Below are 228,556 nucleotides of genomic sequence, written 5' to 3'. Positions count from 1 at the left end.
ACTGACCTGGGCCGGGGGGCTGCTGCTGGTGGCGATCGGGCTGTCGGGCGTGCTGTTCAGGGTGCGGACGCGGTGAGGGTGGGAGAACGTCGCCGAACCATTTGGCGTACGCGGTGGCCACATCATCGGCAGAGGGCCCGTACGTCAGCCCCAAGGTCAGGTGCGCGGCCGCCAGCGCCCCTTCTATCCGCCGGGCGGAGTGGGCGAGCTGCCGTTGCCGCTGCGCCGCCGTGAGCTCACCGAGGGCCAGCGCCACCCGGATCACATCCGTGTAGACGGACTGCGCCTGCTTGAAGGCCCGGAGCACAGGCAGATCCGTCTCCCACCCCTCGGAACTCCCGGGCCTGGCCGCCTCGACCGCACGGCACCACATGCGGGTGATCCGCACTTGCTGCTCGGACGAATAACCCATCAGGTGGAGGTGGGTAGCGAGGTCGTAGAGCGGATCACCGACCATGGCCAGTTCCCAGTCGATCGTCCACAGGTCGTCGCGACAGTCGACGATGAAGTTCTCCCGGTGCAGATCGCCGTGGAGCAGGACGGAAGGCCGGGGCACGAGCGCCTCTGCTGCCGCGCGGAGACCGTCGAGGGCGCCGCCGGGTATGCCGAGGTCCCGGAAGAGTGCGTGGTAGCGCGGCAGGTGCCGTTGGTAGATGTGTACATCGGTGAAGTCGATCAGCTGGGCGAGGAAGGCGGCGGAGTCGTTCTTCCAGCCGGCCGGATGCCGCCCCGCCACCCAGCCGGCCGACGCGAGCACCGATTCGGTCCGGACGGAGACGAGTTCACCGAAGAGTGCGCCGAGCTGGGCGGAGTGACGTGCCGAAAGCGGCTGCCCGGGAGGGCAGGCCTCGCCGAGCGTCCGTCCCTCGACGAAGGTGTAGAGGGAGACCTCCTCCCGCTCGATCACCGCGGGGATGCGGGTGATGCTGCCTTGCAGGGCCCGTACGAGTTCCCGTTCCGAAGCGAAGGCGCGCAGATCGAACCAGAGCAGCCCGGCGCGCGGATCCCGGCACTTCCACCAGGTCTGCCGTCCCGAACCGTCGTCGGCCGGGAGAGGGAAGGCATAGGTCTCGTGGTGGTAGCCCTTGAGCGGGCCCACCAGGAGCCGTTCGTCGGACACGAGTGCGGCCGCACGCCGCCGGGCCGCCGACGCACGCGCGTCCACCTGCCCGGCGGGCAGCACCACATCACCGGACAGGTGGTCCTGTGTCGTCCTCGCCCCCCGGCCGGGGGTGTCCGGCACTGCGGGTGAATGCGCCGGGTGCCGGCCGCGGACCGTCGGGGTACGGCGTCCCCCCGCGTTGGGATCCATACAGGGACGGTACAACTTCCTGCCAGATCAATGCACTTGCGGACCCAACGCCTCGGCCGCATCGGCCAGTACCGCCATGGACTCCACGACCGTACGAGCGCCGGCCGCCGCCAGGAGGTCCCGCCCGGCCTGCCCCCGGTGATAGCCGATGAACGGCATTCCGATCGCACCGGCCGCCCCCAGATCGGCGATCGAGTCGCCGATCATCACATGGCCGTCGACACCGAGGCCCGTCGCGGCGACGACCTCGTTCAGCACCCAGGGGTCGGGCTTCATCCGCCGCGTATCGACGTCGCAGCGCCCGACGATCGGGGCGCCCTGGAAGAAGTGGTCCAGCGACGTGCGCTCGAGGTAGCGCCGCACCGCGTCCGCGTGGTTGTTGGATGCAACGGCGAGCCCGCGGCCGAGCCCGTGCCAAGCCCTGACGAGGCGATCCGCCCCGGGGGTCGGGGTGGCGTGCTCGGCGGCCTTGCGCTCCCGGGCGGTGAGTTCCTGGCGCAGCAGCTCGACGGTCTCGCGCACCTGCTCGGTGGCACCCCGAGTGCGGGCCAGCCGGTCGTACCACCGGAAGACAGCATGCGGGTCGGGATTACCCCGCACCTCATCCGGTACAGGACCGTACTGCGCGGCGATGTGGACGAGCTCGCCGGCGATGAGGTGCGCCTCGCTGACCCCGTTCCCGTGCTCACTGACGAAGAGCTGGACCATGGGCCCGTCGAAGTCCCAGACAAGGCACCGGGCGCGAGCAAGCAGATTCCGCGCACGCCGAGCGGCCGAAGCCTCGTCGCGTGCAGGAGCAGCAACTGGGGACAGCACGATCAGAGATCCACCCTCGTGGCCTGGTGATTCCAGTTCGAATCGAAGAACGCCTGGCACTCCTGCACGATGTCGCGCGGTCCGCTCCCGGCGCTCTTCGCCGTCGCCGCCACACGGTACGGAAAGAGGGTGGCTCCCGTGCCGTACGCGTCGTATATCTCGACTTCCTCACGTCCCGGAGGGAGCGGGATGCTGCCCACATCCACGACGTAGAAGCCCTGCAGCGCCAGGCTGCGGTTCAGAATGTACAACTTCATCTGGGGTGCGAACGGCACCACCCGCACCTCGACGTCGACTTCCGGTGCGGGGTCGCAGCGCTGGAGCTCGAACAGCGCCTCCTGGAACATCGTCGCGTGGCTCTGCAGGATCGCCTTCAGCCGCTGCCGCACGCGGGGGTCGTCCGCGCCGTCGACCCTACGGGGGATCGCCAGGCTCGGGGAGTCGCAGTCCGGAAGCATCAGCCGGGCCTTGATGCTGCGGGGCGGCGGGATGTTCTCCTGGATGAACCGGTCCTTCAGGTCCGACACCCGCTTGGCGAGCGACTCCGTGGTCATGGAGAAGACATCGAGTGTCACCTCGGGCGCTTCGAACGCCTCCGCCAGGTACGGCCCGAGCATCACCGGCTTGACGCCCTCGGCCATCACGGCCCAGGGGCCACCCGGGGCCTGAGCGGCGCGGCCCCCCTGTGGCGCGACGCGCCCCTCGCCCTGCCGCCCGCCCCCCACGAAGGTCCCGCTGCCCTGCCGGGTGACGATGAGACCCTCCTCGCGCAAACACTTCAGGGCCTCGTTGATCGTGGCGGGTGAGACATCGAACCGTTCGGCGAGCTGGGCCCGTGTCGGCAGGCGCTCGCCCGGCCCCCACTCCTCGCTTGTGATGCCCTGACGCAGCTCGTCGGCGACGCGCTGATAGATGAACTCGCCCTCAGTCCAGTCATGCTCACGATTCATCACATCTCAACCATACAACTGGTGGCCAGCCAGGGAGACTTCGCGTGAGCAACCATGAAAATCACATGACCGCCATCACAACCAACCAATCCAGGCAACCATACAAGTTTACGACTACTCATTCGTAGGGAAACCTACAGTCAAGCCAACCAGCCAAATCTAAGAGGTTGATCGGTTGTTCTAGGTACACAGGCAGCGTCCTCTCGACACAACGGAGTGCGAGCATCGACGCCCCTTCACCGCCGGAGGAGTGATCGTCATGCCATTCGTCACGCTGGGGATCGAGCAGATCGTGCAGTGGAAGTACGGGCTGATGGGGACGGTGGGCTTCGCGCTGCTGTCGTTCGGCCTCAAGGCGGGAAGCCCCAACTGTGCCTGCGCGGGGGCCCTGATACTGGCCCTGTTGCTCGCGCCCACCGACAACTGACGCCACACACATGCGCCGCCTACGGCGTCGGACTCACCGGAGTCATCATGGTGAGGGCCGAAGACTCCCCAGCGCCCGGCCCGACAGGCGCGTCAGCGGCCCGGACCTCCGCACGCGCCTCCCCCACCGCACGGGCACGCCCCGCCTCCGTCACCCCGGCCACCCGCGCCTCGTACCCGGTACCGTCCGGCCGGTGCCCCATCACGTGGTCGTGCACGGGCGGGATCACAACCGCGTAAATCGTTGCCGTACCCGCGTACGACCGTCCGCGTAGCCGCAGGTTCCGCTTCGGCCCGTGCCGCCGCCACACCAGTGCACCGAGCTCCCGCAGCACGCGCACGTGCCGTTTCACCGTCGCCGTCGACACCCCGCACCGGCCACACAAAGCCCGACCCGTCCTCGCGGTAGTTGCGACGCAACACGCAGCGGAGCAACGGAGCTCCGGCCACGAACAGGGCTGGAGCAGCAACAACTGCACCAACCGTCGCGGTGAGACGGACGGTTCGGATCCTCGCGACGTTCTCTATCCGCATTGCTCGAGGCTGCCGATCAGCTCGTCCACGGTTCTCACGGACATCGTGTCAGAACCGGTTTCGCCTCCGGCCCGACTGCTGCGGCCACGACCCCGTTCGTTCCACACAGACACCGTCCGGCAGGCCAAGTCCCCCTGCTTGCAACCGCGTCATTCTCCTCACCGCGACAACCAGGCATGCTGGAAGCCGGGACTGTCAGACCGTTGGTACATGCTCGCCGACATGAACGAAGACGCCTTCTGGCAGCTGATCGAGGACTGCAGGCCCGCAGGCCCCGACCCAGACGCCGACCTCCTTGCAGACACCCTCACCGAACGCCTCGCCCGGTCTCCGTTGTCGCTGGTCACCGGCTTTGCCGAACAACTGTCATGGGCGCTCTACCGGCTGGACCGCAAGGAGTACGGACGCGACCTGAGCGGAGACGCATTTCTCTACACCCGTGCCGCGGTCGTCGCCGCCGGCCGCACGGAATTCGCCAGCGTCCTCGAAGACCCAGCGGCCTTCACTCCTTACGCCACCGACCTCATCTGGGCTGAGAGCCTGCTCTGCACGCCGGACCGGGCATACAGACGCATCACCGAGAAGGAGTGGGACCGCGACACGCGCTACTCCTACGAGTCGTACTCAAACGCTGACGGCTGGGCCGACTGAACGGCACGGCCTGCCGATGCTTCCACCGCCGGGCGTTCTCACGGAATGTGCGCCAGAACCCTCTCCCATGAACAGAGCCGCACCACGGCCCGGCTACGCATCCGTGACCAGTCGGGCATGAAGTTCCACGTCGAAGCGAACCCCGTCGTACGCGAGCTTCTGCCGTTGCCGCCCCTCCACCGCGAAGCCGGCCGCGCGGGCCACTCCGCACGAGGCGGGATTGTTGACCCGGTGCCCGAGCTCCAGCCGGAAGAGCTCGGCATCGGCGAACGCCCAGCGGGCCAGAGCACGGCACGCGCGGGAAGCCACGCCTCGGCCGCGAGCCGTTGACGCCGTCCAGTAGGAAACCCAGCCAGTGCCGTGCCTCCGGTCCACGTGCCCGACACACACCTGGCCGAGAACAAGGCCGCCGCTGTCGACGACGGCGAAGGAGTAGGCAGAGCCCGCATCCCACTGGTCACCACGAGCCGCTGTCCATCGTTCGGCAGACCGGACGGAATCAACCGGTTCGTCGGACTGACCCCGCATGAGCGGATCCGCGAACGCGGTCATCACCGCCCGGGCGTCCTCGGCCTTCCATCTCCGCAGCGTCAGGCCCGAGGAGGCGTCCACACGATCACGCACGACGCGAGTCTCCTCCCGCGATCATCGGCTTCCCAGCGGCCGCCACGCCCCAACGGCCGCCGCCCGCCCTCCGGGCGGACGGCGCTACTTCCGAAACACGCCCTAGAACACATCCGGGCACCACGCCCGCCGCCCCGCCCGCAGCATCCCGTCCGCCCGGGCAGCCGCCCCCGGGGTCAGCTCCTCGACGCGGCCCAGGGCCGCCAGGCGCGTCACGCTCTCGTCGCCCAGGTACAGCGTCCCCAACTCCCGTACGTCCATGGCCAGATCGGCCGTCCGCGTCGTCGGGGCACAGGTGGCGCCGTCCGGTGTGGCGTCCAGGTGGAAGCGGCCCGCGGCGAGGCCTGCCGGGTCGTGGATGTCCAGGACGAGGGAGCCGGGGACCGCGTAGGTGCGGGCCTCCAGGGCGCGGACGATGTCCAGGATGCGCACCCACAGGAAGTCCGCGTGCGTCACCACGCGGGCCGCGCGCGGGTCCGGGAGGAGGAGCGGGAGCAGGTCGTCGGGGGCGCGGTGGCCGGTGCGGATCGTGGAGATCCAGTCGACCGAGCAGAGGAAGTGCCACAGCGCCCGCTCGGCCGCCGGGGTCACCGCGATCAGGCTGCGTACCGTCGCCCGGTTCAACGGCTGCTTGGCGTCGCCCCAGTGGTCGTCGGCGCGGTAGACCAGCAGGCCGTCGACGCTGCCGTCGGGCCCGCGGTAGACGGCGTAGAAGGGCTCGGTCCAGTGGTCGTGCGGGAAGACCACCTCGCCGGTGTTGAGGTCCCACCAGCGTTCCCCGCGGCTCACCACCCCGTGCTGCCGGGCCCGCAGCCGGTCGTGCAGGGGCTGCCCCAGTTTCCGTACCTCCGCGCCGTCCACCAGGTCGATCCGGCCGCCGTCCCCGTCCGACGGGACCCTGCCGTGCGGGTCGAGGCCCGTCCGGGGGATGTCGACCTCCCACTCGGTCGTCCAGGCCGCCGGGCCGAAGCCGTACCGTCCGTAGATCGGGTACTCGGCGGCGATCAGCGTGGCGGCCACGTCGCCGCGCTCCTTCGCCGCCGCCAGGTCCGTGGCCATCAACCGCGAGAGCAGTCCGCGACGCCGATGCGTGGGCGACACCGTGACGTTGGTGACCGCGTCCGTCGGCACCGTGGCGCCGCCCACGACCGTCAGCTCCTGCGCGAACGACCGGAACGTCGCCACGCACCGCCCCTCGTCGAACACTCCCTGCGTGCGCGCCAGGTCGAGGTACGGCAGACGCCCCGTCACCTCCTCGTCCGACGGTGTCGGCGCGCGCAGGAAGCCGGTGTTCACGGCGCGCAGCCAGTCATGGAGTTCGGCGGGGGAGATGTGGTGGGCGTCGAGGCTGTCAGGAGTGCGAGAGGTACTCATCCGCCTCACGCTAAACACCGGGGCCGCGGATGTCGCCGGCTTTTCGCACGGCCTCGGAAACGCGAACCTCGGAGGGCGGCCCCGTCAGAACGCCGCCCGGATCTCCCCGACCTCGGCCGCGCCGCCCATCAGCGGCGCCCGGCCGATCCGCGACACCACCGGGGCGTCGACGCCGAGCAGACCCAGCGCACGGGCCAGTACGGGTCCGAGCGCCCGGGTCGAACCGTCGTCGATCTTGAAGGCCAGCGCCCGGCCGTCCGCCAGCGCCACCGCCTGGACCGCCTCGGCGCCCATCTTGGACAGCGTCCCCGGCACCTCCCGCATCAGCCAGGTGTCCGGGCGGCGGGTGCCGGCCACGTACTCGGGATGGGCGCGCATCGCGTCCGCCACCCGGCGCTCCGCCGTGCCCTGCTCCGCCGTGACGAACGTACGGAACGCCCGGGCGAGACCCACCAGGGAGAGCGCCATCAGCGGCGCCCCGCAGCCGTCCGTGCCGACCGCGGCGACCGGCTCGCCCGCCGCCTCCTCGACGACCCGGTGGACCAGCTGCTGGAGCGGGTGGGCCGGGTCGAGGTACGTGGCCGGGTCCCAGCCGTTGTGCAGGCACACCGCCAGCATCGCCGCGTGCTTGCCCGAGCAGTTCATCGTGATCCGCTCCCGGACGTGGCCCGCGGCGAGATACGTCTCCGCCTCCACCGGGTCCAGCGGCAGGTCGGGCGGGGTCTGCAGATCGTCGGCCGACAGCCCGTGCTCGGTGAGCATCTTGCGTACGAGATCGAGGTGGAAGCCCTCACCCGAATGGCTCGCGGCGGCCAGCGCCAGCCGCTCCCCCGACAGGTCGAGGCCGGCCCGGAGCACCGCGGCGGCCTGCATCGGCTTGTTGGAGGAGCGCGGGAAGACCGGGGCCGCCGGATCTCCCAGGGACATCTCCACGCTGCCGTCCGCGGCCAGGACGACCAGGGAGCCCCGATGGTGCCCCTCGACGAAACCGGACCGGACGACCTCGGCCAGCACGGGCAGAAGGGGGGCCCGGCCGGATATGCCGCCGGAGGCGCCACCGGACAGGCTGTCCGATATGCCGGACGGGGACGACGGGGCTGCGCTGGAGGTCATGGTGGCCTTCCGGGGACGGGCGGGACCCGCCCTCGGAAGGGTCGCTTCAGGCGAGCAGGTCGTCTACTTGTGCTTCCCCGTCACGGTACCTGCGGGCGATCTCCGCACTGCAATCGTCCGCGGTGCGCTGGAGCCGGTAGCGGCGCCGGGACACCTGCTGTTCGTAGCGGACCAGGCGTCCCATCGCGGTGTGCAGCTCTTCGTCCGTCCGGGCGTCGAGGTCGGAGAGTTCGACCTCGGCCAGCGTCTCCGCCGCCAGCTGCCGGTACTCGTCACTGCGCGGCGTGCTCAGCGTGACGTGCCGGGCGGAGGAGCGGTGCAGCGACGGGGTGTCCGTGAGGATCTCCGAGAGCCGGTCCACCACCGGGGACTCCGGGTCCCGCCGCCGCGCCAGCTCGGCCCGCAGGATGTCGATGCGCCCCTGGACGAGCCGCCGCACATAGCTGAGGTCCGCCTCGTCCCGCTGCGCGTCCCGCCGCAGCACGCGCAGCTCCGGCAGCCGCAGGGCGCCCAGATCCAGCGGGGCCGTTGCGGCGGTCCCGTCCTCGGAGCCCTGCCCGGTCCGCTGCACGGGCGGGCGCATGGTGCTCGCACCCACAGAGGCCTTGCTGTTGACGCCCGGGCGCGCGACCGGCACTGCGCCCGGGGACTGCCCGGTTCCATGCATGCTCATGCTTGTGTCCATCCCCTCGACCGGTGCGTCGGCACACCGCCTCCCGTGCATGGTGCCACTCCGAGGGGTCCGGTGGAGATGCTCTGTACCCGTTCAGCCCAAGATAGGTTGGTCTGTATGCGTGCAGTGGTACAGAGGGTGGACGGTGCGAGCGTCACGGTGGCGGACGCCGGTGGCGAGGGCGGCGGTTCGGCGGTCGTCGGCGAAATCGTCGGCGAGGGCCTGTGTGTGCTGGTGGGAGTGACCCACGGCGACACCGCGGAGAAGGCGGCCCAGCTCGCCCGCAAGCTGTGGTCGGTCCGCATCCTGGAGGGCGAGAAGTCCTGCTCCGATGTGAATGCACCACTTCTGGTGATTTCACAGTTCACTCTCTACGGGGACGCCCGCAAGGGCCGCCGGCCCACGTGGAACGCCGCGGCTCCCGGCGAGATCGCCGAGCCGCTGGTCGACGAGGTCGTGGCACAGCTGCGGGCACTGGGCGCGCAGGTGGAGACGGGCCGGTTCGGAGCGGACATGCGGGTCTCGCTCACGAACCACGGCCCGTTCACCGTCATCGTCGAGGTCTGAGCCTGCGGGCAGGGGCGAGCAGTCCTACGGTTCGACGACCGTCTCCTGGGCCGCCGCCGTGTCGCCCGCCAGCAGCTCCGCGTCCACCGCCACGTTCCGCTTCACCAGGGCCAGCGCGATCGGCCCCAGCTCGTGGTGGCGGGCGGAACTGGTGATGAAGCCGAGCTGACGGCCCTCCGCCCCGTCCGCGGCCAGCCGCACCGGGGTGCCGTGCCCCGGCAGCAGGACCTCGCTGCCGTCCAGGTGCAGGAAGACCAGGCGCCGCGGCGGCTTGCCCAGGTTCTGCACCCGGGCCACCGTCTCCTGGCCCCGGTAGCAGCCCTTCTGGAGGTGGACGGCGGTGCCGATCCAGCCCAGCTCGTGCGGGATGGTGCGGTGATCCGTCTCGAACCCGAGCCGTGGACGGTGGCCCTCGACGCGCAGCGCCTCGTAGGCCAGCACCCCGGCGGCCGGGCCGTGCGCCGCCGCGTACTCCTCCAGTTCGTCGCGGGGCAGGAACACGTCGCGGCCGTACGGCGTCTCCCGTGCGGTGGCACGGTCCGGGATCCCGGCGATGGAACCGGCCGGCAGGTACACGACGGCGAAGTCCTCGGTACGGTCGGCGACCTCGACCCGGTAGAAGAACTTCATCGACTCCAGATAGGCGATCAGCTCGCCCTGGGTGCCCGGCTCGACGTGCATCCACACGGTCTCGCCGTCGTCGACGAGATACAGGGCGTGCTCGATGTGCCCGTTCGCCGTGAGGATCAGGGACTCGGTGGCCTGGCCCGGGGCGAGTTCGCTGACGTGCTGGGTGATCAGGAGGTGCAGCCACGCCAGCCGGTCGCTCCCGGTGACGGTCACGACCCCGCGGTGCGAGAGGTCGACCAGACCGGAACCGTCGGCGAGGGCGCGCTGCTCGCGGAACAGGTCGCCGTAGTGCGCGGCGACGCCTTCGTCGCGACCCTCGGCGGGGACGGCGCCGGGCAGGGACAGCAGGGGGCTCTTCATGCGACCAGCGTACGACTCGGGCGACGACAGGCCCTACGGCTGGGTCCCGGCGGCCGGACCGGTCATCGCTCCGGCCTCTCCAGCCGCTCCGGCCGACTTCGCCGTGCAGTCGGCACAGCGGCCGAAGATCGCGAAGTGCTTCATGTCCGTCTCGAAGCCGAACGTGCCGCGCAGCTTCTCGGTGAACTCGGCGACGACGTCGACATCGGCCTCGATGACGTTCGTACAGTCCCGGCAGACCAGGTGGATGTGGTGGTGGCGGTCGGCCAGGTGGTACGTCGGAGCGCCGTGGCCCAGATGGGCGTGGCTGACCAGATCCAGCTCCTCAAGGAGCTCCAGGGTCCGGTACACGGTGGAGATGTTCACTCCGGACGCGGTCCGGCGCACCTCGGACAGGATGTCGTCGGGCGTCGCGTGTTCCAGCGTGTCCACGGCTTCCAGGACAAGCTGCCGCTGCGGCGTCAGCCGGTAGCCGCGCTGCCGAAGATCGGTCTTCCAGTCGGTGCTCACCACAGGCTCCAGTGTAGGTCCGGGCGAGTCCGCGGCCCCAGGAGTCCGCGGAACGGGCCTCGTGGACTACTTGAAGAACGCGATTCCGTCGTCCGGCAGGTCGCCGAGGCTCTTCGCCATCGCCGCGACCTCTTCCGGGGTGACGACCTTCTTCAGGTGCGCCGACATGTACGGCCGCAGCTCGACCTCGGGCGTGGACTTCTCGCCCACCCACATGAGGTCGCTCTTCACGTAGCCGTAGAGCCGCTTGCCACCGTTGTACGGGCCGGAGGCCGCGGTCCGGGCCACCGCGTCGGTGACCAGGTCGATCTGCGGCTTCTGGTGGCCGAGCTCGCCGTACCAGATCTCGATGACGCCCTGGTCGCGGACCATGACGACCTCGACCTTGCGGTCCTTGTCGATGCGCCAGTAGCCGGACTCGGACTCCAGCGGCCGGACCTTCTCGCCGTCGGCGTCGAGCACCCAGGAGTGCGAGGTGTACTCCAGGAAGTCCCGGCCGTCGTGGCTGAACGAGACCTCCTGGCCGAAGTTGCACTTCTCGGCGCCGGGGAAGTCGGACACACCCGCGCCCGCCCAGTTGCCCAGGAGGAAGGCCAGCGGGACGAGGTCCGGGTGAAGGTCGGACGGGATCTCGATCATGAACGGCTCAATCGATCGGTGAGGCGGAAGCGGAAGGCGGAGGGTGGGGCGCCGGGCCGGAGGGGCTAGCGCTGGCCCTGGTACAGCTTCTTCACGGTCAGACCGGCGAAGGCGAGAACGCCGACGCAGACCAGGACCAGCAGGGCGGAGAAGAATGCCTCAAGCACGGGGGCTCCTTGAACGAGCGGTATGGCGGCAGTACAGGGCCGGGCCCCAGCCTAATGGGTGGGGTCCCGGCCCGCCGGTTCGGGGCGTGCCGCGGAGCGGTCAGCCCAGCAGCTGGTTCTGCAGGATCACGGTCTGGTGGAACGGGACGCGCGGCGTTCCCCCGCTGCCCTTGCGGGACTGGACGATCAGGGCGACGGTGTCGCCGGCCGCCAGATAGCTCTGCCGGACCTGGGCGGAGCCGAACGGCTTCGCCTCGGCGAACAGGTACGCCGTCGTACCCGCCACCTTCCCTTCGCCCGCCCATGCCTCGTCGAGATCGGGGTCGGGCGCACCGACCAGCGGGTCGCCCGCCGACGCCCCGATGTACCGGTCGTCGAGAAACGCCTGCGCGAAGGCCGTCGAGTTGAACCGGAGCAGATAGACCCGGCTCGCCGTGCCGTCCGGCATGGTCCAGCCGCGCGCCGCGATGTGGCGCAGCGCCCCGTCGCGCAGCGTGGCGGCGATGTCCTCCCGGTACTCCTTCTCGTACTCGGACACGAACTGCCGGGTGCTCACCCAGCCGCCCGCCAGCTTCTTGTCCACCGTGGCTCCGGCCGGGGCCGGGAGCAGCAGTTCGCGCAGGTCGGCGTAGTGGATCTCGGCCGTGTTGTCCTTGTTGAAGGGCCGCGGCCTGCCCGCAGGCAGCGCGGGCAGGCTCAGCCGCGGGTACTCCCAGCGGCCGTCGCTCTCGGTGGCGAGGCCCGGCACGTCGGTGCGCTCCATCGCGGTGATCTCGTACGCCGTACCCGCACCGACCCCGCCGAGCACCAGCACGGCGACGGTCCACCGGGCCACGGCCCGCAGGATCCGGCGCGGGGGCCGGGGCGAGGCGGGCGGCGTGGGGGGCGTGGGGGGCAGCTGCGGCAGGGGCGGGGGCGCTGCGGCCGGCTCGGTGGCGTCCGGCTCGGTGGCGGCGGCCGGTGCGGCCGTCTGCTCGCTCATACGTACTCCCCCGGGGACGTGATGTGATCGAGCTGGTCCTTCACCAGTTCGGCGACGCTCGGTGTTGCGTGCGGCTCGATCCCGCTCGCCGAGAAGCTGAACAGCAGCCCTCCGTCGTACGCGACGCAGTACAGCGCTTCGAGCTTGCTCTCGCTCTCGGGATCCCGGAAGCACATGGCGTTCTTCCTGTGGCCGCTGATCTTCGGCCCGTCCCTGAAAATGCTCACCGCGCCGAAGAGGCCGGTCTGGAAGCGGTACATGTCCCGGACCGCCTTCGTGTCCTTCATGCGTACCAGCTGGGTGTCGACCACCACGTCGCTCTCCCGCGACACGTACGACCGGACGGCGAGACCCTGGATGTGCAGTTTGTCGATCCGCTTCGCCAGCTCCCGGCGCTGCTTGCCGGCCAGCCCGCGGCCGCTCGCCTTCATTTCCGCGGCGGCCGCACGGCCGCTGAGCTCACTGTCGTTGCCGAGCTCCCCGATGTCCGGACCGAGCCGGTAGTCCTTCGGGACCGGCAGGAGCAGCTTGCTGAGCGCGGTGGACGCACGGCCACGGGACAGGTCACCGGCCGGGTCCTTGCCCCCGGTGTTCACCGGCTTCTGCCAGAGGGTGGTCCCGGTCGTTCGGTCCGCGTCGTCGACGGTGATCTTCGTGTACGTCGCCGCACCGGCGACGGCGGCGAGCACCAGCACGACGGGAAGGGCCGCGAGAACGACCCGGCGGACCCTGCTCCTCGGCGCGGGGACGGGTTCGGGAACGAGTCCGGGCGCAGGCACGGGTGTGGGCGTGGGCGTGCTCAGGTCGTCGTTCACAGGCGCTCCAGCTGTCGCTCGGCCAGCGTCCGGATGTCCTTCTTGCTGATCGGAACGGTGTCGGACATGTTGATCTCGACCATCACGTCGCCGCGGTGGAAGACCGCCCTGGCCCGGTAGTTCGGCATGTATCCGGCCTTCCGGTCCACCTTGTAGAGGTAGTAACGACCGCTGACGCTGCCCTTGAGGGCATCACCCTCGTTGCCCGCACCCCTGTCGGCCTCGGGCATGTACGCACGCTGGTTCTCGGCAAAGGCCGCCGCAGCGGAGTCGATGCCCGAACGGAACTGCACGAGCCGGAGGCGGGCCACGCCGTACGCGCCCTTCCGCCAGGAGACGGCCGCGATGCGGCGGACGTTGTTTCCCAGGAACTCGCTGAACATGTAGTCCTCGCTCTTGAAGGCGAGCGCGTAGTCGTCGACCCCCATCCAGCCGTCCTGGATGAGCGTCGCGTTCTCGTTGTCCCTCCAGCCGCCCGGCCGCGGAATGAGCAGCTTGCGCAGGTCGCCGTCCGTACGGACCTGGCGGTCCTGCGATGCGGGCAGCGGGTCCGGCACCTGGTCCGCGGGCAGTGCCTTCGCCGGGTACGCGAGATCCGGCTGCGAGAGCGCGGTCAGCGGGGTCGGGGCGCGGTCGGCCTGCACGCCGTAGCCGACGGCGGTGCCGGCCGCGATGCCCAGGACCGCGGCCGCGACGATGATCAGCGTCGTACGGCCGCGCGGACGCCGCTCGGCAGCCACGAGCGGTGCGGGTGCGAGGACGGCGGGCGCTTCCGTGGAAGCTACTTCCGGAACAGCCTGTTCCGCCACCTCCACCTGCACGGGCGGCTCGGCCTGCCCGTCAGGAATGGTGTCTTTCGGATTCAAAATGGGTCCCCCCACGAGACCTGAGGCGCAGATTCCGTTATCTGCGCACACCACTGACCCGCCAGCCCCCAACGAGGTTGTGCGGCCGGGGATTACAGTTCGGCATATGCCGAAGAAGCTCGTGATCAAGGTGACCGCAGGTGCCGACTCCGCCGAGCGCTGTTCCCAGGCGTTCACCGTCGCGGCGGTCGCCGTCGCCAGCGGCGTGGAGGTCTCGCTCTGGCTGACCGGGGAATCCGCGTGGTTCGCGCTGCCGGGGCGCGCCGCCGAGTTCGAACTGCCGCACGCGGCGCCGCTGCCGGATCTGATCGAGTCGATTCAGGCGGGCGGACAGATCACGCTCTGCACCCAGTGCGCGGCCCGCCGGGACATCACCGAGCAGGACGTCCTGGAGGGCGTGCGGATCGCCGGCGCGCAGGTCTTCGTCAGCGAGATCATGGCCGACGGCGTCCAGGCGCTCGTCTACTGATCCGCACGGGCAGCGCGCTCGTCCACTGACCCGCACGGGCAGGGCGCGCCGGTCCCTCACTGGCGGCGCTTCTTCCCGTCGAGCTCGTCCCACCACGCGTCCGACTCCGGGTCACCGGTCGCCTCGCCCTTGTCCCCCTTGCCCAAACGCACGTGCGGCCGGGACGACGGCGGCCGGGGCGGCGCGGCGGCGGGGTCGTCCCACCAGCGGTCCTCAGGACCCTTCCGGTTGGCGACCATCGCCGCGACGGGCGGGATCACCATCGCGACCACGCACATCGCGATGGCGGCGGGCATCGACCAGAGCCTCACGAAGGCCCAGGCGGAGACGAAGAGGACCAGACAGATCCCCATCATCACGAAGTAGGCGCGCCGGCGTCGGCGGTACATGCATCCAGCGTAGGCCCGATCCGCCCGCCCGGCCGGTCCGGAACCGGGCCGGGTTCCGCCCGGACGGCACGAAGGGCCGCACCCCTGTTTCAGGAAGGCGTCCAACCCCCTGGGGTACGGCCCTTCGGCCGGTCATCGGCAGAGCCGTGACAGTGACCGCTAGACGGCGATGGCCACCTCGGAGAGGCCGCCCGTCTGCGCCACGACCGTGCGGTCGGCGCTGCCGCCGGGGACGAGGGCGCGCAGCGTCCAGGTGCCCTCGGCCGCGTAGAAGCGGAACTGTCCGGTCGCCGAGGTCGGGACCTCGGCGGTGAACTCGCCGGTCGAGTCCAGCAGGCGGACGTAGCCGGTGACGGGCTCGCCGTCACGGGTCACGCTGCCCTGGATGGTGGTCTCACCGGGCTTGATCGTCGAAGCGTCGGGGCCGCCGGCCTTTGCTCCACACATGGCGTTCTGTCCTTCTGGTCGGGGGTCGTGCTGGTCCAGGTCGTACGGGTTACTTGTTGGCGCCGAGCTCGATCGGCACGCCCACGAGGGAGCCGTACTCGGTCCACGAACCGTCGTAGTTCTTGACGTTCTCCTGGCCGAGCAGCTGGTGCAGCACGAACCAGGTGAGCGCGGAGCGCTCACCGATGCGGCAGTAGGCGATGGTGTCCTTCGACAGGTCGACCTGCTCGGCCTCGTAGAGGGCCTTGAGCTCGTCGTCCGACTTGAAGGTGCCGTCGTCGTTGGCGTTCTTCGACCACGGGATGTTGCGGGCGCTCGGCACGTGGCCGGGGCGCTGCGACTGCTCCTGCGGGAGGTGGGCCGGGGCGAGCAGCTTGCCGCTGAACTCGTCGGGCGAGCGCACGTCGACCAGGTTCTGGCTGCCGATCGCCTTCACGACGTCGTCGCGGTAGGCGCGGATCGACTCGTCCTGCGGCTGGGCCTTGTACTGCGTGGCCGGGCGGGACGGGATCTGGTCGCCGTCGACCAGGTCGCGGGAGTCGAGCTCCCACTTCTTGCGGCCGCCGTCGAGCAGGCGGACGTCCTGGTGGCCGTAGAGCTTGAAGTACCAGAACGCGTAGGAGGCGAACCAGTTGTTGTTGCCGCCGTAGAGGACGACCGTGGTGTCGTTGCCGATGCCCTTGTTCGACAGCAGCTCCTCGAAGCCGGCCTGGTCGATGAAGTCACGGCGGACCGGGTCCTGGAGGTCCTTGGTCCAGTCGATCCGGATCGCGTTCTTGATGTGGTTCTTCTCGTACGCGGAGGTGTCCTCGTCGACCTCGACGAGGGCGACCTTCGGGTCGTCGATGTGGGCCTCGACCCAGTCGGCGTCTACCAGGACGTCACTGCGGCTCATTCTGTTCTCCTCCGGGGCAGTCTGCGGCGGGATGATGCGAGTGGTGCGCGATGGTGCGTGGTGATCCGGATGTACGCGGCGAGGGTTCGGCGCGTGCACGGGTGCCACGCGGGATGGCCCCGACGAGCGGTCGAAGGGCCTGGAATGCGGGAAATCCGACGGATCCCGCTCAGACAGTGCGACAGAGCATGGCGGCGACGCGGCACAGGTCCACTGCCCGCCGCTTCGTGAGATCCGCCTGTCCCCGCTGCGGGAGACCGCTAATAGAGCACTGCATGGGACCGATCGTAGGGACGTACGGGCGGACATGTCACCGTTGTGTCGCATATTGAGACACGATCGTCCGGAGTGTGAGACGCGATCGAGGTCGCGGGCACCGCGAGGGAGCCGGCTGACCCATCCGGCACGTGGGGCATCTGCGGAACGGACTCCGCTGTCTCAGTATGTGGCGGCACGGCCGTCCGGAGGCAGGAAGGACCGGCATGGCTCCGCCCAGGAGCCCCTCTACCCGGCCGGGGCGGGAGTTATCCGGCGAGCGGGTTATCCGGCGAGGCGTACGTCGGCACCCGTCACGGAGATCTCCAGCCCGGCCGCGGTCGGCTGGATCCTCTCCAGCTTCAGGCCGTTCGGCAGTGTGCCGACCTCGCGCTCGAAGTCGGTCTTCTCGCGGACGAGCCCCTCGAGCCCGGGGATCGCCTCACCCGGCACCTTGTCCGCGTGCACCCGCACGGTGTGGCCGTCGACCAGGGTGACGGTGGACAGGACGCTGCGCGAGACGGTCCGGCCGACGACGGGGATGACCACCGTGCCGGTCACCTTCACCTTGCCGTTGCCGCCGTACTCGACGACGACACCGTCGGCGGCGGCCTTCGTCAGGTCCTCGTACGAGATGACGGCCGTCCCACTGGCCCGGGCGGCCGTGGCACCGGAGAAGCCGTCGGTCAGCCGCACCTGGTGCAGTCGGGCCTCCATGCTGCTGATCCGGAGCGCACGGCCGCCGGCGGTCGCCTCGATCCCGGTGACCTTCACGTCGACCTCGTCGAGTTCCGATCCGGCGACCTGGGTGAGGAACGGGAAGCCCTTGATGGAGACGTCCGTCGACCCGATCCGCGCCCCGGAGACCACCACCCGGTCCGCCGCCTCCGTCTCCGCGAAGTACACCGCCGCACGGTCCACCGCGATGAACACCCCGGTCAGAACCACCACGACGATCAGCAGTATTCGCAGTGCACGCATGCCCGTCCTCCCCCGCGCCACATCCATCGGATCCCTGGCGCCGTGAGCCTACTGCGGCCACATGTCACGCCCCGGGTGATCGACGTGCGGAAGCCCTCCAACGGTTCCCCGTGGAGGGCTTCGGCAGGCCGGGTGACGCGATACGGGCTACGCGACCATGCGCCCGATCAGATAGACGGCCGGGGCGGCCGCGGTGAGCGGCAGGGCCACACCCGCGGTCATGTGCACGAAGCGTGACGGGTAGTCATAGCTCGCCACCCGCAGCCCGATCAGCGCACATCCGCCGGCCGCGAGACCCAGCAACGCGCCCTTGGCCCCCAGGTCGGTGACGGCGCCGCCCACCGCACCGGCACCCGCGGCGACGACGAGCGCCGCCACGACCGAGGCCGGTCCGGGCAGCGGCAGCGCCCGGACGAGCACGGCGGCGGCGACGGCCACACCACCGGCCGTGACGGCGTCCGGGACGGCCGCGAGGTGGCCCGTGGCGAGCACCGCGAGCGCGGCCGAGGCGACCGTGGCCATCAGCCCCTGCATCCGCTCGTCGGCACCGGCCCGGCTGCGCAGCTGGAGCACGACGGTGAGCAGCACCCAGACCCCGAGGGTGCCCAGGATCGCGGCCGGACCGTTCTCCCGGCCGGCCGCGAGCAGCGCCACATCGGCGACGAGGCCGCCGGCGAAGGCGAGCGCGATGCCCTGCCGGGCCGGCCACATGCCGTTGAGCCGGAACCATCCCGCCGCGGTCACGGCCTGGAGCAGCACCAGCGGCACGACGAGGGCGTACTGCCCTACGGCCGCGCCGAGCGCGAGCAGCAGCCCGAGCCCCGCGGTGATCGCGGCCGGCTGCATCCCGGGTGCGATGACCGGTGAACGGCCCTCGGCGCGGGCCCGCTGGGCGTCGGTGATGCGGCTGTTGCCCAGAGTGGTCGGCGCGCCGTAGCCGTCCTCGCCCGGCGCGGGGGCCACGGGGGCCGGGGCGGGCGCTGCGGGAGCGGCCTGGGCCTCGGGGGGCAGCGGGTACGAGCCGGAGGCACCCTGCAACGGCGCCAGATACGCGGTCTCCTCGGCGGCCTGCACCGGGGGCGCCGACTGCGCGGGAGCCGTGGGCTGCACCGGAGGCGCCGGCTGCACGGGAGCCGTGGGCTGCACCGGGCCTGTGGGTCCGGCGGGCCGGATCGTCGGCTGGTACTGCGTGTCCCAGGTCTGGCCCTCCCAGGTCTGGGTGACCCCCTGGTCCCCGGCCGGCCAGCCGTCCCCGGGCTGCGCCTGCGGGGCGGGTGAGCCCTGCGGCGGGTACGGGGCGGCCTGCTGGGACTGGTGTGCGTCGTACCCGCCCGGCATCCCGTACGGTGCCGCACCGCCCGCGTAGGGCGCCTGCTGACCGTACGAGGGGTCGCTGTACGCCTGGGCCTGGTCGGCGTATCCCTGGCCGGTGTATCCCTGGCCGGTGTACGCCTGGCCGCCGTGCGAGGCATCGCCGTGCGAGGCATCGCCGTACGAGGCATCGCCGTACGAGGCATCGCCGTACGACTGCTGCTGCTGCGGCTCCTGCCCGTACGGATACTGCGGCTGCGGATATGGCGGCTGCTGCTGCTGATCGCTGCTGCTCATGTTCTGCGGTTCACCCTCCTGCGAACGGCGGGAGCACCTCGACCGTGCCGCCCTCGGCAAGGCGTACGGTCTCATGGCTCCGGGTCCCGACGGGGTCACCGTCGATGAGGAACGAACACCTTTGCAGTACGCGGCTCAGCTCGCCGGGGTGCCGCGCGCGGACCGCGTCGAGCGCCTCTTCGAGCGTCGCAGCGGTGTACGGCTCCTCCGCGGTTCCGGCCGCGGCCTTGGCGGCTGCCCAGTAGCGGATGGTTCCCGCAGGCATGGCGGCACTCCTCTCGTCTCGCGTCAGCTCACGCGTCGGCTGTCCATCATGGTTCACCGCGTCATCGCCCAGTCGGCGATGCGGGTGAGCAAGGTCTCGTCCGCGGCGTTCTCCGCATGGCCCATGCCGGGCTCCAGCCACAGGTCGGCGGCGTCGCCCGCCGCGTCGGCGAGCATCCGGGGGTGGTCGAGCGGGAAGTACGGGTCCCGGTCGCCGTGCACGATCAGGAGGGGGGCCGGGGCGATCCGGCCGGCCGCCTCGACCGGGGAGAGCGGGACGGGGTCCCAGTCGTCGCGGTCGATCCGGGTGCGGAAGCCGTACCGCCCGACGAGCCGGCCGGTGGGGCGGGTGACCATCCAGTGCAGGCGGCGCATCGGGGCCGTCCCCCGGTAGTACCAGCGCGCCGGAGCGCTCACCGACACCACCGCGTCCGCGTGCGCCTCCCCGTGCGCTTCCGTGCGCCCCTCGGGCTCCCCCACTGCCCCGGGGGCCGTATACAGCGCCCCGTGCCGAAGCACCACGGAACCGCCCATCGAGAATCCGGCCGTAACGATCCGCGTGTGTCCGAGCGACCGCGCCCAGGCCACGGCGGCCGCCAGATCCAGCACCTCGCGGTCGCCCACCGTGGACCGTCCGCCGGAGCGTCCGTGCCCCCGGAAGGAGAACGTGACCACCGCCGCACGCTGCGAGAACACCCGCACGGCACGCCGCACCGCGGGGCGGTCGGCCGAACCGGTGAATCCGTGCGCGACCACGATCGCCGTACCGGCACCGCCGGCCCCGGAGCCGGCGGCGTCATCTCCCGTACACGGGTCGTACACCGCCTCGATGAGGATCCCGTCATCGGCCCGCAACGCGGTCCGCAACGGACCGTGCGTGATCAAGGGAACAGAGGAACTCCGAAATCGCCCCTCGGACACAGAAGTCATGTGGGCTATTCTGCTGGGAAGAGGATCCGGGCAATGCAGCCCCCGGGTCCTTTTGTGCATTCCGCGCGTTGTTACGACGACGTTTCGACAAGCTCAGCGGTCCTGGGCGCGGGCCGCACGAGTAAAGGCCGTATGACGAAACGTCGTACGACCGCACACGAAAAAGCGTACGAAGCAGTGCCGCATACTCCCCCGGGTCCGACCCGGGAGTGCCCCTCTCGCAGGGAACGAGGAGGACCGACGTAATGGGCGAGCCAACCGTGCACCAACATCGACCGACGACCCAGGCAGGTGGGCGGCGATGAGTTCACTGCTGCTCCTGACGAATGCCCTCCAACCGTCGACGGAGGTGCTTCCCGCCCTCGGCCTCCTGCTGCACAGCGTGCGGGTGGCTCCCGCCGAGGGCCCCGCTCTCGTCGACACCCCCGGTGCCGACGTCATCCTCGTCGACGGACGGCGCGACCTGCCGCAGGTCCGTTCGCTCTGCCAGCTGCTGCGGTCCACCGGACCCGGCTGTCCGCTGATCCTCGTCGTCACGGAGGGCGGCCTCGCGGCCGTCACCGCGGACTGGGGCATCGACGACGTGCTGCTGGACACGGCGGGCCCCGCCGAGGTGGAGGCGCGGCTGCGGCTGGCCACCGGCCGGCAGCAGATCACCGCCGACGACTCCCCGATGGAGATCCGCAACGGCGATCTCTCGGTGGACGAGGCCACGTACAGCGCGAAACTCAAGGGCCGGGTCCTGGACCTGACCTTCAAGGAATTCGAACTGCTCAAGTACCTGGCGCAGCACCCGGGCCGGGTCTTCACCCGCGCCCAGCTGCTCCAGGAGGTCTGGGGCTACGACTACTTCGGCGGTACGCGGACGGTCGACGTCCACGTACGGCGGCTGCGCGCCAAGCTCGGCCCCGAGCACGAGTCGCTGATCGGCACCGTCCGCAACGTGGGCTACCGCTTCGTCGCACCGGAGAAGGTGGAACGCGCCGCCGCCGAGGAGGCCAAGGCCGCGGCCTCCAAGGCGACCACCGAAACCCTCACCCGTTCGGAGCAGCCGGAGGAGGCCGAGGTCACGGAAGAAGCCCCGGTCCGGCCTGCCGTGAAGTAGTTCCATCCGCGTAGACTGCCGCGCGTGGCCAAGGTGACGCGGGACGATGTGGCGAGACTGGCGGGGACGTCGACCGCCGTGGTCAGTTACGTCATCAACAACGGACCCCGGCCGGTCGCCCCGGCCACGCGCGAGCGGGTGCTCGCCGCGATCAAGGAGCTGGGCTACCGGCCCGACCGGGTCGCCCAGGCGATGGCCTCGCGGCGGACCGATCTCATAGGGATGATCGTGCCGGACGCCCGGCAGCCGTTCTTCGCGGAGATGGCGCACGCGGTCGAACAAGCCGCCGCCGAGCGCGGGAAAATGGTGCTCGTCGGCAACTCCGACTACCGCGACGAGCGCGAGGTCCACTACCTGCGTGCCTTCCTCGGCATGCGGGTCTCCGGCCTGATCCTGGTCAGCCAGGGACCCAGCGAGCGCGCGGCGGCGGAGATAGAGGCGTGGGACGCCCGGGTCGTGCTGCTGCACGAGCGGCCCGAGGCGATCGACGACGTCGCGGTCGTCACGGACGACGTCGGCGGCGCCCAGCTCGCCACCCGCCACCTGCTGGAACACGGCAACGAGTACGTCGCGTGCCTCGGCGGCATGGAGTCGACCCCGGCGGTCGGCGACCCGGTCGCCGACCACGTCGAGGGCTGGCGCCGGGCCATGCACGAGTCCGGCCGCTCGACCGAGGGCCGGCTCTTCCAGGCCCCGTACAACCGTTACGACGCCTACCAGGTGGCCCTCGGGCTCCTCGCGGGCCCCGACCGCCCGCCGGCGATCTTCTGCACCACGGACGACCAGGCCATCGGGGTGCTGCGGGCCGCGCGCGAGCTGCGGATCGACGTGCCCGGTGAGCTCGCGGTGGCGGGCTTCGACGACGTGAAGGAAGCCGGTCTGACGGACCCGCCGCTGACGACGGTGTTCTCCGACCGCCCGGCGATGGCGCGGGCCGCGGTCGACCTGGTGCTGGACGACTCGCTGCGGGTGTCGGGTTCGCGGCGGGAGCGGCTGAAGCAGTTCCCCTCGGCACTGGTGGTCCGGCGCTCCTGCGGCTGCGGGGAGCCGCCGACGGCCCGGGTGCTCGGCTGACCGACCGGCTGACCGGCCGGCCTTTATATCGGGCATACGAGCTTCTGCCGGGCTTCTCAGGGCACGCTCAGGGTCCTCTCATGTTCGCTGGACAGGCTCGTAGACATGACAGAGACCCAGCGCCCGAGCGGCGAGTACCCGATGTACCCCTCGTACGGCAACGGAGACGCGGCCTACCCGCCGCCGCCGTCATACCAGCCCGTCCAGCCGGTCGCGATGGGCCCCGGCACCACCGTGTGGCCCGCCCCCGGCACGGCCGACGCGTACGCCGCAGGTGCGGGCGGCCACGGCGGTGACGGTCTCCACGGGCTGCCGCAGGCCGCTCCCGAGCCGTCCGCCCCCCGCCGCCGGGCCCGCCGGCCCGTCGCGCTCCTCGCGGCGGTGGCCATCGCGGCCGCGATCGTCGGCGGCGGCACCGCCACCGTGATCGGACAGCTCACGGACGACGGGACCGGCGGTACGGCCGGCAGCGTCGTCCCCGGCACCACCGTCTCGCAGAGCAGCAAGGGCACCGTCTCCGGCGTGGCCGCGGCCCTCGCGCCGACGATCGTCGAGATCGGCGCGACGTCGACCTCGGGCGAGTCCACCGGTTCCGGCGTGGTCATCACGTCGGACGGCGAGATCGTCACCAACAACCACGTCATCGCCGGCGCCTCATCCATCACGGTCACGCTGAGCACCGGCAAGACGTACACCGCCGACATCGTCGGCACGGACGCCGACAAGGACCTCGCGCTGATCAAGCTCCGGGGCGCGAGCGGTCTGAAGACGGCCACCCTCGGCGACTCCTCCCAGGTGGCCGTCGGCGACCAGGTCGTCGCGATCGGCTCGCCCGAGGGCCTCACCGGCACGGTCACCAGCGGCATCGTGTCCGCACTCGACCGCGATGTCACGGTCGCCAAGGACAGCGACAGCGGGAGCGGCCAGGAGCAGGGCCAAAACGGCCAGGGCGGCGGACAGCAGTGGCCGTTCGAGTTCGGCGGACAGCAGTTCAACGGCGACACCGGCGACTCCACCACCACGTACAAGGCCATCCAGACCGACGCCTCGCTGAACCCGGGCAACTCCGGTGGCGCCCTGATCAACATGAACGGCGAGATCATCGGCATCAACTCGGCGATGTACTCGGCCAGTTCGTCCAACGGTTCCAGCAGCGCCGGCGCGGGCAGCGTCGGCCTCGGCTTCGCCATCCCGGTGAACACCCTCAAGGCCGACCTCGACACGCTGCGGGCCGGCAACGGCTCCTGACCCGCGCGGTGCGGCAGCGCCCGGCGGCACGCGGCTGAGAAACTGGGCCGCCCGGCCCGTACGGAACGAGAAGAGGACGAAGCAGCGATGAGCCCCGCCGAAGACGATCCGCAGCGCATCCTGATCGTCGACGACGAGCCCGCCGTGCGCGAGGCCCTGCAGCGCAGCCTCGCGTTCGAGGGGTACGGCACCGAGGTCGCCGTCGACGGTCTCGACGCCCTCACGAAGGCGGAGTCGTACGACCCCGATCTCATCGTCCTCGACATCCAGATGCCGCGGATGGACGGGCTGACGGCCGCCCGCCGGATCCGTGCCACGGGCGCCACCACGCCCATCCTGATGCTCACCGCCCGTGACACCGTCGGCGACCGCGTCACCGGTCTCGACGCGGGCGCCGACGACTACCTGGTCAAGCCCTTCGAACTGGACGAGCTCTTCGCCCGCATCCGGGCCCTGCTGCGCCGCAGTTCGTACGCGGCCGCGGCGGGCCCCGTCCCCGACGACAACGTGCTGGCCTTCGCCGATCTGCGCATGGACCTCGCGACCCGCGAGGTCATGCGCGGCACCCGCCACGTGGAACTGACCCGCACCGAGTTCACCCTCCTGGAGATGTTCCTGGCGCACCCGCGCCAGGTGCTGACCCGTGAGCAGATCCTCAAGGCGGTCTGGGGCTTCGACTTCGAACCGAGCTCCAACTCCCTTGACGTGTACGTGATGTACCTGCGCCGCAAGACGGAGGCGGGCGGCGAACCCCGCCTGGTCCACACGGTCCGCGGCGTGGGGTACGCGCTGCGGTCGGGCGGGGGCGAGGGATGACCGGCCCGCTCCGGCGGATCCGCGCCCTGCCGCTCCGCTCCCGGCTGGCGCTGCTGGTCGCGACCGCCGTGGCGGTGGCGGTCGCGGCGGTGGCGGTGGCGTGCTGGTTCGTGACGAAGGCGCAGCTGGAGCATCAGCAGGACACGTCGCTGCGCAACACCACGGTCGACGGGCGCTACCTGACCTCCTTGTACTCGTACTGTCTGGGCACCGGACAGCAACTGCCCCGTACCGACTCCGGGCTCACCGTTCAGCTCATCGACGCCCAGGGAACGGTCTGCACCGACCCGGAGTCGGCGGCGCTTCCGGTGACCGATTCCGACCTCGCCGTGGTCGATGGTGAGCAGCCGACGGCGCTGCACTCGTCGACCGACGCGGACGGCGTGAAGATGCGCGTGTTCACGAAGCCGGGCGAGGTGAAAGGGGTCGGCCAGCCTTCCCTCAAGATCGGCATCTCCTTCGCCCGCCCCCTGAGCGAGGTCGACAAACCCCTCACCACCCTCGCCTGGGTCCTCCTCCTCGTCTCCGGCATCGGCGTCATCGGCGCCGGCGCCGCCGGACTCTGGGTGGCCCGTTCCGGTCTGCGCCCCGTCGACGAGCTCACCGAGGCGGTCGAGCACGTCGCCCGTACCGAGGACCTGACGGTCCGCATCCCGGTGGAGGGCGAGGACGAGATCGCCCGGCTCTCCCGCTCGTTCAACTCGATGACCGCGTCACTCGCCACCTCCCGCGACCGGCAGGCGCAGCTCATCGCGGACGCCGGCCATGAACTCCGCACCCCGCTGACCTCGCTCCGCACCAATGTCGAACTCCTCGCCCGGAGCGACGAGACCGGCCGGGCCATCCCGCCGGACGACCGCAGGGCGCTGATGACGTCGGTGAAGGCGCAGATGACGGAGCTGGCCGCGCTCATCGGCGATCTCCAGGAACTCGCGCGCCCGGACGCGGCGGACCCCGGTCCGCTCCAGGTGATCGCGCTCCACGACATCGTCCGCACCGCCCTGGACCGCGCCCGGCTGCGCGGCCCGGAGCTGACCATCACGGCGGAGCTGGCCCCCTGGTACGTGCGGGCGGAACCGGCCGCGCTGGAGCGGGCGGTCGTCAACGTCCTGGACAACGCGGTGAAGTTCAGCCCGCACGGCGGCACGATCGACGTCGTCCTGCACCGGGGCGAGCTGACGGTCCGCGACCACGGTCCCGGCATCCCCGCCGACGAGCTCCCCCACGTCTTCGAACGCTTCTGGCGCTCCCCGTCCGCCCGCCAGCTCCCCGGCTCGGGCCTCGGCCTGTCGATCGTGGCGCGTACGGTCCAGCAGGCCGGCGGCGGGATCGACCTGCGCCCCGCGACGGGCGGCGGCACGGAGGCGGTGATCCGTCTCCCGGGGGCGCCCCAGCCACCGCCGGAGGCGCCGCGGGGATGAGCGAGGGGGCCTACGCCCCTTCCAGCCGCCCCGCCAGCGCCCGCAGCCCCGCCGCGATCTCGGCGGCGTCCGGGGCCTGCTCAGGGTCGGTCAGCCACTGGATCATCACGCCGCTCATCAGCGCGAGCTGCACCGAACCGAGCCCTCGCACATCCGCCTCGGCGACCTCCGCCTCCGGCACCCCGGCCAGCCGGGCCGCGACACCCCGACGACCCTCGCGCTGACCGGCGGCCAGGAGAGCCAGCAGCTCAGGGGAGCTCTGGGCATGAACGAAGGCCTCCACCGAGGCGATCCAGAGCCAGCGGTCGGTGCGGTACGAGGCGATCTCGCGCGCCCACAGGTCCGCGTACCGCTCGGCGGCCGAGCCGTCGCCCACCCCGGACTCCGCACCGACCCCCTGACCCCACTCGTCGATGGCCGCGAACAGCGCCTGGTTGAGCAGGGCCTCGCGGGAGCCGAAGTGGTAGCCGATCGCGGCCATCGAGACCCGGGAGGCGGTGGCGATGTCGCGCACGGTGGTGCGGAGATAGCCCTTCTCCTCCAGGCAGTGCCTCGCTCCGGCCAGCAGGTCCTCGCGGTTTCCCATGCCCGGGATCGTACGGCTCCCTCGCTTGGACAAGCGATCTATACAAGCGTATTGCGCATGCGATCTATACGTGCGTACAGTCACTGTCATGACTCAGCAGACCGCATCCCGACGTGAACTGACCATCGACGGCCGACGCCTCTCCTACCTGGACCACGGCCCCGCCACCGGCCGCCCGCTCCTCGCCCTGCACGGCCATCTCTCCGAGGGCGCGTCCTTCGACGGTCTCGCCGCCGAACTCGGCCCGGAATGGCGGGTCATCGCCCCCGACCAGCGCGGCCACGGCGACTCCGACCGGGCGGACGACTACAGCCGCGAGGGGTACGTCTCCGATCTGGCCGCCCTGCTCGACCACCTGAACCCCGGCCCGGTCGTCGCTCTCGGACACTCGCTCGGCGGCATCAACGCGGTACACCTCGCCACCACCCGGCCCGCCGCCGTCGCCGCCCTCGTCAACACCGACGCCCCGGTCGACCTGCCGCACCAGGACCCCGGCCCCCTGGCCTTCCTCGCCGGCTTCCCGTACACCGCACCCACCCGGGAGGAACTGATCGCCGCCTGCGGCCCGGTGGGCCCGATGGTGGGGCCCCTGCTCCGCCCGCTGCCGGGCGGCGACGGCTGGCGGCTGCCGTTCCACCCGCAGGACACACTCGCCTCCGAAGCGCAGGTGCACGGCGACCACTGGGCGCAGTGGCTGGTGAGCGACTGCCCCGCGCTGGTGATCAACGGCCGCACCAGTCAGGCACTGCCCGCCGAGCAGGCCGCAGCGATGGCGTCACTGCGCCCGCGCACCGCACTCGTCACCCTGGAGACGGATCACTTCGTCCAGCTCCAGGACCCGAAGGGATTCGCGCAGGCGGTACGGGAGTTCCTGGCGACCCTCTGAAGGCCCGGCCCTTCCCGGTCGGACCAGCGGCGAGAGCGAGCCCGCACCCCGCGCCGGGCGGCGCCGCGGAAGCCGCGATCCGCCTCCCGGGGGCGCCCCGTCACCGTCGAAGCCGCCACGGAGGCGAGCGGGCGCCCGAGTCCGCTGCACTGCCGGGGCCGCTTCAGTCACCGGCCCGAGGACGGCGGTTCCACCCTGACGCCGCCGCTCCCCGCGCTCGTCAGGATCGAGCCGGCGACCACCTCGAAGAGATGATCGGCGCGTGGCGCGAGCGAGGGCTGATCGCCGAGCCAGGCGAGCATGGCCACCAGCGCGAACAGATCGGCGCCGTCGATGTCGCTCCGCGCCGCGCCCACGGCCTGGGCACGGGCGAGAAGCCGCGCACCGGCCGCACGCAGGGTGACGCACGAAGCATGGAGGGCGGATTCGGCGTCCTCGATGGCAGCCGCCATCAGCACGGTCACCCCCCGGTACTCGGTGGTCCATGCGACGCAGTCGCGCAGCCACGTGGCGAGGGCTTCCTCGGGTGAGCTCGATGCCTCGAGCTCACCGGCCTGTGCGGTCAGCTCTTCGAAGCTCGTGCGGAGCAGGGCATCGAGCAGCGCCTCGCGCGTCGGGAAGTGCCGCAGCAGCGTCGCGAGCCCGACCTCGGCCCGGCGTGCGATGTCGCGCAGCGACACGTCGACACCTTGCTCCGCTATGGCCGTGCCCGCTACTGCGAGCAGGTGGTCGCGGTTCTTCCTGGCGTCGGCCCGCATCTGCTCCCCTTGACTATCCGGATCACTGATCCATATATTCGGATCAGTGATCCGCTTATGTGGACCACTGATCCGAATCAGCCTATCCCGCAGCGCGGTCAGGAGAAGACGATGCCGGCACACACGATGAGGGCGATCCGGCTCCACGAGCACGGCGGCCCTGAGGTCCTGCGCTACGACGAGCTGCCGATCCCCGAGGTGGGGCCGGGCGAGGTGCTCGTCCGCGTCCACGCGGTCGGCGTCAATCCCCCCGACTGGTACCTGCGCGACGGCATGTCCAATCTGCCCCCGGAGACGAGGCCGAAGTTCGACCTGCCCGTGGTTTCGGGGACGGATCTGTCGGGTGTCGTCGAGGCCGTCGCCGCGGACGTGGACAGCTTCTCCGTCGGCGACGAGGTCTTCGGTCTCCTTCGCTTCCCCAGCTTCGACGGCAACACCTATGCCGAGTACGTGGCCGCGCCGGCATCGGACCTCGCACTCAAGCCGGCCGGTATCGATCACGTACAGGCCGCCGGGGCCCCCATGGCCGGGCTCACCGCGTGGCAGTTCCTGATCGAGCTCGGACACGATCACCCGTCGCCCTTCCAGGCGGCGAAGCACCGCCCGGTGCCGCTCGACGCCGACACGAAGGTGCTCATCAACGGCGCCGCAGGCGGTGTGGGCCATTTCGCGCTACAGCTGGCGAAGTGGAAGGGCGCGCATGTCACCGCGGTGGCATCGGGCGCGCACGAGACGTTCCTCCGCGAGCTCGGTGCCGACCGGTTCATCGACTACACCAAGAACCGTCCCGAGGACCTCGTACGCGACGTCGACGTCGTTCTCGACGCCGTCGGCGGACCCGCCAGCACGCGCTTCCTGCGCACGCTCAAGCGCGGCGGCTCCCAGTTCCCCGTGTTCTTCGGCGAATTCGACGAAGAGGAGACCGCAAGGCTGGGCGTCACGGTCACGGGCACCCAGGTCCGCTCGAACGGCGCGCAGCTCGCCGAACTGGGACGCCTGCTCGACACGGGCGCGGTCCGCGTCGCGATCGACAGCACGTTTCCGCTCGCGGACGCCCGGGCAGCGCACGAACGCGCCGCCCAGGGACACATCCAGGGCAAGATCGTCCTCACGGTCGCTTAGGCCGAGTCGCTTCAGGCCGCGTCCGGCACACCGACGGCAACGGGAACGTGGCTCAGGAGGCCGGGTTGTGCCGGATCAGCGACTCCACCAGCCCCGACCGGGTTGCCGGAAAGTCCAGCGGGACGATGCCCAGCCCGGTCCAGCCGGCCGTCCCCGAGGAGTCGAGGAAGGAGTGGACCTGCGGGTTGAGCCGGTCCGCGTTCCAGCGGGGCGGCAGCAGGGCGGCGGTGCTCACGTAGTTCATGAACAGCTTGCCCGGCTGCTCGGCCGCCTTGCGGAACTGGGCCTCGATCTTCGGGTACTTGGCGAACGGCTCCGCCATGTAGTCGTCCTGGATGTCGAAGAGCCCCGGATCGGCGTACCGCACCCCGGGCAGCCCGCCGTTGTCGGCGAGCAGCACCACCTTGCCGCGGGCCGCTCCCAGCGCCGGCAGCGCGGAGTCGATGTGGAACAGCGGGCGCCAGCCCTTCGTGTCGAGGTACAGGTCGAAGATCCGGCGGAACGCGGCGTCGCTCTCCTCCGAGTACTCCTGCTTGACCCGCATCAGCACCGTCTCGGTGGGCCGCTGAGCGAGGAAGTCCCAGCAGGCGCCGAGAACATCGCCGAACATCAGGTTCTGGTACGAGGCCCCGTGGTGGATCGCGAACGAGTCGCCGGTGATCCGGCAGCGTACGTCCAGAAAGCGCACCCCGCTGTTCAGCTGCTCCGCGATCGTCGTGTTCTGGCACTCGGTCCAGGGGCCGCCGAAGCGGGCGCCGGAGTCGTGCGAGCCGGGAATCGTCAGCCGCTGGAGCGCGGTGGCGTCCGCGATGCCGCTCATCCAGTCCTGCACGGTGAGGGCCTGCCGGGCCTCGGCGCGCGCGGGCGCCGTACCGACGAGGGCGGTGGCGGACAAGGCCAGAGCTCCGGCCAGGAAGTGTCTGCGGTTCGCGGTGTACGGGCTCATGCGGGGATGCCTCCGGGGGCCGTGTGGGGGTCAGCTCCCGGATTATGACCCGTACACATCACACGCGGAACAGGGCGTACGCCTCGGGCCGCGGCGCGACAACGACAGGATGCGCGGGCCGGGGCCGCCGCCCCCACCCGCGCATCCTGTCGTTGTCGTACGCCGGAACTACTGAACGATCGTGATCCGGTCCGTCGCCGGCGGGGCCAGCGGGGCCGAGGCCGTGGAGTGCGCCGACAGGTAGGCGTTGAACAGATCCAGGTCGGAGGCGCCGACCAGCTTGTTGGTGCCCGCGCCGAGGGCCGCGAAGCCGTCGCCGCCGCCCGACAGGAACTCGTTCATCGCAACCCGGTAGGTCTTGGCCGGGTCGATCGCCTCACCGTTCAGCTTGATCGTGCCGGTGACCACGCGGGCCGCACCGGCCTTCGTCATGTCCAGGGTGTAGGTGAGGCCCCTCGAAACCTGAAGGATCTTCGGGGACGCCTCGTTCGAGCCGCTGACCTGCTGCTGGAGCGCGGTGACGAGCTGCGCGCCGGTCAGGTCGACGACCGTCATCATGTTGGTGAACGGCTGCACGGTGAACGACTCCCCGTACGTCACCACGCCGTCGCCCTCGCTGCCCGACGCCTTGTACACCAGGTCGGCACGGATGCCGCCCGGGTTCATGAACGCGACGACCGCCCCGCCCTTGTCCGCCGGGGCCAGGCCCTCCAGCTGTGCGTCGGCGATCAGGTTGCCGAGCGGCTTCTCGGGGGCCGTGGAACCGCGGCCGTTGATGTCGGCGGCGATGAAGCCCTGCGGCCGGCTCGCGATCGGCGCCGCGAGCGTGTTCCAGCGGGCGATCAGGTCCGTCATGTCGGTGGCCTTGGCCTGGTCCCGGGTGACGACGTGGTTCACCGAGACCGGGTTCGCGGCCGAGGAGTGCTTCGACGACTTCACCGCGGTGCGCACGATGTCCTTGGTGCGGCGGTCGTACGTCAGCGTCGTGTCCGTGTACAGCTTGCCGAACGACGAGGCCGAGGTGACCAGGCGCGGGTTGCCCGCCGGGTCCGGGATCGTGCACACGTACGCCTGGTGGGTGTGGCCCGTGACCAGCGCGTCGACCTTCGGCGAGATGCCCTTGGCGATCTCGGTGATCGGACCGGAGATACCGTCACCCGCGGCCGGGCTGTCGCAGTCGTAGTTGTACGAGGACGAGGCCGGGGCACCACCCTCGTGGATCAGCGTGACGATGGACTTCACGCCCTGCCGGTCCAGCTCCTTGGCGTACTTGTTGACCGTCTCGATCTCGTCGTGGAACTTCAGGCCCTTGACGCCGTTGGCCGTCACGATGTTCGGCGTGCCCTCCAGGGTCACCCCGATGAAGCCGATCTTGACGCCGTTCTTCTTCCACACCGTGTACGGCTTGAGGATCGGCTTGCCGGTCTTCTCGTCCGTCACATTGGCGGCCAGGTACGGGAAGTCGGCGCCCTCGAACTCCTTGCCCTCCTCGTAGCACCCCTCGACCGGGTGGCAGCCGCCGTTCTGGAGGCGGGCCAGCTCGGTGGCGCCCTCGTCGAACTCGTGGTTGCCGACGGTCGTCACATCGAGGTCGATCTTGTTGAGCGCCTCGATGGTCGGCTCGTCGTGGAACAGGCCCGACAGCAGCGGGCTCGCCCCGACCATGTCACCGCCGGCCGCGGTGATGGAGTACGGGTGGCCCTTGCGCGCCGCACGCAGCGACGAGGCGAGGTACTCCACGCCGCCGGCCGGGACGGCCTTGGTCGTGCCGTCCGCCTGCTTCTCGGTGACCGTGCCGGCCGAGCCGGACGGCGGCTCCAGGTTGCCGTGCAGGTCGTTGAAGGACAGCAGTTGCACGTCCACGGTCCGGGACGGCGTGTGGTGGCCGTGGCCCTTGCCGTGGGCCTGGGCGCCGGCCGGCATGGCGGCGACCAGCGCGCCTACGGTGGCCAGACCGGCTGCGGCGGCGAGCACCCGCCGGGACGCGCGGTTCTTCTGCGGTGTCGCTGACATCGGTCCCCTTGTGAGTTGACTGCGTGCCGCAGCCTAGAGTCAACGCGCGTAGCGCGACAGGTATTCAGGGTTACGAATAGGTTGCCGTCCGATGCGCATGGGGGCGTTCCTCGGGTGCGGGTCCCCTGCGGGGTGCGGGTGCCTGGGGTGCGGGGTTCCGTCCTCAATCGCCGGACGGGCTTGATGGGTGCGGGTGCCCCGCCCCGGTGCGCGGTTGCCCGGTGGGTGGGGTCCGGTGCCCCTCCGGGGCGTCTCCTCAAACGACGAACGTTTCCAGTCCCACGCAGCGGACCCCGGTATTTGTTCGTCGTCCTGCGGGGACTCCCCTGCACGGCCCCGGACCGGCCGTCCCGCGTCTGCGGCAGTCGCAGGGCCGGTGTGCAGACGCGGGTGATGCCGGGTGGGGGCGTGCAGGGGAGTCCCCGCAGAAAATGGCGTACGACCCGGGCGCCTGTTCGTCGTCGGGTGCACACGCCATTTTTGAGGAGTCTCCCCGGAGGGACCCCACCCCCACCCACCGCACAGAGGCGCACCCCGCGGCGGGGCCGCACCAACAAGCCCGTCCGGCGATTGAGGACGGAACCCCCCGCCCCGGAAAGGGGCGGGCAACAACACCGCCTTCCGCCGTACGCTCGTACACATGACGACTGACGTACCCCTCCCCGCCCCCGGACGCGAGATCCAGACGCTCGACACCCTCTCCCCCGACCAGGCGGCCGCCGTCTCCGAGCTGCTCGCCGAGGCCGCGCAGTCCGACGGCCGGCAAGCCGTGTCCGAGCAGGGGCGGCTGCAGTTGCGGGGCGGGCACCGGGAAGGCGTACGGCACTTCCTGCTGACCGCCGGAGGCACGCTGGTCGGGTACGCGCAGCTGGAGGACACCGACCCCGTCGAGGCTCCGGCCGCCGAGCTGGTCGTGCATCCGTCGTACCGCGGGCACGGGCACGGACGGGCGCTCGGGGCCGCGCTGCTCGCCGCGACCGGCAAGCGGCTGCGGGTCTGGGCGCACGGCGGCAAGTCCGCCGCGCGCCACCTCGCGCAGGTGCTCGGCCTCTCGCTCTTCCGCGAACTGCGTCAGCTGCGCCGCCCGTTGAGCCCGCTGAACATCGCCGAGCCGGTGCTGCCGCCGGGCGTCACCGTCCGCGCGTTCGTGCCGGGCGAGGACGACGCCGCCTGGCTCGCCGTGAACAGCGCCGCCTTCGCCCACCACCCCGAGCAGGGCTCACTGACCCAGCGCGACCTGGACGACCGCAAGGCCGAGCCGTGGTTCGACCCGAAGGGGTTCTTCCTCGCCGAGCGCGGTACGGACGACGGCGGCTCCGAGCTGATCGGCTTCCACTGGACGAAGGTGCACGCCGAGGAGCAGCTCGGCGAGGTGTACGTGGTCGGCATCCGGCCCGACGCACAGGGCGGCGGCCTGGGCAAGGCGCTGACCGCGATCGGGCTGCGCCACCTCGCCTCCGAGGGGCTGCCCACCGCAATGCTCTACGTCGACGCGGACAACACGGCGGCCGTGGCCGTCTACGAGCGGATGGGCTTCACCACCCACGAGGTCGACCTGATGTACCGCACGGAGTCCTGAGCCACCGTCAGGACCACGAGGGGCGGCGTCGCTTGACGCCGCCCCTTTCTTGCGCCACCCTTTCACTACTCAATTAGTGAAAGGGGTGAACATGGCAGAGTCCGCAGCGGTCGAGTTCCGCATCGACCGGCGCAGCGGCGTCGCCACGTACCTCCAGATCGTCCAGCAGACCAAACAGGCGCTGCGGCTGGGGCTGCTGGAGCCCGGCGACCGGCTGCCCACCGCCCGCGAGGTCGTGGAGGCCACCGCCATCAACCCGAACACCGTGCTGAAGGCGTACCGCGAGCTGGAGCGCGAGGGTCTCGTCGAGGCGCGGCGCGGCCTCGGCACCTTCGTCACCCGGGCCCTCGGCGGCGCGGCGGCGGCCGACGACGCCCCGCTGCGCGCCGAGCTCACCGACTGGGCCCGCCGGGCCCGCGCCGCCGGCCTGGACAGGGACGACGTGGGCGCGCTCTTCACCGCCGTACTGGACAAGACGTTCGAGGGGGATCACACCGGATGACAGGCGCTGCGATCGAGGCCGTGGGCCTCGGCATGACCTATCGGAGCAGAGGCGGTAACCGGGTGCTGCACGACTGCTCGTTCCGGCTGCCCGCCGGACGCGTGTGCGCGCTCGTCGGGCCCAACGGGGCGGGCAAGTCGACCCTGCTGGGCATCGCCGCGGGGTTCCTGCGGCCGGCCGAGGGAACGGTACGGGTGCTGGGCCTGACGCCCGCCGAGGCCCGGGCCCGGATGGCCTTCGTGGCCCAGGACAAGCCGCTGTACCCGCAGTTGACGGTCACCGAGACGCTCTGGGCGGGCGCCGAACTGAACCCCGCCACCTGGGACCAGGACACGGCCGAACGCATCACGGAACCGCTCCCCGGCGGGGCGAAGGTCCGCACACTGTCGGGCGGTCAGCGCACCCGGCTCGCCCTGGCCCTCGCCCTGGGCAAGCGGCCCGAACTGCTGCTCCTGGACGAGCCGATGGCCGACCTCGACCCCCTGGCGCGCCATCAGCTGATGGGCGCGCTGATGGCGGAGTCCGCCGAGCACGGCACGACCATCGTGATGTCCTCGCACATCCTCACCGAGCTGGAGGGCGCCTGCGACTACCTCCTGCTCGTCGACGGCGGCCGCGTCCGCCTCGGCGGTGAGACGGACGACCTGATCGCCGCGCACACCCTGCTCACCGGCCCGGTGGGCGACCTCGCGCCGCACACCGTGGTCGAGTCCCGCACCACGGGACGGCAGCTGACCGCACTCGTCAGGAGGGAGGGCCCGGTGGACGCGTCCGCCGGCTGGGAGACGGCGGAGCCGTCACTGGAGGAGCTGCTGCTGGCGCACCTGCGGTCACCGGACGCGCCCCCGCTCCTCACGCCGAGCGCGGACGGCCTGGCACGTGAGGCGGTGAGCGCCGCATGAGCGCCCTCGCCCTGCGCGGCCCGGCCCGCGTCATCGTCCTCCAGCACCGCCGTGCCCTGTGGATCGCGGGGGCGCTCGCGCTCGCCGGGGTCGTTCTGATGACCGCGTCCGTGTGGTGGAACTCCGGCACGGCGGACGCCTACGCGGACAGCGGGTGCTCGTTCATGGACACCTCCCTGCGCTGCCAGGCGGTGTTCGACGACAAGCTCAGCCACCAGGCGTGGCTCAGGGACGTGCTGCGCTACGCGGGCGTCGCCATGATGGTGCTGCCCGCGGCCATCGGCGCGTTCGTCGCCGGTCCGATGATCGGCCGGGAGCTGGAGAGCGGCACGTTCCGGCTGGCCTGGTCGCAGTCCGTCTCCCCCGCCCGCTGGCTCCTCACCAAGCTCACGGTGCCGGCGGCTATCACGGTGGTGGCGGTGCCGGTGCTCTCGGCCGTGTACGCCTGGTGCCGGACCTCCCCCGACACCGACCGCCTGGCCTGGTACGACACGAGCGTGTACGCGGCGACGGGCACACTGCCCACGGCCTCGGCCCTGCTCGGCATCGCCCTCGGCGCGCTCGCCGCGCTGCTGGTGCGCCGTACGCTCCTCGCCATGAGCATCACGGCCCTGGCCTACGGGGCGGTGGCTCTGACGCTCGGCGCCGTACGCAGCAGCCTGTGGGCGGTCACTACCGTGGTCACGCCGCTGAACGCCACCCCGGCCGGTCTTCCGGGCAGCACCCTGTTCGTCGGCAGCGGGCTGATGGCGGGAGAGCAGCAGCTGCCCGGCGAAACCTGCTACCGGGACCCCGTCCCCGAGCTGGTGGACCGCTGCCTGGCCGACCACCACATCACCGGCACGTACACCGACTACCACCCCGCCTCGCACTTCTGGCCCCTCCAGCTCGTCGGAACGGGCATCGTCCTCGTCCTCGCCGCCGTCGCCCTGGCGCTGGCCTTCCGCGTCCTGCGCCGCCGCCACGCCTGAGAGACCGGCCGTGTCCGGAGGCCCACGGGCCCCCGGACACGGCCACACCGCTTCCTGCATGTCATGTCGCCGTTACCGGGCATTCAGACGCCCTTGCGACCCTCTCAGGATGCAGCCAGCTGTGCCGACCCCCCGCAACGGGAGAAATCCCGGCGGAGAGCGCGCCGACCACGCGATCTCCGCGATCTCCTTCCCCTCCGACGCGCCCCCGGAGCACTCCACGCGGAACAATGGGCCCATGAGCCAGCAGCCCAGCTCCGAGGTCCCGGTCCAGCCCACCGCCCAGCCGTCCGTCGGCTCCCTCGCCGCGCACCGGCCGCACGCCGTCGCCACCCCCTCGTCCTCCCCGGCGGCCCTGTCCACCGCCGCCGACCTCGACCCCGACATCGATGCCGACGCCGACGCGTACGAACCCGATGTCGACGGGGACGAGCTGCCGCAGGGCCGGTTCCTCGACCGGGAACGCAGTTGGCTCGCGTTCAACGAACGGGTGCTGGAACTGGCCGAGGACCCGGCGACGCCGCTCCTCGAACGGGCTAATTTCCTCGCCATCTTCGCCTCGAACCTGGACGAGTTCTTCATGGTCCGGGTGGCGGGCCTGAAGCGCCGCATCGCGACCGGTGTCGCCACCCGGTCCGCGTCCGGTCTCCAGCCCCGCGAGGTCCTCGACCTGATCTGGACCCGCTCGCGCGAACTCATGGCACGGCACGCCGCCTGCTACCAGCAGGACGTCGCCCCCGCCCTGTCCGACGAGGGCATCCAGCTCATCCGCTGGCCGGAGCTGACCGAGAAGGAACAGGCCCGCCTGTTCACCTTCTTCCGCCAGCGCGTCTTCCCCGTGCTGACGCCGCTGGCCGTGGACCCGGCGCACCCCTTCCCGTACATCTCCGGCCTCTCGCTCAACCTCGCCGTCGTCGTACGCAACCCGGTCAGCGGCCACCGCCACTTCGCCCGGGTCAAGGTGCCGCCGCTGCTGACCCGCTTCCTGGAGGCCTCGCCGCAGCGCTACGTCCCCATCGAGGACGTCATCGCGGCCCACCTGGAGGAGCTCTTCCCGGGGATGGAGGTCCTCGCGCACCACATGTTCCGGGTCACCAGGAACGAGGACCTGGAGGTCGAGGAGGACGACGCCGAGAACCTCCTCCAGGCCCTGGAGAAGGAGCTCATGCGGCGCCGCTTCGGCCCGCCGGTCCGCCTGGAGGTCGAGGAGTCCATCGACCCGTACGTGCTGGACCTGCTGGTCCGCGAGCTGAAGGTGTCCGACGCCGAGGTCTACCCGCTGCCCGGACCGCTCGACCTCACCGGGCTGTTCGGCATAGCGTCGCTGGACCGGCCGGAGCTGAAGTTCCCCAAGTTCATCGCCGGCACGCACCGCGACCTCGCCGAGGTCGAGTCCGCCTCCGCGCCCGACATCTTCGCCGCCCTGCGCGAGCGCGACGTGCTGCTGCACCACCCGTACGACTCCTTCTCCACCTCCGTCCAGGCCTTCCTGGAACAGGCGGCCGGGGACCCGGACGTGCTGGCCATCAAGCAGACGCTCTACCGCACCTCCGGCGACTCCCCGATAGTGGACGCCCTGATCGACGCCGCCGAGTCCGGCAAGCAGGTCCTCGTACTTGTCGAGATCAAGGCCCGTTTCGACGAGCAGGCCAACATCAAGTGGGCACGCAAGCTGGAGGAGGCGGGCTGCCACGTCGTCTACGGGCTCGTCGGCCTGAAGACGCACTGCAAGCTCTCGCTCGTCGTCCGCCAGGAGGGCGACACCCTGCGCCGCTACTCGCACGTCGGCACGGGCAACTACCACCCCAAGACGGCCCGGCTGTACGAGGACCTCGGCCTGCTCACCGCCGACCCGCAGGTCGGCGCGGACCTCTCCGACCTCTTCAACCGGCTCTCCGGCTACTCCCGCCGCGAGACCTACCGCCGGCTGCTCGTCGCCCCGAAGTCGCTGCGTGACGGGCTGATCGTCCGGATCAACAAGGAGATCGCGCACCAGCGGGCCGGCCGGCCCGCCTACGTACGCATCAAGGTCAACTCGATGGTCGACGAAGCGATCATCGACGCCTGCTACCGGGCCGCGCAGGCCGGCGTCCCGGTCGACATATGGGTCCGCGGCATCTGCGCGATCCGCCCCGGCGTCACCGGCCTCTCCGAGAACGTCCGGGTCCGCTCGGTCCTGGGCCGCTTCCTCGAACACTCCCGGGTCTTCTCCTTCGGCAACGGCGGCGAGCCCGAAGTCTGGTTCGGCAGCGCCGACATGATGCACCGCAACCTCGACCGCCGCATCGAGGCCCTGGTCCGGGTCACCGACCCCGCGCACCGGGCCGCACTCAGCCGGCTCCTGGAGACCGGCATGGCCGACACCACCTCCTCCTGGCACCTGGGCCCCGACGGGAACTGGACCCGGCACGCCACGGACGCGGAGGGCCGGCCGCTGCGCCACGTACAGGAAATGCTCATTGACGCCCGGAGGCGCCGGCGTGCGACGCCCTGACCACCAGACACAGGCGGACGTGACCGCGGGGGCGGTGCTCGCACCGTATCTGCGGGCACAGGCCGCGGACTTCCTGCGCAGCCTGCGTCTGCACCGCGAGAACAGTGCCCCCGGCGACGCCGGGCCCCAGGCCGCCGTTCAGGCCGCCGGGGCGCTGCGCCGCTCGTCCCGCCGCATCGGCGGCACCCTGCACACCTTCCGGACGGCGCTCGACCCGCTCTGGGCCGAGCAGTTGCGCACCGAACTGGCCTGGCTCTCCGGCACGCTCGCCCGCGAGCACGCGTACGCGGACCGGCTGACCCGGCTCCTCGAAGCGCTCCACGGACTGTCGGGCGCGACCCTGCCGACGGCCCGTACCGAGGCCGGTGGCGCCACCACCGCCGTCGTGGACAAGGAACGTGCCGTCCTCGGCGTCGGCGCGGCGCGCGCCGGCGCCCTGCTGGAACGTCAGCTGACCCTCGCCCGGACCCGTGCCCACTCCGCGGCGCTCCAGGCGCTCGGCTCCTCGCGCTTCCACGCCGTGGCCGACGCGGTCGCGCTGCTCGCCTCCGAGGTGCCGCTGTCCGCCGAGGCCGCCGAACCCGCCGATGAGCTGCTGCGCGAACCCGCCGATCGGGCGGAGCAGCGCCTGCTCGGGGCCGTCGCGGCGCTGCCCCCGTGCGAGACGGCCGAACCGTACAACGAGGCGCACGACGCGCCCTGGCACCAGACCCGGCTGCTGCTGCGCCTGCACCGGTACGCCCACGAGGTGGTGCGCGGCGCCCCCGATCCGGTCCTGGCCGGCCCCGGTCACGCGCTCGACCTGCACCGGGACGCGGCGGAGGCGGCCGCGGCGGCCTCCGCGGCCGCTCGTACCCCCCGCATCGCGCCGACGACCGCGTACGCCCTGGGGGTGCTCCACGCCGACCAGCGCCACGAGGTGGAGGCGGCGCGGTCGGTGTTCCGGGAGAGCTGGCCTTATGCGACGGCGGCGACCCGGTCATGACCCGGGCGGTGGGCTCCACGGTGCGGGCGGCGGGCTGCGTCCTGTGGCGCCGCCCGCCCGCGTCCGCCGGCGGAGGCGTGGAGCTCTGCCTCGTCCACCGTCCGCGCTATGACGACTGGTCGTTCCCGAAGGGCAAGCTGAAGCGCGGCGAGTCCCCGCGGGACGCGGCCCTGCGCGAGGTCCTGGAGGAGACGGGCCACCACTGCGTGCCCGGGGCCGTGCTGCCCATGGTCCGGTACGTGGCGAACGGCCGGCCGAAAGAGGTCACGTACTGGGCCGCCGAGGCCACGGCGGGCGCCTTCGTGCCGAACGACGAGGTGGACGGCGTGCTGTGGCTCCGCCCCGCCGCCGCCCGCACCCGCCTGACCCAGCCCCGCGACCGCGACCTGCTGGACGCGGCGCTGCGCACCCTGCCGCGCGCGTAGGGCACCCGGGCGGCCGTTCCGGCCCGTCCGGCGTTCGAGGACGGAACCCACGCCCGGGACCGGGCCGCCTCCACGTGAGCGCACACCCCGGAACACCCCGCCCCCAGGCGGGCGCGCACCCCGGAACCAGGCCGCCCGACACGGTTCACCTTCCGTTCACTCACCCCCGCAAGCCACTTCACCTGTTCTGCCTAATTTCGGCAGTGCACGGTGCGAGGAACACACCGCACCGGACACGACTTCCGCCCGACCCACCACCTCGCACGCCGTCGTAGACCGAAACCACCACGGCGGCTCCTGGAAGGAACACCCGAAAGTGAAGCTTCAGCGCAAGAACCGGCTTCGTGCCACCGCGCTCGGTGCCCTCGCCGTCTCCGGCGCCCTGGTCCTCACGGCGTGCGGTTCGGACAACAACAGCGGCGGCGACACCGGCGGGAACGGCGGCCAGACGAAGGCAGCGTCGAACGTCAAGTGCGACGGCGCCAAGGGCCAGCTGCGCGCCTCCGGGTCCAGCGCCCAGAAGAACGCCATGGACCTCTGGGTCAAGGAGTACATGGCCGCCTGTTCCGGTGTGGAGATCAACTACAACTCCTCCTCGTCCGGCGAGGGCATCGTCGCCTTCAACCAGGGCACCGTCGGCTTCGCCGGCTCCGACTCGGCGCTGAAGCCCGAGGAGGTCGCCGACTCGAAGAAGATCTGCAAGTCCGGCCAGGGCATCAACCTCCCGATGGTCGGCGGCCCGATCGCGGTCGGCTTCCACCTGGACGGCGTCGACAGCCTCACGCTGGACGCCCCGACCCTCGCCAAGATCTTCGACACGAAGATCAAGAAGTGGAACGACGAGGCCATCGCCAAGCTCAACCCGGGCGCCAAGCTCCCGGACAAGGCGATCCAGCCCTTCCACCGCTCCGAGGACTCCGGCACCACCCAGAACCTCGGCAAGTACCTCGGCGCCGCCGCGCCGAGCGACTGGAAGTACGAGGCCGAGAAGAAGTGGCCGGCCCCCGGTGGCCAGGCCGCGTCCGGCTCCTCCGGTGTCGCCACCCAGGTGAAGCAGGTCGACGGCTCGATCGGTTACTTCGAGCTCTCGTACGCCGCCTCACAGCAGATCACCACGGTCGACATCAACACCGGTGGCGCCGCCCCGGTCAAGGCCACTTCGGAGAACGCCTCCAAGGCCATCGCCGCCGCCAAGGTCAAGGGCACCGGCAAGGACCTGGCGCTCGACCTCGACTACACGACCAAGGCCGAGGGCGCGTACCCGCTGGTCCTGGTGACGTACGAGGTCGTCTGCGACACCGGCAACAAGGCCGACACCCTCGGCACCGTGAAGTCCTTCCTGACCTACACCGCCTCCGCGGACGGCCAGAAGCTCCTCACCGAGGCCGGCTACGCCCCGATCCCCGACGCGATCAACGCCAAGGTCCGCGAGACGGTCGCCGGCCTCTCGTAACCCGCACACCCCGCACGACGCACAACGAAGAAGAGCACAACGCAACCGGCGGCCCGGTCCGGCGCATCTCTCCGGACCGGCCCGCCACCCGACCCATCCGGTGCACCGCCGCCAGGGGAGTCCCAGCGGGCTCCCCCACACAGACCGGAAAGACCATGGCTTCCACCACACAGACAGAAATTCCACCGGCCCCGCCGGGCAGGCGCACCCGCGCCAAGTCCACCGGCCGCGCCGGTGACAAGATCTTCCTGGGCCTCTCCCGCGGATCCGGCATCCTGCTGCTCGTGCTCATGGCGTCGATCGCCGTGTTCCTCAGCTACCGCGCCGCGATCGCCATCTCGAAGGACGAGGGCAACTTCCTCACCACCTTCGACTGGAACCCGGCCGGTGACCCGCCCGTCTTCGGCATCGCCGTCCTGCTCTTCGGGACCGTCGTCAGCTCGATCATCGCGATGGTCATCGCGGTTCCGATCGCTGTCGGCATCGCCCTGTTCATCTCGCACTACGCGCCGCGCAAGCTCGCCGGCGTGATCGCGTACGTCATCGACCTGCTCGCCGCGGTGCCCAGCATCGTCTACGGCATCTGGGGCGCGCTCGTCCTCGTCCCGTACCTGGAGGGCCTGAACCTCTGGCTCGACCAGTTCTTCGGCTGGACGTACCTCTTCGAGAAGACCGAGATCGGTGTCGCCCGCTCGCTCTTCACCGTCGGCATCCTGCTCGCGATCATGATCCTGCCGATCGTGACCAGCGTCAGCCGCGAGGTCTTCCTCCAGGTCCCGAAGATGAACGAGGAGGCCGCGCTCGCGCTCGGCGCCACCCGCTGGGAGGTCATCCGCCTCTCGGTGCTGCCGTTCGGCCGCTCCGGTGTGATCTCCGCCTCGATGCTGGGCCTGGGCCGCGCGCTCGGCGAGACGATGGCCGTCGCCACGGTCCTGTCGCCGAGCTTCCTCATCTCGCTGCACGTGCTCAACCCGGGCGGCGGGACGTTCGCCCAGAACATCGCCGCGAAGTTCGGCGAGGCCGACGCGTTCGGGCGCGACGCCCTGATCGCCTCCGGCCTGGTCCTCTTCGTCCTCACCCTGCTGGTCAACGGCGCCGCGCGGCTCATCATCGCCCGCCGCAAGGAGTACTCGGGGGCCAACGCATGAGCCACGCATCCACCAGCGTCCAGGACCGCCCGACGCCCACGCCGCCCGCGCCGGTGAGCAGCCTCAGCAGCCGAGCCCTGCCCCGCCTGGCACCGCTCGGCTTCGCCGTCGTCTCGATCGCCCTCGGCGTCGGCATCGGCGCGGCCGCCGGCTGGCACAGCCGGGTCCAGTGGGGCCTGCTCTCCGCGCTGCTCTTCCTGACGCTCTCGTACGTCGCGACCAGCGTCGTGGAGAACAAGCGCCAGGCCAAGGACCGCCTCGCCACCAGCCTCGTCTGGGTCTGCTTCCTGATCGCCGTCGTCCCGCTGGCATCCCTCCTGTGGACGACCATCAGCCGGGGCTCGGAGCGCCTGGACGGCTACTTCCTGACCCACTCGATGGCCGGTGTCCTCGGACCCGAGGCCAGCGGCGGCGTCTACCACGCCCTGATCGGCACCCTGGAGCAGGTCGGCATCGCCACCCTGATCTCCGCCCCGCTCGGCCTGCTCACCGCGGTCTACCTGGTGGAGTACGGCAAGGGCGCGCTGGCCAGGGCCGTCACCTTCTTCGTCGACGTGATGACCGGCATCCCGTCCATCGTCGCCGGTCTCTTCATCCTCTCGATCATGCTGATCGCAGGGCTTGAGCCCTCCGGCCTGATGGGCGCGCTGGCCCTGACGATCCTGATGATGCCGGTCGTGGTCCGCTCCACCGAGGAGATGCTGAAGCTCGTACCGAACGAGCTCCGCGAGGCCTCCCTCGCCCTCGGCATCCCGAAGTGGCGCACCATCCTGAAGGTGGTCCTGCCGACCGCGATCGGCGGCATCGCCACCGGCGTCATGCTCGCCATCGCGCGCATCGCGGGCGAGACCGCGCCGATCATCCTGCTGGTCTTCGGCAGTCAGCTGATCAACCCGAACCCCTTCGAAGGCGCCCAGTCGTCACTGCCGTTCTACATCTACGAGCAGTACAAGATCGGTGAGGCCGCGTCCTACGACCGCGCCTGGGCCGCTGCCCTGGTCCTGATCGCCTTCGTCATGATCCTCAATCTGGTGGCCCGCGGCATCGCCCGCTGGAAGGCCCCGAAGACCGGCCGCTGAGGCCAGTAGAAAGCAGTGATTCAGATGGCCAAGCGCATCGACATCAGTGGCCTGTCCGCCTTCTACGGCAGCCACAAGGCGATCGACGACATCTCCATGACCGTGGAGCCCCGCTCCGTGACCGCCTTCATCGGCCCGTCCGGCTGCGGCAAGTCCACCTTCCTGCGCACCCTGAACCGGATGCACGAGGTCACCCCCGGTGGCCGCGTCGAGGGCAAGGTGCTGCTGGACGACGAGAACCTGTACGGATCGAACGTCGACCCGGTCACCGTGCGCCGCACGGTCGGCATGGTCTTCCAGCGCCCGAACCCGTTCCCGACCATGTCGATCTTCGACAACGTCGCGGCGGGCCTGCGGCTCAACGGCTCGTACCGCAAGAACGCCCTGGCCGACATCGTGGAGAAGTCGCTGCGTGGCGCGAACCTGTGGAACGAGGTCAAGGACCGGCTGAACAAGCCCGGCTCCGGTCTCTCCGGCGGTCAGCAGCAGCGTCTGTGCATCGCCCGCGCCATCGCGGTCGAGCCGGACGTCCTGCTGATGGACGAGCCGTGCTCCGCCCTGGACCCGATCTCCACCCTCGCCATCGAGGACCTGATCGGCGAGCTGAAGGAGCGCTTCACGATCGTCATCGTGACGCACAACATGCAGCAGGCGGCCCGGGTCTCGGACCGTACGGCGTTCTTCAACCTCGCGGCGGTCGGCATGCCCGGCAAGCTCGTCGAGATCGACGAGACGGAACGCATCTTCTCCAACCCCTCGGTCCAGGCCACGGAGGACTACATCTCCGGCCGCTTCGGCTGAGGGTTCCCGCAGACGGCCTTGGGGTGCTGCATGGCGGTGCCACCACAAGGCGAAGGGTCCGCCCCGCTCTCCACGAGGAGAGCGGGGCGGACCCGTTCGTACGGTGTGCGGGCCGGCGGTCAGCCGAACAGCAGGAAGACGACCCCGTAGCTCGCGGCGGCCACCAGAGCCGCTGCCGGCATCGTGATGAACCACCCCAGGATGATGTTCTTCGCCACACCCCAGCGGACCGCGTTCACCCGTTTCGTGGCTCCGACACCCATGATCGCCGAGGTGATGACGTGCGTCGTCGAGATCGGCGCGTGGAACAGGAACGCCGAACCGAACATGATCGAGGCCCCCGTCGTCTCCGCGGCGAAGCCCTGCGGCGGGTCCAGCTCGATGATCTTCCGGCCGAGCGTACGCATGATGCGCCAGCCACCGGCGTACGTACCCAGCGACAGCATCAGCGCGCAGACGAGCTTCACCCAGACCGGGATCGGGTCGCTGTACGTCTCGTGACCGGAGATGACCAGGGCCATCACCACGATGCCCATCGTCTTCTGCGCGTCCTGGAGACCGTGCCCGAGCGCCATGCCCGCGGCCGAGACCGTCTGCGCGATCCGGAAGCCGCGCTTGGCCTTGTGCGGGTTGGACTTCCGGAACATCCACATGATGGCGACCATCACGAGGTAGCCGACCACCAGGCCGATCACCGGCGAGATGAACATCGGGATGACGACCTTGTCGAGCACCCCGCTCCAGTGCACCAGCGTGCCGCCCGCGAGCGCGGCGCCGACCATACCGCCGAACAGGGCATGGGACGACGACGAGGGCAGGCCGAAGTACCAGGTGATCAGGTTCCAGATGATCGCGCCGACCAGTGCGGCGAAGAGGATTCCCATCCCCTTGTCGCCCGTGGGCGTCGCGATCAGACCCTCACTGACGGTCTTGGCGACCCCGCTGCCGAGGAACGCGCCGGCGAGGTTCATCACCGCCGCCATGGCCAGGGCCGCACGGGGGGTGAGCGCGCGGGTGGAGACCGACGTGGCGATGGCGTTCGCCGAGTCGTGGAAGCCGTTCGTGTACGTGAAGCCGAGCGCGACGCCGATGGTCACGACCAGTACAAAGGTGTCCACGTGGTTCAGGACTCCTTGACCGCGATGGTCTCCACCGTGTTCGCGACGTGCTCGAACGCGTCCGCAGCCTCTTCCAGCACGTCCACGATCTGCTTCAGCTTCAGCACCTCTATGGCGTCGTACTTGCCGTTGAAGAGCTGGGCGAGCAGCTTGCGGTGGATCTGGTCGGCCTGGTTCTCCAGGCGGTTGACCTCGATCCAGTACTCGGTGAGGTTGTCCATGGTCCGCAGGTTCGGCATGGCCGCGGCGGTGAGTTCCGCCGCCCGTGCCAGTACCTCGACCTGCTGCTCGACGCCCTTGGGGAGCTCGTCCACCTGGTACAGAACGACCAGGTCGACGGCCTCCTCCATGAAGTCCATGATGTCGTCGAGCGACGAGGCGAGGTTGTAAATGTCCTCGCGGTCGAAGGGCGTGATGAATGAGGAGTTCAGCTGGTGGAAGATCGCGTGGGTGGCATCGTCCCCCGCGTGCTCCGCTGCCCGCATGCGCTCCGCGATCTCGACTCGGGAGGCAGAATCCGCCCCGAGCAGTTCCATCAGGAGTTTCGAGCCCGTGACGATGTTGTCCGCGGATGCGGAGAACATGTCGTAGAAGCTCGTCTCCCTGGGGGTCAGACGAAAGCGCACGTGGGGTCCTCGGGGTGCTTTGGATTCGGTCAGGCTGATGCTAGGCGCATCATCCGGCCACGGCTAACCGGCATTCTTCAGTGTCGCGCATCAGGCACAGTGATCAGCACGGGGCCCCGGTCACGTTTCAGCTGAATTCGTTAAGATATACCCACCAGGGGTATATAAACGGCAGGGTAAAGGGAAAACGGGAGGCAGCAATGACCACTACCGAGGCCACCGAGGCGGATCGGTCGCCCGACGCGGCGGACGGCGCGGGCACGGCCGACGCCACGGCTCCCGCCGAAGCGATCGTGACCGACCACGACCGCGGGATACACGGCTACCACCACCAGAAGGCCGAGCACCTCAAGCGTCTGCGCCGCATCGAGGGCCAGATCCGCGGCCTGCAGCGCATGGTCGACGAGGACGTCTACTGCATCGACATACTGACCCAGGTGTCGGCGTCCACCAAGGCGCTCCAGTCCTTCGCGCTCCAGCTGCTGGAGGAGCACCTGCGGCACTGCGTCGCCGATGCCGCGGTCAAGGGCGGCGAGGAGATCGACGCGAAGGTCGAGGAGGCCACCAAGGCCATCGCCCGCCTGCTGCGTACCTGACCCGCCGACTGCGCAGCTGACCTGTCCGTTGCCCGCCTGACCCGTCTGCTGCGCGCCCGACCTGTCCGTTGCGCGCCTGACCCGTCTGCTGCGCGCCCGATCAGAGCCTCGGCCCGCGCCTGTCGCCCGCCCGCCCCGTCACCCCCGGTGATCCGCCTGCCGGGGGACGGTGGTGCGCTCGGTGATCACCTTCACGTCGAGCACCTCGTCGATACGGTCGGTGCTGAGCCGCTCCCCGATGGCCGCGGACGCCGCGATCATCAGCTCCCCGCAGAGCTCGATCTCGGCGAGAGCCACATGGTCCGATACGGTCCGCGGGCTGAGCGTCACCACGTCACTCACCTCTCACTGCCGTCGCCGGCTTCCCAGAGTAGGGACCGCGGCACACACCGCGCATGGCACGGACGGACCATTTCGCCGCCACCGGATGCCTAGGAACGGCCCGCGGACGGCCTGGTTCCGGCCCGGGTCCGGTCCGAGGTTCCCGGCGCGCGTCCCTGTTCGATCTCTCCGGTGTAGATGTCGCGCGCGTCCGGCAACGGTACGGAGACCGCCACGCCGAACCCGTACAGCAGCGTCGTCGACACCACCTCCCGCGTCTGCCCCTCGTTGACGAAGCTGAACCGGTGGCGCACCTTGCGCAGCCGGCCCTGCTCGTCCAGATACGCGTCGAACGGCACCGTGTCCGTACGGAACCCGTTCGCCGCCGCCGTCAGCGCACCGCGGGAAGCGGCCGAGGCCCGGCGCGCGGCACGTCCGATGTCGGTGGTCCCCCGGTAGTGCCGCACGGTGACCCCGGCCAGGTCGGTCTCCCCCACGTACGTCACCGCGCTCACCCCGCCCAGCAGTTCGGCCGCGGCCATCGGGTCGGTGACGCCGCCGGTCACCAGGTTGCCGTCCGCCAGCGCCGTCGTGTCGATCCTGACCCACTTGTCCGCGGGCACCCCGGCCCCGCGGTTCATCATGTACAGCGCACCCGGGGCCAGCAGTTCCGTGATGGGCCGGTGCTCGTCCTCGCCCGCCGGGTCCTGCGGCAGCACGACCTTGAGCCGGCCGGACTGGGTACGGAAGTCGTACGCCCCCTTGCCCCGGATCGTCACGCGGGTGCCACCGGCCGCCGTCTCCATGGACGTGACCACCTCGGCGCTCCCGGCAGCGGACCCGGAGCCCGGCCCCACCAGCACCGCCGCGACCCGCCGCACCGCTGCGACGGCGCCCGCACCGGACCGGTCGTCGGCCGCGGCGCGATCCCCGCCCCCACCGTCCCCGGCGCACCCGGCGGCCGCCATCATCACGCCCACGACCGCGAGGGCGCACACAGCGCGCGCCCCGCCTCCGGACCTGTGCTGCTGCACCACCATCGCCTGCCAACCCCCAACGCCGACCGCCTGCCCGAGCTCCCCACCCGTTCCGCATAACGACGGCCCGTGCGCCCCGTAACGCCGCCCGCACACCCCTCACCACCGGACGGCCCTGCCCAGTACCTTGGACGCGTGTACGACCAACACACCGCCGAGGTCCCGCCGGCCGTCCCACCGGCCCGGCCCGCCCACGAAGCCACCACCGTCGAACGCGGCTCGTTCTGCACCGCCCGCTGCAGCTGCGGCTGGTCGGGCCCGGCCCGCCGCTCCCGCGACCGGGCCCGTACGGACGCCGAGGACCACCGCACGGCCACGGCCTGACCACAGGCCTCCCCTCGCCCCTCCCTCCCCCACTCCGGAGGCCCGATGACCCTGCCGAACCGGCGCACCGTCCTGAGCGCCGGTGCCGCGGCCGTACTCACCGCCGCCACTGCCGCGTGCGACGGCACGAGCCCCGGCCCTCCGGCCGCCGGCCCCACCCCTGCCCCGTCGACGGCCACGACCGGCTCCCCCGCCACCCCGTCGACGACCTCACCGGCCGTTCCGGCGGACTGGCCGGCCCTGGCCAAGAGCCTCGCGGGTTCCCTCGTACGCCCCGACGACGCGGCCTACCCGACCGCCCGTCAGCTCTACAACACCCGCTACGACGACCAGACACCGGCCGCGGTCGCCTACGTCCGGCACGAGGCGGACGTCCGCGAGTGCCTGGCGTTCGCCCGGCGCGGCTCCGTACCCGTCGCCATCCGCAGCGGCGGGCACTCCTACGGCGGCTGGTCGAGCGGCAACGGGCGGCTGGTCATTGACGTCTCGTCACTGAAGCAGGTCGGGGGTGACGGCACGATCGGCGCGGGAGCCCGGCTCCTCGACGTCTACCAGGGCCTCGCCGCGCACGGCCTGGCCGTCCCCGGCGGCTCCTGCCCCACGGTCGGCATATCCGGCCTCACCCTCGGCGGCGGTCACGGCGTCGCCTCGCGCGCGTACGGTCTGACGTGCGACAGCCTCACGGGTGCGACGCTCGTCACCGCCGACGGCAGGACGCTCACCACCGACGCCAAGCACCACCCCGACCTCTTCTGGGCGCTGCGCGGCGCGGGCAACGGCAACTTCGGCGTCGTCACCGAGCTCCGCTTCCGCACCCGACCCGCCCCGCAGACCGTCGCCGCGTACATGTCCTGGCCCTGGTCGCGCGCCCGGGCCGTGGTGACGGCCTGGCAGGAGTGGGGCCCGGACCAGCCGGACGAGATCTGGTCCTCCGTACATGTCGCGGCGGGCCCGGGCGGCGGCAACCCGACGGTGTCCGTCTCGGCCTTCAGCCTCGGCACGTACGGCGACCTGCAGAACGCCGTCGACCGCCTCGCCGACCGGATCGGCGCCTCCGCTTCGTCCGTCTCGCTGCGCCGCCGCAGCTACCAGGAGGCGATGCTCGTGTACGCGGGCTGCTCCGGCATCACGGACGCCCAGTGCCACCTGCCCGGCACCACTCCGGGCCGCGATCCGCAGGGTTCGCTCCAGCGCGAGACGTACGCGGCGGCGTCCGACTTCTACGACCGCTCGCTGCCCCCGGAGGGCGTCCAAACCCTCCTCGACCGGACCGAGGCCTTCACCCGGATCCCCGGGGACCGGGGCGGCGGCGGCTCGGTCGCCCTCACCGCACTGGGCGGCGCGATCAACCGGATCGACCCGCAGTCCACCGCGTTCGTCCACCGCGGTTCACGGATGCTCGCCCAGTACATCGGGGCGTGGCGCACGGGGACGGCCGGCGCCGCTCAGCAGAAGTGGCTGAAAGACACCCATGCCGCGCTGCGCCCCTACGCCTCGGGGGCGGCGTACCAGAACTACGCGGACCCGGCCCTGACGGACTGGCGCACGGCCTATTACGGCTCCGCGCTGGGCCGGCTCGGCGAGGTGAAGAAGCGGTACGACCCGGAGGGGTTCTTCACGTACCCGCAATCACTGTGACGTGCGGGGCGGGGGGGGGGTGCGGTACCGGGACCGCACCCCCCCCCCCCCCCGCCCCGGCTGTCCGCCGACCGCCCCTCACCCTCCGCGCTAGGCGGCCAGCCCCTTCTCGCCTTCCGAGCCGCCGCCCGAACCGGGCCGCGGCTCGGGGATCCCGAGCGCCTCGCCGCCGTCCCCGGCCGCCGCCGCGAGCGGGCTGCGCGACCTGACCAGCCTGCCCAGCCGGCCCGACCGTGAGACCGCGCCCACCAGGGGGGTCAGCAGCATCATGGCGAGCGGCGCGAGGAGCAGCGCGGCGGCCGTGCCGAGCGCGAAGCCGCCGATGACGTCGGTCGGGTAGTGAACGCCCATGTAGATCCGGCAGAACCCTTCCAGCAGGGCGAGCGCGATCGCCGCGATGCCGAACTTCCGGTTCGCCACGAAGAGCCCGACGCCGAGGGCCATCGCCATGGTGGCGTGGTCACTGACGAAGGAGAAGTCGTTCTTCCCGTCCACCAGGACGTCGAGCCCCTGGTGGTCCTTGAACGGACGCGGCCGTTCCACGAATCCACGGATCGGGATGTTGATCAGCAGGGCGATCCCGGCCGCGAGCGGTGCCCAGACGAGCCCGGCGACCGCACTGACCGAGTCCTCGGCCGTGCCGCGCCGGCGGACACTCCACCAGCACCACAGGACCACCAGGACCATGCCGAGCATGATTCCGTACTCACCGACGAACTCCATGACCCGGTCGAACCAGGTGGGAGCGGACTTCGCGAGCCCGTTGATGTCGTAGAGCAGGCTGACGTCGGGGTTCGACCCATCCAGTGCGAGTCCAGCCATCTGCCGCGGCCCCTTGCCTTGTCTGCTGCTGCGGCACACACCCATGTGCGCCGCTATGACGAACCCCCGTATTCGGTTCGGTCACTTACGTGCGTCGGGGCGACGCTAGGTCAGTGGCTGCGGCCCCGGTCCAACCAGAGAACGACGCGTTCCGTGCGTACGTTCCACTCTCTACCGAATGATCACCATGACGTTATCGAAGAGTGACTCATCGTCGCAGCTCAGGGCCCAGGCTTCACAGAGAGTTCCGGCCACGGACGCTCCCACGTCAGGCCGCCGGCTGCGCGGTCGGAAGGGCCGCGGCACCGTCCTTGGTGACGCGTGTCGCACCGAAGTAGTCGGGCGTGTCGATCTTGTCGAACCGGATGACGGCACCGGTGTACGGGGCGTTGATCATGTACCCGCCCCCGACATACAGACCGACATGGTGAATGGCCCGCGAGTTGCTGAGATCGTCGGAGAAGAACACCAGGTCCCCGGGGAGCAGCTCGTCGCGCGAGGGGTGCGGCCCGGCGTTGTACTGATCGTTCGCCACACGTGGCAGCTCGATGCCGACGGTCCGGTACGCGGCCTGGGTCAGCCCCGAACAGTCGAACCGGCCACCCTGCTCCGGGGTGCCGTTGCCGCCCCACAGGTACTTCGTACCGAGCTTCTTCTGGGCGAAGTAGATGGCGCCCGCGGCCTGCTGAGACGGCTGCACCCGCCCGACGGGCCGGGCGAAGCTCTTCTCCAGGGTCCGGATGATCTTGACGTAGTTCTGCGTCTCCGCGATGGCGGGAACCCCGCCGGACTTGATGACGCGGTACGCACCTGCGTTGTAGGCGGCCAGCATGTTGTCGGTGGGGTCCCCGGGCACCTTCTTCACGTACCCGGCCAGCTCGCAGTCGTACGAGGCGGCGGACGGAATCGCATCGGCGGGATCCCAGACGTCCCGGTCCCCGTCGTTGTCCCCGTCGAGCCCGTGCGAAGCCCAGGTCCCCGGGATGAACTGCGCGATGCCCTGAGCGGCGGCCGGACTCTGGGCCCGCGGATTCCAGCCGCTCTCCTGGTAGAGCTGGGCGGCGAGGAGGGCGGGGTTGATGGCGGGGCAGAGGTTGCCCCACTTCTGCACAAGAGGCTGATACTTGGCCGGCACGGCCCCCTTGGCCAACGCCACGGCCCCGCCCCCGCCACCCGTGAGGCCGGCAGCGGCGGAGTACGTACCGACGACGAGCAGCGCCACGAAGAGCATGGCGACGCCGGCGCCGATCCCACCTGCCATCCAGTATTTCCGCACCCCTCAACCATCCCCCATCGGGGAGGGGTTCATGGGTGTTTTCGACGGTGTGTACGAGTCATTTGGGTCACTGATGGGGCATCAGGATGCGCCGGTGGACCAGAAGTCGGAGTGGACGTTGGGGCGGGGCAAGGGGTAGACGCCCTCGTAGGAGGGCCCGTTGGGCGCCGCGGTGGACTCGGCTACGTCGGACTCCTCCACGCAGGGGCTGTCTACTTCAAAGAAAGCTTGCCCCTGCCCTCCGACGCTCAGCGATACACCGAATCCGTCCTTTGTCTGCGCATAGATCGCGGGCACGTCAACATCCTTGTTAATCGCTTTGATCCTATACCCGCTCTTACGCCAAAAGCGATCTACTACCCCCAAAAGACTACCGCGCCGATGTTCGGAAACAATCGTCATAACGACGCGCATTCGCGACACATCGCAGCTTCCTGAACTGGTCGGACCATGCGCCCAATGAACGGCAGGTTTGACCTCCGCTAGGACAGCATCAAGAATTCCATCTGCACGATCTGCAGCATCCTGCATGTTCATCTTTAGGCGCCCATCCCCGTCAGACTTGCCCAATTCATGCTCGCATCCCACTAGCGGCGCACACAGGAGCAGAACTCCAACTGCGACCGAAACCCTGACCTTCAACGAGACTCCTCCGTCTTGACCTTGTCAGCCCGTCCAGCAGCAATCAAAGCGATACTGTCCGACGACATGGCATCACGCTTCGGGTCGAAATACTGAGAGTGCGCATCGATGGACACCCCATCCCTTCCGATGACCTGAGGCCCCTCGTTCACTGGAAATCGCCTGGCACCGAAGGCCCCACTTGCCGGGTCCCTTCCAAACCACAGGTCGTCGTCGTCTTCGTCAGCCATCCCCCCAAGGAGGTGCGCGCCTACAGGCCCAGTAGCAGCTAGAACAGCAACACCGACTGCACTCTGCTGCTTTGAAGGAAGCTTGGTCACGACATCGTTCTCTGCCGCACCGACGAAAACGTGATCCCTGCCTACACCGAGATCCTCAGCACGATTTACGCCGACTCCCGGGCTCCCAACCAGGACGATGTCGTCAACTCCTGGAAGTCCACCGCCGTGCTGTGTGGCAGCGCCTACTGTGCGCGATCCGTACGAGTGCCCAATAGCTGTGAAGTGGGGATCATCATTCTCATTGGTAGCCGACAGGCCACCCATGAACTGGTGGAATGAACTCCCACCCTTCACTGCTTTCTCGTTCCCCATTACATCAAGACTGCCAAGGCCGTCTGGCGACTGGGGAGCGTCGTAGCCTAGCCAAACAATCGAGGCATTCGAATGGTCGTACTTGCTGACACCCTTGGCGGTGTCCAACGCCCGCTTAAGGTCATTCTTCGCGAAATCCGCATCCAGCGAAGTATTCAACCCCGGCACATAAGCCGAAACATTCCGCGCCGTATCCGGGTTCCCGTAAGAAACGATCGCGCGACCGTTCCCCTCATCACCGATTCCGAGCAAATACATGGGCGGCTGCCGCCCCGCCTGCAACTGCCGATCGATCTCCCGCAACCCCGCCAACCGCGTCTCCGCCCGCTCCCCGTCCTGCCCCTCCAGCTTGCCGATCAGCAGTTGCAGGTTGTCGCGGTTCGCCGTGTCGCGGACCAGGGCCGGGATGCCGTCCAGATTGCCGATCAAGTCCGGGTACACCGCGAGGTACTCCTCGCGCTGTTCGTCCGTCAGGCGCGCCCACCACTCGCGCCGCGCCGCCGGACTCGCGTCGTACGGGATGCCCGACTTCAGGTAACCCCCGGCCACGTCCCGGACCACCGACGCGTCGCCCGCCGCGTCCGTCCACGTCCGGTCCGGGACCTTCAGGCCCTCCTCGGCCTTCAGCTTCCGCAGGATCCTGGCGAACCTCCAGTCGACCTCGGCCGCCGTCCGCACCGCCTTCGCCACCCGGTCCGCGATGTCCTGCGCCTTGGCCGTGTTGGGGTTCGGGGCCACCAGCCCCGACGGCGGCAGCAGCCCCGGCGCACCCTTCGCCGACGCCGTTCCGCCCGCGAGCGGCCTCCCGTCGACCAGGCCCTCCCCCGCCTCCGGATACGTCACCGACCCGTCCGCGTGCACGGTGAACCTCAGCGCCTGCGCATCCTCCAGCGCGTCCCGTAGCGCACGCTGCTGAGCCTTCATCTCGTGCGCGAGGCTGTTCAGCGTCGTACGGACGAGGCCGCACTCCGTGTACACGTACTGAAGGTTCCGGCTCAGCTGCCGCAACCGGCTCACCGCCGCGTCCGCCGCCGCACCCTGCTGCGTCTCGCGCAAACCGTTCAGCAGCTGCTTCTCGATCCGGTCCCGCCCGGCATCGGCCCGATTGCTCGCCTTGCCCCAGCCGTCGGCCGCACCCTCCAGCTCGGCGCAGTTCAGGTCCCGTAACTGCGCCCAGGTCAGCCCGGAGGGCCCCGTCCCCGCCGTCATCGCTCGACCCCTCGCGTCCGCCTCGCCACCGGCGCGAAGGACGACTTCACGGTCTCGTTCGTCTCGCCCTGCGCCCGGGCGACCGCCCGAAGGTTGCCGGCCAGCGCACCGCACTCACGACGCGCCGTCTCGAAGCGCCGCTCCCACGACTCGCGTACGGCACCCAGCTCGGCCAGCGCACTCAGGCCGACCGTCCCCGCGAGCAGCCCCTCGTGCGCGGTCGCCAGCTCCGTCCTCACCGGGCCGAGGTGCACCCCCATCCCCTCCGCGCCCCCGGCGGCCCGCAGCCACGCCCCGTCGCTGTGCCTCAGCTGGTCGCCGCCCGCGGAACCGCCCCCGCCGCCCGCCAGATCACTCAGCCTCTGCCGCACACCACTCACCACTCACCACTCACCCCGGTCCTTGATCGTGGAGCGGCACTGTGCCAAACCCGGCAGCCCCGACACGCCGCGCCTCCAGGCGTGCGGAATCCCGGAAGCGGCCTTCTCCCCCCGCTCCCGGGCCTCCCAGCGCATCGCCTCCGGACGGAGATCACCCGAACGGTGGACCAGCCACGTCCCCGCCACGGACCAGCCACGGACCAGCCACGCCCCGGCGGCAGACCGGCAGCGCGGCTGGCCCACCCGCTACGCCCCGTACGTCCTCGGGTCCTCCGACGCCAGCCGGCGCAACGCGTCGGCCGCACGGTCCTCGGGCGGGGTTCCGTCCTCCTGGATGCACCACATGCGGTACGTCGGCGAGCCGTCCTCCCCCGCATACCGCAGGCTCAGCACGATCTGGTCCAGGTCGCTGAACGCCGTGCCGGCCCAGCTCAGTTCCATGCCCCAGCGGGTCAGCAGCTCCGGCCGGTCACGCAGGCCGGCAACGATCAGCCGGGCGGCCTTGCGGGCCGGCCAGGTCCACGTGTGGTCGTTCTCGGCACGACGGATCTCCGCGTCGTACGCGGCCGCGTCGAAGCGGAGTTCCGGGATCTCCCGCACGTGCAGCGCGGACAGCGGCGGGGGCGGGCACCGCCAGTCGGACCACACCACCTCACCGCCGTCCCGCCGGATCGTGACGTACAGCGCACCGCAACAGCCCTCGGAGCAGTACGCCTCCGCGAGCTCCACCTCCCGCGGCTCCTCCGTCGCCCGCAGCCGGCCGCTGTCCAGCAGCCACTCCGGGCCGTGGACGGGCCCCCGCCCGAACACCGCAGGCACCAGGGGGCGGCCGTCGACCACGATGCGGGCCTCGACGGGGCCCGGTTCGAGGGGATCACGTTCGGCGACCTCGATTCGCAGCCCCTCCGCCGTTGCGGCCGGCCGATGCGCCAACTGCCGCCGGACCCGCCGCGCCCACTCGGCACGCCGCCGCACACCGCCGGGCCGCCCCTGCCCGTCACGGTCCACGACCGTCCGCCATTCGGGCCGGTCCAGGACGGCAACCAGCTCCGCCACCGCGGCCTCCCGACGCCCCGACCCGCCCCAGTCGTGCAGCGCGCCGGCCCCGCCGGCGAGCTCCTGGGCCGCTGACAGCAGCAGGGCGTAGTGGTCGAGGGTGGGCGTCAGGTGACGGGCGGCGCCCCGCGCCAGCGACTCGTACGCCCGAACGGCTTCCCGGTAGGCGAGGATTTCGGGAGTCGAGTCACGCACACAGGTCATCTGGAACAGCAACCAGGCGGCCTGAGCGACCAGTTCCGAGGTCCGCACATGCGGCGTGCCGGCTCGCCCCGAGGATCCTGCGACCGCCTCGTCGAGCTCCAGCAACCGCACCAGCTCTGAGGCCTCCGCCGCCCGCCGGGCGTCCTCCGGCCCGATCGTCCGCGGCAGTGCGACCAACCGCTCCCGCACAGCGGCGTCATCCCCCGCGCCGAGCGCACCGAGCAACCTCCTCAGTTCGGGCTTCGCCGCCTCGTTCCTCAGGTGGATCCGGGCCGCGGCCCGCCGGTCGATGGAGTCGAGTGCGCGGATGACAGGGTGCACGAGGTCCCGCAGCAGCCCCAACGTCTCAAGACACGGCACGTCCTCCGGCTCACCGAGCCGGGTCAGCAGGGCGAGCCCGACGCAGACCGACTCGGCGCTGCGTCCCGTACGGACCAGGCACCGAGCGAGCGCACGCGCCCGTGCCTCGTTCTCCAGCGACAGCCCGCGCACGATCAGGTGGATGCTTCGGTGCCGGACGGCCGGATCCATTGCGGCCAACCGCCGTTGCAGTGTCTCCGCGGCCGAGGCGGCGTCCGGATCCACCAGCAACGGGATCAGCACGTCGGTCAGTTCGGCCCGGGTCTGTTGCCAGCCACGGCGGGGCCGCCTTCCCGGTTTGGTGCGATCGGGCGGTGTCACGTACTCCAGGGACCACAGCCCTTCGGGCTCGGCCAGCGCGACGGACACCGCGCACAGGTACAGCGAGGACCGGGAAGTGAGCGCTCCGCACTCTTCCGGGGCGCTCAACGGGTGGGGTGGTTCTCGATTCCGTACGTCATGCGGCGGAGTCTGGCAGGACCCCGACAGCCGCGCCAGCGGATTTCGTCACCGCCGACGCCCCGGCCACGACGCCCCCGCCACGCCCCCGCCCGCCCCGAACACAGGAAGAATGCGCCCCCATGAGCCATTCGCAACCCTCCCCGCTCTCCCCCGCCTCCTGGCACCGGCCCATGGTCGCCCGCCTGTCCGACGAACAGCACCGCACCGCGACCATGCTGGAGCTGTTCTTCGACCTCTGCTTCGTCACGGCCGTGGCCCAGGCGGCGACCGCGTTCGAGCACGAACTCGCGGAGGGACACATCGGCCACGGTGTCCTCGGCTACGCGATGGTGTTCTTCGCGATCTGGTGGGCCTGGATGAACTTCACCTGGTTCGCCTCCGCCTACGACACCGACGACGTGCCCTACCGGCTGCTCACCCTCGTCCAGATCACCGGCGCCCTCGTCCTCGCCGCCGGGGCGTCACAGGCTCTGCAGCACGAGGACTTCACGGTCATCACCTGGGGCTACGTGATCATGCGGCTCGCCATGGTCACCCAGTGGCTGCGGGCCGCCCGGTCCGACCGTGAGCGGCGTTCCACCTGCCTGCGCTACGCCGTGGGGATCTTCGTCGTGCAGGTCGGCTGGGTCGTACGTCTGGCGCTGCCCGAGGACACCGGCCTCGTCACCTTCGGCATCCTGGTCCTGGCCGAGATCGCCGTACCCGCCTGGGCGGAACGCTCGGCCACCACCACCTGGCACCCGCACCACATCGCCGAGCGGTACGGCCTGTTCACCCTGATCGTGCTGGGCGAGTCCATCACCGCCGCCACCGGAGCCGTACACGCCGCACTCGACTCCCACACGGCACTGGGCGACCTCGCCGCCCTGGTCGTCGGCGGCATTCTCACCGTCTTCGCCCTGTGGTGGCTGTACTTCGCGCGGAGTGCACGCGTGCACGACCGGCTCACCACCCTGCGCACCGCACTTCTGTGGGGGTACGGCCACTACCTGGTCTTCGCTTCCGCGGCGGCGGTCGGCGCCGGTCTCGCGGTCAACGTGGCGCACACGACCGGCCACGGCCACCTCTCCGACCGGGCCGCGGCGGCGGTCTACACCATCCCGGTCGCCGTCTTCGTGACCCTGGTCTGGCTGCTGCACCACCGCCCCGGCGGCCTGCGCCGCGCGGCCGACGTGCTCCACCCCGTCGCGGTCCTCGCCGTCCTGGCCGCCACGTTCGCGCCGTCCCCGGTCCTCGTCACCGGCATCATCACCGCGCTCCTCATCGCCGCGACGCTGGTCCTGTCCGCGCGAAGCAACGCGCGCGGGAACGCGGAGGAGGACTAGACGGAACGCGACGGAGGGCTGAGCGGGACGCGGAGGACAGTCGGACGGGACGCGCAGAAGCGCCGGGCGGGCCGCGCAGAAGGCCGGGCGGGCCGCCGCCCGACGCGTCAGCGGCTGCTCCGCGCCGCCGCCGACTGCCCCGGCAGCACGATCCCCTGTGCCTGGGCGGCCTTCCCGGGGCGCAGGGTCCACGGCACCGGAGAGGTCTCGGTCAGCCAGCCGTCGGAGACGATCCCGCTCACGACGAGGCCGCGCAGCGAGCGCGAGAGCTTCTTCCAGCCCAGCCCCTTGCACAGCTGCCCGTACGAAGGCCCGTGCCCGTGCTCCGTGCGGAAGGCCACGGTGAACTCGGCCGCCTCCCGGCCGCACTCGGGATGCGCCTCCCGCCACGTGGCGTAGTCGCTCGCGGCAGGCCGGGGCGCCGGGACGGGCGAGGGCGCGGACATGAACGCCTTCGCGACGCGCCCGAAGGTCAGACGGCAGAGCGTGCACTGCTCCACGGCCTCCACGTGGCGCAGCAGCGCCGGACTGGTCCCGGACTTCCACTCCGCCCACCGGGCCGGGGTGACCTCCTCCAGTTCGGCGGCGGCCGCCGCCTCCCGCGCCGCCCTGCGCGCCGCCTCCTCGGCCGCGAGCCGCGCGACCTCCTCCGGGGTACGGAACATGCCGGCGAGGTGCCGGACAGCCGGGCCGAGCCGGTAGGTCCGCCCGGAGATCTCGGCCAGGAACCCCTTCTCGATGAGGACGGGCACGGCCGGGTAGCAGGCGACGGGCAGCTCGTCGGGTGCCTCGCCGAGGAGTTCGTCGGTGCAGTACGCGGCCAGGAACAGCGCGGCGAGCCGCGCGGCCGGTGAGGTCTTCTTGACCGGCTTGGCCATGCGCGTACGCATGGCCCATCCCGAGACCTTCGACCGTGTGCCCTTGCCCAGGGGCAGCACGTGCTCCGGACCCGGCGCCATCTCCGGCACGACGATCGCGGCCGGCCTGTCCGGATCCCCGTCGAGCAGCGAGGCGGGCACCTGCCAGCCGGCGGCGGCCAGTTCGCCCACCGCCTGTTCGGGATGGTCCAGCCGCAGCGACCGCAGGTCCGTGCCGGTGAGGTTCCCGATCCCGGCCCGCGCGGCCCGGATGGCCACCACGACGGCGAGGAGTTGCGCATCGACGGTGGTCAGCGGCAGTCGGCTCACGTACGAGAGGAGCTCACGCGCCGCTTCCCCCTGTCGTGGCGTCAGCAGAAACGGCTGGGGCGCTGGAGGCGGAGGCGGCACAGCGGCGGTCTCGTCCGAAAAGGCAGGCTTGGGCACATCACATCTAACGGTGATCACACCGCGGAAGTCACGCGTGACGTGGGCCACACCACCGGGGCTGCGGATGAGCGTACCGAGCAGGGCGTCGCGACCGGGGCCGTACGGGGTGGGTGCCGCCGTTCCGGGGGACGTCAGCAGGACGTCAGGGAGGCGTTAGCAGAACATGAGCGGCGGGCGGGAAGCTTCATATGTCAGCAGGTCAGGAGGGGGAGCGGTTCGCCGCAAGTTCCGGGCCTCGGCAGCAACTCCGCACTCGACCGCCACACACTCGGGGAACTCACATGCGTACGATCCACTCCCGCAAGCGCACCGCCACCGTCGGCGCAGCCGTCACCGCCGTGCTCGCCCTGGCCCTCACCGCCTGCGGTGGGGACGGCGGCGGCACCAAGTCGGCCGGCCCGGCGGACAACGCCGCGAAGAGCGCCGCCTCGGCGGGCGCCTCGCAGCAGTCCGGCTCCGACGAGGCCACCGACACGGACTCCGCGAAGACCGACGGCTCCGCGAAGACGGTCGCCTCCGGCACAGGCACCTCCAAGAGCGGCGCCGCCAAGACCGGCACGACCACCGGCGGCGACACCAGCGACGGTTACGCCTACAAGCACCCGTGCAAGAGCGAGGACCTGTCGGTGCGCGTGTACGCCCGTGAGGGCTCGGCCACCCAGCAGGTGATCGAGGTCAACAACACCGGTGCGAACGCCTGCGGTCTGAGCTACTTCCCGCGGGTCGGCCTGGGCAGCGCGAGCGCCCAGGACCACAGCGGTGACGTCGTCCCGCTGGTCCCGGGCGGCCTGGGCGGCGCCCCCGCCTACCCGGTCAAGCCGAAGACCGCCGCCATCGCGGTGATCGACCTCAACCCGAGCGGCGCGGACGGTGCCCTGACCTGGATCAACGAGCTGAACGTGCTGGCCGACGGCGACCACATGCCCAACGCGGAGCAGCTCAACTTCCCGCTCGGCCCCGACGTGAAGGTCCTCGACCCGAAGCTGGGCCTGTACAGCGGGACGATCGCCGAAGCGGTGAGCTCCATGAAGCAGGCCGACTCGAAGTCCTGACCCACCACAGCCCCCGCCCCACCCCTCGCGAAGCCTCCTGACGGGCCGCCACGGCCTGTCAGGAGGCTTCGCCGTTCCGCAGGTTCGGCCGACGACTCAGCCGACCTGCTTCGGCTGCGTGAAGCGGATGCGGTTGCCGAACGGGTCACGGAGACCGCAGTCCGTACCGTAGGGACGCTCGGTGGGCTTCTCGATGAACTCGACGCCCTGGGCGCGCAGCGTCTCGTACGTCTTGTGGCAGTCGTCCGTGGTGAAGATGACCCAGCCGCCCATCGCCCCCTTCGTCACCAGGTCGCGGACCTGCGCCGCCGTCTCCTCGGACATCGCCGGAGCGCCCGGCTTCTCCAGGAGGATCTGCCGTTCCGGATGGCCGGGGACGCTGACGGCCAGCCACCGCATGAATCCCAGGTCGACATCGGCGGCCACTTCCAGCCCGAGCTTGCCGACGTAGAAGTCGAGGGCCTCGTCCTGGTCGAGGACGTACATCTGCGAGTGCGTGATTGCGTTGAACATGCCGTTCACGCTACGACGACGACGCCGCGAAAACTTATCCGAAACTGCTCAATCGGCACGGCCCTCGGCGGCGGGAGGCAGCGGGCTACTTGGACACGACCCGTCCCACCGCGTCGGGGCCGGTCGTCAGCGCCTCGGACGTGGTCCGCCACGCCGGATCGCCGGGGTGGAGCCGCGTCCGGAGGTAGGCCGCGGTGAGCCCAGCAAGGGCGGCCACGCGTGCGGGGCTCTCGTCGGTGGTCTCGGCGGCGTCGTATCCCGCGATCCCGCCGAGCCCGTGCTCCGCGTCGAACAGGGTGAGCAGGTCCTTGGGCCCGGGGGCGAGGGTGTAGGGGTCGGCGTGCCACTCCGGCCCCATGTCCGTGAAGTGCCGGGAGTCGTCCTTGTCCCCCGCGACGACCAGAGCGGGCGTGGTCATGGTGGAGAAGTCGACGCCACCGATGACCGGCCACTGCGCGGCCATGGGCCCGTTGAAGACCTCGCCACCTCTGCCGGGCGCGGCAAGCAGGACGCCGGCCTTGATCCGGGGCTCGACGAGGTGCACCACGTCCCCGGTTTCAGGGTCGGTGAGCCCCGCACCCAGCAGGAGGGCTGCGGTGAAGCCGCCGAGCGAGTGGCCGGCGAGAGCGATGCTGCTGTGGTCGATCCGCCCGGCGAGTTGCGGCACGGCGTCCTCGATCACGTCGAGCCGGTCGAGGATGTGCGTCATGTCCTCGGCGCGGGAGCGCCAGAAGTCGGGCGCCCCGGGGGCGTCGGCCACCAGGTGGCTCAGCGTCCTGGAGGTGAGGTGGGTGGGCTGGACGACGACGAACCCGTGGGCGGCCCAGAAGTCGGCGACCGGCGCGTAGCCGTTGAGCGAGGAGAGGTTGTTCGAGGGGCCGTGGCCGTGGGAGAGGAGGAGGACCGGGAGGGCGGTTCCGGTCGCGGGGGCGGAGACGCGCACCTGGAGATCCACGGGACGGCCGGGTACGGAGAGGGTCACGGGGCTGAAGGACAGGACCGGGGCGGGCGCACCCAGGGCTTCGAAAGTGCTACCGCTGCTGGTGGTTGTGGATGCGGATGTGCTCACGGCGAGGGCTCCTTCTCGATGGCACCTGCCGCTCGCGGGTCTCCTTCGACCGGCGGCGGGCATGGTGGTCAGGGACGTCCCGTGTCAGCTCGGACAACAAAAAGCGGAACGTCGCTCCATTTAGTATCCGGAACGCTGCTCCGCTTTGTCAATCGACCGAAGAACACCCCCCTCCCGGCCCCGGCCCCGGCCCCGGTCAGAGACTCGGCCGCGTCCACGCCATCGTGAAGCACGTAGGAACGCCGGTGACCACCGCTTCCTTCCGGTACGCCCTCGGCGACCGGCCGACGATCTCCCGGAACGTCCGGCTGAACGTCCCCGTACTGCCGAAGCCGACCTCGTAGCAGATGTCCGTCACGCTCCGGCCGGTCTCCCGCAGCAGGAACATCGCCCGCTCGACCCGGCGCCGCTGGAGGTAGCGGTGCGGCGTCTCGCCGAACGTGTCCCGGAACGTGCGCGAGAAGTGCGCCTCGGACACATGGGCGAGCCGGGCAAGGGCCGGCACGTCGAGCGGCTGGGCGTACGCCCGGTCCATGGCGTCCCGAGCCCTGAGCATGCGGCGGTTCGACTCCTCGGAGGCACGGCTCATCGTGCGGCACCTTTGCCTGCTTCGCCCCCCACTCTCGGGGGTTGCGCGCATGAAGTGGTCATGAGATCCCCAATCGCCCCTCGGGGGAGAAGTCGAGAGTGAAGCGAATGAGATGACGGCGACCGGCCGGACGGGACGGCGCCGCCCCGCACCGGTCAGGCGTCGAAACGGCCGCGCGCGCTCTCGATGTGACCGAGGTGCTGGTGGGTCCAGCCGCATATGGCGTCGACCGCGGCCAGCAGGCCCCGGCCCGGCTCGGTGAGGGTGTACTCGACTCGCGGCGGCACGGTGGGGTACACCTTCCGGTCGACCAGGCCGTTGCGCTCGAGCATGCGCAGGTTCTGGGTGAGCATCTTGTGGCTGACACCCTCGACCTCGTTCCGCAGCTCGCTGAAGCGCAGGGTGCGCTCGCCGAGCGCTTCGATGATCAGGAGCGCCCATTTGTTGGCCACGTCCGAGAAGATCTCCCGCGCCAGGGAGTCCGCCCGCCGCAGGTCGGCGTCCTCGGGCAGGCCCTTGAGCAGTTGCTTGGTCACCATGAGGTTCCTCAGTCACCGAAAAGTGCGTTCTTCCAGGTCAGCCATCACTCTCTTACAGTTCCCGAGTAACCACAAGAGAGCGGACCGAGAGGGCGACCACCATGGCCACCATTGATGTCTTCAGCTATGACGTGCCGGCCGAGAGCGACTTCGGATACTCACAGGCGATCAGGTCCGGCGAGCTGGTCCACGTATCCGGACAGCTCGCCTTCGACGAGGCGGGCGAGTTCCTCCACCCGGGCGACTTCACCGCCCAGCTCAAGCAGACCTACGCCAACATGGACAGGATCCTGGACCACTACGGTGCGACCCGGAGGCAGATCGTCTCGCAGACCCTGTACTTGGTGAACCTGCGCCAGAACGCCGCGGCGACGATGGACGGCAATCTGCGGTACTTCGGTGACCACCGCCCGGCCAGCACGGTCCTGGGCATCACCGAACTGGCCCTGCCCGGACAGCTCGTCGAGATCAGCTTCGTCATCGACACGAAACTGCCCGCTTGAGGCCCGCAACAACCGTCGCCGCCCCTCCCGGGAGGGAGAGGGGCGGCGAACCCGGTCACACGACCACGAAACTGGTCACGGCCAGCGCCTTGTCCACCCGAGCGGCGGCCAAGTCGTCGTGGCGGATCACAAAGGACGTGCAGTACTCCTCGTAGACCCGGCCTTCACCCGCGAGCGATATCCATTCACCCGTCTGCCGGTGCTTCTCCTCCTCCAGGTGGGAATACCACTTCGCCGTCGGGATGGCCGGCATCTCGCCTGCCAACTCGCGTCCCGCGAGGACCTGCTCCGCAATGCTGTTGATCACCTCGTCATCGGCATACCCGCCGATGGAGACGTAGCCGCCGGACGGCCAGAGGCCGTGGGCCAGATCCCGGAGTTCGCCCAGGTTCGGCAGTTCACGCTCCATGTACCGGAACAGCTGCTGCTGGAAGGGCGACATGTCCTCCCAATCGAGATCCTCCCAGAACTCGTGCCAGTCCTCGTCACCCTCCTGGAGCCACAGGGGCAGTTCGGCTGCGAGCTCGACGCCGACGTCGAGCCGCTCGCGGACACAGAGGGAGCCGGGGGCTTCCGCGACCGCGGTTTCGGTGCCGTCCGGTACGTACACGACGCGCGCGTACTTCCCCGAACCGTCCTCGTGATCCATCTCCTGGTTCACGAAGAAGAGCAGCGTCCCGTCCGCCGGGAGGTCGAAGCCCTCGACTCTCGGCAGCGCCCCGCAGTCGACGGCAAGGAGCAACGGCAGCGGAATGTCCCCGGCGGTCGGCCACTTCATGCCCACCGGCAGCCGAGGCAACCCGCCGAGCTGCCCGACCGGAGAATCACCGCCCACGGACAAGCCGATCGACAGACGAAGGTGCTGGCTGAATCTGCTGATCTCGTCGTCCGGGATGCCCGATTCAAGTGCTGCCCGACGAAACTGTCCCTGATGATCCATGCCGAAGAAGGTAAACCCATCCCAACCGGGCTGGGCCATCGTTGTGTTGATGGGCGAGTTCTGGCTCAGCTGCGGAGTCGGCGCGTCACGGAAGATCGGCCTACTGCCCGTCCGGCTTGCCGACGCATTCCACCCAGAGCATCTTCCCTCCCTGCCCGGGGATCCCGCCGCGCATGGGGTAGGCGCCCCAGCTCTCCGCGTAGAGCGTGACGAGATAGAGGCCCCGCCCGCGCTCGGCGAGTTCCTGCGGAGCCTGCGCGCTCCACTGGAAGGGGGCAGGGATGTGGGGTTCGGTGTCCCAGACGCCGAGGCGGATCCGGCTGCGGCCGGCGTCGCGGATGCGGAGGGAGTACGGCCCCGAGGAGTGCCGGTAGGCGTTGGTGACGAGTTCGCTCGCCAACAGTTCGGCGGTTTCGGTGAGTTCTGACATGCCGTGCACGCGGAGCACGTGACGGAGGGTGGCCCGGGCGACCCCGGGGGCCCGGGGATCCTGCGGGAGTTGGAGGGTGTACGTCCAGGGCGGCGCTACGGTGGCCGTGGGCATGGAGTTCTCCGATCACGAGGGACGGAAGGCGTCGATGAGGTGTCCTGGGGTGCCCGGTGACGAGGTCGCTCCGTCGAGCGGGGTGCTTCCGGGCGGGTGGCCTGAGACCGAGATTAGGTCGCCGCAAAGATTCCTTGCACCCATAGACCGGAATCCTTGCACTGAACCACTCGTGTGAGTGACCAATCAACGGGACGTATTGCAAGGGGAGTTCGATATGGCAGGCAGGGCCGCCCCCACCGCACGCCGCACACGGCTCGGCGCCGAACTACGCAAATTGCGGGAGCGGGCCGGCATGACCACCACGCAGGCGGCCGACCTCCTGGGTACGAGTTCAGGGCAGCTCAGCAACATAGAAGTAGCGCGCTTCGGGGTGAGCGCCGATCGCGTCCGGGTCGCGGCCCACACGTACTCCTGCACAGACCAAGCTCTGGTCGAGGCCCTCGTTTCCATGACGACTGACCGCAAGCGCGGCTGGTGGGAGGAATATCGCGAGATCCTGCCGCCCAAGCTGCTCGACCTGGCCGAGATCGAACACCACGGCACCAGCCTGCACGCGGCACACAGCATCCACATTCCCGGCCTGCTCCAGACCGTCGACCACGCCCGGGAGATCTACCGCCAAGCCGTTCCGGCGTTGTCCCCGCCGGAGATCGAGCACCGGGTCTCGTACCGCATCAAGCGCCAGGCCGTACTCCACCGCTCGAATCCCTCGCCCTACCGGGCAGTCATTCACGAGGCCGCACTCCGCATGAGGTTCGGCGGCAAGGAGGTCGCCCGCAGCCAGTTGCACCACCTGCTCAAGGTGAGCGAGCTTCCTCACGCGTCCATCCGCGTGATCCCTTTCGAAGCCACCTACTATCCGGGCTCGGGGCAGTCCCTGTACTACGTACACGGTCCGGTACCCGCACTCGACACCGCACAGCTCGACCAGTCGCACGGGCCGGTGTTCATCGACGCTGAAGCGCAACTCTGCCAGTACCGCCTCCTCCTGGAGCGCCTCGAAGCGGCTTCCTTGAGCGTCGAAAAATCCCAGGAACTCATCCACAAGGTCGCCAAGGACCTGTGAACGGAGCCACGATGTCCCAGCACACCTGGCAGAAGTCGTCGTACTGCGCACAGGGCGAAGCCTGCGTTCACGTGGGCACCGACCGACGCGGATCCATAGGACTCACCGAATCGGGCGACCCCACCGGCGCCATACTCCGCACGACCCCCACCGCCCTGCGCGCCCTCCTCCGCACGCTCAAGGAGGAGCACTCCCATGACTGACGCCCTCACCTGGACGCGGGCCGCCCCCGAGGACGAATCCGGCCCCGGCCCCTGGATCGAGATCGCCTTCGGCGAGGGCGACGACCTCGTGTATCTGCGCGAGACGAGCGACCCCGAGAACGTGGTCACGACGACCCGGGCCAAGTGGGAGGCGTTCGCGAAGGGCGTCCGGGCAGGCGAGTTCGACCACTTCGTCACTGGCTGAACACCGCTGCGGAACGAGGAGCACCGGTTCCCGCCGGTCACTCGTACACAGCGGAGCCCACCGGTACCGTCCCCCCATGCCCCTGAGCCACCTCACTCTCTCGTCGCGCCGAGGCATCGCCCTCACCGAACTACGACTCCGGTCGACCTACGCCGGGCTGCTCGCAGGCGTGCCGACGAAGCAGGTCAACGACCGGAGGATCGCCCACCTCCTCCGTACCGCCCAAGAGGCCTATCCCGGCCGGCCCGTCCACCTGATACCGCCCGAAGTCACGGCGCGGGGCCGGACCAACCACCGCGGCGAGCCGGTCGAGGACCTGCCGCCCGTCGCCTGCATCGGCGCGTTCGACTCGGACGAGATCGACCCCGCCCACAACTCGGGCTGGTACTTCTCCGCACTCGTCGTCGTCTGGTTCCAGGCCACCGCCGACCCGCCGACGGACGACAACGCGCCGCCGGGCCTGCGCAGCCTGCCGTGGGACGAACTGGCCCGGGACTTCGAGGACTGAGGACCGCCACTCGGCCGGGCGGCGCGGAACCGCATGCCGCGGGATGACGGCTGCTCCCCCGGGCGGCTGAGGCATCCGAGGCCTCGCCTCCTCCCCGCAGGGGCACCGAACTCACCTTTCGGACCGATGAGACGGGTGGATACGCACGCCAGGCTGACGTCATGCGACCAAGACAGCGCGCCCACTCCACGACCGATGCCACCACCGCTTCGTCCGCTCCTCGTTGGGCCGTCCGCTCCGCACACCTGGCCGCCCTCGTGGTCCTTCCGACCGGCCTCTGGCGCATCGCGCTCGTCCTCGGCCTCCCGGCGGGCTACACGGCCGAGGGGTTCGTGGGCTTCGAGACCCCGAGCGCGAAGGTGTGGATGCTGTTCCTGAGCGTGGCCACCGAGTTGCTGGCCCTCCTCACCATCGGCCTGGTGCGCCCGTGGGGCGAAGTGCTGCCGCGCTGGCTCCCGCGCGTGGGCGGTCGTACGGTCCACCCCCTGGCCGCCACCGTGCCTGCGCTGATCGGAGCCGTCTGCCTCACCGCGCTGTGGGCCCCGATGGCGTGGTGGTGGACCTTCCCGCATGCCGACATGACCCACACCGGCCGCAAGGTCGTCGGACTGCTGTACCAGCCGCTCATCCTCTGGGGCCCGTTGCTCGGCGCGGTCGCCGTGTCCTACTACCGTCGGCGTACGGGAGGCAGCCCGCCGGCCGGGCGTGAGACGCACAGGTGAAGGGAACGTTCCGCCAGGACCCCCTCGTTACGGCTACGGCCGTACACATCACCACCCGCAGCCGCCCGAGGACCAACGTGCCCGAACCCACCCCCGTAACCGCCGCCGCGCTCCCCGCGCTTCCGCCTCTGAGTACGCAGGCGGAGACGCTGATCGAGCTCGGGGTGCACGAGATCGCCGGCCTGTCGGCTGACGGCATCCGCGCGTTCGCCAGGACGGCCGAGTCCGAGGACGGGGGAGGCGGCGGCCTGCTCGCCGTCCACCCGGACCGGGCGCCCGCATCCACACTCGCGCCGCTGCTCCGACGCGACGGCAAACCGGGCTTCGTCGTCGTCGACATGCCTGACGTCGACCTCTTCACTCCGCTCGACACCGTCGCGGTCCCCGACGCCCCGCTCTACGTCATCGGTGGCGTCGACCGCGGCGACCACATGGCCAACTGGAGCCCGGACGAGGCCCTGCCCGCCCTCACCGCGCAGGACCGCACCCCGCTGCTCCTCACCGAGGGCATCCACTGGGTGCTGCAGCAGCCCGCCGCCCTGGAGCGCAACCACTGCTTCATGACCATCGGCTCCCGGCTGCGCAAGCCCAACGGCGCCCTGGACGCCCGCACACCGGCACTCTGGATCAGCAACGGCACCGGCCGCGACGGCCGGGAGCGGCGGAACGCCCCGAAGGCCGGCTGGTGCTGGGCGGGCAACCGGCACACCTGGCTGGGCTTCGGCTCCACGACGGGCCGCCACCTCCCGGCCGCGTAGCGAGGCGGCCCACGCGGACCGGCTGTCACACCCGCTCGCTACGCTCACGGCATGCCTGCCTTCCGCGACTTCAACTTCAAGCTCCTCGTCATCGAGCAGCTCATGTACAACGACGAGACCCTCACCCCGGTGTTCCGCATCGCCGACTGCCTGAAGGCCAAGGGGATCGACGACCCGCAGGGCTACGCGTACGAGAACGACCTCGACCACACCGTGCTCGCCGAGGCCCGCGCGCACTTCGAGGCGCTGGAGATCAGCACGGAACTGCTCGCGACGGTCGAAGTGCTCACCCTCGACGGCGGGCTCGAGGTGTACCAGGAGTGCTCCCCGGTCTGGGACGGCGAGGACGAGCTCTACGACGTGGGCTCGCTCGACGACCTCGACCTGCTGCCGAACCTCCGGCTGATCTCGGGTGTCGACGACTGCGGGATGGGCGCCGCCTTCGACCACGAGGTGCTGGCGGCCCGGGGCATCGCCACCGACTGAACCGGTTGGCGCACGCGTATACCCCCGTCCAAGCCCCGCCTCGAACCACTCCGCCCCGGAGACTCACGTCATGCCTCTCACCACACACCTCGGAACGCGCCTCGGACGGACAGCCGCAACAACAGCCCTCCTGGCGCTCACCGTGACCGCGTGCGGTACCGAGCGCCCCGGGCAGCAGGAGGCCCGGTCGGCCGTTCCGCGGCCGTCGTTCACCCCCCGGCCGATGTGCGCCCAGCCCACCGAAGCTCCTTCGAAGCAGGCCTCCTCCTCTACGCCCACGCCCACGGCGACCGCCGCGACCGGAACACCGCACGGGGGAGACAGCGGCGACCGGCCGCCCAACTACGGCGACAACCACGCCTACCGCATGGCGGGCGAACTCAGCCCCGACAAGCGCGCCAAGGGCGAGGCATCGGCGAAGCTCATCCGGTACGAGCTGGAGAAGGCCCGGAAGGAGGGCGACGTCAGCAAGAAGCGGATCACGGCCGCCCTGGCACACCTCGGCTGCGGAAAGGAGCACGGCGTCTACATAGGGGACGGGCTCTACAGCGTTCACACGGGGGACGTGTGCGTGTCCGGCCGGCTGACGGCGAAGGAACTGACCATCGGGGTGCACAGCGCCTACGCCGAACCGCAGCCGGGTACGGGTCCGTGCGTGGAGAACCGGGGAGGCCACTGACAAGGTGGCCGGGCACGTGTCCGGGAGCGTCTCCGCGGGCATGATCAAATGCATGAAAACGGGCAAGAGGGACGCCGTCGGCAACGGCACAGGAACCGGGACGAGAACCGGCACGGGAACGGACAACACAGGAGCCCACGCACGCAACCCCGTCAGCTCCGGCCTCAGCGACGAACCGGGGCAGATCCTGCACTGGAACTTCTTCATAGGCGGCCACCTGAGCGCCTCCGTACCCGTGCGCCTCGTCGAACGCACACCCGAAGGCCAGCTCGTGTGGATGGAGACGGGCACCCCGATGTGGTGCACGGCCCTGCCGCGCGACGCCACCCACCTGCGGGACATCGCCCCGCACGAACGCCCCGCCGAGGGCTACCCCGTGGTCGCCGGCCGGTGGCCGATGGGCAGCGCACTCTTCTACCAGCCGGCGGGTGCCGCGCACTCCGTCCTGTGGCTGTTCGGCCGCAGACAGAAGTTCCGCGGCTGGTACGTCAATCTGGAGCGCCGCGTCCACCACGGCGCGGACATCGACATCGCCGACCACGAACTCGACATCAACGTGGCCCCGGACCGGACCTGGCAGTGGAAGGACGAGGACTCCTTCGCCGAGAAGACCGGTCATCCCGCGTACTGGAACGCGGAGGAGGCCATGGCCATCAGGACCGAGGGGAACCGCGTGGCACGGCTCGCGGAGGCCGGAACCTTTCCCTTCGACGGGTCATGGTGCGATTTCCGGCCGCCGCCGGCCTGGCGGACCCCGCCCCGCCCACCGGTCCCCCGCCACCCGCTCCTGACGCGGACGGCCGCCCCGACCTCCCCGCACATCCCCTGATGGGTGCGGTTCGGCTCTCCTCGCAGGTCTCGGCCAGGGTGGCGCGATGGCAATCATTGCCCGGCGTCACCCTCCGTGATACACAGAGTAACCAGACACAAATCGCTCACACACCGATTCGATCCGCAGGTCAGGGCGGCCAGACCGGTCATATGTACGAGATCCGGGTAAAGAGAGCCGCCAAGTCGTCGTACGAGAGCAGTTTCATCAGCGAAGATAGAGGGTGACCCGTGCCATGCGGCACGGGTACCGAACTACCCAACAGGGGCGGTGACTTACATGATCCTGGCAGCTGAAAAGGGCGACATCACCACCATCATCGGCGGAATCGCCCCGAACTGGGGGCCGTTCGGCACCTTGGGCAACGAGGCTCGCGTGATGATCGAGGTCGTGATGGCTATCGCGATCCTGCTCTGTCTCGGCATCGCGGTGTGGGGCGCGGCGAAACAGCGGATCGGCGCGACGGCCCTGCGCGACACGTTCAGCGCGGAACAGGGCAAGGGCCTGATCGTCGCGGGCCTGACCGGTGTGTTCATCATCGGATCGCTGGGAACCGTGTTCACCATCGTCTACGGGATGGCCGTCTAACCGGCCGCCGGCCCCTGACCGGGGGTCAGCCCCGCCCACCCCTCACCATCCGTCCGTCGTGCCCACCGGCAGAGGTTGCGTCCCCCTGATGTCGAGTCACCACACCGCGTCCACGCGGAGAGCAGCACGGCTACCGTCGTACAGAGGCACGATTCAGGCAACGGTTGAGGGGGCGTACGCAGCATGAGTCACGACGACGGCTACGGCAGCGACTCGGGGCGTACGGGCGACGGCTACAGCACGATCGGCGGCACCCGCCAGACCCGCACCCGCCTCCCCGACGGCGAGGACGGCGACGGCTACGCCCCCCGCCGCCCGGCCCGCAGCTCGCGCTCACTGGTCACGGTCGTGGGCGTGATCGTCCTGCTGCTCGGAGCGATCGCGTTCGCCAACATGGGCGGAGGCGACGGGAACGGCGGAGACGGTGCGTCGGGGAGCAACGGCAAGAAGGCTGACGCGACGTCGACGGCGGCCACGGGGACGAAGCCGGTGACGGGGAAGAACGGCGCGATTCCGTCGGGGTTCGCGCATGATGAGCAGGGGGCGCAGAGTGCGGCGGCGAACTACGCTGCGGCCTTGGGCTCAGACAGCATGTTCAACGAGGACAGCCGACGTGAGATCGTCCAGGCCCTTGCTGATTCGAGCACCAGAGCCCGCCTCCAGACCGGCTTCGATGCCGACTACTCCCAAGCGTTCTTGGCCCAGATCGGTCTCAACGCCGACGGAAGTGCGCCGGCAGGCTCAACATTCGTCAACCGAACCATGCCGGCAGGCACAAACGTTAAGCAGTACACCGCGGAGACCGCAGACGTAGACGTGTGGTGCACGGGCTTGTTCGGTCTCACGGGCGAGAAGTCCACCAAACCCGTTACCAGTGGCTGGTTCACAGTGACGATGAAGCTGAAGTGGGACGGATCGGACTGGAAGATCCTAGAGACAGGGCAGAAGCAGGGGCCGACGCCCGTCACCGGCGACAATCCCGTTTCCGGATCCGACGAAATCGCGGAAACCGTGAATGGATTCGGAGGGTTCACGTATGCCCGGTAACCTCCGTCTTCGCATGAGCTCGGTTGCCGCAGCAACAGCAGCCGTCCAGGCATTCGTGATCCTCTTCGCTGCACGGGTAACAGCCGCGCCGTCGCCAAGCCCCACACCGAGTAAGAGCAACGATGCCTGCGGGCTCATTGCTGGGCCTGCGCGTCAGTACTGCGAGGGTGACGCCGCCCCCAGGTCCAACAACCTCCCCGACAGCGTCGACCCCGCCCAGGACCCCCTCACCTCCCTCGGCCGCGGCTGTGCCGACGCCGCAGCGTGGATCGTGGGCAAGCTCAGCGAGGCCGTCAAAAGCACCGCCAACGTCGACTTCACCAACACCCGCTTCCTCCAGCAGTACGCGATCGTCTTCGCCGCCTCCACGATTCTGACGCTCATCCTCTGGCTCCTCGCCGTAGCCAAGCGCGCCATCCGCGGCGTGCCGCTGACCACCGCGATCTCCGAGGCCATCGGGTTCCTCTGGCTCACCGTGCTGGCATCGGCCTTCACGCCGCTGATCCTCTACACGATCGTCTCGGCCACCGACGGCGTCACCGAGGTCATCTCCTCGTCCTCCGGCGGGCAGACCGACGTCTTCTTCGGCTCGTTCGCCGAGGCGCTCAAGAAGGACGCCGACATCGGCGGCGGACCGATCATGCTGATCGTCGTCTCGCTCGTGTCGATCCTCGCCGCGGGCATCCTCTGGCTGGAGCTCGTGATCCGCGCCGCCCTGCTCTACGTCGGCGCTCTCCTCGGAACCGTCGTGTACGCGGGACTCGTCGACAAGAACATGTGGGGACACGTACGCCGCTGGGCGGGCATCATGATCGCGGTGGTCATGGTGAAGCCGGTCATCGTCGTCGTGCTCGCACTGGCCGGCGCGCTGTCCTCGGACGACGGGCCCGACGCGTTCTCGGCGGTCGTCTCCGGGCTGTCGATCATCCTGCTGGCCATCTTCGCCTCCGGCATGATCTACCGCTTCGTGCCCGGATTCGGTGACGAGATCCAGGGCGCCCGCACCAACCGCAAGCAGGCCACCGACGGCTCCCAGGCAGCCGCGATGATCAGCTCGCCCGCCGCTCTCGTCTCGCAGGGCATCAAGACCCACAGCAGCCGCGGCGGCGGCGGCCAGGACAGCGGCGGCAACAACAGCGGCGGCGGCCGGCCCGCCAACCCGGTCAGCGGCGGAGTCGCCGCGCACAGCTCCCGTAACTCCGGGAGCGGGGTCGGCGGCGGATCTGTCCCCTCCGCCGCACCTCCGCCCCGCAGCGGTTCGGGCCCCACGTCCGGCACCCCGCACGGCAGCCGCGGCTCCCGCGGCGGTTCCGGTGGACCAGGCAGTTCAGGTAACAACAGCACAGGAGGTGGCGGGCGTTGAGCACTCAGTCCCATCCGATCGCGCCCCGCCGTACGTATCTCATCGGCCGCGCCCGGCCGAACGCGATCGTCGGCAAGAACCGCGAGACGGGCGAGATCGCCCTGATCATCGGCGGCGCGTTCCTCGGCATGATGAGCGGGCTGCTCGTCCCGGTCCTCTCCCTGCGGATCGTGCTGCTCACCGGCTTCCCGCTGCTCGCCCTGGCGATCGTCTACGTCCCGTACAACCACCGGACCTTCTACAAATGGTTCGAGATCAACCGCAGCTTCAAGCGATCCCTGCGCCGCGGCACGTCCTACCGCTCCACCGCCATGGAGGCGGGCGTCAGCGCCGACGGGCGTGAGGTCGAGATCGGACCGCCCCCCGGCATCGGCCGGATCAACTGGCTGGCCGCGCCCTTCGGGCCGGACGAGATCGCCGTACTGCTGCACGCCGACCGCCGCACCGTCACCGCGGCCATCGAGATCGAGGGGCCCGGCGTCGGGCTGCGCGACAGCGAGGACCAGGAAGCACTCGTCGACCGGTTCGGCACCCTGCTCAAGCACGTCGCCAACGGGGACGGCTTCGTCACCCGTATCCAGATGCTGGCCCGCACCCTGCCCGCCGACCCCGACGCCCACGCCAAGGACGTCGCCCAGCGCGGCGACAAGAGCTCCCCGGGCTGGCTGCAGGAGTCGTACGAGCAGCTCCAGTCCATGGTCTCCACCTCCAGCGAGCAGCACCGCGCCTACCTCGTCGCCTGCATGCACTACACCCGCGAGCTCGCCGCCGAGGCCAACGCCATGGCCCGCGCCGCGCGCCCGCACGCAGGCCGCAAGCTCGACCGGGACGCAGGGCTCGCCGTCGTCATGGCGCGCGAACTCACCGACATCTGCGCCCGCCTCGCCGAGGCCGACATCCGGGTCCGCCAGCCGCTCGGCCAGAGCCGGCTGGCCTCCCTGGTCCACTCCATGTACGACCCCGACCACCCCATCGACCACATCCAGGCCATGACCAAGCGCAACGCCTGGCCGGCCGAACTGGACGCGGTCGAGCCGACGTTCCTCCAGGCCAAGACCCGCGAGTCGTCCACCCGAGCGCCCTGGTGCCACTCCACGGCCTGGGTGAAGGAATGGCCGATGACGCCCGTCGGCGTCAACTTCCTCGCCCCGCTCCTCGTCCACACGCCCGACGTGATCCGTACGGTCGCGGTCACCATGGACCTCGAACCCACCGAGATCGCCATCGAGCGGATGCTCACCGAGAAGACGAACGACGAGGCCGAGGCCAGCCGCCAGGCCAAGATGAACCGCACGGTCGACCCGCGCGACATCGCCGCCCACGGACGGCTCGACCAGCGGGGTGAAGATCTCGCCAGCGGCGCGGCCGGCGTCAACCTCGTGGGGTACATCACCGTGTCATCGCGCTCGCCCGAGTCCCTCGCCCGCGACAAGCGGACGATCCGGGCCTCCGCGGGCAAGTCGTATCTGAAGCTGGAGTGGTGCGACCGCGAGCACCACCGCGCCTTCGTCAACACCCTGCCGTTCGCCACCGGCATCCGCCGCTAGCCCACCAGCCCCGACACCGAGAGGGAGGTCAGTCACGCCATGCGAGATCCGATGTCCGCATTGACGGACGCCTTCACCGCCTTCCTCTTCGGGAAGGTGGAGACGACCCGGCTGCCCGTCCGCACCTCGACCGGACAGGCCCAGGCGGTCTACCTGCCCACCGCCGCCCCCGGCCTCGGCGACTCCGGCGTGATCATCGGCCGCGAGGTGTACTCCGGCAAGGGCTACATCTACGACCCCTTCCAGCTGTACGGGCAACAGCTCCCCGCCCCGCACTGGCTGGTGCTCGGCGAGTCCGGCAACGGCAAGTCCGCGCTGGAGAAGACGTACGTGCTCCGCCAGCTCCGCTTCCGCGACCGCCAGGTCGTCGTCCTGGACGCCCAGGGCGAGGACGGCGTCGGCGAGTGGAACCTCATCGCGCAGGAGCTCGGCCTCACCCCGATCCGCCTCGACCCCACCTCCGCGCTCAACGGCGGAATCCGCCTCAACCCGCTCGACCCCGCGATCACCACCACCGGGCAGCTCGCCCTGCTGCGCACCATCATCGAAGTCGCCATGGGCCACGGCCTCGACGAGCGCTCCGGCTTCGCGCTCAAGGTCGCACACGCCTATGTGAACGAGACGACGACCGACCGCCAGCCCGTCCTGACGGACATCGTCGACCAGCTGCGCCACCCGGAACCGGAATCCGCCGAGGCGATGAACGTCGACATAGACGACGTACGGGCCTGGGGTCTGGACGTCGCACTCGTCCTGGACCGGCTCGTCGACGGCGACCTGCGCGGCATGTTCGACGGGCCGACCTCCGCCGGCATCGACCTCGACTCCCCGCTGATCGTGTTCGACCTCTCGCACATCGACCGCAACTCGATCGCCATGCCGATCCTGATGGCGATCGTCGGCGTCTGGCTGGAGCACACCTGGATCAGACCCGACCGGAAGAAGCGCATCTTCCTGGTGGAGGAGGCCTGGCACATCATCAACTCCCCGTTCGTCGCTCAGCTCTTCCAGCGCCTGCTGAAGTTCGGCCGACGGCTCGGACTCTCGTTCGTCGCCGTCGTCCACCACCTCAGCGACGTGGTCGACGGAGCCGCGGCACGGGAAGCGGCGGCCATCCTGAAGATGGCCTCCACACGCACGATCTACGCCCAGAAGGCCGACGAGGCCAGAGCCACCGGGCGGGTGCTCGGGTTGCCCCGATGGGCGGTCGAGATCATCCCCACGCTCACCCCCGGCATCGCCGTCTGGGACGTCAACGGCAACGTACAGGTCGTCAAACACCTGATCACCGAGGCCGAACGGCCCCTCGTCTTCACCGACCGCGCCATGACCGAGTCCTCGGCATCCGATCTCCTCCCGGAGGACGTACGCGCCGCCGAACTGGAGGCGGAGCAACGCGCGGCACGGATCGAGAACCAGCAACGGCTGAACGAGTCGTCCGAGTCAACGGTGGCATGACATGGCGGGTGCGGGGCGCGGCGACGTACGCAACGGCAGCGGAAGCGGGAGCAGTGGCGGCATCCCCGACGGGCTGCTGATCGGGCTCCTGCTGTTCCTGCTCGGGCTGACGCTGCTGGCCTGGACGGCCACCGGTCTGGCCGGCCTCCTCGCCCACGGCGGCTGGCCCGACGGCGTCACCCTCGCCGAGACGCCGCTTGCCCTGCGCCGACTGGTCGAGGCCCCGCACGACCTGCCCGCCGCCTGGCCTGCCACCCCGGCCGGCGAGCTCTCCGGGTACGGGCTGTTCTGGGGCCTGTTCATCGGGCAGCTGATGGTGCTGGTCGTCCTGACGGTGTTCGTGATGGGCGTGATCGCCCGCTGGCGGGGCGTCCGGGCCCGGCAGCGTGCCGAACGCCCGGAGCAGCGGAGCGAACCCCCTCAGGAGTACGTCCACGAGGAACGGCACGAGGAACGGGCAGCCCGCCAGGAACCCGCCGCCGCTCCTCCGGTCACCGAACACCCAGCCCCGGCCGAAACCACTTGGCCCCTGACCACCCCCGCCGAAGCCACCCGGCCGCTGCCTCCCCCGGCCACTCCCCTCCCGCCCGTCGTCCCCTCCCCCCGCACCCCCCTCGTCGTCTACGGCCCCGCCGCCACCCGCCGGCCCACCGCCGTCCAGGCCATCCGCGAGGCGGACGGGCCCGTGCTCGTCGTCACCTCCGACCCCAGCGTCTGGGCCGAGACGAAGGACGCCCGGGCCAAGCTCGGCCCGGTCCTCGTCTACGACCCCGGCCACCTCTGCGACACCCCGGCCCGGCTCCACTGGTCGCCCACGACCGGCTGCGAACAGCCCGACCGCGCGGCCGCCCGCTCCGCCGCGCTCCTCTCCCCCGTACGACCGCAGTCCCGCATCGACGCGGCGACGGCCGACACCGCGGAGACACTCCTGCGGTGCTGGCTGCACGCCGCCGCGATCGACGGCCGCCCCTTCCGCCAGGTCCACCGCTGGGCGCTCGGCGGCAGCGCCCATGAACCGGTGCGCCTGCTCCGTACACACCCCAAGGCTGCCTCCGGACTCGCCGGCCTGCTGGAGTCCGCGCTCACCGCACACCCCGAACGCCGCGAGATGGCCCAGGAACTGACGGTCCGGGCCTTCGGCGCGCTGTCCTCGGTCCACATCCGGGACGCCTGCACACCGAACCGATCCGATGCGCTCGCGCTGGAATCATTCGTGGACGAGGGGGGCAGCCTCTATGTGGTCGGCGAACCCATCGAGAACCCGCGCTCGGGCCCCGGGGCGATGCCCCTGCTCACCGCGCTCGCCTCAGACGTGGTCGAGCACGGCCGCCGCATGGCCGCACGGTCATCCGACGGCCGGCTCGACCCACCAATGACGCTCGTCCTCGACGACATCGCGGCCGTCGCGCCCCTGCCCCGACTGCCGGAACTCCTCACCACCGGCGAGGAACAGGGCCTGCCGACCGTCGCCCTGCTCCGCTCCCGCGAACAGGCCCGCGCCCGCTGGACCCAGCAGCTCGAGACCCCGACCACCCTCTGATCCGGGGTCCCGGGCCTGTCCTAGGCGCTTCGCCGCACCGCGTCGGCGACGGCCACGGCCACGAACCGTTCGACGGCCACCGCGTCCGGCGGGCCGGGTGCCTCGCGGTCCGTGAACAGCAGATGCCCGCCGCCGACCAGGGACAGGGTGAGCGAGTCGATGTCCGCGTCGGCCGCGATCCTGCCCCGCTCGCGCTCGGCGGCCAGATAGGCGGAGACCGCGGTCGTGGCCTCGGCGAGGATCGCCATGCCGCCTCCGGGCCGGGCCTCCCGCAACCGGGTGCGCAGCGCGTCCCGGAAGGTGATGAGCGGGATGATCGCCACGGGAACCGGTCCGAACAGAGTGGCCAGCGCGGCGGCGAGGTTCCCGGTCACCGTGCCGGTGCCGGCGGACTCGAGCAGCGCACGCGCCTGCGTCTCCAGCTGGGCGGCCCGGTCGAGCACGAGGCCGGCGAGGAAGGCGTCGAAGTCGGCGAAGTGCCGGTGCAGGACGCCTTTGGCGCAGCCCGCCTCGTCGGTCACGGCCCGGCTGGTCAGCCCGTTCGGCCCGTCCCGCAACAGGACGCGTTCGGCCGCGTCGAACAGCTGCTGCCGCGCGTCACGAAGGTGCACCCCAGTCGGCACTCGCAGATCCTCTCGGTGAAGTCGGCCCCGCCCGCGTCCCTGGCGGATGCCGCCCCGCCCGCATCATTGGCGAGTGGGCGCATGCCCGCTAGAGTGGGCGCATGCCCATCGTATCGGGAGACCACCCGGAACCACCCCCGCCGAAGCCGCACGAGGCCCGCCGGATGGCCGAATCCTTCGGCGTGGACGCACAGCGCTACGACCAGGCACGGCCCGGCTACCCGGCCGCGCTGGTGACACGGATCGCCGCCGAGAGCCCCGGCCCCGACGTACTCGACGTCGGCTGCGGCACCGGCATCGCCGCCCGCCAGTTCCTGGCCGCCGGCTGCACAGTCCTCGGCATCGAGCCCGACGCCCGGATGGCCGCCTTCGCGCAGTCCCGCGGCCTGAACGTCGAGGTGGCGACCTTCGAAGCCTGGCAGCCCGCCGGCCGGACGTTCGACGCGGTCGTCGCCGCCCAGTCGTGGCACTGGGTGGACCCGTCCACCGGCGCCACGAAGGCGGCACAGGTGCTGCGCCCAGGAGGACGTCTGGCCATCTTCGGGCACGCGTACGAGCCGCCCGCCGAGGTGGCCGAACCCTTCGCCGCCGCGTACCGACGGGCAGCGCCCGACTCCCCGTTCAACAACGGCCCGGCCCGCCGCCCGCCGGCCCTCTACCGGGCGGCCTACGCCAAGATCGCCGAAACGATCGACGAGACCGGGCAGTTCAACGAAACGGAACAGTGGCACTTCGACTGGGAACAGTCCTACACCCGCGACCAGTGGCTGGCCCTTCTGCCCACCACCGGCGCCCTCACCCAACTCCGTCCCGATCAGCTGACCGGGATCCTGAACGCGGTCGGGGATGCCATCGACTCCCTGGGCGGACGCTTCACCATGAACTACACCACCCTGGCCACGACCGCTGTACGCACGGGCACCACCTGACTCGGAGGGCTCAGGGACGCGCCACCGCGTACTCGACCTCCCGGGCCGTCGGGTCACCCGGCATCGGCACGGTCTCCCCCGTCGGCACGAACCCGATCCGGCGGTAGAGCGCCGCCGCCCGCGGGTTGTCCTCGTGCACATACAGCCGTACGCGCTCGATCAACGGCTCACCCAACGACCACGCCCAGTCCGTCCCGGCCCGGAACAACTCCTCCGCCAGGCCCCTGCCACGCGCCCCGGGCCGCACGAACACCCCGACCACATGCGCCTGGTGGACCGCCGCAGCCTCACCGAACCGCACCTCGCCGTCCGGCCGCTCGATCAGCACCGTCACCGTGCCCGCCCAACTCCCGTCGGGCGCCTCCGCGATGAACTGGCGCGCCCCGCCGTCACCCGCCTCGGACCCACCGACCGTCCGTTCTCGCCAGAAGTCGTCGGACCGCTCCACCGCCTGCTCGTACGTCTCCAGGAACGCGACCGGTGCCGCCGGGTCCTGCACAGCGGCCAGCCGCAGTTCCTTGACCAGCTGCCATTCGTCGGCGCGCACCGGGCGTATCACGTAGTCCATGCCCAGATCCTCACCTGCCGGCGACGCCCGCGCAAACAGATTCGGCCAGGCCCCCGCCGTCGTACCCCGGTACTACACGCACCGGCACATCCCGCCCCCGGTCCGACGCCCGACCGCCGCCCGCTCCGTAGCGTCGACCGCATGATCAGGGCCTACGAACTCACCAAACGCTACGGCGACGCCACCGTCGTCCAGGACCTCGACTTCACCGTCCGCCCCGGCACCGTCACCGGCTTCCTCGGCCCGAACGGCGCCGGAAAATCCACGACCATGCGCATGCTCCTCGGCCTGGACGCCCCCACCCGCGGCCGCTCCACGATCGGCGGACGCGCCTACGCCACGCACAGCGCGCCCCTCACCGAAGTCGGCGCCCTGCTGGAGGCCCGCTCCGTCCACCCCGGCAGGACCGCCTTCCACCACCTCATGGCGCTCGCCCACACCCACGGCATCCCGCGCAGCCGCGTCGAACACGTCCTCGACCTGGCCGGGCTGACCGGAGTGGCCGGGAAGCGCGTCAAGGGCTTCTCGCTCGGCATGGGCCAGCGGCTCGGCATCGCCGCCGCCATGCTCGGCGACCCCGCCACCCTGATCCTGGACGAGCCCGTCAACGGACTCGACCCGGAGGGCGTCCTCTGGATCCGTACCCTGCTCAGATCCCTCGCGACCGAGGGCCGCACCGTGCTCGTCTCCTCACACCTGATGAGCGAGATGGCCCTCACCGCCGACCACCTGGTCATCATCGGACGCGGGCGCCTCCTCGCCGACACCACGGTCGCCGACTTCGTCGCCACCGCGGGCGGCACCGCCGTCAAGGTCGTCACCCCGCGGGCCTCCGACCTGCGCGACCTGCTGCGCGGCCCCGGCATCGACATCACCGCCGAGGAAGGCCCGGACCGACTGGAGATCCGCGGGACGGACTCCGCCCACATCGGCCGCGTCGCGGCCGCCCACGCCATCCCGCTGTACGAACTCACCCCGCTCGCCGCCTCGCTGGAGCAGGCCTTCATGGACCTCACCCAGGAATCAGTCGAGTACCGGGTCACCGCCCCCGAACCCACCGGAGCCCTCGCATGACCACCACCGCACCCACCCCGCACCCCTACCGCGTCACACCCGCCCGCGTCCTGCGCTCCGAATGGCACAAGCTCCACACCCTGCGCTCCACCTGGATCACCCTGGGCTCGGCCGCCGCCCTCGTCCTCGCCGTCGGCATCGTCATGGGCACCACGTACACGGCGGACGGCGGCGACTCGGACGTCGACACGGTCATCCTGGTCCTCTACGGCACCACACTCGGCACGCTCTGCACGGTGGTGCTGGGCATCCTCGTCACCGCCGGGGAGTACTCCTCCGGCATGATCCGCGCCTCGCTCACCGCGGTCCCCCGCCGGCTCCCGGTCCTGTGGGCCAAGGCCGCCGTCTTCACCGCCACCGTCCTCGGCGTCATGCTGGCCACCTCACTGCTCACGTTCGTCGTCGCACAGCTCTTCCTCCACGACACGGACCAGGCGGCCTCCCTCACCGACCCCGGCGTGCTCCGGGCCGTGGCGGGCAATGCGGTCGGCGCCACCCTCCTCAGCCTCATCGCCCTCGGCCTCGGCGCCCTGCTCCGCTCGGTCCCGGGCGCGATCGGTGCCTTCATCGGAGCCGTCATGGTCCTGCCCGAGGTGCTCGGCATGCTCCCGTACGACGCCGTCGAAACCGCCGTCCGCTACTTCCCCACCCAGGCCGCCGGCGTCCTGGGCTCCGCGACTCCGCTCCCCGACGCCGCCTCCGCCGGCGGGGCCCTGCTCGCCCTCGTCCTGTGGGCGGCGGCCACACTGATCGCTGCAGCAGCCCTGCTACGACACCGCGACGCGTGACGCGGAAGGGACCGCACGCGAAAATGGACGAGTGAGGGACACGTGACGGACGACGACGGCACGCACCGCCCGGCGGGAGCCTTCCCGCTCACCGGGCACATCCAACGCCACCTCCAGCGCGTCCGCGCGTTCGACCGCCGCCGCCCCCTCGTCTGGGACGGTCTGCTCACCACGTTCTGGGTACTGTTCGCCGTCCTCGACGTCTCGACGGGCGGCTGGCGCACGGTCGCCCTCGACCGGGACGTGTCGACGTCGCTGGTCCTGGCGATGAGCGTGACGTTCTCCGCCCCGCTGCTGTGGCGCCGCAGCCATCCGCTGGCCGTGCTGCTGTTCATGGCGCCGTTCTCCCTGGTCAACATCTGGACGGGGGCGGTCATCCAGGCCGCGTTCCTCCAGGAGATCGTCGTCTTCAACATCGCGCTGCGGCAGCCCATGCGCACGCTGGCGTGGTCGGGCGCGATCGTGCTCGCCCCGCTCGTGATCGGATCGGGCCACTTCCCGGACGACTGGAACCGCGTCTTCGTCCCGCACCTGTACGCGTTCACGTTCGCCGCCCTCGTCGGCATCTTGGTGCGTACGCGCAAGGAGTACACGGAGGCCCTCGTCGACCGCGCCAACCGCCTGGAACTCGAACGCGACCAGCAGGCCCAGTTGGCAGCGGCCGCCGAACGGACCCGGATCGCCCGCGAGATGCACGACATCATCGGCCACAACCTCTCCGTGATCACGGGCCTCGCGGACGGCGGTGCCTACGCCGCGGCCAAGAGCCCCGAACGGGCCGCCCAGGCCCTGGACGCCATCGGCACCACCAGCCGCCAGGCCCTCGCCGAACTCCGCCGCCTGCTGGGCGTCCTGCGCGACCACCCGGACCGGGCCGACCGCACCCCGCAGCCCACACTCGACGACATCGACACGCTCCTGGACGGCGTACGCAACGCAGGCCTCCCCGTGCGCCTGCGCCGCCGCGGCACGCCCCCACCCGTCCCCCTCACCGCCGGACGCCAGCTGACGGTGTACCGGGTGGTTCAGGAGGGGCTGACGAACACGTTGAAGCACGCCGCCACCCATGAATCCCTGGCAGCCGAGGTCACGTTGACGTACCGTCCGAAGGAGCTGGAGGTCCTCATCACGGACAACGGCACCCCGAACCCCACCGCCGCCCCGCCCACCGGCACCGGTCAGGGCATCACGGGCATGCGCGAACGCGCCTCCCTGTACGACGGCACACTCGAAGCCGACCGCCCGGCCGCCACCGGCTGGCAGGTACGGCTCCGACTCCCTCTGGAGGACTCCCCCTCGTGACGACCGTGCTCATCGCGGACGACCAGCCGATGCAACGCTTCGGATTCCGCATGCTGTTGGAGAGCCAGGACGACATGACGGTCGTCGGCGAAGCCGCCAACGGCCACGAGGCCCTCCAGCTCGTCGACCGACACCAGCCGGACGTGGCCCTGATGGACATCCGCATGCCGATGCTCGACGGAATCGAGGCGACCCGCCGCATCATCAGGACCGGCTCCCGCACGCGCGTCCTCATCGTCACCACGTTCGACCTGGACCGCTACGCGTACGACGGGCTGCGCGCCGGCGCCAGCGGCTTCCTGATCAAGGACGCACTGCCCGAGGAGCTCCTCTCCGGCATCCGAGCCGTGGCGAGCGGCGACGCGGTGGTCGCCCCCAGCCTGACCCGCCGTCTCCTGGACGCATACGTACAGCACTTGCCGGCCACCCCCGGCGGACCCGCGACCCCGGACGCACGAATCGAGAAACTCACCGACCGGGAACGGGAGATCCTCACCGTCATCGGACAGGGCTGGACCAACACGGAAATCGCCGAACGCTTCCACGTAGCCGAGTCAACGGTAAAGACGCACGTCTCGCGCATTCTCGCGAAGACCGGAGCCAGGGACCGTGTTCAGGCGGTCATCCTGGCGTACGACACCCACCTGGTCACCGCGGGCTGAAGGTCCTGTGAACGCAGAAAAGCCCCGTGCCACAAGGGCACGGGGCTTAACTATTCAAAAGGAGTTCGGCGGCGTCCTACTCTCCCACAGGGTCCCCCCTGCAGTACCATCGGCGCTGAAAGGCTTAGCTTCCGGGTTCGGAATGTAACCGGGCGTTTCCCTAACGCAATGACCACCGAAACACTATGAAATTAACCAACACCGGAAATAAACACGGCCGTTCGTTATTTCAGAACTAACACAGTGGACGCGAGCAACTGAGGACAAGCCCTCGGCCTATTAGTACCAGTCAGCTCCACCCGTTACCGGGCTTCCACATCTGGCCTATCAACCCAGTCGTCTACTGGGAGCCTTAACCCTTCAAGAGGGTGGGAATACTCATCTCGAAGCAGGCTTCCCGCTTAGATGCTTTCAGCGGTTATCCTTTCCGAACGTAGCCAACCAGCCATGCCCTTGGCAGGACAACTGGCACACCAGAGGTTCGTCCGTCCCGGTCCTCTCGTACTAGGGACAGCCCTTCTCAATATTCCTACGCGCACAGCGGATAGGGACCGAACTGTCTCACGACGTTCTAAACCCAGCTCGCGTACCGCTTTAATGGGCGAACAGCCCAACCCTTGGGACCGACTCCAGCCCCAGGATGCGACGAGCCGACATCGAGGTGCCAAACCATCCCGTCGATATGGACTCTTGGGGAAGATCAGCCTGTTATCCCCGGGGTACCTTTTATCCGTTGAGCGACAGCGCTTCCACAAGCCACTGCCGGATCACTAGTCCCGACTTTCGTCCCTGCTCGACCCGTCGGTCTCACAGTCAAGCTCCCTTGTGCACTTACACTCAACACCTGATTGCCAACCAGGCTGAGGGAACCTTTGGGCGCCTCCGTTACTCTTTAGGAGGCAACCGCCCCAGTTAAACTACCCATCAGACACTGTCCCTGATCCGGATCACGGACCCAGGTTAGACATCCAGCACGACCAGAGTGGTATTTCAACGACGACTCCACAACCACTGGCGTGGCTGCTTCAAAGTCTCCCACCTATCCTACACAAGCCGAACCGAACACCAATATCAAACTATAGTAAAGGTCCCGGGGTCTTTCCGTCCTGCTGCGCGAAACGAGCATCTTTACTCGTAGTGCAATTTCACCGGGCCTATGGTTGAGACAGTCGAGAAGTCGTTACGCCATTCGTGCAGGTCGGAACTTACCCGACAAGGAATTTCGCTACCTTAGGATGGTTATAGTTACCACCGCCGTTTACTGGCGCTTAAGTTCTCAGCTTCGCCGACCCGAAAGTCAGCTAACCGGTCCCCTTAACGTTCCAGCACCGGGCAGGCGTCAGTCCGTATACATCGCCTTACGGCTTCGCACGGACCTGTGTTTTTAGTAAACAGTCGCTTCTCGCTGGTCTCTGCGGCCACCCCCAGCTCACCGAGTAAATCGGATCACCAGTGATGGCCCCCCTTCTCCCGAAGTTACGGGGGCATTTTGCCGAGTTCCTTAACCATAGTTCACCCGAACGCCTCGGTATTCTCTACCTGACCACCTGAGTCGGTTTAGGGTACGGGCCGCCATGAAACTCGCTAGAGGCTTTTCTCGACAGCATAGGATCATCCACTTCACCACAATCGGCTCGGCATCAGGTCTCAGCCTTAATGTGTGACGGATTTACCTACCACACGGCCTACACCCTTACCCCGGGACTACCACCGCCCGGGCTGGACTACCTTCCTGCGTCACCCCATCGCTTACCTAGTACAAGTCTGGTTCGTCGGCTCCACCACTACCCTCAACTCCGAAGAGATCGGGCCGGCTTCACGGACTTAGCATCGCCTGATTCAGTATTGGGCGTTTCAAAGCGGGTACCGGAATATCAACCGGTTGTCCATCGACTACGCCTGTCGGCCTCGCCTTAGGTCCCGACTTACCCTGGGCAGATCAGCTTGACCCAGGAACCCTTAGTCAATCGGCGCACACGTTTCTCACGTGTGTATCGCTACTCATGCCTGCATTCTCACTCGTGAACCGTCCACAACTCGCTTCCGCGGCTGCTTCACCCGGCACACGACGCTCCCCTACCCATCCCAGCCCCCGTTGGGGGTACATGCTGGAATGACACGACTTCGGCGGTACGCTTGAGCCCCGCTACATTGTCGGCGCGGAATCACTTGACCAGTGAGCTATTACGCACTCTTTCAAGGGTGGCTGCTTCTAAGCCAACCTCCTGGTTGTCTCTGCGACTCCACATCCTTTCCCACTTAGCGTACGCTTAGGGGCCTTAGTCGATGCTCTGGGCTGTTTCCCTCTCGACCATGGAGCTTATCCCCCACAGTCTCACTGCCGTGCTCTCACTTACCGGCATTCGGAGTTTGGCTAAGGTCAGTAACCCGGTAGGGCCCATCGCCTATCCAGTGCTCTACCTCCGGCAAGAAACACACGACGCTGCACCTAAATGCATTTCGGGGAGAACCAGCTATCACGGAGTTTGATTGGCCTTTCACCCCTAACCACAGGTCATCCCCCAGGTTTTCAACCCTGGTGGGTTCGGTCCTCCACGAAGTCTTACCTCCGCTTCAACCTGCCCATGGCTAGATCACTCCGCTTCGGGTCTTGAGCGCGCTACTAAATCGCCCTATTCGGACTCGCTTTCGCTACGGCTTCCCCACACGGGTTAACCTCGCAACACACCGCAAACTCGCAGGCTCATTCTTCAAAAGGCACGCAGTCACGACTGCATGTGCAAGCACATACAGCGACGCTCCCACGGCTTGTAGGCACACGGTTTCAGGTACTATTTCACTCCGCTCCCGCGGTACTTTTCACCATTCCCTCACGGTACTATCCGCTATCGGTCACCAGGGAATATTTAGGCTTAACGGGTGGTCCCGCCAGATTCACACGGGATTTCTCGGGCCCCGTGCTACTTGGGTGTCTCTTAAACGAGCCGTTAATGTTTCAGCTACGGGGGTCTTACCCTCTACGCCGGACCTTTCGCATGTCCTTCGCCTACATCAACGGTTTCTGACTCGTCTCACGGCCGGCAGACCATGAAAAAGAGATCCCACAACCCCGCATGCGCAACCCCTGCCGGGTATCACACGCATACGGTTTGGCCTGATCCAGTTTCGCTCGCCACTACTCCCGGAATCACGGTTGTTTTCTCTTCCTGAGGGTACTGAGATGTTTCACTTCCCCTCGTTCCCTCCACACTGCCTATGTGTTCAGCAGCGGGTGACAGCCCATGACGACTGCCGGGTTTCCCCATTCGGAAACCCCCGGATCAAAGCTTGGTTGACAGCTCCCCGGGGACTATCGTGGCCTCCCACGTCCTTCATCGGTTCCTGGTGCCAAGGCATCCACCGTGCGCCCTTAAAAACTTGGCCACAGATGCTCGCGTCCACTGTGCAGTTCTCAAACAACGACCAGCCACCCATCACCCCACCCTTACCGGATGAGTTCACTGGGGCCGGCAACCGAAGGACGACCATGACGGCCGTACCTTCAGATACCCAACAGCGTGCCCGACCCGACCGATCACCCTCACGTTCCACGCCGAAGCAGTACTAGTGAAAACAACCTGTCGTGCCGAATAGTCAACGTTCCACCCATGAGCAACCAGCACCGAACATTCGCCGGTGTACTGGCCTCTGACCAAGCAAGCTTGGTAAGAAGTGCTCCTTAGAAAGGAGGTGATCCAGCCGCACCTTCCGGTACGGCTACCTTGTTACGACTTCGTCCCAATCGCCAGTCCCACCTTCGACAGCTCCCTCCCACAAGGGGTTGGGCCACCGGCTTCGGGTGTTACCGACTTTCGTGACGTGACGGGCGGTGTGTACAAGGCCCGGGAACGTATTCACCGCAGCAATGCTGATCTGCGATTACTAGCAACTCCGACTTCATGGGGTCGAGTTGCAGACCCCAATCCGAACTGAGACCGGCTTTTTGAGATTCGCTCCGCCTCGCGGCATCGCAGCTCATTGTACCGGCCATTGTAGCACGTGTGCAGCCCAAGACATAAGGGGCATGATGACTTGACGTCGTCCCCACCTTCCTCCGAGTTGACCCCGGCAGTCTCCTGTGAGTCCCCATCACCCCGAAGGGCATGCTGGCAACACAGAACAAGGGTTGCGCTCGTTGCGGGACTTAACCCAACATCTCACGACACGAGCTGACGACAGCCATGCACCACCTGTCACCCGACCACAAGGGGGGCCGTATCTCTACGGCTTTCCGGGCGATGTCAAGCCTTGGTAAGGTTCTTCGCGTTGCGTCGAATTAAGCCACATGCTCCGCTGCTTGTGCGGGCCCCCGTCAATTCCTTTGAGTTTTAGCCTTGCGGCCGTACTCCCCAGGCGGGGAACTTAATGCGTTAGCTGCGGCACCGACGACGTGGAATGTCGCCAACACCTAGTTCCCAACGTTTACGGCGTGGACTACCAGGGTATCTAATCCTGTTCGCTCCCCACGCTTTCGCTCCTCAGCGTCAGTAATGGCCCAGAGATCCGCCTTCGCCACCGGTGTTCCTCCTGATATCTGCGCATTTCACCGCTACACCAGGAATTCCGATCTCCCCTACCACACTCTAGCCTGCCCGTATCGACTGCAGACCCGGGGTTAAGCCCCGGGCTTTCACAACCGACGCAACAAGCCGCCTACGAGCTCTTTACGCCCAATAATTCCGGACAACGCTTGCGCCCTACGTATTACCGCGGCTGCTGGCACGTAGTTAGCCGGCGCTTCTTCTGCAGGTACCGTCACTTTCGCTTCTTCCCTGCTGAAAGAGGTTTACAACCCGAAGGCCGTCATCCCTCACGCGGCGTCGCTGCATCAGGCTTTCGCCCATTGTGCAATATTCCCCACTGCTGCCTCCCGTAGGAGTCTGGGCCGTGTCTCAGTCCCAGTGTGGCCGGTCGCCCTCTCAGGCCGGCTACCCGTCGTCGCCTTGGTAGGCCATTACCCCACCAACTAGCTGATAGGCCGCGGGCTCATCCTTCACCGCCGGAGCTTTTAACCTTCCCCCATGAGAGGGAAAGTATTATCCGGTATTAGACCCCGTTTCCAGGGCTTGTCCCAGAGTGAAGGGCAGATTGCCCACGTGTTACTCACCCGTTCGCCACTAATCCACCCCGAAAGGCTTCATCGTTCGACTTGCATGTGTTAAGCACGCCGCCAGCGTTCGTCCTGAGCCAGGATCAAACTCTCCGTGAATGTTTTCCCGTAATCGGGTAGACACCACGAGAGCGGAACGACCGAGTCGGAATATGACCGGCCGTTCGCTATGTCCTCGCTGTGTGCATTGCCTATCAAGCCCGAAGACTTGTTAGGACTTTCAAAGGAACCTCGAACCTGCCGAAACAGGTCGGGGTATCAACATATCTGGCGTTGACTTTTGGCACGCTGTTGAGTTCTCAAGGAACGGACGCTTCCTTTGTACTCACCCTCAGAACATTTTCTGGGGCTTTCCTCCGGGCGCTTCCCTTCGGTCTTGCGTTTCCGACTCTATCAGACTCTTTCGTGTCCGATTCCCGGTCGAAGCGGGTTTCGCATTTTGCTTTCCAGTTCTTCGCTTTCGCGCTTTCCCTTTCCAGCGAGCTCAACTCTACCAGAGACTTTCGGGCCTGATTCCCACCCCCCGGTCCACCCTGATGCCCCATCACTTCCCCGCCCCGCGCCGCATGGGACCGGACCTCTGCGTCCCCTCCCGTACCGGGCTGCGACTCCCCGTACAGACGGCGGTCGAGGGCCGGCCTGCAACGCACGTCAGCAACCCGATTACGTGTCAACGGACTTCGGCCAGCACCGGCGGGGCCACACGGCTTCCTGCAGGAGCTCCGCTACAGCATGATCAGTCGATGCTGATCGAACTGGTGAAGGTCGCCAAGTTTCCCTGGAGCCCTTGGCTGGCCCAGATTCGGACCCCGTTCGGGGGGACGGCGCTCCGCTGGTGCGGTGACCAGGCGGCAGCACCGGGCGAGTACCACGTCGAGTGGACGATCGACGAGGACATCGCCTGGGGACGGAACGCAATGCCGGCTGCCGACTCCGGACCGGGGGTCCGGCCCGGCGGACACTGTGTGGTCCTGCGCGGCCGGTTGAACCTCACCGTGGACGGGGCAGCCGTGCTGGACCTCGACGGCACGCAGATCCTGCTGGACCTCGCTGCCCCGTTGCCCGAAGGCGTGGCCGGCACATGGGTCGAGCTGTTCCTCGAGCGCGAGAAGGTCGCGCTCTACCCCTTCGAACTCTGACCAGAGGCCAGAGCCGGAAGGCGCCGGAGGTTCCACTTCACCGCCGATCGGTTCAATGCCGAAGCGACTCGGCCGAGAGAGGCGACGGAAGCGCTCAGAGGCGCGTACTGCGGGCTGGGAGCTGTCCACACCTGTCCACACCGAGGACGCCGCGGTCCTCTGGCCGTGCGACCGGGGTCGCCGAGGGGGAGTCGGCCGAAGCACCCAGCCGCCGCCCTCGTCCGCAGCCGAGGGCCCGGTCCGCCAGGACCTTCCCTCTGGAGGCTGAAGCGACGGCGCTCGTCCCCGTCCCCGACCAGGGCGTGTATCGAAAGTGGATCTGCTCGCCTTACTTCCGAGGTAATCGTCTCGGCGTGCCGATGCCGGCAGGGTTGGTGATCCGTCCGCGTCGGAGGACGCGGATCAGGACGGAGGGGTCAGTCATGTCCATAGCCACACCGGACAACACGCGCACTGTGGTTGAGGAGCTGTTGCGCAGAATTGGCGAGGGTGACCCCGAGCACATCGCCGAGATGTATGCCGAGCAGGGTGATTGGAAGCTCGCCTGGCCGGAGGCCGAGCACGGCCGTACTGCCACACCGTGGATCCGTCACCGGTCCACCCGGGCCGACGCGGCCGCCCACTATCGCGAACTTGCCGAGTATCACGTGCCGGATCATGTGGCGACTGAGGTTGAGCGCATCCTTGTCGACGGAAGCGACGCGGTCGTGCTGGGCGAGATCCGTCAGACCGCCCGGCCCACCGGGCGTGCCTACAAGGCGCGGTTCGCTCTGCATCTCACCGTCGCAGACGGCCTTGTCACCCGGCACCATGTCTACGAGGACAGCCTGGCCGTCGCCCAGGCATTCGAGGCGAAGGATCAGTGAAAGACCATCGGCCCTTAGCGAAGACGCTGCTCATAGCCACTCGTTGATGGTCGCGACGAGGACGGTCGCCTCGTAGCGGACCGCCAACTTTTCGAAGCGCGTGGCGACGGCCCGGTGCCTCTTGAGGCGGTTGATCCCGCACTCGACCGCGTGACGCTCACGGTAGTCGGCCGGGTCGAAATAGGGCGGCCGACCGCCACGAGAACCAAGCCTCCGGCGGTTGCGCGTCTGGTCGGTCTTGTCAGGGATGGTGCAGCGGATCCCGCGCCGTCTCAGGTAGGCGCGGTTTCTGCGAGAGGCGTACGCCTTGTCCGCCCGCACCCGATCAGGTCGGACGCGTGGTCGGCCCTGCCCGATGCGGGGCACGCGGACCTTCTCCAGCACCGGCTTGAACTGAGGCGAGTCCCCACGCTGCCCGGCCGTCACCACGATCGACATGGGCTTCTGGCCCTGTCCGACGGCCAGGTGCAGCTTGGTGGTGAAGCCGCCACGTGATCTTCCAGCCCGTGCTCATGGGGCTCGGCGAAAATGCCGCCAGGTGGTTCCTTCTGCAGGTCGCCCTGCTTGCGGGCCCCGGCCGCATGCTGATGGGCGCGGCAGACGGTGGAGTCGACGCTCAGGTCCCACACGATCGCCCCCTTCGCGTCGGCCAGGGAATGGAGCCGGGTGAGGATCCGCTGCCAGGTGCCGTTCCGCTGCCATCGGCCGAACAGGTCGTAGATCCGGCTCCACGGTCCGTACTCAACAGGGACGTCCCGCCAGGGAACTCCGGTCCGGACCCGGAACCGTATGCCGTCGAGCAATTGCCGCCGAGGCCAGACCGGCGGCCGACCCGCCTTGATCCCCTCGGCAACTACGGCTCCAGTGTTGCCCACTGCTCGTCCGTGAGATCTCCACGCCCCATGAACCGTGATCATTACAACTCAAGATCTACTTTCGATACACGGCCTAGTTCTGCGTCAAGCAACGGCTGCCCCGTCGACGACGTCGCGTAGGCACCAGTCGTTAGTAGGGCAGTTTCGCCAGACGATGTAGCCGCGGATCATGCTGCCCTGCTCTTTCCGTGCTCAGCCTGGCGCCTCGCCTTCGCCTTCGTCCTCGTCAGCGGCGAAGCTCGGCAGACGCTGTGCCAGCAGCGCAGGCCGCCAAGCGCACGAAGGGGCAACGGACCCAGCCCGTTCCGGGCCCAGCCTCAGCTCACCGCCCGCTTCACCAGTGCAGCTACCTGCGCCTCCACCTCGGCCGTCACCTCGGTCAGGGCGAATCCGGCCGCCCACATCGTGCCCTCGTCCAGCTTCGCCTGGTCACTGAACCCGAGCGTCGCGTAGCGCGCCTTGAACTTCTCTGCGCTTTGAAAGAAGCAGACGACCTTGCCGTCCAGCGCGTAGGCGGGCATCCCGTACCAGAGCTTCGGCGCGAGTACCGGGGCGCCGGCTGTGATCACGGCGTGAAGGCGCTCGGCCATGATCCGGTCCGAGTCCTGCATCTCGGCGATCTTCGCGAGCACGTCTCGCTGCGCCTCCGCCGCCTTGTCCGCGTGCGAGCTACGGCGCTTGGCTGTCTTCAGCTCTTGAGCGTGCTCTTTCATCGCGGCCCGCTCCTCGGCCGTGAATCCCTCTTGTGTGCCGCTCTTGTTGGTGCGCATGGCAGATCTCCCCTTGATGTACCGAATCCTGGGCGCGTGGGCAGTGTCATGCCGCCACACTCGACATCGGCACGCCGCGTGCCGATCGAGCCTCAATGCTGCGCGCTGCACTCGTTGATTGTCAACGGCACGGCCAGTGCCGTTAGGGTGGTGGCATGACCGACACGCCAGCCACGCCGAGGCGCCGAGGCGCCGCTCGCACCGAAGAGCTGCTGCAGGTAACCCTCGACCTGTCCGCGGAAGTCGGTTACGCAGGCCTGAGCATCGAGGCGGTCGCCCGAAGGGCCGGGGTCGGAAAACACACGATCTACCGGCGCTGGCCGTCCATGCCGGCGCTGCTGCTCGACGCACTCAACCGCGCGTGGACCAGCGACCTGGACTACCGCGACACCGGGGACGTCCGCGCTGATTTGCGTGAACAGTTCCTGCGCTCGGGCCTCACCCTTTCCGACCCGCCGATCGGCCCGGTCTATCGGGCGGTCATCGCCGAGGCTCAGGCTGACTCGGTACTGCGGGCGACCCTGCACGAACGCTTCCTGGCCACCGTCGAGCAGAGCACTCTCGAGCGGATCACTCACGCCCAGCGCATCGGTCAACTGGCCGCGGAGGCGAACCTGGAGTTCGCTGCCGAGGTGCTGTGCGGCGCGCTGTACTACCGCAGCCTGCTGTCGACCCGACCCATCGATGAAAACGTGGTCGACGGACTGCTGGACATGTTCATGGCCGCCTACGGAACCGGTAACTAGGACTCGGCCACACAAGGCAGGCCCAGCTTCCTGATCCAAGGACCATCCAAGTCACCATCGGACAACCAGGCATTGGGGGGTCTGAGGCGGCACCAGCTATTGAATGCACCAGCGATGGGGGTGATCAGCATCGTGGGGACAGGCGAATACGTTGAGCTCGCCCCATCGGCCGACGGTGACCTGGGTGGGAGAGGCGCTCCGGCGAGTGGGCTGGGCCCGGTCCTCCAGTGGCCTCCAGCTGCCGCTCCCCCCATCCCACTCCGAGCTGTCGATGGTCAGGAGCAGGCTCATCGGTGTCGCACAGGCCAGGCAGTCCATCGGGTACGGATCGGTCGCATGCCAGGAGGCGAAGCCACCCACGCGCCAGCCGGGCGGAATGGACAGGTCGTACTGGTAGCCGAACGGCTCATCCGTGGTTCCGCCCGCCGGCTCCTCGGCATCGCCCTCAAGTGCCTCCTCCCAGGCATCGATCCGGGAACACAGCTCCTCGGGCAGAAGACCGGCGTCCGGATAGGTGACCACCTGCTCCGGGTGCAACACGCAGGGCTCGGGCACGAAGCCGTCGGAACCCACGACCAACGGCTGCGGCGGATCCATCAGTACTTCGCCGACCTCCCACGACCGTCGCCAGCGCAGGTGCAGCTCCAGGTCGTACCTGCCCGGGCCGTGTGCGTTGAAGGGGCACCAGAACACCTGGAGGAGGTCGCAGCCGCCCGGCCCCGCCGGAAGGTCGGGCACATCCCGCCGGTACAGCTGTGCAAGGCCGATCATCGGGAGCGGGTCGGTCTCGGCCGCCCCCGCGATCCGGTGATCCCGGCGCAGCTCGTCCAGGAGCTCCCGTTCCTCATCCGTCGGACCGGCGACGGGTTCGCGGGCCCATGCCGAAGCCAGGACCTGTCGATAGCGGCGGATGTCGGCAGGACGACGCCCACGCCCACGCCCGCGGCCGTGGGCCTCGCCGCAGACGGGCCACGGCTCACCCGCCGGCCACAACATGGGGCCGCCCACGGAGCTGGCCGCCGGATCCGGTGCACCCGGGCGCGGGTGAAGCCGTGTTGTCGTCCCCCGAAAGGCGGCCAACTCCGGGAAGAGCGCCTCGACATCGAGAGGGCGCGATGGCGTGTTCCTCGTCATGAGAGCGACCTGAGACACCCGTCCTACTCGCCCATGTCCCCACCCACGCGAGCCAGCACTTCGTCGGCCAACTCTGTCGTTGTCAGCTCGCCGTCCAGGAACACGGTATCGCCGGGGAGCGTGCTCATCGCGGCCGTACACGGCTCGATCCTGTCCTTGCACCACTGCCGGACCCGTTCATCCTGCTCGGGATTGTCCGGCGTGAAGCTCCGCCCGTCGATCCGCTTCCTCAAGACCTCCTCGGAGACCTCGATGAAGAAGTGATGGACCACGATTCCCGCGTCCTTCAGCGCGCCGAAGACGTCTTCGACATAGCGCTCGTTGATCAGGGTCATGGGTACGAGTACGGGCTTCTGGTACTCCTCGACGAGGCCCACCGCCCAGGTGCGCGACCTGCCTTCGCCACAACCTCAGATCCTGGAAGTCGCCGGTGGGGACCTCCACGATCTCGCGCAGCACGTAGCCGATCATCTCCGGGTCGTAGACCAGCGCCTCGGGCCGACGCCGACGCAGCTCTTCGACGAGCGTGGTCTTCCCACTGCCGAACGCACCGTTCACCCAGACAATCACACGCATCTCCCCGTCCCTCAGGTCCTCGCCGGACGCAACGTCATCGGAGTCACACAACGGCGTACGCCGGCACCGATCCTGCACTCAGCCGAGGCGGGCGGCAATGGCTCGCGCGCACGCCAGGGACTCGGTATGCGTCGTGTCCACCTCCAGGTCGTAGAGCACCCCTTCGTGAACCACATCTGCCTGTGCCACAGCCATCCCCCGGGCGCGATCTCCTCGTGCGACCTCACGCCCTGCCGCGACCGCGCTCTCGCATCTGACGCCGACCCACAGCACGGGCAGTCCGTCCAGCGCCCTCTGCCAACGCTGCTGGGACGCGGATCCGCCGAGGAAGACGTCATCGATGACCACCCTCGCGCCTGCACGAACCATCCCCACCACGCCAGTCATCCAGGCCGCCTCCAACGCCCGGAACTCCGCCCCGACATTCACCGCGCCATCCGCCGCGACCACGATCCCCTCGTCCGACGTCTGCATCCTGGCGGGCATGGCATCGACGAACGAGTCGCATCCGAACGCCAGCCACGGAACGGGCAGTACATCCTGCAGGCACCGCACGATCCCGGACTTCCCCGAGCTGGAACCACCATTGAGAATGATCATCTGAGTCGTCGTCGTCACCGAACCACACTAGGTCGGTGCCCACACGACAGGAAACGGATATCGGCGCACGTTGCCGGTGGGCGACGCAGCGGCCGGACCAGTCCAGCTGGTCACCGCAGGCTGAAGGTCCGGTGAACGCAGAAAAGCCCCGTGCCACAAGGGCACGGGGCTTAACTATTCAAAAGGAGTTCGGCGGCGTCCTACTCTCCCACAGGGTCCCCCCTGCAGTACCATCGGCGCTGAAAGGCTTAGCTTCCGGGTTCGGAATGTAACCGGGCGTTTCCCTAACGCAATGACCACCGAAACACTATGAAATTAACCAACACCGGAAATAAACACGGCCGTTCGTTATTTCAGAACTAACACAGTGGACGCGAGCAACTGAGGACAAGCCCTCGGCCTATTAGTACCAGTCAGCTCCACCCGTTACCGGGCTTCCACATCTGGCCTATCAACCCAGTCGTCTACTGGGAGCCTTAACCCTTCAAGAGGGTGGGAATACTCATCTCGAAGCAGGCTTCCCGCTTAGATGCTTTCAGCGGTTATCCTTTCCGAACGTAGCCAACCAGCCATGCCCTTGGCAGGACAACTGGCACACCAGAGGTTCGTCCGTCCCGGTCCTCTCGTACTAGGGACAGCCCTTCTCAATATTCCTACGCGCACAGCGGATAGGGACCGAACTGTCTCACGACGTTCTAAACCCAGCTCGCGTACCGCTTTAATGGGCGAACAGCCCAACCCTTGGGACCGACTCCAGCCCCAGGATGCGACGAGCCGACATCGAGGTGCCAAACCATCCCGTCGATATGGACTCTTGGGGAAGATCAGCCTGTTATCCCCGGGGTACCTTTTATCCGTTGAGCGACAGCGCTTCCACAAGCCACTGCCGGATCACTAGTCCCGACTTTCGTCCCTGCTCGACCCGTCGGTCTCACAGTCAAGCTCCCTTGTGCACTTACACTCAACACCTGATTGCCAACCAGGCTGAGGGAACCTTTGGGCGCCTCCGTTACTCTTTAGGAGGCAACCGCCCCAGTTAAACTACCCATCAGACACTGTCCCTGATCCGGATCACGGACCCAGGTTAGACATCCAGCACGACCAGAGTGGTATTTCAACGACGACTCCACAACCACTGGCGTGGCCGCTTCAAAGTCTCCCACCTATCCTACACAAGCCGAACCGAACACCAATATCAAACTATAGTAAAGGTCCCGGGGTCTTTCCGTCCTGCTGCGCGAAACGAGCATCTTTACTCGTAGTGCAATTTCACCGGGCCTATGGTTGAGACAGTCGAGAAGTCGTTACGCCATTCGTGCAGGTCGGAACTTACCCGACAAGGAATTTCGCTACCTTAGGATGGTTATAGTTACCACCGCCGTTTACTGGCGCTTAAGTTCTCAGCTTCGCCGACCCGAAAGTCAGCTAACCGGTCCCCTTAACGTTCCAGCACCGGGCAGGCGTCAGTCCGTATACATCGCCTTACGGCTTCGCACGGACCTGTGTTTTTAGTAAACAGTCGCTTCTCGCTGGTCTCTGCGGCCACCCCCAGCTCAGGAAGCAAGTTCCCTCACCAGTGATGGCCCCCCTTCTCCCGAAGTTACGGGGGCATTTTGCCGAGTTCCTTAACCATAGTTCACCCGAACGCCTCGGTATTCTCTACCTGACCACCTGAGTCGGTTTAGGGTACGGGCCGCCATGAAACTCGCTAGAGGCTTTTCTCGACAGCATAGGATCATCCACTTCACCACAATCGGCTCGGCATCAGGTCTCAGCCTTAATGTGTGACGGATTTACCTACCACACGGCCTACACCCTTACCCCGGGACTACCACCGCCCGGGCTGGACTACCTTCCTGCGTCACCCCATCGCTTACCTAGTACAAGTCTGGTTCGTCGGCTCCACCACTACCCTCAACTCCGAAGAGATCGGGCCGGCTTCACGGACTTAGCATCGCCTGATTCAGTATTGGGCGTTTCAAAGCGGGTACCGGAATATCAACCGGTTGTCCATCGACTACGCCTGTCGGCCTCGCCTTAGGTCCCGACTTACCCTGGGCAGATCAGCTTGACCCAGGAACCCTTAGTCAATCGGCGCACACGTTTCTCACGTGTGTATCGCTACTCATGCCTGCATTCTCACTCGTGAACCGTCCACAACTCGCTTCCGCGGCTGCTTCACCCGGCACACGACGCTCCCCTACCCATCCACACAGGCGTTGGCCCTATATGTGTGAATGACACGACTTCGGCGGTACGCTTGAGCCCCGCTACATTGTCGGCGCGGAATCACTTGACCAGTGAGCTATTACGCACTCTTTCAAGGGTGGCTGCTTCTAAGCCAACCTCCTGGTTGTCTCTGCGACTCCACATCCTTTCCCACTTAGCGTACGCTTAGGGGCCTTAGTCGATGCTCTGGGCTGTTTCCCTCTCGACCATGGAGCTTATCCCCCACAGTCTCACTGCCGTGCTCTCACTTACCGGCATTCGGAGTTTGGCTAAGGTCAGTAACCCGGTAGGGCCCATCGCCTATCCAGTGCTCTACCTCCGGCAAGAAACACACGACGCTGCACCTAAATGCATTTCGGGGAGAACCAGCTATCACGGAGTTTGATTGGCCTTTCACCCCTAACCACAGGTCATCCCCCAGGTTTTCAACCCTGGTGGGTTCGGTCCTCCACGAAGTCTTACCTCCGCTTCAACCTGCCCATGGCTAGATCACTCCGCTTCGGGTCTTGAGCGCGCTACTAAATCGCCCTATTCGGACTCGCTTTCGCTACGGCTTCCCCACACGGGTTAACCTCGCAACACACCGCAAACTCGCAGGCTCATTCTTCAAAAGGCACGCAGTCACGACTGCATGTGCAAGCACATACAGCGACGCTCCCACGGCTTGTAGGCACACGGTTTCAGGTACTATTTCACTCCGCTCCCGCGGTACTTTTCACCATTCCCTCACGGTACTATCCGCTATCGGTCACCAGGGAATATTTAGGCTTAACGGGTGGTCCCGCCAGATTCACACGGGATTTCTCGGGCCCCGTGCTACTTGGGTGTCTCTTAAACGAGCCGTTAATGTTTCAGCTACGGGGGTCTTACCCTCTACGCCGGACCTTTCGCATGTCCTTCGCCTACATCAACGGTTTCTGACTCGTCTCACGGCCGGCAGACCATGAAAAAGAGATCCCACAACCCCGCATGCGCAACCCCTGCCGGGTATCACACGCATACGGTTTGGCCTGATCCAGTTTCGCTCGCCACTACTCCCGGAATCACGGTTGTTTTCTCTTCCTGAGGGTACTGAGATGTTTCACTTCCCCTCGTTCCCTCCACACTGCCTATGTGTTCAGCAGCGGGTGACAGCCCATGACGACTGCCGGGTTTCCCCATTCGGAAACCCCCGGATCAAAGCTTGGTTGACAGCTCCCCGGGGACTATCGTGGCCTCCCACGTCCTTCATCGGTTCCTGGTGCCAAGGCATCCACCGTGCGCCCTTAAAAACTTGGCCACAGATGCTCGCGTCCACTGTGCAGTTCTCAAACAACGACCAGCCACCCATCACCCCACCCTTACCGGATGAGTTCACTGGGGCCGGCAACCGAAGGACGACCATGACGGCCGTACCTTCAGATACCCAACAGCGTGCCCGACCCGACCGATCACCCTCACGTTCCACGCCGAAGCAGTACTAGTGAAAACAACCTGTCGTGCCGAATAGTCAACGTTCCACCCATGAGCAACCAGCACCGAACATTCGCCGGTGTACTGGCCTCTGACCAAGCAAGCTTGGTAAGAAGTGCTCCTTAGAAAGGAGGTGATCCAGCCGCACCTTCCGGTACGGCTACCTTGTTACGACTTCGTCCCAATCGCCAGTCCCACCTTCGACAGCTCCCTCCCACAAGGGGTTGGGCCACCGGCTTCGGGTGTTACCGACTTTCGTGACGTGACGGGCGGTGTGTACAAGGCCCGGGAACGTATTCACCGCAGCAATGCTGATCTGCGATTACTAGCAACTCCGACTTCATGGGGTCGAGTTGCAGACCCCAATCCGAACTGAGACCGGCTTTTTGAGATTCGCTCCGCCTCGCGGCATCGCAGCTCATTGTACCGGCCATTGTAGCACGTGTGCAGCCCAAGACATAAGGGGCATGATGACTTGACGTCGTCCCCACCTTCCTCCGAGTTGACCCCGGCAGTCTCCTGTGAGTCCCCATCACCCCGAAGGGCATGCTGGCAACACAGAACAAGGGTTGCGCTCGTTGCGGGACTTAACCCAACATCTCACGACACGAGCTGACGACAGCCATGCACCACCTGTCACCCGACCACAAGGGGGGCCGTATCTCTACGGCTTTCCGGGCGATGTCAAGCCTTGGTAAGGTTCTTCGCGTTGCGTCGAATTAAGCCACATGCTCCGCTGCTTGTGCGGGCCCCCGTCAATTCCTTTGAGTTTTAGCCTTGCGGCCGTACTCCCCAGGCGGGGAACTTAATGCGTTAGCTGCGGCACCGACGACGTGGAATGTCGCCAACACCTAGTTCCCAACGTTTACGGCGTGGACTACCAGGGTATCTAATCCTGTTCGCTCCCCACGCTTTCGCTCCTCAGCGTCAGTAATGGCCCAGAGATCCGCCTTCGCCACCGGTGTTCCTCCTGATATCTGCGCATTTCACCGCTACACCAGGAATTCCGATCTCCCCTACCACACTCTAGCCTGCCCGTATCGACTGCAGACCCGGGGTTAAGCCCCGGGCTTTCACAACCGACGCAACAAGCCGCCTACGAGCTCTTTACGCCCAATAATTCCGGACAACGCTTGCGCCCTACGTATTACCGCGGCTGCTGGCACGTAGTTAGCCGGCGCTTCTTCTGCAGGTACCGTCACTTTCGCTTCTTCCCTGCTGAAAGAGGTTTACAACCCGAAGGCCGTCATCCCTCACGCGGCGTCGCTGCATCAGGCTTTCGCCCATTGTGCAATATTCCCCACTGCTGCCTCCCGTAGGAGTCTGGGCCGTGTCTCAGTCCCAGTGTGGCCGGTCGCCCTCTCAGGCCGGCTACCCGTCGTCGCCTTGGTAGGCCATTACCCCACCAACTAGCTGATAGGCCGCGGGCTCATCCTTCACCGCCGGAGCTTTTAACCTTCCCCCATGAGAGGGAAAGTATTATCCGGTATTAGACCCCGTTTCCAGGGCTTGTCCCAGAGTGAAGGGCAGATTGCCCACGTGATACTCACCCGTTCGCCACTAATCCACCCCGAAAGGCTTCATCGTTCGACTTGCATGTGTTAAGCACGCCGCCAGCGTTCGTCCTGAGCCAGGATCAAACTCTCCGTGAATGTTTTCCCGTAATCGGGTAGACACCACGAGAGCGGAACGACCAAGTCGGAATATGACCGGCCGTTCGCTATGTCCTCGCTGTGTGCATTGCCTACCAAGCCCGAAGACTTGTTAGGACTTTCAAAGGAACCTCGAACCTGCCGAAACAGGTCGGGGTATCAACATATCTGGCGTTGACTTTTGGCACGCTGTTGAGTTCTCAAGGAACGGACGCTTCCTTTGTACTCACCCTCTCGGGCTTTCCTCCGGGCGCTTCCCTTCGGTCTTGCGTTTCCGACTCTATCAGACTCTTTCGGGCCTGATTCCCAGTCAGCGGGGTTTGTCTTTCCGGCTGTTGGGCCGTTCCGACGTCTCAAACTCTAGCGAATTTTCCCGGCGACTCATAATCGAGTCTTCGCAATCAATTTCGGCATGCCGAAATTGATCCCGCGATGGGAGATCGTGTCGAGAGTGGGTTGCCGCATTCGCGGCGGATGGTTGTCGAAGAACCGTTCCGGCTCGGGGACAACTCGAAGAACCTTACGGATCCCGTGGGGTCGTGTCAACCCCCTCCCGGTCGGCCCCTGCTGAAGGCGCCCCGGGCCGTCTCAGCCCAGGTCGGTGAGGCGTCCGCCGGCGTCCGGCTGGGCGTGCTCGACACGGCGCAGGAGGCGGATCAGCATCTCGCCGAGGGCTCCGCGCTCGTCGCCCGAGAGGTCCTGGAGCAGGTCCTCCTCGAAGTCCGTCGCCATCCGCATCGCCTCCAGCCACTTCGTACGACCCTCGTCCGTCAGCTCGACGATGACGCGCACCCGGTTGTTCTCGTCGCGGTCACGGGTCACGAGTCCCTCGCCCGCCATGCGGTCGATGCGATGCGTCATCGCGGCCGGGGTGAGGCCGAGGCGCTTGGCGAGCTCGCCGGGGCCCAGTCGGTAGGGAGCGCCGGAGAGTACGAGGGTCTTGAGGACCTCCCACTCGGCGTTGCTGATGCCGAGGGCGGCGACCTGCCGTCCGTACGCCACGTTCATCCGGCGGTTCAGCCGGCCGAGGGCCGAGACGACCTGCTCGACCTGCGGGTCCAGGTCGCGGAACTCGCGCTGATAGGCGGCGATCTGCTCGTCGAGGCTCGGCTCCTGGAGCTCGGGCTCCGTGGTGTCAGACATGGCGGGCAGTATGGCACGCCCTCCGTAGCCGTCGAAGTCCTCCGATCTGTATTGTTGAGGTTCTAACTTTAGTGCTAAAGTCTTCGGGTTCGAGTCGTTCGAGACATGGTTTCTAGACCTTGAGGTAGGTGAGTGTGACCAGGGAAATGGGTGCAGCACTGCGGCGGATCCAGCTGGGGAGCGCGCTGAGCGCGTTCGGGCTGGGGTTCACCGTTCCGTATCTGTACGTCTATGTGGCGCAGGTACGGGATCTCGGTGCCGGTACGGCGGGAGTCGTACTGGCGGTCTTCGCCATGGCAGCGCTCGCCGTCCTACCGTTCACCGGCCGGGTCATCGACCGCCGCGGGCCACTGCCCGTGCTGGTCGTCGCCTCGGCCGTAGCCTCCCTGGGCGCCGTCGCGCTGGGCTTCTCCTCGCAGGTCACCGCAGCCGTGTTGTCGGCAGCGGTGCTCGGTGCGGGGACCGCCGTCATGCAGCCGGCCCTCGCCACGATGCTCGTCCGTTGTTCCGACGCCAGCACCCGTACCCGCGCCTTCGCCATGCAGTTCTTCCTGCAGAACCTGGGGCTCGGCATCGGTGGTCTGGTCGGCGGGCTGATCGTGGACACGAGCCGGGCCTCCTCCTTCACGATGCTGTTCCTGATCGAAGCGGTCATGTTCCTCGTGCTCGGCGCCATCGCGGCGACCGTGCGGATGCCCCGGCCCACTGCCGTCGCGAAGGAAGCGGCGGCCGACGGAAGCGTTCCTCGCGGCGGGCTGCGGGTGCTGCTCTCGCACCGGGCCATGGTGCAGCTGTGCGTGCTGGGCTTCGTGGTGTTCTTCGCCTGCTACGGACAGTTCGAGTCCGGCCTTGCCGCGTACGGCACCGAGGCCGCCGGGATCCAGCCCTCGACGCTCGGGATCGCGCTGGCCGCCAACACCGCCGTCATCGTCGTGGCCCAGTTCGTGGTGCTGCGTCTGGTGGAGCGCCGCAAGCGCAGCCGGGTCATCGCCTCGGTCGGCCTGATCTGGGCCTTCGCCTGGATCGTGGCGGGCTACGCGGGTCTCGGGCACGGCAGCCAGACCATGGCGACCGCCGCGATGATCTCCACGTACGCACTGTTCGGGCTCGGCGAGGCGATGCTGTCGCCGACCGTCGCGCCGCTGGTCGCCGATCTGGCGCCGGAGTCGATGGTCGGTCAGTACAACTCGGCGTTCGCGCTCTGCAAGCAGCTGGCGCTGGCGGTCGGACCCGCCGTGGGCGGTCCGATGGGGGCGTCGCTGCACGGGCCGTACATCGTGACGTTCGTGCTGTTCTCGCTGGGCATCACGGTGCTCGCGCTGCGGCTCGGGCGGCGGCTCACCCCCGTACAGGACCAGCCTTCGCTCGCGGCCGTGCCGTCGCGGGTGGTGGCCGTGTCGTTGCCGGAGAACGCGCCGGCCGACGGGCCGACGCCCGTCGCCGCCGTGCACTGACCGTCCCGGGCCACGGGCCCCGGTCCGCTACTGCGGCAGGGCGAATTCGCACCAGACCGCCTTGCCGCCGCCGGGTGTGCGGCGGCTGCCCCAGGACGTGGCGATCGACGCGACGATGGAGATGCCCCGGCCCGCCTCGTCCCCCGGTTCGGCGCGGCGGCGGCGCGGCAGGTGGTCGTCGCCGTCGGTCACTTCGATGATCAGCCTGCGGTCCGTGCGCCGCAGGGCCAGGCGCATCGGCGGCGTCCCGTGCTGCAGGGAGTTGGCCACGAGCTCGCCGGCGGCGAGAACGCCCAGCTCGCACAGCTCCATCGGGAAACGCCAGGACGTCAGCACGCCCGTCGCGAAGGCACGGGCGCGCGGGGCGGCCTCGATGCCGCCGAGCAGATCGAGCGAGGCGTTGTGGAAGAGCTCCGCCGTCGCTCCCGTGCGGGCGGGGTGCTGGACGACCAGCACCGCCACGTCGTCGTCGTGCTCCGCGGTGATGTTGAGGGAACGCATCAGACGGTCGCAGACCACCTGCGGCGACCCCTTCGCGCCGGACAGCGCCCGCTCCAGCGAGGCCACGCCCTCGTCGATGTCCTCGCTGCGGCGTTCGACCAGGCCGTCCGTATAGAGGACGGCCGTCGAGCCGGGCGGCAGCGCGATCGTGCCCGAGGTGTGGATCCAGCCGCCGGTGCCGAGCGGGGGGCCGGTCGGGTCCGCGGCCCGGTGGACCGTGCCGTCCTCGTCGCGTACCAGGATCGGGAGGTGGCCGGCGGAGGAGTAGACGAGCAGGCCCTCGTTGGGATCATGGACGGCGTAGGCGCAGGTCGCGATCTGGCTCGCGTCGATCTCGGCGGCGAGTCCATCGAGGAGCTGGAGCACCTCGTGCGGGGGGAGGTCGAGGCGTGCGTAGGCGCGCACGGCCGTGCGCAGCTGGCCCATCACCGCTGCGGCGCGCACTCCGCGGCCCATCACGTCCCCGATGACCAGCGCGGTGCGGCCCGCCCCGAGGGTGATGACGTCGTACCAGTCGCCGCCGACCGCGGCGTCCGTCCCGCCCGGCTGGTAGGTGGCGGCGATCCGCAGGTCGTCGGGCTGCTCCAGCTCCTGCGGGAGCAGCGAGCGCTGAAGGGTGACGGCCGTCTTGCGGTGCCGGCTCTCGCTGGTGCGCAGCCGCTCTGCCGCTTCGGCGTGGTCGGTGACATCCGCGGCGTACACGAGGACGCCGCCCTCGTGGCCCTTGTCCTTCTGGTGTCGCACGGGGGTGCAGGTGACCGTGTACGAGTTGCCGCTGCCGGCCTTGCGGGACTTGACCGTGCGCGGCGTACCGCTGCGCAGGACCTGGTCCATCAGGGGGAGCAGGCTGAGCTCGGTGAGTTCGGGCATCGCCTCGGCCGCCGGGGCGTCGAGGGGGCGCGGGCCGAACGCCGCGGTGTAGGCGTCGTTGACGTAGGTGATGCGGTGATCGGGCCCGTGCACCAGGGCGACGAGGGCCGGCAGCCGGCTGAGGATGTCACGGGCGGAGAGGTCCTCCAGGGCGGGTCCTGCCGACCGGGTGCCGGGGGCCCCGGGATCGCCGTCCGGAGGGCCCGACCCGGTGTCGGCCTGTGCGTACTCGGCGCGGGCCGCCGGTACGGGACTGCGGTCGTCCCGGGCGGCTCTGCGCTGCGTACCGGGTAGGCGGGCGCTCCAACGCGTGAAGTTCACGGAATCCATTGCCTCGTGTGTCGGTCTGGTCCGCTCGGGCGGGCTGCTTCCTCTGCCGGGGCGTCACAAGTATGCGGTGGCGGTCTGTTGCCCCTGGGACGGTCTTCCTCGATGGTCACTGTCGGTCGCTGCCTGCCGGGTCACTCTGTGCAGATGTGAGCCCACCTATGGTCACACGTCCAGTGTGTCGGACCCTACTGACAGTCGCCGTCGTCCGGCCGGGGGCGCCTTCCTGCGGCGATTTCGAACTCGGCCCTGGGGTGTTCCAGGGAGCCCAGTGACACGATCTCGCGCTTGAAGAGTCCGGCCAGGGTCCATTCGGCCAGCACCCGGGCCTTCCGGTTGAACGTCGGGACGCGGCTCAGGTGGTACGTGCGGTGCATGAGCCAGGCCGGATACCCCTTGAGCCTGCGCCCGTACACATGCGCGACGCCCTTGTGGAGTCCCAGGGAGGCGACGGACCCCGCGTAGCTGTGCCGGTACTCCTTGAGCGGGCGGCCGTCGATCGCGGCGACGAGGTTGTCGGCGAGGACCTTGGCCTGGCGAACCGCGTGCTGGGCGTTGGGCGCGGTCTCCTTGCCCGGTTCGGCGGCCGTCAGGTCGGGGACGGCCGCGGCGTCACCTGCGGCCCAGGCGTGTTCGGTGCCCTCGACGGTGAGCCGGGCGGTGCAGACGAGCCTGCCGCGTTCGTTGAGGGGCAGGCCGGTGTGGGCGAGCAGCGGGGCCGGTTTGACTCCGGCGGTCCACACGAGCGTGCGGGTCGGGAAGCGGGAGCCGTCGCTGAGCACGGCGATCCGGTCCTCGCAGGACTCCAGCCGGGTGTCGAGGCGTACGTCGATGTTGCGGCCGCGCAGCTCCCTGACCGCGTACCTGCCCATCGACTCCCCGACCTCGGGGAGGATGCGGCCGGTCGCCTCGACGAGGATCCATTTCAGGTCCTCGGCCTTGATGTTGTGGTAGTACCGCGCGGTGTAGCGGGCCATGTCCTCCAGTTCGGCGAGCGCCTCCACTCCCGCGTATCCACCGCCGACGAAGACGAAGGTGAGGGCGGCGTCACGGATGGCGGGGTCGCGGGTGGCCGACGCGATGTCCATCTGCTCGATCACGTGGTTGCGCAGCCCGATGGCCTCTTCGATCGTCTTGAAGCCGACGCCGTGCTCGGCGAGGCCGGGGACCGGGAGGGTGCGCGAGACGGAGCCCGGGGCGAGGACGAGTTCGTCGTACGGGATCTCCACGGCGCCGGTGCCGTCCTCGGCCGTGGCGAGGGTGGTGACGGTCGCGGTGCGCTTGGTGTGATCGATGCGCCGGGCCTCCCCGACGACGATGGTGCAGTGCGCCAGGACCCGGCGCAGCGGCACGACGACATGACGCGGTGAGATCGAGCCTGCGGCGGCCTCGGGGAGGAACGGCTGATACGTCATATAAGGGTCGGGGGTGACGACGGTGATCTCCGCTTCACCGCTTCTCAGTCTCTGCTTCAGCTTCCGTTGGAGACGCAGCGCTGTGTACATCCCGACATAGCCCCCACCGACGACGAGAATGCGCACACCCGGCGGGGGGCCGGGGGGTGTTCCCCCGGAATCTGAAGCCATCACCACCCCATGACGCAACGTGCGCAGGAGTTTGTCCACAGCCCCGGCAAATTGTGTGACCGGAGGTTCTGTACGGGCCGCGGCCGGAGGCCGTGCCGTATATACGGAAGCCCCGCAGGTCAGGGGTTGCCGGAAGGCCGGTGGGAGGGGTTCGGGCGGGTGACCGGCCGGTCCGAGCTCCGGCCGGACGGCGCTCCCGGGGGGTTGCCCCCTTCTGAATTGACCCTGGCTCAACTATGTTCGTGTGTCGTCGGGGTGTCGGACGGTGACCATCGTTCCACCCTCGACTGATACGGCGGGAGTCTCCGGGGGGAGACGTCATAACCGGGGGAACAGTTATGCATATTCAGGAATCGCATTGGCCGACTGCTGCGGTCGCGTCCGAAGGAAACGGACGGATCGGTGCAGTCGGCACAGTGAGCGGCCTCGGAGCGGACGGAGCCGACGCGTCGCCGGGGACCGTGAGCACGCTCGGAGCCGCAATCGGCGCGCAGGCCGGCGGGGCCGGCGCACACGGCCGCTCGGCGCCGCTGCGCGTGGACGCGCAGCGCAATCTGGAACACGTGCTGCGGGCCGCGCGCGAGGTGTTCGGCGAGCTGGGGTACGGCGCTCCGATGGAGGACGTGGCACGGCGCGCCCGGGTCGGCGTCGGAACGGTGTACCGGCGCTTTCCCAGCAAGGACGTGCTGGTGCGGCGGATAGCCGAGGAGGAGACTGCCCGGCTGACCGACCAGGCCCGGTCCGCTCTGGGGCAGGAGGAGGAGCCGTGGTCGGCGCTGTCGCGCTTCCTGCGTACGTCGGTGGCCTCGGGTGCCGGGCGGCTGCTGCCTCCGCAGATACTGCGGGTCGGTGTCGAGGCCGATGAGTCCGTGATGGTCGGCGATGCGGGTACCGCGCGGGACGCGGAAGCGGCGCCGGATGACGCGTGGGACGAACCCCGGGTTCCCCAGCAGCGTCAGGAAGCCGGGCAGGCTGCGGGCCAGGCGGGTCTGCGGGTGGCCGATCACCTTTCCGTGCCGGCGGACGGGAGTGAGGACCTCGGTGCCGGTGCTGCCGATCTGCTGGAGGTCGTGGGCCGGTTGGTCGACCGGGCTCGGACGTCGGGTGAGCTGCGCCGTGATGTGACGGTGGCCGATGTGCTGCTGGTCATCGCGACGGCGGCGCCCTCGCTGCCCGACGCGGCCCAGCAGGCGGCGGCCTCGGCCCGACTGCTGGACATCCTGCTGGAGGGCCTGCGCTCGCGCCCTGTGTGAGTGCGTGCGTGAGTGCGTGCGTGCGTGAGTGCGTGAGTGCGTGCGTGCGTGCGTGAGTGCTGCCCGGTGACGTTGCCGGGTGGCACCGCCCAGTGACGTTGCCCGGTGGCGTTGCCAGTACCGCTGCCGGTGGTGGGGCGGTCCGGGCGAGGGGTCGTCCCGGTCGGGTGGGGCGTCCGCTCCGGCCCGGATGATGCCGTTCCTGGCTGGTGGTCCGCCTTGGTCCGGATAGAGCGCTTCCGTCGCGCTCGTGGTGTTCCGCCCCAACTGCCCCGTCAACATATCCCGTTACTCCTTCCCCGAATGGGTGCCCACTAGTGCGCGCACTCGGGAAAGCGCCCCGGATGAGTGGTTGCCGGGGCTGAAGGGCCGCCGTACCTGCGCTCTGTGGCACGCTTGCCCGGTGTTCGGGTCCGACAGCGCATACGGGGGCGTCCGCGATGAGCGGTGACGGGCAGCAGGAAGAATCACTCGACGGTGTGTCCGCCGTCGGCGGCACGGAGACGGGCGGACTGTCCGGGCATCAGGTGCCGAGCCAGGCCGGACCACGGCGCCCGGGCGCCGGCGGCGAGGCAGCCGACCACGAGGACGCCGGGTACGAGGGCGGCGGCACCGTCCTGCCCGGGCCGTGGCCGCCCGCTCCGGCCGAGAAGCCGGCGGCCGTGGACACGGACGCGATCGATGCCGCCGCAGCGACCGCGGTACCCATGCAGCGGGCGCCCAGCCGCACGCCTGCCGGGGACGCCTCCGGGCTCGCGCCCTCCGACGCCCAGTTGATCCAGCGGATGCGTGAGGGCGACGACCTCGCGTACGAGGAACTGTTCCGACGCCATTCGGACGCGGTGCGCCGCTACGCGCGTACCTGCTGCCGGGACGCACACACCGCCGACGACCTGACGGCCGAGGTCTTCGCCCGGGCCCTGCAGGCGGTACGGGGCGGCAAGGGACCCGAGGAGGCCGTACGGGCCTATCTGATGACGGCGGTCCGGCACGTCGCCGCCGCGTGGACGAAGACGGCGAAGCGCGAGCACCTGGTCGACGACTTCGCGGTGTTCGCCGCACAGGCGTCGCGCACCTCCGAGGTGTCGGACGCGGACACACTCGATCTCGGCGCCGACGTGATGGCGATGCACGAGGCCGAACAGTCGATGGCGATGCAGGCGTTCCGCAGCCTCCCTGAGCGCTGGCAGGCCGTCCTGTGGCACACCACCGTCGAAGAGGAGTCGCCCAGCGACATCGCCCCGCTGTTCGGACTGACGGCCAACGCCACGTCGGTGCTGGCCAGCCGTGCCCGTGAGGGGCTCAAGCAGGCCTATCTGCAAGCCCATGTGAGCCAGGCGCTCACCTCCGGCGGCGACTGCGCCCGCTACGCGGACCGGCTCGGCGCCTACGCCCGCGGGGGCCTTCGGATGCGAGCCGAGCGTGGTCTGCGCGGCCATCTGGACGCCTGCGAGAAGTGCCGGCTCGCAGCAGGCGAACTGGCCCATGTCAACGCCGGCATCCCCGCGCTGCTGCCGGTCGCGGTCATCGGCTGGTTCGCCGCCGGGTACGCGCTCAAGGCCGCCGGGATCGTGGCAGGGGGCGCTGTCGGCGCCGCCGGTGCGGGTGCCGCCGCCGCGGCGACCGGAGGCAGCTCGTCCGCGGGCTCCGCCGCCGGGGGCGCCGCCGCCTCCGAAGGGCTCGGGGCTCCCGCGAAGGCCGGCATCGCGGCTGCGGTCGTCGTCGCTGCCGCGGCCGGGCTGGTCTGGGCCCTGGTCGGGGACGACCAGCCGCGCCCCGAGGCGAAGCCGGTCGCCCGGCCCCCGGCCGTGGCGCCCGCGGTACCGACCCCCACGCCTCCGAAGCCGACTCCGACGCCCCCCGCTCCCGCTCCCCCGGCTCCCGCACCGCCGGAACCCACGCCCACGCCCACACCCACCCCGACCCCGACCCCCACGCCGACCCCGACACCGACACCGACACCCACGCCGACCCCCACGCCCCCTCCATCCCCCACGCCGGAACCCACGCCCCCGGCGCCGACTCCGCCGCCTCCCGCTCCGGCCCCGGAGGTGTACCAGGTCAGCGAGCTGGACTACACCCTGCTCGGCGACCACACCGGTCCCGAGGTGGTGCTCGGTGAGAGCAGCTGGGTCTGGCAGCGTTCCGGCGTGTCGATCGGTGGCACGCGGTACGCGCACGGGGTGACCGTCCACAGCCGTTCCTCGGTCTACATCCAGCTGAACCGCTCGTGCACGCGCTATGAGGCGATGGTCGGTGTGGACGATCTGACCATGGGGCTCGGCTCGGTGCGGTTCTCGGTGTTCAACGGCGACGGGGCGCGGCTGTGGCAGTCCCCGGTGATGAAGGGCGACGACCCGGCCGTTCCGGTGAGCGTCGGCATCGAGGGCCAGGAGCGGATCCGGCTCGTCGTGGAGCCGACGACCCCGGTCCGCGGATTCGCCCTCGCCGACTGGGCCGAGTCGCGCATCAGCTGCCGCTGAGCTCAGGAGCAGTTCCGTACGGGTGTGGGCCGGGCCCTCGCCCCCGTGCCCACCCGGCCACCCGGCCACCCGGGTCAATGCGGGTTCGGGTTCTCGCGGTCACGGAAGTTCCGCGGTGATGCTCTCCAGCAGGTCGATGACATCGTCGAGGGTCAGCCCGAGGCCTGCGACGCGTTCCTTCTCGTACCGCAGCTCCCCCAGTTCCTGGCGGGCCAGCCGCTCGGCCGCGTCCACATCGGTCTGCTCCGTCGCGGCCCTGGGGCCAGACATCCGCCAGCTGTCGGCGGCGGCCAGGACGCGTGCGGCGGCCGCGTAACGGCCCACCCGGGGCAGCACGGTTGCCACGCCGTCCGCCACGTATCCGGTGACGATCTCGGGGCAGCGCGCCTCTCTCGCCGCGATCAGTGCCGCCAGCAGCCCCCGCAGTCCGGCGACGGGACCGCCCGCGGGCTCGGGTTCACACACCAGGATCCGGGCCGACAGGCCCTCCAGCGCCACGGTGAAGTGTGACGGCGGGCCACCGCGCCCGGACTCGGCCTGGGCCGCGTCCAGCAGTTGCCGGGCTGCCGCCGCATCGCCGCGGTGGAACGCCATGACGGCCCGGATGTAATGGATGTACGCGGCGGCGTCGTGCACCTGATGGCTCTCCGCCTCGGCCTCCGCCTGGTCCAGCCCCTCGACGGCGGCTGCCAGGTCGCCGGTGCGGTAGGAGAGTTCGGCGAGCCGGGCCAGCAGGAACGGGGCCTCGGCGTGAGCGCCGACCTCGCGGGCAAGCAGGAGCGCCTCCTCGTAGGCCGTACGCGCCTCGTCGTAGCGCCCGCGCATCATGCCTGCCTCGGCCGCGGCGCTGGCGACCTGGGCGCGCATCCACCGGTCACCGATGCGGCGGCTCAGCGCGCGCAGTTCGGCGAGGTCGTCGTCGATGCCGGGCATGCCGCCCGGCATGTCGACGATCATGTGGGTACGGAACATCAGGGTGATGCCGTACTCCCACGCGCCGCCGTGGATACGGGCGTTGTCGACGGCTGCGTCGATCTTCCTCCGTACGTCGTCCGCCGTCCCGGTGAGGAACGAGGTCATCGGCCAGAGCAGGCCGGGGAACCGGGCACCCCGCGTCCCGGAGGAGGAGAACGCGCCGGCCACTCGTTCCATGAACGCGTGGAGCTCGGCGTCGTTCTGGTCCATTCCGATGTGCCCGCGCTCCGCCGCGTAGAAGAACCAGAGGATGTGTAGGTTCATCCGGTCCCAGTACCGCGGGTCCGTGTCGTCCGCGGGGTCCGGGCCGAGCGCCAGGACCCGCTCGGTCCAGGAAAGGCCCTCGGGGTGGTAGTTGCGCAGCCACCAGAACCAGCCCATGCCCAGCACGAGTCGTGTCGCGTCCTGTTCGCAGGGAAGGCCGGCGGCCGTGGTGCGGTGCAGGGCGGCGCGGATGTTGTCGAGGTCCGTCTCCAGGCGCTGGATCCAGGGGAGCTGGTCGCCGGAGCGCAGACGCGGCTCGGCCTCCTCCACGAGCGCGGTGAAGTACGCGGTGTGCGCCCGGCCGGCGGCCGTCCGTATGTCCGGGGTCTCGGCGCAGCGCTCGACGGCGTACTCGTGAATGGTCTCCAGGAGGCGGTAGCGCATCGTGCCGTCGGCCGCCGGGGCGGCGACGACCAGCGACTTGTCCACCAGGGCGCCGATCAGGTCGGCGGTGTCGGTGCAGGCCTGCCGGCCGGTCCCGGAGGGAGAGGGAGTACGGATGACGGCTTCCGCGGCGGTCAGGTCCCAGCCGCCCGCGAAGACGGAGACCTGGCGCAGGGCGGTGCGCTCGTCCTCGTCGAGGAGGTCCCAGGACCAGTCGACGACCGCCCGCAGGGTCTGCTGGCGGGGCAGTACGGTCCGGCTGCCGCCCGTCAGCAGGCGGAAGCGGTCGTCGAGCCGGTCAGCGATCTGGCGTGGACCGAGCAGCCGCAGCCGGGCGGCAGCGAGTTCGATGGCCAGCGGCAGACCGTCCAGCCGACGGCAGATCTCGTCGACGGCGTCCGGATCGTGTGCCGATTCGTGCTCGGGGTCGAATCCGGGGCGTACGGCCCTGGCGCGTTCGGTGAACAGGCGGTGGGCGGAGACGGCGGGCAGCGGGTCGACCGGTCGTACGGACTCGCCGGGCACGCCGAGCGGTTCGCGACTGGTGGCGAGGACGCGCAGCTGCGGACAACGGGTCAGCAGGGTCTCGGCCAGCGTGGCGGCCGCGCCGATGACGTGCTCACAGTTGTCGAGGATGAGGAGGGCCGGCCGGGCGCGCGAACCGAGGCGGTCGACGAGCAGGTCGACCGGGTCGGCGCGCGGGAAGGGGCCGTCGTGGCTGCCGTCCCGCAGCAGCGCCGTCTCGCGCAGCCCGAGCGCGGACAGCACGGCTCCCGGGACGGCGGCGGCATCCTCCACAGGGGCGAGTTCGGCGAGCCAGACATCTCGGGGCTCGGCGACCGCCTGGTCCTCGCGTGCCGCGGACTCCTCCGCGAGGCGTGTCTTCCCCGAGCCGCCGGGACCCGTCAGGGTGACCAGCCGGGACCGGGCGAGGTCGTCCCGGATGGCGCGCAGTTCCGGCTCGCGCCCCACGAAGGAGGTGAGCCGGGGTCGCAGGTTGCCCCGGGCCGGTTTCACGTGAAACGTGCCGGTCGCGACGGGGTTGGCCGGTGCGGGGGCGAGCAGTTCGCGGTGGAGAGTGGCGAGTTCGGGCCCGGGGTCGGTGCCGAGACCGTCGACGAGGGTGCGGCGCGCATCCTCGTACGCTGCGAGCGCGTCGGCCTGTCGGCCGTCGGTGCGAAGGGCGCGGATGAGCTGGGCCCGGAAGCGTTCGTCGTACGGGTGAGCGGCGGTCAGCTCCGTCAGCTCGGCGACGAGGGCGGAGGGGACGGTGGTGGCGGAGGCAGGGGCGGCGTCGGGCGGGGTCCCGGACGCCGTGGCTGCCTCAGGCACCGCGGGTGCCTCTGACGCCGCGGGCATCCCCGACGCCGCGCAGCGCAGGTCGGCCTCGATCCGGCGCTCCAGTGCGGCCAGCCGATGGGCCTCGGGGCGAAGTGCGTGGCCGTGGTCCCCGTCGGGCAGGTCGGCGAGTGCGGGGCCGCGCCAGAGGGCGAGTGCGGTACGCAGGGTGCGGGCGGCATCCGCCGGGGCGCCGGCCTCCAGTTCCGCCCCGCCCTGCCGGGCGAGCCGCTCGAAGACGTACAGGTCGACGTCGTCCGGCCGGGCGGCGAGACGGTAGCCGCCGGGGCCGCTGGTCAGCGTGTCCTTGCCCAGCACCCTCCGCAGCCGCCCGACGAGGGCCTGGAGCGCGGCGGTGGCGTCTGCGGGGGGCTCGTCCGCCCAGACGTCCGCGACGAGCTCGGTGACGGGTACGGCGCGGCCCGGCCGCAGGGCGAGCGCGGCGAGCAGGGCGCGCAGCCGCGCACCGCCGAGGGGCAGCGCAGCGCCGCGCTCGTCTCGCGCCTCCGTGACGCCCAGGATCAGATACCGCACTGGGCCATTGTGTCCCGCCGCCCGGGCAACGGGGCCATGACGGCCTCACCGTCACGCACAACGGACTCCGCGCCCGCCGGATACCTCCTGCAACGATCACCGGGGCCAGGCCACCCCTGCGGCGACCGCCGGAGCCATGACTGCCTCACCGGGTCACGCACAACGGACTCCGGGCCCGCCGGTCACCTCCTGCAACGATCGCCGGGGCCAGGCCACCCCTGCGGCGACCGCCGGGACCGGGCCACCCCACAGACCACCCGCCACTCCGCCGGCTACCCCTGCAACGACCGCCGGGCCGGGGCCACCCCGCCGGCGACCGCGCGCTGCCGCGGCGCCGCCGTCCCCGTCCAGCAGGTACCGCGCCGCGAGATGAGGCGGCGCAGCCACAGTTCCGTGGAGGCGAGGTCGGCCAGGCCGTCCAGGGGCAGGGGCTCCCCCTCGGAGGCGGCGCGCAGGGCCTTGCGGACGACGCGGGCCTCGACCAGGCCCGCGTCGGCGAGCAGCGGGGCGTCGAACAGGGCGATCAGCTCGGGCAGCGAGGCGCGCAGGCCGGTCCGGGTGACGGCGGTCGGGGTGGCCTGGGACGGGGTGCCCCAGCCGGGCGGCAGCTCGTGGATGCCCGCACCCGCCAGGACCCGCCGCAGGATCGCCGCGCGGGCGCCGGGCTGGACCCGGAGGGATTCGGGGAGTGCGCGGGCTGCGCGTACGACCTGGTTGTCGAGGAAGGGGGCGTGCAGCCGCTGGCTGCGGACCTCGGCGGCCTGTTCCAGGATGCGGTGACCGGCGGCGTGCCGGGCGAGCGCGGCTCGGGCCCGGGCCTCGCCCGGGCGCTGGACGGAGGTGGGGCGGATCGCGGCTTCCTGGAGGCGAACCGATACTTCGGCCAGTGCCTCTCCGGTGAGCCACCGGGCGGCAGGGCCCGGGCGGGACCAGGTCAGTGCGGCGAGCGAGGCGTCGGCGGGTGTGTCCAGGTCGGGCGTGAGGCGGTTGGCGTCGGGCAGGCGGCCGGCCGCGGCTTCGAGACCGGTGCGGTAGGACGTGCGGGCCAGTCGGCGCGCCGCCCGGTAGACGGTCAACGGCACGAACAGGGAGTGCGCGGACGGACCTTCGGCCTTGGCGAGCGCGGCGACGGGGCGCACCAGATGGCGCCGTCTGCGATCGATCAGCAGGTCGGCGAGGCGGGCGGGATGGGCGTCGAGCACCTGGCGGGCACCGTCGCCCACGAAGTGGTCCGCGCTGCCCGCGGAGAGGCGGCGGCGGTTGCGTTCGACGAGGACGAGGGAGGGGGCGGGTTCGTCGGTGAGCGGGCCGCTCTCCAGGTCCAGGTCGGCGTAGGGCAGCGCCTCTTCGCCTGCCGCGACCACGACGTGGTGCAGCCTCGGGTTGGTGGCGATGACCCGGGCGCGTTCGAGCTCGTCCTCATGGGCGCGGGTCGTCAGGTCGTTGAAGGTGACGGCGAGCAGCCGCTCCCCCGCGCCCGTGCCGTGGCCGAGGATCGTCCCGGGCAGGCCGGGCAGCCCGGCGGCGAGCAGGGCGAGCGTCGCCGACGCGCTGCCCCCGGAGAGGTCGGAGCCGATTCCGGGGACGGGCGCGCCCCGGGCCGCGCGGCGTTCGGCGGGGCCCATCCCGGGGACGGGGCCGGGGTCGGGCGGCAGGGTTTCCGGGGCGTGGCGCGGGGCCAGGAGCCGGGCGCGCACCGCTTCGACGAGGGCGTCGCGCACCCCGTCGACGGCGCTCACCGGGTCGAGTTCGGGGGCGGCCACGGCGAGGGAGGCCACCGCCTCGTACCCCGTGATCTCCCGCGAGCCCTCGCGGAGGATGAGCGCGTGCCCGGGCGGGATGCGCTTCACCCCCTCGTACGGAGTGCCGTCGCGCAGCGCCTCCGGGGTTTCGGGGCAGGCGAGCAGGGCGGCGAGGTGGCCGATGTCCAGCTGGGCCTCGATGAGGTCGGCGAGGGGGAGCGCGGCGGTGGCGTAGGCGGTGCCGCCGGCCCAGGGCGTGTAGAAGACCGGGCGGGCTCCGGCGAGGTCTCCGGCCACGGTGATCCGGCGGCCTATCTGGACGACTGCCGTGTAGCTGCCGGTCCAGGCGGTGAGGTGGCGCAGCGCTCCGCCGCGTGCGGCGAGCAGGCCGACGCGCAGTTGCTCGTCCGTGGCACCGCAGCAGCCGAGGACCGCGAGCCGTGCGGTGGGGGTGCCTTCGGCGGTGTCCACCCGGACGGTGCGGATCTCGTCGGGCCGCCAGTCACCCACCGCCCAGAGCGGATCCGGGTCCCCCCACAGGAGTTGGGAGCCCACGGGGTGCATCGTGCGCCCCTCGTCACTGCCGCCGACCGCTCCGGCCGTGCCGAAGCTCGCGGCGATACTGCTCCAACCCACCAACCAACGCATCGCCGCCTCCACAGGCTGTGGACAAAAGGGCGCAGCAGGGCAGTATCGGGAGAACTCCGGTAACGCGCGGCGCCGTTGCGGACATGCTGCCACGACAACGGCGCGCAGGAGTGGCTACGGACGGCGCACGTCGCGAGCGCATGCGCCCCTGGCAAAGGCCGGAGAGCGGCTGCCGGACCTGACGTTCCGCGGGCGGCCCGCGCGCGTCGGCCCCGATCTCAACGGAGGCGCGGATTCCGCGCGTTGGGTTCCCGCACTCGTCCAGACGTAACGGCCCGGATCCGGCCACGGCCGACACCCCACCGGGAAGGCGGTCGGGATGTCCGCGAATCCGTCGGCCCAACCTCGTCCGACCGGCGACATCCGGCCAATTTCAGGAGGCGCCGGAACCGATCGACCAGCACATCGCGGCCATGAATGAACACATTCGTACCGGTACGCTCCGTGCTGCCGCAAGGCCTGTGCCACACCCCGCCCGAGCCCGGCAAGGGCGAGGCAGTCGCCCTGGGACCCACATGGACACCTGGTGCCGCACCGGCTCCACGCCAGGTCCGGGAGGCGCAGTCCGCCCCCCGGACCGGTCCGCCGCCTGCGGGGAATGAGGCGACGGTGTTCCCCCAGCCCGCCGTGTCCAGTACAGCGGGCCGACCCACGCAGCACCCATGCAAGCGCTGCCGCAGGGACCGGGCCAGAGCGCACGGCCGGGCGCACGGCCACACGCCAGGAGCACGCGCCGACACCCCGGACGAAGGCCCCGACGAAGGCCCCGGAAGCCGTACGGGCCGGGCGCCGGACGCACCCCGGCGCCTGGGTCCTGGCTGGTCGGCGGGCGACCGGAGGGCCGGCAACGCCCGCCCCCACCCACTCCCGGAACCCCGTGCACAGCCTCGGCCACTTCCCCAGGACGCCACCCCGGCGATCTCCGTGCGGGGGCACGGAAGGGCTCCACAGACCCTCCCCCGCACCCCCGCGTTCTCTCCGCGGTTCCTCCGCCCTTCCTTCGCGCGACGTCCGCCTCCCGCTCGCCCACCCCGCCTCTCCCGTCACTCGCGCCACCCGACTTCCTGGCGTCCCCCGCGCGTGGCCGGTACGGACAACAATCCCGCCATACGGACGTCCGGCCCTTAACGGTAGGGATGCGGCGAACTACGCTGGGTTTACTGATGTTCTCAGCAGGGCGGCATATTCCTCGGGGCTCGGCCAAATGCGTGTGCGGCCGGAGTGCCGGGGTTCGTCCCTGGGGAGAACCCGGTACGAATGCCGCGCGCCGCATCGGTGACGCGGCTGCCGTCTGTGTGTCGAGGGGTGGCGCATGTCCAGGGAGCAACGCGGACCGAACGACAAGCTCGGAACCGTTCTCGCCCTCGCGGGAATCAGCAACGCCGGGCTCGCCCGGCGGGTCAACGACCTCGGGGCGCAGCGCGGACTGACACTTCGGTACGACAAGACCTCGGTGGCCCGGTGGGTCTCCAAGGGCATGGTGCCGCAGGGCGCCGCGCCCCATCTCATCGCAGCGGCGATCGGCGCCAAGCTCGGCCGGCCGGTCCCTCTGCACGAGATCGGGCTGGCCGACGCCGACCCGGCGCCGGAGGTGGGGCTGGCGTTCCCCCGCGATGTGGGTGAGGCGGTCCGTTCGGCGACCGAGTTGTACCGGCTGGATCTGGCCGGGCGACGAGCGGGCAGTGGCGGGATCTGGCAGTCGCTGGCGGGTTCGTTCTCGGTGAGTGCGTACGCGACCCCCGCGTCCCGCTGGCTGATATCCCCCGCCGACCCGTCGGTGGCCCGCGCCTCGACGGCGGCGGTCGCGGCGATCCTGGGCACGCACAGCGGCACTCACAGCACAGAGGGCGCGCAGGGCGCATCAGGGGCGCAAGGGACGTCCAACGCGCCCGGTGCCGCACCTCCGCCCGGTGCTTCGCTGCCGTCCGGGCACAGCCTGTCGATCCCCGTCCAGCCGGGCCCGGATTCCGCGCACGCCGTCTCGCCGCTGCGGGTCGGCCACAGTGACGTGTCCAAACTGCGGGAGGCCGCTCAGGACGCGCGCCGCTGGGACTCCAAGTACGGCGGCGGGGACTGGCGTTCGTCCATGGTCCCGGAGTGCTTACGGGTTGACGCGGCACCGCTCCTGCTGGGCTCGTACAGCGACGAGGTGGGCCGGGCACTCTTCGGCGCTGCCGCCGAACTGACCAGGCTCGCCGGATGGATGGCCTTCGACACCGGCCAGCAGGAAGCGGCCCAGCGCTACTACATCCAGGCGCTGCGCCTGGCACGGGCCGCGGCCGACGTACCGCTCGGCGGCTATGTCCTCGCCTCCATGTCACTCCAGGCGACCTACCGCGGCTTCGCCGACGAGGGCGTCGACCTCGCGCAGGCGGCGGTCGAACGCAACCGCGGTCTCGCGACGGCACGCACCATGAGCTTCTTCCGCCTCGTGGAGGCCCGGGCCCATGCGAAGGCGAACGACGCACCGGCCGCCGGAGCCGCGCTGAAGGCCGCCGAGGGATGGCTGGAGCGCTCCAGGGACGGCGACGCGGACCCGTCGTGGCTGGGCTTCTACTCGTACGACCGCTTCGCCGCCGACGCCGCGGAGTGCCACCTCGACCTGAAGGCCCCGCGGCAGGTGCGGCGCTTCACCGAGCAGGCGCTGTCCAGACCCACCGAGGAGTTCGTCCGCTCGCACGGTCTGCGGCTCGTCGTCTCGGCCGTCGCCGAACTGGAGTCGGGAAACCTGGACGCGGCCTGCGCGGCGGGCACCCGGGCCGTGGAGGTCGCGGGCCGCATCTCGTCCGCACGGACCACCGAGTACGTGCGCGACCTGCTGCACCGGCTGGAGCCCTACGGGGACGAGCCGCGCGTCGTCGAGCTGCGGGAGCGCGCCCGCCCGCTGCTGGTCGCCCCCGCGTAGCCGGCCCCGCACCGGCCCGGTCCCGTGGGCCGCGCCCTGGCGGCCGGCACGGGATGCGCCACGCTGTGCCCGCACTGGTTTGAACGCGTTGTCAGTGGGTCAGTGCACTATCGGGGTGGGAGGTGGCGTGATGATGACGCACGCGGCGTACGACTGCGATGTGCTGGTGATCGGCGGCGGGATCGTCGGCCTGTCGGCCGCGTATGCGATCACGCGGACCGCACCGGGCACACGCGTGACCGTGCTGGAGAAGGAATGGGGGCCCGCGCGCCACCAGACCGGGCGCAACAGCGGGGTGATCCACAGCGGCATCTACTACCCCCCGGGCTCACTGAAGGCGCGGTACGCGGTACGCGGCGCGGCCGAGATGGTCGACTTCTGCCGGGAGCACGGGATCTCCCACGCCGTGACCGGAAAGCTGATCGTCGCGACCGGCCGCGCCGAGCTTCCGCGCCTGCACGCCCTGGTGCAGCGCGGCCGGGAGCACGGGCTGCCGGTGCGCGAGCTGGGGCCCGCGCAGATCGCGGAGTACGAACCGCGGGTGCGGGGTCTCGCCGCGATCCGGGTGGGCACGACGGGGGTGTGCGACTTCGGCGCGGTCGCCGAGCGGCTCGCCACCGAGGTACGGGGCGGCGGCGGCCTGATCAGGTTCGGCGCCGAGGTCACCGAGATCGACCGGCGGCCGTGGGGCGTCGCGGTACGGACGGCGGACGGCCTGGTGGTGCGGGCCCGGGTGCTGGTCAACTGCGCGGGACTGCACTGCGACCGGGTGGCCCGGCTGGCCGGGGACGACCCGGGGATGCGCATCGTGCCCTTCCGCGGGGAGTACTACGAGCTGGCCCGCCCCGAGCTGGTGCGCGGCCTCGTCTATCCGGTGCCCGACCCGGCGTTCCCGTTCCTCGGCGTCCATCTGACCCGCGGCCACGACGGCAGCGTCCACGTCGGGCCGAACGCGGTACCGGCGCTGGCCCGCGAGGGATACGGCTGGCCGGTCGTACGGCCCCGCGAGCTGCTGTCCACCGTGAGCTGGCCCGGTTCCTGGCAGATCGCCCGCAGACACTGGAGGTACGGGGCGGGCGAGGTGCACCGCTCGCTGTCGAAGCGCGCCTTCACCGCGGCCGTACGGCGGCTGCTGCCGGAGGTGACGGAGGACGACCTGCGCCCCTCCCCCTCCGGGGTCAGGGCCCAGGCGGTGCTGCGGGACGGCACGCTGGTGGACGACTTCCTGATCCGTGAGGCCCCGCACACCGTGCACGTGCTCAACGCCCCTTCGCCCGCCGCCACGGCCGCGCTGCCCATCGGGCGGGAGGTGGCACGCAGGGCGCTGCTCCGGGCACAGGGGACGGGGTGGAAGCCGCCCGCCGTAGAATCAGGGCATTGTGTCTGAGCCCTTGAACCCCTCCCCCGCGACGCCCGGCGACGCCGCTGCCGAGACGGACAGCACGCTCCCCTCGGGGACGCTCCCCACCGATCCGCCCGCCGTCGGGACGAACGGCACGGCCTCCACCGGTGCGGACGACGCCGCGCCCGCCACCGCCGGAATCCCGGACGAACTGCGCGCCGCAGCCCTGGACCGTGCCCGCAGGCTGCGCCAGGAACCCCGCTTCCCCGGCGGCCCCGCAGCCGATCCGGCCGGTTCGCACCACGAGCGCCGGATCCGCAGCTTCCAGCCGCGCCGCAGCCGGGTCACGCCCGGCCAGCAGGACGCCCTGGAGCGGCTCTGGCCGAAGTGGGGCCTGGACATCGACGGGCTGCGCGTCCTCGATCTGCCCGAACTGTTCGACGGGCTCCCGGTGGTCCTGGAGATCGGCTTCGGCATGGGCGAGGCCACCGCGCAGATGGCCGCCGACGACCCGGGCACCGGAATCCTCGCGGTCGACGTGCACACGCCGGGCCAGGGCAACCTGCTCGGTCTCGCGGACCGGAACGGCGTGTCCAACATCCGGGTGGCCAACGGTGACGCGATCATCCTGCTGCGCGAGATGCTGGAGCCGGACGCGCTGGACGGGCTGCGGGTGTACTTCCCCGACCCGTGGCCCAAGTCGCGCCACCACAAGCGCCGGCTGATCCAGCCGGAGTTCCTCGACCTGGCGGCACAGCGCCTGAAGCCGGGAGCGGTCCTGCACTGCGCGACCGACTGGGAGCCGTACGCCGAGCAGATGCTGGAGGTACTGACGGCGCATCCCCGCTTCGAGAACACGGCGGCGGACGGCGGCTATGCGCCACGGCCCGCGTTCCGGCCGCTGACCCGGTTCGAGGGACAGGGCCTGGACAAGGGCCACGTGGTGCACGACCTGCTCTTCGCCCGCCGCTGACGGGGCCGGCGGCCTTCCGGGGCCGCCCGGCCTTCCGCAGTCAGTGGGAGGAGCGATCCACTCGCCATGGCCGTCGACCGCAGGGCCGGACCACCCGCCATCCATGCCGGCCGCAGGAGCAGACCACGCGCCATGGCCGTTGTCAGTGCCGCTCGTTAGGGTCGTGGGGTGTCCGACGGGTCTGTTCAGCAGCAGCGACAGTCTCAGCCGGCCGTCCCGTCGCTCGAGGAGCAGCTGGCCGGCGGCGAGGTCCTGACCGCTGTGCCGGACCGGAGCCAGTGGCGTTACCGCCCGCGCCGCGTCGGCATGCTGTGGCGGAGCAGGACGCTCCGCGTCGTCGCCGTCTTCACCGTGCTGGCGCTCTGCGGCCTGGTGATCCTCGCCCTGGTCCGCGACCAGACGGGGACGCACGGGTTCCTCGTCGGGCTGGGTCTGGCCGTGCTGCCGGTCCCGGTGCTGATGACGGCGTTCCGCTGGCTCGACCGGGTCGAACCGGGACCGTGGCGCAACATGCTGTTCGCCTTCGCCTGGGGCGCCTGCGCGGCCGCCCTGGTCGCGATCCTCGCGAACTCCTTCGCGACCCGGTGGATCGCCACGGCCACGGCCGATCCGGGCAGCGCGGACACGCTGGGCGCGACGGTCATAGCGCCCGTCGTGGAGGAGAGCGCCAAGGCGGCGGCCGTGCTGCTGCTCTTCCTGTTCCGGCGACGGGAGTTCGGCGGGATCGTGGACGGCGTGGTCGTCGCCGGCTTCACCGCGACGGGTTTCGCCTTCACCGAGAACATCCTCTATCTCGGCAACGCCTTCGGCGAGGACCAGCAGCTCGGCTCGGGCTTCGCCTCGGTGACCGCGGCGACGTTCTTCGTACGTGCGGTGATGTCGCCGTTCGCCCACCCGCTCTTCACCGTGCTGACCGGCATCGGTTTCGGGCTCGCCGCGAGCAGTGCGCGCCATCAGCGGGTCCGGCGCCTCGCCCTTCCGCTGCTGGGGCTGCTCCTCGCCATGGGCATGCACGCCCTGTGGAACGGGTCGTCCTCGTTCGGCCCGTACGGCTTCTACGCCGTGTACGGGGCCTTCATGGTCCCGGCCTTCGGGCTGGTGACCTGGCTTGCGATCTGGGCCCGCCTGCGCGAGCTGCGCATGCTTGGCATCGAACTGCCGGAGTACGCGGCGGCCGGCTGGCTGTCCCCCGCCGAGCCCTTCGCCCTCTCCTCGATGCGGGCCCGCGGCATGGCCAGGGACATCGCACGCCGACGCGCGACGGCAGCGGCGGCCGAAGCCCCGTACGGAAGGCCTCACAGCCACGCCCACCACCCGGCATACGCTCCCGCGCACGCCCATGGTCCGGCGCACGCCCACCCTCCGATATCCGCCGCTGCGCGGAAGGAAGGGAAGGCCCGGGGCAGGGAAGCGGCCCGCGCGGTGGCCGAGTACGAGTCGTTCGCGACCTCACTGGCCTTTCTGCGCCGTCAGGCCCGCCGCGGCACGGCGGGCCCGGACTTCGCCGAACGCGAGCGGGAGTTGCTGCACCACCTGTGGCAGCGCAAGGAAACCGCCCGCCCCGCCCTGACCTACGCGGCGCAGGCCACGGGCCGTCTGCGCCCCCGTTCCGCACCTGCGGCACACCGGCCGTACCCGCACCCGGCGTACACGCAGCCCGCGCGCCCGTATGCAGGGCAGCCCTACAGCCCGCCGCCGTACGCGAACCCGCCGTACCACCCGCTCCCCGGCCCGTACCCGCTCTACTCCCCGTCCCCTCCCCCGCACCGGAACCCGAATCCGAACTCGAACCCGAACTCGAACCCGCAGGGATACGGCCAACAGAAGGGCTAGGCGGAGGCCTCGGTGAGGTCAGTCAGCTCCTGGTCCGTCAGCCGCAGTCCGGCGACGGCCACCAGCGCGGGAAGCTGCTCGACCGTACGGGCCGAGGCGATCGGTGCGGCGACGGTCGGCCGGGCGGCCAGCCACGCCAGCGCCACGGTCGCGATCTCCGCGTCCCGCTCCTGTGCCACCTTGTCGAGCGCGGCAAGCACCTTCTGTCCGCGCTCCGACTCCAGGTGCGTGGACGCGCTCCCGGCGCGGGCGCTCTCCACGGCGGCACCCGAACGGTACTTGCCGGTGAGGAAGCCGGAGGCGAGGGCGTAGTACGGGACGGCCGCAAGCCCGGCGTCGGCGGCGGTGTCCCGGAGCTCACCCTCGTACGTGTCCCGGGAGACGAGGTTGTAGTGGGGCTGAAGGGCCACGTAGCGGGCAAGCCCTTCACGCTCGGAGAAGTCCAGCGAGGCACGGAGCCGCTGGGGGCTGATGTTGGAGGCGGCGATCTCGCGGACCTTGCCGTCCTTCACCAACTGGTCGAGGGCGGTGATGATCTCCTCGACCGGGACCGTCTCGTCGTCGAAGTGCGTGTAGTAGAGATCGATGTGGTCGGTACCGAGCCGGCGCAGCGACTCCTCGGCGGCGGCCTTGATGGTGGTGGCGGAGAGCCCCTTGTAGGCAGGGTGTGAGCCGACCTTGGTGGCCACGACGATGTCGGAGCGGTTGCCGCGTGCGGCGAGCCACTTGCCGATGAGGGTCTCCGACTCGCCACCCTCGTTGCCGGGGACCCAGGCCGAATAGGCGTCGGCGGTGTCGATGAAGTTGCCGCCGGCCGCCGCGTAGGCGTCGAGCACCGCGAAGGACTGCGCCTCGTCGGCCGTCCATCCGAAGACGTTGCCGCCGAGGGCGAGCGGGAAGACCTGGAGGCTGGAGGAACCGAGCTTACGGAGAGAAGTCATGGGTGGCACAACCACTTCCACGGGCTCCGCTATTCCGTGGCCTGTGCATCTTGAACGGGTGCAGCGCGGCATTCTGAACAGGTGCGGCGCGGCATCCTGAACAGGTGCGGCACGCGGACGGAGACAGACCGGCAGCCCTGACGTCGGGGGGTGAGCGTCAGGGCTGCCGGGGTTTCGTGGCCGGAGAACCGGCGTGAGGGGCGTTCTCGGAGCGTCCTGGGAAACGGTCCCGGACAAGCTTCGGACCGGCCTCGGACCGGCCTCGGGAAACGGCCCCTCCTCGAACCATCCAGGGAGACGGTCTCAGACCGTCAGACCGCGGGCCTGCAGCCAGGCCATCGGGTCGATGCCGGTGCCGTCCGGGGTGTGGACCTCCAGGTGGAGGTGCGGGCCCGTCACGTTGCCGGTCGCGCCGACGCGTCCGATGGTGTCGCCCGTCGTGACCTTCTGGCCGATGCTGACGTCGATCGAGGACTGGTGGCAGAACCACAGCTCCGTGCCGTCCTCCAGCTCCAGGACCGTGCGGTAGCCGTAGGAACCGGAGTAGCCGGCCGACTTGACCGTGCCGGTGTGGATGGCCTTGATCGGTGTTCCGGTCGGCGCCGCGAAGTCGAGGCCCGTGTGGTAGCCGGAGGACCACATCGATCCGGCCTCGCCGAAGGTCGAGGTGATCGTGTACGAGGAGGTGGGGATGGCGTAGCTGGCGGCGAGCTTGGCGAGCCGCAGCGCTTCCGCCTTCTTCGCCGCTTCCTCCGCCGCCTTCTTCTTCTCGGCGGCGATCTTGGCCTCGGCGGCGTCCTGCTGCTTCTTCGCCTCGGCTGCGGCCTTCTCCGCGGCCGCCTTCTCCGCAGCCGCCTTGACCTCGGCGTCGGCGGCGTCCTGCTGCTGCTCGGCCTGCTGGAGGATGCGGGCGCGGAGTGCCTCACCGGCGTCCGTGGTGCCCTGCTCGGCCTCGGCGGTGGTGATGCCGGCGGTCGTCAGCGGGGCGGCAGCGGTCTCGGCCGCAGCCTTGTCCGCCGTGGACTCGGACTCTCCCGAGAACAGCGCGCCGACGCCCGGGAGGGACTTGGCGTCGGGGAGATTGTCCGCGATGGAATCGGGAAGAGAGATGGAGACCGGCGGCTTGCTCTGGGCGGTGGCCATGCCACCCGCACCGACGGCCGCGATGACGCCGACGCCGAGGACGGTGGAACTGCGGGCCAGACCATTGCGCTGCTTGGCGACGCGGTGCTTGCCGCGCACGGGGCGGATGGACTCCTCGGTGGGGTTCCATTCCTCCCAGGTCCTGTCGGACCCGGCCTCGTCGGCGCGGAAGTCGTTTCCGAAGTCGCTGCCCCGATCGGTCCCGTAATCGGTCGCGTAGTCGGCCCCGTACTCCGTACCGAATGCGGTGGCGGGCCGGGGGGCGAGGTCATCGCCGTACTCGGACCGGAACCGAGAGGGAGCTTCGGGGGCAGGCTTGTTGGACGCCACGGGGGCGCACTCCTTTCCTTCCTTCTCGCCTACCGGGTTAGCTGACGGGTTCGGAGCAGGAAGGTCTCCTACGGGTTCCTCCGCCTCACAAACAAGACAGAGATGCCCGATTCACCCCATGTAGGTGGTTCCCCGGTTCCCTTGCGGAATTCGGCGCTCGCGCACGGTGCCGCCACTGACGGCGGCTGGGACAACCGCGCTGCGTTATCGAACGTTAATAGACACCGGGGTCCGATTCCAAGCCGTTCCCACTGATCGTTCGCGTCCTTGGCCTGGACTTTACGGGACACAACCGGGTGCAATCGGGCGAGTTGATCGCCCCTCGGATGGCACCCGATTTCTGACGTTGCGTCAAATGTTATGCGGAGGGGTGTCTTTCGGTTACGGACGGTGGTATCGCCCTCCACCGCTCCCCCCTCACCTGTCACCGCAGGGAGCCGGCTCAGCCGCCGCCGTCGCCCAGACCGACGATCTTCACGGTCCTGCGCCGGTCGGGCTGCCCCTCGGCGGGCCGCACGACCGCGAGCAGCGCCATGTCGTCCGTCGACTCGCCCCCCGTATGCAGCCGTACGTCATCGGTCAGCGCGGAGAGGAGTTCCTCGGGTCCCGGGAAGATCCGTCCCCGCAGCCGCTCGGCAGGGTCGTAGAAGACCCCTTCGGCGTTACGGGCCTCGGAGAGGCCGTCCGTATAGAGGAGAAGCGTCGCCCCGGCCGGCAGGTCCCACTCGTCGGCCCGGTCCGGCCACACCCCCAGGTCCATCCCCAGCGGCAGCGCGGGCACCGACGGACCGAGCACATCCAGCCCTCCGTCCGTGTGCAGGAGCAGCGGCTCGGGGTGACCGCGGTTGACGATCCGCACCCGGCCCGCCCCCCGCGGGACCTCGGCGAGCACGGCGGTGATGAACCCCTCGAACGCGTCCAGGCCACCACGCCGGTCCGACTCCCGCGCCAGCGCGCGCTCCAGCCGCAGCGCCACGCCCTCCAGGGTCTCCTCCTGTTCGGCCGCCTCCCGGAAGGCCCCGATGACCACCGCCACCGCCTCCACGGCGTCCAGCCCCTTGCCGCGCACGTCCCCGACCACCAGCCGCACCCCCTGCGGGCTGTCCGCCACCGAGAACAGGTCGCCGCCGACGAACTCGTCCGCCTGCGCCGCCTCGTACCGCGCGGCCACCTGCAGCCCGCCGATCCGGTCGGACGGTGTCGGCAGCACCGCCCGCATGGCCGTCTCCGCGATGACGCGGGCGGAGGCCAGCTGCTCGTTGCTGCGCCGGACGACCCCGTTGATCACGACGGCGAGGACGGAGACGGTGAGGACGGTGAGCAGTTCGATGGAGGGCACGACCTGCAGCAGGGTGCCGCTGGACAGCCGCAGCACGACGACGGCCAGCAGCGCGGCGACACCGGTACGTACCGTGCTGGCCAGCGAGAAGAACGGCGCGGCGATCAGCGGGGCCGCCGCGTACAAGGGGACGGCGGTGAACTCGGGCGGGGAGAAAGCATCGAACAGCACGCCCCCGACGATCATCATCGTGGGCAGCAGCCGGACGAACCGGCGGGTCCTCACATCCCCGGCGCGCCTCCCCCGCCGCTTCTCCCGCTTCCCCACCTGCTGCTCTCCTGCCCGGTGCATCCACGGCCGCGGACGGTACCGCGCACCACCCCCAGGCTTCCCGGAGCAGGGCCGCGGGGCGACTCCTCGTCGGCCAATGGGGGTACGCGTACGCGATACGGCCCCGCACCGGCCAACCCGGCGGGCCACGAACCGACGGACCCAGTGGCCCACGGCGTACAAACGAATCAGGCCCGGCACGCTGTATGCATGCCGGGCCTGATTCTTCAGTAGCGGGGACAGGATTTGAACCTGCGACCTCTGGGTTATGAGCCCAGCGAGCTACCGAGCTGCTCCACCCCGCGTCGGTAAACACAACTCTACGGCATGTTCGAGGCACTCATGACCACCCTCGTGACCACCCGGCGCACACACCGGCGCGCACACCCTGTGGGCGGCACACGGACGCGCCCGGTCCGCAGCCTGGCCCGCCGCCCGGCCGCACACCTGAGGAGTGCGCCCCTGTGGACATTCGACACCCACCCCCACCCCAACCACAGGGCATGGAAGCCGGATTCAGGTCAGCAAATCCGAACAAAGCGGCCCTGTAGCCACCTTGTGGGCGCACCGGCGGGAGAGGAGCAGTCCGCCTCCCGCGGACGATCTCCACCGGGCCGTCAACGTGTTCAAAACGAGAAGGTGTTGCAAGGAACACGTGTTCTGCCGCAAGGTAACTGCTGCACCCCCCGGACCGGTGGGCTGCCCGTGCGAGCAGGCCCCGGAACGCGCAGTCACCGCGCCCCGCAAGCCGCTCCCGGTCTCTCATCGCAGCCTGTCTGGAGGGCCCTCGACGATGACCGCACCGCTCACTCCCGCCCCCGCTCCCGCTCCCGCCCCGGCCGCCCCGGCCGCACCTCCCTCGCCCGTACGCGGCGCCGCTATCAGCGGCGTCATCGGCGGACTGATGGGAGCGGTGATGAGCGCGGCGGTGAACTACGCCGCCGTCGGCCTCCCGGACAGCGAATCGGTCAACGCGCTCAACCATGCGATATCGGGCCTGATCAGCGGGTTCATCGCCGGCTTCATCGGAATCCTGGTGCACAGCCGCAAGTCCGCATCGGCCGCACGCGCCGCGGAGGCCACGAACGCGCCCGCCGCCCCGCAGCCGGCAGAGCCCGCGGAGCAGTCCTCCGACACGGTCTCCGTCGAGGCCTCCGACACCGCCGCCGCACCGGAGAAGTAGCCGCCACTCCACTCCGCGCCGCGCCGCATCGCCCCCGTCCGTCCCCCTTCCCTCTCCTGGCGGAACAGAGGGAACTCCAACGGGCGAACCCCTAAATGCGGTGATATGACTGATTTCAGATTCAGCCATTCGACGCGGTGCCTGGAGTGGACGATGGACGACTACCCTCTGCTCAACCTGTTCTGGACCATGCTCTGGTTCTTCCTCTGGATCATGTGGCTCTTCCTCCTGTTCCGAGTCATCATGGACATCTTCCGCAGCGATGACCTCGGCGGATGGGCCAAGGCGGGCTGGCTGGTCCTGGCACTGGTGCTGCCGTACCTGGGCGTTCTGGTCTACGTGATCGCTCGGGGCAAATCCATGGGCCAGCGGGATGTGAAGGACGCGAAGGAACGCGACGCGGCCTTCAAGGCGTACGTGAGAGGGGCCGCGGGCTCGTCCGACGCGAACGGTGTGCCGAAGAGCAGCCACGTCGAGGACCTGTCGAAGCTCGCGGACCTCAAGGACAAGGGCGCGATCTCGGAAGAGGAATACCAGCGCGCGAAGACGAAGCTCCTCGTCTGACCACCGCCACGGCGACGGTGCCGGCTGCTCCACTGCCGGCACCGTCGTCGTGTCGTCGCGTGCCGCGCCCGCCGTGCCGTGCGCGCCGTGCCGTGCGCGCCGTGCCGTGCGCGCCGTGCCGTGCGCGCCGTGCCGTCGAGCCGTGCCGTCGAGCCGCCGTGTGCCGTCGAGCCGTGTCACGTCACCTCACGTCATGGCGTGTCATGACGCGTGCCCACCGCCGACTCCCACTCCTCGCGGGCGGGGCCGTCGTACCCGGGTGTGAAGTCCGGGTGCTCCGCCAGCCAGGACGCCACACGGGCGCGCACCTCCGCGGTGCCGTAGGCCTGGTCGGCAGGCTGGACGAGATGGCGGATGCGGGCACGCGCCCGCATGACGACCGGATCGTCCCAGGAGCAGGCGGACACGGCAGCCATGTCGCGGGCTGCGTCGCTGGCTGTGTCACGGGCCCCGCCACGGCCCGTCTCCGAGGGTGGTCCAGGCACTGGCCGCGCGGGACGGGCGAGCCGGGCCTCGTTGGCGCGGTCCATGGCCACCTGGACGTCGAACCAGGGGCGCAGCGTCCGCCCGGTCCAGCGGTGGTACCCGGCCGCGAACGCGTCGGGGTCCGCGGCGGCGTGCGCCGCGTGACGGGCCACCCACTGCGCCGCCCACAGGGCCAGCGCCACGCCCTGCCCCATCGTGGGATTGGTGTGCGTGACCGCGTCGCCGACGCCGACCAGGCCGGTGACCACGGGCCCGGCCGCGTCGGACAGCCCGGTCCAGCGGTTGTCGAGGCCGCCCATGGCGAGCACCCGGGAGAGCGCCTCGGGCCGCAGGTCCAGCCACGCGGCCACCGCGGGAAAGGTCCGGGCCACCCGTTCGAAGACCTCGGCATCCAGGAGCGCGGCGCGGGTGGGGTCGGCGGTGGACACCGTCAGGAACACCGCGAAGGTGCCGTTGTCGGACGGGAACACCCCGCCGACCGCGAAGGCGGCCACCGAACCCGCCTTCACCCGCCCCGGATCCCGCGGCCCGTCCGGCCGCAGCCGGTACCAGCGGCAGAAGTACGCGATCCCGGTGCGGTGGTTCTCCACGACCGCGCCCCGGCAGCCCGCCCCGGCCAGCCAGCCCGGCACCGGGGAGCGGCGCCCGCCGGCGTCCAGCACCAGATCCGCGTCGTACCGCCCGGACCGCGACCGCACCCCCGTCACCCGGGGAACGCCACCGCCGCCGGGGTGCCGGTCGACGACGAGCCCCTCGGCGGGCTCCCCGAGCCGGATGTCGACGGCCGGCTCGCGATGGACGGCATCGTGGAGCGCGGCCTCCAGCACGATGCGCCGCGTCTGGACCGTGACCAGGTCCTCGTCCCCCGGGCGTGCGGACGGGCGCTCGGCGAACCACTCCAGCTCGTTGCGTTCGCCCGCCCCCATCCGGAGCATCGCGTCGTACACATCGGGGGCCTCCTCGCGCAGCACGGTACGGACCGGTGCCAGCAGCCCGTGGGGCTGGACGGCCTGGGGCACCCCGGGGCGCCGCCAGTCGAAGAAGTCCGCGTCGAGATCGTGTCCCGGCCGGCGTCCGTCCCGCTCCAGCACGGTGACCGCATGCCCCCGGCGGCCCAGGAATAGCGCGACGGCCAGACCGCCGATCCCGCCACCGACTACCGCGACCCGTGTCAATACAGCTCCCTCAGCGCCGTGTTGCCCCACCACGGTAGCCCGGGGGATGCGGCTCGTACGTCAACTCCCCCATCCGGTTGGGCGGCTTCCGGATGCCGGCGCCGTCGCCCACAGGCCCGCACATGACGACCGCCTGTGCCAGAACCCTGGGCGCACCGGTTCCCGGACCGGTGCACCCTCGGCGGGTCCGCGACAGGCCGGGACAGCAAGCCTCAGCGCCGGGACAACGGGCCGCAGCAAGACCACCGCGACAGGGTGGTCACCGTGCCCGAATTCGACGCCGGCTGTCCCGACCGGTCGGCCCGTGAGAGGTTCCGGCGGTGGAGTGACCGTTATGCCGACGAGGAGCCCCTGCTGCCGGTTCCCGGGTGGTGGCCATGGCCGAGCCCCGCCTGGGTGCTCTGACCGGCCGGGCCGGCGGAAACGACGAAGCGCCCCGACCGGACGCAACCGGTCGAGGCGCTAAGCAGCAGGTCGGTGGGTTTTCCCCAACCCTGCATCGCGTAGGCCGTGTGGGACTCGAACCCACAACCAACGGATTAAAAGTCCGCTGCTCTGACCAATTGAGCTAACGGCCCTCGGCGAATCACCCCCGAGCATAGCCCGCCGTGGCCCGGCCGCCGATCGGGTATCGGTTGCCGGGCCCCGTCGTCGTGGGAGCGGCCGCCGTCAGCGGGCGTTGCCGCGGGCGATCGTGCGTTTGTGATCCGGATTGAGGAACCAGTGGCGGGCCGAGGCGAACCACCACGTGGCGGCGAAACCGAGGACCACCAGGACGGCGACCGGGGCGTAGTTGAAGGTCTCCCACGTGACGGGCGAGACCTGGGGCAGCATGAAGAGCACGGTGATCACCGCCACCCACACCACCGCGACGATGCCGATGGGCCGGGACCATCGCCCGAGGTGCCAGGGGCCGGGGCGGAAGTCGTCGCCGCGCAGGAGGCGGAGCAGCGTCGGGATGACGTAGGCGATGTAGAGGCCGATCACCGCGATGGAGGTGACGGCCGCGTACGCCGTGACGTTGATCAGGTACGGAAGGCCCAGGACCAGAGCGCCGGAGGCGGCCAGCCAGACCGCGGCCACGGGGGTGCGGGTGCGGGGGCTGACCGTGTGCCAGACGCGGGAGAACGGCAGGGCGCCGTCCCGTGAGAACGCGTAGATCATCCGGCTGTTCGCGGTCACGGACGCCATGCCGCAGAAGAGCTGGGCCCCGATCACCACGAGGAGCAGGAGCTTGCCCGTGGTGGCCCCCAGGGCGTCGAGGAGGATCTGGGCGGGCGGGGCGCCGGTCGGGGAGGCCAGGGCTCCGTCGTACGACTGGATGGCGAAGGTGAAGCCGAGGAGGAGGACGAAGCCCGCGATCCAGGAGGTCCAGATGGACTGGACGATGCCGCGCGGGCCGGCGGTCGCGGCGTCGTGCGTCTCCTCGGTCATGTGGGCGGAGGCGTCATAGCCGGTGAAGGTGTACTGAGCCATCAGCAGCCCGATCATCACCACGTAGAAGCCGCTGCCCCAGCCGGTGTTGTTCACGAACTCGGTGAAGACGAACGACGCAGACTGGTGCGAGTCGGGTACGAACGTCAGCGCGCCGACGATCACGGCGACTCCGAGCACGTGCCACCAGACGCTGACGCTGTTGAGGATCGCGACGATGCGCACGCCGAAGGTGTTCAGCAGGCCGTGCAGCAGCAGGATCGCGGCGAAGAGGAGGATCGTGCGGCCGGGGGTGACCTCGAAGTCGAACTGGAGGTTCAGGTAGGCGCCGAGGAACGACGCCGCCCCGAAGTCGATCCCGGCGGTCACGGCGACCTGGCCCAGCACGTTGAACCACCCGGTGAACCACGCCCACGCAGCCGCCGAGCGGGGTGGGGCCAGCCGGTGGGCCCAGAAGTACAGGCCGGCGGAGGTCGGGTACGCCGAGCAGATCTCGGCCATCGCCAGACCGACGAACAGCGTCATCAGCCCGACGCCGACCCAGCCCCAGGTGATCAGGACCGGGCCACCGGTGTTCATGCCGAACAGGTAGAGCGTGAGGCAGCCGGAGAGGACCGAGATGATCGTGAACGAGACCGCGTAGTTGGAGAAGGCGGACATCCGGCGGGCGAGCACCTGCGTATAGCCGAGCTCGGCCAGCCGCGCCTCGTCGGAGCCGGGGGGCGGGGACGTTGTGGCGGCCCCGGGCTTCGAAAGGCTCTGCGGGGTAGTTGGGGACGGTTGTTCGGAAGGCGCTCCAGGTGGGTTGATTGTCATGCCCCCAGCGATTCCCTCGCCGGGGGCACGACATGCGTCGGACGCGGACCGGTATGACGGCCGAGCGCGTCGCGTCCTCTTGGGAAGAGGCGGACCGCGCCTGCGTCAGTAGAGCCTGGAGTACATCTGCCAGCCGCCGCCGACCTTCGCGCGGTAGCCGAACAGCCCCTTGCCGTCGCCCCGGTAGGACCACAGCACGCCGGCCGTGTCACGGGCGAGGAGATCGGCCTTGCCGTCACCACTCACGTCACCGACTCCGACGAGCGAGTTGTAGACCTGCCAGCCCCCGCCGACCTTCACCCGGGCCGCCAGCGTGCCCTTGCCGGTCCCGGCGTACCGCCACAACACCCCGGCCGCGTCCCGGGCCAGCAGGTCACCCCTGCCGTCACCGTTCAGGTCACCGGCACCGGCCAGCAGGTAGCCCTTCCAGCCCGTACCGATCTTGACGCGCGCCTTGAACGCACCGGCGCTCGTCTGCTCGTACAGGTACAGGTATCCGGTCGACGTCTCACGGGCGATCACGTCCGCCCTGCCGTCCCCGGTCAGGTCACCCGGCGAGGTGAGGGCGTCGTAGATGTTCCAGCCCAGGCCGATCTTCGTGAACGCGGTCGTCGGCTTCAACGCCCCGCCGCACGACGGCTTGTACGCCCGCAACTCACCACTCTTCACCCGCACCAGCACGTCATTGCACCGGTCGCCGTTCACATCGCCGAACGGCACCGCCGCCGTCACGGTGTTCGCACCCGTCCAGCCCGAGCCCGACACCTTCGCATGCACCGCGCCGGTTCCGTCGCCCGTGCCGCCGCGGAAGTCGGCCACGCCTGCCGAGGTGAACGCCAGCAGGTCACCGAAGCCGTCGTTTCCGACGAAGTCGCGAAGAACGGCCGCGCTGCCCGACAGCTTCACCGATCCCGAAGCCGTGAGGTCAGCACCCTGTCCATCGGCCGGCTTCGCCGACAGCCTCCAGTCATACGCTCCGTTGGCGACGAACCGCCCCGCCGCGTCCTTGCCGTCCCACACCGCCTTCACCGAGCCACGCGCTTCTCCACCCACGAGAGTCCGGACGGTGGCGCCCGTGGCCCTGCTCTTCAACGTCAGCTGCCAGGACGCCGCGGGCTTCGACAACCACCAGCGCGCCGCCCAGGAGGGGACTCCGCCCCGCACCGTGGCCGATGCCGGTACGTCGGAATCGATGCGGGCCATCGGGGACGCGGGGATGCCCAGGTCCGCGACCGTGATATCCCCATCGGCCTCGCGCTGATACGCGATACGTCCGGTGCCGGTGTCGATGGCGTACTGCTGCTCACGCTCGCCGTCGCCGGCCATCGAGTAGGTGTGCACCGGTACGGGGGTCGCGCCGCGAACATCAGTGATACGCACGTCGTCCCCGTTGCGCCACCCGACGAAACCGTCACCGAGCACGGACACCGGATCGAGATGCGTCAGATTGGTCTTCTTCTCGAGATCGAAGACGCCACCCCTGGCGGGGAGTCCGGCACAGTCCCAACTGAGCCAGTGCGAGGTCACCTTGATGTCTTCCGCCTTGCACCCGGAGCCGAGGTCCACGGTCTCCTTCACCGTGCCGGTCCGTGCGTCACGACTGACCACCGTGCCCGCCACGGCCCCCGCACCCCACACCCGGTCTCCGTACAGATCGGCGTACTCGCCGCTGAAAGGCATGCTTGCCAGCAGCGTCCCCGTGTCCAGATCGACGGTGACGAAACCGGCGTGACTGCCGTCAGCACGACTGCCCCGACCCAGTGCGTAGCGGCCCGACACGTCTTCGACGTGGAAGGAGGAGAGTCCGGGGACCGACAACGGTACGGCTTCGGCCCCGCCCGGTCCCACGAGCGAAGGCATCTGGTCGCCACCGCCATTGGGGGATGGCATGATCACGGATCGCCCGTCGCCCGTGGCCAACAGGGTGGGGCACCCCTCGCTGTCCCCGCAATCCGCAAGGTCGAAACCACGGTCACCGGCCGGCCCCGTGCCAGTGACGGCAAGCGGGCCCGAGACCGAGACCGTTCGCGAGCGGAAGCCCTTGAGCTGGTCGGGCAGGAACTCCAGCGATTCGAGCGTCCCCTGGCTGAAGCTCAGATCGTGCGGCCGCGACGTCGCCGGTGTGACGTCGGTCAACTTGCCCACTGTCGGTCCGCCGGCACCGGAACGGATCAGCTGCACTCCCAGCCCGTCCGGGGTGGAACCGGCCACCACGAGCAGCCCGCCGTCCGGGGTGGGCATGGCGTCGGCCCGTCCGTAGGCGAAGATCGCCTTCTCGGGACCACCGTCCAACGGCACGGTCACGAGGCGGTACGGGGTCGAGCCCCCCTGCCCGGAGGCGCGTGCGACCACCAGCTGATCCCCCGCGAGTCCGAGAAGCCTGTCGCCCTCCGCATACGGAAGCCCCACCACCTGACTGACCGCCAGCGGGCCGGACTGCGACGTGCTGTCCTTGGCATAGACCGTCGCCTTGCCGTCCTTGGTCCACTCCACGACGTGGTCCCGTGACACCACCGTCGACGCCGACCCGACAGGAACGTCCGGGCCCACCGGGCGGGCCACTCCGGTCGACAGGGAGATCCACAACGGCCGGAGGACGGCGCCTCGGCCGTACTGCACGAGCACGCCATCTGCCCCACCGGTGACCGCCTTGAGAGGACGCTCGGCGCCCTCGGGCCATCCGACGACCTCGGTGTCCTGGACAGAACCGTTGACGAGCCGCAGCAGATGCCACTCCGGCGCGGCCGTAGGGCTCGTACGGCTGTGCGTCACGACCGTCGTCCCGTAGGTACCCACGTACTCATGCCCGACGGGCAAGGCCAGATAGGAATTGCGGCCGGCGGCCACGTCGAACAGCCGGATCTCGCCGGTCTGGCCCGCTCCCCGGCTCCGGTACGCCGCCACGACGTCGGCCCCGGCGCCGTAGGTGCCGTCGGCCTCGGGCCCCTCGAGGTCGTTGTAGATGATGTGGTTCTCACCGCTGTACGTACTCCAGAACTGGCCGCGCCCCTCCTCGTACCGGAGGTACCCCGTCGGCCCGGCCGACAGAGGAATGACCGTCCTCGGCTGCGCGGCGACGTCTGCGGGGAAGACCACCTCGGTGCCGGCCGCCGCGCGTGCGGGTCCTGCGTTCAGTGGTACGAATCCCGCGCCCACGACTATGGCCGCAACAACGGCGACCGCATTGCGCACGCCCATGTGACGTCTCAAGCTGAGTCCCTCCCGGACACCCTCGAAGAGGCATGAGGAGGACGCGGCACCCTGTGCCGCGGTCTGCGCGAAGTGAAAGCCCCCCGGCCCCGACCCCTCATGCGAACGAGGTGACATTAACAGGAGGAGCGCAGGCCCCGGTAGAGAGATTCGAACTCGTTCAAACCGCCGCAGGGCCCGTACACCGAAGCGGTGTACGGGCCCTGCCAAGCAATCAGGCGATCGCGGTCGGACGATCAGCCGTTGCGCTTCCAGCGCGGCTTGTCGTCGCGGCGGCCGAAGGTACCGGTGCCGGTCCCCGTGCCGGTGCCACCGCGGTGGTCGTCGCGGCGGCCGGTCGGGCGGTCGCTGCCGCCGGAGCGGAAGCCGCCCGCCGGGCGGTCGTCACGACGGTCGCGGTTGAACGGGCGGTCGCTGCCACCGGAGCGGAAACCACCGGAGGGGCGGTCGTCACGACGGTCGCGGTTGAACGACGGGCGGTCGTTGTCGCGGTTGAACGACGGGCGGTCGTTGTCACGACGCTCGAAGGAGCGGCCGCCACGGTCGTCACGACGGTCGCCGCCACCGGAGCGGAAACCGCCCGAGGGACGCTCGTCACGACGGTCGCGGTTGAACGACGGGCGGTCGTTGTCACGACGCTCGAAGGAGCGGCCGCCACGGTCGTCACGACGGTCGCCGCCACCGGAGCGGAAGCCACCGCCCACCGGGCGGTCCTCACGACGGTCGTTGCTGCCGCGGAACGACGGACGGTCGCTGCTGCCGCGGTAACCGTTGCTGCCGGCCGGACGGCCGCTGCGCTCGCCGGTACGGTCGTTGCCGCCCCGGTAACCACCGCGGTCGCCGCCACGGTCGTCGCGACGCCCGTAGTTGCCGCGGTCGTCGCGACGCTCATCGCGCGCTGCGGGCTGCTCCGGCACGGAGGTGGCGGCCAGCAGTGCGGCCTCCGCCTCGGCGGCGACCTCGGCCACCGCTGCCTCGGGGTCGTCGCCCCGCTCACGTGCGGCGCGGGCGACCAGGCGGTCTGCCTCCTCGCGCAGCTCCACGGCACGGCGCTGGATGCGCTCCAGCTGCTTGGTCAGGTCGGCGGCCTCGCGCTCGGCCTGCTTGGCGGCGTTGTTCGCGGAGTCGGCCTGGACCTCGGTGAGCGAACGGGCGCCGGTGATCTCGGCGACCTCCGGCTCGAAGACGCCCGCGCCCTGGACGATGTGGCGCGAGGCGTCGACGCCCGCGTCCTCCATCAGGCGGAAGATCTGGCGGCGCTGGTGCGGCAGCGCCAGGGAGACGACGACACCGGACTTGCCGGCACGGGCGGTACGGCCCGAGCGGTGCAGGTAGTCCTTGTGGTCACCGGCCGGGTCCACGTTCAGGACCAGGTCGATGCCGTCGACGTGGATACCGCGCGCGGCGACGTCGGTCGCGACGAGCGCGTTGACGAAGCCCTTCTTGAAGTCCTCGAGAACGCGCGTACGGGCGCCCTGGGTCATGCCGCCGTGCAGGGCGTCCGCCTTGACGCCGGCCTCGATGAGCTGCTCGGCGATGCGGTCGGCGCCCAGCTGGGTGCGGACGAAGATGATCGTGCGGCCCTTGCGGGCGGCGATGGCGGAGGTGACCGGCGCCTTGTCCTTCGGCTTCACGACCAGGACGTGGTGCGACATCGTGGAGACGTTGCCCTGGGCGGAGTCGACCTCGTGGGTGACCGGGTTGCTCAGGTAACGCTTGACCAGCGTGCCGATCTCGTTCTCCATGGTGGCGGAGAAGAGCATGCGCTGGCCGCCACCGGGGATCTGGTCGAGCAGCTCGGTGACCTCGGGCAGGAAGCCCAGGTCGGACATCTGGTCGGCCTCGTCGAGGACGGCGACCTGGACGTTCTCCAGGGAGCAGGCGCCCCGGTTGATGATGTCGCGCAGGCGGCCCGGGGTGGCGACGAGGACGTCGACACCGCGCTCCAGCGCGTAGATCTGGTTGCCCATCGACGTACCGCCGCAGACGACCTTCATCTTCAGGCCGAGCACGTCGCCGTAGGGCTGCAGTGCGTCCGCGACCTGCATCGCGAGCTCACGGGTGGGAGTGAGGATGATCGCGCGGGGCTTCTTCTTCTCGGTGTGCCCACCGGCCAGCGCGGTCAGGGTCGGCAGACCGAAGGAGAGGGTCTTGCCGGAGCCGGTACGGCCACGGCCCAGGATGTCCTTGCCGGCCAGGGCGTCCGGGATGGTCGCGGCCTGGATCGGGAAGGGCGCGGTCACACCGTTCTGCGCGAGCTTGCGGACGATGCCCTCGGGCAGGCCCAGCTCGGCGAACGTGATGGTCGGCTCGGCGTCCGCCTCGTCGGCGGCGTCGGTGTCGGCCTGCTCGGCGGAGTCGGCCCGGGGGGCGTCGGTCTCGACGGAGTCGGCGACCTCTACGGTCTCCGCGACCTCGGCGACAACGGCCTCTGCGGCCTCGATGAGCTCGGCGCTCTCGACGTTGTTCTCGACGTTCTCGGGCATGACGGTGTGGTCAGAACTGGAAATTGACATGCGAAATGCGAAACCTCTCGGAGTCTCGGCACGCGCCCGTAACTCCGTGTTTTCGCAATTTCGACCGCCTCAATGCGGTCCAGCCACGGCAAGGGAGAGTACGCGCCACACGGCGCTCTTCTGTGTCGGCGCCGGGCAATGGGATCAAACGATCTATAACCATACGCACTCTTCCCCCCATTACGCAAACCGTCTCCGGCCGGCCACCCCCTCAGGCCGGTCCCACCTGCGGTGATGCCTCCGGAGTCCGCATCGCGTACAGGGCGTCCGGCGCACCCGTCGTGTCCTGCCGGAGCTGAGCGGCCGGTGACGCGGACGGCACCGGCGGCGCCGGCTCGGAGGGCTCCGGGTCGGGCTCCGGCGGAGTCGGCGGCTGCGGGCTCTCGGGGGTGCCGGGGCCCGGGTCGGACGGCGTCGGCGGTTCCGGCTGCTCGGGGACCCCGGGTCCCGGCGCCGAGGGCGTCTGCGCCGGCGGGCGGCCCCCCTTCGCCGGGCCGGACCGATCGGACTCGGCGCCGGGGCTGCCCGAGGGGGTGACGGAGGCGCTCGGGCCGGCGGACCGGCCGGCCCTGCGCTCGGACTGCGCCCCGGCGCCGCCCCCCGTACGGGCGTGGCCGGTCCCGGCCACCGTGGAACCGTCCGGCTCGGCCACCGAACCCTTCGGCACGGCGGAGCCGGAGGGCGCCGGTTTCCCGCCGTCGGAGCCGATGCTCATGCAGCCGGTGGACGCGGCGATCGTCACCGCGGTGACGGCCGCCCAGCGGACGGGAACGGGCAACTGGCGCACAGGGGCACCTCCGGGGGCGCGAAGAAGGACGGGGCAACTCGGAAACGAGCCGGGAGCGCTGTGCCCAACTCCCGCCGCCCCACCGGGGACACGCCCTCGGGCAGGCCCGCACACCTCATTCACACCTCACGGTGTGCCGCATGTCACCCCTGACCCGGCCCGCTCCGGCCTCCAGCGGCCGGCCCGGGACCGCCCCTCACCCGTAGCCGAGCGCGTGCAGCCTCTCGTCGTCGATGCCGAAGTGGTGGGCGATCTCGTGCACGACCGTGATCTCCGTCTCGGCCACCACGTCCTCGCGCGACTCGCACATCCGCAGCGTCGGCCCCCGGTAGATGGTGATCCGGTCCGGCAGCACGCCCGCGTACCACTCACCGCGCTCGGTCAGCGGCGTGCCCTCGTAGAGCCCCAGCAGTTCCGGATCATCTGATTCGGGTTCGTCCTCGACGAACACCGCGACGTTGTCCATCAGCCGGGTGAGCTCCGGTGGAATCCGGTCGAGCGCCTCACCGACCAGTTCCTCGAACGCTTCTCGCGTCATCTCCAGCACCCCGCCATTGTCACGTACGGCCGCCGGATGTGCCCCGGTGCGCCGGATGCGCATAGCCGCCTCCTCGCCGGGGCATACGCGCCCAATGGCCCGCGACCCGTTCCGTGCCGCAGCAGCCCGTGTCCGGCACCTCATCCGCCTCCGCCCACGACCGCGCTCCGCCGGACGGTCCGGCCGCCGCCCCCGTACCGGCGGCCTTCCCGGCGCGGTACCGCATCCGTTCGCCCGCGCGCTCGGCCTGGTCGCCGTCGTGCTGTTCGGCGCCTGGCTGGGGCTGCTGGTCGTCGGCAGCGTCCGCGCGCCCGTCGGCCCGATGGACACGACCATGACCCTGCGGCCCTCCCTCAGCGGCGGCACCAAGATCAACGTGTCCCCGCTCGGCGCCCTGGAGCTCGACTCGCACCGCGCCCCGGTCCGGCTCGACGTCGACATCGACCGCCTCGACCCGGTCCGCTCCGAGGCCCTGGTCCAGCACCCCGAACGGCTCGCCGGCCTGGAGACCGAGGTCGGTGACGACGTCGGCGCCGGGGCCCGCGAGCTCGCCGTGCGCTCCTGCGTGGCGGTCGTCTCCGGAGCCACCGCACTCGGCCTCGCCGTCTACCGCAGGCCCCGGCGCGCCCTGGCCGCCGGAGGGCTCGCGCTCGCACTGCTGACCGCGTCGGGCGTGGGGGCGTACGCCACCTGGAACCCGGAGTCGGTCCTGGAGCCGAAGTTCTCCGGGCTGCTGTCCAGCGCCCCCTCCGTCGTCGGCGACGCCCGCTCGATCGTCACCGACTTCGACGTCTACCAGCAGGAACTCGCCCGCCTGGTCACCAACGTCACCAAGCTGTACGACGCCACCTCGACGCTCCCCGTGTACAGCCCGGACCCCGCCACGCTCCGCGTCCTGCACGTCTCCGACATCCACCTCAACCCCGCGGCGTGGCACATCATCGGATCGCTCGTCGAGCAGTACGACATCGACGTGATCATCGACTCCGGCGACACGATGGATCACGGGGCGGCCGTGGAGAACAGCTTCCTCGACCCGATCAGCGACCTGGGCGCGCCCTATGTCTGGGTCCGCGGCAACCACGACTCGAAGGTGACGCAGCAGTACCTGGAGAAGAACAAGCGCTTCAAGAACGTGCACGTGCTGGACGGGGGCCGCGCGGTGACCGTCGGCGGGCTGCGGGTCGCCGGCATCGGCGACCCGCAGTTCACCCCGGACCGCACGGGGCCCGAGCAGGCGGAGGGGGTCGAGCGGTCGGCCGGTCTGCGGCTCGCCGCCGCGCTGCGCGATCAGCGGCGGGCGGGCACTCCGGCGGACATCGCCGTCGCCCACGAGCCGGAGGCGGTCAGGCAGACGGACGGGCTGGTCCCCCTCGCGCTGGCCGGCCATGTCCACCACCGGCAGAACGAGGTCATGAAGGGCGGCACCCGGCTGATGGTCGAGGGCTCCACGGGCGGCGGCGGCCTGCGTGCCGTACAGAACGAGAAGCCGGAACAGGTGCTCGCGTCGGTGCTCTATCTGGACCGCTCCACCCGCCGTCTGCAGGCCTGGGACGAGATCACCCTGGGCGGCCTCGGCCTGACGACCGCCGAGGTCAGCCGCCACCTGCCCAAGAAGAGCGAACCCGACGCGACGCCGTCCCCTATTCGGTTTGGCTGACACCGAAAGCCCCGTGTACAGTCTCCGACGTGCCCAAGGGCGCCGGTCAGGGCTCGACCGTTCTGAAACCTCAAAGGTTGAAGGAGAAGCCGAACCTCTTGGGGGGAAGCGGAGTCACCCGCTTCTTCACTTTCCCTTCGGGCGACGGACGTGGAAGCAAGCTGTACCAGCAGTTCTGCCCTCATCGTCTAGTGGCCCAGGACGCCGCCCTTTCAAGGCGGTAGCACGGGTTCGAATCCCGTTGGGGGCACGCACAACCTGTGCGACACTTAGTCGCACAAAGCTTGGTCCTGTGGAGCAGTTTGGAGTGCTCGCCACCCTGTCAAGGTGGAGGCCGCGGGTTCAAATCCCGTCAGGACCGCTGCAGCCCTTTGTGAGCTGCGTGGCTGGGTAGCTCAGTTGGTACGAGCGATCGCCTGAAAAGCGATAGGTCGCCGGTTCGATCCCGGCCCCAGCCACCACCCGAAGGCCCCGTCCGATGGACGGGGCCTTCGTCGTGTCAGGCGCCCTCCCGCTCGGCGGTGTTCGTGCCGTCCACGCCGGTGCGGCCCCGGCGCCGCCCGGACCGCGCCGCGAGGACCAGCAGCACCACACCCACCACCGCCACCAGCAGCACCCCGTCCGGCACACGCTCGCCGATGCCCCGGGCCCACTGCTCGACGGCGAACGACTGGTCCACGTTCAGCAGCCCGGGCAACGCCGTCGTCCCGTCGTACGCGAGGAACAGCGCGCCGAGGCCGATGAAGAAGAGGCCCGACAGCAGCGTCGTGGTGTGCAGCTCGAAGCGGCCGAGCCGCAGGGCACGTCCGCGGAGCCACGCCCGCCGGCCCAGATCGAACCGCTCCCAGAGCAGCGCGAGCAGGAACAGCGGCACCGCCATGCCCAGTGCGTACACGGCGAGCAGCAGCCCTCCGTACGCCGCGCTGCCGCTGACGGCCGCGACGGTGAGGACGCTGCCGAGGATCGGTCCCGCGCAGAAACCGGCGAGGCCGTAGACGGCACCGAGCGCGTAGACGGACAGCGCGGTCGTGGGGCGGATCCGGCCGCTCAGCTCGGAGATCCGGCGGGAGGCGAAGCCCAGACCGATGATCTGGGCGACGCCGAGCCCGATGATCAGCCAGCCCGCGCCGAGGACGAGGGCGTCGCGATGTCCGTAGAAGAGCCTTCCGGCGTACGAGCCTGCGGCGCCGAGCGGGACGAGGGTGGTGGCGAGGCCCGCGTAGAAGATCCCGGTCCGGGCGAGCAGCCGGGAGGCGGAGTCGATGGAGTACGCGAAGAAGGCGGGGAGCAGCAGGGCGCTGCACGGACTGAGCAGGGCCAGCAGCCCGCCGAGGAACGCGGCGAAGTAGCCGATGTCCGCCGTCACTTCGCGGACCCGTGGGGGGACGCGGTTCCCTGGGCGCCTTCTGCGTCCTCCGGACCGGCGGAGCCCTTGGTGTCCTGGCCCGCGCTGCCCAGGTTCTTCGCCCGGTCGGCCGCCTGCTCGATGGCCTGGGTGAAGGTCTCCGCCGGCTGCGCCCCGGCGATCGGGCGGCCGTTGATCAGGAAGGACGGCGTGGACGTCGCGCCGATTCCGTACCCCTGCTCCTGGTCCCTGCTCACGGCTGCCGCGGCCGCTGTGCCGTCCGTGTCGCGGAGGAAGCGGTCGAGGTCGGGCACCCCGGCCTGGTGGGCGAGGGCCTTCAGCCGGCCCTTTCCGAACCCCTTCTCCTTGACTCCGTCGGCGTACGCGGCACGGTGGAACTCCCAGAAGCGGTTCTGCTGCCCGGCGGCCCAGGAGGCGCGTGCGGCGGCCTCGGACTCGGCGCCGAAGATCGGGAAGTTGCGCCACTCGATGCGCAGGGTGCCGTTGTCGACGTACTTCTTCACCAGGGCGGGTTCGGTGTCCCGGGCGAACTTCGCGCAGTAGCCGCACTTGAAGTCGGCGTACTCGATGAGGACGACGGGTGCGTCCGCCCGGCCCAGCGCCAGCTTGTCGCCGGCGTCGCGCCGGGCCAGCTTCGCCAGCTCCGGGTAGACGCCCTCGCCCGGGTCCGCGGTGACATCGGCCGCTGAGGACGGGGAGGAGGCAGGGGAATCGGGGGCGGTGGCCCGGTAGGACACGTAACCGAGCAGCGCTGCCGCGACGACGACCGCGGCGCCGTAGATCAGCGGCTTGCGGCCGGTCGTGCGGGGCTGCGGCCGGCGGGGCGACGGCTTGCCCGACGACGACGGCTTCGGGGACGGCTTGGGCATGGACGTGGGCATGCGGAACTCCGAGCTGGTGGTGCGAGAGGAAGGAGAGGGACGGCAGGGACAGGGCAGCCGTCTACACCCTCAGTACGGAGAGTTCCACCGGGGTCGGCGCGGCCGCGTCGGGTCCGCGCAGCGTCATCGGCACGAGCCGCCGCACCGGCAGCGGGACGGTGGCGGCGGGCAGACCCCATTCGGCGAGGCCCGGCGCCTGGTCGTGGGCCGCGCGGGCCCGCCCGGGAACGGCCGGCTCGGTGCCGTCGTGCTTGCCCTGCTTGCCGCACCCGGGAAGCCCGTCCCCCTGCCCGATGCTCATGGACACGGCCACGGCCGGACCCGCGGAAGGTGTTGTCGACGCGGCAGCCGTCGACGGCCCGCAGAACAGCCCCAGGACGACAGCGAGGGCCCCCACCAGGCAGCACCACGACGAACGGGACACGGCGGACAGGCCTTCCGGCAGGGGCTCGGCAGAGAGATCGACTGTCCGGAATGGTACGTGCTGTGATCGCCCCGTCCCCGGTCGTACGGGTCCGGTGACCGAGACCGCGGGAAATAGGTTCGCCCTTCCTCGGGCCCGGGTGAGATCCTGGGACCCGTATGTCTACTTCCTTTGCCGATCTCCAGTCCCAGCTCGGGCAGCTCTCGCTCCGCGACGCGCACCGGCTCGGCCGCCGCCTCGAAGGCGCGCGCCGCATTCGCAAGCCCGAGGCCCAGCAGGCCGTGCTGGACGAGATCGCGGCCCAGGCCACGAAGGCAGCCGGGCGGCTCGCGCTGCGGGCCGGGCGGATGCCTGCCCTGTCGTACCCCGAACAGCTGCCGGTCAGCCAGAAGAAGGACGAGATCCTGGAGGCGATACGCGACCACCAGGTCGTGATCGTCGCCGGTGAGACCGGCTCCGGCAAGACCACCCAGATCCCCAAGATCTGCATGGAGCTGGGCCGTGGCGTCCGCGGCATGATCGGACACACCCAGCCGCGCCGGATCGCGGCGCGCACGGTGGCCGAGCGGATCGCCGAGGAGCTGAAGACCCCGCTGGGCGAGGCGGTGGGCTGGAAGGTCCGCTTCACCGACCAGGTCAACCAGGACGCGACCTTCGTCAAGCTGATGACGGACGGCATCCTGCTCGCCGAGATCCAGACGGACCGCGAACTGCTCGCGTACGACACGATCATCATCGACGAGGCCCACGAGCGGTCGCTGAACATCGACTTCCTGCTCGGCTATCTGGCCCGGCTGCTGCCCAAGCGCCCCGATCTGAAGGTCGTCATCACCTCGGCGACCATCGACCCGGAGCGCTTCGCCCGGCACTTCGGCGAGGCCCCGATCGTCGAGGTCAGCGGGCGTACGTACCCCGTGGAAGTGCGGTACCGGCCGCTCCTGGAGGAGGACAGCGAGGACTCCGACCGCGACCAGATCACCGCGATCTGCGACGCCGTCGACGAGCTCCAGAACGAAGGTCCCGGCGACGTCCTGGTCTTCCTCTCCGGCGAGCGCGAGATCCGCGACACCGCGGACGCGCTGGGCAAACGCAACCTCAGACACACCGAGGTGCTCCCTCTCTACGCACGCCTGTCGCACGCCGAGCAGCACCGCGTGTTCCAGCGCCACACCGGCCGCAGGGTCGTCCTCGCGACGAACGTCGCCGAGACCTCGCTGACCGTTCCCGGCATCAAGTACGTGATCGACCCGGGCAACGCCCGTATCTCCCGCTACAGCCACCGCACCAAGGTCCAGCGGCTGCCGATCGAGCGGATCTCGCAGGCCAGCGCCAACCAGCGCAAGGGCCGCTGCGGCCGTACGTCGGACGGCATCTGCATCCGGCTGTACTCCGAGGACGACTTCGTCACGCGCCCGGAGTTCACGGACCCGGAGATCCTCCGTACGAACCTGGCCTCCGTCATCCTCCAGATGACCGCGGCCGGTCTCGGCGACATCGAGAAGTTCCCCTTCATCGACCCGCCGGACCACCGCAACATCCGCGACGGCGTGCAGCTCCTCCAGGAGCTGGGCGCGCTGGATCCGGAGGAGAAGGATCCGAAGAAGCGGCTGACTCCGCTGGGGCGCAAGCTCTCGCAGCTGCCGGTGGATCCGCGCCTCGCCCGCATGGTCATCGAAGCCGACCGGAACGGCTGTGTCCGCGAGGTCATGGTCATCGCCTCCGCGCTCTCCATCCAGGACCCGCGCGAGCGGCCGTCCGAGAAGCAGACGCAGGCCGACCAGCAGCACGCCCGGTTCAAGGACGAGACGTCCGACTTCCTGGCGTTCCTGAACCTGTGGCGCTACATCCGCGAGCAGCAGAAGGAGCGCGGGTCCTCCAGCTTCCGCCGGATGTGCAAGCAGGAGTATCTGAACTTCCTGCGCATCCGCGAATGGCAGGACATCTACGCGCAGCTGCGTACGGTCGCCAAGCAGATGGGCATCGAGCTCAATGAGGACGACGCCCCCGAACAGTCGGTGCACACCTCGCTGCTCGCCGGCCTGCTCTCGCACATCGGGCTGAAGGACACCGAGAAGAACGAGTACCTGGGCGCCCGCAGCGCCAAGTTCGCGATCTTCCCGGGGTCGGCGCTCTTCAAGAAGCAGCCGCGGTTCGTGATGTCGGCCGAGCTGGTCGAGACGTCCCGGCTCTGGGCGCGGGTCAACGCCCGGGTCGAGCCCGAGTGGATCGAACCGCTGGCCCAGCACCTGCTGAAGCGCACCTACAGCGAGCCGCACTGGGAGAAGGACCAGGCGGCGGTGATGGCGTACGAGCGGGTCACGCTGTACGGCGTGCCCATCGTGGCCCAGCGCAAGGTCAATTTCGGCCGGATCGACCAGGAGGCCTCGCGGGATCTCTTCATCCGCAACGCCCTGGTCGAGGGCGACTGGCGCACGCACCACCAGTTCTTCCACGACAACCGCAAACTCCTCGGCGAGGTCGAGGAGTTGGAGCACCGCGCCCGGCGCCGCGACATCCTCGTGGACGACGAGACCCTGTTCGACTTCTACGACCAGCGGATCCCCGAGCACGTCGTCTCCGGCGCGCACTTCGACTCGTGGTGGAAGCACAAGCGCAAGGACGAGCCGGACGCGCTGGACTTCGAGCGCTCCATGCTCATCAACGAGAAGGCCGGGGCCGTCACCAAGGACGACTACCCGGACTCCTGGCGGCAGGGCAAGCTCAAGTTCCGTGTGACGTACCAGTTCGAGCCCGGCGCGGACGCCGACGGTGTCACCGTCCACATCCCGCTCCAGGTGCTCAACCAGGTCACGTCCGAGGGCTTCGACTGGCAGATCCCGGGCCTGCGCGAGGAAGTGGTCACCGAGCTGATCCGCTCGCTGCCCAAACCCATCCGCCGGCACTACGTCCCCGCGCCGAACTACGCGGACAAGTTCCTGGACCGGGCCGTGCCCCTCCAGGAGCCACTGCCCTTCACCCTGGCCCGTGAGCTCCAGCGGATGGTCGGGGTCCCGGTCACCGCGGACGACTTCGACCTGAGCCGGGTCCCGGACCACCTGAAGATCACCTTCCGGGTCGTCGACGAGCGGCGCCGCAAGGTCGCCGAGGACAAGGACCTGGAGGCGCTGCGCGTCCAGCTGCGCCCCAAGGCCCGTCAGGCCCTCTCCAAGGCCGCTGCGGCGACCGCGGGGCCGTCCGGGGAGTCCATCGAGCGCTCGAACCTCACGGACTGGACGATCGGCACGCTGGACCGGGTCTTCGAGACGCGGCGGGCGGGGCAGCCGGTCAAGGCCTTCCCGGCCCTGGTCGACCAGGGCGACACCGTGGCCGTACGGCTCTTCGACACCGAGGCCGAGCAGCAGCAGGCGATGTGGCGCGGCACCCGGAAGCTGATCATGCTGAACATCCCGGTGAACCCCGCGAAGTTCGCCTCGGACAAGCTCACGAACCAGCAGAAGCTGGCCCTCTCCCGCAATCCGCACGGTTCCATCCAGGCGCTCTTCGACGACTGCGCGACGGCGGCCGCCGACCGGCTGATCGCCGCACACGGCGGTCCGGCCTGGGACGAGGCGTCGTTCCGGAAGCTGTACGACAAGGTGCGCGCCGATCTGGTGGACCTGACCGTCCGCACGATCGGCCAGGTCCAGCAGATCCTGGCGGCCTGGCAGGCCTGCGAGCGCCGGCTGAAGTCCACCAACAGCCTGGTCCTGATCAACAACGTCACGGACGTACGGGACCACCTCGCCCGGCTCGTGCCGTCCGGGTTCGTCACCCTGACCGGGCTGCGCAGGCTGCCCGACCTGATGCGCTACCTGGTCGCCGAGGACCGCCGGCTCCAGCAGATGCCGACGAACGTCCAGCGCGACACCACGCGCATGGAGAAGGTCCACGAGATGCAGGACGAGTACGCCTGGCTGCTGGAGCAACTGCCGCAGGGCAGGCCCGTTCCGCAGGAGGTCCTGGACATCCGGTGGATGATCGAGGAGCTGCGGGTCAGCTACTTCGCGCACGCCCTGGGCACCGCGTTCCCCGTCTCCGACAAGCGGATCGTGAAGGCGATCGACGCCGCCGCCCCGTAGAGCGCCCGGCGGTGGGCGCGCAGCGGGCCCGGGGGCGGGCGCGTAACGGCTCCACCACCAGGAGTGAGGTCGACCGCACCCTCCGACCTCCTGTACAGTCTGGTTTCGCAGCCAGCCGCAAGGCAGCCGCGAAAACGAGGTCCTGTGGAGCAGTTTGGAGTGCTCGCCACCCTGTCAAGGTGGAGGCCGCGGGTTCAAATCCCGTCAGGACCGCAGTAACGAAAGCCCGGATCCTCTGGATCCGGGCTTTCGCGCGTCTTGACTCCGGTGTCCGCCGACGAGTACTCAGAACCAAGGGCTGCCCCTGGTTTTCCGGGAGGGGCGGCGCGCATCCACCGGGAGGTGGCGCGGATGGCGGCATCCACGAGCGAGAACCTGCCTCAGGACCGGTCCGGTGCCCGCGAGCCGGTCCTGGCACAGCCCTCGGGCACCGCCCCGCCGCCGGTGCGCCGCAGGACGCCCCGGCACGAGATCCGGGCGCTGCTGCGCGCCCACCTGGCGGCGGCCTCGGGCTATCGCCACCTCACCCGGCACTGCGCGGTCTGCGCACGGTTACTGAGGCTCGCCATGGAGCCCCTGACGGCCTCCGGGGCGACGGAAACGGCCTCGGTGGCCTTGGGCGACCCCGAGCAGCCCGAGGGACCCCAGGCGGCCCTCACGGACCCCGGAATACGCGAGCCCGCCCGGACCGGCCCGACCGGCCCCGGACCGGCAGGAACGGCGCCCGCGACCTCGACCGGCCCCGGACCGGCAGGAACGGCGCCCGCGCCCCCGGCAGACCCTGGACCGCCCGGAGCGACCCCGTCGGCGGTGGCGCCCCCGGAACCGCCACCGGAACAGACCGGAGGGCATGTGATGGCTTCCGAAGCGCGGGAACAGACCGCGCAGCCCGTGACGGGACCCAGGTCGACTCCGTCACCCTCGGAGGGGCCGGCGTCGGCCCACTCCGCGGCTCCGGACACCGGCCCTCACGCCCTCGCGAGGCGGCCCGCCTCCGCCCGGATGACCACGCGACTCGTCCTCGCGCACGGCTCGGCGTCGCCCGATGGCGCCGACGCGGGCCCGGACGGTGGCCATCCGGGCCCCGGCGGGCGGCGCGGCACCGAGTGGGCGGGGGACGAAAGTCCTCCCGCCGCGTGACCAATGGCGTGGCTTTCCGCTCCTCAACAGTGGCAGGCTCGTAGTTGGCAAGACTCATGCCATGTGACGGGTGTCACCGAATCAGTTTTCAGAAGGGGTGGCTTTACACCCTTCCTACAACTGGCGAATTTAATATGTGCAATTGCACCACTCGACAGGGATGCCCCGGGGAACCTCCGGCTCCCCCTGCACCCACCCCCTGGACGGCGAGGCGCAACGCCCCGCACAGAGTCCGGCGCACGCACGGGAGACCCGTCCGGAGCCAACCGGACGCCCGGTTTCCAGTGGCGGATCGCGGACAGGAGCGAGGGTGACGACGAGAGTCCCACGTCGGCCGCGCGGACAAAAAAAGATCGCGCTGGACCCGGCGGAGTCCAGCGCGATCTCATGACGGAACCCGTATGGCACAGGTATGGCGCCCGTTGGGGCGGGCGCCCGTCATATGGAGCTATGGGTGAGCTATGTGGGTTGGGGGACCCAAAAGCCCAGTTGTGACGCGGCGACAGGGGTATGTCAGGCCTCGCTGCGCTGCTGCGGAATACCCGCAAGCAGTGCGCGGACCTCTGCCTCGCGGTACCGGCGATGTCCACCGAGCGTGCGGATGGACGTGAGCTTGCCTGCCTTGGCCCAACGGGTAACCGTCTTCGGGTCCACGCGGAACATCGTGGCAACCTCAGCCGGGGTCAGCAGCGGCTCGGCATCAGGGGTGCGAGCGGTCATGAGCGGCCTCCTCGGGAGAACCGAACCATCTCGGTTCTTTCCTCTAAATTCTGCACCTTGACCCGCGTTGCCCGAAATGGCGGACGCGGGCCGAGTCGGTTATAGGACGAACGGCTTGTCCTCGGCACTACAACTACACCATCCGTCCAGCCACGTCGGCCAAACCGATGGAATTGCCCTCCCAGGTGTTCATCAGCGACGGAAGCCGATGGACCATGCCATAGCGGACAGTCACACCACCGTGACGATCAGTCACAGAGCGATCAGGAGTCATCAGACCCCCCATAGAGTGCAATGCTGAGCATTCCGCCCTTACTTGGACGGAAGGAGCCCTCCCCGGACTCCTTGTCCTATTTTGGCACGAGGAGTAGGGAAGGACGCAAGGGCCCCGTAAGTGCTATCCATCACGCTTGAGGCAAAGGCCCGGTTCGGGACGTAGGTCCCGAGACCACTGAGGTACGGTTCCGCCTCTTCACCCTCACGTGTCACGTGGGTCACAGGTTCATGGCTCGTCAGTTCGATCGTCAGTTCGCGAACTGGCGGTCCCTCACGGAACGCCAGCGCTCCGCGAGACGCGCGTAAGCCTCGCTCGCCCTCTCGGCGTCCCCGGCACCCAGTGCCGCGATGCCCTCGGCCACGTCGGCGGCGCTCCGGTCCGCCGCGAGCTGCTTCGCCGGCAGGGCGTGCACCAGCCCTCCGTAGTCCAGCTCCACGAGCGCGCGCGGATGGAACTCCTCGAGCCACCGCCCGACGTCCACCAGCCCCTCGGTCAGCGGACCGTCCTCCATGGAGTCCCGCAGCGTCTTCAGCCCCCGTGCCAGCCGGCGCCGCGCCTGGACCATCGGCGTCCGGTACCGCAGCAGAGGCGGCTCACCCTCCTCCCCCGCCTCCAGGTACTCACGCTCCTCGTCCGAGAACAGGACGAACCACCGCACCGGGACCTGCCACACCGCGGTCCTGATCCACGGCCGGGCGTCCGGATTGTGCTCCGCCCACCGTTCGTGGTCGGCCACGGCCTGCCCGCGCACCACCGGCGGCAGCACCGCGTCGAGCACCGCACCGGGAAACATGTCCGTCAGCCCGTCCAGCGCCAGCCACCCGCGCAGCCGCGTCCGCCACGGACAGACGCACACCACACCGTCCACCTCGGCGACGAACGCGTCGGCACTCTCGTGCGCCGGCACGCCGACCGGCGGGGTCGCCGCCAAGTCCGCCAGGGAGCGGCGCAGTTCGTCCTGGGCCGTGGGGATCCGCTCGCGGCCCGCATAGCGGGCCCAGTGAGCACGTTCGGCCGCCGGGAAGGCCGCCAGTGGCTCGTACACCCGGAGGTAGGACGCATAAGGGACGAGCACCGAAGACACCACCGACATGCAGCGATCGTGTCACGCCCGTACTCCTGTAGGGGGTGATCCTCGGCACTGGAACAGATCTACGTCCGCCGAGGACTTACGCTCTTGCCCGGACGGACCGGCCGTGCCGGTCGGCCCGCCCGGACCCTCCCCACCTTCAGGAGGGTCTTCCCGCCGCTTCGTACTTGGGAGTCACCACAGTGACCGATGTGACCAACGGCGTCCTGCACACCCTGTTCCACTCGGATCAGGGGGGCCACGAACAAGTCGTGCTCTGCCAGGACCGTGCCAGCGGCCTCAAGGCCGTCATCGCCCTCCACTCCACCGCTCTGGGCCCGGCCCTCGGCGGCACCCGCTTCTACCCGTACGCCTCCGAGGAGGAGGCGGTCGCGGACGCGCTGAACCTCGCGCGCGGCATGTCGTACAAGAACGCCATGGCCGGTCTCGACCACGGCGGCGGCAAGGCCGTCATCATCGGCGACCCCGAGCAGATCAAGACCGAGGAACTCCTGCTGGCCTACGGCCGCTTCGTGGCCTCGCTCGGCGGGCGTTATGTGACGGCCTGCGATGTCGGCACGTATGTGGCCGACATGGACGTCGTGGCCCGCGAGTGCCGCTGGACCACCGGCCGCTCTCCCGAGAACGGCGGCGCCGGCGACTCCTCCGTGCTCACCGCGTTCGGCGTCTTCCAGGGCATGCGGGCCTCGGCCCAGCACCTGTGGGGCGACCCGACGCTGCGTGGCCGGAAAGTGGGGGTCGCGGGTGTGGGCAAGGTGGGCCACCACCTCGTCGAGCACCTGCTGTCGGACGGCGCAGAGGTCGTGATCACCGATGTGCGGGACGAGTCCGTGCGCCGGATCACCGAGAAGCACCCCGAGGTCGCCGTCGCGGCGGACACCGAGGCACTGATCCGTACCGAGGGTCTGGACATCTACGCACCGTGCGCGCTGGGCGGCGCGCTCAACGACGACACCGTTCCGGTGCTCACCGCCTCGGTGGTGTGCGGCGCGGCCAACAACCAGCTCGCGCACCCGGGTGTCGAGAAGGACCTGGCCGACCGGTCGATCCTCTACGCCCCCGACTACGTGGTGAACGCGGGCGGTGTCATCCAGGTCGCGGACGAGCTGCACGGCTTCGACTTCGACCGGTGCAGGGCGAAGGCGTCGAAGATCTTCGACACGACCTTGGCGATCTTTGCACGCGCGAAGGAAGACGGCATCCCGCCGGCCGCGGCGGCCGACCGGATCGCCGAGCAGCGGATGGCCGACGCCCGCCGCGGCTGACCTCCGGGCCGACTGCGAAGGTGACCGTGCGGGGACCCCGGTGAGGCGTCATCACCGTGCGTGGCACAACGACCCGCCGACCGGCGAGACAAGACTCACTCCGGTCGGCGGGTCGCATGCCAATATGAGGTTAAAATCGCAGTTGACCAGCGAGGACCAGCTCCTCGCGGGTCCTCTTCCGAGGCACGTGATGCGGGCGGCGTACCGTATGGCCGCGGAAGCAGGTACCGTTAAAGCACAGGTACGGCCTCTCTGCCGAGAGTCCGTCCTGAAACATGAACGCGTGTCAAGACTCTGGGGCCGTCGAGCCCCGTCACCGAGGGGGTCGAGCCATGGGGCGCGGCCGGGCAAAGGCCAAGCAGACCAAGGTCGCCCGTCAGCTGAAGTACAGCAGCGGCGGGACTGACCTGTCGCGTCTGGCCAATGAGCTGGGCGCATCACCTTCGAGTCAACCACCGAACGCCGAGCCGTTCGAGGACGACGACGAGGAAGATGACCCGTACGCACAGTACGCGGATCAGTACAACGACGACGAGGACGCGGACGCGGACGATCAGTCCGGGCCGTCGTCACAGCGCCGCGGCGCTTGACCTCGCGCTGACACATCAACCCGGTCCGGGCTCGTCCCGGACCGGGTTCTGTGCTGTCCCGGTCCGGAGCGTGCGCCGTTCTCGGCCTTCACCGTGGGCGACCCGGGCGTCATGTTCATGGCGTTCGGTTGGGCTCCGATCTCGCGCATGTCCATGCTGGTCGGACAATGCCTCACCCTCGCGCATGTCCATGCTGGTCGGACAGTGCCTCCACCCTCGCGCATGTCCATGACGCTCGGCCTGGGCGCCGCGTGGCCCGTGGTGTCCGTGCGGGCGGGCCTCCACGGCCCGCCCGCCGCCACCTGAGGGCATCCTGCGCGGGGCCCGCACTCAGCGCGCGTACCCGCCCACGAGCTCGGCGCCCGTCGTGTGCGCACCGCGGTCGGTGATCTCGCCCGCGACCCAGGAGTCGACGCCGCGGTCGGCCAGCGTCGTCAGGGCCGCGTCCACCGATTCGGCGGGGACGATCGCGATCATGCCGACACCCATGTTGAGCGTCTTCTCCAGCTCCAGCTGCTCGACCTGACCGGCCTTGCCGACGAGGTCGAAGACCGCGCCGGGCGTCCAGGTGGAACGGTCCACCGTGGCGTGCAGGGTGTCCGGGATGACCCGGGCCAGGTTGTTGGCCAGACCGCCGCCGGTGACGTGGCTGAAGCCGTGCACCTCGGTCGTACGGGTCAGCGCCAGGCAGTCCATGGAGTAGATCCTGGTCGGCTCCAGGAGCTCCTCGCCGAGCGTCCGGCCGAACTCCTCGACCTCGCGGTCCAGCGACCAGCCGGCGCGGTCGAAGACGACGTGGCGGACCAGCGAGTACCCGTTGGAGTGAAGACCGGACGACGCCATCGCGATGACGGCGTCACCCTTGCGGATGCGGTCCGGGCCCAGCAGGCGGTCGGCCTCGACCACGCCCGTACCGGCACCGGCGACATCGAAGTCGTCCGGGCCGAGCAGGCCGGGGTGTTCGGCGGTCTCGCCGCCGACCAGGGCGCAGCCTGCCAGGACACAGCCCTCGGCGATGCCCTTCACGATGGCCGCGACACGCTCGGGATGCACCTTGCCGACGCAGATGTAGTCGGTCATGAAGAGCGGCTCGGCGCCGCAGACGACGAGGTCGTCCACGACCATGCCGACGAGGTCGTGGCCGATCGTGTCGTACACGCCCATCTGCCGGGCGAGGTCGACCTTCGTGCCGACGCCGTCCGTGGCGGAGGCGAGCAGCGGACGCTCGTAGCGCTTGAGCGCCGAGGCGTCGAAGAGTCCGGCGAAGCCGCCGAGGCCGCCGAGGCCCGCGACCTCGGGGCGCTGGGTCTTCTTCACCCACTGCTTCATCAGCTCTACGGCGCGGTCGCCGGCCTCGATGTCGACGCCCGCTGCCGCGTAGGAAGCACCTGTTGTCTCAGACATTGCCTGGGATCTTTCGTGTGGAAATACGGGGCTGGTGGGAAGGCTGCCGAGCGGTCCGGGTCACGGACGGCGCAGCGCGTCGGCCGCGGCTGTCGCCGCAGGGCCTGCCGCCAGCTCGGTCTCCAGCAGCTGCTTGCCGAGCAGCTCCGGGTCCGGAAGCTCCATCGGGTACTCACCGTCGAAGCAGGCGCGGCACAGGTTCGGCTTGTCGATCGTCGTCGCCTCGATCATCGCGTCGATCGAGATGTACGAGAGCGAGTCGGCCCCCATCGACGTGGCGATCTCGTCGACGGACATGCCGTTGGCGATCAGCTCGGCGCGGGTGGCGAAGTCGATGCCGAAGAAGCAGGGCCACTTCACCGGCGGGGACGAGATCCGGATGTGGATCTCGGCGGCGCCGGCCTCGCGAAGCATCCGGACGAGTGCGCGCTGGGTGTTGCCGCGGACGATCGAGTCGTCGACGACCACCAGCCGCTTGCCCTTGATGACTTCCTTGAGCGGGTTCAGCTTGAGGCGGATGCCCAGCTGCCGGATGGTCTGGGACGGCTGGATGAAGGTCCGGCCGACATAGGCGTTCTTCACCAGTCCGGCGCCGAACGGGATGCCGCTGGCCTCCGCGTAACCGATCGCGGCGGGGGTGCCGGATTCCGGTGTCGCTATGACCAGATCGGCCTCGACCGGGGCCTCGGCTGCCAGCCTGCGGCCCATCTCCACCCGGGAGAGGTAGACGTTGCGCCCGGCGATGTCGGTGTCGGGGCGGGCCAGGTAGACGTACTCGAAAACGCAGCCCTTGGGCTTCGCTTCTGCGAAGCGCGAGGTACGCAGGCCGTTCTCGTCGATGGCGACGAGCTCGCCCGGCTCGATCTCGCGGACGAAGCTGGCGCCGCAGATGTCGAGGGCGGCGGACTCGGAGGCCACCACCCAGCCGCGTTCCAGCCGGCCGAGGACCAGCGGGCGGATGCCCTGCGGGTCACGGGCCGCATAGAGGGTGTGCTCATCCATGAAGACGAGGGAGAAGGCACCCCGCACCTCGGGAAGCACCTTGGCGGCGGCCTCCTCGATGGTGAGCGGCTTGCCGTCGTCGTCGGTCTGGCCGGCGAGCAGAGCGGTCACCAGGTCGGTGTCGTTGGTCGCTGCGACCTGGGTGGCACGGCCGTCCTTGCGCGGAAGGTCGGCGACCATCTCGGCGAGCTGGGCCGTGTTGACCAGGTTGCCGTTGTGACCCAGGGCGATCGAGCCGTGCGCGGTCGCACGGAACGTCGGCTGCGCGTTCTCCCACACCGAGGCACCGGTGGTGGAGTAGCGGGCATGACCGACCGCGATATGGCCCTGGAGCGATCCCAGAGACGTTTCATCGAAGACCTGCGAGACCAGTCCCATGTCCTTGAAGACCAGGATCTGGGACCCGTTGCTCACTGCGATGCCCGCGGACTCCTGTCCACGGTGCTGCAGGGCATACAGTCCGAAATAGGTGAGCTTGGCGACCTCTTCACCCGGAGCCCAGACACCGAAGACGCCGCAAGCGTCCTGGGGGCCTTTCTCTCCGGGGAGCAGGTCGTGGTTGAGTCGTCCATCACCACGAGGCACGCCACCGAGTGTAGGCGAGATCGACCACTGGTCCGAATTGGGGACGCCCCGCCGGACTGCGGAAGATTCGCCCCCGGGACCCCCTCCAGGGCCGCACCGAAGAGTGACCCACAGTGATCACCGCCCGAGGGTGAACGGCCGGCCGCAGCCGCCTCGGGGCAGTTGCCGCCCGGATCGACGGCAGGTTACCGACAGGTTCCGGCCACGGAACCACAGAGCGGACGGGCCGGTTCGTGGCACTCCGTGAGGAGCCCTGCCACGGCCTCGCGCGGGGTGGCCGAACGCTCGTTTCGTGGCGAGCCTCACACCGGGTGCCCGCGGGGGCGACCGGTATGCGGCTTCTGGTGACGCCCGAAGAGGTTCCTGCGGAAGCCGGGAAAGCCATCGGCCGGCCCGGCAGGGACCGTCCGGAGTGCGAGACCGGCGTTGACAGGCGCATGCCGCGTTGGCAGGCTCGTGCCTCATGCAGCCCCTCGGTGATCACTCGATCACGCTCATGGAGCGCCGTCACGTCGATCTGGGACGTGTTTCGAGCGCCATCTGTCGCCACGCCTGAGTCACCGGCGCGCGCGAGGGCTCTCGCTTCTCTTCATCTCTTTGGCTCGTCGGCTCGTTGTCTCGTCGGCTCGTCGGCTCGTCGGCTCGTCGGCACCCTGTCTCGTCGCCTCGTTGCCCAGTTCTCCCGTTGCCTCGCTCTCCCGTTGTCTCGTTGCCTCGTTCTCGACGAGCGCGCTGGGCGCCTCGGGAGTGATGGGCCCGGTAGGAGCAATGGGCTTGATGGGCTCGACGGGGCTGGCGGCTTCGTGAACGAGTGACTTCGAGGCCCCCGAGACTTCTTGCGCCGCTTACGCCTCCTGCGCCCTCTGCGCCCTCTGCGCGTCCGTAACTCGCCGTCCGGCCCGCACGCATCCGGGGCCGCGCAGCCGGTCCCGCACGCCTCCACACCCGCACCGCACCCGTTTCGGCACCCGCCGCCGACGAGCGGGACGGACCCCTTCACCTTTGCCGCCCCGCGCGGCCGAGTCCTGCCCTGGAGCAGTCATGCCTCTTCGCAATTCGAACATCAGTTCCGGCAATCCATTGACGCGCCGCGCCTTCGGAACGGCTGTGGGCGCCACGGCCGCGACCGCCGCAGTGGGCCTGCCCGCCACCCCTGCCACCGCCGCACCGACGGAGACGGCAGCGCGCGAGCAGCCCTTCCGGGCGGCCCGGGGCCGGCACTCGCGGCGGCCCAACATCCTCTTCATCCTCGGGGACGACCTCGGCTGGGCCGACCTCTCCGCCTACGGGTCGCCGGACATCCGCACCCCGAACCTGGACCGGCTCGGCCGGCAGGGCGTGCGGTTCACCGACGCCTACGCCGGGTCCGCGACCTGCTCACCGACCCGGTTCAGCCTGTACACCGGCCGCTATCCCGGGCGCACGAAGGGCGGTCTCGCCGAACCCATCGCAGACCGCTCGGTCGGTCTCGACCCCACCCACCCGACCCTCGCCTCGCTGCTGCGCGGCACCGGGTACGCGACCGCGCTGATCGGGAAGTGGCACTGCGGCTATCTGCCGGACTACAGCCCGACCAAGTCCGGCTGGGACGAGTTCTTCGGCAACTTCGGCGGCGCCCTGGAGTACTACTCGAAGCTCGGTCTCGGCGGCGAGTACGACCTCTACGAGGGCGATGCCGAGTACAAGGACCTGCGGTACTACACCCGCATCCTCACCGAGCGGGCGAGCGAGTACGTACAGCGCGACCACGAGAAGCCGTGGCTGCTGAACCTGAACTTCACCACGCCCCACTGGCCCTGGATCGCCGAGGGAGACACGGCCGAGAGCGCCGAGATCGTACGGAAGATCAAGGAGGGCGGCCTCGGGGGGCTGTTCCACACCGACGGGGGCTCGCTCGCCAAGTACAAGGAGATGGTCGAGGACCTGGACCGGTCGGTCGGCGAGGTGCTGAAGGCCCTGAAGCGGTCCGGCCAGGAGGAGGACACCCTGGTCTTCTTCGCCAGCGACAACGGCGGCGAGCGCTTCTCGTACCAGTGGCCGCTCACCGGCAACAAGAGCTCCCTCCAGGAGGGCGGTATCCGGGTCCCGGCTCTGCTGCGCTGGCCCGCCAGGATCGATCCGCACCAGGTGAGCGACCTGCCGCTGTTCTCGCCCGACTGGACGGCGACGCTGCTGGAGCTGGGCGGGGCACGGCCCGACCCGGCCTACCCGCTCGACGGCATCAGCCTGGCCGGATACCTGCTGCGCGGCGAGCAGCCGAAGGAACGGAACCTGTTCTGGCGGGTCCGCGGGGAGCGGGCACTGCGACGCGGCGACTGGAAGTACTACCGGGGCAAGGGCGGGGCGGATCGGCTCTTCAACCTGGCACAGGACCAGCGGGAGCAGGCAGACCGGGCCGCCGCCGAGCCGGAGCTCCTGGCCGAACTCCGGGCGGCTTGGGAACGAACGGACGCCGGGCTGCTGCCCTACCCGAAGACCTCCTGATCCCCTGCCGCTGCATCACCTTCTCTACCCTTCCGACCCCTCTTCCTCCTTCTCCGGAGCAGAGGCCGCGAGTCCCTTGCCGTCCGGTGCGGTGAGGGACAGCGTGCGGTGGGTGATCCCGTAGGCCGTCCGCTTCCCGTCGAGCACGTCGAGCAGGGCGCGCTCCAGCCGCATCTCGGGGTCCGGGCACATCTTGCGGGTGGTGACGAGTCGGCCGAAGGCGATGGTGGTGCCGGAGACGTCCGCGGTGCCGCGGAAGCTGTTGCAGCCGAGGGCACCCCGGACGGTGCCGTCCTTGCCGAACGTGAGGTGCGCCTTGTTCGCCGTACCCGCGGGCAGGGACGAGGCGACGGAGCCGGAGACCAGGGTGGTGATCCGCCAGCGCGTTCCGGTGAGCGGGGCCGGGGGCCGTGCGGTGAGCGCGATGGTGCCGCCCTTCGCCGTAGTGAGGGTGAGTCTGTCGCCCTTGGCCGCGACGGTGAGCTTGCCGCTGAAGGCCTGCGAGAGCAGGGCCTCGAACCGCTGGATGTCCGGCGCGCATCCCATCTCGGTGGTCGTGCCCGGCTCGACGGTGAGCGTGTCACCGTCGAGCCGGGCCTCCGCGGTGAACCGGTTGCAGCCGTAGTTCCCGCTCGCCCGCCCGTTGGCGTCGATTTCGAGATGGGCCCCGGCCGGGGCCGCAGAGCGCTTCCCGCTGACCGTCACCGATTCGATTTCCCAGCGGATGCCGGTGATCGGTGCGTCGCTCCGCACGGTGCCGCTGCCACCACTGCTGCCGGAACCGGTCCTGGACTCGTGGCCGGAGTCGGCCCCGGGACCCGGCTCCGTACCGCAGGCGGCAAGGGCGAGAAGGGTCAGAACGCTGACAGCCAGACTGTGACGGTGCATGGCCATGGGACGGCCGGCACCGGCGATCCGGTTCCCGTCACCCCATCAGGGGGAGCAGCGCAGCAAGATCCGCCCGTTCACCGCTGGCGCTGACCTTGGCCTCGTCGAGCTCGCGTGCCCATTGCGTACGTCCGGTGGCGAGCCTGATCCAGGTGAGCGCGTCGGTCTCGACGACGTTGGGCGGCGTACCTCGGGTGTGCCGGGGCCCCTGGACGCACTGGACCACCGCGAAGGGCGGCACCCGCACCTCGACCGAACCCCCCGGTGCCTTCTCCGCCAGGGCGTCCGCGAGCAACCGGGTGCAGGCGGCGAGCGCCTGACGGTCGTACGGGATACCCAACCCGGTCGCCTCGTTGAGGTCGTACGTGTGGACCACGAGCTCAACGGTGCGCGTCACCAGGAAGTCCCCGAGCCGCATGGCACCCACCCGGGTCGCCAGCAACCGGTCCTCGGAGGCGCCCGGCACCAGTGACTCGAACCGGTCGGCCACCTCGCCGTACAGCGCATCCACATCGGGGTGGGCGGCGGCAAGCGCCACGGTGTCGTCGGCGATCCGGCCGGCTCGGCCCGCCGTGGAGAACGGCCACTCCAGCAAGGTCACCTCCGGCTTGGCGAGGACGGGCTCGGGCAGCTCCAGGTTTCTGCTGACGTGCGAGAGCGCCATGGTCAGGTGGACGGCGAGCTCACGCACCGTCCACGCACCGAGCCCGCTCGGCCGTTCAAGTTGCTCGGGAGTCAGGGTTCGTACGGCGGACCGGATTTGGGAGAACTGCGCCAGGACGGCGGCACGGGTCCTGACCGGGTCGTAGCGGCGGGCGCGCTTCTGGGACGGCGGCATGGACGGGAGCCTACGGCGTACCGCCGCACCCGATGCCACAGCGCCGGCTACGACACCACCACCGCCCGACCCTGGGTCAGGCCCGGGTCGCGAAGTCGCCCAGGCCGTTCTCGAGCAGATCGAACGCCCGCCCGGCAAGAACCGCGGCATCCGAAGCGATGGCCTCAGCAGACTCGCCGGCCAACAACCGTCGGTGGTTCTCGCTGATCAGGGCGTTACGGGTACCGATCAGCTGGGCTGCCACGATGCGCGCGACGGCCCGGTCCTCCCCCTCCTCGACCAGTACGTCGACGAGCAACTCGTCGCTGCGGGCGAAGAACGCGCGGGCACGGGTGAGCAGTGCGGGCGTCTGCTGGATCAACTGGAGGAGCCCGAGCGCTACCGGAGAGTCACTCATCCCGACCGACGGGTCCCGGCTTTCGACAGCGGCCAGGAACTGGCGGCGCATGCCGGCCACTACGGACTCGCCCCGCACCCGGTCCCGCACCACCTGGGCGACGTCCCCGATGTGCTCCTCCATAGGAGCGAGAACCAGGTCTTCCTTGCTGTCGAAGTAGTTGAAGACGGTCATCTTCGACACGTCGGCCGCTTCGGCGATCTCCGCGACGGAGACCTGGTCGAACCCGCGCTCTCCGAAGAGACTCGCGGCCTCGGCAAGCAGACGGCGTCGCGTCTGGATCTTCTTGCGCTCGCGCAGGCCCATCCCCTCGGTCAGCATGACATCACTGTACCAGGATGAAACTTATACCCAGGCAAATATCTGCCCAGGTGCATGACCAGGCGGAGAGTGGCCCTTCCCGCCATTACGGCACCACCACCGCCCGCCACCCGCCGCTCGGCTCGGCTTCCGGGCCAGCCGGCCTCCGAGGGCCTGCAGCGCACCTGAATCCGGAACAGGGCGCCCGTCGCAGCTTCCCCGGCCCTGAACGCCTCGCCGTCGGCCGGAAGACCTGTCCCACGCCAGGCGAACGGAATTCCCACCGCTACGTCGCTGCGTCCACTCCTGGATCGTCCATCAGCTGGTTCCCGACCATGCCGCCCGGACCGAGCACATCCCGTACGCATGCCTCTGTCAGCATCAGGCAGATCAACGCGGGACCGGAATTCCGGCTGAGGTGGTCACGCCGGCCGTGCGATGCGTGCACCACCGTGCCACCCCGATCCCCACCTCGGGCTCCGCCACGATGTCGATCGCGCAGGTCCGCCCGTAGCCGTGTGTCCCGTGGCTCGGCACCTCGTTCGCCGAACTGTTCACGCCACGCGCAAGCCCCCACCCGGTCGAAACCGGGCGGGGGCCTGCGCGAAGGGTGACGGACGTGTCCGCCGGGCTACGCGAGCAGCGCGGGGATCGTCCCCTCGTGTGCCGTACGCAGCTCGTCCAGCGGAATGCTGAACTCGCCCTGGATCTCGATCTCCTCGCCGTCCACGACGCCGATCCGGGTCACGGGCAGACCTCGCGCCCCGCACATGTCGTTGAAGCGGAGCTCCTCGCTGCGCGGGACCGAGACGATCGCGCGTCCCGCCGACTCGGAGAACAGGAACGTGAACGCGTCCAGTCCGTCCGGCACGACCAGCCGGGCACCCTTCCCGCCACGCAGGCAGGACTCGGTGACCGCCTGGATCAGGCCGCCGTCGGACAGGTCGTGCGCCGCGTCGATCATGCCGTCGCGGGACGCCGAGATCAGGATCTCGCCGAGCAGCTTCTCGCGGCCCAGGTCGACCTTGGGCGGCATGCCACCGAGGTGCTGGTGGACGACCTCGGACCAGGCCGAGCCGCCGAACTCCTCGTGGGTGTCACCCAGCAGGTAGAGGAGCTGGCCCTCTTCCTTGAAGGCGACCGGCGTACGCCGCGTGACGTCGTCGATCACACCGAGCACGGCCACGACCGGCGTCGGGTGGATCGCCGTCTCGCCGGTCTGGTTGTACAAGGACACGTTGCCGCCGGTGACCGGGGTCCCCAGCTCCAGGCAGCCGTCCGCCAGGCCGCGAGTGGCCTCGGCGAACTGCCACATGACGTCCGGGTCCTCGGGCGAACCGAAGTTCAGGCAGTCCGAAATGGCGAGCGGCTTCGCACCGGAAGCGGCGACGTTGCGGTACGACTCCGCCAGCGCGAGCTGCGCGCCGGTGTACGGGTCGAGCTTCGCGTACCGGCCGTTGCCGTCGGTCGCCATGGCCACGCCGAGGTTGGACTCCTCGTCGATGCGGACCATGCCTGCGTCCTCGGGCATCGCGAGCACGGTGTTGCCCTGCACGAACCGGTCGTACTGGTCCGTGATCCAGGCCTTCGACGCCTGGTTCGGCGAGGAGACCAGCTGCAGAACCTGCTCGCGCAGTTCGGCACCGTTGGCCGGGCGGGCCAGCTTGCCGGCGTCGTCGGCCTGCAGCGCGTCCTGCCAGGACGGACGGGCGAACGGACGGTGGTAGGTCGGGCCCTCGTGGGCGACGGACCGCGGCGGCACGTCCACGATCTGCTCGCCGTGCCAGAAGATCTCCAGCTGGGAGCCCTCGGTCACCTCACCGATGACGGTGGCGATGACGTCCCACTTCTCGCAGATCTCCAGGAAGCGGTCCACGTGCTGCGGCTCGACGATCGCGCACATGCGCTCCTGCGACTCGCTCATGAGGATTTCCTCGGGCGAGAGGGAGGAGTCGCGCAGCGGCACGGTGTCCAGCTCGACGCGCATGCCGCCGGAGCCCGCGGAGGCCAGCTCGGACGTGGCACAGGAGAGCCCGGCGCCGCCGAGGTCCTGGATGCCCGCGACGAGCTTCTCCTTGAAGATCTCCAGGGTGCACTCGATGAGGAGCTTCTCCTGGAACGGGTCGCCGACCTGGACGGCGGGCCGCTTGGTGGGCTTGGTGTCGTCGAAGGTCTCCGAGGCGAGCACGGAGACGCCGCCGATGCCGTCACCGCCGGTGCGGGCGCCGTAAAGGATCACCTTGTTGCCGGGGCCGGAGGCCTGGGCCAGGTGGATGTCCTCGTGCTTCATCACGCCGATGCAGCCGGCGTTGACGAGCGGGTTGCCCTGGTAGCAGGCGTCGAAGACGACCTCGCCGCCGATGTTGGGCAGGCCGAGACAGTTCCCGTAGCCGCCGATGCCCGCGACGATGCCCGGCAGGACGCGCCGGGTGTCGGGGTGGTCGGCCGCACCGAAGCGCAGCGGGTCGACGACCGCGATCGGACGGGCGCCCATGGCGAGGATGTCGCGGACGATGCCGCCGACGCCGGTGGCCGCGCCCTGGTAGGGCTCGATGTACGAGGGGTGGTTGTGCGACTCGACCTTGAAGGTGACCGCGTAGCCCTGGCCGACGTCGACCACACCGGCGTTCTCACCGATACCGACGAGCATCGCGTCGTTCTCGGGAACCTTCTCGCCGAACTGCTTGAGGTGGACCTTGCTGCTCTTGTAGGAGCAGTGCTCGGACCACATCACGGAGTACATGGCGAGCTCGGCGCCGGTGGGACGGCGGCCCAGGATCTCGCGGACCCTGGCGTACTCGTCCTCCTTGAGGCCGAGCTCCTTCCAGGGCTGCTCCACGTCCGGGGTTTCGGCCGCGTGCTTGACCGTGTCCAGGCTCATGCGTTGACCAGCTTCTTGATGATGGAGGTGAAGAAACCGAGACCGTCGGTACGACCGGTGCCGATCAGCGGCTCCACGGCGTGCTCCGGGTGCGGCATCAGGCCGACGACGTTGCCCGCGGCATTGGTGATGCCGGCGATGTCGCGCAGCGAGCCGTTGGGGTTCACGTCCATGTAGCGGAACGCGACGCGGCCCTCGGCCTCCAGCTCGTCGAGCGTGCGCTCGTCGGCGGTGTAGCGGCCGTCCATGTTCTTGAGCGGTACGGAGATTTCCTGGCCTGCGGAGTAGTCCGAGGTCCAGGACGTCTCCGCGTTCTCGACGCGGAGCTTCTGGTCGCGGCAGATGAAGTGCAGGTGGTTGTTGCGCAGCATCGCACCGGGCAGCAGATGCGCCTCGGTCAGAATCTGGAAGCCGTTGCAGATGCCGAGAACCGGCATGCCCGCCTTCGCCTGCTCGATCACCGTCTCCATGACCGGCGAGAAGCGGGAGATGGCTCCGGCCCGCAGATAGTCGCCGTAGGAGAAACCGCCCGCGAGGATGACCGCGTCGACCTGGTGCAGGTCCTTGTCGCGGTGCCACAGCGATACGGGTTCGGCGCCGGCGACCCGTACGGCCCGAAGGCTGTCCTGGTCGTCGAGCGTGCCCGGAAAGGTGACGACTCCGATACGAGCAGTCACTTCGACTCCTCGGCCTTCTCCACCTTCACGGTGAAGTCCTCGATCACGGTGTTGGCGAGGAACGTCTCGGCCATCTCGTGAATACGAGCGAGCGCGGCGTCATCGACCGGCCCCTCGATCTCCAGCTCGAAACGCTTTCCCTGACGTACGTCCGCGATTCCCTCGAAGCCGAGACGGGGCAGCGCACGCTGCACAGCCTGTCCCTGCGGGTCGAGGATCTCGGGCTTGAGCATGACGTCGACTACGACGCGTGCCACTGGCACTCCCGGTGTGGTGGTGTGGTGCGGCTGTTTCTCCGGGGGGTTCCCCAGACCCCCGCGGGTCCACTCAGCGTACCTGGCCGGAAATTCTACGCGGGTAGATATCGAGCGGGTCACATCACACCGGGATGCGGACCACATCACGCCGGGATATCGGGCGTGACAACAGGCGCGAAAAATCCTGCAACAAAAATCCCCACCAGCGGCACGCAAATCAGGTTGACACGCGCAGGTAATTGGGCGGGCTTCACAATGCAGGGCCCACCGCTGTACAAATGATTACCGGGGAAAGCAACATAGCCCCTAAACGGCCGACACCGGTCGGCCCGCATCCGCGCTCGCAGCCGGAAGGCCGGCATCCACGCATGTCAGGCGAGGGTGCCGTAGGAAAGGACCGATATCCGTGGCTCAGCGCGTAGTGGTCACGCTCTCCGACGACATCGACGGGGGAGCAGCGGCGGAAACGGTCACCTTCGCCCTGGACGGGAAGTCGTACGAGATCGACCTGAATCCCTCCAATGCAAAGAAGCTGCGCAAGGTCCTGGCGCCGTACATGGCGGCCGGCCGGAAGCAGACAAACGCAGGCAAGCACGGCAAGGTTCCCGTCTCGTACCGGCACACCTCGCTCGCGCCCGATCCGGCGGCCGTCCGCGCCTGGGCACGCTCGCACCGGATGGAGGTGCCGGCCCGGGGCCGGATCCCCAAGAAGGTCTACGAGGCGTTCCAGGAAGCAAGTTGAGCGGACGCGCGGTGCCGGCCGACCGGTCGGCGGGCATCGGACCGCCCGTCACCGGCCATGCGGGCGACACCCCGCGGGAGCCGACTTGCGCGACACCCCCGCAGGTCGGCTAGAGTCTGGAGCACGCCGAGGGGCAAGGCCGCAAAGCCGAACCTCACGCAGCGTGCGGGTGTAGTTCAGTAGTAGAACATCCCCCTTCCAGGGGGAAGGCGCAGTGTGCAATTCCTGTCACCCGCTCTGCATCACTCTTCCCGACCACTCCAGTGGATCAGGTAGAGTAGTGCTCGCTCCACCGGTGAAAGCCGAGTGGCTGCAATGCGGACGTAGCTCAGTTGGTAGAGCGCAACCTTGCCAAGGTTGAGGTCGCCAGTTCGAACCTGGTCGTCCGCTCTTGATCGAAGGCCCTGGTCGATTTCGACCGGGGCCTTCGTCGTATTCGGGCCTGGGCATATCCCTCCCCTCTTCAGCCGTCTTCACACATGGCGTTTGCCATCAGCCGGCGATACATGACGTTTGTCATGGGCAGTGATGACAGCTCGCACTGCTCCTGGTCCGGTCCGGGCGGAAACGTTGAGTCCATGACCAGCGACGAAATTCCCCAGGCCTGTGTGATCGAGGTGGACGGTGTCCGGCGCAGCTACGCGGGCGGCTTCGAGGCCGTGACCGGCGTCTCGTTCTCCGTGGCACGTGGCGAACTGTTCGCCCTCCTCGGGACGAACGGCGCCGGCAAGACATCCACCGTCGAACTTCTCGAAGGGCTGGCCCGTCCCGACAGCGGCGCGATACGGGTGCTCGGCCACGACCCGTACGCCGATCGCGCCGCTGTCCGGCCGCGGATCGGGGTGATGCTTCAGGAGGGTGGCTTCCCGTCCGACCTGACCGCCGCGGAGACCGTACGGATGTGGGCAGGCTGCACCAGCGGGGCCCGGCCGACTGCCGAGGCTCTGGAACTGGTGGGGCTCGGCCACCGGACCGGGGTCCGGGTCAAGCAGCTCTCCGGTGGCGAGCGGCGACGGCTGGACCTGGCGCTGGCGCTGCTCGGCCGGCCCGAGGTGCTCTTCCTCGACGAACCGACCACCGGCCTGGACGCCGAGGGGCGGCGAGACACCTGGGAGCTGGTGCGGAGGCTCAAGGAGGACGGCATCACCATCCTGCTGACCACGCACTACCTGGAAGAGGCCGAGGCACTCGCCGACCGGCTGGCGATCATGCACCGGGGCCGGATCGTGACCACGGGCACCACCGCCGAGGTGACGGCCGCGCGCCCGGCGCGGATCCGGTTCGAGCTGCCCGTCGGGGTCGCGCCGGGCCAGCTGCCGCTGGGCCTGCGCGCCGCGGCCGAGGGGCGACGGGTCGAAATCCGCACCCATCGGCTCCAGGAGTCGCTGACCGAACTGCTGTGCTGGGCGGCAGAGTCGGACATTCCGCTGACCGGCCTCGACGCCCGGTCCGCCTCACTCGAAGAGGCATTCCTCGATATCGCAAAGTCCGCCGCCGAGACCGAAGGGGTGACCGTCTCATGACGACTGCGGCAACGACCACACCGACCGCGACGGTCCGGACCACGACAACGGCCCGGGGCCGGCTGATAGCTCTCGGCCGGGCCGAAATGACACTGCTCGCCCGTAACAGAACGGCCGTGATCGTCGCGCTGCTGGTGCCCTCGGCCATGATCATGGCGATGAAGTCGACGCTCGAACAGGTGGATCTAGGCGGGACCGGGCTGACGGTCGCCGCAGCCGCGCTCACCGGAGGCATCGGGACGGTACTCATCCAGGCCGTCTACATGAACCTGGTCGCCGCCTACGTGGCCCGGCGCGAGGACCTGGTCCTGAAGCGGCTCCGTACCGGCGAGGTCAGCGACGGCGAGATCCTGACCGGGACCGCGCTGCCCTCGGCCGCTCTGGCCCTGACGCAGTCCGTGCTGATCATCGTGACGGGCGCGGCCTTCTTCGGCGTCACCGCACCGCGACGGCCCGAACTGCTCCTCGCGGGGCTGCTGCTGGCTGTGGTGTTGCTGACCGTGCTGGCCGCGGTCACCTCCATAGTGACGCGCACCGTGCAGACGGCACAGCTCACCACGTTGCCGCTGTTCCTCGTCTCGATGATGGGATCGGGGCTCTTCGTCCCCCTGGAGATATTTCCCGACCCGCTCGCGTCGGCCTGCGAGTTCCTGCCGCTGACCGGCGTGATGACGCTCGTACGTTCGGGCTGGCTGGGCGTCGCCGAGGGCGCTGACCTGCTGGGGGCGGCACTGACCGGACTGGTCTGGACGGCGCTCGCGGTGTTTGCTGTGCAGCGGTGGTTCCGCTGGGATCCCCGACGCTGAGAGAGGTTGTGGCGCGTTGATGCACGTACGGGGATGGCGCCGCAGCTGGCAGGAGCGCAGCAAGCTGGAGCGGATCGATCTGTACTCGCGGATGACCATCTCCTCGATGCCCTGGCTCTTCACCCTGTGCTGGCAGCTGGCCCCCTTCAAGTCGGACATCCGCCATGAACCACTCCCGCTGGCACTGGGCGCGGCTCTGTTCCTGGTGAGCATGGCGCAGTGTCTGCTGAGCAACCGCAATGTGCAGTCGTCGTACGCGCACTACCTCGGTATTTCCGTCTTCCCCGGACGGCGGATGCTGGCACCACTGGCCCTGCTGGTGCTCCAGGTGAGCCTGCTGGCGACGCTGGCCGCGGTGGACGGCGTAGCCGGCGCCGGACTGCTCCTCATGGGCCTGAACACGCCCATGGCATTGGTGATCACGAGGGTGCTCCTGGTTCCGGTCCGCACGTTCATGATCGAGTCGCTCTTCCTCACCGCGTTGACCACCGGCGCACTCGCCGCGGCCGGGGTACGGGGCGGAACCTTGGCCGGCGTCGCGCCGGCCACGCTCTTCGGCTGCGTGCTGGTCCTGATCTCGGTACGTCCCAGCGCATGGAGCCTGAGCGTGATGTGGCAGGCCGAGGATGCCCGGGACGTGCAGGCCAGGCTCGCTGTGGCCGAGGAGCGGCTGCGGTTCGGGCGGGACCTGCACGACGTGATGGGCCGCAATCTCGCGGTGATCGCGCTGAAGAGCGAACTGGCGGTGGAGCTCGCGCAGCGGGGCAGGCCCGAGGCGCTGGACCAGATGGTCGAGGTGCAGCGGATAGCCCGAGCCTCGCAGCAGGAAGTCCGCGACGTCGTACGCGGGTACAGGGAAGCCGATCTGACGACAGAACTGGCCGGGGCTCAAGGGGTGTTGCAGGCAGCGGGCATCAAGTGCGCGGTGACGGGCAGCGACGGTACGGGGCTGCCCGGGCCCGTCCAGTCGGCGCTCGGCTGGGTGGTGCGTGAAGCCGCGACCAATGTCCTGCGGCACGGCGATCCGGGCCGCTGCACCATCCGTCTCGGCGTCACGGCGGACGCGGTGGTGCTGGACGTGGAGAACGACGGGGCGCCTGCGGCAGCTCCGGAGGGAACGGGTTCCGGGCTGGCCGGACTGCGCGAACGGCTCGGTGCACTCGACGGGGCGCTGGAGGCGGGTCCGGCAGCGGACGGCCTGTTCCGGCTGAGCGCGCGGATCCCGCTGGCCCGCGCGGAATCCGCTGACGTCCCGTACGCGGCTGCCGGTGACCGATCGCGTACGGCCCTTCTGGAGGAACGACGATGACCGCGGTACGCGTACTGCTCGCCGATGACGAGCACCTGATCCGGGGCGCGCTCGCCGCCCTGCTCGCGCTTGAGGACGACCTGGTGGTGGTCGCCGAGGCCGCGACCGGCCCCGAGGCACTGGCCATGGCCCGGGCACACCGCCCCGACGTGGTGGTGCTGGATCTGGAGATGCCGGGGGCGGACGGTGTGAGCGTCGCCACATCGATACGGTCCGAACTCCCGGGTTGCAGAACCATGATCGTGACGAGTCATGGCCTCCCGGGTCATCTCAAGAGAGCCCTCGCAGCGGGCGTGCGGGCGTTCGTACCGAAGACGGTCAGCGCGCGACAACTGGCCGGCATCATCCGCACCGTGCATGCCGGAAACCGTTATGTGGACCCGGAGTTGGCGGCCGACGCCATTGCCGCCGGGGACTCGCCACTGACCGTGCGCGAGGCCGAGGTACTGGAACTGGCGGCCGACGGGGCGCCGGTCGCCGAGATCGCGGAACGGGCGTCCTTGTCACAGGGGACGGTACGCAACTACCTCTCGGCGGCGGCCGCGAAGCTCGGGGCGGAGAACCGTCATGCCGCAGTGCGTCTCGCACGCGAGCGGGGATGGGTATAGTAGTCCTCGCGCTTCGGCGCTTGCGGACGTAGCTCAGTTGGTAGAGCGCAACCTTGCCAAGGTTGAGGTCGCCAGTTCGAACCTGGTCGTCCGCTCGGTTCAGCAAGAAGCCCCCGGCCTTTCGGCCGGGGGCTTCTTCGTGTGCCGGGACGCCCTAGTTCCAGGGGGTGCCCGTGAGCAGTTCGTACGCCTCCAGGTACTTGGCGCGGGTCGCGTCCACGATCTCCTGGGGCAGCGCCGGCGGCGGCTGCTCGCTCTTGCGGTCCCAGCCGGAGGCCGGTGAGGTCAGCCAGTCGCGCACGAACTGCTTGTCGTACGACGGCTGGGCTCGGCCCGGCTCCCAGCCAGCGGCCGGCCAGAAGCGGGAGGAGTCCGGGGTGAGCACCTCGTCCGCGATGATCAGTTCCTCGCCGCCGTCGGCGGTGGGCGCGAAGCCGAACTCGAACTTCGTGTCCGCGAGGATGATCCCGCGCTCGCGGGCAATGTCGCGGGCCCGGCTGTATACGTCCAGGGTCGTGCGGCGCAGCTGCGCGGCGGTCTCGGCTCCGACCTGGCGGGCCACTTCCTCGTAGCTCACGTTCTCGTCGTGATCGCCGACGGCCGCCTTGGTGGCGGGGGTGAAGATCGGCGCCGGCAGCTCGGAGCCGTCGACGAGGCCCTCGGGAAGGGCGAGGCCGCAGACGGTGCGGGACGCGTTGTACTCGACCAGGCCGGAGCCGGTCAGATAGCCGCGGGCGACACACTCGACCGGGACCATCCGCAGCGACTTGCAGATCGTCGTGCGGCCGGCCCAGTCCGCCGGGGCTCCGGCGGGCAGTTCCGTGGACAGGACGTGGTTCGGCACGAGGTCGGCGAGCTGGTCGAACCACCACAGCGAGAGCCGGGTCAGGACGCGGCCCTTGTCCGGGATCTCGGTGGGCAGGACCCAGTCGTACGCGGACATCCGGTCGCTGGCGACCATGACGAGGTCACCCGCCTCGTTCCGGTACAGGTCGCGCACCTTGCCTGTGTGCAGGTGGGTGAGCCCCGGAACCTGCACGGGCTCGGGCTTTTCTACAAATCCGGACACGCTGCCTCCGCGTAGGTTGATCCAGGAGCTGCTCCGATTGTCCCGTATCAGGGTGCGGACAGCCGCGCAGGGGGTGCGGACGCGCTGCCAGGAACGGGTGGGGGCGGCCGTATGGTCAGGCGCGCTTGCAGATGCGGTCGAGGAGGTTGGCGGTCGCCCGCTGGATCCGCGGGTCCACATGGCCGGGGCGGTCCAGGGCCGGAGACCAGGCGAAGGTCCCGGAGGCGAAGACGAGCGCACCCGACGGGGCCCGGTACAGGGAGGTCTCCTGGTGGCGTGTCACCCCGTCGCTGTCCTGGTACGGGGAGTGTGCGAGCAGGATGCGGCTGTCGTGCTCGGGAAGCGTCGTGCGGGGGAAGTAGCGGTCGGCCTCGCCCGCGACCAGGCCGTCGATCTCATCGCCCTCGGTGGCGCCGGTCGCGTCCCAGAGCCAGTGCTCCGCGTTCCGCACGACCAGCGGGTGGGGGTCGGGTACCCGGCCCGCGTACTGGATGCCGAGCAGTTCCTGCTCGGGGCGGTCGAGCTCGCGCCAGAGCGCGGGCTTGCCCGGGCCCCGGCGCTTGCGGCAGCTGAGCAGCCGGTCGGGGACGCCCGAGGGCGACGGCGCGAGGCTGACCTGCCAGTACATGGTGTTGGCGGAGAGGAAGACGAGGGACGTGCCGTTGTCGCGGGCGCGCTCGGCGGTGCGGCGCATGGGCACCGACCAGTACTCGTCATGGCCGGGGAAGACGAGACCCCGGTAGCGCGTCGGGTCGATCCGGCCCGCGTGCAGGTCACGGGTGTCGGCGTAGGCGATGTCGTAGCCGTAGCGCTCGGCCCAGCGGATGAAGTCGTAGGCATGGCCGACGTGGAGCGGAAGCCCGGCGCCCGCGTAAGGGCGGTCGAAGGAGACGGTGACCGCCGCGTCCTCCTCCCCCAGCAGCCGGCCCTGTTCGTCCCAGGCGTGGTAGAGGCTGGCGCCGGTCACACCGTCCTCGGGATAGAGGTTGTACGCCTGCCACGTGATGTCCGGAAGCACCAGCAGCAGGTCGGCCGGGTGGTCGTCGCGGACGGTGAAGGGGATGTGGGAGCGGTGGCCGTCGACCGTGGTGAGCACGGCGACGTACGCGCCGATCGACCAGTACGTCGGGATCTGCAGCCGCCAGGACTGCCACCAGTGGTGGCAGGAGACCGTGCGGTCGGCGGTGAGGGGAGCCGGCTGGACGATGCCGGAGAGCCGCGGGCTCGTGCTGATCTTCGCGGCGCCGTCGCCCCCGTAGTGGCCGATCCGGTAGATGTCCACGGAGAACTGCTGGGGCGGGTCCACGGTGATGTGGAAGTCGATCGCCTCGCCGGGGGCCGCGGCGCCGGTGGAGCTGAATCCCTTGATCTGGCGGCGGACGTCGTCGGCGGTGCGGGTGCCTCCGCCGGTGGAGCCGCGGGGCAGGGTGGGGTCGGCGTACCAGGGCACGACCTGACCGGTGTCGTCGAGGTAGTTCTCACTCCCGCGCAGCCAGGGAAGTGGCCCCTGACCGAAGGGATCGGTGACGGCATGTGCCAGGGCACCCGACTCCCAACGACGAATCTGCTCCGCCCCCATGACGCATCCCTCCCTCAGGCCCCCGGAACAACAGTGGTGCGCCGACTGTCAGCGCCGATCCCCAGCACATCACATAACGCATGCACTCCGTCACCGTTCGTCGCGAATTGACGTGAACGGAACCTGACGTTCCGGGTATCGGGGGCGGTCGGCCTGAACAGCCGTCCGCCTTCACGTGTTTCAGACGAGACGCACGGGCTTGTCGGTACGTACGCCGACCGAGGCGAGCCAGGACCGCAACGGCCCCGCGTCCCCGTCCTCGACCAGGCTGAGGACCGGACTGCCGAGGTCGGCCGGACGTGCACCGTCCACCAGGAGTGCGGGTCCGTCGAGCCAGTCCAGCCCGGGCGCCGCGCCCGCCGTGTCGACCGCGGCGCAGCAGACCATCGCCGCGACATGGTCCGCCAGCAGTTCGGTACCGGTACGGGGCGGCTGGAGCGGGAAGAGCGGGAGCGGATCGGGCCCCCACAGATCCAGCACATCGCCGCCCGCGCCCCCTGCGCCCCCGCTGACCGGCTGCGGGGCCTGTGCCTCGTCCCGGGCCACGGCCGCGCTGACACCGGCCGCGAGCTCCTCAGCGCCGTCCTGGCCCGCGGCGAGGTGCTCGACGACGCGCGCCAGTGTGGGCACCCCCGCGCACGCGGTGTCGGAACCGGTGCCTGCGGCGGGAGGTACACCCATGCTGTCCAGGACCCGGTGCAGCCGGGCCGCCTCGGAACGCCACTTCCGGTCGACGACCTCTTCCGGATACTGCTGCCAGTCCACCGGGGCCCAGTCGGGCCCGGTCTCCGCGGGGCCGCCGTGGAAGAGCCTCGCGGCCAGCAGGGACGCCGCCTCGTCGGCCGCTCCCGGCTCCTCCAGGAGGTCGCATGCGGGACGCTCGCCGAGCCGGGTGGTGAACCCCTCGGCCAGCCGGTCACGGCGGGAGAGCTCGGTGAGGGCGGAGACGACGCCCGCATCCAGCCGGGAGGGCCAGCGCCCCATCCGCCAGGCGGGAAGCGCGACGCGGGTGAGCAGCCGGTCCCAGCCCGCGTAGGCGAGACCGACCTGTTCCTGGGCGACGACCCGCAGCCCGTAGTCCACGGCCTGTGCCCGCGTCGAAGCGGCGGCGGCCACACCCCGCTCCATCTCGGTCGCATGGCCACGGCAACTGCGCAGCAGCAACCGGGCGATCCGGCCAACGAAGCGGCCGGGCAGCCGCAGAACCTTGCGCAGCGCCCCCTGGACGGGTGCCGCCGCATCGGCGACCGCACCGTCCAGCCCGCGGACGAAACGCCGGGCCGCGGCTATGTCGGGGTGGGCGGAGGGTCCTGTGCCGGCCACGACCGGGGCGAGCACCGCCCGTAGCTCGGCGACCCGCATCCACCAGAGGAACGGGGAGCCGATCACCAGCACGGGTGCCGCCTGGACCCGGCGACCGCGCCTCGGCCCAGGGCCCGAACCGTCCGCCGGTCCGCTCCGGTCCCGGTTCGCGGCCTCGCGGGCCGCGCGGTCCGCAGCCGGGTGGGTACGGTCCTCCAGCCAGCTGTCGCAGTCGGGTGTGAGCGCTATGGCCGAGGGCGCGGGCACGCCGAGCCGCTCCGCCAGGTCGCGCACCAGCCGGTAGAGATCCGGCGCGGCCTCCTCGCTGAGCGGGACGGTCGGGCTGACCGCCGGCTTCGCCCGTACGACCGCGATCGCGACGGCCGCGGCGACGAGCAGGACGAGGACGGCACAGGCCGTCACGGCCCAGCGCACCGCGTCCCAGCCGCTGCCCTCGGCGAAGCCCTGTGCGCCCGCGGCGAACAGCACGACGGCGAACGCGGCCGGCAGCAGCGCTACTGCCGTTGCCCTGCTGCGGATGCGCAGCAGCACGAGAGCCCGGGCGCGCGCTGCCTGCGCACCCAGCTCCTCACCTGTACCGGTACCGGACACGGCCGGACGTCACCCCCTCTGCCCCCACGGCGGTGTTGCTCACTCCCCCACTGTGGCACCCGTCACTGACATCGCAATGCCGGTGGGCCAAGTGCCGGAACGCCTGCGCCGCACCCTAGTTGGGGCTTCGGCGGGCGTCATCCGGATGGCTCAGCCGTCACTCGATGGAATGGCTTTGGGTAAAGGTGCTGGCGCGCCGCTGCCCGATGGGCAGCGGCGCGCCAGTGGTTGGCCGGGGCGGTACGGGTCAGGCCTCCGCGGCCCTCTCCGACCGATACGGGTCAGGCCTCCGCGGCCTTCTTGGCGATGTCTGTCCGCAGCTGGGAGCCGTCGAGCCGGATGCGGGCAGCCGCCGTGTAGGCACGCTCACGGGCACCCGCGAGGTCCTTGGCGGTCGCGGTCACGGAGAGCACACGGCCGCCCGCGCTGACGACCTTGTCGCCGTCCTGCCGGGTACCGGCGTGCAGGACGTACGCGTGCGGCGCATCCTGTGCCGCGACCTCGTCGAGCCCCTCGATCGGGTCGCCCGTCCGCGGGGTGTCCGGGTAGTTGTGGGAGGCGATGACCACGGTGACCGCGGCCTCGTCGCGCCACTTCAGCGGGGGCAGCTCGTCCAGGGTCCCGTTGGCGGAGCCGAGCAGGACGCCGGCCAGCGGGGTCTTCAGACGGGCCAGGACCACCTGGGTCTCCGGGTCGCCGAAGCGCGCGTTGAACTCGATGACCCGTACGCCGCGCGAGGTGATCGCGAGGCCCGCGTAGAGCAGCCCGGAGAACGGCGTGCCGCGGCGGCGGAGCTCGTCGACGGTCGGCTGGAGGACCGACTCCATGACCTCGTCGACCAGCTTCGGGTCGGCCCACGGCAGCGGGGAGTACGCGCCCATGCCGCCGGTGTTCGGACCCTCGTCGTTGTCGAGGGCCCGTTTGAAGTCCTGGGCGGGCTGGAGCGGCAGCACGGTGGTGCCGTCGGTGATCGCGAAGAGGCTCACCTCGGGGCCGTCGAGGAACTCCTCGATGACCACGCGGTCACAGGCCAGCGCGTGGGCACGGGCCGCCTCGATGTCGTCGGTGACGACGACGCCCTTGCCGGCGGCGAGGCCGTCGTCCTTGACGACGTACGGGGCGCCGAACGCGTCGAGGGCGGTGTCGATCTCCGCGGGAGTGGTGCAGACGTAGCTGCGGGCAGTCGGGACGCCCGCTCCGGCCATCACGTCCTTGGCGAAGGCCTTGGAACCCTCGAGCTGGGCAGCCTTTCCGGACGGGCCGAAGCAGGGGACGCCGGCGGCGCGCACGGCGTCGGCGACCCCGGCGACAAGCGGTGCCTCCGGGCCGACGACCACCAGCTCGGCGCCCAGTTCGGTGGCGAGGCGCGCGACGGCAGCGCCGTCGAGGGCGTCGACCGGGTGCAGTTCGGCCACCTCTGCGATGCCGGCGTTGCCGGGAGCGCAGTACAGAGCGGTGACGTCGGGGTCGAGGGAGAGAGAGCGGCACAGGGCGTGTTCGCGGGCGCCGCCGCCGATGACGAGGACCTTCACGGGGTGCAGCCTAGCCGCCGGGGCACCGCCCCCTTGACGGACGCCGCTCCTTGGACAAGCAGGGGCCCGGACGGGCGGGGCGAAGGCCACACACGGCAGGGGCCCGGACGGGCGGGGCGGAGGCCGCACGCGGCAGGGGGCCCGCCGCGCGCCCTGCTCGTCACTCGTTGGTGAACTCCTCGACGACCGTGGCGCCCAGTTCGCGGACGATCAGGTCATGGCCTGACAGTGCGGAGTCGACGAGGTCGGGGTCGTCGGCCTCGGGGGTGTCGTCCTCGGGGGCGACCGACCGGGGTGGTTCGGGAGCGGTGTACGACGGGGGTGCGGGTTCCGGGGCGGAGCCGCCGGGCTGCTGCCGCTCCGGCGCGGGCCGGGGCTCGTACTGCTGCGGGGCGGGGGCTGCGGGGCGCTGCGGTGCCGGCGGCGCGGACGCGGAGGGGCGGCCGCCGCCGACCGGCGGGGGCTGTCCGGCGCCGCCCGACGGGTCGACGATCGCCTCGATCTTCCACTGCGCGTTGAACCGCTCGGCCAGGGCCTGCTTCAGCACCTCCTCGCTGCCGCTGCTCGCGAAGTTGTCGCGGGCGCCGGCGTTGAGGAAGCCGATCTGCAGGGTGCTGCCGTCGAAGCCGGTGACCTGGGCGTTCTGGCTGAGCAGGATCCAGGTGAACCGGCGGCGGCCCTTGACCGCCTCCAGGATGTCGGGCCACATGTTGCGCACCTGCGCGGCGCCCTGTGTCGCACCCGGAGCGGGCTCGGCGGCGGGCGCCGGAGCGGCGGCGGGTGTGGTGGGAGCCGGTGCGGGGGCGGCGGCCTGGGGCGCGGGGGCCTGACCCGGGGTGGAGGCGGTGGGCCAGCCTCCGGGGCGCCGGCCCTGCTCGGGCGCGGCGGCGGCGGGCCAGGCGCCGGGCCGCTGTCCGGCCACCGGCGCCTCGGCGGGCGGCGGCTGCACGGGAGCGGGGGCAGGCGCGGGAGCAGCCGGTGCGGGAGCGGCCGGGGGCGCGTCCCCACGCGCAGCCGCACGCGCGGCTGCGGGCCCCGATCCGGCCTCCGGCTGCGCGTAGGCGGGCGGCGCGGGGGCAGCGGCCGGAGGCGCGACCGGGGCGTGTGCCTGCGGTGCGGCCGGGGCGTGTGCCAGTGCCTCGGGCCCGGGCACGTACCCCATCGAGGGCCCCGGCCCGGTGGTGGCGAAGGACGCGCCCCGCTCCAGCCGGTCGAGCCTGGCCTGGAGGGAACGCTCGTCGTCGAAGGCCGCGGGCAGCAGCACCCGGGCGCAGATCAGCTCGACCTGCAGCCGCGGCGAGGTCGCGCCCCGCATCTCCGTCAGTCCCTCGTTCACCAGGTCGGCGGCGCGGCTGAGCTCGGCGGCGCCGAAGACGGACGCCTGGGCCTGCATCCGCTCGACGACGTCGGCCGGTGCGTCGATGAGGCCCTTCTCCCCGGCGTCCGGCACGGCGGCCAGGATCACCAGGTCGCGCAACCGCTCCAGGAGGTCGGCGACGAACCGGCGCGGGTCGTTGCCGCCCTCGATCACCCGGTCCACGACCTCGAAGGCGGCGGCACCGTCGCCCGCCGCGAAGGCGTCCACGATCGAGTCGAGCAGGGAGCCGTCCGTATAACCGAGCAGGGACGTCGCCATGGCGTATGTCACACCGTCGTCGGCGGCGCCGGCCAGCAGCTGGTCCATGACCGACATCGAGTCACGCACGGATCCGGCACCGGCCCGCACGACGAGCGGGAGCACCCCGTCCTCGACGTGGCTGTTCTCCTTGCCGCACACCTCGGCGAGGTACTCACGCAGCGTCCCGGGCGGCACGAGCCGGAACGGGTAGTGATGGGTACGCGACCGGATGGTGCCGATGACCTTCTCGGGCTCCGTGGTCGCGAAGATGAACTTGAGGTGCTCCGGCGGCTCCTCGACCACCTTCAGCAGGGCGTTGAACCCCGCCGAGGTGACCATGTGCGCCTCGTCGATGATGTAGATCTTGTAACGACTCGATGCGGGCCCGAAGAACGCCTTCTCCCGCAGGTCACGGGCATCGTCCACACCACCGTGCGAGGCGGCGTCGATCTCGATCACATCGATCGATCCCGGCCCGTTGCGCGCGAGGTCCTGGCAGGACTGGCACTCCCCGCAGGGCGAGGGCGTGGGCCCCTGCTCACAGTTCAGACAGCGCGCGAGGATGCGCGCGCTGGTCGTCTTGCCACAGCCTCGCGGACCGCTGAACAGGTACGCGTGATTGACCCGGTTGTTCCGCAGGGCCTGCTGCAGCGGGTCAGTGACATGCTCCTGACCGATGACCTCGGCGAACGACTCGGGGCGGTAGCGGCGGTACAGCGCAAGGGACGACACACATACGAGGTTATCGGGGCGGACTGACAACCGGCCCCGGACCGGGCACTCCATCGGCTGCGGGAAACGTCACCCCAGCGATTCCGGACGCTCGAAGCCCAGCCCTCGTCACGCCCGGAAGCCCTCGACCGGAAGCCCTTGCCGCGACCGGAAGTCCTTGCCGTGCACGGGCCCGGACAACACAAGGGCCCCCCACGCACCCGCCAGAGCCAACTTACCCTTGCTGCCTTCCGGCCCTGGGGGAGTTCAGTCAGATAGCGCCACGTGAGGGGCTGACGCCCACCTTAGCCGATCCCCACCCCCGCAAGTCCACCTCCCCCACCCCCGGAGACCCCTCCGGGGCGGACCGGAGAGGTCCGTGGCGGAACGGGTTCGCGAGCACTCCTCAACGTCTTGTATTGTTTGCCGCGGAGGATTCGCCTAGTGGCCTAGGGCGCACGCTTGGAAAGCGTGTTGGGGGCAACCCCTCACGAGTTCGAATCTCGTATCCTCCGCCATTGCTCTCACCGGGCAATACGTTGAAGGGCCCCGCAGCTTGCTGCGGGGCCCTTCGCGTTCCGGCTGCGGTTCCGCCCTACGGACCCACTGACCGGCCCAGGCAGGCGGAGCTCCGGGCAGGCATCACCCCCAAGGCAGCGTTTCGGCCGTAGCGGCGCACCAGCCGGGGAACACCAGATTGACGGACCGACCTCTCACGATGGACAGCCCAGGGCCGCCGCTGCCGCAGCACGCCTCGCTGGGGAGATCCAGGTGCGGCTGCACGAGCGCTGGGAAGGCATGATGGCCCGCGGTCGGGCTCCGTCAGGTAGATGCAAACGCCGTATCCAGTGTGCCAGGCGCCACTGGCCCATCCCTCCACCATAAGAACGACCAATCCGCCGGCCGGCCCGGCAGCCCGAGAGCCGGCCGGCGGAGCCGGTGAGCAGCTCACCGATCTCCCAAAGAGGATCAGCGGCGCCGCTGTGGCAACACCCCTTGACGCTGCCTCCAAGTCTGGCCGCCCCTGCAGTCGTTGGGTGCACGTCCTCCTCTCCCGCGAGACGGTCTCTTCGGTAGGCTCACTGCCAGGGCTCGGAAACTACTGCCACCAGGAGCTTGCATGGCCTTCAGCGCCTCGGTAAGACGCCTGCTCATTTCCTCGCCCGGTGACGTGCCGCGCACGGATTTAACGATCATCCAGCAGTCGATCAACCGTTGGAACGGCGTATACGGTGAGCAATTCGGGTCAATCATCATGCCGATCTCCTGGGGAACTCACGCGGCAGCAGAGTTCGGTCAGCCACCTCAGAAAATCCTGAACCGGCAACTGGTCGATAAGTGCGATGCATGCATCGCAATTTTCGCCAATCGCCTGGGGACTGCTACGAAGCTCCACGAATCGGGTACCGCAGAGGAGATCTCCCGGCTCAATGAGAGTGGAAAATACGTGGCCGTCCTCAGATGTCGCCGTCCTGTAGATGCCACCACGATCGATCTGGCTCAAGCGACGCGCCTGAACGAATATATCGCGGGGATCGAATCATCAGCCCTGATTCTCGACTATGCCAATGATGCCGACCTAGCTCGCCACGTGGAAACAATTCTCGTTGCGGCTGTCTCGCGAGAGGAAGCCAGAAACGACTTTCAATTGCAGAATACCCAAACAGGAGAAGGCTCGACCGCAGAGGTGTGGCCGCACGTCGACTCGGTAGATCGCTCAGGAAAGCGAAATTGGTACCTCGCCCTCAACAACACGGGCGGTGGGCCGGCCCGGGATGTCCGCGTCGAGATCGATGCGGATCCTGCAAATGGCGACCCGTGGGAGATCGCTACCGAACGCACAGGCGACGGTCCCGATCTTGGGGTTCTCGCGCCACGAAGTGAAGTTCACTTCAAAATTTACGCCAGTCTCGCGAGTGCCGCACAAGTCAACTGCACGGTTTCCTGGTCCGATTTCCGGGGAAGGCAGCGGAACACCGCCAGCCTTCGGCTAGCGTAACGACACAGCCACAGCCACAGCCACTACAACACATAGCCTATGGGGGGTGACGTCCATGCTGAAACAAGGCTGGTTCCACTTAGATGGCGATTTCCTGCAGCAGGCCCTTTCCGATTATTCCGGCCAGGAGATCCTGGCATATTTCGACGGACGTCCGCCCACATGGAGCGATATCGTCAATGGAGGACTTCCGCAGCGAGGTGTAACCAAAGCGCTGGCCACGGAACTTATGAACTACTCGCCGAAATCACCTGTAGGACGACTGCGGCTCATCCACGGCGCAAGCGGCGAAGGAAAGACAACGGTCGCCATGCAGTGCGCGGCGGAAATAGCCAGATCTGCACCCGCTTCCTATGTCCTGTGGAGAACTCCAGGAGCAGGCCTCGACACGCAGCTTGTACAATCACTACCTACGGGTAGGCATTACATCCTATTTAGCGACGACGCAGAAGAAATCGCCCGCGACCTATTCGAAGTCGTCAACAAAGTCACGCGTCCAGATATTTCCTATGTCGCAGTTGCTCGCACAATCGATTGGTCTCATGTTCGCGGCGATGCATACCCGTGGGCGACGCATATCGGGTACCGGAAGACCTACCTAACCGGGCTGGACGAGGCTGACGCCGAGTTGGTAGTCGCCGCCTGGAGCCGGCATGGCGAAAAAGGGCTTGGCCGCCTTGCCGAGTGGGAGCACAACGATGCACGGGTCTCAGAACTCCTCAGGGCAATTCGCGAAGAGGCGGCCATAGAGGACGGAGCCCTCCTCGGCGGAATGATTCGTGTTCGCTATGGCGATTACTTCACGGATCGCGTGAGGGACCTGATGAGATCCCTCGCCGCCCAGAGAACCCCTTCAGGTTCTACCTTGTCCAGCGCCTTCCTTTACATCGCGGCTGCACATTTGGCACGCCTGCAGCTCCCACCAAACATTCTCGCAGAAGCACTTGGTGTGCCGACTTCTCGCATCATGAGCGAAGTCGTAATCCCTCTCCGCGACGAGGCAGCAGTCACCATTGCGGGGGGTGGCGTACTAACCCGACACCGGCTGATTGCCGAAGCGTGCATCACTGTCGCAGAGCAGGTTAATGTAAATCTCGCAGAGACATATAGCAGGCTAGTGCAGTCCGCCTTCCGCGTCGGACGGCATCACTTTGTTCGCGATTACGAAAAATACACGAACCTATGCCGCTTCTTCGAGAAATCTCGACCAGAGGTTGCTATTGCCGCAGCAAGAGCGGCCGTAGACGAGGAGAAGAACTCCCTTGGCTACATCCACAACCTCGCGCACATTCTTCGCAAGACAGGTCAGGCCGATGAAGCGGCGTTCATCTCGGAGAAAACATCCAAGATGCTCCCCTCAATGCAGGACAAGAATCTCTCAAACAAAGAGAGAGTATTTTACCGAGAATGGGCGACCACCGAAGGTACCCTCGGGAATCCGGCAGTTTCCATTTGGCTCTCATCGATCTCTCTATCGGATCTGCGCGAGAGTGACTCCCCTGGATCCGGCCACATTGAAACCGCCCTTGCAGCCGTGGGTGGAACCATGGCAACGATGCACCAAAATGTACCGCGGGATGAGTTCGCCACGGGCGTCCGAGCTGCAGAGACACTGGGGCACCTTCTCGACCTCAGCAGAACTGCAAAATCCTTCTTCTCGCGCCAGCGGCGACTGGCAGATGAGTGGGGTACTCCCAAAATGGGCCTCGATGACTGCAAAATCGCCCTCGAGAAGGCGATTACGGCTGCGTGGGCCGTGCGAGAGCGGGATTTGCCACATCTGACCTCAGCACCCAAACTCCGCTTTACGGCCATGTATAAAGATCTAGGAATTGCATGATCTTCAGAATGCGTCGCTCCCTGGCTCACGGCCTGTCGGATAATTCGGAGGATTCAGACAGAGCCCGTGCCGGGATCAAGCGGTCGGATCCTGTCATCTTGGTCTGTGGCAAGCACACGGGCGAGGCGGTCGGGGTAGATATCGAGCTCGGGATCACCCAGGAAAAGCAGGTTGCCTACTGTCTGCTGAACGGGCACTCCGGGAAGAAACCGACCACCACGAAGACGACCGCCCAGGTCTACGACTTGACCTGGGGCAACCTCAAGAAGCTAGTCGGAGGGGCTCGGTGACGACACCGCCGGAATCGAACGTGCGGTCCGAGGTACTGGAGCTCTACAAGCTCGCCGCAGAGATGGCGGACCGGGTATCCGCGCCCCGCGGTATCGCCAACGCCTTCTTCCTGTCCGTGCAGTCAGCGCTGATCACTCTGGTCGCCTTCGGGATTCCCAAGCTCTCGGAATCTCCCTGGTGGGTGTCCCTGGCCGTGGCGCTCGCGGGCATGACCCTGTCCGCTGCGTGGTGGATACAACTTCGCAGCTACCGGGACCTCAACGCCGCGAAGTTCACTGTCATCAACCAGCTGGAGGACCGGCTCCCAGTCAAGATCTTCGCTGACGAATGGGAGGCGCTGAAGAGCGATCCGATTCCCGCCTGGCGCAGACGCTACGCAGAGCTCGGAACGTCCGAGCGCATTGTGCCCTTGGTGTTTGGCGCGGTGCACCTGATCCTCTTTGTGGGCACACTCTCCATGTGACCACCTATCTTGATCAGCTAGCCGACCTGATCCGTTCCTGCCTACCCCCGAGCGCAGAACCTCCTGCGGACTCCGACGATCTATTCCGCATCTACGCCGTATTGCTGGAGGCCAAGGGGGAGCAGGTGGCCGAGGAAGACGTCCACAATGCTTGGTCCGCATGGATGCAATCAGTGGACAGCTCCCATGCGTCGCTGATCCCCTTCCGCGAGCTTGCCCCGGAGAAACGCGCCACCGACGCCCCATACGCCGAGGCCATCCGCAAGGCTGCTCACCTGGCGAAGCGCAACTCGCAGTGAGAGGCAGGCCAGAAGATGCGGCGGAAGATCACGGGCTCGAAGGTATGAAAGCGCATCAGGTTCGTGCCGAACAGCCGCCCCGCCTGGTCCGCCCGCGCCTGGGACACGGGTCCCACCGTGCCCGTCCGGGCGCAGAGAATATCCCCGTCGGACAGGGCGAAGCGCTGCATGCGCTCTGCGGTCCCGTACGAGACCGCGGTAGCGGGAACGCGACTGATCCGCCGATCACGCAGGTGCGTGGGCTACACGACCGGTACCCCACCAGCAGGTACGTAGGTCTCTTTCCCCAAGAATGCTGGAGACGGCCCGGCCTGGAGTCGGCACAGACTTCCGAGATGCCGCCACTCTGGACTTTCGGAAGAGTCCTTCTCCGTCCCGGTGGACCAACGTCCGGCCCGGCCGGAGTCCGCAACACGGTCGTTGGCCCGGGTCGCCTTCTCTCCCGACTGCATCAGCCCGGCGTATGCCTGAGCAAGCTCGTCAGCCGTGGCCTTCGGCGGGCTCGGGTGCGGCGCGTAGTCAGCCGGGTTCAACGAGGAACCGTGCGCGATGACCGCCTCCCGCCAGGATCCTCATCCTCGGTGCTGGGTCATCCTCCGGATGACCCAGCGAAGCCGGGCCGTGGTCGAACGGTGCCTCTTCCCGAGGCTGCCATACGAGAAGCCGCCTCCGGGTCCACACGGGTTGCGGACAGGCCAGGGTGGCCCGGCGGGCCGAGGTTCTACGCGTCGGAGAGCAGCGGGTCGTAGGCGGTCGAGCGCTGGCGGCCTGACATGAAGGACAGGAAGTCCCGGACGAAAGCGCTCCGGGAGTAGCGTCCCTCGGCGTCCAGGACCGATCGTCCGAAGCCTCTCCTGAACAGCGCCCGGTACTCCTCCGCGTCGATGGACTGATCGCCGTCCGCGTCGGCGGCATCGAAGAGGGTCTCGGCGACCCTGATGAGAGCCGGTCCTGCCAGGGACGGGGCCGCTGCCACGTACTCGTCCTCGCTCACCCGTCCGTCCCCGTCGCTGTCCAGGGCCGCCTGGAGTTCCCTCCACCACGCGGCGAAGGCGTCGTACAGGCGGGTCTCCTCCGGTTCGTCCAGGTCGAGACGGGAGCAGAGTTCCCGGGCCATGGCGGCAAGGTCGGGCCAGTCCAGGGCGCCGTCCCCGGTCTGGTCCAGTACCTCGGTGAAGAACGCGCGGGCATCACGTCGGCTCTCGGCCCCGCCCGGGCCGTCCGCGGCACTCTGTTGTGCCGGTACCGGTGTGATCAGCCGAAACAGCGCTCCGGCCCGTTTGGTCCGGGCGCGCAGCGTGGTGAGTGTCTCGGCCAAAGGGCTGTCGCCCTCCGGCGACAGGTTGAGCAGGCTGACGACGTTCTCCGCCTGGACCCAGTTGTCGGGCAGGGCGCGGGCCAGGCGGGCGGCCATGTAGGCGCCCTGCATCAGCGTCTGGGCGCCGGGGACCTCCGGCAGGCCTGCCCTGCGGCGGAAGACCTCGGGGAGGGAGGCCACGGTGACGGTGCCGATGACCGGCCCCGCGAGCGCACGGCCCGTCGCCCAGAGCGTGGGCATCCCTGCGAACAGCGGCGGTGCCGGCAGATGCTCGAAGAGCTTGTAAAGGATGATGCGCAGCGCTTCCGTGTTCTGCAGTTCCTCCGCGACCATGCGGTCGTAGTACTGCCAGAACTCGGGCAGGGTGGGCGGCAGATGGCCCGCCCGGTCCCCCAAGGCTGCGAGGAAGGCCCGGAATTCGGCGTAGAGCCCCTCCATCGTCTCCTGGTCCAACGGCTGTCCGCTCAGCCGGCACATGGTGACCGAGCTTTCGAAAAGCGTCGCGACCACCCAGGCCCGCACCTCGGGGTCCATCGCGTCATAGGGCTGGTTCCTGGCATCCGTGCCGCTCAGCCGTGCGTGGAGGCGGTTGAGCCGCGCCGCCTCCCTCTGCCTGATGTGTTCGTCGGCTCCGAACATGCGCTGCAGGCTCACGAGGGTGTTGCTCAGCCTTCGCCACGGGTGCACCACGAAGGAGGAGTTGTCGGCCAGCGCCGCACCGATCTGCGGGTGCGCGGCTTCCAGCACGGTGGCCCTGACGACGGCCAGTGCCCAGCGGGGATCGTTGAAGAAGCGGTGGAACTGGGAGCCGGGCCCGAACAGGGATGAGGGCGGCGATTCGGTGGTCTCCCGGCCGGGGTCTTCGTACGGGATCCCGGTACCGGGCCCGGTCTGCACGACGTGGCTGTCGTCCGTGTCCTTCACCTGTGAGGTCATCCCTTCGCTTGCGGTGCCACTCCGCCGAAGCGGCGGTCGCGGCACCGGTATTCGTGCAGGCACTCCAGAAGGTGCGGGGCCCGGAAGTCGGGCCAGAGCACCGGCGGAAAGATCCACTCGGCGTAGGCCACCTGCCAGAGCATGAAGTTGGAGATGCGCTGTTCGCCGGACGTACGGATCACGAGGTCGACGTCGGGTGTGTCGGGGACGGGCAGGTGCGCGGCGAAGCACGCCTGGTCGACGGCATCGGCGGGCACCCCCGCGCGGATGAGGGATCGTGCCGCGGCCACGATGTCCTGACGCCCTCCGTGGTCGAACGCGACGGTCAGCGTCATGCCCCGATTGGCCTCGGTGAGCGTCATCAGGTCGGCGAAGTCCCGGGCCAACGGGGCCGGGATTCGCGGGTCCTCGGCTCCCAGGAGCCGGCACCGGATGCCGCGTGCGTGCAGCAGCAGCGCGTGTTTGCGCACCACCCGGCGTACCAGGCGCATGAGGAAGTCGACCTCCTCGCCCGGGCGCCGCCAGTTCTCGGTGGAGAAGGCGTACAGGCTGAGCCATTCGACCCCCGCCGACCGCGCCGCCTCGATGACATCGATCACCGTCGCCTCCGCCGCGCTGTGCCCGGACGTACGCGGCAGGGAGCGCTGCTGCGCCCACCGGCCGTTCCCGTCCATCACGCACGCCACGTGGCGGGGCACCGGCCGCCGCCCCTGCTCACCGGGCGGACCGCACGGCTGCACCGGAACCGTCCGCACGGCTGCGGCCTCCGGCTGCGCGCCGACGGGGAGAACCCCCGGCTCCGCGCCGCCTCTGTCGGCCGGCTCACCCGTCGCGTGCGGGTGACCGGGTGGTCCAACTGCACCGAACGTCACTGAAGCGCCCCCCTCGACTCGCGTCCGCCGGGACCGTGGCTCCGGTTGCGGAGAGCAGCGACAGGCCCCTGGCCTGCGCATCCCCCCGGCTGCTCCGCACTCAGCAGCGTGCCGGTGCCCGGCCCGCGGCGCATCGCGTTGGGCGCACATTCACCCGTAGCACGTCAGTCGGAGGGCGCCGACGGCGTGTGGGGCAGCTCCTCATGAGCTCCTCATCAGCTCTTCATGACCTCTCCTCGAGTCAGCCCGGTCTCCGGATGGTGCACGAGATGTTGGCTGCCCCGGCCGCCCGCGGTGACGCTGAGCGGGACGTCGCCGGGGTCCCCTGCGCGCGGGTGGATCCGCGCCGGCCCCGGGTGACGGAAGGAGCCACACCATGAGGGTCATGCTGCGAGCACAACTGGACACCCAGCTCGCGAACGAGGCGATCAAGAACGGCAGCCTGCCGGAGATCGTGCGGTCGCTCACGGAGCGGCTCAAGCCGGAGGCGGCCTACTTCGGACCCAGCGAGGGAAAGCGGTCCTGCACGTTCGTCTTCGACATGCAGGACAGTTCGCTCCTGCCGTCCATCGCCGAGCCTCTCTTCGAGGCCCTGGGCGCGAAGATCGAGATCCAGCCGGTCATGAACGCCGAGGACATGCAGAAGGGCCTCGCCTCGCTGCGGAAGGGCTGACCGCGGCTCCTGACCGGGTCTCGTCTGCCGCACCCAAGCGGAGTTCACGGTTCCTTCACGAATGCTCCATTCGGGCTATACCGTTCTCCTCGTGTGCGGCGGATCGCGCTGTGTCACGGATCAACACATGCTGCCGTCGCCAGGGCGCCACCCGACACGGCGGCGCGTCTGGGGGACTGCATGCGCGAAATGACCAAGGGTGCCAACGTCGGCCTGGCGGACCTCAGCGACGACGCCGGATCGGTCATCGCGAGTCTGAGCTGGAGCAGCACTTCGGGGGACGGCGACGCCGATGTGTCCGTCCTGCTGCTCGACGGCGGCGGCAAGGTCCGCAGCGACTCGGACTTCTTCTATTACAACAACCCGGCGGCGGCCGACGGCAGCGTGCAACTGCTGGGCAAGACCCCGACCGACGGCGGCAGCGAGGACCGCATCAGCCTCGACCTGACGGCCGTGCCCGCCGGTGTGGAACGCATCGTCGTGGCCGCGAGCCGCTACGGCGGCTCGCGGTTCGGTGAGCTCGACGATCTTCGGATGACGGTCGCCGACCGCGCCGGCGACGTGCTGTTGGGGTTCTCGATCGCGGATGCCGGCGTGGAGAGCGCGTTCATCTTCGGAGAGCTGTACCGGCGCGGCACGGAGTGGAAGTACCGGGCCATCGGCCAGGGCTACGAGACCGGCCTGGCCGGTCTCGCCACGGACTTCGGCATCGATGTCGACGACGAGGGCGAGAACGACAACGAGGACCGGGACGAGGACCGGGACAACGACCGGAACGCGAGCGAGGGCGCGGTGGCCGGTCAGGCCGTGGAGCCGCCCGGGGCGCCGGCCCCTCCCGCACCCGGTGAAGCCGCGGGGCCGCCCGCCGCCCAGGAGCCCGCCTCCGTGCCACGGCAGCCGGTACGCGAAGCCGGAAGCCCGGTGTCCGGAGCAGGGGGTGCCACGGAGACGGGGATCACGGAGTCCGGGGCAGGGGGTACGGATCCGGCCGCCGCCCCGCCCAGGCGCACCCGCGGCCCCCGCACCGCGAAGAAGAAGGTGACCCTCCCGGCCGTCGTCAAGAAGTCGCTGGCCGAGAACGACGCGTGGCACGCCGCACGGCTCTTCCCCGCCCCGACGCTCAAGAGCGACAAGGAGCGGGAGGTCCGGGCCACCTCCGTGCTGCTGTCGGTCATGGCACAGGTTCCGGAGTTCGGGCGGCGGCTGACGGCCGCCTTCGGCGCTCCGGCCGGGCGTATGGAGACCTTCACCGAGGTCTCGCTCCCGCACGGCGACACCCCCAAGCGCCCCGACGGCGTGATCCGGGTCGAGCGGGCGGGAAAGCTGTGGACCGCCCTGGTCGAGACGAAGACGAACGGGAACGCACTACGGTCCGAGCAGGTCCAGAACTACATGGACATCGCCGCCCGCCGCGGGTACGAGGCCGTGATCACGCTCTCCAACGACGTGGCCCTGGAGGGCAGTCCCCTCGTCGACGTCAAGACCGACGGCCGGCGCAAGCACAAGGTCGCGCTCCGGCACCTGTCCTGGGCCGAGGTGGCCCACCAGGCGCACATGCTGATCCGTCACGAGGGCGTCGGCAACGCCGCCCACGCCTGGCTCCTCCAGGAACTCCTGCACTACCTCCAGCACGAGAACTCCGGCTGTCACGGCTTCCAGAACATGGGCCCCTCGTGGGTGCCCGTGCGCAACGGCATCGACACGGAGACGCTCAGCCAGGGCGATGCGCGTGCCGTCGAGGTCGTCGAGAGCTGGGAGCGTCTCATCCGCCAGGTCTGTCTGCGGCTCGGCGGTGAACTGGGCCAGAGGACGCTGCCCGTCCAGCGCGCCCAGCGCGGCACCACCCCACAGTCGCGACGGGCCGCGCTCGCCGACCGGCTGTGCGAGGAGGGCCGCCTCACCGCCGGACTGCGGGTCGAGGATTCGCCCGGCGTCATCACGATCGTCGCCGACCTGCGGACCGGGAAGCTGCGCACCTCGGTGGAGATCCCGGCACCGGAGGGCGCGTACCCCCTCACCTCGGCCAAGCGGCTGATGCGGCAGCTGGCCGACGCGCCGGCCGACCTCCACGTCGAGACGCTGCTCGACGGACGCAGCGGTCCGCGCGGCACCTTGGAACGGCTCCGTCCGGAGCCGGGCGACATGCTTCCCGGCGACGGCAGCCGGATCACCGGGTTCCGGCTCTCCCTCTTCAAGGGCATGGGCCTCTCCCGGGGCAATGCCGAGTCGGGCTTCATCCGCAGTGTCGACGACGCTGTCGACCGGTTCCACGCCCACGTCATCGCGCATCTCCCCGCGGCGGACCGCCGCCCCGCGCGCCGGTCGCAGGACGGCGCGCAGGAGGCAGCGAGCGCACCGGCCGTTGCGGCGGACGCCCCGGTGCCCGCCTGAGTCCGGACCTCCTGGGCCGTTCCGGGAATTCTCGGGGCTTCCGGGAAAACGCTCCGGCGCGGTGTCGAGAACGACCGGCCCGCTCCGACGTCCCCTGTGAGAGTCGCCCACGAGGGGCGGCGAGGGAACGGACAGAGGGAGCGGAATCATGAAGTACCTGGTGATGGTTCAGGGCTCGCAGGCCGACTACGAGGCGATGCGCGGGAACGCGTCCGAAGGGAATCCGGCCTGGAACGAGAAGGACATCCAGGCCATGTTCGGGTTCATGGGCGCGGTCACCAACGATCTCGCCGAGAGCGGTGAGCTCGTCGACGCCCAAGGGCTGGTGGAACCGTCCAGGACCCGGTACGTCTCCGCGGGCGAGGACGGCCGTCCGGTGATCACCGACGGTCCGTACGGGGAGACGAAGGAGCTGCTCGCGGGGTACTGGGTCCTCGAATGCGAGAGCCTGGACCGGGTCACCGAGATCGCGGCGCGGATCACCGAGTGTCCGGCGCCCGCCGGTGCGCCCGTCCGTCCGGTGGTCATCCGGCCCATCGACAGCGGCGGAGGCGATGTGTGAGACGGACGACCGAGATCGAGGACCTGCTGCGGCGGCACGCCCCGCAGGTCCTCGGCGCGCTGGTGCGCCGGTACGGGCACTTCGATCCGGCCGAGGACGCGGTGCAGGAGGCCCTGATCGCCGCCGCCCGCCAGTGGCCGGAGGAGGGCGTGCCGGACAATCCGCGCGGCTGGCTGATCAAGGTGGCCTCACGGCGGCTCGTGGACCGGCTGCGCAGTGACGCCGCCCGGCGGGCCCGGGAGGAGGAGGCGGCCGCGCTCACGCCGCGGGACGCCTTCACCGCGCCGGCGCCCGACGAGTCCGTGCCGGGCGGCAGCCGGGCGCCGTCCGAGGACGACACCCTCACCCTGCTCTTCCTGTGCTGCCATCCGGACCTGGCCCCGGCCGCGCAGATCGCGCTGACCCTGCGGGCCGTCGGCGGGCTGACCACCGCCGAGATCGCCCGCGCACATCTGGTGCCCGAGGCGACGATGGCCCAGAGGATCAGCAGGGCCAAGCGGAAGGTCCGGGGGGCCGCCTTCGTCCAGCCGGGGCCCGCCGACCGGGACCAGCGGCTCGCGGCCGTGCTCCAGGTGCTCTACCTGATCTTCAACGAGGGCTACACGGCGACCTCGGGGCGTTCCCTGCACCGCGCCGGCCTGGCCCGGGAGGCGATCAGGCTGACGCGTTCGGTACGTCGGCTGCTGCCCCGGGACGGGGCGGTGACCGGGCTCCTGGCGCTGATGCTGCTGACCGACGCCCGCAGCGCCGCGCGCACCGGACCGCACGGCGAGCTGATCCCGCTCGACGAGCAGGACCGCGCCCGCTGGGACCGGGCGGCCGTCGCCGAGGGCCTCGCCCTGGTCGAGGAGGCGCTGGGCGAGGGTCCCGCCGGGCCCTACCAGGTGCAGGCCGCGATCGCGGCGCTGCACGACGAGGCGGCCCGCGCCGAGGACACCGACTGGCCGCAGATCCTGGCGCTGTACGACGTCCTCGTACGGATCGCCCCCGAGCCGATGGCCGGGCTGAGCCGGGCCGTCGCCGTCGCCATGGTCCACGGGCCCCGGGCCGGCCTGGCGGAGACCGACGCCCTCGCGGACCGGCTGGCGGGCCACTACCGGCTGGACGCCGTCCGCGCCCACCTGCTGGAACGGGCGGGAGACACGGAGGGCGCCCGCGCCGCGTACCGTGCGGCCGCCTCCGGGACCCTGAGCATCCCGGAGGCCCGCTATCTGTACGGGCGCGCGGACCGGCTCGGCGGCTGAGGCGGGTCCGGTACACCCCCGTTCCGCGGCTCCGCGCACCGGAGAACGGCGGCAAACAGCGGCAAACGGCTGCAAACAGCCGGACCGGCGGTGGTTTCACTGGCCGTCGCACCCCCGGCTCGCAATCATCGGGTCCATGACCAACAGCAACCAGGGCCGAGACATCACCCTCCGGATCGCTCAGCAGCCGGAGGCGGACGAGTTGCTCGCGCGCAGTCCGCTCGCCGCCCTCGTCGGCATGCTGCTGGACCAGCAGGTGCCGATGGAGTGGGCGTTCTCCGGTCCGTACGCGCTGGCGCAGCGGATGGGCGGGGACGACCTGGACGCCCATGAGATCGCCACGTACGACCCGGAGGCCTTCACCGGGCTCTTCACCGACAAACCCGCTCTGCACCGCTATCCGGGCTCGATGGCCAAGCGGGTGCAGCAGCTGTGCCAGTACCTGGTGGCGCAGTACGACGGCGAGGCGAGCGCGGTGTGGACCGGGGCCACGTCGGGGGCCGATCTCCGCAAGCGGCTCAACGCACTGCCGGGGTTCGGCACGCAGAAGGCGCAGATCTTCCTTGCGCTGCTGGGCAAGCAGTTCGGCGTCCGGCCGCCGGGCTGGCGGGAGGCGGCGGGGCCGTACGGGGAGGCGGACTCGCACCGTTCGGTCGCCGACATCACCGGGCCCGAGTCGCTCGCCGAGGTCCGCGCGTTCAAGCAGGAGGCCAAACAGGCCGCGAAGGCGGCGAAGGCGGCGGCCAAGGGCAAGTGAGCCCGCGCCCCCGGGGCGCCCCTGGTGCGCGCCCCGGCGGCCCCGGGCGCGCACCAGGGGCGCCCGGGGCTCTCGTTCATCACTGCCTCAATCCTGGAATGGCCGCTTATATGCCGCCGTGGGCCCCACCGCAGTCCCGCCCCGTGGCTGCGCCCGGAGGGTCTTGACCGGTAGGCTTTCCGTGTGATCTTCAAGCGCATCGGAAATGGGCAGCCCTATCCCGACCACGGCCGGGAAAGCACCCGGCAGTGGGCGGATGTCGCGCCGCGCCCGGTCCGCCTCGACCAGCTCGTGACCACCAAGGGCCAGCTGGACCTCGAAACGCTTCTCGCCGAGGACTCCACGTTCTACGGCGACCTGTTCGCACACGTCGTGAAGTGGCAGGGCGACCTCTACCTGGAGGACGGACTGCACCGCGCGGTCCGCGCCGCGCTCCAGCAGCGCCAGGTTCTGCACGCCCGCGTGCTCGAACTCGGCTGAGCCGCTCCACCGTCGCGTTCGACTCCCACGGGGTTCGTTCGGGTGCTTTCGCACTCGGACGGGTGCGATCCGTCGATCATCAAATAGTCATCATCACCGGGCCGCACTACGCTGCGCCCATGAGCATGCTCACTCCCCCCGGCATGGGCGGAAAGTACCGCATCACGGGTGACAAGTACCCGCGCATGCGGCGCCCCCGCCGCCGCAGCAAACTGGTCCTCGCGGCCATCGCCTCCGTGGTCGCCCTCGGGCTCGCCGGATGGGGCACGCTGCAGCTCATCGATGTCTTCACGGGCGGCGACAAACAGGCCAGCGCCGCCGATCGCAAGACCGACTGCGCGAGCACCGCGCCGTCCGCGCCCGCGAAGGTCCTGCCGAAGCCCGCGAAGATCACGGTCAACGTCTACAACGCGACCCCGCGGGGCGGACTGGCCAAGGCGGCGGCCGACGAGCTGAAGAAGCGCGGCTTCACCATCGGCAAGGTGGGCAACGCCACCGCCGCGTACGACAAGAAGGTCGCCGGCACCGCCCTGCTGCTGGGCGCCCCGGCCGCCGTCAACGGCACGTTCCCGGTGCTCGGCACCCAGCTGCCGGGCGCGGCGACGAAGACCGACGCGCGCAAGGGCGCGGACATCGATCTGATCATCGGTACGAAGTTCAAGGCGTTCAGCACACCGCAGGCGGCAGCGACCGCGCTGACCGCACTGACGAAGCCGGCTCCGGCGCCGTCCTCCTGCTGAGGAACGCGGGCGGACGGCGGGCGGACTGCGACGGCAGACCGGAACGCGACGGCCGGGGTGCTCCATGAGCGCCCCGGCCGTCGCCGTCCCACGTATCCGTTCCTACGGACAGCCCTCAGTGCCGTACTAGGGCGTGTTTCGGAAGTAGCGCCGTCCGCCCGGAGGGCGGGCTCGGCGGCGTCTGGTGCGTGCGATCGCAAGGCGGAGGGTCGCCCCGATACTGGTTGTATCGGGGTGATCCCGACAACGCGGCGAGCAATGGGGCCTCCCCTGCTCGAGCGAAGCCGAGAGCTCGGGGAAGTGCCAGACGCCGCCGAGCAGGCGGGACTTCCGAAACACGCCCTAGCCCGCGGTGCCGTACATCCGGTCCCCGGCGTCACCGAGGCCCGGCACGATGTAGCCGTGCTCGTTGAGCCGCTCGTCGACCGAGGCGGTGACCACGGTGACCGGCGTCCCCGCCAGCTCGCGCTCCATCACCTCGACGCCCTCGGGCGCCGCGAGCAGCACGACCGCGGTGACATCGTCCGCACCCCGCTTGATCAGCTCCTGGATGGCCGCGACCAGCGTGCCGCCGGTGGCGAGCATCGGGTCCAGGACGTACACCTGGCGGCCAGAGAGGTCATCCGGCATGCGCGTCGCGTACGTGGACGCCTGGAGCGTCTCCTCGTCGCGGATCATGCCAAGGAAGCCCACCTCGGCGGTCGGCAGCAGCCGGACCATGCCGTCGAGCATGCCGAGGCCCGCCCGGAGGATCGGTACGACCAGGGGCCGCGGGTACGACAGCTTCACTCCGGTGGTGGGTGTCACCGGGGTCTCGATGTCGACCTGTTCGGTGCGCACATCGCGGGTGGCCTCGTACGCGAGCAGGGTGACCAGCTCGTCGGCGAGGCGCCGGAAGGTCGGGGAGTCGGTGCGCTTGTCGCGCAGGGTGGTGAGTTTGTGCGCGACCAGCGGGTGGTCGACGACGTGGATCCGCATGCCACCCACAGTAGCCGCGCCTCCCGCACTCGTGCGCTGGCATCAACCGCACGTTCGGGGGGAAGGTGGGGGCATACGGACCCAGCCTGGGGGTGAAGAGCCGATGCCGGACGGGGCGGAGCACGAGCGGGAAGGCCCGGACCCGCGGGACGCGCCGGAGACGGACGCGCAGCGCCGCAGGCGCCGCGCCCAGTTCCTCCGCGAGCTTCACGAGGCCAAGGCGCTCCGCGACCGGGTCCAGCCGCGCCGGGTCAAGGCCGCCAGAATGCGCCAGGCCATGCGGATGCGGACGTTCCGCTGGTAGCCGGCCACCCGTCGGAGGAACCCCCGGGTGGCGGCGCCGGAGAGAACTGATGGCCGACGCAACGGCGGAACTGCTCTCGCGGGGCCCTCGTTTCTGCCACGATTCCGATGGGCGGGACGCAGGGCAGCCGGACCCCGGCTGTCTCCCGCCGGACCGACACACCCAGGGCATTCGTTGGGATCGGACCCCGCTCCCTGATCCGGCCTGATCCGAACGAGAGCCTCCAAGACCAGTGGGAGAGTCACGGTGTACTTCGCCGCACTGCTCGCGCGCACCGAAGACGGGTGGGAAGCGAGCGACACGGATCTCGACGATGTGGAGACCCTGTCCGACCTGACGGATCTGGCCCGTGAGGCCTCGGTGGACGAGGACACGGTGCTCGTCTTCATCGAGCAGGAGGACGCCTGGTTCGGCGTCGTCCGCGTGGACGGTGAGGAGGATCCGCGTATCTACGTCTCCAACGCCTCCGCCGCCGCCCGCTCCTCGTACGGGGAGATCCTGCTCACGGATGAACTGCTCGGCCGCGAACCCGGGGCCGAGGACTCGATTGCCGCCCTCGAGGAACTCGTCGGCCTCGACGGTACGGAGGACGGCGAACCCGAAAGCCCCGACAATTCCACCACCGACGATGACGACGACGGGCCGGACCCCGACGCCGTACCGGCAGGTCCGCTCGGCGACACCGGGGTGCTGTCCGACCTCGGGCTCCCCGAGGCGGAGCTGCTGATGCTGCGGACGGAGGCCCTGGCCGAGATCGCGGACGCGCTGGGAGCGGCCGAGGTCCTGGAGACCGTCCGTTAGGGTCCGCGGGTGACCGAAGCACCGCACCCGCACGACCCGTCCCCGGCGCGGCACCCCCTGCACGATCCCGTGAGGGACCCGTGGCGGGCACCCATGCGCCATGCCCTGGACGAGGCCGGGCTGGCGGCGGCGGCCGGCGATGTGCCGGTCGGCGCCGTCGTCCTCGCCCCGGACGGCGGCCTGCTCGCCACGGGCCACAACGAACGCGAGGCGACCGGCGACCCGACCGCGCACGCCGAGGTCCTCGCCCTGCGCCGGGCCGCCGCGGCGCTCGGCGAGTGGCGGCTGTCCGGATGCACCCTCGTCGTCACCCTGGAGCCCTGCACCATGTGCGCGGGCGCCCTGGTGCAGTCCCGTGTGGACCGGGTCGTCTACGGCGCCCGGGACGAGAAGGCCGGAGCGGCCGGTTCGCTCTGGGACGTCGTACGGGACCGCCGCCTCAACCACCGCCCCGAAGTGATCCACGGCGTCCTGGAGACGGACTGTGCGGCCCTCCTGACGGCCTTCTTCCGCGACCGCTGACCTGCCTCTCCCGCACGCGCGCGGGCTTGCCGGGAATCGGATTTCGACGGACGGCCGAGATGGTCTAAGCTCTCTCTCGGTAGCGTGTCCGAGCGGCCGAAGGAGCTCGCCTCGAAAGCGAGTGTGGGGAAACTCACCGAGGGTTCAAATCCCTCCGCTACCGCAGGTAGATGAAGGGGCAGACCCACTTGGGTCTGCCCCTTCACTGCGTTCCGTCTCAGTTTCCGTCTCAGTCGACCGGCCAGCGTGGTGAACGAACTCACATCGAGACCCGTGGGCCAAGCGGCTCTCACCAAATACGGTGACGCCCGACCTAGCCCGGCGATACGGTCCATCCGTGACGATTCGCTACGCAAACCTTGATGGTTTCAACCCCTCGAACCGCACCATCGGAGGGGAGTGCCCCCATTGCTTGCGCCATACAACCTTCGCTGTTAGCTGGCATGCGGACCTGAACGGCAGCAACCGCGAGGTTGCGGACGCCATAGTCATCAAATATCTGATGACCCTCTTCTGTCAGTGGTGTCAGAAGGACAGCGTGTACCTCCGCGACGCCGTGCGTAAGCAGGTGCCGACCGCACAAGGTACGCGCGAGCTCTTCACCACAATCGGCATCGAGCAGGTCTGGCCTGGCAAGACACCACGCGAACTGGCTTCGGAAGCACCGGAGGTTGTTCGGGATGTGTTCGCAGAAGCCGCACTAGCCGAAGCTGCGGGCGCCAACCGGCTCGCTGGCATCGGATACAGGGCGACTGTCGAACAGATAGTCAAGGAGCGGGGCGCCTCCGGAAAAAATCTCTTCGAGCGCATCAGCGATCTGAAGAGCGTAGGAGCGACCGATGAGATCGTGGCTGCGTTCCACGAGGCGCGCTTTGTCGGGAATGACGCGGCGCACGACGCCCTCGCATACTCCACCGACGAAATCGCAGACGTCGCTGAACTCATCAACGAGGCGGTGCTCGTGTTGTACGTTCAGCCAGCCCAGCGAGCCAAGATGGCCGCTCAGCGTGCCGCACGACGGACGGCGGCGAAGCAGTCATCCCCGTGAATCCCAGCCGGGGGCAGGAGCGAAGCGCCTACCCCCGGCGCGACTACGTCCTAGCCTTCGGGCTCCTCGTGCCCTCTCCGCTCCCAGATGAGCCCGTCCACCTGTCGTGCCACGTCAGTGCGGACTGAGTCGACCATGTGCTGATACCGAGCTGCCATGGCGGTACTGGACCAGCCCATCAACCCCATTACTGCCCGCTCCGAGACTCCGAGAATAAGGAGGACCGTCGCGGCGGTGTGGCGGGCATCGTGCAGTCGGCCGTCCCGAACCCTCGCGGCCTGCAACAGCTCCTTCCAGTCGTCGTAGTCCGTGCGGGGAGACGTGCCCCGCCCAGTCGTCGTGGCGAACAGCCAGCCCTCCTCGGTCCACTGGTCCCCGGCGGCGGCCCGTTCCGCGTCCTGCCGCTTCCGGTGCGTCCGCAGCAGATCCACGAGCTGCTGCGGCAGCCCGACCGCCCGGCGCCCCGCGCGGGACTTGGTGTCGGCCGTCTCCGGGTTGGTGCGCTGCCGCTGAGGGCAGTACCCAGCCTTGCGACCGCACGCCTTGGCGTCGGCGCAGCCGTGGGCGTACTGCGGTCGGCGTCGGCTACGCCGGACCATGAGGACGCCACGCCCAAGGTCCACGTCAGTCCACTTGAGTCCCAGCGCCTCGCCCTGCCGCAGCCCGAGTGCCAGCGCGACGGCCCAGCGAGCCGAGTTCCGCCGGTCGTCGGCGGCCCGCAGTAGCCGCTGCACCTCGTCGACCGTGAAGGGTTCGATCTCCTCTTCCCGGACCCGCGGCGCCTTGGCCAGGCGCACGGGGTTCTGTCCAAGGTGCCCCCGCCGCACCGCCTCGTTCAGGGCGGTGCGGAAGGTGCGGTGCACCTGATGAGCGGTGCCCGGCTTGCTGCCGGCCGCCATCATGCGGCTGTACAGGTGCTCGATGTGCTCGGGCTTCAACTTGTCCAGCTTGTGCGCCCCGAGGCCGGGAATCAGGTGTTTCCTGACCGCGACCCCGTAGCCGACCATCGTGTTCTCGTTGACTCCGAGCGGGGCGATGTCTTCCACCCAGTGCGTCAGCCATGTCGTGACGGTCCAAGCTCGGCCCGGCTTGCGCAGCGTCTTGGCGTCGCGCTCCCGTTCCAGTTCCTTGACCGCTTTCGCCACCTCTGTGCGGGTCTTGCGTTCGACGTGCCGGCGGTCCGGCGTGCCGTCGTCCCGGGTCCCGACGGTCACCCGCCCGTGCCATTTCCCGTCCTTGCCGAGGTAGATCGAGGATCGGCCGTTCGGCTGGCGGGTCCGCTTCTTGTTCTCATCCATGTGGTGGCCTTTCAGGCGGCGGTGGAGATGGGCCGGTTGGCCGCGCGGAGTCGGGTGACGTAGTCGTGCACGGCGTCGACCGGAACCCTGCGCAGGCGGCCGACAGGGACGGATTCGAGCTGTCCGGTACGGATCAGGCGAAAGCAGAGCGTTCGACCGATCCCAAGGCGCCGGGCGGCCTCTTCGACGGTGAGGAGTACGAGGGTCGGATCGATCAGGTGTGTGGCGGTGTCCATGTGGGTGCCTCCCAGGCACGCGCGCCGGGCCGGTGGCCCTACCTCCGTGGGGTCCGCTACATCCGCTACACCGCTACATGGCAGGTCAGCGGCATGATTTTTGTAGCGGGTGGGTTCGATGTAGCGGCTACGGCCGCTCGCGGGGGCGGGTCGTAGCCGCTACATCTGGGTTTGCCGCTACAGATTCAGGGGCTCTGACCTGGGGTGTAGCGGCGTAGCGGATGTAGCGCCCTTGGGCGGGGGGCAGTAGCGGGCCCATGCGTCGTCGAGGTCGCTGGCGAAGAAGCCTTTGAGGACCCCGCCGGCCGTGCGGATGTTCCGGGAGCCGATGGGTTCGTTGTCCCCGGTCATGTACTCGCTGAGCATCTTGGACAGGCGCCGGTTGTCGAGCGGCTTGCCGTTGAGGTCGGCCCAAGGGGCGTCGTCGAGGGCGTTGAGCCGGTCGAGGATCGCGACGGTGGGCAGGCGGTCGATGCCGATCAGGACGTGGTCGCGGAGGTCGGTGAGAAGCCGGATCCCGAGAGAGCCTTTGTCGGTGGCCCGGGATGCTTCGACCAGGGCGACACATGCCTTGCGGGCCCGGCTGGGCCAGTCACCGCCTGCCGCGTCCGCGATGGACAGCAGTCCTTCCCACACGTCGGCGGGTCGGTCGCTGACCCCGTCGGGCATCTCCGGCCATGCCCCCATGACGACCCCCTTGGCCTGCTCGGCCCACTGGGCGAGGCGGTCCCGGAGCGTGTTCCCCTCCTTCTCGTGGATGCGGGCGCGAAAGGGTTCAACGGCCTCGTTGCGGGCCCGGCGGCGCATGCGGATGATGACGGAGCGGGTCAGGATCGTGTCGGGCAGGGAACCTAGTCCGGCGACCGCGACGGCCGTGTACGAGGGGAAGGCCTGCACGGTCTGGTTCCCGCCGTCACCCACGCACCGGTAGGTGACGCCCGTGCGCCGGTGGCCGGCGTTCAGAAAGCCGCGCAGTTCCTCGTTGTCCCCAGCCTTGGGGCCGAAGACGGTATCGATCTCGTCGAAAAGGATCGTGGGCCGTCCCTCCGGTCCGGAGACGGCCCGGAAGAGGGCTGCGGCAGATGCGTTGACCGCGACCATCGGGCGCGGGACCAGGGTTTCCACGATCTCCAGCGCGCGGCTTTTCCCGCTCCCGGGTTCGGGTGACAGGAACGCAAGCCGGGGCGTGGAGTCGAAGCAGTCCAGCAGGTGCGCGTGCGCGTCCCACAGGGTGACGGCTACATAGGCTGCTTCCTGCGGGAACACGTTGAACCGTCGGTGGAACGCCTCCACTTCATCGAGCAGGGCAGCGCCGTCGATGGGGGCCGTGGTCTGTGCGGGGGCACTCATGCGGCGGTCCTCCTGGACTTGTCAGGTGCGATGTGGGGGCACTGCCCGACGCGGGCGCGGGTGGTGAGTTCGGTGACGGCCTTGCGGCCCCGGGCGCGTTCGTACTGGCCGCAGGTGCACAGCCAGTCGGCGACGGGGAGTTCGTTGCGGCCGATCCCGTGCACGGTGAGACCGGGCTGGATGCCGGTCACGGTGGCCGTGCGCGGGTCAGGGAGAAGGGCAACGGGGACGCCTTCGGCGACGACCTTCGGCGCTCCACTGCCGGATGCGGCGGGGGCAGGTTCGGCGAGGCGGGGGCCGGTCGGGGGTGACTGGACGCTCTTAAGTGGGAGATTCCTGGGCGCCGTCATGCGGTCCTGCTGGTGGGGTTGTTGGCGATGGACCAGTTCAATGCGCTGGTGATGGCGGCCCTGCACTCGGATTCGCGCAGGCCGGCCGCCAGTCCGCCCCAATTAAGAGCTTCCTCGACCTCCGTGCGGCTGAGGTCGCCGGACGCGACGAACCGTCCCAGAGCGCGGGCGGCCCGGATCAGCGTCCAGTTCCGCACCCCTTCCCCGGCAGCGGCCACGGCGGCCCGTTCAGCCTTGAGTGCGGCTGCCGCGTACCTGGACGCCCGTTGCGGTGAGGGTGCGGCCGTCAATGCCCGCGACGCCTGATGGGGCTTCAGGAGGGCGTACAGCCATTCGGGGAGCGGGGCGGGGGGTGTGGGGTCGGTGACGGTGTACGGACCGGCCGGAGTGAGGCTTCCGGCGGCGACGACGTATCCGCCGTGGGCGCGGGTGTCGATGAGCTTGCCGAGCCTGCCCGCACTGTTCGTCAGCCGGATGCCGGGCGGGGCGGTGAAGTAGCGGTGCTGTCCGCCGCTCGCGGTCCGGGTCTCGTAGGTGGCGGGGACGGCCTGCCCGGTGCGCTCGCAGAGCGCTTGGAAGGTCATCACGCCGGAAGGCGTGTCCGTGCTGCTGTTGGGCTTGGCGATGTCGAGGTCGACGACGACCAGCCCGGACGGGCCCGTGGCCAGACCGATGTTGAACGGGCGGTCGGCCCAGGCGCGGCGGATGCGGTCCGGGTCGGTGGTGGCCCGGTCCTCCCATTTGCGGTGCCCGCCGGCGCAGTCCCCGAGTCCCTGACAAGCGGTCTCGCCGTGGAGGGCGGGGCGCTTGTCGCCGGGGCGGAGCGGGAAGACGTGCCAGCCGCGTTCGGCCGCGTCCAGAGCAGCGGTCAGGAGGTTGGTGCTCATGCGGCCACCGCCCGCATGGAGATGATCCGGGCAGCGCCGATCAGTTCCGTGTAGGCCGGGGGGATGGCTTCGGTCAGTTCCTCACGGACGTCGGTCCAGGTGATGCCCATGGCCTGCTGCATCTCGGGGACGGTGGCCTTGCCGCCGCCAGCCCCGTACGCAGCGACGTAGGGTCCGTCGCGGTAGACGCCGTGCCGGTAGCCCCGCACGTAGCCCCGGTGCCGGGGGTGTGCGGGTTGCGGCACGCTCCACCCGCCCCCGAGCTCGAACACGCGGTGTCGCAGGACGGCGAGCCCGAACATTTCCCCGCACAGCCGCAGATCGGCCCGGACGGGGGCTTTCCCGTTGGGCTGCTCGATGACGTATGGCAGGCCCGTCGCATCGAGCAGGGTGCGGAGTTCGGGGATGAGCTGGACGTGAGTGCGCCCCCAGCCGCGCGCGGCGTTGGTGCCCACGGTCAGAGCACACCCGGCCTGGCACGGCGGGGAGACGTGCACGGCCGCGTACTGGCCGATCTCCCCGGACGCGATGAGCGCGGCGAGGTATTCGAGGGCGTCGGCACGGTGGAAGGTGAAGGGGTAGTTCGGGCGGTCGACGATGTCGACGCCGGTCACCTTGAACCCGGCCCGGTGGTAGCCCATGGCCGCGCCGCCGGCGCAGCAGAAGAGATCCAGTAAGGCGGGCCGGTGGTCGGCTGCTCGCCGGATCGGGACGTGTTGGGTCATGCTGGTGTCTCCAGTTCTGTGTTGAGTGCTGGCAGGCAAGGGCGGCCCCGTTTCATTGGCGTGAGAGGGGGGCCGCCCTTGGCATGTCAGAAGGGCGGTTCGTTGCTCCACGGGTCGCGAGCGGTCCGGCGTGGGAGGGTCAGCAGGGTCCAGCGCCGGTCCTCGTTCCAGCAGGGGCAGGGGTCCCACTCGGTGCCGGCGTACTCGCCGGTGTGGTCGCCGTAGTCGTAGGCGAATCCGCCCGTCCCGTCGCAGTCGGGGCAGTCGGGGCGAGGGGTGTCGGTCAGGACGAGGGTTCGGCGGTCCCAGCCGGTGAGCTGGAAGCGGAGTCGGATCATGGGCTCCCTTTTCCTTGGGCAGGGAGGCGGAAGCACCCCCTGCGGTGAGCGTGTGGAGCGGGATTTCGGGGCTCTGACCTGGGGCGCCTCCCCGCCTCCCTGAACATCATTTGCGCAGGTCAGGCAGGGGAGTTAAGGCAGGGAGGGGGTGAGGGAGTTCTCCCTGCCTCCCTGACGTGTCGGAGTGCGCCTCCCTGTCACTGGGCGGTGGAAGCGGAACCGTCCTCGGGGCGACCGGCGAGTGCGCGGGTGAGCCGGTCACGGCCGATGACCATGACGCCTTCGGACTTGTACGGTTCGGCGCCGGTGCCCTCCAAGGCGCTCTTGAGGTCGATGAACGACCAGTCGCCGTAGGCGTCCTCGTTGAGCGTCGCGAGGCGCTTGAGGACGTCCTGGGTTCGTGCGCGGGGGCGGTCGGCGAGCACGGTGAGGATGTCGGCGAGCGGGTCACGGTCGGGGTCGTGCTCGATGACGTGCAGGGTGGTGACCCCGTCGCGCATGGCCTTGGCGCGGTCGGTGATGACGGTGGCCGCGTCGTCGTCGATGTAGTGGGTGCGCACGGTGATGGACGACTGGCCGGCCGGGATGGTGATGCCGTCCGAGGCGACCACGAGCGTTCCCCGGTCCAGTCCGGGGCGCAGCAGGTTCGGGGCGGCGCCGCCGTCCACGGCCTTGTCGCCCAACGCCATGCGGGCCTGGGATTCGGTGCCCAGAGCGAGGGAGGCGCGGGTGTGGGCGCCTTCGCGGACCAGCTTGGGCAGGTTCTGGTCGGTGGGGTCCTGGGTGCCCTGCCACATCAGGACGTTGACGGCCCGCCCCTGGTTGTGGATCTTGCGGACGGCCATGAAGTAGCGGGAGTTGGCCTTGGCCCCGCCGTACGGGCGCTTCTCGTCGTCCCTGACCGGGCACATGAACGCCACCTGCGCTTCGTCGACGAGGACGATCAGGGGCGGGAAGGTGGTGCCGGGCGGGGCCTGGATGCGGCGGTTCATCTCGTTCACCGCACCCTCGACCATTTCCGTGACCTGGATGACGTGCTCGTCGGTCGGGCCCTGGATGAGGGTGGTGGCCAGGCCGTCGAACATGTTCCAGTCACCGACGCCCTTGAGGTCGCCCATCAGGAACTGCACCGACTTGTCCAGCGCCAGCCACAGAGCGAGCGAGCGCAGAGCAACGGTCTTGCCCTGGTTGGACAGGCCGGTGATGAGCAGGTGGCGTTGGTAGACGCTGAGACCGGCGGCGTCTCCGCGCAGGTCCTGACCCCACGGGGCCTTGCCGGTCTTGTAGTTGGCCTTGGTGTCGGGGTCGGTGACCAGCGGGGACGGGCCGATCGGCTCGTCCAGGGCCCCGGAGTCGGCGACCCACAGCCGCACGGTGCGGGCGGCCTGGGGGATGGTGATGAACACTTCGTGCTCGTGCCGGGCCAGGTTCTCGGCAAGCTTCCTGCGCCGGTTCTGCACCTCGTTCGTCGAGACACCGGAGGGCAGGGTGACGTCGACTTCGACTCCGCATCCGGCGATCCGGATCGGGCCGAGCATTGCCGCGCCGGCGTCGCCCATTTCCTTGATGGCGTTGCGCAGCGGGGCGACACCGAGGTCCCGCAGAGCGGTGACGACGATGGACGGGGTGAGCGGCGCCCCGGCATCCTCGGCTCGGGTGTTGGTGGGCAGGGCCCAGGCGGGTGCGGCGCCACGGTGACGGCCGACCGCCCACACACCGGCCAGCGCGACCCACGGAGCGGCGGCAACGAGCGGCCCCCACACCACTGTGGTGATGACGGCCAGCAGGCGGATGAGGTCGATGAACGCCATGAGCGGGGTGACGATGTCGGCCGGGTTTTTGTTCGCGACGGCCAGCGCGATCCCGATCACGATCAGAGTGCCGACCCCGCCGGCCGCGCCGAACGCCGCACCCTTGACGACCTTCTCCGGGGCGGCGAGCAGGTCCATGCGGCGGCGGTGCCGGTCGGTGCGGAAGCGGTGCAGGCGCTCTTCCCACTCGCCCGCGGCTTCATAGTTGCCGACCGCTTCGGCGGCCCGGAGCATCCGCTCGTAGCGGGCCCCGGTACGGCCGTCCCACGCCCGCCGGGTCACGATCCTTGTGCCCCCGATGACGTAGGAACCGTGGCGCACCGCCACCCGGGCCGCCGTCGTGGTCCGCTCGTGCCGAACCACACTGGCCACCGCACGGCCGGTACGTCGCCACACCCGCACGGGCCGCACCGGCACAGCCGGGGTCGGGGCATCGAGGGTTTCCGGGGTCTTGAAGAGGTGGATCACGTTCTCGGACATGCCTGATCTCTCCTGATGCTCGGCAGAGGGTCGGGTCAGCGCTCGGCGCGCAGTACGGCGCGCTCGGCGCGGCGTACGGCGTCCTCGGCGGCCTTGCGGGCCTGCCGGGCGGCGGGGCGGTCGGTGCGGGGCGCGGTGCGCTCGGCGGCCTTGGCGTTGGCCAGGGTCTGGCGGGCATCGGCCTGCACCTGGTGCAGGGCCCGCAGTTCCTGCGCGCCGCGCTCGGCCGCGCGCTGGTCGATTTTCTCGATCCGGGCCTCAAGGCGGGGGTCGACGCAGTCGGCCATGGCCTGGCGGAATCCCTTGCGGAACAGCCGGGCACGCTCACGCTTCTCGGCGGGGGTGTAGCTCTCCATGACGGTGCCTCCCAGGTGTCGGGCCGGGCTGTCCGGTCCTGCACCCGCCCGGTACGAGACCGGACGGACACGGGCACGTCAGCCCCGGCGACGCCGGGCCCGGGACACCGACTTGGAGGCCGCCTTGCCCTCACTGCCCCCGATCGACTTCACGACGGTGACCACGCCCCACGCGGAGACGGCGGCGAGGAACGCGAGCATGGCGAGGTTCGCGGCGATGGCGGTGAGGACACCGACCAGGAGCGGGCCGAAGTAGACGCCGGCCGCGACCGCCCCGGCACCGACACCAGAACCCAGCGCGATGCGCTGGACGGTGCGGTCGGGCGGGGCGTGGTGGATGTGCTGGACGATCTGCTGCGGCGCCTGCTGCACCGGCAGCGACTGCGGGTCGGCGTAGGTGTAGGTGCCGTCCGGGAGCTGGACGACGGTGACCGCCCGGGGGGCGGGCAGGTGGGAGTCCATGCGGTTCCTTCCACGGGCTGAGGGGTGTTCGGGAGTGCCCCGGGCCGGATTCGATCCGGCGCCCTCACGGCGTGAATGCCGGGGCTGGGGTGGTCAGTCGGCGGGGGCGAACGCCTCGGCGACGTCCATCAGGAGCACCTCGGCGGACATGAGATGGCCGACCATCCGCCCGGCGTCGGTGAAGTCGACGCGGCCACGCGAGTGGATCTGCTCGACGTAGGCGCGGACTGCCTCGATAGCGACGGCCTGTGTGGCGACCTTGACGATGTCCTGCTGGACTTCCTCAGCGGCCATGACGGCCTCCTCAAGGGGGGTGGGGTGGAGCGGGAGTGCCCCGGGCCGGATTCGATCCGGCGCCCTCACCGGGTGAATGCCGGGGCGTCTGGTCTAGCGGCGGGAGCCGATCGACCCGCCCCCGCCACGGCGGGGAGAGGACGGGGTGCCGCGGCGGCAGGAACCGGCGTGGTTGTTCGCCAGCCCATCCGCCTTGCCGCTGGCCACGGTCTTGGAGAAGCCGCAGGTGCAGATGACGGTCGATTTGCCGAAGAGGCGGGGGCGGACCTCGGTGGTCCCCCCGGCAGGGGTGAAGTACTTCATGCGTGCGAGACCTTTCGGGTCGGGGAGTCGTGGCAGGGCACGCACATGCCGAGTGAGCGCGGGATGCAGTACCCGGCATCGCGGCGGCAGTTCGGGCAGGTGCGGCGGGCCCGCATGGCCTTGGCCAGCGCGGCGGCCCGGCCGGGGGTCATGGGGCGTACGGGCTTGGCGTGGTCGATGCGGTAGAGGTAGGCGACCAGCGGAGCGCGGCGGCGGCGCGGGCGGTGAAGCACTGCGGCGACGTCCTGTCCGCCGGGCCGCAACCCCAACGCCCGCAACTGCCTGCGGGTCGCGTAGCCGTCCGGGGCCAGACGCCACCGGAACTCAGGCAGCGTCGCCATCACGCGACCGCGTCGACCGGTGCGGTCGACCGCTCGCCGCGCAGGGTGTCGCGCAGGACGCGGGCCTTTGCGGGTGAGGTGTGGACGGCCTTGCGGATGCCCTCGGCCGTCAGATCCTGGTCGGACCAGTCGGCAGTAGCCGATCGGGCTTCATCGAGCAACTGCTCGGCGGTGCGGGCCGGTCGACTCGATCGGGCAGCGGCCGGTACGCGGCCGGTCGCCCGACGGGGACGAGCCGACTCAGCGGCCACCGCCCGGACCGGCATCGACTCGACCGGCTTCACCAGGTCGATGACCACCGGGGCGGGCAGCGCCGCCGGGAGGTCAGCAGCGGGTACCGGGGCGGGGGTCGACTCTCCCAGGTCAGAAGTAGACCGTTTTGTTGCTGTATCGACCGTTACGGTGATCGGGGCGGGCTCGATCGGTCGGTGGTGGAGCACCTTGGCGACCAGGTCGGACCCGAAGTAGATCGAGCCGACCGGCAGCGACGTAGCGAGCAGCACCAGCGCCCAGTTGGCGGGGTCCCAGTCAGCCAGTCGGCCCCAGTCGACCGAACCGCCGTGCAGCTCGGGAACGAGCCCGTGCACGTAGTTCAGGACCAGTGACGCCAGGGTGTAGGCGGCCAGGACGCGCAGTGCGAACCGCTTGTCCGCTCGATCGGTCAGCACCAGCGTGGCGACGAGAGCGAGCGCCATGAGTCCGTCGACGACGAACGGGTAGAGCAGCGCGGCCGTACTGTCCGCGCCGATCGCACGGGCCACGTCCCGCAACGCGTTCCACGAGACGCGGAACGCCATGCCGACCACGGCGACCAGGGCCAGCACCAGGGCGGCCCGCCCCTTGCGGTGAAGGTTCATGCCGCACCGCCCGTCCCGTACAGGAACCGGAAGAGGGCAAGCTGCAACTCCACCCAGTCCATACCGGCGGGCTTGGGGTAGCCGTGCCGAAAGAGCACGTCCGCCACATCGGCGGCCAGCCCCAGGGTGAACCGGGCGTCATCGTCGGGCTGCGGACTGACGGGGTAGACGCGGGCACTCATGCCGCACCGCCCGGCTGCACCGTGATGGTGCGGTTGCTCAGGTCGCGACGGGCGGCCAGGACCCGGTTGTGGGCCCGGCGCACGCGCCGTACGTCCAGCTCGTTCGTCGGCCGGTCGATGGTCATGATCTGCGCGTCCAGCAACTCGACCTCCGCCCGGATGAGCGGCATCTCCAGCTCGATCGCGTCCAGCTCGGCGGCCGACGGCTCGAAGTCGAGCGAGGTAGCCGTAACAGTGGCCTGAAGTGCAGCGATGGTCTTCATGGGTCGTGGTCTCCCTAGCAGGTGCGACGGCCCGAACAGCGGCCCCGGTGTGTCAGCACCGGGGCCGCGCGCCGTCTGTGGGTGAAGCGGGAAAAGGCGTTCCGGCTCCCCTCAGCCCCGCCCGTACAGCGCCGCGCTAGGCGGCCTGGACGGGCGGGGGAGGCAACCGGCCGCGTGAGCGGCAGATCAGGTGATGCGATGACGCAAGGGGCTTACCGCTCAGGCCGGTCCAGCACGGGCGGCGCCCACGTACTTCGCTGACTCATGGGGTTCCTCTCTTGTGGTCGGATCAGGGCAATCACTGCAAGGGGGATCACGTCCCCACTCGCCGGCCGTTGCTCGCGGTCACCGGGCCACCTCGCCAGTCGGGCCGAAGCCCTGTCCCCTGGCCTTTAGCGGGATTGCAGCGTCCCCGCCCTCAGCTCTGGGCAGCCCAAAGAAGGGCCATCCCGACGTGGATCACCGCACCTTTCCGAAAGTTCCGGATTGGGTGGTGGCCACACCAAGAGACTGGACCGGTGGACCGGTCCAGTCAAGTGTTGAGTTTGCCGGCGCCACCCCCGCTCACCACATAGGTGCAGGTGAGGGGCCGATTACGGGAAATAAAAAAGCTGGACCAGTGGACCGGTCCAGCTTTCATTGTCGCCCGCTGACTACATCGCGTACGTGTCCACCTGCTCGAAGAGGGACGCCGGCGTGACGCCCTCCTCGCACACCAGCGGCTTCCCTTGCTCGTCGTACGCGGTGTGCAGAAGTACGGCGACCGGGGTGTTCTGCGGCACCTTCAGGAGTTCTGCCTCTGTCTCCGAGGCGAGGCGCACTGTTGTGATGTCCACACCTTCCGACGGACCCCGCCCGGTCTGTCTCCGCACGTAGCGCGTCGTCCCTTCGGCGATCGGCTTCGTGTCGGCAAGGCGCGGCGATACTTCGGCGATCTCCGGGGGGAACCACGCTTCGACGCTGCTGTTCGGTGTTCCGTCCGGGAGCTGGAGGACGCGAACGCGCCGAAGCGCCTTCGTTCCGGCGGGGAGTCCGAGTGCATCTGCGACGCGGACAGGGGGTTCCGCCCAGTCCGGCGTGCCGACGCGCAGGAACGGCATCCCACCAAGGATGCGCGCCGACCCCGCGCGGCGAGCGCCGGCGGGGCGTGCCACGGGAGTCTCCGTGACGACAAATCCGGTTCCTTGCTTGGCCACGACCACGCCGTCGTTGCGCAGTACGTCCACGGCCTTGATGGCGGTGGCCCGCGACACATCCCACTGCTCAGCCAGCTCACGACCCGACGGGATTGTCTCCCCGGGGGCGATCTCACCAGCGGCAATGCGGGCGCGCAGGAACTCTGCGATCTCTTCGTACTTCAGGACTGCCATGGCTTCCCCTATTCCGCGCGCTGGACTGGTCCACCGGTACACAGGATACTGCGACCATGTCGAATCTCGAATTGGCTCCCTCCGTGATGCGGTTCTACGGCGAGACAGTGAACGAGGACAGCCGCCTGCGCACCTCGGCAGACGGCCGTATGGAGCTGGTCAGGACTCAAGAACTCCTCCGACGCTTCTTGCCCCCCGCACCGGCACGCGTGCTCGATGTGGGCGGGGCGACCGGTATTCATGCGGAATGGCTCGTGAAGGACGGCTACGAGGTCACCCTCGTGGACCCCGTGCCTCGCCATGTAGAGCGCGCGTCGGCCGTGTGCTCGGCCTACGTGGGCGACGCACGAGAACTGCACGAGGCTGATGGCAGCTTTGACGTTGTGCAGCTCCTCGGGCCGCTCTACCACCTGCCCGATGCGAGTGATCGAAGCAGAGCTCTGGCGGAAGCCTGCCGAGTCGTGAAGCCAGGCGGGATGATCGCTGCGGCGGCCATCAACCGATACGCGTCGCTCTTTGAACACGTCACGTACTCCCACCTGCACGCTGAACGGATCCATGATTCCGTCTCCAAGATCTTGGAGACGGCCGTCTATGACGGCGGACGCGGCTTCACCCTGTCGTACTTCCACCGCGCCGATGAGCTGGTGGAAGAGCTGAGTGCTTCCGGGCTGACCGACGTACAGGTCTTTGGTGTCGAGGGACCTGCCTGGTCCCTGGTGAAGACTGCTGAGCAGCAGCCGGGCGCGGGTCCCACAGACGAGCTGCTTGCCTCCGCCTTGGCCGCAGCGCGTATGGCGGAGCCGTACCCGGAGCTACTCGCGGCAAGCTCTCACCTTCTGGCCATCGGAAGGGCCCCCGCCGGCGCCACCGAGTGACGCTCGCCGTCTCAGTTTCCGTCTCGTTCACCGTCGTACGCCACCGTTCACGGTCGTACTTCGCCCCTTGCGGGACCACCGAAAAGGTCTGCGGCGAACGGCCGTGAACGGTGGCGCACAGTGGCCTGACCAGCAGGAACAGACCTCGAAAGCGAGTGTGGGGAAACTCACCGAGGGTTCAAATCCCTCCGCTACCGCTCTTGTGAAGGGCCCGGCGCACAGCGTCGGGCCCTTCGAGTTTTCCCGCCCGACCGGCTCCGCCCGGCCGTGGCACGGCTGCCGGGCGGCAGGACCGGCCGCGGCACGGCAGCGGCCCCGGAACCGCCGAGTGCGGCAGCGGGCATGACAGCGGCCCCGGTCCGACGGTGGTCGGGCCCGGGGCCGGCTGCGAGGTCGGGTCGGGGGAAGCGGCATCGGGGGGACAAGCCGCTCCCCCCGATGAGAACAGGCCCTACCAGCTCTCACCGCGATCGGGGGAAGGCCGCGGTGAGAACCCCACAGAGAGGTCCTGTTCCTCGCCCCTCGGATTCCTGCCAGATCCGCTGGGCTCGTTCACCATCCTGCCCCTCCACAGATGCCGCGTGGGCGGGCAAAGGGCCCCGATCGCCGGGTCCTTGGTCCCTAAAGACCGGATGAGTGATCGGAATCAGCAAGCCGATACGGCCATGTGTGCGGATAGACTCGCCCGACCGCGCAGGGGATCGAAGGGGAGTCAGGGGCTGATGGTGCAAGCAAAGAAGATCGCTCTCTACTTGATAGTCGTCTTCGTGCTCTACACGATCATCACGTCCCCCGCCCGGGCCGCGGATCTCGTCCAGGTAGGGTTCGAGGGCGTTTCGGACGCCGCTCAGGGCGTCGGCGACTTCATGTCCGAGCTCGTGAAGTAGGAGTACCCCCCATGATCCGCCATCTGGTCCTGTTCAAGCTGAACGACGGCGTCGAGCGGGACGAGCCGCGGGTCGTCGCGGGCGCCGAGGCCTTCCGGGAACTGGCGGACAAGGTGCCCGGGCTGGAGTTCTGGGAGTGCGCCTGGAACATCACCGACCGGCCGATCGCCTACGACTTCGCCATCAACTCCGCGGTCGCCGACGAGGCCGCGCTGAAGAGCTACATCGAGCATCCGGCTCACCAGGCGGCCGCCGGGCAGTGGCGTGAATTCGCCACCTGGGTGATCGCCGACTACCCGTTCTGACGGCTTCGGCCCTGCGAGCCCCTCACCATGCCGGTGAGGGGCTTTCTTTGTGTTTAAACCGATTCGAGGTCAACACGGCGCTATGGGGTGCTTGCACATAGTGGACATGTCTTGTGATGCTATGACCGCTTTTGAAGGATGAGTTGACCGAAGTTGACCGCAAAGGGGTGGCGTCATCGTGCCGGCCAGTACAGCGCCTCAAGTGCCTCCCCAGACCGTGCAGGCCGCACGGACGACACCGGTGTCACCGACCCCGGCGCCGCAGCCGCCCACGGCATCCCAGGCGCCTCCAGCGGTCCAGGCCCAGGCCGTCCAAGCCCAGGCCGTCCAGACCGAGACGATCCAGACCGAGACGCCCGACGACACCGTCACGCCCGCCAGGACCCGGGGCGCCGACACCAGGGCGCTCACCCAGGTGCTCTTCGGCCGCCTCCAGGGGCTGGAGCCGGGCACCGCGGAGCACGGACGGGTGCGGGCGGCGCTGATCGAGGCGAACCTGCCCCTCGTCCGGTACGCCGCCGCGCGGTTCCGCAGCCGCAACGAGCCGATGGAGGACGTCGTCCAGGTCGGCACGATCGGCCTGATCAACGCCATCGACCGGTTCGACCCCGAACGCGGGGTCCAGTTCCCCACCTTCGCCATGCCCACCGTCGTCGGCGAGATCAAGCGGTACTTCCGGGACAACGTGCGGACCGTCCACGTCCCGCGCCGGCTGCACGAACTCTGGGTCCAGGTCACCGGGGCCACCGAGGACCTGACGACCGCTCACGGCCGCTCCCCCACCACCGCCGAGATCGCCGCACGGCTGAAGATCTCCGAGGACGAGGTGCTGGCCTGCATCGAGGCGGGCCGGTCGTACCACGCGACCTCGCTCGAAGCCGCCCAGGAGGGTGACGGGCTGCCGGGCCTGCTGGACCGGCTCGGCTACGAGGATCCGGCCCTGGCCGGAGTCGAGCACCGCGACCTGGTCCGCCATCTGCTCGTACAACTGCCCGAACGCGAACAGCGGATCCTGTTGCTGCGCTACTACAGCAACCTGACGCAGTCCCAGATCAGCGCGGAACTCGGAGTCTCACAGATGCATGTGTCAAGACTCCTCGCCCGAAGTTTCGCCCGACTTCGATCCGCAAACAGGATCGAAGCGTAGCTGGATCGGGTAGACCGGTCCTGGGGCGTTCCCGCGGACCAAAAGCCGTACACCCCTTGTTAACTGGGCAGACTCCCCCGGAACTTGTCGACAAGTCACTACAGCGTGTTGCCGACATGTGACATTCTGCGGGAACCGCGTTTGCCGCAGCCTCCCCTCCGGTATTCAGGTGGAGGCTGCGTTCCTCCGATGGTCGCGGCCACCGCGACCGTCCGCGACCTCAAGGGGGTGGCATGTCCGCAGAACAGGGCAGCTCGAAGGTGCTCACGCTCACCAAGAGCGCACCCGCACCCGTTGTGCTCACCAGCTCGTCGGAAGCCATCGACACCCGCACGCTGTCCCGCTCCCTGTTCCTGCGGCTCGCCGCGCTGGGTCCCGCACCGGGCCCCGACGGAACGGACACTCCGGAGCGCGCCTATGTGCGGGACACACTCATCGAGCTCAACCTGCCGCTGGTGCGTTACGCCGCGGCACGGTTCCGCAGCCGCAACGAACCCATGGAGGACATCGTCCAGGTCGGCACGATCGGCCTGATCAAGGCGATCGACCGGTTCGACTGCGAACGCGGCGTGGAGTTCCCCACGTTCGCGATGCCCACCGTCGTCGGCGAGATCAAGCGCTTCTTCCGCGACACCTCCTGGTCGGTGCGGGTACCGCGCCGGCTCCAGGAGCTGCGGCTCGCCCTCACCAAGACCAGTGACGAGCTCGCCCAGAAGCTCGACCGCTCGCCGACCGTTCCGGAACTGGCCAAGGCGCTCGGGGTCTCCGAGGAGGACGTCGTCGACGGCCTGGCCGTCGGCAACGCCTACACCGCCTCCTCCCTGGACTCGCCCTCGCCCGAGGACGACGGCGGCGAGGGTTCGCTGGCGGACCGGCTGGGTTACGAGGACGCGGCGCTGGAGGGCGTCGAGTACCGCGAGTCGCTCAAGCCGCTGTTGGCCAAACTCCCGACGCGTGAGCGCCAGATCATCATGCTGCGGTTCTTCGCCAACATGACCCAGTCGCAGATCGGCGAGGAGGTCGGCATCTCCCAGATGCACGTCTCCCGGCTGCTGACCCGCACGCTCGCCCAGCTCAGGGAGGGGCTCATCGCCGACTGACCGGGAACCCCGTTCCCGAGGGTTCCGATTTGACGGTCCGTCAGACACACTGTCGCGATGCGACGTCAGACATTCGGCCGGTCCGGCCGCCGGGGCACAGTGATCGCCGCCTCGGCGGCCGTGCTGTGTCTGGGCGGCGCCCTGACAGGCTGCGGGGACCAGGGGGGCGGCGACGGCTACACGGCGGTCGGCGCGGCCGCGACGGGCCCGGCGAAGGCTCCTTCGGGGGCGGTCGCGCCCTCGGGCAAGGTCACGCTGGTCCCGCTGGACGGGGCCGGGAGACCGAGCGGGAGCGGCACCGGGGGCTCCTCGGGCGCCTCGCCCTCTCCGGGAGCCCCTGGCTCTCCCGGAGCCCCGGACACGGGTGACGGTGCGGGCACCGCGGGCGGCTCCGGCCCGGACACGGCGCGTCCCGGTGCGTCCGGGGGCCCGGCACGGGCCCCGGGAGGACCGGGCGGCGCGGCTACGAGCGGTGCTCCGTCGAACGGGTCCGGCTCGGCGGACGGCACCGCGGGGACCACGGGATCCCCCGGCACCGCGTCCCCGTCCGCGCCCGGCTCCACGGCCCCCGCCGGGCCCGCCGTCATCGAGGCCGGGGCCCCGGTGCGCGCCGCGGCGGACGAGCGGTGGTGCGAGAAGGTGACCGTGGAGTTCCGCAACACCGGCGGCTCACCCGCGCGTTCGGGAACCGTCACCTTCGCCACGCACATCATCGGCGGGCTGGGGATCGACTGGGCGACCCGGGAATCGACAGCGCCGCTGCCCGTGCCCATCGGCGCGGGAGCGGCGCGGAAGATGACGTACACCGTCTGTGTGGACGCCTGGCGGGTGCCCCTGGGCATGCATGTCGAGACCCGGGACGTGACCGCCGTCTGGAAGTGACGGGGGGACTACGCGATGTCAGCCGAGCGCGAGCCAGGCGACCGCGCCGAGCACGACGATCACCGCGACGACGGCGGCGATCAGCCCGGTCCTCGGTCCGGAGGACACGGCGGCGGGCTGCTGCCGGCGCTGCGGCTCACCCTCGTCGACGAAGGCGCGGAACATCTGGGTGTTGCCTGCCGGGTCGCTGTTGCCCTCGGGACCCTGCGGAGCGTGGGGATTGTGTGCCATGTCGCAGGACCCTAGCGAACTCGGCGGAACCGCCCAACCCCCGGGCGGTGAAGGGGCAGGGCCATAACCGGGGAACCGGTGAAGGCCGGGTGGCAGAGCCGGCCGGACCCCGGCACGCCGTACGGGGCCGTTGACGACGGGCGACCCCCAACCTGCGTATCGAGGCAGCCAGTTGGGAATCGCGGCGCGCTGCCGTCCGCACGCTCCCGTATATGTGCGCGAACGGTGGCCCTCAGCCGGCGCCGGAAGCCGAGAGGACGGGAGAGGCCGCCCCCGAGCTCGCCGGGACCCGCCTCCGGAGTGGCACAGGACACATCCGCCCCTTGCGCACCCCACACGCTGGGCGTTTGACCCGCGCCCTACGGAGCCTTTTGTTTTCCTTTACTTCTGCAAGCCCCTTTTCGTTTGCCTGCAGCAACCAACGGCTTCTATGGTTGCCCTAAGCAACAAGATGACGTGAATGTCTGGGGGTCCCGTGGCCGCGCGGAGTCAGTACGAAGAACTGGCCCGGCAGCTCAGCGCAGTCGGCGCCGTCAAACGGGGCCTGGCCCGCATCCTCCCCGCCGAATGCCCCGCCGGCTCGGCGGCCGTACTGGCTCTGCTGAGCCGGCACGGCGAGATGCGGATCAGCAGACTGGCCGAGCTCCTCGCCGTCGACATGTCGGTGACCAGCCGACACGTCGCCCATGTGGCGGAACGCGGCTGGATAGAGCGTTCCCCGGACCCGGCGGACAAGCGCTCCCGCATCCTGCGGCTGACCCCCGCGGGCGAGGGAGTGCTCAACGATCTGAACTGCCGGACGACCGAGATGTTCGCCCACAACCTTCAGGATTGGTCCGACGACGAGGTCGGACAGCTCAACACGTTGCTGGCCCGGCTGCGCGACAGCTTCTCCTGTCGCAGCTCCGGCGGGTGCGCCCCCGGAAAGCACAGCGGCGACTGCCGCTCCCGGTCCACCGGCAGTCACGACGGCTCGTACACCCGTACACCCGTGTAACAGAAGCAAAGACAAGGATTTAAATGGCTACGACCACACCAACCGGTGTGCGGGGCGGCCACGCCAAGCACGGAGGGAACGAACCCTCCAACGGCGTGCCGATGACACACCGGCAGATCATGGAAGCGCTCACCGGGCTGCTGCTCGGCATGTTCGTCGCGATTCTTTCGTCCACCGTCGTCACCAACGCCCTGCCGGAGATCATCTCCGACCTCGGCGGCGGCCAGAGCGCCTACACCTGGGTCGTCACGGCCTCGCTGCTGGCCATGACGGCGACCACCCCCCTGTGGGGCAAGCTCGCGGACCTGTTCAGCAAGAAGCTGCTGGTCCAGATAGCACTGGTCATCTACGTCGCCGGATCGGTGGTGGCCGGTCTGTCGAACAGCGCCGGCATGCTGATCGTCTGCCGTGTGGTGCAGGGCATCGGCGTCGGCGGCCTGTCCGCCCTCGCCCAGATCGTGATGGCCGCGATGATCGCCCCGCGTGAGCGCGGACGCTACAGCGGCTACCTCGGCGCGGTCTTCGCCGTCGCCACCGTCGGCGGCCCGCTGCTCGGCGGTGTCATCACCGACACCAGCTGGATGGGCTGGCGCTGGTGCTTCTACGTCGGCGTGCCGTTCGCGGCCATCGCCCTCGTGGTGCTCCAGAAGACCCTGAAGCTCCCGGTCGTCAAGCGCGACGTCAAGGTCGACTGGACCGGCGCCTTCTTCATCAGCGCCGCCGTCTCACTGCTGCTCCTCTGGGTGACCTTCGCGGGCGACAAGTACGACTGGATGTCCTGGCAGACCGGCGTGATGCTCGCGGGCTCCGTGCTCCTCGCGCTGCTCTTCGTCTTCACCGAGTCCCGCGCCAGTGAGCCGATCATCCCGCTGCGGCTGTTCCGTAACCGGACCATCACGCTGGCCTCGCTCGCCTCGCTGTTCGTCGGTATCGCGATGTTCGCGGGCACCGTCTTCTTCAGCCAGTACTTCCAGCTGGCGCGCGGCAAGTCGCCGACGATGTCCGGTGTGATGACGATCCCGATGATCGCGGGTCTGTTCCTCTCCTCGACCGTCTCGGGCCAGGTCATCACCAAGACGGGCCGGTGGAAGGCGTGGCTGGTCAGCGGTGGCTTCCTGATCACGGCGGGCCTCGGCCTGCTCGGCACCATCCGGTACGACACCCCCTACTGGCACATCGCGATCTACATGTTCCTCATGGGGCTCGGCGTCGGCATGATGATGCAGAACCTGGTCCTCGCCACGCAGAACCAGGTCGAGCCCCAGGACCTCGGCTCCGCCAGCTCCGTCGTCACGTTCTTCCGTTCCCTCGGTGGCGCGATCGGTGTCTCGGCACTGGGCGCCGTCATGGCGAACCGGGTCACGCACTACGTCAAGGACGGCCTGGCGGACCTCGGTCCCGAGGGCGCGGCCATGGGCCACGGCGGTACCGGCGGCGGGGGCATCCCCGACCTGGCAACGCTGCCCGCACCGTTCCGCACGGTGGTGGAGGCCGCCTACGGGCACGGCGTCGGTGACGTCTTCCTGTACGCCGCTCCGGCCGCACTGGTCGCCTTCCTGATCACGATCTTCATCAAGGAGGTCGCGCTGAAGACGAACGCGGCCAACGACGCCCCGGCTCCGGCCGAGGCCGTGGAGCTCGCCAAGGCCCCGTCCGGTACGGCGGCCCAGGTCTCCGAGGGAGCCGCCGGCGTCACCGCCGTCGACACCCTGGAGGCCGCACCGGTGGCCGCTCCGGTGGCGACCGTGCAGGGCACCGCGGTCCGCGGTGTGGTGCGCGGCGCCGAGGGCGCACCCGTCGACCGGGCCGCCGTCACGCTGATCTCGCTGGGCGGCCGGCAGCTGGGCATCTCGGTCGCACAGGCCGACGGCTCCTACGTCCTGGACGCCCCGGGCACCGGTTCCTACGTGCTGATCGCGTCGGCCGACGGCTTCCAGCCGCAGGCGTCGACCGTGGTCGTCGGCGACGAGCCGCTCACGTACGACATCCTGCTCGCCGGTACGAGCGGCCTGGCCGGGACCGTGCGGGCCGCCGAGGGCGGTACACCGGTCGAGGGCGCCATGGTCATCGTGACCGATGTGCGCGGCGACGTGCTGGCCACCGGCAAGTCCGGTGACGCGGGCGAGTTCACCTTCGGTGAGCTGGTCCCCGGTGCGGTGACCGTCGCGGTCAACGCGGCCGGCTACCGTCCGCTGGCGCTGCCGGTGGAGATCGGCGGCCAGGGTGTCACCCGGGTCGACGCCGCGCTCCAGTCCGGCGCGCTGGTCCAGGGCATCGTGCGGGCCGGTTCCGGCCGGCGGCCGCTGCCCGACGCCCGCGTCACGCTGGTCGACGCGGCCGGCAACGTGATCGCCACCTCGACGACCGGGGAGGACGGGGCGTACGCCTTCACCGACCTGGACGCGGGCGAGTACTCGGTCATCGCGACCGGCTACCCGCCGGTGGCCGGTTCCCTGACCGTGGCCGGTCACGGGGTCGACGGCCACGACATCGAGCTCGCCCACCCGGGCGAGTAACCCTCCGGGAAACCCCGGACGCAAGACCCCTGGCGGGACGGCACTTCGAGCGGAGAGTCTGTCCAGGCCGGCGGAAATGGGCCCCGGCGGTGGGGACGGCAGGCAGGGGACGGCCTGCCGTCCCCGCCCCGGGGCCCGACTCATTGAGTGACCCGTTCCTTGAAGGGGCGGGGCATTGAGCAAGGAGAGAAAACGGGATGGGACTTCGCGCACAGGTACGCACGCGGGACGGCTGGGCCGTCCAGCACGCGGTCGTGACGGTCACCGACATGACCGGGACGCAGGTGCTGCGCGCCGCCGCCGACGAGGACGGGACGGTGCGCACCGAGACACCGCTGTCCGCCGGCGCGTACACCGTGATCGTGACGGCGGTCGGGTACGCCCCCGCCGCCTCCACCGCCCTCGTCACGGCGAGCGGCCGCGTCGAGGCCGGCACGGTGGTACTGGCCCGCCAGGGCGGCGTGGAGCTGCCGCCCCCGGGCGCCTGGTCGCTGGATCCGGCGCACTCCTCGGTGGGCGCGGTCGCACAGCACCTGGGGATCTCCAGCGTGCACGGCCGGTTCACCGACTTCGGCGGCCGGATCGAGATCGCCGAGGACGTCCAGCAGTCGCGCGTGGACGCCGTCATCAACGCGGCCAGCATCGACACCGGCAACGGCATGCGGGACAAGCACCTGCGGTCGCCCGACTTCCTGGACACCGAGCGCTTCCCGGAGATCACCTACCGCTCCAGCGGGCTGACACCGGCAGGACCCGACCGCTGGACGGTGCACGGCGAACTGTCGCTGCACGGCGTGAACCGCCCGGTCGACCTGGACCTGAGCTACCTCGGCACCGGCCCGGATCCGTGGGGCGGCGTCCGCGCGGCGTTCAGCGCCACGGCGGAGCTGCGCCGCGACGACTTCGCCATGAACTACAACCAGGTCCTCCAGGCGGGCATCTCGGCGATCGGCACCACGCTGCGGATCGAACTCGACATCCAGGCGGTGCAGGGCGACTCCCTGCCCGCCGTCTGATCCCCGACGGTCGTAGGGTCGGTTCCATGGCATCGAACATCGCGACCAACACCGCCGTGGAACTCGACGACTTGCTGGAGTTCGTACGGCCCCGGCACCGGGCGATCCTGCTGACCACCCGGTCCGACGGGCGCCCGCAGGGCTCCCCGCTCACCTGCGGCGTCGACGACGCGGGCCGGATCGTCGTCTCGACGTACCCCGAACGGGCCAAGACCCGCAACGCGAAGCGGGACGAGCGCGTGAGCGTGATCGTCCTGTCGGACGAGTGGAACGGGCCCTGGGTGCAGATCGACGGTTCGGCCGAGGTGATCGACTCACCTGATTCGGTCGAGCCGCTCGTCGAGTATTTCCGGAACATCTCGGGGGAACACCCCGACTGGGACGAGTACCGGGCGGCGATGGTGAAGCAGGGCAAGTCGATCATCAGGATCACCCCCGAGCGGTGGAGCCCCGTCGCCACCGGCGGCTTCCCCGCGCACCTGGCCGCGGGCAGCTGACCGCGGTGCCGCTTCCGCCGCCCGAACTGCTCGCCCGGGCCCGGCTGCTGGCCGGGCCCGAGGTGGGCCCCGCTGTGGTGGAGGCCCTGGAGCGGACCACCGGGCGCACCGTCGAGCGCGGCTGCCCGGCCGGCGGCCCCTACGTGTACGTGGGGGCCACGCTGCCCGAGGCGCTGCGCGGGGACGGCCTGGTGTGGTTCCACAGCGTGAACGCCGGCACGGACGCCCTGCTGGGCGCCGGGCCGTGGCCGGACGGGGCCCTGCTCACCCGGACAGTGGGCCGGATGGGTGAACGGATCGCGCAGTACGTGCTGGCCTGGGTGCTGGCCGAGTGCCAGTCGGTCCCGGAGTTCGCCGCGCAGCACGACCGGGCCGAGTGGCGGCGTATCCCCTCGGAGCTCGCGGCCGGGCAGTCGGCCGTGGTGCACGGCACCGGCCGGATCGGGTCGGCCGTCGCCGGGCTGCTCCGGTCGTGCGGCATCCGGACGGTGGGCGTGGTCCGCTCCCCGCGCGAGGTCCCACCGGGCTTCGACGAGGTGGTCGCGGCGGACGAACCGGTGGCCGCCCGCTGGGTGGTGGCCGCTCTCCCGCTGACGGACGCGACGGCCGGGTACTTCGGGGCGGCCCGGTTCGCGGCGATGGGCGGTGCCACGTTCCTCAACGTGGGGCGGGGCGCGACCGTGGACCTGGCGGCGCTGGAGGCGGCCCTGCACACGGGCTCGGTGGGGCGCGCGGTGCTGGACGTGCTGCCCGACGAGCCGGCCGCACCCGGCGACGCCTGCTGGCGGCTGCCCCGTACGGTGATCACCTCGCACTCCGCGGGCATCACGGCGGACGACGACATCGTCACGGACTTCGCCGCCTGCCTGCGGGAACTGACGGCGGGACGGGTTCCGGCGCTCACCGTGGACACGGGGCGCGGCTACTGACGGGGGCGGGCGCGGTCCTCTCCGGCGCCCGAAGGAGCGCCCGAAGGAGCGCCCGAAGGGGCGTCCGATCGGGCGTCCGGGGTCACCTCCCGCTCGCGCATGGCCACGATGCCCGCGATCAGCAGGTCGAGCGCGAACGCGAAGTCCCGCTCGTGCATCTCGTGCACGGTGTCGGCGCCCCGGGCCGCGATGAGGTCCTGCGAGTTCTCCACGATCGGACCCATCTGCGGCTGTCCCTGCATGGCCGCCATCGCCTGCTGGAAGTACTCGTCCTGGGTGAGCCCCGCCTCGGCACTGCGCTGGGCGAACTGGCCCTCGACGGTGCTGAATCCGTACACGAACTGGAAGACCGCCGAGAGCGCACCGGTCTGCCTTCCCAGCGGGAGGCCGCTCGCGCGGATCACGTCCTGGATCGCGTACGCCATGAGCATCGCGTGCGGACCCACGTTGAGGAACTTCCCGACGAGCGGGGAGACCCACACGTGCCGGACCAGCAGTTCCCGGTACGCGCCCGCCAGCGCGCGCAGCCGGTCCTCCCAGGGCGCGTCCTCCCCGGGCGGGCGCATCTCGCTGTAGACCGAGTCGAGGGCCAGCTCCAGGAGGTCGTCCTTGGTGTCGACGTACCAGTAGAGGGACATCGCCGTGACGTTCAGCTCGGCGGCGAGCCGGCGCATGGAGAACTTCGCGAGGCCCTCGGCGTCCAGCAGCCGGACCGTCGCCGCGGTGATCCGGTCGCGGTCGAGCCCGGCGGGCTGGTCGGACTTCCGGGCGCGCGACGGTGGCCGGTGGTTCAGCCACACGCTGGTCCGGGCAGGGTCCTTCGTACGGTCGGCCGCGGACACCATGGCGCACTCCCTCGTCTCGCCGGCGGGCACACCGGACGCGTACCGTCTGCCCCGGAAGCGGAGCAATACGGTCCGGTAGGCCCCCGTCCGATGCTATGCCGCTGCCGCGGCCGGGTGGGACCGACCGTCACATGGCGGCGGCGTCACCCAGCTGACGGCCGGCCCGGTCGGCCCGGTCCGATTCTCCCCGCTCCGCGCGGCGCAGCAGTACCGCGGCCAGCAACCCGCCGGACAGCACCGCCACCGCCCCGACCAGCATGCTGGTCTCCAGGCCCGAGGAGAACGCGTCCGTGATCCGCTGCCGCTCCGCGTCACCGCTCGCGGCGGCCAGGGCGGCGGGCAGCGAGGCCGCGCCGACGGCCGACGGGACGAGCGCCGCGAACCGGGAGTTCAGGACCGCGCCGAGCACCGCGACCCCGAGGCCGTTGCCGCACTCGGCGAGGGTGCCGTTGACCCCGGCGCCGACACCGGCCTTCTCGGGCGGGATCGCGCTCATGATCGCGTTGGCCATGGCGGGCATGGCGAGCGCGATGCCGGCGCCCATCACGAGCAGGCCGAGCAGGGTCCCCGCGTAGCCGTCCCCGCCCAGCAGCGCGATCGCCCCCAGTCCAGCGGCGAGCAGCCCCATGCCGGACGCGATGGTGACGGGCGTGCCGAGCTTGGGCACCAGCCGTGCGCCGAGCCCCGTGAGGTTGAGCGCGACGACGCTCAGCGCCAGCGGAGCCGTACGCAGTCCGGCCTCCAGCGGCCCGTAGCCGAGCACGAACTGGAGCTGCTGGGTGAGCAGGAAGAGCGAGCCGCCCATCCCGAACGCGACCAGGATCGCGCCCGCGACCGCGCCGATGAACTTCTGGTTGCGGAAGAAGTGCATGTCCAGCATCGGGTACGGGATGTGCAGCTCCCACAGCACGAAACCGGTGAGGACGGCGACCCCGACGAAAGCGGTCAGCAGCACCTGGCCCGACGTCCAGCCGTCTCCGGGGCCGGAGATGATCGCGTACACGACGGCGGCCATGCCGATGGTGGAGAGCACGGCACCGAGAAGGTCGGGGCGCTCGCCGCTCGGGTTCTTCGACTCCGGGACCAGCCGCGCCACGGCCACCAGGCCGATCACCGCGACCGGGATGTTGATCAGGAAGATCGCGCCCCACCAGAAGTGGTCGAGCATGACGCCGCCGATCAGGGGGCCCACGGCGAAGCCGAGCGAGCTGACGGTCGACCAGATGCCGATCGCCTTCACGCGCTCGGTCTCGTCGAAGATCTGGACGACGACGGCGAGGGTCGTGGTCATCAGCAGTGCCCCGCCGACGCCCATGCCGGCCCGGGCGGCGATCAGTTGCGCGGACGACTGGGCCAGGCCGGCCACCAGCGAGCCGATACCGAACAGGGCGAGCCCGGTGATCAGCATCTTCTTGCGGCCGTAACGGTCGGCGGAGCTGCCCGCGGTCAGCAGCAGCCCTGACTGGACGAGCGAGTAGGCGTTGATCATCCACTGCACATCGGCGGTGGAGGCGTCCAGCTCCCGGGTGAGGGAGGGGATCGCGACGTTGAGGACGGTGTTGTCCAGCAGCACGGTGAGCTGGGCGAGGCAGATGACGCCGAGGATCAGCCAGCGCTGTGGATGGCTCGGCGCCGAGAGGCGGTTCGACTCGGCGGAGGTCGCCGTCATACGGACTCCCAGGCGTTCGGTCAGGGTCTTATACGGTGTACAGGGAAGCGCTGTACACCGTATAGGCGTGCAGGGGACACGTACAACCGACTTTCCCGCGATACGGTGCCGATCACTGATCCGACAAGGGCTGGAGTGGCATGTCACTGCGTCGTCGTACGGTGGAAGTCCTGTTGACCGCAGGCCTGTTGGGGACGGCGCTCGCGCCTCCCGCGGCAGCCGCGGGGCACGGCCGGGGGCAGCTGGTGCCGCTGCGTGTGGCCACGTACAACATCCATGCGGGGTCCGGCATGGACAACGTCTTCGATCTCGACCGGCAGGTGGCGGAGCTCCGCTCGCTGGACGCGGATGTGATCGGGCTCCAGGAGGTCGACGTCCACTGGGGCGACCGCAGTCAGGGCCGGGACCTGGCGGCCGAGCTCGCCGAGCGGCTGGGCATGCAGGTGTCGTTCGCCCCGATCTACAGCTTCGACCCGGCGGTTCCGGGCGCCCCCAGACGCGAGTTCGGCGTCGCGGTGCTGTCCCGGTACCGGATCGTCAGCGCCGAGAACCACGCCATCACCCGGCTCTCCACCCAGGACCCGAACCCGGTCCCGGCGCTCGCGCCCGGCTTCGGCGAGGTCGTGGTGCGGGTGAAGGGCGTCCCCGTGCACGTGTACGCGACGCACCTCGACTACCGCGGCGACCCGTCCGTCCGGATCGCCCAGGTGGCCGACACCCGCCGGATCATGGCCGAGGACCAGGAGTCGGAGCGGCGGCCGGTGCACCAGATCCTGCTCGGCGACTTCAACGCGGCCCCGGCCGCACCCGAGCTGGCCCCGCTGTGGGAGACGCTCACCGACGCTGAGCCCGGCGGCCCCACCTACCCGGCGCTGAACCCGGTGCAGCGGATCGACTACGTGGCGGTCTCCAAGGACACCGTGCGGGTACGCGACGCGGCGGTGGCCGAGACACTCGCCTCGGACCACCGCCCCGTCGTCGCCGACCTGTTGCTGCGGCGCTGAGCCGTCGGGCCTGCGGCCTCAGCTGCTCGTCGGCCGGGTCAGGTCGTAGAAGGTCGCGCTGCCGGCGGTCACCTTCTTGAAGCTCTTCTCGACCCAGGTGGAGATCTGCGACGAGGTGCCACTGCTGCCGCCCATGCCGCCACCGCCGCCCGTGCCACTGGAGACGAAATAGTGGATCCGGCCGTCCTCGACGTACTTCTTGAACTGCGAGAGCGTCGGGGACGGGTCGCTTCCGTTGAAGCCTCCGATCGCCATCACCGGGTCGCCGGTGGCGAGCTGGTAACTGGCGGCGTTCTGCGAGCCGATGGCCGCCGCGGCCCAGGTGAAGTCGTCCGCGTTCGCCGCCAGGAGCTTCTTCGCCGCGGTGTCGACGGTCGCGCCGTTGAGCAGTCCGCCCATGCCGCCACCGCCTCCGCCCCGGGTGCCTTCGCCCGTGCCGGGCATGGCGCCGGGCTGCTGTCCGTTCTGCGCGGTGCCGGGGCCGCCCGGGCCCTGCCGGCTGCCGGCCGGAGGCTGCCCGCCCCCGCCGGTCGGAGGCTGACCCATCCCACCCCCCTGCTGGTTGCCCTGCTGGGTGCCCTGCCCGGGCGGCTGCATTCCGCCACCGTCACCGCCGCCGGGACCACGGCCACCGCCGCCACCGCCGGGGCCGCCGCCCATTCCGCCGGAGGACGGGCCCGCTGTGACGATGGAGCCTTGGTGCCCGGTGCTCAGCGTGCTCACGGTGTACGCGGTGGGCCCGGCCAGTGAGGCGACGAAGCCCAGCCCCACGGCGGCGAGGGCCAGTCGGCGCCCCAGCCGGGACACGAGCAGCAGGCCCAGCGCGCCGATGATCCCGGCGACGAGCACCGTCGGCCGCAGCCACGACTGGTAGTCCGGGGTGCGCCCCAGCAGCACGTACGACCAGTACGCCGTCACGCCCACGGTGACCGCGAGCGCGGCGCCCGCCCACCAGCGGGACCGCTCCTCCCACAGGACCGTGGCGCCCATGCCGATCAGCGCCGCGAGGTAGGGGGCCAGGGCCACCGTGTAGTACTGGTGGAAGATGCCGGCCATGAAGCTGAACACGGCCGCGGTCATCAGCAGCGAGCTGCCCCAGGCGAGGAACGCCGCCCGCGCCGTGTCCGTCCTCTTCGCCCGCCAGGTCAGCCAGACACCCGCGACCAGCAGGATCAGCGCGGCGGGCAGCAGCCAGGAGATCTGGCCGCCGATCTCGGAGTTGAACATCCGGCCGATGCCGGTCTCGCCCCACTGACCGCCGCCACCGGCGCCGCCCCCGCCACCGCCGACGCTGCCGGTCTCCTCGCCGTTGATCCGGCCGAGCCCGTTGTAGCCGAAGGTCAGCTCCAGGAACGAGTTGTTCTGCGAGCCACCGATGTACGGGCGCGAGGAGGCGGGCCACAGTTCCACGACGGCCACCCACCAGCCGCCCGCGACGGTCATCGCCAGGGCCGAGAGGCCGAGCTGGCCGAACCTCCTGCGTACGGATACCGGCGCGAACACCGCGTACAGCACCGCCAGCGGCGGCAGGATCAGGAACGCCTGGAGGGTCTTGGACAGGAACGCCAGACCGACCGCGACGCCCGCCCACACCAGCCACGTGGTGCGGCCGTTCTCCATCGCGCGCAGCACGCAGTAGACGGTGACGGTCATCAGCAGCGCGAGCAGCGCGTCCGGGTTGTTGAACCGGAACATCAGCGCGGCGACGGGCGTGAGCGCGAACACCACCATGGTGATCAGCCCGGCCGCGGCGCTGAACCGGCGGCGTACGGAGGCGTAGAGCACCCCGGCCGTCGCCGCGGCCATCAGCACCTGCGGGGCCAGGATCGCCCAGGAGTGCAGTCCGAAGATCCGCACCGACAGCGCCATCGGCCAGAGCGTGGCCGGGGGCTTGTCGACGGTGATGGCGTTGGCCGAGTCCAGCGAACCGAAGAAGAAGGCCTTCCAGCTCCGGCTGCCGGCCTGCACGGCAGCGGAGTAGAAGGAGTTGGCGTAGCCGGAGGAGCTGAGGTTCCACAGGTAGGCCAGCGTGATGACCAGCAGCACGGCCAGGAAGGCCGGGCGCGCCCAGCGGGGGTCCTCGGGCCGGCCGCGCCACACGCGGTGCGGCAGTGCGGGGCCGGGGCGTGCGGGGCCCGCCGCGCCCTGGGGCGGCGCCGGGAGGTGGTCGAGCGTGGTCATCGGACGTTCCTCAGTTCGTGGTGGGTGTCGTCGGCCGGGACCACGGCAGGGCGGGATGCCTGCGCGGCCACCGGGCAGTCGGCCGGAACCGCGACCGGACGGGACGCCGGGGCGGCCACCGGGCGGGACGCGTCACCGCTCCGGTCGCGGTCCGGGAAGACCCAGGCGCGGAAGAGCAGGAACCGCAGCACCGTCGCCGCGAGGTTGGCCGCGATCAGCACGGCGAGTTCCGTGCCGTGCGAGGGCGAGCCGGAGGCGGCGCCCAGCGCGGCGAGCGAACCGCTGGTCAGCACCAGGCCGATGGCGAAGACCACCAGGCCCTGCGCCTGGTGGCGGACGGCTCCGCCCCGGCCGCGTACGCCGAAGGTGAGCCTCCGGTTCGCCGCGGTGTTGGCGACGGCGGACACGAGCAGCGCGCCGCCGTTGGCGATCTGCGGTCCGACGCCCTGCCGGAAGAGCGAGTACAGGAGCAGGTAGACGAGCGTCGAGAGGGCGCCCACCGCGCAGAACCCGACCAGCTGCCGGGCCAGTCCGCGCGGCACCCCGCCGATCCCGCGGTCGCGCGGGTCGTCACCGAAGGGCCGCGCCAGCCGGTCAAGCGGCAGCGCGCCGACGGCCAGCGCACGCCCCACCCGCCACACGCCTTTCAGGTCCTCGGTGGCGGTCCGCACGATGTGGACCGTCGAGTCCGGGTCGTCGACCCAGTCGACCGGCACCTCGTGGATGCGCAGCCCCGCCCGCTCGGCCAGCACCAGCAGCTCGGTGTCGAAGAACCAGCCGGTGTCCTCGACCATCGGCAGCAGCCGCTGCGCGACCTCGCGCCGGATCGCCTTGAACCCGCACTGGGCGTCGCTGAACCGGGCGGCCAGCGAGGACCTCAGGATGATGTTGTAGGCCCGCGAGATGAACTCCCGCTTCGTCCCCCGCACCACCCGCGAACTGCGCGCGAGACGCGAGCCGATGGCCAGGTCCGAATGACCGGAGATCAACGGCGCGACCAGCGGGAGCAGCGCGTTGAGGTCGGTGGACAGGTCCACGTCCATGTAGGCGAGGACCGGGGCGTCCGAGTGCGACCAGACGGTACGCAGCGCCCGCCCCCGGCCCTTCTGCTCCAGCCGGTACGCGCGCACCCCCGGCAGTGTGCGGGCCAGCCGCTGCGCCACCTCGGGCGTCCGGTCGGTGCTCGCGTTGTCCGCGACGGTGATCCGGAAGGCATAGGGGAAGGTACGTGCCAGATGGTCGTGCAGCCGCAGCACGCACGGCTCCAGGTCCTTCTCCTCGTTGTAGACGGGGACCACCACATCGAGTACGGGGGCACCGGCCGTATCGCCCGCGCCGGCCAGGAGGTGGTCCCGGGCCGGCAAGGTGCTCCAAGGAGTGTCGGTTCGCATGACGTCGACACTCGCCAACCGCGCTGTCACACCCGTGTGGTGCGCCTGTGGTCC

At 69.8% G+C, this 228,556-nt stretch carries 206 protein-coding genes, 11 tRNA genes, 6 rRNA genes, 1 other RNA gene, 3 pseudogenes and 1 riboswitch (2 of these 228 running past the window's edge); of the genes and pseudogenes, 110 read left to right on the top strand and 117 right to left on the bottom strand.

The window, feature by feature from the left end; genetic code table 11:
- On the top strand, positions 1-76 hold the 3' portion of the coding sequence (locus tag OG446_RS20420; protein ID WP_328895395.1) for an ABC transporter permease. 701 nt of this gene lie to the left of the window's left edge; 76 of the gene's 777 nt are visible here — the last part of the coding sequence; the start codon falls outside the window, past its left edge; the stop codon is at positions 74-76.
- Between the two features lie 342 nt (positions 77-418).
- On the opposite strand, the pseudogene OG446_RS20415 reads toward OG446_RS20420, so the two are convergent.
- From OG446_RS20415 to OG446_RS20405, 3 genes and pseudogenes are all read right to left on the bottom strand, one after another.
- Positions 419-1,312, bottom strand: a pseudogene (locus tag OG446_RS20415) (phosphotransferase); the annotation flags it as partial.
- 27 nt (positions 1,313-1,339) lie between these two features.
- Positions 1,340-2,128 (bottom strand): HAD family hydrolase, encoded by a 789-nt coding sequence (locus OG446_RS20410; protein WP_328895394.1) that lies wholly within the window; start codon positions 2,126-2,128, stop codon positions 1,340-1,342.
- Positions 2,129-2,130: 2 nt separating this feature from the next.
- Positions 2,131-3,078: a winged helix-turn-helix domain-containing protein gene (locus OG446_RS20405; RefSeq protein ID WP_328895393.1), complete on the bottom strand. Its 948-nt coding sequence runs from the start codon at positions 3,076-3,078 to the stop codon at positions 2,131-2,133.
- A gap of 259 nt (positions 3,079-3,337) precedes the next feature.
- Between OG446_RS20405 and OG446_RS20400 the strand changes: the two genes are divergently transcribed.
- Both OG446_RS20400 and OG446_RS20395 read left to right on the top strand, forming a co-directional pair.
- Positions 3,338-3,505: a hypothetical protein gene (locus OG446_RS20400; RefSeq protein WP_328895392.1), complete on the top strand. Its 168-nt coding sequence runs from the start codon at positions 3,338-3,340 to the stop codon at positions 3,503-3,505.
- Positions 3,506-4,248: 743 nt separating this feature from the next.
- Positions 4,249-4,689 (top strand): DUF4240 domain-containing protein, encoded by a 441-nt coding sequence (locus tag OG446_RS20395; RefSeq protein ID WP_328895391.1) that lies wholly within the window; start codon positions 4,249-4,251, stop codon positions 4,687-4,689.
- Positions 4,690-4,782: 93 nt separating this feature from the next.
- Here OG446_RS20395 and OG446_RS20390 read toward each other — a convergent pair whose 3' ends face one another.
- The 4 genes from OG446_RS20390 to OG446_RS20375 form a co-directional block, all read right to left on the bottom strand.
- The gene (locus OG446_RS20390) at positions 4,783-5,313 is read right to left on the bottom strand and encodes a GNAT family N-acetyltransferase (protein WP_328895390.1); all 531 of its coding nucleotides are present in this window, start codon (positions 5,311-5,313) and stop codon (positions 4,783-4,785) included.
- A 102-nt stretch (positions 5,314-5,415) separates the two neighbouring features.
- On the bottom strand, positions 5,416-6,687 hold the full coding sequence (locus OG446_RS20385; protein ID WP_328895389.1) for a GNAT family N-acetyltransferase: 1,272 nt from the start codon (positions 6,685-6,687) through the stop codon (positions 5,416-5,418).
- 84 nt (positions 6,688-6,771) lie between these two features.
- Positions 6,772-7,800 (bottom strand): asparaginase, encoded by a 1,029-nt coding sequence (locus tag OG446_RS20380; protein ID WP_328895388.1) that lies wholly within the window; start codon positions 7,798-7,800, stop codon positions 6,772-6,774.
- A gap of 46 nt (positions 7,801-7,846) precedes the next feature.
- A complete protein-coding gene (locus OG446_RS20375; protein WP_328895387.1) occupies positions 7,847-8,473 on the bottom strand; it encodes an RsiG family protein in 627 nt (208 codons plus the stop codon).
- 117 nt (positions 8,474-8,590) lie between these two features.
- On the opposite strand from OG446_RS20375, the gene dtd reads away from it, so the two are divergent.
- Positions 8,591-9,040, top strand: a complete 450-nt coding sequence (dtd, locus tag OG446_RS20370) for a D-aminoacyl-tRNA deacylase (RefSeq protein WP_148019466.1) — start codon at positions 8,591-8,593, stop codon at positions 9,038-9,040.
- A gap of 24 nt (positions 9,041-9,064) precedes the next feature.
- Here dtd and ygfZ read toward each other — a convergent pair whose 3' ends face one another.
- From ygfZ to OG446_RS20340, 6 genes are all read right to left on the bottom strand, one after another.
- A complete protein-coding gene (gene ygfZ / locus OG446_RS20365) occupies positions 9,065-10,030 on the bottom strand; it encodes a CAF17-like 4Fe-4S cluster assembly/insertion protein YgfZ (RefSeq protein WP_328895386.1) in 966 nt (321 codons plus the stop codon).
- A gap of 33 nt (positions 10,031-10,063) precedes the next feature.
- Entirely contained in the window at positions 10,064-10,543 is a 480-nt protein-coding gene (locus OG446_RS20360) for a Fur family transcriptional regulator (protein ID WP_328895385.1), read from the bottom strand.
- Positions 10,544-10,606: 63 nt separating this feature from the next.
- Positions 10,607-11,179, bottom strand: a complete 573-nt coding sequence (locus tag OG446_RS20355) for an FABP family protein (protein WP_328895384.1) — start codon at positions 11,177-11,179, stop codon at positions 10,607-10,609.
- A 267-nt stretch (positions 11,180-11,446) separates the two neighbouring features.
- A complete protein-coding gene (locus OG446_RS20350) occupies positions 11,447-12,328 on the bottom strand; it encodes a hypothetical protein (protein ID WP_328895383.1) in 882 nt (293 codons plus the stop codon).
- Positions 12,325-13,143: a hypothetical protein gene (locus tag OG446_RS20345; RefSeq protein ID WP_328895382.1), complete on the bottom strand. Its 819-nt coding sequence runs from the start codon at positions 13,141-13,143 to the stop codon at positions 12,325-12,327. The genes OG446_RS20350 and OG446_RS20345 overlap by 4 nt, the downstream gene beginning before the upstream one ends.
- The gene (locus OG446_RS20340; RefSeq protein ID WP_328895381.1) at positions 13,140-14,009 is read right to left on the bottom strand and encodes a hypothetical protein; all 870 of its coding nucleotides are present in this window, start codon (positions 14,007-14,009) and stop codon (positions 13,140-13,142) included. Before OG446_RS20340 ends, OG446_RS20345 begins: the two co-directional genes overlap by 4 nt.
- A gap of 106 nt (positions 14,010-14,115) precedes the next feature.
- On the opposite strand from OG446_RS20340, the gene OG446_RS20335 reads away from it, so the two are divergent.
- Complete coding sequence (locus OG446_RS20335; protein ID WP_326659397.1) at positions 14,116-14,478, top strand: DsrE family protein; 363 nt, start codon at positions 14,116-14,118, stop codon at positions 14,476-14,478.
- Between the two features lie 56 nt (positions 14,479-14,534).
- On the opposite strand, the gene OG446_RS20330 is transcribed toward OG446_RS20335, so the two are convergent.
- The 8 genes from OG446_RS20330 to OG446_RS20300 all read right to left on the bottom strand — a co-directional run bounded on the left by OG446_RS20330 (position 14,535) and on the right by OG446_RS20300 (position 20,247).
- Complete coding sequence (locus tag OG446_RS20330) at positions 14,535-14,867, bottom strand: DUF3099 domain-containing protein (RefSeq protein WP_328895380.1); 333 nt, start codon at positions 14,865-14,867, stop codon at positions 14,535-14,537.
- 159 nt (positions 14,868-15,026) lie between these two features.
- A complete protein-coding gene (locus OG446_RS20325) occupies positions 15,027-15,314 on the bottom strand; it encodes a DUF1416 domain-containing protein (protein WP_018490348.1) in 288 nt (95 codons plus the stop codon).
- A 49-nt stretch (positions 15,315-15,363) separates the two neighbouring features.
- Positions 15,364-16,209: a sulfurtransferase gene (locus OG446_RS20320; protein ID WP_328895379.1), complete on the bottom strand. Its 846-nt coding sequence runs from the start codon at positions 16,207-16,209 to the stop codon at positions 15,364-15,366.
- Between the two features lie 169 nt (positions 16,210-16,378).
- The gene (locus OG446_RS37220) at positions 16,379-16,486 is read right to left on the bottom strand and encodes a putative leader peptide (protein ID WP_353961645.1); all 108 of its coding nucleotides are present in this window, start codon (positions 16,484-16,486) and stop codon (positions 16,379-16,381) included.
- A 263-nt stretch (positions 16,487-16,749) separates the two neighbouring features.
- Positions 16,750-17,445, bottom strand: coding sequence for an LmeA family phospholipid-binding protein (locus OG446_RS20315; protein WP_328895378.1), 696 nt, complete (start codon positions 17,443-17,445; stop codon positions 16,750-16,752).
- Positions 17,446-17,592: 147 nt separating this feature from the next.
- On the bottom strand, positions 17,593-19,053 hold the full coding sequence (locus OG446_RS20310; protein WP_328895377.1) for a hypothetical protein: 1,461 nt from the start codon (positions 19,051-19,053) through the stop codon (positions 17,593-17,595).
- A 10-nt stretch (positions 19,054-19,063) separates the two neighbouring features.
- The gene (locus tag OG446_RS20305; protein WP_328895376.1) at positions 19,064-19,318 is read right to left on the bottom strand and encodes a MoaD/ThiS family protein; all 255 of its coding nucleotides are present in this window, start codon (positions 19,316-19,318) and stop codon (positions 19,064-19,066) included.
- Between the two features lie 53 nt (positions 19,319-19,371).
- Positions 19,372-20,247: an alpha/beta hydrolase family protein gene (locus OG446_RS20300; protein WP_328895375.1), complete on the bottom strand. Its 876-nt coding sequence runs from the start codon at positions 20,245-20,247 to the stop codon at positions 19,372-19,374.
- Between the two features lie 301 nt (positions 20,248-20,548).
- Here OG446_RS20300 and OG446_RS20295 point away from each other — a divergent pair, with 301 nt between their 5' ends.
- From OG446_RS20295 to OG446_RS20275, 5 genes are all read left to right on the top strand, one after another.
- Complete coding sequence (locus tag OG446_RS20295; protein WP_328895374.1) at positions 20,549-21,352, top strand: response regulator transcription factor; 804 nt, start codon at positions 20,549-20,551, stop codon at positions 21,350-21,352.
- 24 nt (positions 21,353-21,376) lie between these two features.
- Positions 21,377-22,426, top strand: a complete 1,050-nt coding sequence (locus OG446_RS20290) for a LacI family DNA-binding transcriptional regulator (protein ID WP_328895373.1) — start codon at positions 21,377-21,379, stop codon at positions 22,424-22,426.
- Between the two features lie 105 nt (positions 22,427-22,531).
- Positions 22,532-23,674, top strand: coding sequence for a S1C family serine protease (locus OG446_RS20285; protein ID WP_328895372.1), 1,143 nt, complete (start codon positions 22,532-22,534; stop codon positions 23,672-23,674).
- A gap of 87 nt (positions 23,675-23,761) precedes the next feature.
- Positions 23,762-24,490: a response regulator transcription factor gene (locus OG446_RS20280; RefSeq protein WP_328895371.1), complete on the top strand. Its 729-nt coding sequence runs from the start codon at positions 23,762-23,764 to the stop codon at positions 24,488-24,490.
- The gene (locus OG446_RS20275) at positions 24,487-25,911 is read left to right on the top strand and encodes a sensor histidine kinase (protein ID WP_328895370.1); all 1,425 of its coding nucleotides are present in this window, start codon (positions 24,487-24,489) and stop codon (positions 25,909-25,911) included. The genes OG446_RS20280 and OG446_RS20275 overlap by 4 nt, the downstream gene beginning before the upstream one ends.
- Positions 25,912-25,921: 10 nt before the next feature.
- Here the strand turns inward: OG446_RS20275 and OG446_RS20270 are convergent, their stop codons facing one another.
- Positions 25,922-26,497: a TetR/AcrR family transcriptional regulator gene (locus OG446_RS20270; protein ID WP_328895369.1), complete on the bottom strand. Its 576-nt coding sequence runs from the start codon at positions 26,495-26,497 to the stop codon at positions 25,922-25,924.
- 88 nt (positions 26,498-26,585) lie between these two features.
- Here OG446_RS20270 and OG446_RS20265 point away from each other — a divergent pair, with 88 nt between their 5' ends.
- Entirely contained in the window at positions 26,586-27,383 is a 798-nt protein-coding gene (locus tag OG446_RS20265; protein ID WP_328895368.1) for an alpha/beta fold hydrolase, read from the top strand.
- A 167-nt stretch (positions 27,384-27,550) separates the two neighbouring features.
- On the opposite strand, the gene OG446_RS20260 is transcribed toward OG446_RS20265, so the two are convergent.
- Positions 27,551-28,141, bottom strand: coding sequence for a TetR/AcrR family transcriptional regulator (locus tag OG446_RS20260; protein ID WP_328895367.1), 591 nt, complete (start codon positions 28,139-28,141; stop codon positions 27,551-27,553).
- A gap of 111 nt (positions 28,142-28,252) precedes the next feature.
- Between OG446_RS20260 and OG446_RS20255 the strand changes: the two genes are divergently transcribed.
- Positions 28,253-29,263 carry an NADP-dependent oxidoreductase gene (locus OG446_RS20255; protein ID WP_328895366.1) on the top strand — a complete coding sequence of 337 codons (1,011 nt, stop codon included), beginning with the start codon at positions 28,253-28,255 and terminating at the stop codon, positions 29,261-29,263.
- 52 nt (positions 29,264-29,315) lie between these two features.
- Here OG446_RS20255 and OG446_RS20250 read toward each other — a convergent pair whose 3' ends face one another.
- Together OG446_RS20250 and OG446_RS20245 are read right to left on the bottom strand one after the other, a co-directional pair.
- Positions 29,316-30,209 carry a phosphatidylinositol-specific phospholipase C gene (locus OG446_RS20250; RefSeq protein ID WP_328895365.1) on the bottom strand — a complete coding sequence of 298 codons (894 nt, stop codon included), beginning with the start codon at positions 30,207-30,209 and terminating at the stop codon, positions 29,316-29,318.
- A 168-nt stretch (positions 30,210-30,377) separates the two neighbouring features.
- Complete coding sequence (locus OG446_RS20245) at positions 30,378-32,222, bottom strand: bifunctional metallophosphatase/5'-nucleotidase (RefSeq protein WP_328895364.1); 1,845 nt, start codon at positions 32,220-32,222, stop codon at positions 30,378-30,380.
- 640 nt (positions 32,223-32,862) lie between these two features.
- Between OG446_RS20245 and mshD the strand changes: the two genes are divergently transcribed.
- The 11 genes from mshD to pstB all read left to right on the top strand — a co-directional run bounded on the left by mshD (position 32,863) and on the right by pstB (position 44,561).
- Complete coding sequence (mshD, locus tag OG446_RS20240) at positions 32,863-33,801, top strand: mycothiol synthase (RefSeq protein ID WP_328895363.1); 939 nt, start codon at positions 32,863-32,865, stop codon at positions 33,799-33,801.
- A 91-nt stretch (positions 33,802-33,892) separates the two neighbouring features.
- Positions 33,893-34,303 (top strand): GntR family transcriptional regulator, encoded by a 411-nt coding sequence (locus tag OG446_RS20235; RefSeq protein WP_328895362.1) that lies wholly within the window; start codon positions 33,893-33,895, stop codon positions 34,301-34,303.
- Positions 34,300-35,205, top strand: a complete 906-nt coding sequence (locus tag OG446_RS20230; RefSeq protein ID WP_328895361.1) for an ABC transporter ATP-binding protein — start codon at positions 34,300-34,302, stop codon at positions 35,203-35,205. Before OG446_RS20235 ends, OG446_RS20230 begins: the two co-directional genes overlap by 4 nt.
- Entirely contained in the window at positions 35,202-36,176 is a 975-nt protein-coding gene (locus OG446_RS20225; RefSeq protein ID WP_328895360.1) for a hypothetical protein, read from the top strand. Before OG446_RS20230 ends, OG446_RS20225 begins: the two co-directional genes overlap by 4 nt.
- Positions 36,177-36,414: 238 nt before the next feature.
- Positions 36,415-38,670, top strand: coding sequence for an RNA degradosome polyphosphate kinase (locus OG446_RS20220; RefSeq protein WP_327171978.1), 2,256 nt, complete (start codon positions 36,415-36,417; stop codon positions 38,668-38,670).
- The gene (locus OG446_RS20215; RefSeq protein WP_328895359.1) at positions 38,657-39,655 is read left to right on the top strand and encodes a CHAD domain-containing protein; all 999 of its coding nucleotides are present in this window, start codon (positions 38,657-38,659) and stop codon (positions 39,653-39,655) included. Before OG446_RS20220 ends, OG446_RS20215 begins: the two co-directional genes overlap by 14 nt.
- Positions 39,652-40,080, top strand: coding sequence for an NUDIX hydrolase (locus OG446_RS20210; RefSeq protein ID WP_443050174.1), 429 nt, complete (start codon positions 39,652-39,654; stop codon positions 40,078-40,080). The genes OG446_RS20215 and OG446_RS20210 overlap by 4 nt, the downstream gene beginning before the upstream one ends.
- A 316-nt stretch (positions 40,081-40,396) precedes the next feature.
- Entirely contained in the window at positions 40,397-41,533 is a 1,137-nt protein-coding gene (pstS, locus tag OG446_RS20205; protein ID WP_328895358.1) for a phosphate ABC transporter substrate-binding protein PstS, read from the top strand.
- Positions 41,534-41,688: 155 nt separating this feature from the next.
- A complete protein-coding gene (pstC, locus tag OG446_RS20200) occupies positions 41,689-42,681 on the top strand; it encodes a phosphate ABC transporter permease subunit PstC (protein ID WP_328895357.1) in 993 nt (330 codons plus the stop codon).
- The gene (pstA, locus tag OG446_RS20195; RefSeq protein WP_328895356.1) at positions 42,678-43,760 is read left to right on the top strand and encodes a phosphate ABC transporter permease PstA; all 1,083 of its coding nucleotides are present in this window, start codon (positions 42,678-42,680) and stop codon (positions 43,758-43,760) included. Before pstC ends, pstA begins: the two co-directional genes overlap by 4 nt.
- A gap of 24 nt (positions 43,761-43,784) precedes the next feature.
- Positions 43,785-44,561, top strand: coding sequence for a phosphate ABC transporter ATP-binding protein PstB (gene pstB, locus OG446_RS20190; RefSeq protein ID WP_326659443.1), 777 nt, complete (start codon positions 43,785-43,787; stop codon positions 44,559-44,561).
- A gap of 119 nt (positions 44,562-44,680) precedes the next feature.
- Here the strand turns inward: pstB and OG446_RS20185 are convergent, their stop codons facing one another.
- Entirely contained in the window at positions 44,681-45,679 is a 999-nt protein-coding gene (locus OG446_RS20185) for an inorganic phosphate transporter (protein ID WP_328895355.1), read from the bottom strand.
- A gap of 5 nt (positions 45,680-45,684) precedes the next feature.
- Positions 45,685-46,305, bottom strand: coding sequence for a DUF47 domain-containing protein (locus tag OG446_RS20180; protein WP_148019498.1), 621 nt, complete (start codon positions 46,303-46,305; stop codon positions 45,685-45,687).
- Positions 46,306-46,505: 200 nt separating this feature from the next.
- Between OG446_RS20180 and OG446_RS20175 the strand changes: the two genes are divergently transcribed.
- Positions 46,506-46,901: a metal-sensitive transcriptional regulator gene (locus OG446_RS20175; RefSeq protein ID WP_328895354.1), complete on the top strand. Its 396-nt coding sequence runs from the start codon at positions 46,506-46,508 to the stop codon at positions 46,899-46,901.
- 138 nt (positions 46,902-47,039) lie between these two features.
- Here OG446_RS20175 and OG446_RS20170 read toward each other — a convergent pair whose 3' ends face one another.
- Positions 47,040-47,234, bottom strand: a complete 195-nt coding sequence (locus tag OG446_RS20170; RefSeq protein WP_328895353.1) for a hypothetical protein — start codon at positions 47,232-47,234, stop codon at positions 47,040-47,042.
- 98 nt (positions 47,235-47,332) lie between these two features.
- A complete protein-coding gene (locus tag OG446_RS20165; RefSeq protein WP_328895352.1) occupies positions 47,333-48,262 on the bottom strand; it encodes a hypothetical protein in 930 nt (309 codons plus the stop codon).
- 132 nt (positions 48,263-48,394) lie between these two features.
- Here OG446_RS20165 and OG446_RS20160 point away from each other — a divergent pair, with 132 nt between their 5' ends.
- Together OG446_RS20160 and OG446_RS20155 are read left to right on the top strand one after the other, a co-directional pair.
- Positions 48,395-48,583 carry a hypothetical protein gene (locus tag OG446_RS20160; protein WP_306082704.1) on the top strand — a complete coding sequence of 63 codons (189 nt, stop codon included), beginning with the start codon at positions 48,395-48,397 and terminating at the stop codon, positions 48,581-48,583.
- A gap of 45 nt (positions 48,584-48,628) precedes the next feature.
- Entirely contained in the window at positions 48,629-50,221 is a 1,593-nt protein-coding gene (locus OG446_RS20155) for an FAD-binding oxidoreductase (RefSeq protein ID WP_328895351.1), read from the top strand.
- Positions 50,222-50,311: 90 nt separating this feature from the next.
- Here OG446_RS20155 and OG446_RS20150 read toward each other — a convergent pair whose 3' ends face one another.
- The 6 genes from OG446_RS20150 to OG446_RS20130 all read right to left on the bottom strand — a co-directional run bounded on the left by OG446_RS20150 (position 50,312) and on the right by OG446_RS20130 (position 57,192).
- Complete coding sequence (locus OG446_RS20150; protein WP_306082702.1) at positions 50,312-51,043, bottom strand: phosphatase PAP2 family protein; 732 nt, start codon at positions 51,041-51,043, stop codon at positions 50,312-50,314.
- A 268-nt stretch (positions 51,044-51,311) separates the two neighbouring features.
- Positions 51,312-52,304, bottom strand: a complete 993-nt coding sequence (locus tag OG446_RS20145; RefSeq protein WP_328895350.1) for a C40 family peptidase — start codon at positions 52,302-52,304, stop codon at positions 51,312-51,314.
- A 96-nt stretch (positions 52,305-52,400) separates the two neighbouring features.
- The gene (locus OG446_RS37215) at positions 52,401-52,856 is read right to left on the bottom strand and encodes a hypothetical protein (RefSeq protein ID WP_443050173.1); all 456 of its coding nucleotides are present in this window, start codon (positions 52,854-52,856) and stop codon (positions 52,401-52,403) included.
- A gap of 101 nt (positions 52,857-52,957) precedes the next feature.
- Positions 52,958-54,763 (bottom strand): alpha/beta hydrolase, encoded by a 1,806-nt coding sequence (locus OG446_RS20140; protein WP_328895349.1) that lies wholly within the window; start codon positions 54,761-54,763, stop codon positions 52,958-52,960.
- On the bottom strand, positions 54,760-55,134 hold the full coding sequence (locus tag OG446_RS20135) for a hypothetical protein (protein WP_389054761.1): 375 nt from the start codon (positions 55,132-55,134) through the stop codon (positions 54,760-54,762). The genes OG446_RS20140 and OG446_RS20135 overlap by 4 nt, the downstream gene beginning before the upstream one ends.
- Before the next feature lie 255 nt (positions 55,135-55,389).
- Positions 55,390-57,192, bottom strand: coding sequence for a hypothetical protein (locus OG446_RS20130; protein WP_328895348.1), 1,803 nt, complete (start codon positions 57,190-57,192; stop codon positions 55,390-55,392).
- Between the two features lie 152 nt (positions 57,193-57,344).
- On the opposite strand from OG446_RS20130, the gene OG446_RS20125 reads away from it, so the two are divergent.
- Entirely contained in the window at positions 57,345-58,550 is a 1,206-nt protein-coding gene (locus tag OG446_RS20125; protein ID WP_328895347.1) for a low temperature requirement protein A, read from the top strand.
- Positions 58,551-58,657: 107 nt separating this feature from the next.
- On the opposite strand, the gene OG446_RS20120 is transcribed toward OG446_RS20125, so the two are convergent.
- Complete coding sequence (locus OG446_RS20120; protein ID WP_328895346.1) at positions 58,658-59,854, bottom strand: hypothetical protein; 1,197 nt, start codon at positions 59,852-59,854, stop codon at positions 58,658-58,660.
- Between the two features lie 284 nt (positions 59,855-60,138).
- Here OG446_RS20120 and OG446_RS20115 point away from each other — a divergent pair, with 284 nt between their 5' ends.
- Positions 60,139-60,909 carry a DUF4232 domain-containing protein gene (locus tag OG446_RS20115; protein ID WP_328895345.1) on the top strand — a complete coding sequence of 257 codons (771 nt, stop codon included), beginning with the start codon at positions 60,139-60,141 and terminating at the stop codon, positions 60,907-60,909.
- Positions 60,910-61,005: 96 nt separating this feature from the next.
- Here OG446_RS20115 and OG446_RS20110 read toward each other — a convergent pair whose 3' ends face one another.
- From OG446_RS20110 to OG446_RS20095, 4 genes are all read right to left on the bottom strand, one after another.
- Positions 61,006-61,422, bottom strand: a complete 417-nt coding sequence (locus OG446_RS20110; RefSeq protein WP_328895344.1) for a VOC family protein — start codon at positions 61,420-61,422, stop codon at positions 61,006-61,008.
- An 85-nt stretch (positions 61,423-61,507) separates the two neighbouring features.
- On the bottom strand, positions 61,508-62,491 hold the full coding sequence (locus tag OG446_RS20105) for an alpha/beta hydrolase family protein (RefSeq protein WP_328895343.1): 984 nt from the start codon (positions 62,489-62,491) through the stop codon (positions 61,508-61,510).
- A gap of 196 nt (positions 62,492-62,687) precedes the next feature.
- Positions 62,688-63,080, bottom strand: coding sequence for an AraC family transcriptional regulator (locus OG446_RS20100; RefSeq protein WP_328895342.1), 393 nt, complete (start codon positions 63,078-63,080; stop codon positions 62,688-62,690).
- 155 nt (positions 63,081-63,235) lie between these two features.
- Positions 63,236-63,619 carry a winged helix-turn-helix transcriptional regulator gene (locus OG446_RS20095; RefSeq protein ID WP_328895341.1) on the bottom strand — a complete coding sequence of 128 codons (384 nt, stop codon included), beginning with the start codon at positions 63,617-63,619 and terminating at the stop codon, positions 63,236-63,238.
- A gap of 101 nt (positions 63,620-63,720) precedes the next feature.
- On the opposite strand from OG446_RS20095, the gene OG446_RS20090 reads away from it, so the two are divergent.
- A complete protein-coding gene (locus OG446_RS20090; RefSeq protein ID WP_328895340.1) occupies positions 63,721-64,122 on the top strand; it encodes a RidA family protein in 402 nt (133 codons plus the stop codon).
- Between the two features lie 55 nt (positions 64,123-64,177).
- On the opposite strand, the gene OG446_RS20085 is transcribed toward OG446_RS20090, so the two are convergent.
- Together OG446_RS20085 and OG446_RS20080 are read right to left on the bottom strand one after the other, a co-directional pair.
- A complete protein-coding gene (locus OG446_RS20085; protein WP_328895339.1) occupies positions 64,178-65,101 on the bottom strand; it encodes a DUF1963 domain-containing protein in 924 nt (307 codons plus the stop codon).
- A gap of 61 nt (positions 65,102-65,162) precedes the next feature.
- On the bottom strand, positions 65,163-65,606 hold the full coding sequence (locus tag OG446_RS20080) for an ATP-binding protein (protein WP_328895338.1): 444 nt from the start codon (positions 65,604-65,606) through the stop codon (positions 65,163-65,165).
- 217 nt (positions 65,607-65,823) lie between these two features.
- Between OG446_RS20080 and OG446_RS20075 the strand changes: the two genes are divergently transcribed.
- From OG446_RS20075 to OG446_RS20005, 15 genes are all read left to right on the top strand, one after another.
- Positions 65,824-66,675 (top strand): Scr1 family TA system antitoxin-like transcriptional regulator, encoded by an 852-nt coding sequence (locus OG446_RS20075; RefSeq protein WP_328898352.1) that lies wholly within the window; start codon positions 65,824-65,826, stop codon positions 66,673-66,675.
- Positions 66,676-66,686: 11 nt separating this feature from the next.
- Positions 66,687-66,878, top strand: coding sequence for a DUF397 domain-containing protein (locus OG446_RS20070; protein WP_328895337.1), 192 nt, complete (start codon positions 66,687-66,689; stop codon positions 66,876-66,878).
- Positions 66,871-67,083: a DUF397 domain-containing protein gene (locus OG446_RS20065; protein WP_328895336.1), complete on the top strand. Its 213-nt coding sequence runs from the start codon at positions 66,871-66,873 to the stop codon at positions 67,081-67,083. Before OG446_RS20070 ends, OG446_RS20065 begins: the two co-directional genes overlap by 8 nt.
- A 76-nt stretch (positions 67,084-67,159) precedes the next feature.
- Positions 67,160-67,591, top strand: coding sequence for a hypothetical protein (locus OG446_RS20060; protein WP_328895335.1), 432 nt, complete (start codon positions 67,160-67,162; stop codon positions 67,589-67,591).
- 161 nt (positions 67,592-67,752) lie between these two features.
- Complete coding sequence (locus OG446_RS20055; protein ID WP_328895334.1) at positions 67,753-68,313, top strand: hypothetical protein; 561 nt, start codon at positions 67,753-67,755, stop codon at positions 68,311-68,313.
- Between the two features lie 77 nt (positions 68,314-68,390).
- A complete protein-coding gene (locus tag OG446_RS20050) occupies positions 68,391-69,071 on the top strand; it encodes a DUF5701 family protein (RefSeq protein ID WP_328895333.1) in 681 nt (226 codons plus the stop codon).
- Between the two features lie 51 nt (positions 69,072-69,122).
- Entirely contained in the window at positions 69,123-69,557 is a 435-nt protein-coding gene (locus OG446_RS20045) for a DUF6892 domain-containing protein (RefSeq protein WP_328895332.1), read from the top strand.
- Positions 69,558-69,627: 70 nt separating this feature from the next.
- Positions 69,628-70,236, top strand: a complete 609-nt coding sequence (locus OG446_RS20040) for a hypothetical protein (RefSeq protein WP_328895331.1) — start codon at positions 69,628-69,630, stop codon at positions 70,234-70,236.
- Between the two features lie 52 nt (positions 70,237-70,288).
- Positions 70,289-71,065: a DUF402 domain-containing protein gene (locus OG446_RS20035; RefSeq protein ID WP_328895330.1), complete on the top strand. Its 777-nt coding sequence runs from the start codon at positions 70,289-70,291 to the stop codon at positions 71,063-71,065.
- A gap of 279 nt (positions 71,066-71,344) precedes the next feature.
- On the top strand, positions 71,345-71,653 hold the full coding sequence (locus OG446_RS20030) for a hypothetical protein (protein WP_072489575.1): 309 nt from the start codon (positions 71,345-71,347) through the stop codon (positions 71,651-71,653).
- A gap of 183 nt (positions 71,654-71,836) precedes the next feature.
- Positions 71,837-72,700: a hypothetical protein gene (locus OG446_RS20025; RefSeq protein WP_328895329.1), complete on the top strand. Its 864-nt coding sequence runs from the start codon at positions 71,837-71,839 to the stop codon at positions 72,698-72,700.
- 13 nt (positions 72,701-72,713) lie between these two features.
- Positions 72,714-74,063 (top strand): hypothetical protein, encoded by a 1,350-nt coding sequence (locus OG446_RS20020; RefSeq protein ID WP_443050172.1) that lies wholly within the window; start codon positions 72,714-72,716, stop codon positions 74,061-74,063.
- Entirely contained in the window at positions 74,060-75,610 is a 1,551-nt protein-coding gene (locus OG446_RS20015) for an SCO6880 family protein (protein WP_328895327.1), read from the top strand. Before OG446_RS20020 ends, OG446_RS20015 begins: the two co-directional genes overlap by 4 nt.
- A gap of 39 nt (positions 75,611-75,649) precedes the next feature.
- Positions 75,650-77,068: an ATP-binding protein gene (locus tag OG446_RS20010; RefSeq protein ID WP_328895326.1), complete on the top strand. Its 1,419-nt coding sequence runs from the start codon at positions 75,650-75,652 to the stop codon at positions 77,066-77,068.
- A gap of 1 nt (position 77,069) precedes the next feature.
- Entirely contained in the window at positions 77,070-78,608 is a 1,539-nt protein-coding gene (locus OG446_RS20005) for a type IV secretory system conjugative DNA transfer family protein (RefSeq protein ID WP_328895325.1), read from the top strand.
- A 20-nt stretch (positions 78,609-78,628) separates the two neighbouring features.
- Here the strand turns inward: OG446_RS20005 and OG446_RS20000 are convergent, their stop codons facing one another.
- On the bottom strand, positions 78,629-79,231 hold the full coding sequence (locus OG446_RS20000; protein ID WP_328895324.1) for a TetR/AcrR family transcriptional regulator: 603 nt from the start codon (positions 79,229-79,231) through the stop codon (positions 78,629-78,631).
- 101 nt (positions 79,232-79,332) lie between these two features.
- On the opposite strand from OG446_RS20000, the gene OG446_RS19995 reads away from it, so the two are divergent.
- Positions 79,333-80,160, top strand: a complete 828-nt coding sequence (locus OG446_RS19995; RefSeq protein WP_328895323.1) for a class I SAM-dependent methyltransferase — start codon at positions 79,333-79,335, stop codon at positions 80,158-80,160.
- Between the two features lie 10 nt (positions 80,161-80,170).
- On the opposite strand, the gene OG446_RS19990 is transcribed toward OG446_RS19995, so the two are convergent.
- Positions 80,171-80,728: a GNAT family N-acetyltransferase gene (locus OG446_RS19990; RefSeq protein WP_328895322.1), complete on the bottom strand. Its 558-nt coding sequence runs from the start codon at positions 80,726-80,728 to the stop codon at positions 80,171-80,173.
- Positions 80,729-80,869: 141 nt separating this feature from the next.
- Here OG446_RS19990 and OG446_RS19985 point away from each other — a divergent pair, with 141 nt between their 5' ends.
- Genes OG446_RS19985 through OG446_RS19970 form a run of 4 tightly spaced genes read left to right on the top strand, consistent with a single transcriptional unit; the run spans position 80,870 to position 84,554 of the window.
- Positions 80,870-81,802: an ATP-binding cassette domain-containing protein gene (locus tag OG446_RS19985; RefSeq protein ID WP_328895321.1), complete on the top strand. Its 933-nt coding sequence runs from the start codon at positions 80,870-80,872 to the stop codon at positions 81,800-81,802.
- Positions 81,799-82,590, top strand: a complete 792-nt coding sequence (locus OG446_RS19980; protein WP_328895320.1) for an ABC transporter permease — start codon at positions 81,799-81,801, stop codon at positions 82,588-82,590. Before OG446_RS19985 ends, OG446_RS19980 begins: the two co-directional genes overlap by 4 nt.
- 42 nt (positions 82,591-82,632) lie before the next feature.
- Positions 82,633-83,892: a sensor histidine kinase gene (locus OG446_RS19975; protein WP_328895319.1), complete on the top strand. Its 1,260-nt coding sequence runs from the start codon at positions 82,633-82,635 to the stop codon at positions 83,890-83,892.
- Positions 83,889-84,554 (top strand): response regulator transcription factor, encoded by a 666-nt coding sequence (locus tag OG446_RS19970; RefSeq protein WP_328895318.1) that lies wholly within the window; start codon positions 83,889-83,891, stop codon positions 84,552-84,554. Before OG446_RS19975 ends, OG446_RS19970 begins: the two co-directional genes overlap by 4 nt.
- A 63-nt stretch (positions 84,555-84,617) precedes the next feature.
- Here the strand turns inward: OG446_RS19970 and rrf (OG446_RS19965) are convergent.
- The 3 genes from rrf (OG446_RS19965) to OG446_RS19955 all read right to left on the bottom strand — a co-directional run bounded on the left by rrf (OG446_RS19965) (position 84,618) and on the right by OG446_RS19955 (position 89,763).
- A 5S ribosomal RNA gene (gene rrf / locus OG446_RS19965) occupies positions 84,618-84,734 on the bottom strand.
- Positions 84,735-84,813: 79 nt separating this feature from the next.
- Positions 84,814-87,938, bottom strand: a 23S ribosomal RNA gene (locus tag OG446_RS19960).
- A gap of 299 nt (positions 87,939-88,237) precedes the next feature.
- Positions 88,238-89,763: ribosomal RNA gene (locus tag OG446_RS19955) — 16S ribosomal RNA — on the bottom strand.
- The 16S, 23S and 5S rRNA genes sit together here, the layout of an rRNA operon.
- A 644-nt stretch (positions 89,764-90,407) precedes the next feature.
- On the opposite strand from OG446_RS19955, the gene OG446_RS19950 reads away from it, so the two are divergent.
- Together OG446_RS19950 and OG446_RS19945 are read left to right on the top strand one after the other, a co-directional pair.
- Complete coding sequence (locus tag OG446_RS19950; protein ID WP_328895317.1) at positions 90,408-90,803, top strand: hypothetical protein; 396 nt, start codon at positions 90,408-90,410, stop codon at positions 90,801-90,803.
- Positions 90,804-91,225: 422 nt separating this feature from the next.
- The gene (locus OG446_RS19945; RefSeq protein ID WP_328895316.1) at positions 91,226-91,669 is read left to right on the top strand and encodes a nuclear transport factor 2 family protein; all 444 of its coding nucleotides are present in this window, start codon (positions 91,226-91,228) and stop codon (positions 91,667-91,669) included.
- 30 nt (positions 91,670-91,699) lie between these two features.
- Here OG446_RS19945 and OG446_RS19940 read toward each other — a convergent pair.
- A pseudogene (locus OG446_RS19940) lies at positions 91,700-92,573 on the bottom strand (IS5 family transposase).
- A 288-nt stretch (positions 92,574-92,861) separates the two neighbouring features.
- On the bottom strand, positions 92,862-93,314 hold the full coding sequence (locus OG446_RS19935; RefSeq protein ID WP_328895315.1) for an iron chaperone: 453 nt from the start codon (positions 93,312-93,314) through the stop codon (positions 92,862-92,864).
- A 155-nt stretch (positions 93,315-93,469) separates the two neighbouring features.
- Between OG446_RS19935 and OG446_RS19930 the strand changes: the two genes are divergently transcribed.
- Entirely contained in the window at positions 93,470-94,060 is a 591-nt protein-coding gene (locus OG446_RS19930; RefSeq protein ID WP_328895314.1) for a TetR/AcrR family transcriptional regulator, read from the top strand.
- A gap of 96 nt (positions 94,061-94,156) precedes the next feature.
- On the opposite strand, the gene OG446_RS19925 is transcribed toward OG446_RS19930, so the two are convergent.
- The 7 genes and pseudogenes from OG446_RS19925 to OG446_RS19895 form a co-directional block, all read right to left on the bottom strand.
- Positions 94,157-95,194: a hypothetical protein gene (locus tag OG446_RS19925; RefSeq protein ID WP_328895313.1), complete on the bottom strand. Its 1,038-nt coding sequence runs from the start codon at positions 95,192-95,194 to the stop codon at positions 94,157-94,159.
- A gap of 23 nt (positions 95,195-95,217) precedes the next feature.
- A pseudogene (locus tag OG446_RS19920) lies at positions 95,218-95,764 on the bottom strand (AAA family ATPase).
- Positions 95,765-95,848: 84 nt separating this feature from the next.
- A complete protein-coding gene (cpt, locus tag OG446_RS19915; protein WP_328898351.1) occupies positions 95,849-96,370 on the bottom strand; it encodes a chloramphenicol phosphotransferase CPT in 522 nt (173 codons plus the stop codon).
- A 187-nt stretch (positions 96,371-96,557) separates the two neighbouring features.
- Positions 96,558-96,674, bottom strand: a 5S ribosomal RNA gene (gene rrf / locus OG446_RS19910).
- Positions 96,675-96,753: 79 nt separating this feature from the next.
- Positions 96,754-99,878: ribosomal RNA gene (locus OG446_RS19905) — 23S ribosomal RNA — on the bottom strand.
- A 299-nt stretch (positions 99,879-100,177) separates the two neighbouring features.
- A 16S ribosomal RNA gene (locus OG446_RS19900) occupies positions 100,178-101,703 on the bottom strand.
- A 588-nt stretch (positions 101,704-102,291) separates the two neighbouring features.
- Positions 102,292-102,846, bottom strand: a complete 555-nt coding sequence (locus OG446_RS19895; protein ID WP_326659527.1) for a MarR family winged helix-turn-helix transcriptional regulator — start codon at positions 102,844-102,846, stop codon at positions 102,292-102,294.
- 146 nt (positions 102,847-102,992) lie between these two features.
- Here OG446_RS19895 and OG446_RS19890 point away from each other — a divergent pair, with 146 nt between their 5' ends.
- Complete coding sequence (locus tag OG446_RS19890) at positions 102,993-104,300, top strand: MFS transporter (RefSeq protein WP_328898350.1); 1,308 nt, start codon at positions 102,993-102,995, stop codon at positions 104,298-104,300.
- 27 nt (positions 104,301-104,327) lie between these two features.
- On the opposite strand, the gene OG446_RS19885 is transcribed toward OG446_RS19890, so the two are convergent.
- Entirely contained in the window at positions 104,328-105,992 is a 1,665-nt protein-coding gene (locus tag OG446_RS19885; RefSeq protein WP_328895312.1) for an ATP-binding SpoIIE family protein phosphatase, read from the bottom strand.
- A 194-nt stretch (positions 105,993-106,186) separates the two neighbouring features.
- Positions 106,187-107,503: an NAD(P)/FAD-dependent oxidoreductase gene (locus OG446_RS19880; protein WP_443050171.1), complete on the bottom strand. Its 1,317-nt coding sequence runs from the start codon at positions 107,501-107,503 to the stop codon at positions 106,187-106,189.
- A gap of 419 nt (positions 107,504-107,922) precedes the next feature.
- On the opposite strand from OG446_RS19880, the gene OG446_RS19875 reads away from it, so the two are divergent.
- Positions 107,923-108,837 (top strand): TetR/AcrR family transcriptional regulator, encoded by a 915-nt coding sequence (locus tag OG446_RS19875; RefSeq protein WP_328895310.1) that lies wholly within the window; start codon positions 107,923-107,925, stop codon positions 108,835-108,837.
- 440 nt (positions 108,838-109,277) lie between these two features.
- Positions 109,278-111,320 carry a sigma-70 family RNA polymerase sigma factor gene (locus tag OG446_RS19870; protein ID WP_328895309.1) on the top strand — a complete coding sequence of 681 codons (2,043 nt, stop codon included), beginning with the start codon at positions 109,278-109,280 and terminating at the stop codon, positions 111,318-111,320.
- 99 nt (positions 111,321-111,419) lie between these two features.
- On the opposite strand, the gene OG446_RS19865 is transcribed toward OG446_RS19870, so the two are convergent.
- Entirely contained in the window at positions 111,420-114,815 is a 3,396-nt protein-coding gene (locus OG446_RS19865) for an AfsR/SARP family transcriptional regulator (RefSeq protein ID WP_328895308.1), read from the bottom strand.
- A 272-nt stretch (positions 114,816-115,087) separates the two neighbouring features.
- The gene (locus OG446_RS19860) at positions 115,088-117,205 is read right to left on the bottom strand and encodes an asparagine synthase-related protein (protein WP_328895307.1); all 2,118 of its coding nucleotides are present in this window, start codon (positions 117,203-117,205) and stop codon (positions 115,088-115,090) included.
- 1,312 nt (positions 117,206-118,517) lie between these two features.
- On the opposite strand from OG446_RS19860, the gene OG446_RS19855 reads away from it, so the two are divergent.
- The 4 genes from OG446_RS19855 (at position 118,518) to OG446_RS19840 (ending at position 124,258) form a co-directional block, all read left to right on the top strand.
- On the top strand, positions 118,518-120,110 hold the full coding sequence (locus tag OG446_RS19855; RefSeq protein WP_328895306.1) for a sporulation protein: 1,593 nt from the start codon (positions 118,518-118,520) through the stop codon (positions 120,108-120,110).
- A gap of 130 nt (positions 120,111-120,240) precedes the next feature.
- Positions 120,241-121,497, top strand: coding sequence for an L-2-hydroxyglutarate oxidase (gene lhgO, locus OG446_RS19850; protein WP_328895305.1), 1,257 nt, complete (start codon positions 120,241-120,243; stop codon positions 121,495-121,497).
- Positions 121,490-122,425, top strand: a complete 936-nt coding sequence (gene trmB / locus OG446_RS19845) for a tRNA (guanosine(46)-N7)-methyltransferase TrmB (RefSeq protein WP_389261717.1) — start codon at positions 121,490-121,492, stop codon at positions 122,423-122,425. The genes lhgO and trmB overlap by 8 nt, the downstream gene beginning before the upstream one ends.
- Positions 122,426-122,593: 168 nt before the next feature.
- Entirely contained in the window at positions 122,594-124,258 is a 1,665-nt protein-coding gene (locus OG446_RS19840; protein WP_328895304.1) for a PrsW family intramembrane metalloprotease, read from the top strand.
- Here the strand turns inward: OG446_RS19840 and OG446_RS19835 are convergent.
- From OG446_RS19835 to OG446_RS19820, 4 genes are all read right to left on the bottom strand, one after another.
- The gene (locus OG446_RS19835) at positions 124,255-125,199 is read right to left on the bottom strand and encodes an aldo/keto reductase (RefSeq protein ID WP_328895303.1); all 945 of its coding nucleotides are present in this window, start codon (positions 125,197-125,199) and stop codon (positions 124,255-124,257) included. The genes OG446_RS19840 and OG446_RS19835 overlap by 4 nt on opposite strands.
- Positions 125,200-125,502: 303 nt before the next feature.
- Positions 125,503-126,672: a M23 family metallopeptidase gene (locus OG446_RS19830; protein WP_328895302.1), complete on the bottom strand. Its 1,170-nt coding sequence runs from the start codon at positions 126,670-126,672 to the stop codon at positions 125,503-125,505.
- Positions 126,673-126,683: 11 nt separating this feature from the next.
- Positions 126,684-126,838: riboswitch (cyclic di-AMP (ydaO/yuaA leader) on the bottom strand.
- 276 nt (positions 126,839-127,114) lie between these two features.
- Complete coding sequence (locus OG446_RS19825) at positions 127,115-128,380, bottom strand: PP2C family protein-serine/threonine phosphatase (protein ID WP_443050279.1); 1,266 nt, start codon at positions 128,378-128,380, stop codon at positions 127,115-127,117.
- 132 nt (positions 128,381-128,512) lie between these two features.
- Positions 128,513-128,586, bottom strand: a tRNA-Met gene (locus OG446_RS19820).
- A 488-nt stretch (positions 128,587-129,074) separates the two neighbouring features.
- Here OG446_RS19820 and OG446_RS19815 point away from each other — a divergent pair.
- The gene (locus tag OG446_RS19815) at positions 129,075-129,464 is read left to right on the top strand and encodes a hypothetical protein (RefSeq protein ID WP_328895301.1); all 390 of its coding nucleotides are present in this window, start codon (positions 129,075-129,077) and stop codon (positions 129,462-129,464) included.
- A gap of 153 nt (positions 129,465-129,617) precedes the next feature.
- Positions 129,618-130,028 (top strand): SHOCT domain-containing protein, encoded by a 411-nt coding sequence (locus tag OG446_RS19810; protein ID WP_328895300.1) that lies wholly within the window; start codon positions 129,618-129,620, stop codon positions 130,026-130,028.
- Between the two features lie 191 nt (positions 130,029-130,219).
- Here OG446_RS19810 and OG446_RS19805 read toward each other — a convergent pair whose 3' ends face one another.
- From OG446_RS19805 to OG446_RS19775, 7 genes are all read right to left on the bottom strand, one after another.
- A complete protein-coding gene (locus OG446_RS19805) occupies positions 130,220-131,689 on the bottom strand; it encodes an NAD(P)/FAD-dependent oxidoreductase (RefSeq protein WP_328895299.1) in 1,470 nt (489 codons plus the stop codon).
- Between the two features lie 504 nt (positions 131,690-132,193).
- Positions 132,194-132,267, bottom strand: a tRNA-Lys gene (locus OG446_RS19800).
- A 91-nt stretch (positions 132,268-132,358) separates the two neighbouring features.
- Positions 132,359-133,939: an amino acid permease gene (locus OG446_RS19795; protein WP_328895298.1), complete on the bottom strand. Its 1,581-nt coding sequence runs from the start codon at positions 133,937-133,939 to the stop codon at positions 132,359-132,361.
- Between the two features lie 105 nt (positions 133,940-134,044).
- Positions 134,045-137,137: an FG-GAP-like repeat-containing protein gene (locus tag OG446_RS19790; RefSeq protein ID WP_328895297.1), complete on the bottom strand. Its 3,093-nt coding sequence runs from the start codon at positions 137,135-137,137 to the stop codon at positions 134,045-134,047.
- 248 nt (positions 137,138-137,385) lie between these two features.
- Positions 137,386-139,635, bottom strand: coding sequence for a DEAD/DEAH box helicase (locus OG446_RS19785; protein ID WP_328895296.1), 2,250 nt, complete (start codon positions 139,633-139,635; stop codon positions 137,386-137,388).
- A 241-nt stretch (positions 139,636-139,876) separates the two neighbouring features.
- A complete protein-coding gene (locus OG446_RS19780; RefSeq protein ID WP_328895295.1) occupies positions 139,877-140,452 on the bottom strand; it encodes a hypothetical protein in 576 nt (191 codons plus the stop codon).
- Between the two features lie 196 nt (positions 140,453-140,648).
- Positions 140,649-140,999, bottom strand: a complete 351-nt coding sequence (locus OG446_RS19775; protein WP_206309567.1) for a metallopeptidase family protein — start codon at positions 140,997-140,999, stop codon at positions 140,649-140,651.
- 85 nt (positions 141,000-141,084) lie between these two features.
- On the opposite strand from OG446_RS19775, the gene OG446_RS19770 reads away from it, so the two are divergent.
- The 4 genes from OG446_RS19770 (at position 141,085) to OG446_RS19755 (ending at position 143,111) form a co-directional block, all read left to right on the top strand.
- Positions 141,085-142,650, top strand: coding sequence for a metallophosphoesterase family protein (locus tag OG446_RS19770; RefSeq protein ID WP_328895294.1), 1,566 nt, complete (start codon positions 141,085-141,087; stop codon positions 142,648-142,650).
- A 177-nt stretch (positions 142,651-142,827) separates the two neighbouring features.
- A tRNA-Glu gene (locus OG446_RS19765) sits at positions 142,828-142,900 on the top strand.
- A 36-nt stretch (positions 142,901-142,936) separates the two neighbouring features.
- Positions 142,937-143,011: transfer RNA gene (locus OG446_RS19760), tRNA-Asp, on the top strand.
- A gap of 23 nt (positions 143,012-143,034) precedes the next feature.
- Positions 143,035-143,111, top strand: a tRNA-Phe gene (locus tag OG446_RS19755).
- Between the two features lie 38 nt (positions 143,112-143,149).
- Here OG446_RS19755 and OG446_RS19750 read toward each other — a convergent pair.
- The 3 genes from OG446_RS19750 to OG446_RS19740 all read right to left on the bottom strand — a co-directional run bounded on the left by OG446_RS19750 (position 143,150) and on the right by OG446_RS19740 (position 145,198).
- The gene (locus OG446_RS19750) at positions 143,150-144,016 is read right to left on the bottom strand and encodes a cytochrome c biogenesis CcdA family protein (RefSeq protein WP_328895293.1); all 867 of its coding nucleotides are present in this window, start codon (positions 144,014-144,016) and stop codon (positions 143,150-143,152) included.
- On the bottom strand, positions 144,013-144,897 hold the full coding sequence (locus OG446_RS19745; RefSeq protein WP_328895292.1) for a DsbA family protein: 885 nt from the start codon (positions 144,895-144,897) through the stop codon (positions 144,013-144,015). Before OG446_RS19745 ends, OG446_RS19750 begins: the two co-directional genes overlap by 4 nt.
- A gap of 61 nt (positions 144,898-144,958) precedes the next feature.
- Positions 144,959-145,198 (bottom strand): hypothetical protein, encoded by a 240-nt coding sequence (locus OG446_RS19740; RefSeq protein WP_328895291.1) that lies wholly within the window; start codon positions 145,196-145,198, stop codon positions 144,959-144,961.
- A 281-nt stretch (positions 145,199-145,479) separates the two neighbouring features.
- Between OG446_RS19740 and hrpA the strand changes: the two genes are divergently transcribed.
- From hrpA to OG446_RS19725, 3 genes are all read left to right on the top strand, one after another.
- A complete protein-coding gene (gene hrpA, locus OG446_RS19735; protein WP_328895290.1) occupies positions 145,480-149,400 on the top strand; it encodes an ATP-dependent RNA helicase HrpA in 3,921 nt (1,306 codons plus the stop codon).
- A 138-nt stretch (positions 149,401-149,538) separates the two neighbouring features.
- Positions 149,539-149,613: transfer RNA gene (locus tag OG446_RS19730), tRNA-Asp, on the top strand.
- A 138-nt stretch (positions 149,614-149,751) separates the two neighbouring features.
- Positions 149,752-150,540, top strand: a complete 789-nt coding sequence (locus OG446_RS19725; protein WP_389261656.1) for a DUF6274 family protein — start codon at positions 149,752-149,754, stop codon at positions 150,538-150,540.
- 513 nt (positions 150,541-151,053) lie between these two features.
- Here OG446_RS19725 and bldC read toward each other — a convergent pair.
- Together bldC and OG446_RS19715 are read right to left on the bottom strand one after the other, a co-directional pair.
- Complete coding sequence (gene bldC, locus OG446_RS19720) at positions 151,054-151,260, bottom strand: developmental transcriptional regulator BldC (RefSeq protein WP_003949541.1); 207 nt, start codon at positions 151,258-151,260, stop codon at positions 151,054-151,056.
- 524 nt (positions 151,261-151,784) lie between these two features.
- The gene (locus OG446_RS19715) at positions 151,785-152,630 is read right to left on the bottom strand and encodes a hypothetical protein (RefSeq protein ID WP_328895289.1); all 846 of its coding nucleotides are present in this window, start codon (positions 152,628-152,630) and stop codon (positions 151,785-151,787) included.
- Between the two features lie 179 nt (positions 152,631-152,809).
- On the opposite strand from OG446_RS19715, the gene OG446_RS19710 reads away from it, so the two are divergent.
- A complete protein-coding gene (locus tag OG446_RS19710) occupies positions 152,810-153,892 on the top strand; it encodes a Leu/Phe/Val dehydrogenase (protein WP_328895288.1) in 1,083 nt (360 codons plus the stop codon).
- A gap of 332 nt (positions 153,893-154,224) precedes the next feature.
- A complete protein-coding gene (locus OG446_RS19705; protein ID WP_328895287.1) occupies positions 154,225-154,482 on the top strand; it encodes a DUF3073 domain-containing protein in 258 nt (85 codons plus the stop codon).
- A gap of 330 nt (positions 154,483-154,812) precedes the next feature.
- Here OG446_RS19705 and purM read toward each other — a convergent pair whose 3' ends face one another.
- A complete protein-coding gene (gene purM / locus OG446_RS19700) occupies positions 154,813-155,886 on the bottom strand; it encodes a phosphoribosylformylglycinamidine cyclo-ligase (RefSeq protein WP_328895286.1) in 1,074 nt (357 codons plus the stop codon).
- Positions 155,887-155,946: 60 nt separating this feature from the next.
- A complete protein-coding gene (gene purF, locus OG446_RS19695; protein WP_219568711.1) occupies positions 155,947-157,473 on the bottom strand; it encodes an amidophosphoribosyltransferase in 1,527 nt (508 codons plus the stop codon).
- 463 nt (positions 157,474-157,936) lie between these two features.
- Here purF and OG446_RS37210 point away from each other — a divergent pair, with 463 nt between their 5' ends.
- Positions 157,937-158,029, top strand: coding sequence for a putative leader peptide (locus OG446_RS37210; RefSeq protein ID WP_443050169.1), 93 nt, complete (start codon positions 157,937-157,939; stop codon positions 158,027-158,029).
- A 485-nt stretch (positions 158,030-158,514) separates the two neighbouring features.
- Positions 158,515-159,957 (top strand): sulfatase family protein, encoded by a 1,443-nt coding sequence (locus OG446_RS19690; RefSeq protein ID WP_328895285.1) that lies wholly within the window; start codon positions 158,515-158,517, stop codon positions 159,955-159,957.
- A 24-nt stretch (positions 159,958-159,981) separates the two neighbouring features.
- On the opposite strand, the gene OG446_RS19685 is transcribed toward OG446_RS19690, so the two are convergent.
- The 6 genes from OG446_RS19685 to purS all read right to left on the bottom strand — a co-directional run bounded on the left by OG446_RS19685 (position 159,982) and on the right by purS (position 166,195).
- Positions 159,982-160,845, bottom strand: a complete 864-nt coding sequence (locus tag OG446_RS19685; protein ID WP_443050278.1) for an META domain-containing protein — start codon at positions 160,843-160,845, stop codon at positions 159,982-159,984.
- A 37-nt stretch (positions 160,846-160,882) separates the two neighbouring features.
- The gene (locus tag OG446_RS19680; RefSeq protein WP_328895283.1) at positions 160,883-161,683 is read right to left on the bottom strand and encodes a maleylpyruvate isomerase family mycothiol-dependent enzyme; all 801 of its coding nucleotides are present in this window, start codon (positions 161,681-161,683) and stop codon (positions 160,883-160,885) included.
- Between the two features lie 76 nt (positions 161,684-161,759).
- Positions 161,760-162,398 carry a TetR/AcrR family transcriptional regulator gene (locus OG446_RS19675; protein ID WP_328898346.1) on the bottom strand — a complete coding sequence of 213 codons (639 nt, stop codon included), beginning with the start codon at positions 162,396-162,398 and terminating at the stop codon, positions 161,760-161,762.
- A gap of 613 nt (positions 162,399-163,011) precedes the next feature.
- Positions 163,012-165,261 (bottom strand): phosphoribosylformylglycinamidine synthase subunit PurL, encoded by a 2,250-nt coding sequence (purL, locus tag OG446_RS19670; RefSeq protein WP_328895282.1) that lies wholly within the window; start codon positions 165,259-165,261, stop codon positions 163,012-163,014.
- Positions 165,258-165,938 carry a phosphoribosylformylglycinamidine synthase subunit PurQ gene (gene purQ, locus OG446_RS19665; protein WP_328895281.1) on the bottom strand — a complete coding sequence of 227 codons (681 nt, stop codon included), beginning with the start codon at positions 165,936-165,938 and terminating at the stop codon, positions 165,258-165,260. Before purQ ends, purL begins: the two co-directional genes overlap by 4 nt.
- The gene (gene purS / locus OG446_RS19660) at positions 165,935-166,195 is read right to left on the bottom strand and encodes a phosphoribosylformylglycinamidine synthase subunit PurS (RefSeq protein WP_136330173.1); all 261 of its coding nucleotides are present in this window, start codon (positions 166,193-166,195) and stop codon (positions 165,935-165,937) included. Before purS ends, purQ begins: the two co-directional genes overlap by 4 nt.
- Before the next feature lie 406 nt (positions 166,196-166,601).
- On the opposite strand from purS, the gene OG446_RS19655 reads away from it, so the two are divergent.
- The 8 genes from OG446_RS19655 (at position 166,602) to OG446_RS19620 (ending at position 171,278) form a co-directional block, all read left to right on the top strand.
- On the top strand, positions 166,602-166,937 hold the full coding sequence (locus OG446_RS19655; RefSeq protein WP_328895280.1) for a histone-like nucleoid-structuring protein Lsr2: 336 nt from the start codon (positions 166,602-166,604) through the stop codon (positions 166,935-166,937).
- 165 nt (positions 166,938-167,102) lie between these two features.
- Positions 167,103-167,174 (top strand) — tRNA-Gly (locus OG446_RS19650).
- A gap of 80 nt (positions 167,175-167,254) precedes the next feature.
- Positions 167,255-167,327, top strand: a tRNA-Gly gene (locus OG446_RS19645).
- 188 nt (positions 167,328-167,515) lie between these two features.
- Positions 167,516-168,460: an ABC transporter ATP-binding protein gene (locus tag OG446_RS19640; protein ID WP_328895279.1), complete on the top strand. Its 945-nt coding sequence runs from the start codon at positions 167,516-167,518 to the stop codon at positions 168,458-168,460.
- Positions 168,457-169,266: an ABC transporter permease gene (locus OG446_RS19635; RefSeq protein ID WP_328895278.1), complete on the top strand. Its 810-nt coding sequence runs from the start codon at positions 168,457-168,459 to the stop codon at positions 169,264-169,266. The genes OG446_RS19640 and OG446_RS19635 overlap by 4 nt, the downstream gene beginning before the upstream one ends.
- A gap of 19 nt (positions 169,267-169,285) precedes the next feature.
- Positions 169,286-170,575, top strand: a complete 1,290-nt coding sequence (locus tag OG446_RS19630; RefSeq protein ID WP_328895277.1) for a sensor histidine kinase — start codon at positions 169,286-169,288, stop codon at positions 170,573-170,575.
- Complete coding sequence (locus tag OG446_RS19625) at positions 170,572-171,183, top strand: response regulator transcription factor (protein ID WP_219568699.1); 612 nt, start codon at positions 170,572-170,574, stop codon at positions 171,181-171,183. The genes OG446_RS19630 and OG446_RS19625 overlap by 4 nt, the downstream gene beginning before the upstream one ends.
- Before the next feature lie 22 nt (positions 171,184-171,205).
- Positions 171,206-171,278 (top strand) — tRNA-Gly (locus OG446_RS19620).
- A 59-nt stretch (positions 171,279-171,337) separates the two neighbouring features.
- Here the strand turns inward: OG446_RS19620 and OG446_RS19615 are convergent.
- The 6 genes from OG446_RS19615 to ffs all read right to left on the bottom strand — a co-directional run bounded on the left by OG446_RS19615 (position 171,338) and on the right by ffs (position 179,903).
- On the bottom strand, positions 171,338-172,252 hold the full coding sequence (locus OG446_RS19615; protein ID WP_328895276.1) for a phosphoribosylaminoimidazolesuccinocarboxamide synthase: 915 nt from the start codon (positions 172,250-172,252) through the stop codon (positions 171,338-171,340).
- A 115-nt stretch (positions 172,253-172,367) separates the two neighbouring features.
- A complete protein-coding gene (locus OG446_RS19610) occupies positions 172,368-173,831 on the bottom strand; it encodes a N,N-dimethylformamidase beta subunit family domain-containing protein (protein ID WP_328895275.1) in 1,464 nt (487 codons plus the stop codon).
- A 180-nt stretch (positions 173,832-174,011) separates the two neighbouring features.
- Positions 174,012-175,745: a hypothetical protein gene (locus tag OG446_RS19605; RefSeq protein WP_328895274.1), complete on the bottom strand. Its 1,734-nt coding sequence runs from the start codon at positions 175,743-175,745 to the stop codon at positions 174,012-174,014.
- A gap of 281 nt (positions 175,746-176,026) precedes the next feature.
- Positions 176,027-177,277, bottom strand: a complete 1,251-nt coding sequence (gene purD, locus OG446_RS19600; protein ID WP_328895273.1) for a phosphoribosylamine--glycine ligase — start codon at positions 177,275-177,277, stop codon at positions 176,027-176,029.
- A gap of 160 nt (positions 177,278-177,437) precedes the next feature.
- A complete protein-coding gene (locus OG446_RS19595) occupies positions 177,438-179,627 on the bottom strand; it encodes a DNA polymerase III subunit gamma and tau (protein ID WP_328895272.1) in 2,190 nt (729 codons plus the stop codon).
- 181 nt (positions 179,628-179,808) lie between these two features.
- Positions 179,809-179,903, bottom strand: an RNA gene (gene ffs, locus OG446_RS19590) — signal recognition particle sRNA small type.
- 133 nt (positions 179,904-180,036) lie between these two features.
- On the opposite strand from ffs, the gene OG446_RS19585 reads away from it, so the two are divergent.
- The 6 genes from OG446_RS19585 to OG446_RS19560 all read left to right on the top strand — a co-directional run bounded on the left by OG446_RS19585 (position 180,037) and on the right by OG446_RS19560 (position 184,498).
- Positions 180,037-180,124 (top strand) — tRNA-Ser (locus tag OG446_RS19585).
- A 602-nt stretch (positions 180,125-180,726) separates the two neighbouring features.
- Entirely contained in the window at positions 180,727-181,605 is an 879-nt protein-coding gene (locus tag OG446_RS19580) for a hypothetical protein (RefSeq protein ID WP_328895271.1), read from the top strand.
- 55 nt (positions 181,606-181,660) lie between these two features.
- Entirely contained in the window at positions 181,661-183,445 is a 1,785-nt protein-coding gene (locus tag OG446_RS19575) for an ATP-binding protein (RefSeq protein WP_443050277.1), read from the top strand.
- Complete coding sequence (locus OG446_RS19570) at positions 183,442-183,735, top strand: hypothetical protein (protein WP_328895269.1); 294 nt, start codon at positions 183,442-183,444, stop codon at positions 183,733-183,735. The genes OG446_RS19575 and OG446_RS19570 overlap by 4 nt, the downstream gene beginning before the upstream one ends.
- Positions 183,732-184,199 (top strand): RipA family octameric membrane protein, encoded by a 468-nt coding sequence (locus OG446_RS19565; RefSeq protein WP_328895268.1) that lies wholly within the window; start codon positions 183,732-183,734, stop codon positions 184,197-184,199. The genes OG446_RS19570 and OG446_RS19565 overlap by 4 nt, the downstream gene beginning before the upstream one ends.
- The gene (locus tag OG446_RS19560; protein ID WP_328895267.1) at positions 184,196-184,498 is read left to right on the top strand and encodes a DUF7701 domain-containing protein; all 303 of its coding nucleotides are present in this window, start codon (positions 184,196-184,198) and stop codon (positions 184,496-184,498) included. Before OG446_RS19565 ends, OG446_RS19560 begins: the two co-directional genes overlap by 4 nt.
- Here the strand turns inward: OG446_RS19560 and OG446_RS19555 are convergent.
- From OG446_RS19555 to uppS, 3 genes are all read right to left on the bottom strand, one after another.
- A complete protein-coding gene (locus OG446_RS19555) occupies positions 184,471-184,668 on the bottom strand; it encodes a hypothetical protein (protein WP_328895266.1) in 198 nt (65 codons plus the stop codon). The two genes, OG446_RS19560 and OG446_RS19555, sit on opposite strands and share 28 nt — an antisense overlap.
- 551 nt (positions 184,669-185,219) lie before the next feature.
- Positions 185,220-186,752 carry an oxygenase MpaB family protein gene (locus tag OG446_RS19550; RefSeq protein ID WP_328895265.1) on the bottom strand — a complete coding sequence of 511 codons (1,533 nt, stop codon included), beginning with the start codon at positions 186,750-186,752 and terminating at the stop codon, positions 185,220-185,222.
- Positions 186,749-187,492, bottom strand: coding sequence for a polyprenyl diphosphate synthase (gene uppS, locus OG446_RS19545; RefSeq protein ID WP_443050276.1), 744 nt, complete (start codon positions 187,490-187,492; stop codon positions 186,749-186,751). The genes OG446_RS19550 and uppS overlap by 4 nt, the downstream gene beginning before the upstream one ends.
- 508 nt (positions 187,493-188,000) lie before the next feature.
- On the opposite strand from uppS, the gene OG446_RS19540 reads away from it, so the two are divergent.
- The 7 genes from OG446_RS19540 to OG446_RS19510 all read left to right on the top strand — a co-directional run bounded on the left by OG446_RS19540 (position 188,001) and on the right by OG446_RS19510 (position 194,471).
- A complete protein-coding gene (locus OG446_RS19540; protein ID WP_328895263.1) occupies positions 188,001-188,297 on the top strand; it encodes a hypothetical protein in 297 nt (98 codons plus the stop codon).
- A gap of 189 nt (positions 188,298-188,486) precedes the next feature.
- Entirely contained in the window at positions 188,487-190,688 is a 2,202-nt protein-coding gene (locus OG446_RS19535; protein ID WP_328898345.1) for a TerD family protein, read from the top strand.
- 148 nt (positions 190,689-190,836) lie between these two features.
- Positions 190,837-191,250 (top strand): YciI family protein, encoded by a 414-nt coding sequence (locus tag OG446_RS19530; RefSeq protein ID WP_328895262.1) that lies wholly within the window; start codon positions 190,837-190,839, stop codon positions 191,248-191,250.
- Positions 191,247-192,494: an RNA polymerase sigma factor gene (locus tag OG446_RS19525; protein ID WP_328895261.1), complete on the top strand. Its 1,248-nt coding sequence runs from the start codon at positions 191,247-191,249 to the stop codon at positions 192,492-192,494. Before OG446_RS19530 ends, OG446_RS19525 begins: the two co-directional genes overlap by 4 nt.
- Positions 192,495-192,630: 136 nt before the next feature.
- Positions 192,631-193,251 (top strand): HhH-GPD-type base excision DNA repair protein, encoded by a 621-nt coding sequence (locus tag OG446_RS19520; RefSeq protein WP_328895260.1) that lies wholly within the window; start codon positions 192,631-192,633, stop codon positions 193,249-193,251.
- A 183-nt stretch (positions 193,252-193,434) separates the two neighbouring features.
- The gene (locus tag OG446_RS19515) at positions 193,435-193,731 is read left to right on the top strand and encodes a type II toxin-antitoxin system VapB family antitoxin (RefSeq protein WP_073736427.1); all 297 of its coding nucleotides are present in this window, start codon (positions 193,435-193,437) and stop codon (positions 193,729-193,731) included.
- A gap of 143 nt (positions 193,732-193,874) precedes the next feature.
- Positions 193,875-194,471, top strand: a complete 597-nt coding sequence (locus OG446_RS19510) for a LytR C-terminal domain-containing protein (RefSeq protein ID WP_328898344.1) — start codon at positions 193,875-193,877, stop codon at positions 194,469-194,471.
- A 342-nt stretch (positions 194,472-194,813) separates the two neighbouring features.
- On the opposite strand, the gene upp is transcribed toward OG446_RS19510, so the two are convergent.
- The gene (upp, locus tag OG446_RS19505) at positions 194,814-195,449 is read right to left on the bottom strand and encodes a uracil phosphoribosyltransferase (RefSeq protein ID WP_328895259.1); all 636 of its coding nucleotides are present in this window, start codon (positions 195,447-195,449) and stop codon (positions 194,814-194,816) included.
- A gap of 103 nt (positions 195,450-195,552) precedes the next feature.
- On the opposite strand from upp, the gene OG446_RS19500 reads away from it, so the two are divergent.
- From OG446_RS19500 to OG446_RS19480, 5 genes are all read left to right on the top strand, one after another.
- Entirely contained in the window at positions 195,553-195,753 is a 201-nt protein-coding gene (locus OG446_RS19500) for a hypothetical protein (protein WP_328895258.1), read from the top strand.
- A 246-nt stretch (positions 195,754-195,999) separates the two neighbouring features.
- On the top strand, positions 196,000-196,554 hold the full coding sequence (locus OG446_RS19495; RefSeq protein ID WP_328895257.1) for a tRNA adenosine deaminase-associated protein: 555 nt from the start codon (positions 196,000-196,002) through the stop codon (positions 196,552-196,554).
- Positions 196,555-196,563: 9 nt separating this feature from the next.
- On the top strand, positions 196,564-197,076 hold the full coding sequence (gene tadA / locus OG446_RS19490) for a tRNA adenosine(34) deaminase TadA (RefSeq protein ID WP_389256943.1): 513 nt from the start codon (positions 196,564-196,566) through the stop codon (positions 197,074-197,076).
- Positions 197,077-197,154: 78 nt separating this feature from the next.
- A tRNA-Ser gene (locus OG446_RS19485) sits at positions 197,155-197,239 on the top strand.
- A gap of 174 nt (positions 197,240-197,413) precedes the next feature.
- Positions 197,414-198,124 carry a DUF4145 domain-containing protein gene (locus OG446_RS19480; RefSeq protein WP_328895256.1) on the top strand — a complete coding sequence of 237 codons (711 nt, stop codon included), beginning with the start codon at positions 197,414-197,416 and terminating at the stop codon, positions 198,122-198,124.
- A 50-nt stretch (positions 198,125-198,174) separates the two neighbouring features.
- Here the strand turns inward: OG446_RS19480 and OG446_RS19475 are convergent, their stop codons facing one another.
- The 17 genes from OG446_RS19475 to OG446_RS19395 form a co-directional block, all read right to left on the bottom strand.
- The gene (locus OG446_RS19475; protein ID WP_328895255.1) at positions 198,175-199,422 is read right to left on the bottom strand and encodes a tyrosine-type recombinase/integrase; all 1,248 of its coding nucleotides are present in this window, start codon (positions 199,420-199,422) and stop codon (positions 198,175-198,177) included.
- A gap of 11 nt (positions 199,423-199,433) precedes the next feature.
- Positions 199,434-199,658, bottom strand: a complete 225-nt coding sequence (locus OG446_RS19470) for an excisionase family DNA-binding protein (protein WP_328895254.1) — start codon at positions 199,656-199,658, stop codon at positions 199,434-199,436.
- A 177-nt stretch (positions 199,659-199,835) separates the two neighbouring features.
- Positions 199,836-201,008: a DUF3631 domain-containing protein gene (locus OG446_RS19465; protein WP_328895253.1), complete on the bottom strand. Its 1,173-nt coding sequence runs from the start codon at positions 201,006-201,008 to the stop codon at positions 199,836-199,838.
- Positions 201,005-201,358: a hypothetical protein gene (locus OG446_RS19460; protein WP_328895252.1), complete on the bottom strand. Its 354-nt coding sequence runs from the start codon at positions 201,356-201,358 to the stop codon at positions 201,005-201,007. The genes OG446_RS19465 and OG446_RS19460 overlap by 4 nt, the downstream gene beginning before the upstream one ends.
- Entirely contained in the window at positions 201,355-202,245 is an 891-nt protein-coding gene (locus OG446_RS19455; protein ID WP_328895251.1) for a bifunctional DNA primase/polymerase, read from the bottom strand. The genes OG446_RS19460 and OG446_RS19455 overlap by 4 nt, the downstream gene beginning before the upstream one ends.
- Positions 202,242-202,970, bottom strand: coding sequence for a DNA methylase (locus OG446_RS19450; RefSeq protein WP_328895250.1), 729 nt, complete (start codon positions 202,968-202,970; stop codon positions 202,242-202,244). Before OG446_RS19450 ends, OG446_RS19455 begins: the two co-directional genes overlap by 4 nt.
- 86 nt (positions 202,971-203,056) lie before the next feature.
- The gene (locus OG446_RS19445; protein ID WP_328895249.1) at positions 203,057-203,308 is read right to left on the bottom strand and encodes a hypothetical protein; all 252 of its coding nucleotides are present in this window, start codon (positions 203,306-203,308) and stop codon (positions 203,057-203,059) included.
- Between the two features lie 197 nt (positions 203,309-203,505).
- The gene (locus tag OG446_RS19440) at positions 203,506-205,599 is read right to left on the bottom strand and encodes an FtsK/SpoIIIE domain-containing protein (RefSeq protein ID WP_328895248.1); all 2,094 of its coding nucleotides are present in this window, start codon (positions 205,597-205,599) and stop codon (positions 203,506-203,508) included.
- Positions 205,600-205,634: 35 nt separating this feature from the next.
- Positions 205,635-205,955, bottom strand: coding sequence for a hypothetical protein (locus tag OG446_RS19435; RefSeq protein WP_328895247.1), 321 nt, complete (start codon positions 205,953-205,955; stop codon positions 205,635-205,637).
- Positions 205,956-206,033: 78 nt separating this feature from the next.
- Complete coding sequence (locus tag OG446_RS19430) at positions 206,034-206,417, bottom strand: DUF6251 family protein (protein ID WP_328895246.1); 384 nt, start codon at positions 206,415-206,417, stop codon at positions 206,034-206,036.
- Between the two features lie 93 nt (positions 206,418-206,510).
- The gene (locus tag OG446_RS19425; RefSeq protein ID WP_328895245.1) at positions 206,511-206,711 is read right to left on the bottom strand and encodes a hypothetical protein; all 201 of its coding nucleotides are present in this window, start codon (positions 206,709-206,711) and stop codon (positions 206,511-206,513) included.
- Positions 206,712-206,804: 93 nt separating this feature from the next.
- A complete protein-coding gene (locus OG446_RS19420) occupies positions 206,805-207,014 on the bottom strand; it encodes a hypothetical protein (protein ID WP_328895244.1) in 210 nt (69 codons plus the stop codon).
- Positions 207,011-207,355, bottom strand: coding sequence for an RRQRL motif-containing zinc-binding protein (locus OG446_RS19415; protein ID WP_328895243.1), 345 nt, complete (start codon positions 207,353-207,355; stop codon positions 207,011-207,013). The genes OG446_RS19420 and OG446_RS19415 overlap by 4 nt, the downstream gene beginning before the upstream one ends.
- On the bottom strand, positions 207,355-208,212 hold the full coding sequence (locus OG446_RS19410; RefSeq protein WP_328895242.1) for a DUF2637 domain-containing protein: 858 nt from the start codon (positions 208,210-208,212) through the stop codon (positions 207,355-207,357). Before OG446_RS19410 ends, OG446_RS19415 begins: the two co-directional genes overlap by 1 nt.
- Complete coding sequence (locus tag OG446_RS19405) at positions 208,209-208,394, bottom strand: hypothetical protein (RefSeq protein WP_328895241.1); 186 nt, start codon at positions 208,392-208,394, stop codon at positions 208,209-208,211. The genes OG446_RS19410 and OG446_RS19405 overlap by 4 nt, the downstream gene beginning before the upstream one ends.
- On the bottom strand, positions 208,391-208,657 hold the full coding sequence (locus OG446_RS19400; RefSeq protein WP_328895240.1) for a DUF6284 family protein: 267 nt from the start codon (positions 208,655-208,657) through the stop codon (positions 208,391-208,393). Before OG446_RS19400 ends, OG446_RS19405 begins: the two co-directional genes overlap by 4 nt.
- A gap of 653 nt (positions 208,658-209,310) precedes the next feature.
- Positions 209,311-210,027, bottom strand: coding sequence for a GntR family transcriptional regulator (locus OG446_RS19395; protein ID WP_328895239.1), 717 nt, complete (start codon positions 210,025-210,027; stop codon positions 209,311-209,313).
- Positions 210,028-210,083: 56 nt separating this feature from the next.
- Here OG446_RS19395 and OG446_RS19390 point away from each other — a divergent pair, with 56 nt between their 5' ends.
- The 6 genes from OG446_RS19390 (at position 210,084) to OG446_RS19365 (ending at position 215,226) form a co-directional block, all read left to right on the top strand.
- Positions 210,084-210,905 carry a class I SAM-dependent methyltransferase gene (locus OG446_RS19390; protein ID WP_328895238.1) on the top strand — a complete coding sequence of 274 codons (822 nt, stop codon included), beginning with the start codon at positions 210,084-210,086 and terminating at the stop codon, positions 210,903-210,905.
- A gap of 722 nt (positions 210,906-211,627) precedes the next feature.
- Positions 211,628-211,792, top strand: a complete 165-nt coding sequence (locus tag OG446_RS19385) for a hypothetical protein (RefSeq protein ID WP_187285206.1) — start codon at positions 211,628-211,630, stop codon at positions 211,790-211,792.
- Positions 211,793-211,803: 11 nt separating this feature from the next.
- Complete coding sequence (locus OG446_RS19380; protein WP_219573451.1) at positions 211,804-212,097, top strand: Dabb family protein; 294 nt, start codon at positions 211,804-211,806, stop codon at positions 212,095-212,097.
- 202 nt (positions 212,098-212,299) lie between these two features.
- Positions 212,300-213,244: an RNA polymerase sigma factor SigF gene (locus OG446_RS19375; protein ID WP_443050166.1), complete on the top strand. Its 945-nt coding sequence runs from the start codon at positions 212,300-212,302 to the stop codon at positions 213,242-213,244.
- Positions 213,245-213,477: 233 nt separating this feature from the next.
- Entirely contained in the window at positions 213,478-214,344 is an 867-nt protein-coding gene (locus OG446_RS19370) for an RNA polymerase sigma factor SigF (protein WP_328895237.1), read from the top strand.
- Between the two features lie 57 nt (positions 214,345-214,401).
- Positions 214,402-215,226, top strand: a complete 825-nt coding sequence (locus OG446_RS19365) for a hypothetical protein (RefSeq protein ID WP_328895236.1) — start codon at positions 214,402-214,404, stop codon at positions 215,224-215,226.
- A gap of 18 nt (positions 215,227-215,244) precedes the next feature.
- Here OG446_RS19365 and OG446_RS19360 read toward each other — a convergent pair whose 3' ends face one another.
- Positions 215,245-215,457, bottom strand: coding sequence for a hypothetical protein (locus OG446_RS19360; RefSeq protein WP_326737519.1), 213 nt, complete (start codon positions 215,455-215,457; stop codon positions 215,245-215,247).
- A 475-nt stretch (positions 215,458-215,932) separates the two neighbouring features.
- Between OG446_RS19360 and OG446_RS19355 the strand changes: the two genes are divergently transcribed.
- From OG446_RS19355 to OG446_RS19335, 5 genes are all read left to right on the top strand, one after another.
- Complete coding sequence (locus OG446_RS19355) at positions 215,933-216,454, top strand: MarR family winged helix-turn-helix transcriptional regulator (protein ID WP_328898341.1); 522 nt, start codon at positions 215,933-215,935, stop codon at positions 216,452-216,454.
- Positions 216,455-216,477: 23 nt separating this feature from the next.
- Positions 216,478-218,970, top strand: a complete 2,493-nt coding sequence (locus OG446_RS19350; RefSeq protein ID WP_328895235.1) for an MFS transporter — start codon at positions 216,478-216,480, stop codon at positions 218,968-218,970.
- Between the two features lie 197 nt (positions 218,971-219,167).
- A complete protein-coding gene (locus tag OG446_RS19345) occupies positions 219,168-219,986 on the top strand; it encodes a YceI family protein (RefSeq protein WP_328895234.1) in 819 nt (272 codons plus the stop codon).
- A gap of 26 nt (positions 219,987-220,012) precedes the next feature.
- A complete protein-coding gene (locus OG446_RS19340) occupies positions 220,013-220,483 on the top strand; it encodes a PPOX class F420-dependent oxidoreductase (protein WP_328895233.1) in 471 nt (156 codons plus the stop codon).
- A gap of 5 nt (positions 220,484-220,488) precedes the next feature.
- A complete protein-coding gene (locus OG446_RS19335; RefSeq protein ID WP_328895232.1) occupies positions 220,489-221,412 on the top strand; it encodes an NAD(P)-dependent oxidoreductase in 924 nt (307 codons plus the stop codon).
- Here the strand turns inward: OG446_RS19335 and OG446_RS19330 are convergent.
- Positions 221,406-222,257: a TetR/AcrR family transcriptional regulator gene (locus tag OG446_RS19330; RefSeq protein ID WP_328895231.1), complete on the bottom strand. Its 852-nt coding sequence runs from the start codon at positions 222,255-222,257 to the stop codon at positions 221,406-221,408. The two genes, OG446_RS19335 and OG446_RS19330, sit on opposite strands and share 7 nt — an antisense overlap.
- A 127-nt stretch (positions 222,258-222,384) precedes the next feature.
- Complete coding sequence (locus tag OG446_RS19325; protein ID WP_328895230.1) at positions 222,385-223,926, bottom strand: MFS transporter; 1,542 nt, start codon at positions 223,924-223,926, stop codon at positions 222,385-222,387.
- Between the two features lie 140 nt (positions 223,927-224,066).
- Here OG446_RS19325 and OG446_RS19320 point away from each other — a divergent pair, with 140 nt between their 5' ends.
- The gene (locus OG446_RS19320; protein WP_328895229.1) at positions 224,067-224,930 is read left to right on the top strand and encodes an endonuclease/exonuclease/phosphatase family protein; all 864 of its coding nucleotides are present in this window, start codon (positions 224,067-224,069) and stop codon (positions 224,928-224,930) included.
- 18 nt (positions 224,931-224,948) lie between these two features.
- Here the strand turns inward: OG446_RS19320 and OG446_RS19315 are convergent, their stop codons facing one another.
- The 3 genes in view from OG446_RS19315 to OG446_RS19305 are tightly spaced (at most 26 nt apart) and all read right to left on the bottom strand, a layout consistent with a single transcriptional unit that may run on beyond the window.
- Complete coding sequence (locus OG446_RS19315) at positions 224,949-227,111, bottom strand: glycosyltransferase family 39 protein (RefSeq protein ID WP_328895228.1); 2,163 nt, start codon at positions 227,109-227,111, stop codon at positions 224,949-224,951.
- A complete protein-coding gene (locus OG446_RS19310) occupies positions 227,108-228,502 on the bottom strand; it encodes a bifunctional glycosyltransferase family 2/GtrA family protein (RefSeq protein WP_328895227.1) in 1,395 nt (464 codons plus the stop codon). Before OG446_RS19310 ends, OG446_RS19315 begins: the two co-directional genes overlap by 4 nt.
- A gap of 26 nt (positions 228,503-228,528) precedes the next feature.
- Positions 228,529-228,556, bottom strand: the final stretch of a protein-coding gene (locus tag OG446_RS19305) for a HAMP domain-containing sensor histidine kinase (RefSeq protein WP_328898340.1). It continues 1,487 nt past the right edge of the window; the window shows 28 of its 1,515 coding nt (coding positions 1,488-1,515); its start codon lies off the right edge, out of view — the gene reads right to left on this strand; the stop codon is at positions 228,529-228,531.

This window comes from Streptomyces sp. NBC_00236 (assembly GCF_036195045.1).
In the GTDB taxonomy this organism is placed as follows: domain Bacteria; phylum Actinomycetota; class Actinomycetes; order Streptomycetales; family Streptomycetaceae; genus Streptomyces.
Note: the sequence above shows the minus strand (reverse complement) of the source record. Positions and strands in the feature narration are given on the sequence as shown.

Bases quoted from the DNA above. Each gene is read 5' to 3' on its own strand.
- OG446_RS20080 (WP_328895338.1), bottom strand. From the start codon at position 65,606: ATGCCCACGGCCACCGTAGCGCCGCCCTGGACGTACACCCTCCAACTC.
- OG446_RS20110 (WP_328895344.1), bottom strand. From the start codon at position 61,422: ATGTTCAACGCAATCACGCACTCGCAGATGTACGTCCTCGACCAGGAC.
- OG446_RS19395 (WP_328895239.1), bottom strand. From the start codon at position 210,027: ATGGCAGTCCTGAAGTACGAAGAGATCGCAGAGTTCCTGCGCGCCCGC.
- OG446_RS19635 (WP_328895278.1), top strand. From the start codon at position 168,457: ATGACGACTGCGGCAACGACCACACCGACCGCGACGGTCCGGACCACG.
- OG446_RS19330 (WP_328895231.1), bottom strand. From the start codon at position 222,257: ATGGTGTCCGCGGCCGACCGTACGAAGGACCCTGCCCGGACCAGCGTG.
- OG446_RS20285 (WP_328895372.1), top strand. From the start codon at position 22,532: ATGACAGAGACCCAGCGCCCGAGCGGCGAGTACCCGATGTACCCCTCG.
- OG446_RS19790 (WP_328895297.1), bottom strand. From the start codon at position 137,137: ATGGGCGTGCGCAATGCGGTCGCCGTTGTTGCGGCCATAGTCGTGGGC.
- OG446_RS19745 (WP_328895292.1), bottom strand. From the start codon at position 144,897: ATGCCCACGTCCATGCCCAAGCCGTCCCCGAAGCCGTCGTCGTCGGGC.
- OG446_RS20310 (WP_328895377.1), bottom strand. From the start codon at position 19,053: ATGAGCAGCAGCGATCAGCAGCAGCAGCCGCCATATCCGCAGCCGCAG.
- OG446_RS19725 (WP_389261656.1), top strand. From the start codon at position 149,752: ATGGCGGCATCCACGAGCGAGAACCTGCCTCAGGACCGGTCCGGTGCC.
- OG446_RS19360 (WP_326737519.1), bottom strand. From the start codon at position 215,457: ATGGCACACAATCCCCACGCTCCGCAGGGTCCCGAGGGCAACAGCGAC.
- OG446_RS20385 (WP_328895389.1), bottom strand. From the start codon at position 6,687: ATGAGTACCTCTCGCACTCCTGACAGCCTCGACGCCCACCACATCTCC.
- OG446_RS20155 (WP_328895351.1), top strand. From the start codon at position 48,629: ATGACCCTGCCGAACCGGCGCACCGTCCTGAGCGCCGGTGCCGCGGCC.
- OG446_RS20235 (WP_328895362.1), top strand. From the start codon at position 33,893: ATGGCAGAGTCCGCAGCGGTCGAGTTCCGCATCGACCGGCGCAGCGGC.
- OG446_RS20375 (WP_328895387.1), bottom strand. From the start codon at position 8,473: ATGAGCATGCATGGAACCGGGCAGTCCCCGGGCGCAGTGCCGGTCGCG.
- OG446_RS19345 (WP_328895234.1), top strand. From the start codon at position 219,168: ATGGGACTTCGCGCACAGGTACGCACGCGGGACGGCTGGGCCGTCCAG.
- OG446_RS20220 (WP_327171978.1), top strand. From the start codon at position 36,415: ATGAGCCAGCAGCCCAGCTCCGAGGTCCCGGTCCAGCCCACCGCCCAG.
- ygfZ (WP_328895386.1), bottom strand. From the start codon at position 10,030: ATGAAGAGCCCCCTGCTGTCCCTGCCCGGCGCCGTCCCCGCCGAGGGT.
- OG446_RS20245 (WP_328895364.1), bottom strand. From the start codon at position 32,222: ATGTCAGCGACACCGCAGAAGAACCGCGCGTCCCGGCGGGTGCTCGCC.
- OG446_RS19535 (WP_328898345.1), top strand. From the start codon at position 188,487: ATGACCAAGGGTGCCAACGTCGGCCTGGCGGACCTCAGCGACGACGCC.
- OG446_RS19610 (WP_328895275.1), bottom strand. From the start codon at position 173,831: ATGGGGGCGGAGCAGATTCGTCGTTGGGAGTCGGGTGCCCTGGCACAT.
- OG446_RS19430 (WP_328895246.1), bottom strand. From the start codon at position 206,417: ATGGACTCCCACCTGCCCGCCCCCCGGGCGGTCACCGTCGTCCAGCTC.
- OG446_RS20140 (WP_328895349.1), bottom strand. From the start codon at position 54,763: ATGACGGCGGGGACGGGGCCCTCCGGGCTGACCTGGGCGCAGTTACGG.
- OG446_RS20280 (WP_328895371.1), top strand. From the start codon at position 23,762: ATGAGCCCCGCCGAAGACGATCCGCAGCGCATCCTGATCGTCGACGAC.
- OG446_RS19465 (WP_328895253.1), bottom strand. From the start codon at position 201,008: ATGAGTGCCCCCGCACAGACCACGGCCCCCATCGACGGCGCTGCCCTG.
- OG446_RS20145 (WP_328895350.1), bottom strand. From the start codon at position 52,304: ATGGCAGGTGGGATCGGCGCCGGCGTCGCCATGCTCTTCGTGGCGCTG.
- OG446_RS19715 (WP_328895289.1), bottom strand. From the start codon at position 152,630: ATGTCGGTGGTGTCTTCGGTGCTCGTCCCTTATGCGTCCTACCTCCGG.
- bldC (WP_003949541.1), bottom strand. From the start codon at position 151,260: ATGACCGCTCGCACCCCTGATGCCGAGCCGCTGCTGACCCCGGCTGAG.
- OG446_RS20395 (WP_328895391.1), top strand. From the start codon at position 4,249: ATGCTCGCCGACATGAACGAAGACGCCTTCTGGCAGCTGATCGAGGAC.
- OG446_RS20275 (WP_328895370.1), top strand. From the start codon at position 24,487: ATGACCGGCCCGCTCCGGCGGATCCGCGCCCTGCCGCTCCGCTCCCGG.
- OG446_RS19500 (WP_328895258.1), top strand. From the start codon at position 195,553: ATGCCGGACGGGGCGGAGCACGAGCGGGAAGGCCCGGACCCGCGGGAC.
- OG446_RS19455 (WP_328895251.1), bottom strand. From the start codon at position 202,245: ATGAGCACCAACCTCCTGACCGCTGCTCTGGACGCGGCCGAACGCGGC.
- OG446_RS20035 (WP_328895330.1), top strand. From the start codon at position 70,289: ATGAAAACGGGCAAGAGGGACGCCGTCGGCAACGGCACAGGAACCGGG.
- OG446_RS20085 (WP_328895339.1), bottom strand. From the start codon at position 65,101: ATGGCCCAGCCCGGTTGGGATGGGTTTACCTTCTTCGGCATGGATCAT.
- OG446_RS19325 (WP_328895230.1), bottom strand. From the start codon at position 223,926: ATGACGGCGACCTCCGCCGAGTCGAACCGCCTCTCGGCGCCGAGCCAT.
- OG446_RS19625 (WP_219568699.1), top strand. From the start codon at position 170,572: ATGACCGCGGTACGCGTACTGCTCGCCGATGACGAGCACCTGATCCGG.
- purL (WP_328895282.1), bottom strand. From the start codon at position 165,261: ATGAGCCTGGACACGGTCAAGCACGCGGCCGAAACCCCGGACGTGGAG.
- OG446_RS20095 (WP_328895341.1), bottom strand. From the start codon at position 63,619: ATGGTGACCAAGCAACTGCTCAAGGGCCTGCCCGAGGACGCCGACCTG.
- OG446_RS20355 (WP_328895384.1), bottom strand. From the start codon at position 11,179: ATGATCGAGATCCCGTCCGACCTTCACCCGGACCTCGTCCCGCTGGCC.
- OG446_RS20330 (WP_328895380.1), bottom strand. From the start codon at position 14,867: ATGTACCGCCGACGCCGGCGCGCCTACTTCGTGATGATGGGGATCTGT.
- OG446_RS19415 (WP_328895243.1), bottom strand. From the start codon at position 207,355: ATGGCGACGCTGCCTGAGTTCCGGTGGCGTCTGGCCCCGGACGGCTAC.
- OG446_RS20305 (WP_328895376.1), bottom strand. From the start codon at position 19,318: ATGCCTGCGGGAACCATCCGCTACTGGGCAGCCGCCAAGGCCGCGGCC.
- OG446_RS20295 (WP_328895374.1), top strand. From the start codon at position 20,549: ATGAGTTCACTGCTGCTCCTGACGAATGCCCTCCAACCGTCGACGGAG.
- OG446_RS19510 (WP_328898344.1), top strand. From the start codon at position 193,875: ATGGGCGGAAAGTACCGCATCACGGGTGACAAGTACCCGCGCATGCGG.
- purM (WP_328895286.1), bottom strand. From the start codon at position 155,886: ATGTCTGAGACAACAGGTGCTTCCTACGCGGCAGCGGGCGTCGACATC.
- OG446_RS19350 (WP_328895235.1), top strand. From the start codon at position 216,478: ATGGCTACGACCACACCAACCGGTGTGCGGGGCGGCCACGCCAAGCAC.
- OG446_RS20230 (WP_328895361.1), top strand. From the start codon at position 34,300: ATGACAGGCGCTGCGATCGAGGCCGTGGGCCTCGGCATGACCTATCGG.
- OG446_RS19705 (WP_328895287.1), top strand. From the start codon at position 154,225: ATGGGGCGCGGCCGGGCAAAGGCCAAGCAGACCAAGGTCGCCCGTCAG.
- OG446_RS19380 (WP_219573451.1), top strand. From the start codon at position 211,804: ATGATCCGCCATCTGGTCCTGTTCAAGCTGAACGACGGCGTCGAGCGG.
- lhgO (WP_328895305.1), top strand. From the start codon at position 120,241: ATGATGACGCACGCGGCGTACGACTGCGATGTGCTGGTGATCGGCGGC.
- OG446_RS19435 (WP_328895247.1), bottom strand. From the start codon at position 205,955: ATGGAGAGCTACACCCCCGCCGAGAAGCGTGAGCGTGCCCGGCTGTTC.
- OG446_RS19520 (WP_328895260.1), top strand. From the start codon at position 192,631: ATGACCAACAGCAACCAGGGCCGAGACATCACCCTCCGGATCGCTCAG.
- OG446_RS19390 (WP_328895238.1), top strand. From the start codon at position 210,084: ATGTCGAATCTCGAATTGGCTCCCTCCGTGATGCGGTTCTACGGCGAG.
- OG446_RS19875 (WP_328895310.1), top strand. From the start codon at position 107,923: ATGCATATTCAGGAATCGCATTGGCCGACTGCTGCGGTCGCGTCCGAA.
- OG446_RS20255 (WP_328895366.1), top strand. From the start codon at position 28,253: ATGCCGGCACACACGATGAGGGCGATCCGGCTCCACGAGCACGGCGGC.
- OG446_RS20090 (WP_328895340.1), top strand. From the start codon at position 63,721: ATGGCCACCATTGATGTCTTCAGCTATGACGTGCCGGCCGAGAGCGAC.
- OG446_RS20325 (WP_018490348.1), bottom strand. From the start codon at position 15,314: ATGTGTGGAGCAAAGGCCGGCGGCCCCGACGCTTCGACGATCAAGCCC.
- OG446_RS19365 (WP_328895236.1), top strand. From the start codon at position 214,402: ATGCGACGTCAGACATTCGGCCGGTCCGGCCGCCGGGGCACAGTGATC.
- OG446_RS19540 (WP_328895263.1), top strand. From the start codon at position 188,001: ATGAGGGTCATGCTGCGAGCACAACTGGACACCCAGCTCGCGAACGAG.
- OG446_RS37220 (WP_353961645.1), bottom strand. From the start codon at position 16,486: ATGCAGTGCTCTATTAGCGGTCTCCCGCAGCGGGGACAGGCGGATCTC.
- OG446_RS19370 (WP_328895237.1), top strand. From the start codon at position 213,478: ATGTCCGCAGAACAGGGCAGCTCGAAGGTGCTCACGCTCACCAAGAGC.
- OG446_RS19870 (WP_328895309.1), top strand. From the start codon at position 109,278: ATGAGCGGTGACGGGCAGCAGGAAGAATCACTCGACGGTGTGTCCGCC.
- upp (WP_328895259.1), bottom strand. From the start codon at position 195,449: ATGCGGATCCACGTCGTCGACCACCCGCTGGTCGCGCACAAACTCACC.
- OG446_RS20225 (WP_328895360.1), top strand. From the start codon at position 35,202: ATGAGCGCCCTCGCCCTGCGCGGCCCGGCCCGCGTCATCGTCCTCCAG.
- OG446_RS20380 (WP_328895388.1), bottom strand. From the start codon at position 7,800: ATGACCTCCAGCGCAGCCCCGTCGTCCCCGTCCGGCATATCGGACAGC.
- OG446_RS19770 (WP_328895294.1), top strand. From the start codon at position 141,085: ATGGCCCGCGACCCGTTCCGTGCCGCAGCAGCCCGTGTCCGGCACCTC.
- dtd (WP_148019466.1), top strand. From the start codon at position 8,591: ATGCGTGCAGTGGTACAGAGGGTGGACGGTGCGAGCGTCACGGTGGCG.
- OG446_RS20320 (WP_328895379.1), bottom strand. From the start codon at position 16,209: ATGAGCCGCAGTGACGTCCTGGTAGACGCCGACTGGGTCGAGGCCCAC.
- OG446_RS20115 (WP_328895345.1), top strand. From the start codon at position 60,139: ATGCGTACGATCCACTCCCGCAAGCGCACCGCCACCGTCGGCGCAGCC.
- OG446_RS19785 (WP_328895296.1), bottom strand. From the start codon at position 139,635: ATGCCCGAGAACGTCGAGAACAACGTCGAGAGCGCCGAGCTCATCGAG.
- cpt (WP_328898351.1), bottom strand. From the start codon at position 96,370: ATGATCATTCTCAATGGTGGTTCCAGCTCGGGGAAGTCCGGGATCGTG.
- OG446_RS19880 (WP_443050171.1), bottom strand. From the start codon at position 107,503: ATGTACACAGCGCTGCGTCTCCAACGGAAGCTGAAGCAGAGACTGAGA.
- OG446_RS19950 (WP_328895317.1), top strand. From the start codon at position 90,408: ATGCTGATCGAACTGGTGAAGGTCGCCAAGTTTCCCTGGAGCCCTTGG.
- OG446_RS20045 (WP_328895332.1), top strand. From the start codon at position 69,123: ATGCCTGCCTTCCGCGACTTCAACTTCAAGCTCCTCGTCATCGAGCAG.
- OG446_RS19815 (WP_328895301.1), top strand. From the start codon at position 129,075: ATGACCGCACCGCTCACTCCCGCCCCCGCTCCCGCTCCCGCCCCGGCC.
- OG446_RS20025 (WP_328895329.1), top strand. From the start codon at position 71,837: ATGAGTCACGACGACGGCTACGGCAGCGACTCGGGGCGTACGGGCGAC.
- OG446_RS19680 (WP_328895283.1), bottom strand. From the start codon at position 161,683: ATGCCGCCGTCCCAGAAGCGCGCCCGCCGCTACGACCCGGTCAGGACC.
- OG446_RS19475 (WP_328895255.1), bottom strand. From the start codon at position 199,422: ATGGATGAGAACAAGAAGCGGACCCGCCAGCCGAACGGCCGATCCTCG.
- OG446_RS19445 (WP_328895249.1), bottom strand. From the start codon at position 203,308: ATGATCCGACTCCGCTTCCAGCTCACCGGCTGGGACCGCCGAACCCTC.
- OG446_RS19855 (WP_328895306.1), top strand. From the start codon at position 118,518: ATGTCCAGGGAGCAACGCGGACCGAACGACAAGCTCGGAACCGTTCTC.
- OG446_RS19580 (WP_328895271.1), top strand. From the start codon at position 180,727: ATGGCCTTCAGCGCCTCGGTAAGACGCCTGCTCATTTCCTCGCCCGGT.
- OG446_RS20260 (WP_328895367.1), bottom strand. From the start codon at position 28,141: ATGCGGGCCGACGCCAGGAAGAACCGCGACCACCTGCTCGCAGTAGCG.
- OG446_RS19995 (WP_328895323.1), top strand. From the start codon at position 79,333: ATGCCCATCGTATCGGGAGACCACCCGGAACCACCCCCGCCGAAGCCG.
- OG446_RS19835 (WP_328895303.1), bottom strand. From the start codon at position 125,199: ATGACTTCTCTCCGTAAGCTCGGTTCCTCCAGCCTCCAGGTCTTCCCG.
- OG446_RS20125 (WP_328895347.1), top strand. From the start codon at position 57,345: ATGAGCCATTCGCAACCCTCCCCGCTCTCCCCCGCCTCCTGGCACCGG.
- OG446_RS19405 (WP_328895241.1), bottom strand. From the start codon at position 208,394: ATGAGTGCCCGCGTCTACCCCGTCAGTCCGCAGCCCGACGATGACGCC.
- OG446_RS20005 (WP_328895325.1), top strand. From the start codon at position 77,070: ATGGCGGGTGCGGGGCGCGGCGACGTACGCAACGGCAGCGGAAGCGGG.
- OG446_RS19530 (WP_328895262.1), top strand. From the start codon at position 190,837: ATGAAGTACCTGGTGATGGTTCAGGGCTCGCAGGCCGACTACGAGGCG.
- OG446_RS19320 (WP_328895229.1), top strand. From the start codon at position 224,067: ATGTCACTGCGTCGTCGTACGGTGGAAGTCCTGTTGACCGCAGGCCTG.
- OG446_RS20020 (WP_443050172.1), top strand. From the start codon at position 72,714: ATGAGCTCGGTTGCCGCAGCAACAGCAGCCGTCCAGGCATTCGTGATC.
- OG446_RS20250 (WP_328895365.1), bottom strand. From the start codon at position 30,209: ATGAGCCCGTACACCGCGAACCGCAGACACTTCCTGGCCGGAGCTCTG.
- OG446_RS19980 (WP_328895320.1), top strand. From the start codon at position 81,799: ATGACCACCACCGCACCCACCCCGCACCCCTACCGCGTCACACCCGCC.
- OG446_RS19890 (WP_328898350.1), top strand. From the start codon at position 102,993: ATGGGTGCAGCACTGCGGCGGATCCAGCTGGGGAGCGCGCTGAGCGCG.
- OG446_RS19315 (WP_328895228.1), bottom strand. From the start codon at position 227,111: ATGACCACGCTCGACCACCTCCCGGCGCCGCCCCAGGGCGCGGCGGGC.
- OG446_RS20060 (WP_328895335.1), top strand. From the start codon at position 67,160: ATGCCCCTGAGCCACCTCACTCTCTCGTCGCGCCGAGGCATCGCCCTC.
- OG446_RS19685 (WP_443050278.1), bottom strand. From the start codon at position 160,845: ATGCACCGTCACAGTCTGGCTGTCAGCGTTCTGACCCTTCTCGCCCTT.
- OG446_RS19860 (WP_328895307.1), bottom strand. From the start codon at position 117,205: ATGCGTTGGTTGGTGGGTTGGAGCAGTATCGCCGCGAGCTTCGGCACG.
- OG446_RS19555 (WP_328895266.1), bottom strand. From the start codon at position 184,668: ATGCAGCGCTTCGCCCTGTCCGACGGGGATATTCTCTGCGCCCGGACG.
- OG446_RS20165 (WP_328895352.1), bottom strand. From the start codon at position 48,262: ATGGTGGTGCAGCAGCACAGGTCCGGAGGCGGGGCGCGCGCTGTGTGC.
- OG446_RS20350 (WP_328895383.1), bottom strand. From the start codon at position 12,328: ATGAGCGAGCAGACGGCCGCACCGGCCGCCGCCACCGAGCCGGACGCC.
- OG446_RS20040 (WP_328895331.1), top strand. From the start codon at position 69,628: ATGCCTCTCACCACACACCTCGGAACGCGCCTCGGACGGACAGCCGCA.
- OG446_RS19340 (WP_328895233.1), top strand. From the start codon at position 220,013: ATGGCATCGAACATCGCGACCAACACCGCCGTGGAACTCGACGACTTG.
- OG446_RS19570 (WP_328895269.1), top strand. From the start codon at position 183,442: ATGATCTTCAGAATGCGTCGCTCCCTGGCTCACGGCCTGTCGGATAAT.
- OG446_RS19990 (WP_328895322.1), bottom strand. From the start codon at position 80,728: ATGGACTACGTGATACGCCCGGTGCGCGCCGACGAATGGCAGCTGGTC.
- OG446_RS19895 (WP_326659527.1), bottom strand. From the start codon at position 102,846: ATGTCTGACACCACGGAGCCCGAGCTCCAGGAGCCGAGCCTCGACGAG.
- OG446_RS19550 (WP_328895265.1), bottom strand. From the start codon at position 186,752: ATGACCTCACAGGTGAAGGACACGGACGACAGCCACGTCGTGCAGACC.
- OG446_RS20175 (WP_328895354.1), top strand. From the start codon at position 46,506: ATGACCACTACCGAGGCCACCGAGGCGGATCGGTCGCCCGACGCGGCG.
- OG446_RS20300 (WP_328895375.1), bottom strand. From the start codon at position 20,247: ATGACTTCTGTGTCCGAGGGGCGATTTCGGAGTTCCTCTGTTCCCTTG.
- OG446_RS37215 (WP_443050173.1), bottom strand. From the start codon at position 52,856: ATGAACATGCAGGATGCTGCAGATCGTGCAGATGGAATTCTTGATGCT.
- OG446_RS20405 (WP_328895393.1), bottom strand. From the start codon at position 3,078: ATGAATCGTGAGCATGACTGGACTGAGGGCGAGTTCATCTATCAGCGC.
- OG446_RS19450 (WP_328895250.1), bottom strand. From the start codon at position 202,970: ATGACCCAACACGTCCCGATCCGGCGAGCAGCCGACCACCGGCCCGCC.
- hrpA (WP_328895290.1), top strand. From the start codon at position 145,480: ATGTCTACTTCCTTTGCCGATCTCCAGTCCCAGCTCGGGCAGCTCTCG.
- OG446_RS19400 (WP_328895240.1), bottom strand. From the start codon at position 208,657: ATGAAGACCATCGCTGCACTTCAGGCCACTGTTACGGCTACCTCGCTC.
- OG446_RS19425 (WP_328895245.1), bottom strand. From the start codon at position 206,711: ATGGCCGCTGAGGAAGTCCAGCAGGACATCGTCAAGGTCGCCACACAG.
- OG446_RS20265 (WP_328895368.1), top strand. From the start codon at position 26,586: ATGACTCAGCAGACCGCATCCCGACGTGAACTGACCATCGACGGCCGA.
- OG446_RS19410 (WP_328895242.1), bottom strand. From the start codon at position 208,212: ATGAACCTTCACCGCAAGGGGCGGGCCGCCCTGGTGCTGGCCCTGGTC.
- OG446_RS20400 (WP_328895392.1), top strand. From the start codon at position 3,338: ATGCCATTCGTCACGCTGGGGATCGAGCAGATCGTGCAGTGGAAGTAC.
- OG446_RS20150 (WP_306082702.1), bottom strand. From the start codon at position 51,043: ATGGCTGGACTCGCACTGGATGGGTCGAACCCCGACGTCAGCCTGCTC.
- OG446_RS19310 (WP_328895227.1), bottom strand. From the start codon at position 228,502: ATGCGAACCGACACTCCTTGGAGCACCTTGCCGGCCCGGGACCACCTC.
- OG446_RS19420 (WP_328895244.1), bottom strand. From the start codon at position 207,014: ATGAAGTACTTCACCCCTGCCGGGGGGACCACCGAGGTCCGCCCCCGC.
- OG446_RS19740 (WP_328895291.1), bottom strand. From the start codon at position 145,198: ATGAGCATCGGGCAGGGGGACGGGCTTCCCGGGTGCGGCAAGCAGGGC.
- OG446_RS20270 (WP_328895369.1), bottom strand. From the start codon at position 26,497: ATGGGAAACCGCGAGGACCTGCTGGCCGGAGCGAGGCACTGCCTGGAG.
- OG446_RS20075 (WP_328898352.1), top strand. From the start codon at position 65,824: ATGGCAGGCAGGGCCGCCCCCACCGCACGCCGCACACGGCTCGGCGCC.
- OG446_RS19575 (WP_443050277.1), top strand. From the start codon at position 181,661: ATGCTGAAACAAGGCTGGTTCCACTTAGATGGCGATTTCCTGCAGCAG.
- pstB (WP_326659443.1), top strand. From the start codon at position 43,785: ATGGCCAAGCGCATCGACATCAGTGGCCTGTCCGCCTTCTACGGCAGC.
- OG446_RS19810 (WP_328895300.1), top strand. From the start codon at position 129,618: ATGGACGACTACCCTCTGCTCAACCTGTTCTGGACCATGCTCTGGTTC.
- OG446_RS19385 (WP_187285206.1), top strand. From the start codon at position 211,628: ATGGTGCAAGCAAAGAAGATCGCTCTCTACTTGATAGTCGTCTTCGTG.
- OG446_RS19440 (WP_328895248.1), bottom strand. From the start codon at position 205,599: ATGTCCGAGAACGTGATCCACCTCTTCAAGACCCCGGAAACCCTCGAT.
- OG446_RS19470 (WP_328895254.1), bottom strand. From the start codon at position 199,658: ATGGACACCGCCACACACCTGATCGATCCGACCCTCGTACTCCTCACC.
- OG446_RS19640 (WP_328895279.1), top strand. From the start codon at position 167,516: ATGACCAGCGACGAAATTCCCCAGGCCTGTGTGATCGAGGTGGACGGT.
- OG446_RS20010 (WP_328895326.1), top strand. From the start codon at position 75,650: ATGCGAGATCCGATGTCCGCATTGACGGACGCCTTCACCGCCTTCCTC.
- OG446_RS20065 (WP_328895336.1), top strand. From the start codon at position 66,871: ATGACTGACGCCCTCACCTGGACGCGGGCCGCCCCCGAGGACGAATCC.
- OG446_RS19925 (WP_328895313.1), bottom strand. From the start codon at position 95,194: ATGACGAGGAACACGCCATCGCGCCCTCTCGATGTCGAGGCGCTCTTC.
- OG446_RS20100 (WP_328895342.1), bottom strand. From the start codon at position 63,080: ATGAGCCGTGCCTCCGAGGAGTCGAACCGCCGCATGCTCAGGGCTCGG.
- pstC (WP_328895357.1), top strand. From the start codon at position 41,689: ATGGCTTCCACCACACAGACAGAAATTCCACCGGCCCCGCCGGGCAGG.
- OG446_RS37210 (WP_443050169.1), top strand. From the start codon at position 157,937: ATGCAGCCCCTCGGTGATCACTCGATCACGCTCATGGAGCGCCGTCAC.
- OG446_RS19930 (WP_328895314.1), top strand. From the start codon at position 93,470: ATGACCGACACGCCAGCCACGCCGAGGCGCCGAGGCGCCGCTCGCACC.
- OG446_RS20315 (WP_328895378.1), bottom strand. From the start codon at position 17,445: ATGCGTGCACTGCGAATACTGCTGATCGTCGTGGTGGTTCTGACCGGG.
- OG446_RS19630 (WP_328895277.1), top strand. From the start codon at position 169,286: ATGCACGTACGGGGATGGCGCCGCAGCTGGCAGGAGCGCAGCAAGCTG.
- pstA (WP_328895356.1), top strand. From the start codon at position 42,678: ATGAGCCACGCATCCACCAGCGTCCAGGACCGCCCGACGCCCACGCCG.
- OG446_RS19935 (WP_328895315.1), bottom strand. From the start codon at position 93,314: ATGCGCACCAACAAGAGCGGCACACAAGAGGGATTCACGGCCGAGGAG.
- OG446_RS20210 (WP_443050174.1), top strand. From the start codon at position 39,652: ATGACCCGGGCGGTGGGCTCCACGGTGCGGGCGGCGGGCTGCGTCCTG.
- OG446_RS19945 (WP_328895316.1), top strand. From the start codon at position 91,226: ATGTCCATAGCCACACCGGACAACACGCGCACTGTGGTTGAGGAGCTG.
- OG446_RS19460 (WP_328895252.1), bottom strand. From the start codon at position 201,358: ATGACGGCGCCCAGGAATCTCCCACTTAAGAGCGTCCAGTCACCCCCG.
- OG446_RS19985 (WP_328895321.1), top strand. From the start codon at position 80,870: ATGATCAGGGCCTACGAACTCACCAAACGCTACGGCGACGCCACCGTC.
- OG446_RS20070 (WP_328895337.1), top strand. From the start codon at position 66,687: ATGTCCCAGCACACCTGGCAGAAGTCGTCGTACTGCGCACAGGGCGAA.
- OG446_RS19795 (WP_328895298.1), bottom strand. From the start codon at position 133,939: ATGACAATCAACCCACCTGGAGCGCCTTCCGAACAACCGTCCCCAACT.
- OG446_RS20030 (WP_072489575.1), top strand. From the start codon at position 71,345: ATGATCCTGGCAGCTGAAAAGGGCGACATCACCACCATCATCGGCGGA.
- OG446_RS20335 (WP_326659397.1), top strand. From the start codon at position 14,116: ATGCCGAAGAAGCTCGTGATCAAGGTGACCGCAGGTGCCGACTCCGCC.
- OG446_RS19690 (WP_328895285.1), top strand. From the start codon at position 158,515: ATGCCTCTTCGCAATTCGAACATCAGTTCCGGCAATCCATTGACGCGC.
- OG446_RS20055 (WP_328895334.1), top strand. From the start codon at position 67,753: ATGCGACCAAGACAGCGCGCCCACTCCACGACCGATGCCACCACCGCT.
- mshD (WP_328895363.1), top strand. From the start codon at position 32,863: ATGACGACTGACGTACCCCTCCCCGCCCCCGGACGCGAGATCCAGACG.